The sequence below is a fragment of the Olleya sp. 1-3 genome, assembly GCF_002836085.1.
GTDB lineage: Bacteria > Bacteroidota > Bacteroidia > Flavobacteriales > Flavobacteriaceae > Olleya > Olleya namhaensis.
Genome location: NZ_PJBW01000058.1, coordinates 230,686 through 461,371 on the forward strand (window position 1 = coordinate 230,686; position 230,686 = coordinate 461,371).

Sequence of the window (230,686 nt, forward strand, 5' to 3'; positions counted from 1 at the left end):
AGACGTTATTAGATCTTACCGCTATGAAAGATAGTGTGGGGCAAGTGTTAGGTGGCCGAAAAGATTTATTATCCCTTTGGTTTACAACCATGTTACAATACTCCTTAGTAAGTACAGTTGGAAACCAATATAACGATTTTGGTATTATAGGTGCTGCTGCCCTACAAATGGTAGCTGCCAACAACGGAATTACGTTAACCGAAGCACAAGCTAAAGCTTCTATCCTAGGCCCTATAAGATCATTACCAGCACATCCTGAAGTAAAAGCTAGTTTACAAAAATTAAAGGATGCAGGTTACAAATTGGTATCTTTTACAAACTCTTCTAATAAAGGTGTAGAAACACAATTTAAAAACTCAGGCTTATTAAATTATTTTGATGAAAGACTAAGTGTAGAAGACATCGGTAAATTTAAACCACACGTAGATGCTTACATTTGGGCCGCAAGAAAAATGCAAATAAAACCTGAAGAATGCCTGTTAGTTGCTGCCCATGGTTGGGATATTGCAGGAGCACTTTGGGCCAATTGGCGTGGTGCATTTATTAGTAGACCAGGAGCACAATTATATCCATTAGCAGAAAAGCCCGAAATTATAGCCTCAGATTTAGCTTTAATTACAGATCAATTAATAGCTTTAAAATAAGTATCATCCTAAATTAATAACTCATAATACCAAAACACATGACATTAGAAAACAAAGTCATCATAGTTACTGGTTCTTCTAGAGGAATTGGTAAAGAAATAGCACAATTATTAGCTAAAAACGGCGCTAAAATTATTGTAAATCATTCAAATAGTGAAAAAGAAGCTTGGGCTACTGTACAAAGTATAAAAGACAATAACGGCGAGGCTATAGCGATAAAAGCAGATGTAAGTAACAGAGAAGATGTTACTAGATTATTTGATCAAGCTATAGCGCAATATGGTAAAATTGATGTTTTAATAAACAATGCAGGTGTTATGATTTCAAAAAAAATCAAGGATAACACACAAGACGATTTTAATAAGCAGTTTGACATCAATGTTAAAGGTGTCTTTAATACGCTACAAGAAGCAGACAGTAAGTTAGCCGATAATGGAATTATTATAAACGTTTCATCAAGCACAGTAAAATTAATGTTTCCAACCTACGCCCTTTACTCGGCTTCTAAAGCTGCTGTAGAGCAAATAACGCGCGTATTTTCAAAAGAAATTGGAAGAGGAATATCCGTAAATGCAATTGCCCCAGGCGCTACAGAAACTGAGTTGTTTTTAAAAGGAAAATCACAAGAATTTATAGATAAACTAAGTAGCATGAATGCCTTTAACAGACTAGCAAAACCAATAGACATCGCTAAAGTCGTTTTGTTTTTAGCTAGTGATGACTCCAAATGGATCTCAGGTCAAGTTATTGGCGCCAATGGTGCTTTAGTATAATTGATTAAACAAAAAAAGCAAAATTCTAATATTAGAATTTTGCTTTTTTTATATGATTTTATAATCTAAGATTATAAACTGTTATTATAACATCTTAAGTGTGTTAACTTCTTGTTCCGTTAAAATTTTCCAGTTACCTCTAGGAATATCTTTTTTAGTTAAATGTGCTATCTGTACACAATCTATTCTTACTAACTCATATTTTAAGTGTTCAAAAATAGTATGTAAAATAGTATTACCTGTATTCTTTATTTTTACACCAACTTCGTTTTTAGTATTATTTACGTAGTCAATTTCTTCAACTTTTACAGATTTACCTTCTACTTTAAATCCTTCTCTAATCTTCTTCATGTCTTCCATTTTTAAGTTTTTATCCAACTCTAAATGAAATAAACGCTCAACTCCTTTATTAGAATTTGTAAAACGAGCAACAACTTTTTCGTCATTAGTAAACAACAATAACCCGGTAGAGTTACGTCCTAAACGTCCAATTGGTTTAATTCTAGAACTTGTAGAATTACCGACTAAATCCATTACCGTTTTACCTTTCTGGTCACTAGTAGTAGTTGCAAATCCTTTTGGCTTGTTTAATAAAACGTAAGCCTTTTTTTCTGGATTTATTCTTGCTCCATCGTAACGCACCTCGTCTTCTAACTTTACTTTATAGCCCATTTCAACGACTACTTTACCGTTAACAGACACTAATCCCATTGCAATATGCTGATCTGCTTCTCTACGAGAACACATACCAGAATTGGCAACGTATTTATTTAAACGTATTTCGCCTGGAATAGAAACTCTTTTCTGTCCAGGTTTTTTATCAAAAGCAGGCTTAGATGACTCATCGGCAACATCTTTCCCTCTTTTTTTAGGTCTAAAAGGTGCTCTTGGCTTAGCTTTCCCTTTTCCTTTGTCCTTTCCTTCGCGTGCTTTACTCATGATATAATTTTGTGCAAATTTACAATGTTTTTTTGATTATAAATTAAAAAGATTCTTAATCGTTAAACTCGACTGTAGATTGTCTTTGTCTATTCACTGTTAGCTTGGTAACATCTGGTCTAGAGTAGTGTCCAACAACGTCAAAATTCTGACGTTCTTCCAACACGCGATTAAAATCTAAAGTCGCAGTAATCAAGCCTTCTTTATGCAAAACAGGTTCAATAATCCATTCGCCATCAGGTCCAGCAATGCAACTTCCACCATTAGCTAACACCTCCGGAGCATTAGTTAAAATGGTATCTAAATGCGGTGTACTTTCAGGAAAATCTTTTTTAGTCATAAGGCTTGAAGCCGAAATCACATAACTTCTTGATTCCCTTGCAATAAAACGAGTGATATCTTTAGTATTATGATCACTTCCAGGCCAAACAGCAATATGAAGATTTTCCCCTAAACCATATAATGCAGTTCTTGGTAATGGCATCCAATTTTCCCAACAATTTAGACCTCCTACTGTAAATTGTTTTAAAGGATGCACTTGCAAACCGTTACCGTCACCAGGCGCCCAAGTTAATCGCTCATCATAGGTTGGTTGTAATTTTCTATGCACAGATTTAACAACTCCTGTAGCGTCAATATATACAAGAGAAGCATAAATACTATGACCGCCTCTATTTTTGGCGCGTTCCATAATACCTAAATAAACCGCAATGTTGTTAGTTTTAGCAAGATCACAAATACGATCTAACTCTCCCGCTTCTATCTGGATAGAATTTTTAACATACGTCGCATGCAACTCTTTATTAACTTTAGTATCCCATTCTGCTCCCCCAGTTAATGCCACCCAAAACGGATAACCTGGCACTAAAGCTTCTCCAAAAACAATTAATTCTGATCCAACATGTGCTGCATCAATTATAGATTGTTCTACTTTTTTAAGTGTTTCTAGTTTATTTAAAAGTACAGGTGTAATTTGGGCTATAGCCACTTTTAAAGTGTGTTCCATGTTTTTAAAGTATTCGGTTTAAAACTAAATCAATATCAATTAACAAGATACTAAAAACACCTGCTACAATAATAAATTTTAAAATATTATGAAGCCACAAGTATTGTGTCTTTGTGCTTGATCTCCAAAGTAGTACTAGATAAATAATTAATAAAATTTCGCACATGTAAAAATAGAGGTACATCTGTCCTATATCAAATCTGGTAATTAAAAAATACACCGGAAATAAGGTTGCTATAACTAAAAACGATATTATTTTTTTGGACATTTTTTCGCCATAAACAATGGGTACGGTTCTATAGTTTAAAGTCAGATCTCCTTTTATATTCTCTAAATCTTTAGTTAACTCTCTTATAAAAATTATAAGAAATAAAAAGGTGGCGTGTACCAAAATAACTGACTTGAAATTGTAGTAGTACACAAAAATGACAAAAAAAGGTGTCAAGGTTAGAATAGCCGAAACAATATTACCAACAATAGGTCTCTTTTTTAACTTATGCGAATAAAACCAAATAGCGAATATGTAAAATGAAAAGAATAATACGGGCTTAAAAGAAACGTAGCTAGCCATAACAACTGCTGAAAAATTAAGCACAAAATAGAAAGACAACTTAGTATTTTGACTAACCAACTTATCTAACATTGTCTTATTAGGCCTATTAATTAAGTCCTTTTCAGAATCGTAAAAATTATTGATGATATAACCACCTGCAATAACAGCTCCTGTGGCTAAAACTAGCATTAATAAATTAACATCAAACAATACTTGTTTTAATGGTTTATCGGATGCAAAGATATAAATAGATGCTAAGTACTGAGCAATAACTATAATAAGAATATTATAGCCTCTAACTACAGAAAACATACTAAAAAACTTTAAGTAAAGATGTTTTTGTTTTCTGGTAAACATTAATTATTTATTTGATAAGAATTTTCTTAAAACCTTATAAACAATAAATAAAATGGCAAAACTCAAAAGAAAACCAAGTATTTGCATTAAAAATAAACCTATTGAAAAATCATTTAACGTTGTTTCCATCTCAAATTAATTTTAAAAATTATAAACGACTTCTAATTTATAGTCCTTTAGTGCTTGTTCTGCTTTTTTAATATCTGGTGTAAAACCTAAAATATAACCTCCACCACCAGAACCACAAAGTTTTAAATAGTAGTCATTAGTTTCGATTCCGTTTTTCCATAACTCATGAAACTGAGCAGGAATCATCGGTTTAAAATTATTTAGCACCACTTTAGATAATTGCTTGGTATTTTTAAACAACGATTTTATATCGCCTTTTAAGAAATCGTCAACACAAGCATCTGTATGTTTTATAAACTGTGTTTTAAGCATTTTTCTAAACCCTTCTTGCTTCATGCTTTCCATAAAAATACTTACCATTGGCGCTGTTTCGCCAATAATACCAGAATCTAATAAAAACACAGCACCTTGCCCATCACTACTTTGTGTGGGGATACCTGTAGCTTCAATATTTTCTTGAGAGTTTATTAAAATTGGTAAACTTAAATAACTATTTAATGGATCTAAACCAGACGACTTACCATGAAAAAAAGATTCCATTTCAGCAAAAACCGATTTAAGAATTAATAATTTTTCCCTAGTTAAGTTTTCTAAAACTGTAATTTTATCTTGAGCATATTTATCATAAATAGCTGCAACAAGTGCTCCGCTACTTCCTACACCATATCCTTGTGGGATTGATGAGTCAAAATACATTCCAGCTTCAACATCTGATTTTAATGTTTTAATATCAAACACCACCAAATCACTATCAACTTTTGCAAGATAGTCCGCAAAGCGTTTCAAACTTTTATTAGATTTTATAGCCTCTTCAGACGGATTTTCTTCCGTTTTAAGTGCACCATTATAAAAGTTATAAGGTATAGACAGTCCTTTAGAGTCTTTAATAATTCCGTACTCTCCGAACAATAAAATTTTTGAATAAAATAAAGGGCCTTTCATATGCTATCTAAATCATTGATTTTATAAAGTTACGACTGTTTTGCTCCAAAACCAATTTTATCACAAATATAGTGACCGTTTTGGCAATATGCAACTAACTGTGATTTAATGAATTCTAAAATTTGATCTGCATCTTTTTCTGGATATAACACGTGTACATTTGCTCCTGCATCTAATGTAAAACTGATTGGCAAACCTGTCTCTTGTCTAAAACTCCAGATTTTATTAATAATCTCTAGAGTGTTTGGTTTCATTAATATAAAATAAGGCATACTGGTCATCATCATGGCATGAAGGGTTAATGCTTCACTCTCCACTAAAGCAATAAAAGCTTCTAAATCTCCAGATTCTAATATGTTTTTAATTTTTGAAATATTACCTACTGCTTGATCAAAACGTTTCTTAGCAAAGGGGTGACCATGCATTAAATTATGTCCTATTGTACTACTGACTTGCTTCTCGCCTTTATCAACCAACAAAATAGTATCCTGATAATTTTTAAAATTATCATGTACTTTATATGGATATTTAACACCAAAAAGATCGTTACTTCCTTCTATTTCTGGATGTGCACCCCAAACAACTAAATCACCTTCCAAACTTCTGCAAGCACTTCCTGACCCTAATCTGGCTAAAAATGAAGCTTTTTGAATAAAATCTGAATCAGATAATGTAGGATTTAATTGTTTTTCAATACTCATTAAACACAAAGCCAAAGCACTCATTCCTGATGCTGAAGATGCGATTCCTGAACTGTGCGGAAACGTGTTTTGCGTATGTATTGTAAAATGAAATTCTTTTAAAAAGGGTAAATATGCTTCAATACGATTGAAAAAAGTTTCAATTTTAGGATGAAAATCCGGTTTTGGCATATCATCTAAAAAAACTTCAAATGAAAAAGTAGATTGATCACCTTCTCTTTTCTCAAATTTTATTTCGGTAATTGTTTTACAGGCATCCAAAGTGAAACTAATACTAGGGTTTTCCGGAATTTGATGTTCCTTTTTTCCCCAATATTTAACTAAAGCAATGTTACTTGGAGACGACCAAGACGCTGATCCGCTTGTAAGAGTATTCGTGTATTTACCTAGTTTAAAACGAGTTGAATTCATTTATTTTATAAGTTTTAGCAAAGATAGGTCTATTATTTTATATAAATTCTTAATTTTGCTACCGAATAATCGTTCAGTTTCTGATAAAAACTGAATTTTATTTACTATATTTAATAACTAACAATAGGTAAAAAGGTTCCCTTAAAACTTCGCTTTTAGCTAATTTACCGATTATAACAAGTCTATTTCATGGACAAGAAACAACGTATAATTATCACTATGCTTGAGCTAGTGGTAAAACAAGGTGTACACGCTACGCCAATGTCACAGGTTGCCCGAGAGGCTAATGTTGCAGTAGGAACAATATATCACTATTTTGAAAACAAAAATCAAATTATTGAAGAGATCTATAATATGATTTATCAAGATTATGGCGTTGTTTTGATGGCAAACCTACCAAATGAAGGTTTCCAAAAACAATACGAAGCGATGTGGTTGAATTTATATAACTACTTTATTGGTAATCCTCTTGCGTTTCAATTTGTAGAGTTTATTGGTGTCCCTCCTATTATTTCTAAGGAAGTTATGGACAAAACAGTAGTCCATTTTTCTTCTGTAAGAGATTTCTTTTTAAATGGTATCAAAGACAAACATCTTAGAGATGCCCCATTACGATTAGTTTTACAATATGCTTATGGTAATGTTGTATCTGCAGTTTGGTTAAAAACTAAAGGAGAATTAGACATGGAAGGAGACGACTTAAAGACTGCTATTGCTATGTCTTGGGATTGTATTAAAAACCAACGTTAATTAAGCCTCACTTAATGCGAGTAACTTTGTTAGTGTTTTAAAATTTCTGGTAGTTACCGTAATTTCTAATTTTTTTTCTAAAAAATTATTATTGGCTTTTGCCCTACCGTAACCTGTACTAGAATATAAATACACACAATCATTTATAAGCTTAAATTTTTCGTTTAAAAAACTAAAGGTCGTGATCAATTGTTTTTGATTGCGACCTACTTTTGTGTACAATAATGCAAAATAACTGGTTTGTTTTTCAGTTTCGCTAAAGGGATATTTCTCTAAAATTAGCGCCACTTGTTTTGGTGTTTTAACTAAAACGGGGATTTTAAAACCAAAACTATTTTCAATACCCACTTCAATCTTAGAGGTTATTATAGCTATATCTGTTACATCCGACTTAAACACAATATTACCCGTTTGAATATAGGTTTTCACCTCTAAAAACCCTAACAAATCCATAAGCGCTCTTAAATCTTGCATTGGTAGTTTATTATGACCACCAACGTTAATACCTCTTAAAAACGCAATATATTTTTGCATGCTAATTATCTATATTTTTAGCTACAATATAGGCGCTTGTCCATGCATTTTGAAAGTTAAAACCACCAGTAACTGCATCTACGTTAATTATTTCGCCAGCAAAATATAAGTTATCATGGATCTTACTTTGGTAATTTTTAAAATTAACTTCTTTAAGATCTATTCCTCCTGCAGTAACAAACTCTTCTTTAAAGGTGCTTTTTCCATCTACCTTAAAAACAGCTTTTGTTAATTGTCCAGCTAAGGCCTCTAATTGTATTTTATTAAGATCTGCCCATCTATTATCTTCCGTAATATCTGCAGCTAAAACTAGTGTTTTCCATAGGCGTTTTGGCAAATCAAATTGTGTTGCTTTAAACACCGTTTTTTTTGACAAGTCCTGTTTGATGTCTTTTAAATCTGACAACGCTGTTTCAAATTCTTGATTAATAAAATTAACTTCGATATCAAATTTATAATCTCTTTTTGCTAACTCTAAAGCTCCAAAAGCAGATAGCTTTAAAATTGAAGGTGCACTCATCCCCCAATGGGTAATCAATAATGGCCCAGAAGATTCTAATTTAGAATCAACCACTTTTACTGTAACATTCTGAGCGACTACACCAGGAATATCTTTTATACGTTGATCGTTAATATTAAACGTAAATAATGATGGAACAGGCTTTATTATAGTATGTTCTAATTGCTGTAAAAAAGACCATATTTTTGGATTACTTCCAGTTGCAACTATTAATTTATTTGCTAAAAACTGATCTGTTTTAGTGCTAATACTCCATTGCGTATTTATTTTTTCAAAACTTATCACAGATTGATTAGTCAACACATCAACATTGTGCTTATCAGCTTCATTTAAAAAACAATCTATAATAGTTTGAGAGTTATTACTGGTTGGAAAGATACGTCCATCATCTTCAATCTTTAGTGGTACACCACGCGCTTCAAACCAGCCCATAGTATCTCCTGTCATAAAAGTATGAAAAGGCCCCAACAGCTCTTTTTCCCCTCTAGGGTAATACGTCGTTAATTCTTGTGGGATAAACTCGGCATGCGTCACATTGCACCGCCCACCACCTGACACTTTAACTTTACCAAGGACATCTTTACCTCTTTCTAATATGGCTACTTTTAGGTTAGGATGTAGCTCTCCAATGTTTACTGCAGCAAAAAAACCTGCTGCTCCGCCTCCTATAATAATTACATCGTACTGTTTCATAATCTGTCTGGAAAATCACTAATTATAGCATCTACTTGATAGCTAATGGCTTGTTTTATATCTTGTTTTGTATTAACCGTCCATGTATTAATCTTATACCCTAATGCTTGAGCTTGCGCAACATTAAGTTTGGTTAACAAAGAAAATTTAGGATGAATTGCTTTCGCTTTAATCACGTTGGCAAATGCTAAAGCTTCACTAAAATTATCTTCTGTCAATACACCTAATGGAATATTAGGATTTATATTGTAAAGCTCAAGTAATTCGGAATGCTTAAAACTACTAACTATAATATTATCCAAAGCCCATCCTTTATTATCTATATAATCTTTAACAATATGATCTGTTGGAATTGCAGTTCCTTCACCTTTTAATTCAATATTTATTACAATAGTATTATCAATTAAATCCAACACTTCTATTAAAGTTGGTATCTTAAATTGATTATCTACTTTTAGTTTTTTAATATCTGTTAAGGTTAAATTAGCTATTGTACCTACCCCATTTGTAATACGATCTAAAATAAAATCATGAAAAACAACAAGCTCTCCTGTTTTACAGACATGCACATCAATTTCCACACCATCAACATCTAAATCTATAGCTTTTACAATAGATTCTAACGTGTTTTCCGTAACATAACCTTTAGCGCCACGGTGGCCAATTTTAAGAAATTTACTCATTAATTTTATCAATATTTTAAGATTCCAAAACTACATTTGGTTTGATATATGCTTATATTTATTTAAATTTAAAATCATCACAATTTATGACATTTCAATTAAAACCAATACTAGTTTCAGCATTACTTTTTATGTCATGCAACACCGGAAAACTAACTGTGGTTGGATCTATTGATAATGATTTAGAAGAAGCTTCTGCAGCACAAATGGTTACAAACTCTAATTTAATTTGGACCATACAAGATGCCGGTAACAATAATAATGTTTATGGTTTAGATTTAAAAGGTGACATTGTTAAAGACATTGATGTTAGTAACATTAAAAATCAAGACTGGGAAGATTTAGCTAGCGATACTGAAGGCAATTTATACATTGGTGATCTTGGAAATAACTCTAGAAAACGAAAAAAATTCTTCATCTATAAAATTGAAAACTTAGCAAATGTGGATCATAAAACCGACGCATTAACGATTAGTTTTACATTACCAAAAGATGTAAAATCAGAAGATTTTGAATCGTTTTTTTTATGGAAAGACAGCTTTTATGTTTTTAGTAAAGAGAACAAAAAGACAATGCTTCTTAAAGTCCCGAACAAAGTAGGAGAACATGTAGCTAATTACATTACAGAATATGAATTAAAAGGAAAAGACACACGTGTAACCTCTGCAGACATAAGCCCTGATGGCAAAACCGTTGTACTATTAAATCATGATCGCATATGGACCTTAACGGAATATAATACAGATAACTTTTTTGAAGGTGTTGTGTCTAAAATAGATTTAAAACATGACAGCCAAAAGGAAGGCATTTGCTTTAAAGACAACAAAACAGTTTATATTACTGATGAAGATTCTGGAAAAGACGGAAACAACATTTACAGCTTTAAACTATAAATTAAAAGGCTTTAATTGAAGCGTAATTAGCTTTACGTCCTCTGGATTAGTAATTGCCTTTTTAGCATCTTCAAAAAGCTTACTAGCCTCTTCATGCACAGCATTAACATAGGTTTTGTTCTTACAACCAACCGTAAAAGCTAAGTGATTAAGCATATGTATTAATTTAACCACTACTACAACATCATGCTTGGCATAAGTCCTAATTGGTGCTAAAACAGAAAATAATAGGTCCTTAAAACTTACCGAATTAATTTTAATCAAGGCATCATCATTATGTTGTAAAATACTAACATCTTGCTTCTGCATTCTTTTTTCAAATAATTCTGTTAAATAATCTATTGCAATTTCTGTAGTTCCGGGATCATTTATCCCTGGCGACATTGCTTTTACTGCAATCTCGGTAATTTGTTTAAACCCTAAAACGTAATTATTTTCAATAACTTCGTCTCTAGAAAACTGAAAAAAGCTTAATAAATCCTCAAGAGCCTCTTTTTCTATTTCTGCATTACATTTAAATAAGGGTTTATCCTTATAAATATACTGTCCTTTTATGGCTACCACATGGCATTTGCAGTCGTTATTTTTAGCAAACTCTAACACGGGGTCTAGTATTATATCTTGTAAAAAACCAGTTGAAACCGAATTATAAGTCGTCCAATTATCAGTGTCTGGGAAATCATGATCACCATCCTTTTCTGATGTAATAAGTTGGTCTAATCTGTTTTTTGCTTCAGAAAAAATACGCTGCATTATATTATGCACTTGAATTTCTTGAGAAATAGAATGAATAAAATAAATAAAAGCACCCAAACAAACGACCATTAAAACAATAGCCAATAACACTGAAAAACCTGGTAATTGATATTTATCACCATCAGGCTCTATTGAAACCATTGTGAATATACAATATAGTAACGTCGCATTGTAAATACCTAATATTTTTTGATGGCGTTTATTAGAAATCAAACCTGGCAATACTCTTGGCGAAAAATTACTTGACGCTTGATTAAGTAAAACCATAACCATCGAAAAACTAAACACCATTATTGAAATTAACCCAGCAATAAACGTGGTTAAAATACTAAAAGCAGTTTCTGTATTATTAATAACCAGTAAAGGAACATGATCCATTAAATAGGCAGAAACCCCTTTATTTTCTATGTAAAACATAAAAAAGGCAAAGCCTACACCAACTAAGCTATACACCGTTGGATAAAACGCTATTTTACTTTCTAGCTTTTTTAAATATTCAAACCCACTGACTATTATATTTTTCATGTAATGGTTGTTAAAAATTCAACCCAAATCCAAAAGAAAAGCGTAAGCCTTCTTCGCTATTAAAAAAGTTAAATGTACCAGAAACACTGTCTGCTGCGGTTACCCAAAAACCAACACCAAAATCATTATGCCATACTTTTGAATCTCCATTTTTAAGCCACACACGTCCTACATCTCCTCCCGCAAACACACCTAGTTGTAGTGGTAATGCACGGGTTTTAAATTGATTAAAACTATAACGTATATCTGCACTACCTGTTAAACTATTCTGTCCCGTAAAACGCTGTAATCTATACCCTCTTAATCCATTGTTACCACCAATATTTGCTGCTTGATAAAATACTAAATCATCACCAAAACGTAACTGAGAGCGCACATCTGTTTTTAAAACAAATTTTCTATTAGTAGATAACGCATTGTAAAACCCTAATTCTGAGTTTATATAACCATAAGTATATTTAGAATTATTCACCTCTGATTTTGCTCCCACGTCTAAACCTAAAGTCATTCCTCGCGTTGGATTAGAAGCATTATCAAAACTCTGGTAATTAAAATTACCTTCTAAACCTACAAAGACACGTCGATTATAAAAATCGTCATTTGTTGTCGATGTTTCTAAAGTTTCAATAAAACGATTTGGTGTTTCTCCAATTTCAATAGCTTCGGTTAATAATTTAGCGCCATAGTCTGATCCAAAATCTCCTTTTTTCAATATACCAACACTTGCCGCATAGGTACTTGTTTTTATTCGATTATAATCTAATTCTAAAACATCATCATTATTAACGGTTTGGTTACCGTATCCAAAAAAGTTATTTGTAAAATTCTCGCTAGTTACTTGCCCTGCAACATGTAAGTTCCAATCCCCAAAAAGGTTAGCAAACTCACCATCATAGTTTACGCTAAATCCACTAGTTGCAAAAAAGTAACCTGCATTAAAACGGTGTTGTTGCGAGTATGGATTACGAGTAAACCCTTTGATAGTATAATTTAATCCAAAACCAACTTTAAAACCATCATCCGGATTATATCCTAAACTTGGTGTTAAGACACTGGTTTTAACTATGTTTTTCTGAAAATCAAACAAGTTATTGTTATAAACATCCGTGAAGTTTATTTTGGCTCCATTATTTTTTGTTATCGTATTTGGCTTAGACTCGTGGTCATAAATACGTACGCGTCTTCCGTTGTTAATAATATATTCGTCATTATTTTGACCACCAATAATTCTTGTAAAAATCAAGTTATTAGCCTTTCCCGTTACTTCAATAACATCATCATCATCAAGTGCATAAATCCATAACTCTTTAGTGATGTTTTTATTAAACGTACGATCAACAATAACATCTGCTTTCTTTCCTTTTTTAATTCTAGAAATTACGACTTGAGTTTCGTTATCACCAATCCTTTTTACTTCAATATAATCGTCTTTATCTGTTCCGGTAAGTATGACTAATTCGTTTAAATAATCCGAATAACGTTCCGCTATATCTAACAAATTAGAACGTCTTCCTTTCAAAAAGGTTTTAATTTGTTGTAATGATTCGTCTTGAGCTTCTTCTGGCACTTTACTAAATGCCTCTTCTATCACATCGTCTGTAATATGATCCATTAAGTATTGCGCTTGCTTTAACCAAACCGATTTATCCGATTTTTGGATTAACACTTTATCCAATTTTATTCCGGCACTATTCATCCACTTGATGTCTTTTAACTCGGCATCATACACTTGTAATTGCTTTGTTGACCCAGAAATAAAACGCATTATATCTAAGATTGCACCATCAAAATTAGAAAACACTTGGTCTCTATCTCTTGGTATTGGACGGTATAGTTTATCTCCATTCTCTTGATTAAATTGTGCCCATCTCCATTGGTCTTGATGTCTATCCCAATCTCCTAAAAGCATATCAAATAAACGCGCTCTAACAAATGCATTTTCGTCTATTTTATATTTTTCATCTTTACGGATTTTCTTAATAATATCATGTGTACTTTCAATATCATCCGCATAACCAAAGTTTTTCTCGTCAGAATAATTGTCTTCTGGACGTTCTTCAATTAAATATAATTCGCCTCCATAATTGTAATTATAATCCTTTAAATATTTGTGTTTTGGTATATAATATAATTTTGGATTGGTATGGTATACATCTGCTGCATGAGATAAATCCGGAACTACAGAAAACGCGTAAGGATGCGCTGCTGTGTAAAAATCTAATATTAAATCTTCGACTTTAGTTTTATCAAAATCATCACTTAAATATGTTTCTTTAAATAAAACGGTCTGCAAATATTGTGTTGCACTTTTACGTAATGCTCTCATATTTAACTGACGCCCATCTTTGGTTTGCAATCTTAAAGAGCGGGTTTGATGCCCTCCGCCTTCTCTTACAATTTCTAACCCACCATAAAGTGTGTCTAAAGTAGCTACAGGCACTTCTATTTTTTGACTGTATAACGCTCTATATTTTTCTCCAAATAATGCTTGATACACCCCTGTTTTATCTGTTTCTTCTTTTGAATAAATAGACACTTGCGTTGTTGTTGGAAAACTATCTGGTAATTGCGACAGATCATATTCTGCAGCTTTTTCATCTAATACTTGTTTTGTAAACAACAGTTTTGCTTGTTCATTATCTTCGCCATAAAAACTAACATAACTACTACCATCTTCAAACATTGTTAATGTAGCAAACCCTTGTTGTCCTGACGCAAACAATCCATTATTACTTAAAGACGCACCAGAACTTTTAGATCCAGAACCCGATACTATTTGCTTGATACCGCTATCTTCAATATACTGCAACGTATGCTCGTGACCAGAAGTAAATACAATATTTTGATACTCTAAGGCTAGGGTTTTAATACGGTTCATCATTTTGTTATAACGCTCGTTATAACGATCCTGAATAGATACGCCACCTTGGGTTCTGATTTGCGTAATTAGAGACGCAAAAAAGGGTAAAGGCAAATTACTTTGAAAAGGAAACAAGTGTTTGTCTTTAGTATAAAAACCACCATGCGAACCGTTAGTATACATCGGATGATGCATGGCTACAACTACATTTTTGTTTTGGGCTTTTTTAAATTCGCCTTCCAACTCTAGCAAAAAACGCTCTCTTGTTTTTATTTCGCAATCATCATTTATAGTTGGGTGTTTATTCCAGTTTTCTAAATACCATTGGGTATCTATAATAATTAGCTCTACTTGATCACTAATCTCAACAACTTCTAAAGGGCAACCATTTTCTGGTTTAAAAGTATCCTCTCCTAAAGCCTCTTCTATAAATTTCTCTTCATTTTTTAAACCATGTAATCCATTGGCATACCAATCATGATTACCAGGGATAAATACTACCTGCCCATCAAAATCGTTAACAGATTTAACTTGTGCTTCAATATTATTTTTAGCCTCGTTATAAGATTTATGTTCCTTTGAAGGTAAACCTGCAGGATAAATATTATCACCTAAAAAAAGTGTCACATCTCCTTTTGTGTCTTTATTTTTAATGAAATTCTTATAGGCTTTTAACCCGTTAGAAAATCCGTTTTCAGGAGAAATACCCGCATCACCAACCAAATAAAAGGTTTTATGAACCGCTTTATTAGGCAACGCTATAATTGCTGAATCTGCATCCTTGTATTGTGACTCAAAACTGGCGCAATTACTTAAAATTAGAGCAAGTGTAAACGTTAGAAATATGTTATTTTTTGTCATTAAAGGTTGATAGTTTTATTTTTTTAGTACTTTGGATAAGAATAATTACATACCTATGTCTAAACTAGTTGAAAAAACCGAAGCTTTTGTATTTGACCTCCTTAAAAATGAGCTTCCAAACACTATAGTCTATCACAATCATACGCATACCCTAAGAGTATTTAAAAGTACAAAAGAAATTATAGAAAATTCTAAAATTGATGTTAATGATGCGGAAATACTTGAATTAGCTGCCTTATTGCATGACGTAGGATATACACAAACTAGAGACGGTCATGAAGTTGTTAGCGCGAAAATTGCTAGAGATTTTTTAACATCTGAAAATGCGAGCGAAAGTCTTATTAAAAGTGTTGAAAATTGCATATTAGCAACTCAATTTGATGCACAGCCGCAAAACGAGTTAGAAAAAATAATTCGTGATGCAGATTGCTCTCATTTTGGAAAAAAATACTTCCCTGAAGCTAGCGAGTTTTTAAGAAAAGAGCTAGAATTATCCGGTATAGCTAATTATACACCTAGTGAATGGTTAGACGAAAACATAAAAGTATTATCTAAAAAACACAAATATCATACAGATTACGCTTTAAAAAACTGGCAATCTAGAAAAGAAAAGAATTTAGCGAAGCTTATTAAAACCAAAAAGAAACAGAAGACAAAAATTAAAAATGAAGAGCTAAAAGCAAAATATAAAGCGCAATACAAAAATGAAAGTCCAGAACGTGCTATCCAATCTTTTTACAGAACAGCTTTAAAAAACCATATAAAACTGAGTGATATTGCAGATACAAAAGCAAACATTTTACTATCTGTAAATGCCATTATAATATCTGTAGTATTAGCTAATTTAATATCAAAATTAGATACTAACCCTTATTTGATTTGGCCTACAGTGATATTTACATTATTTAGTGTAATATCTATGGTAATGTCCATTATAGCAACACGTCCAAATGTAACTAGCGGACAGTTTACTAAGGAAGATGTAAAAAATAAGGAAGTAAACCTTACCTTTTTTGGAAACTTCCATAAAATGGGGCTTAAAGAATTTGAATGGGCTATTAATGAAATGATTAGTGATAAAGAATACATCTACAAATCACTAACCAAAGATTTATACTTTTTAGGATTAGTTTTAGAACGCAAATACCGTTTATTAAGAATAACGTACACCGTATTTATGATTGGAATAATAGTGTCTCTATTAGCTTTTGGTATAGCTGTAAAAAACAACCCAGGTGTTAATATCCAAGACGTTTTAAACACATCTACACACATACAATCCGTATTACCAAATGGTATTGCTAATACGTTTGTAGCTATGCTTTAATTTCATTCATTAAATCGTCGTATGTATAAAACTCTTTTTTACTAGAATCTTTTTGGTATAGCATATTAATTCTAATAGCCTTTAGACCAGTTACGCCTTGTAGATCTTCTAATTCAAGAATTTCTACCTCGTCCCCTAGCTTATGTTTAGACTGTAAGAATTTAACGTATTTTAAATACTCAAACTCATCTGCTTGTTGAGAATAGACAATGGTTAATTTACCTTTAGCTGTAATACGTTCTGTAGTGCCTTTAATGTTAGCTTTGTCTACACGTTTTTTAACCACCTCATATCTTGCATTGTAAGTTCCGTCAACATCAAAATGTTTCTCGTCTGCCCTAAACCTTATAGATAATGGCTGATTAAACACCAATATCATAGAAGCGACATCCAAAGCTATTGGATATTTGTGCTGCTTGTTATAGAAAGCAGTTTCCATCTCTATCATAACTTGCATTTGCCACAAGCGTAAATTATACAAGTACAATTCGTTAAAAGAATCTTCTTTTGTTATGGACTCTCCTATATACATATTATGCTCTACACCATCTGTTTTGAAACGCTCAAAAAAGTGAGGATACATTGCTTGTGCTTCAACTTGCTTTCTATCTAATAATGAAGACATGTTTTTATTAATCAGACTTATCGTGTCATCATAATTTTTTCGATAATAATAAATAACTTCTAAATCAGTATTTACTTTACTAAAATAATCTTCTATATCTTCTTTTAAATAGGGTTTGTTTTTAAGTTGAAATCTAAAAAGTGGTTCAATTTCATACTTAAAAAACTGAGTGATTTTTTGCTCACTATCTACTTTAAAATCAATTTTTAAAGCTGTTTTATAGGTTTTAATTTGAAACAATACCTGCTCAAATATTGGTAAATGTTCTTCTTTTAAAGCTATTTTTATAATTTTTTCAACCATTTTAAGTTGAAGTGCTAGATCTTTTTGAGTTGCATTATTTCTAGCTTCTGAAGATCCTTTAACATCTATTTGTCCAAATAAAGGATATACGTTTTCAAAACTAATTTTATTAAAAGTAGGGTTATCCACTCCACTATAATCTTCTTGCATAAACTGCCTAGCTGCCTTCTCAAACTTCCATTTTACACTTGGATGGATAGAAGTGCATTCTCTTTGGATAATAGCCTGAATAAGGTTCTCTTCGTCTCTTTTAGAGCGTTTTACTGCAGACAAAATAAAAGGCATCACATCTACCAATTTATTAGAGTTTATACTGTTTAAAGCTCTTGGTGTTACAGACACCAGCTCTAAAACTGCCAACAATTCTCCATTTTCTGCAATAGGAGCAAAAATGGCACTTTTAAAACCTTGTTCTTTTAAAACTTTTATTTGAGGTACTAATCCCTTTGAAAGCTCAAACCCTTTATCAACATCAGAGATTGCAAAGTTTGTTTTCTCCTTTAATATTTTATCATAACTATAATGACAGAATAAATTCTCGCATTTAAACTGCTCTTTTGCTTTTAATAAAAAACTACTAATAGCAGAGTCATGCACTTTCATTAACGTGTTTTCTTCTTTATTGAATATAGAAAAACCGACCTGCAAATCACTAACCCCTAACAAAGACCTAAATACTTGTTGGAAATCACTCATAAAGCTTTCGTCTTTACGTTTGTTGTTTCCTATTAAAGTCGTTTTTATATTTGATATTGCTTGATCATCAGTAACATCAAACATATTAGAAATTACAAACCCATTAGAAATGTAACTGTTTGGCGGAAACTTAACTTTCCATAACTCTATATTGTCAAAATTATCCAACAACTCATCAAAATCTGACTGTGTTAATTTTGGTGCTTTATCCGTTGGTAAAATCTCCATAAAATCGGCATTATACGTGATTTTATAAACTCTAATCATTCCGTTTTCATCCGGAATTTCATAATATAATGGTCGTTTGAAATTAGTATCAAAGCCATAACAGAAACTCATGATAATGGTACACCCTAAAATATACCAGTCATTTTCTGGCATGTTTTTTATAACCAATTTAAAATCAGGACCTGCTGTTTTAATTATATTTTCAAAACGTTTTGACGCATTAAAAATAAAATTATGATAAGGTACACTTACGGTCTTAATCTCGTTTAAACTTAAAACTTCGCTAAACGAATCTTGTAATAGTATCTGAATTTCGTCTTTATACTTTTCTAAAACAGAAATATTACTAAACCCTTCTTTTAGAATAGGATTTGCTTCTTGAATTTCTAGTATACGCTTTGCCTTAGCTGCGGTGAATGGATCTTCACTTTTAGCCAATGGTTTGTAACGTTCAATTAATTTATTAAAACTAATTTGTAACGAAAACGGTAAATTTATATTGTCATTTAGATCAATCATCGAAAGTATTAAAGTTCGGCAAAGATACGCATTATCACTATTAGTCGTGATACTTTAAATAAGTTGACATCTTTTTGTCTTATTAAAAACTACTAGACTAAATACGGACTCTTTTAAAGATACAAAACAGAAAATTGAAAGTTCTTAAAACATTATAAAACAAACATTTTATTAACACAAAACCAATTTAAAACAAAAAAAACCGGAATAAATTCCGGATTTTTCTTAGTTATATATACTACTAATATTAGTCTTTAAGCTCTAAACCAGTAATCGTTAATACTTCAATTTCTATTTCGTTTCCTTCTGCATCTTCACTCATTTCCATTGTTTTCTCATAAGTAACCTTGAATTTACTTCCAACAAAATCGTCAGATTCTAAATCAAAAGCCTCTAAAGCTTCTTCTGATACATATTGAAATAACATTTTTGGGCTATTACCGTTTTCTGGAACATTAAATACATAATCATACTCTACAACGCCTTTGTAAATACCTGTAACAACTATTGGATCTGTAGTTGTGAATGATGTTAAGCTAAAAAAAGCTAATGCTATAATAATTAATTTTGTTTTCATTTTAAAAAAATTTATAAAATTATTGTATTGTTTGTTGTTTTCGGAAATTTGCCACCTCAAGTCCAAAAGCGCTTTTAGTATTGTTTATTTTGGCAATACACGTGGTAAGTCTAATATACGTTTTTAAAGTGTTATTTAGATTACATAAATTTAGTAATAAACATATCAAAAACTTCAATTACAATTAAAATAATAATGATCCACTCTAGTCTACTGCTTTCTTTATGGTCCATTATGTCTTTAAAAAGCTCAAGATTTTCTTTTATAATTTCTATCCTATCATGAATTAAACGGTATCTGTCTTTTAAATCAAACGTTTGTTTTAAATCTTGATTAAGCTGATTTAATTGTTCGTTTTCCCATGTACTATCAGGCGAATCAAAAATGTATAGATTTTCCGAAATTCGGTTTTTAATATTTAAAGTTCTACCTATAAATCGTTTTAGCTTATTTCCTGAAATATCTAGTTTCCCTTTCTTTTCAAGATAAAGCGTGTGTTTATTCGTTTCTTCTAAAAGATCATACGTAATATCAGAATAACGATCTAGCGCCACACTTTGTGACACGTTAAGCATGACTAACCTAATCATGTCATCGTTTAATTTTGGTAACTCTATATGATTAAAATCTACTTTTAAACTATTGGGCTTGATAAGTACCTTAACCTCTTCTGATAGTTTTTCTGACAAATAATTATTGGAGAATGGCTCCATACTAGCAAGCACCTTATTAATAGACCGAGTGGTCATATTAAAAAAGCTTACTATTCCGTATTGAAAAATGTACACAAACGCATTATCGTCGCATTTGTAATACAGCTCGTCACTATCATTAAACAACAACTGCCAAGACAGTTGTTGTTTACATTGTTTTATATTGATAGTGCTAGCTACCTGATAGGCAACTACAGTATACATGCTTAGAAATCGTCGTGATCTTGTTCTTCGCTTGGTTCTGATTCTGGATCCTGAACTGCTTCTGCGTCATCGTCTTCAAAATCTTCATAATCATCTTCGTCATAGTTTTCCATAGTTTTTACCAATTTGGTACTAACCTTGACTAAATACTTAGTGTCTTCCGTAGTTACTTCTACAGCTTCTATAAGCTCGTTTTTAGCATTTCTAAACTCGATAATATGATCTTCGTCGTAGCCATCAGGATACTTTTCTACTAACAACTTTAAAATTTCAGGTGTTAGTTTTTTAAAGTCTACTATGACACGTTTTAAATTGTCTGGTTTTTTCATTTTTTACGAAAGCAATTATAATCCTAATATGTAAGCAAATATAAGCGGAGCAACTATTGTTGCATCACTCTCTACAATAAATTTTGGTGTATCAATATCCAGTTTTCCCCAAGTAATTTTCTCGTTAGGTACAGCTCCAGAATATGACCCGTAACTAGTTGTAGAGTCACTTATTTGGCAAAAATAACTCCAAAATGGTGTATCTGTACGCTCCATATCTTGATATAACATTGGCACTACACATATTGGAAAATCTCCTGCGATACCACCTCCAATTTGGAAAAAACCGATTCCGTTTTGAGAGTTTTCAGTATACCAATCTGCTAAAAACGTCATATACTCGATACCAGATTTCATGGTGCTAGCTTTAAGCTCTCCCTTTAATACGTAGCTTGCAAAAATATTACCCATAGTACTGTCTTCCCAACCTGGGCAAACTATTGGTAAGTTTTTTTCTGCTGCAGCATACATCCAAGAGTCTTTTAAATCAATCTCGTAATACTCTTCTAAAACGCCTGACAATAACATTTTGTACATGTACTCATGTGGTAAAAAACGCTCTCCATTAGCCTCAGCATCTTTCCATATTTTTTCAATATGGTGTTGTAAACGTCTAAACGCTTCGTGCTCAGGAATACAAGTATCTGTTACACGGTTAAGTCCTTTTTCTAATAAATCCCACTCTTCTTGAGGTGTTAAATCACGGTAGTTAGGCACACGCTTGTAGTGCGAATGCGCTACTAAATTCATGATATCCTCTTCTAAGTTTGCTCCAGTACATGAAATAATATGCACTTTATCTTGACGAATCATTTCTGCAAAACTTTTACCAAGTTCGGCAGTACTCATAGCACCAGCAAGAGACACTAACATCTTAGCACCATTGTCTAATTGTGTTTCGTATCCTTTTGCTGCATCTACTAAAGCTGCTGCGTTAAAATGTAAGTAATGGTGTTCTATAAATTGTGAAACTGGTCCTTTAGTACTCATCGTCTTCGTTGAATTTAGAAGTGTTATTTTTTTGTGTGTCTTTCTCGTATGTGTTGTCGTAATCGTCTTCTGCGCCTTGATTTAAAAACTTATAGCTTAGCATTTTATAATACAATTTTGCAGCTAAAAAGTCTGAAGATTTATCCACTTTATTTGGACATAATTCAACAATATCAAATCCAACCACGTTTTTCTCTTCAAACACTTGCTTTAAAAACTCTAAAGTTTCGTACCATAATAAACCACCCGGCTCTGGCGTACCAGTACTTGGCATAATTGAAGGGTCAAATGCATCTAAATCTATGGTAATAAATACATTATCCGTCATCTGATCTATAGCACTATCCATCCAAGTATCATCCAATGCCATCTCATGCGCAAAGTATGTCTTTTCTGTGTCCATTACAGTCTTTTCAATAGCATCCATAGAGCGTATACCTACTTGAATCAAGTTAGTATTTTGACTTGCTTCGTATAATGCACACGCGTGGTTACATGCTGTACCTTCATACTCCTTACGCAAATCTGCATGCGCATCTAATTGCAATACTGTTAAACTAGGAAACATCTCGTTAAATGCACGTATTGTACCAATAGATATAGAATGTTCTCCTCCAAAAATAGTAACAAACTTATTTTTTTTAATATACTTCTTAGTTGCCTGATGAACAGCTTCTACCATTGCTTCTGGCGAGCTATTTTCTGTTACAGCATCTGCTAAATATACCCCTTGATTGTATACTTCAGAATCTGTTTCGATATCATAAAGTTCCATATTTGCAGAAGCATCTAAAAATGCTTCAGGACCTTTATCAGCCCCTTTTTGCCATGTACTAGTACCATCATAAGGTACAGGAATTAAAACAATTTTAGCTTTTTCTAATTTTGCTAATTCTTCTGGAATCCCAGCATAAGTTTTAGTTTGCATAACCTAAAATTTTAAGTAAGTCTTCACTTTTTTGTTGTTCAGAAAATAATGTTTTTGTGATGTTTCCATCCTTGTCTTTATCTATTAAAATATGTTTTGGAGATGGTATTAAACAATGTTGTAATCCTCCAAAACCACCAATTGTTTCTTGATATGCTCCAGTATTAAAAAAACCTATATACAATGGTTTTTCTTTGTTGTATTTTGGTAAATAAATAGCGTTCATATGCTGCTCACTGTTGTAATAATCATCACTATCGCAAGTTAAACCTCCTAGTAAAACACGCTCATAAGAGTCATGCCAACGGTTTATCGCTAACATTATAAAACGCTTGTTAATTGCCCAAGTATCTGGTAATGTTGTAATAAAAGAAGAGTTTATCATGTTCCACTTTTCACGATCATTTTGTTGTTTTTGATACAACACTTCATAAATAGCGCCACCACTTTCTCCTACTGTAAAACTTCCAAATTCTGTAAAAATATTTGGTACATCTACTTCTTCCTCTTCACACGTTTGTTTGATTTGATTAATGATTTCGTCAATCATATATTCATAATCAAAATCAAATGCTAACGAGTTTTTAATCGGAAATCCTCCTCCAATATTTAAACTATCTAAGCTAGGACAAACCTTTTTTAAACTCGTGTATACTTTTAAACATTTTAAAAGTTCGTTCCAGTAATACGCATTATCTCTAATTCCCGTATTGATAAAAAAGTGAAGCATTTTAAGCTCTACTTTAGGATTAGATTTTATTTGATTTTTATAAAACGGGATTATGTTTTTGTACCCAATTCCTAATCTTGAAGTATAAAACTCAAACTTAGGCTCTTCCTCTGATGCAATTCTAATACCTACTTTAAAGTTTCCATCAATTTGCTCAGAAAGTAAATCTATTTCTTCGTAGTTATCAATAATTGGAATACAGTTTTTTTGACCGTTATTAATTAACCTAGCAATGTTTGAAACATATTGATCACGTTTAAATCCATTACTAATAATAAATGTTTCGTCAGTTATCTTACCTTCCTTCTTAAGGTTTTCAACAATATCAATATCAAAAGCAGATGATGTTTCAATGTGAATATCATTTTTTAAAGCCTCATTTAAAACATGTTTAAAGTGTGAGCTTTTTGTGCAATAGCAATAGTTGTAGTTCCCTTTGTAATCGTGTTTTTTTATGGCATCTCTAAACCATGTTTTTGCACGTTGTATATTGTTAGAAATTTGTGGTAAGTATGTAAATTTTAAAGGTGCTCCATACTCTTCTACTAACTCCATTAAATCGATATCATGAAATTGTAATGTCTTGTCCTCTAACTTAAATTCTGGTTGAGGAAAATCAAAAGTTTGACTGATTAAGTCTATGTACTTTGTGTTCATTTTTGTTTAAAACGTTAAAATTAAAATATAAATAGTAAAAAAATCCTTGTTAAAAAAAACAACAAAGTGACTATCAAATTTGAATTCTAAGGTCGTAAGTAGGCGCAAAGCCAAACTGATGCTGGCTAGCATATATAGATGTGAAAGCGGAAGTTAGCTTTAGAATTCGGTCGCTTAATCTGTAAGCTGCTTTTGAATATGACTTCCTAATTTTCAAAAGCCCGAACATAGAAACAGAGTTCAAAGTGTTCAGCTATTATACTGCAAATGAAATACTTTTTTTTGAATTAAAAACTTTTTTATTAAAAAAATAAAAAATATTTAATACTCTGATAACAAGAGCACTTACAACTCTAAAAAACACAAAAGCACTTCTTTTATTAAATTAAAAGAAGTGCTTTTACCTAAATTACTTTAAAAACTAATCCAAATCCAATCTAATACCTAAAGAAATATTGTTTTGATCAAACGTTTGATTTTTAAATAGTGGGGCAATGTCATATTTAGCATATAAACTTAAATCTCCTACTCCAATATATCCGCTAAGACCGTACGTAAAAGTGTTGGTATTAAAGTTTCTTTTAATCTTCTCCTTTACACGATCTCCGTTTTCTTTGTAGGTTAATTTTTGTACTGCATTACCATTTACACCAAAATAACCTCCCAATCCTACTTTAAACTTATTATGATTAAAATAACGGACACGACCATCTTTATAGTCTTTTTTATTCCATGGACCAAACTCAAGATGCATAGGAATAACTAAGCTAGTGGTTCTAAACTTGGCGCGTTTTAAATCGCCATCAAAAGACTGTAATGTTGTTTGATTACCATCTTGAACAAAATACATATCGTTCTTAATATCTAATTTATTCCATTGCACAGAAAGCCCATATTTAAAACGTAAAAAATTAGACTCTTTTAGTACTCTAGTTTTCCATAGCCATCCTAGCTCTACAAAACCAGAACCTCCTAATTTATATGGCGTATCACTTAAACTAACACCATCAATTATTGTATTATTAAACCCCATTGCAAAAAGCATTTGGTTACCTGTACGGATATCTTTTTTGGGTGGTTTCCTATTTGCTCTTACCCCTAAAATCTCTCTATCACTGTCTCCAATTTTAATAGACACTACTGTTTTTTGAATATCATCCTTAGAACCTTGATTATTTCGAGTTAAAAACTCTAATCTATTTACCGCAATAGCTATTCTATTTTCTATATTTAATGCTCTTTTTTCTGCAGCTTCTTTTTTTAATTGTTCTGCTTCTTCAAAAGTAATCTCATCTTCCTCTAATTGATCATTTATTGTTTCAATTTCTAATTTCAAGGCATCACGCTCTTCGGTAGTAATTGTTTCTTTTATGGATTCTATTCTTGGTATTGAATCCGTTACTTGTGCTTTAAGCTGACTTACTGCCAACAATAAAAACAAGTACACTAAATGTTTTGTAATGTTTTGCATAACTGTTCGTTTTTTTTTAATGATTAATTGATTTAATTATCGCGCTCTACTACTGTCGTTCTTAAAGTTTCATAGCCTGATTTTACAGCATGAAACAATCTGTTTTTTAGAGACTTTTCGGATGTCATCTCTATCTCCTCTAGTAACGAGTTCGCGTCTATTTCCTCGGATTTATACCCCGTATTTGTTGCCTTAACTTTGGCATAAGCTTTATCTAAAAGCAAATCTGCTTCATTAGTTAAAATTTTACTCTTAATTATTTGTGTATCTACTGACTGAGATTGCGCAACAACTGTACTAGTCACACTGTTAGAAACGGTATTTAAAGCATTACCCTCAGCTTCTACGCTGATAGGTTTTAAATTCCCTGAAGCTACATTAATTACGGTTGCTTTTTTTGTAGGTACTGTAATAACAACATTGTTCTTTTTTACTTGATACTGCTGCTCTTGCTCTTCATTTAACACATCCCTTTTAGCGTCCTTTTTATTTACAATTACATCTGGCTGTACTACCTGTATTTTTCTTGGTATATTTATTTCATTTTTCACGTCTTCAACAACCTCATTAATAGTATTTGATTGATTTCTAAAAATAAAAACCGTCAAACAAACGCCTACAAGTGTTGCTGCAATACTCAGCCACCAAAATGAGACTTTACGTTTATCTTGACGTTGATCTAATAGTGTGTCTAACTGACTCCAAGTTGTTTTACTTGGTGCAATTGTACGACGCTCTAAAGTGTCTTTTAATTGCTTTTCAAATTTATTTGGTGCCATATTCCTTGGTATTAAGTATTCTAATATTATTCTGTAATAATTTACGCGCTTTAAATAGTTGAGATTTAGAAGTCCCTTCACTTATATTTAAAAGTTTAGCTATCTCTGCATGCTTATACCCCTCTATGGCATACATTACAAACACCATTTTGTAACCTTCTGGTAAATTATCTATCAATTCTTGTAATTGTGCCACATCATATTGTTGCGAACTTTCATCCTGAATTTCGACATGTTCATAATCATCGTCTACAAATTGAATCGTTTTTTTCTGTCTCAAAAATGAAATTGACTCTCTAACCATAATCCGCCTAATCCAACCTTCAAAGCTACCTTCGCCCCTAAAGTTTTTTAAATTTGTAAAGACTTTTAAAAACCCATTAAGCATAACCTCCTCTGCATGTTGTAAGTTTTTGACATAATAACGACAAACACTTAACATTTTGGGTGCATGCATTTCAAACAATACGTGTTGGGCTTCACGATTATTCTGAGCAGCTTTTTTGACAAGTTTAGTTTCGTTATTAAATAAGGTTACAACTTTCACAAAAAGTATTTAAATTCGCATTATATTTATATAGACGCAAAATTGATATAAATGGTTGCCTCAATAACAATAAAAAAAAAGAATATGCCTAAAATAAGTCGCTTTAATAAAGCCTTTCCATACATTATCTTATTATCCTTTATAGTCTTGTTTAATTGTAAATCTGATGACGATACACCAATTACAATAGAACCAGAAATTGAAGAAACACCCCTAAATATAACGGAAAACATTGAGTTAATTGATGAAAGCGCTATTCAATTAGGATACATTTTAGCTATAGAAAACGGAGCAGACACCTCTTATCTTATTGACAAAGGCGGTAATAAAATTAAACAATGGAATTTTGACAGTAATTTAGGTAATGACATAAAACTATTACCTGATGGAACTCTATTAGGTATGTTTAAAACAAATACTCCTTCATTTACACTAGGTGGTTATGGTGGTGTTATAAAAATCATAAACAGTGATTCTCAAACTATTTATGAGTATAACTACTCTGATGACATTGTTCTAGCACATCATGATGTAAAACAATTACCTAATGGAAATTTCTTATTTATTGCATGGCAAAAGGTAGATAATGCAGTTGCTATTGCTAATGGTTTTAATAATAGTAATGATATATTTCCTGAAACATTAGTGGAAATAGACCCAACTACAGATCAAATAGTTTGGAAATGGAATAGCATGGATCATATTGTACAAGACCATGACAATTCTAAACTTAATTACAACAACGTAAACGATAACCCACAATTAATAGATGTTAACTATAATAGCACTATTGCTAATGGTGATATTATGCACGCCAATGGAATAGACTATGATCCAATAAAAGACATTATTTATTTAAGTATTAATTTTTACAGCGAAGTTTGGGTAATAGACCATAGCACTTCCACAACTGAAGCAGCAAGTAATACGGGAGGGAATTACAACAAAGGAGGCGATCTAATATATAGATTTGGAAATCCTGAAGCATACAAAAACACAACGTCACCAAGATTGTTTTACAATAATCACGCACCAACAATAATTGATGAAGGTAAACCGGGAGAAGATAATGTTTTAGTATATATGAATGGTAGTAATAACAATCAATCCATTGTATACGAATTTAAAATGCCCGTAAACTTTAGTCTTAATGGCTCTCAAAATAACGAACCTGAAGTAATTTGGAGTTTTACCGATCCAAATTTATATAACGGACGCATATCTGGAGCTGTGAGATTAAGAAACGGAAACACTCTAATTTGTGAAGGTGATTACGGTTATTGGGAAGTTACAACTAATGGCACTGTCGTTTGGAAATATTCAGGTTTGGATGTTCCTGCTTTTTGGAGAGGTTATGATTATTATCCAGGTGATGAAGCTATAATTAATTTAGGACTATAACTATTTTTTTCTTTCAATAACATAATTAACCATCAACTCAAGCGAATCTCTATATTCCGATTTTGGAAATCCATTTAGCAAGACTAAAGCTTCTTCTTGAAAAGATTTCATTTTTGAAACCGCATAATCCAAACCGCCATTTTGTTTTACAAAATCGATAACTTGATTGACGCGTTTTCTGTCTTTGTTGTGGTTTTTAATCGAATTGATTACCCACTTTTTATCTTTTTTAGAACAGTTATTTAGAACATAAATTAAAGGTAAGGTCATTTTTTGCTCTTTAATATCTATCCCTGTAGGCTTACCAATACTTTGTGTACCATAATCAAACAAGTCATCTTTAATTTGAAAAGCCATTCCGATAAGCTCTCCAAATTTTCGCATACTTTCTACCTCAACAGAATTAGGCTTTACAGAGGCTGCGCCTAGACTACAACATGCTGCTATAAGCGTTGCTGTTTTCTGTCTAATAATTTCGTAATAGATATCTTCAGTTATATCTAACTTTCTTGCTTTTTCTATTTGAAGTAATTCCCCTTCACTCATTTCCCTTACTGCAATAGAAATAATTTTAAGCAAATCAAAATCGTTATTATCAATAGAAAGCAACAACCCTTTAGACAACAAAAAATCACCTATCAGGACAGCTATTTTATTTTTCCATAGGGCATTGATGGAGAAAAACCCACGACGTTTATTACTGTCATCTACTACATCATCATGGACTAAAGTCGCAGTATGTATTAGCTCTATTACCGAGGCGCCACGATAAGTACGCTCACTTACCTCTCCGTTAGACACCATTTTAGCAACTAAAAAGACAAACATTGGACGCATTTGCTTCCCTTTACGGTTAACAATATAGTACGTTATCCTATTTAAGAGTGCTACTTTTGAAGACATAGCCAGCCTAAACTTCTTCTCAAAAAGATCCATTTCAAAAGCAATAGGCTGTTTTATCTGTTCTGTAATCTTCAAAATTTAGATCTAATTTTTATTGATACCAAAAATACAAATAAACTTATAGACCCTAATATTAATAATTCGTAATTATTCTATAAAAATTATAATATTTAAAAAAAAAAATTACCTTTATGGTACTATTATTCAACTAACAATCAACGCTGTAATCTTTTACTTATGAAAAAAACTACATTTTTATTTTTATTTTTATTTCTTACCACATCATTTGCATTTAGTCAAGTTTTGATTGACGAAAATTTTGATGCCGGCTTAAGCACACCAACTGGTTGGTCTAACACTGACCTTGCTAATGGTGGTGTTTGGTCTTTTGCTAATAGCGGTGAAGCTCCAGGTTTTGGGGCAGCAAACACTGTTTTATATGACGAAGGTTTCTCTGGAAGCTATCCTATTTTTGATAGTGATGCTATAGGTAATGATAGCGAACCTGAAGATGCTTATTTAGAAAGCCCAACTTTTGATGCTTCTGCATTAACTGATGTACAATTAACATTTAATCATGTTATTCGTGCTGAATTTGCTGGTAATGGTTTTGTTGAAGTGTTTGATGGTACAGCTTGGGTACAAGTCGTATTGTTTAACAGCACAAACAATACTAGTGGAGCCAACGAACTTGATTTTGGTTTTAAATCTTATAATGTATCTGCACAATTAGCAGGTGTAAGTAATGCAAAAGTAAGATTTAGATGGGTTGGAGATTATTCATATTTTTGGGCTTTTGATAATGTAAAAGTATTTTCTTGTACAGAAACTACTGCTCCAACTGCTGCAACTGCAACTAATCCTGTTAATGGTGCCACAAATGTTGCTATAGATGTTACAGGTACAACACCGTTAATTACTCCTTTTAATTGGACTGCTGGACCATCTGCTACCGTTTTCAACTTATCTTTAGGTACAGATACTGCAGGAACGGATATTGGTACTATAGATGGTGCTACTAATGGAAACGGCATTACTTTTAACTGGGCTTATGACACGACATACTATTGGTCTGTAGAGTCATTTAATTGCTTTGGGTCTACTGTTAGTACTGTTTGGTCATTTACTACAGAAGCAGACCCTGCTTTATCTGCAGCTAGTTTTGAAGCTACTACTTTTAGTCTTTATCCTAACCCAGCTAAAAGCAGTATTAGTATTAAATCTAAATCACAACTTACGTCTATTGAAATTTTTAATCAACTAGGACAACGTGTTATGCAAGTTGAAGCTGACAGTATGATTGAAAACACAATCAATATAAATGATTTAAAAAGCGGAATTTACTTCATGAAAATCTTTGCTGGAAATCAAGAAAAAACAATGAAATTTATTAAAGAATAAACTTTACACCAATCAAAAAAAGCGACTTTCAATTAATTGAAAGTCGCTTTTTTTTATGCTTATTATTTAATAATAAACTATTCTTTATTAGCTAACTGTCCACATGCTGCATCAATATCCTTACCTCTACTACGTCTTACAGTTACAGTAATATTATTATCTTCTAACACGTTTTTATACATGTCTATGGCTTCTGATTTAGCTTGTTGGAACTGTCCGTCATCAATCGGGTTATACTCTATAATATTAACCTTACTTGGTGCAAACTTACAAAACTGTACTAATGCGTCTACATCCTTACGTTTATCGTTTATGCCTTCCCAAACAACATACTCATAAGTAATACGATTCTTAGTTTTTTCGTACCAATACACCAACGCTTCTCTAAGATCTGCTAACGGGAATGTTGCATTAAATGGCATTATGGATGTTCTTACTTCGTCAATTGCAGAGTGAAGTGATACTGCTAATTTAAACTTAACATTATCGTCTGCCATTTTTTTAATCATTTTTGGCACACCTGAAGTAGAGACTACAATACGTTTTGGTGACATAGCTAAACCTTCGGGAGATGTAATTTTCTCGATAGCTTTAAGTACGTTATTATAGTTCATCAATGGTTCTCCCATCCCCATAAACACAATATTACTTAATGGTCTATCAAAGTACAATCTACTTTCTCTGTCTATGGCTACTACTTGATCATAAATCTCGTCAGGGTTAAGGTTACGCATACGTTTTAATCGTGATGTTGCGCAAAATTTACAGTCTAAACTGCATCCTACTTGACTAGACACACAGGCTGTGGTTCTGGTTTTTGTTGGTATTAAAACAGACTCGACAATTAAATCATCATGTAATCGTACTGCATTTTTTACTGTACCATCGCTACTACGCTGCATAACGTCCACTTTGATATGGTTTATAACAAAGTTATCTTCTAACATTTGACGCGTCTCTTTAGAGAGGTTTGTCATATCCTCAAAGGTATGGGCGCCTTTGCTCCATAACCATTCGTAAACTTGATTACCTCTAAAGGCTTTATCTCCTTCTTTTTCAAAGAATTCTCTAAGTTGCTCTTTAGTTAATGCGCGTATGTCTTTTTTCTTGATGTCCATTGGATTGCAAAAATAGTGATTTTGAATGACGATTGACGACTGTTGATTTACTTTACTTTAATTTATAACAAACCTTTGGCTAGCGCATTAGCGATGGAGACATTTGTTGAAGCTCTTGCTTTTGCCTAATAAGCAAATGCAAAGCGACTGTCGAGAGCGCGACCCTTGGGTAATGCCATAAAAAAACCTCTTTTACTGATTACAGACAAAAGAGGTTTTAATTATTTATTTAGAAAGAATTAGATGATTAACATCGCGTCTCCATAACTGTAAAATTTGTACTTTTCTTTTACTGCTTCTTCGTATGCTTTTTTCATAAAATCATGACCTGCAAATGCAGATACCATCATCATTAATGTTGATTTTGGTGTATGAAAATTTGTAATCATGGCGTTAGCAATACTAAAATCGTATGGAGGGAAGATAAATTTATTTGTCCATCCTTCAATTTCGTTTAACGTTCCGCTTGAAGATACTGAGCTTTCTATAGCACGCATTGCTGTTGTACCTACTGCACAAATACGACGCTTTTCTTTTTTAGCATTATTGATAATCTCTACTGCTGGCGCTTCAATTTTAAGCTCTTCGCTATCCATTTTATGCTTTGAAAGATCTTCCACTTCAACTGGGTTAAAAGTCCCTAATCCAACGTGTAAAGTTACTTCTGCAAAGTCAACACCTTTTATCTCTAAACGCTTTAATAAATGTTTAGAAAAGTGTAATCCTGCTGTTGGAGCTGCTACTGCACCTTCCTCTTTTGCATAGATTGTTTGGTAACGTTCTTCGTCTTCCGGCTCTACCTCTCTTTTGATATATTTTGGTAATGGCGTTTCTCCTAAAAGTTGTAGTTTTTTTCTAAACTCTTCATAAGATCCATCGTATAAAAAACGTAATGTACGTCCTCTAGATGTTGTATTATCTATTACTTCTGCAACTAACGTTTCGTCATCACCAAAGTATAATTTGTTACCAATACGTATTTTACGTGCTGGATCCACTAATACATCCCACAGACGTTGTTCTTTATTTAACTCACGTAATAAAAACACCTCAATTCTAGCTCCTGTTTTTTCTTTGTTACCAAATAAACGTGCTGGAAATACTTTGGTGTTATTAAGAATCATCACATCCTTTTCATCAAAATACTCGATCAAATCTTTAAACATTTTATGTTCAATGGTTTGCTCTTTACGGTTTAATACCATTAAACGAGACTCGTCTCTGTTTTCAGCAGGATATTCTGCTAATAATTCATCTGGTAAGTCAAAATGGAAGTGTGATAATTTCATTTATTAATATAGTTGTTAAGTTAACAAGACTGCAAATATACAATCTGGAGATAGGCCTTGTCAAGTAAATGGGCAATTATTATTTATTAAACGCTAAAAATGAACCCTAAAGCAGCCAAATCGTCCCAAAACGTTGGGTAAGATTTTGATACTACTTTTGAATCTTCAATAATTATTGGCACTTTTAAGGCCAATGGTGCAAATGCCATAGCCATTCTGTGGTCATTATACGTTGCTATTGTAATATTTTGCTGTCTATTAGTTGCTTTTTTTAATGTCAAACTGTTATCTGTAATAGCGACTTGACCTCCTAATTTTTCGATTTCGGTTTTTAAGGCTACTAAACGGTCGGTTTCTTTAATTTTTAAAGTATGTAACCCTGTTAAATGGCACTCTAATCCTAAACCAAATGCGGTTACCGAAATAGTTTGTGCAATATCTGGCGCGTTTTTTAAATCGAAATTAATTTGAGTATCCAAAGTAACTTCTTCCACTTTTTGAAGCGTAACACTATTGTCTTTAAATGTTGTTGTCACACCAAAAGACTTGTAAATTGTCGCTAAAGCGGAATCGCCTTGCAGGCTATTTTGTTTGTAAGAAGACAACGTAATACTTGTCCCAATAGCAGACATAGCAGCAATACTATAAAAATACGACGCTGATGACCAATCACTTTCTACGGTTAACTGTTGTGCATTAACTTCTGATTGTTTTTTAGGTGCTATAGTAATTAGATTGCCTTCAAATTTAGTTTTTACACCAATCTCTTCTAACAAACTAAGTGTCATTTTAATATACGGTACAGATGTAATTTCTCCGTCAAGTGTTAGCTCTATTCCGTTTTCTAATTTTGGAGCAATTAATAGTAAGGCAGAAATATATTGACTACTAACATTTGCTTTTAGCGTTACCTTATTTTTAGTAAGCTTTTTTCCTTTGATTAATAATGGCGGAAATCCTTGATTTTCTTTATAACTTATATCTGCGCCTAATTGATTTAATGCATCTACAAGAATTGCTATCGGACGCTCCTTCATGCGTTTAGAACCCGTCAACTCAATATCCCTACCGTCTTGCGTAGAAAAATATGCGGTTAAAAAACGCATCGCTGTCCCTGCATGATGTATATCTATGATGTTGTCCCGGGATGCCAATGCTTTTGACATTAACACAGAGTCATCACTATTTGACACATTAGTTATTTTTATTTCTGGATATAAGGCTTGTAACAACAATAATCTATTAGACTCGCTTTTTGAACCTGTTATTTGGATAGTAGAAGCTTTATGTATTGTTGATTTATTAAGGTGTAAATTCATGTAAATACTAACTTTTTGCTTACGCAGAAATGACTAAACTTTATTTTAATTTTTGATTGTTGTGATGCCTATCGTGATCACGTTTTGTTTTTATATCTAACTTTTTATCAAATGCCTCTTGCAAATCTATTCCTGTTTGGTTTGCTAAGCATAAAACTACAAACATAACGTCTGCAAGCTCTTCTCCTAAATCTTTATTTTTATCAGATTCCTTTTCGCTTTGCTCTCCGTAACGCCTTGCAATAATACGCGCAACTTCTCCAACCTCCTCTGTTAACTGAGCCATATTAGTTAACTCGTTAAAATAACGCACTCCATGGTTTTTTATCCAGTTATCTACTTCTAATTGTGCATTTTTAATATCCATTTTATTGTTTTTTAAGCACTATTTTCTCAGCCTTTTTATCTGTCATAATTTTATAAAACTCTTTAAAATTACTATAATCAGACGGTAATATATAGGTGTTATTAATCTCCAAATTTACAACTATTTGAATTTTATTTCCAATAAGTTTTGTAAGATAAGAAAAAGTTAATGCATCGGTATTAAAGTTAATTGCTTCGCTTTCTGGCAAAGACTCTAATTGATAGCCTTCCGGTATGTCTATGTTAACAATATATTTATCTGAAAGCGGACACACAAAGTCTACTGGATACGCTCTAGAATCTTGTGTAAAAGGATTTTCTTCACTAGTTAAAAACAATAAAGGCGAAATGTAAAGATTACCCGCTATATCTTCCACCGCTCCATCCAAAGTAAAATTATATGATTGCATTATTGGTTTATACACGTTATTAACGTTTTTAACTTCCAAATCTGAGACTACAAGTCCTGCATTTCCTTTTTCTATACTTTGTACTAAAGACTCATTGGTTAATCCTGCTTTATTATTTCTATAACTAAGTGCCTGATATGCTGTCAAAGCCTTTCTTAACTTACCTTCCATTGATAAATCCGCATTGATTTGTACACTGGCAGACACAATATCCTTAGATTGTACTGATGGGCTTAAACTAATCCAAGTCGAACTTCCGTCTTCTCTAATTAATCTTCCTTGCCAATTGATTACATATTCTGGAATAATGTTAGGTTTTGTAAAACGACTAGAAGCATCCAAAAGCAACACGCTATCTTGTGCCTCTACTGCGCAAATCACATAATTAAACCCTGAACGTGTTGGAAAAAGTGGCACCCCATTATCTTTTGTACTTACTAAAACTGGATTAGCATTTATACCTGCATATCTTAGCATTGCTACCAACATTAAATTGATATCCGCTACATTTCCTGTTCCTTCTTTAAATGCTTTTTTAACTCCATTTTCGGCTATAAAACCAATGTAATCGTTAAACTTAACTTTACTTTTAACTAGGTTGAAAATTAATAGAATTTTTTCATCATCAGAGGTTGCCTTTGCAATTGCAGCATCCACTGCCTCTTCAAAATATCTTTTTTTATTAAGTTGCCCACCAAAATCCTCATCATTATAAATTGTTTCCGTCACTCGCTCCCAACTAGTAGCCACACTTTTTATTTTTAAATCCGGACCTCTATAAAACGCGTATTCAAAAGCAATTAGTGCTCTATAATTATTCAAATTATCTATAAACGGTTCTTCTTTTAATGCTGGAATATCTTCCATGTAAACACTTACTACATTCTCTTTAAAAGCAAGGTTTGATTCTGAAAATTTGGTAGTTGAAGTTTTAGCTACGGTTCTTTGTTTTGTTAGAATTTTTTCATCACGTACTTTTTGTGATTCATTTATTCTGGGTAAAAAAGAAGATTTAGGATTGACTACCTTATTATAATTATAAAATTCAGGCGTTATAATATCTACTTCAATTTGATTGATAGGAATTTGATACTGCAAAACAACATCTTCTATACTTAAGAAAGGTGACTTTATTGAGTATTCAAACTCTATTACACATCCTTCACTTAATCCTGGCATAGTAAAAGTACAAGACGTATAATATTTACTTGTTCTTTTCTCAAAAATATTCTCATTTCTAAGCTTGTCCTTTTGTATTTCGCCATCTACAAGTGTATAAGTATACCCTTTTAGGCCTTCAATTTTTTGTTGACTAGTATTACTAACATCATACAAGCTTATCTTTTTTATAGCCCAATCATAACCTTCCTTATTGTATATCTTTATACGCTCATGATATCTTGTCTCTTGCGTAAAACCATCTTCATTATTAAACGGAAAACTAGTATATTGTTTTTTAAACAACACTACTGCATTTGCCTCAGGATGATTTGGGTGACTGGTTTCTTTTAATTCTTCTTTACTGATTTTTCCAAATTTAAAATTTTGTGATTGTCCTACAATAGACATAAACATAAACGCAAGGATGGTTAATTTTTTCATTTATTTAATTAATAGTGGTTAATACTATTTTTGATTTATCGTGTTTAACAATAGCGAGTCTAAATTTTCTAAAAGCACTATAATCTTCTTTTGAAAACTGACCTTTATTTATAATAATTATGACACCTAAAGACTATTAATAGGTTTTTTGATGATGTCTACTTAAAACAATCAATGACAACGTCAGTCCTATATTTTTTTTAGCACTATTTTTTCTAAGTTTTTTTCAACCATAAATTGATAAAAATTTTTAAAATCTGAGTAAGACTCAGGCAAAATAATCGTTTTGTTTATCTCTAAATTTTTAGATAATTGGATAGTATTACCCGTTTGCTTTATTAAATATGAAAAACTAGCGGATGTATCATTAAAATTTAGTTTTGTGCTTTCTGGGAGTGACTCAACCTTATACCCCTCCGGTATTATAATAGTGACGGTTTGCTTTTCTGATGTAGGATATATAAAATCTATAGGATAACCTCTAACATCTTGAGTAAAAGGATTTTCTTCTTTATTTAAAAATAATAGTGGTGAAACATAAATATTATCTCCTATTTTTTCAGCTGCTTCATCAAAAGTAAAATCATACGTTTCTGATACAGGTTTAGTTTTTGATTTTACGTTTTTTGTATCCAACTCAATTACAACAAGTCCTGGGTTTTCTCTTTCCTTATACGCTATCAAATCCTCTTTACTTTTACTGTAAAAGTTTTTTCTGTAATTATAGGCCTGATAATTAGTAAACAATTGTCTTATTTTACCTTTAGCAGAAAGGTTTTCATTCAAATTAACACTTATTGATACTACTTTTTTTGAAGTATTTTTTGGATTTAAACTAACCCATGCAGAGGTCCCATCTTCTCTGATTAATCGTCCTTGCCAATTAATAGCCTTTACAGGTAAGACATTAGGCTTTGTATGCTGCTCTGTAGCATCTAAAAGCAGTAATTGATCCTGAGTTTCGACAGCGCAAACAACATAGTTAAATCCAGTTCTAGTTGGAAATAATGGCACACCATTATTTCTTGTACTTAACAATACTGGATTAGCTTTTATTTTAGCATATCTCAACATAGCAGTTAGCATTAAATTAATATCTGCCGTATTACCAGAACCCTCTTTATATGCGTTTTTAACACCATTTTCTGAGGTATAACCTATAAAATCATTTTTCTTAATTTTAGTTTTTACAAAGTCAAAAATTAGTTGAATTTTCTCTGAGTCTGTAGCTACAGTTTTAATCAAGTTGTTAATATCGTCTTCAAAATAATTACTTTTACTAAGCTGCCCCCCAAAATCTTCATTATTATAAATATTGCTAATTACTTTATCCCAATTAGTCGCATAATTTTTTATTGTTCCATCTGGACCTTTATAAAAAGCATATTCAAACGCCACCTTAGCTCTGTAATTATCTATATTATCTGTAAATGGCTCGTCGACCAAAGCTGGTAAATCTTCCATATATATTTTGACTACATTCTCTTTAAAAACAAAACTAGAGCTATTAACCGTTGATTTTGGAATATAAAAACCTGTTCTTACTTTACTTACTACCGTTTCTTTTCTATCTTTTTTTGACTCTTCAATTTTTGGCAAAAAAGAAGCTCTGGGGCTTACAAACTTATTGTAGTTGAAATATTCAGGGGTTATAATATCTATCTCAATTTTTTTAATAGGAATATCATATTGCAAAACAACATCGTCTATTGACAAAAAAGTTGATTTTACTTTGTACTCAAATTCTATAATACACCCCTCTGCCAAACCAGGCATTGTAAAAGTCTTAGAACTCCAGTATTTATTAACATCTTCTTTGAAAATGTTTTCATTTTTGAGTTTACTTTTTTCAACTTTACCATTTACAAGTTTATAAGTATAGCCTTTTAGCCCAATTAAATTTTGACTCATAGAACTGTTCTCGTTATATAACTCAACTCTTTTCGTCGCCCAATCATAGCCTTCTTTATTATAAATTTTTATACGTTCATAATATTCAGTTTCTTGTTCAAATCCATTTTCTTCTGAAAAAGGAAAACTAGTATATTGTTTTTTAAACAACACTACTGCATTTGCCTCAGGATAATTTGGGTGACTGGTTTCTTTTAATTCTTCTTTACTGATTTTTCCAAATTTAAAATTTTGTGATTGTCCTACAACGGACATAAACATAAACGCAAGGATGGTTAATTTTTTCATTTATTTAATTAGTAGTGGTTAATACTATTTTTGATTTATCGTGTTTAACAATAGCGAGTCTAAATTTTCTAAAAGCACTATAATCTTCTTTTGAAAACTGACCTTTATTTATAATAATTTTTCTTTTGAATACTAAATTTTTGTCATCTGTTTGTTTTATTGAATAGTGATATTCTCCAAACTTATTTTTTATTACTACATCGTCCTGTAATGCTTCTACTTTAACATTCTCTGGTAACGTAATTTGATATTGATCTTCGTCCACAAAACCTCTATCAATCTCAAAAGGCAATTTTCTGTTTTTATATCTTGGCGGTGCTGTTTTAAATTTATTAAAAAAGTTAGGTTGCATTAACCACCTATCTCCAGCTTTAGTTACATACTTGTCTACTTGTAGGTCTAAATCTTCTTTAAAAACAATATTATCTTTATCATTGTTAAAAAGCATATTATTTACTTGTAGGTTATTTATATCCGAAAAATTATCCTTGTAATATAGCTTGTTTTCTTTTTCTGTTTGGACTTCAATACGTCTGTATTTATCGTATTGCGTCCCTTTAGAAGTAATATTTAACTTGGCTTTAAACCCTCCTAAACTATCTAATATAATATTAGAGTTAATTACCTGACTGTTTTCATTTGTGCTGTATACTTTTGTATGGACTATTTCACCTCCAGATGGCGTAACAATTAAAACGTCTCTGTCATCTGTAAAGTTAGCATTGTAACCAAAAGGCGTGGACTGGCTAGTGCACTCTAAAGTGATATAACCATTGTTGTCGGGTATTGACAGTATTGCATGATTACCTTGTAAAGATGAAAACGATGCATCTATACTCCGCACATCTTGTCCTCCATAAACAATTGTATAAAAAGAGGTAACTCCAACCTCATCCAAAAGCGCTTTTGTGTAATTGGATAACCCTTTACAATCTCCATATCCTAATCTATCTACATCACTTGCAAGCATAGGCTTCCAACCTCCAATCCCGACTTGCACACTTATATAACGTGTTTTATTTTGCATAAACTGATATACAATCTTAGCCTTTTCTAAATCTGTTTTTGCATTTTGGGTAAGTGCTTTAATTTCTACCTTAACAATTTCTGGAAGTTCTTGAGTACCATCAATTAGCTTATCACTCATCCATTTACCAAAATCACTCCAACTATTATTATCCCCTTCAACACCTAGCATACTAAATTGTTTAAGCGCAAATTTAACGGAAGGTGCCACGCTATAAAACGACGGGCTATAAGCCTCTCTTTTTATCGCTGATAGATTATTGGCTTGATAATTATAGTCGGACATTTTTTCAATTTTAAACGCTTCTAAGTTGCTGGCTTTAAAATCTAAAGGTATGTCTGTTTGATTTTGTATTTTATACGATGCTTTTTCTACACTTAAGTAATAGTCATCAATAGGAAACCACTGAGGTATAAAAGCAGTATTAGAGGACACCACTTCTAAATTAAACACTACAGTGTATGGATAAGACACAGGTGTGTAGTCGATATAACGCGCTCTATTATCTGTAAAAATAGATACACCGTCAGCAACACTAACATCTATAAAATCTTTTTTCTTGAACTTTTTAATTTCTTTTCCAAAAGCATTAAAAATTACTGCCTCTAATGTTTTGATGGACTTTGACTGATCATAATACACGACCGCTCCAACGTGTCTTTGACCTCTTTCGTTTAAAACAGTAACAACGCGTTGCTCTGTAATAACTATTTTATCCCTTGCTTCAATACTGACATCTATTGTACTAGATCGTACTATAGCATTTGCGTTTGATTGTAAATCAGGATTTAAAACTATAGCTTGGTAACTATCTTGAGAATATACGTTGACTGAAAAGAAAAGCATACATAGTATACTTTTTAAGAATGTGTTTGTAGGCATTACATCTAATTAGCCAACAATATAGACATATTATGATAAAAACGAAAACTGTTCGGTACTAATTAAAATAAAAACAGTAATAAATATCCTACATTTTAATTTATTCAACAAAAACAGGAACTATACATGAAAAATCAGAAGATTACGCTTTATTTTTAGAGTCCATAATTATTGTCACTGGACCGTCATTTTTCAGCTCGACTTTCATGTCTGCACCAAATTGACCGGTTTGAACGGGCTTCCCTAAAACTAATCGTATTGATTTAACAAACGCCTCATACAATGGTATTGCCACATCAGGTCTTGCTGCTTTTATATAACTTGGCCTGTTACCTTTTTTTGTACTTGCGTGTAGTGTAAATTGACTAACAACAATAATATCACCTTTGGAGTCTATAAGCGATAAATTCATGACTTGATTATCATCATTAAAAATACGACAATTAGCAATTTTATTGACCAACAATTTAATGTCTTCTTCCGTATCCTCTGCAACAATACCAAGTAAAACCAGTAATCCATTATCAATATTAGCTACCTTTTTATCTTCAATGGTAACGCTAGCTTTACTAACACGCTGGATAACTGCTTTCATTTATTCTTTTTCCCAAATATCGGTTCTGTAATGTTCATCATCCCCTTCAATAAGTTGCACATAACTTTTGTATCGTGATGCTGCAATTTCATCTTTTTCTAATGCCTCTTTAACCGCACATTTAGGTTCTTCTATATGCAAACAGTTATTAAATTTACAGTCTTGTTTTAAAGCAAAAAATTCGGGATAATAATCTCCAATTTCTTCCTTTTCCATATCGACTATTCCAAACCCTTTTATACCGGGCGTGTCAATAATTCGTGCATCAAAACTTAAATCAAACATCTCTGCAAATGTTGTGGTGTGTTGACCTTGCATATGTTGTGATGATATTGCTTTTGTTTTTAGATCCAAAGTAGGCTCTATTGCATTAACTAATGTAGATTTTCCAACACCAGAATGTCCTGTAAACATACTAACCTTGCCCTCCATTAGCGCCTTAACTTGGTCTAGATTTTTTCCGGTCTTCGCCGAAATACCAATACACTCATAACCAATATGTCTGTATACATGAGCTAGGTATCTAACCTCATCCAAAGTATCTTGATCATAAGTATCAATTTTATTAAATAACAAAACTGCTTTTATATCATAAGCTTCGGCAGTAACTAAAAAGCGATCAATAAAACTTGTAAATGTTGGTGGATTGTCTATCGTGACCAATAAAAAGACTAAATCAATATTTGAAGCAATTATATGCGTTTGCTTAGACAGGTTTACAGACTTACGCACAATATAGTTTTGTCTATCGTGAATTTTGTCAATAACCCCTGTTTCTTTATCTGATTTTGTATCCAATTCAAAGTCTACAAAATCTCCAACCGCAATTGGATTTGTACTTTTAATACCTTTAAGTCTAAACTTACCTTTTATTCTGCACTCGTAAGTTTGACCTAATTCGGTCTTTACTGTGTACCAGCTTCCTGTAGATTTATATACGCGTCCTGTCATTATTACAAATATGAAAATTATTATGGTCTCAACCAACAAAAATCAGTATCAAATGGTATCCTTGGTCTGTTTATTTTTTTTATTAACTTCGTGTCTTAATCTAAACACATATTATGAAAAAAAACTATTTATTTATCGCTTTAGCCATAGTAGGCTTTATTTCTTTCTCTTTTATTACTAAATCTGACAATAGAGCTCAGGTAGAGTATAAAGTTGTAACTGTTGTAGAATCTATAGTACCTAATGGCTTAGGTCGTTCTAGAATGATATCTGCAAATGAGACTAAAGATTACAAAGAATATACAACTGTGCGCTCTGACGATAAAGATTCTGATGAAAAAAACAAATCTAAAAGAAGTGAAATCAGAGTTAAAAATTATGACGAAACTAAGCTATTAAACTTTTATAATTTAGGTGGAATTAGATTTCAAAATATAGCTGCTAACGATGCTGTTATGACTTCAAAAGTTAACGACATGGTTGCCCAAGGATGGGAATTAGCCTTTATTAATACTGGTGTTGAAAGTGAAGGAGGAAAAGGTGATGGTAAAGGTATTTTTATTACAAGATATACGTTTAAACGAACACTTTAAAACACAAAAAAGCCTCTTAAATTTAAGAGGCTTTTTTTTTATATTCAAAACTAAAATTATCCTTTTATAATTTTTTCTTGATGATTAATAGACTCTTGATGAATAGCCTTAAACATTTTTAAGATAAACTCTTCACTTAGACCTTTAGACTCACCTTCTAAAACCATTTTTCCTAAAATCTCGTTCCAACGTTTGCTTTGTAAAACTGCAACGTTTTTCTGTTTTTTAAGACCTCCTATTCCATCAGCAATTTTCATACGCTTACCTAAAGCTTCGATAATCTGATTATCCACAACATCAATTTGCGCTCTTAGGTTAGTTAATTCCTGATTGTATTCTGCTTCTGGATCAGATTCTTTTCTAATCTTTAAATCTACCATCATTTGAATTAAAGATGCAGGTGTTACTTGCTGTGCCGCATCACTCCATGCATTATCAGGATCTGTATGTGTTTCAATCATTAAACCATCAAAATTTAAATCTAATGCAGTTTGAGAAACATCAAAAACCATATCACGTTTTCCAGTAATATGCGATGGATCGTTTATTAATGGTAAATCTGGAAATCTGTTTTGAAACTCAATAGCAATTTGCCATTCTGGAATGTTTCTATACTTCGTTTTTTCGTAAGTAGAAAACCCTCTATGGATTGCTCCTAAGTTTTTAATACCCGCAGTATATAATCTTTCAATACCACCTAACCATAAGGCTAAATCTGGATTTACTGGATTTTTAACTAATACAATTTTATCTGTTCCTGCCAATGCATCTGCTAATTCTTGCATGATAAATGGACTAACTGTAGATCGTGCTCCAATCCAAAGTAAGTCAACATCATTTTCTATAGCTAATTTTACGTGTGCCGCATTAGCAACTTCTGTACAGGTTTTCATACCTGTTTCTTCTTTTACTTTTTTAAGCCAATTTAAACCTAAAGCACCAACACCTTCAAACATTCCTGGTCTAGTACGTGGTTTCCATATACCTGCTCTAAAATAGCTAACGTCAGTATCTTTTAGCTCGTGCGCTATTTTTAATACTTGCTCTTCTGTCTCTGCACTACATGGTCCAGCGATTACTAATGGATGATCTAACTTCATGTCATCCAACCAGTTTCTCATTTCTTTTTTGTTTTCCATAATCTTCTTATCTAATCCTATAAAATTTTATAGAATGTTACTATTTATTGTATTCCGTTTAATATTTGTTTGATGTAATTGGTGTCTTTCATTTCGTTAAAAACACCTTCAAAATCATCGTTTTCTATAAGGTTTTTAAACTGTGTTAAATTAGCGATGTAATCCTCTAATGTTTCGACTACATTAGTTTTATTCTGTTTAAAAATTGGTGTCCACATGGCAGGACTACTTTTTGCTAATCTTACTGTGCTTTCAAATCCCGAACCCGCCATATCAAAAATATCACGCTCGTTTTTTTCTTTTTCAATGACCGTTTTCCCTAACATAAATGCACTAATATGTGATAAATGCGACACATAAGCAATATGTTTATCATGAGATTCTGGATTCATATAACGCATACGCATTCCTATTTCTGTAAACAAACCAACTGCTTTTTCTTGTAGCTTGAAGGCTGTTTTTTCTACTTCACAAATAATATTTGTCTTTTGATTAAACAAATCTCTGATTGCTGCTTTTGGTCCTGAAAACTCAGTCCCTGCAATAGGATGCATTGCTAAAAAATTGCGTCGTCTTGGATGGTTCGCTACCACTTTGCAGATATCAGACTTAGTCGAACCAACATCAGCAACTAACGTAAAATCTGATATTTTATCAAGCACATCGGGCAAAACACTAACAGAAGCATCCACAGGAATAGCTAATACTACTAAATCTGCCTTATCTAAATCTTCAAAAGTGGCTTTATGATCAATAACACCAAGCTCTAAAGCTTGATTTATGTGGTCTTCGGATTTATCAATACCATAAACTGTAACTTCAGGACGTTTATTTTTTATGTCCAAAGCCAAGCTACCGCCAATTAATCCAACACCAATTATGTATATATTTTGTATCATACTCTTGCTATTGCTTCTTCTATTTGTTCTACTGTTGCACATAACGAAAATCTTACATACCCTTCGCCTTGTGTTCCAAAAACCGTCCCTGGTGTTATAAATAGGCTTTTATCGTGCAACAAAGTATCTATAAATGTTTCTGATTTGTAACCTTCTGGTGCTTTTGCCCAAACAAATAAACCTGAAGCTTCTTTATCATAGGTACAGTTTAATTTATCTGCTAACTGCCAAACTAATTCACGACGTGTTGTGTATACCGTATTTAAACTATCAAACCACTCTCGCGGACTATTTAATGCAGCTATTGCTCCTTTTTGAATCCCGTAAAACATACCAGAATCCATATTACTTTTTACTTTTAAAATTGCGTTTATATGTTCTGGACTTCCTAAAACCATTCCAATTCTCCAACCAGCCATATTAAAAGTTTTACTTAGAGAATTTAGCTCCAAACAAACATCCTTTGCACCTTCAACATTTAAAATACTTAATGGATTATTATTTAAAATAAAACTATAAGGATTATCATTTACTAGTAAAATATCATGCTTTTTAGCAAAATCGACTAACTTTTTCAAATCCGTTTTAGACGCTTTAGCACCTGTTGGCATATGCGGATAACTGGTCCACATAATCTTAACGTTACTTAAATCTAAGGTTTCAATCTCCTCTAAATTAGGCAACCAATTATTGCTTTGATCTAAATTATAAGTGATAGGATTAGCTTGCACTAATTTAGTCACAGCTGCATACGTTGGATATCCTGGATTAGGAATTAATACGCTATCACCTTCATTTAGAAAAGCCATAGATATATGCATAATTCCCTCTTTGCTTCCCATTAATGGTAACACTTCTGCATCTGGATTAATTGATACGTTATAATGTGCTTTATAAAAATCCGCAATAGCTTGCCTAAACTCTGGTAAGCCTTGATAACTTTGATACTTATGTGCATTAGCATCTAACAAACCTGCTGTTAACGCTGTAACAACTTGTTTTGATGGTTGTAAATCTGGGCTTCCAATTCCTAAATTAATGATAGGTTTTCCTGCTGCTTTTAAAGCATTGACCTCCTTTAATTTTTTAGAAAAGTAGTATTCCTCTACACTATGTAATCTATTAGCTACTTTCATTATATTTTAGCATTTTTATATTGACCAATAACCTTAAAATGTGTGGCCATAATATCCATTATAGATTTGGCTTTTTTAAAATCTTGATAATCCTGAAATGTAACATCTACAAAAAAGGCATATTTCCAAGGAGTTTCAATTATTGGTAAAGACTGTATTTTTGTTAAGTTTAATTTGCAATCACTCATAACATTCAAAATGGTTGCTAAACTTCCTCTTTTATGATCTAATTCAAATTTGATAGATGCTTTATTTATTTCCGCTTCAGCGATTTCAGAATTATCCTGTTTTACAATTACAAAACGGGTTTCGTTATGTTTTATAGTCTGGATACTTGTTGCTAAAATATCTAACCCAAATATTTCTGCAGCTAAAGTACTAGCAATAGCTCCTGTGTTTTTTAATTGTTTTTTATGGATACGCTCAGCAACCTCAGCAGTATCCTTATCTTCTATAAGTTTAATATGAGGATATTGTTTAAAAAAGGCTTTACATTGTAACAACGCCATAGGATGAGAATACACTTCTGTAATGTCCTCTATCTTTTGATTGGGAAGCGCCATTAAATTATGCTGAATATCCAAATAATACTCGCCAACAATGTGCAAATTATTAGTATCTATTAATGCGTAATTAGGAATAATAGAACCTGCAATTGAATTCTCAATAGCCATTATAGCTGCATCCGTCTCCTTTTTAAGAACACTATCTACCGTTTGATCAAAAGACATAAATGGCGCTATATTAACAGGAGTCTTAAAGTAATTTTGAGACACAATGTGATGAAACGATCCTTTTATACCTTGTATGGCTACTGATTTTATCAAATTATTATTTATTTACTGATTTACCTCATTCTTTTTTTACACAATCATGACCTATAAAAACAAAAAAAGTCTCGATATATATCGAGACTTTTTAAAAAATATATGTTGTAAAATTACATATACAGTGTCTCGTTCCTTTTGTTAAAAAAGAAATAATACCAGCTGAAATATGTAGTGTTTATTGTGCTCATGTTTGTAATAATACTGCTAAAGTAAATAATAAAATGATATAACAAAACACTAAGCATCTATTTTTGTGCTTTTTAGTAAAGATTTAAAGATTTATTAATAATGTGTGGTTTAAATTACAGAATGTCTATTTTTGAGTAAACATTACAAGTATGTCTATTAAAGTTGAAAACATCACTAAAGTTTACGGCTCACAGAAAGCTTTAAATAATATTTCTTTTGAAATCGATCGTCCCGAAATTGTTGGTTTTTTAGGGCCTAATGGTGCCGGAAAGTCTACAATGATGAAGATTTTAACCACATATATTAGTCCTACCGAAGGTGAAGCGGCTGTTAATGGCCACGATATTTTAACAGACACCAAAAACGTACAGAAAAGTGTAGGCTATTTACCTGAGCATAATCCTTTGTATTTAGAACAATATGTAAGAGAGTACCTAAGCTTTAATGCCAGCGTCTATAATGTTGACAAAACACGTATTGAAGAGGTTATTAAATTAACAGGATTAACACCAGAAGCACATAAAACTATTGGACAACTAAGTAAAGGATACAGACAACGTGTTGGCCTAGCAAATGCTTTACTGCACAATCCAGAGGTTTTAATTTTAGACGAACCCACAACCGGCTTGGATCCAAATCAATTAATTGATATCAGAAACCTAATTAAAAATTTAGGAAAAGACAAAACTGTATTTTTATCAACACATATTATGCAAGAAGTAGAAGCTATGTGTGATCGTGTGATTATTATTAATAAAGGAGAAATTGTTGCCAATAAAAAACTAAAAGACTTACGCGATGGACAAGCACAAATTGTGGTTGTCGAGTTTGACTACAGAGTAGAAGATGCTTTTTTACTTAGATTACCAAATGCTAAAAAGGTGAAAAATACACATGATTTTATTTACGAAATCACTTTTGAAACCTCTGAAGATATGCGCAGTAACGTGTTTGATTTTGCACATGATAACGAACTTAAGATTCTTCAGCTTAATCAGAAAAACGCGAGTTTAGAAACTTTATTTCAAGAGCTAACTAGTTAAGTTACTCAAAAATTACTCGTCCATCAAATAGTTCTGATTTTGTAACTGTTGATGGCGTATTTACAGCTATAACATCTCCTGTACTAACCAAATTAGCTAATAAGCTAACCTGAGGATTAACTATAATATCATTACTACCTCTGTGGTAGATGGTGACATTTTGTGCTATTAAATTACGACCTTCAAAACGACCATCACCAGACGCGTGATTTATATTTAAATTTTCAGTCGTTCCAGAAATGATATTTGTAGTTACATTATTAATTACCACTGATAAATTAGTACAAGTAACTTCTAAATTAAAATTACCCACATTATAGTATTCTCCATTATAATCTTCTGACAACAACCTTAATTCAGGGAAGTTTAACACACCAATACTATTAACATCAAAAGCACTGCTATTTCTTATTTCAATTAGATTTGGTGTAGTAACATAAACTTTAGTAACACCGTAATCTCTTGTCAAATTACATCCGTTGTTATCTTTTAAAATTAATTGTCCATTCTCAACATAAACTTGTGTGTCATTCAGCAAGTTTTCGCCTGTTTCTAAAACCACCTTTTGAGTTAATCCTTGTTCAACAAACAACTCTACATTTTGGTAAACTAATATTTTAGTAAACAAATTAACTTCAATGTCCTGCTGAATGATATCTCCTGCACTTTGAAAACAATCTGGAGCATTTTCCGAATTGCACCCTAACAGAAAAACTGTAGTTAAAATAAGTAATATTTTTTTCATATTATTTCCGCGTAAGCGGTATGTTTTAAATTTTAAAAAGTTTCCGCGTCAAGCGCGAAATAACAAATTACAGACGTATTCCAATTCCAAATTCGACTGCCTCTGCTTTTGCACCATGTGACTTTAAGGTTAATGCACCGTACATTTTATTTCCAAAATAACGTTTTAAACCTATTCTATTATAAACACGTCCTTCAAAATCAAAAGGATAATACACATAGTAACCTAACTGGGTTATTAATGATGTTTTACTAATAAACAATTCGTGTCCTACAAATACTCCAACACGTTTATAATCCTCATCTCCTGACACATTATCTTCCGGAAAAGCAACAGATTTATATCTAATATGTGTTTTCAAAAAATTAGAGAAAAATACATCTGTACCTGCTTGAATCGCACTTTTATGATTTAAACGTTTATCCGCATAAGCAGACACTACGTAAAATGCATACTGACCAGTATTAATAATATCACTCTCGTTAACTCCTGTTCTTAAAGCAAAGTTATACTTTACTTTCTCAGTAAATGCTTCGTCTACATGCTCGATAAATTCCGTGGTGTTTTCTGAATCAAAAATATAATTTACTCCTAAATTAAAAGCGATACTATTTATAGAACTGTTAGGTGCCTTTACGTTAGCATTGGAATAGTGTATTAAAGTCAAACCCGTTTGCAACCCAAAACCTTTAAATAGGTTTTCCTTTTTATAATTAAGCATTAAATAAGTACTACTTAATATGGCTGTACCAAAAGCGTTGTTACGGTAATTATCTACTTTGTCATATGGATTAGTATTATATGCTAAACCCTGACCAATCCTAAACATTAAGTTACGATTGAAAAAGTAAAAATTATAGTGCGCATAAACACCAAAATTATTTCCTAAAGTTTCGTTTTTTAAATCTTGATAAATAACTGAAGCCCCATAATCTGGGTAGTTAAATCTGCTTTCCCAAGCTTTTTTACCAAATGTTTTTTGATTATAACTTAAAATAAATCCTGTAGGATGCCCTTTTATTAAATGTGAAATATCACTATTATGCTCCGCTATGTTTCCATAAAAAAGGTTAAGATCTAATGTAAACGGATTTTTTTCTTCTTGAGCCAAAGCAAACACTCCAAAAATCAAGAGTAAACAACTAAAATAATACTTCATTTAAATACTGAAAGTTAGGGCACAAAAGTAACTAATTTAAATAAAGTGTAGCGTAGTTATTACAGAATTACTATTCGAATAAACTTGAAGACAAGTAACGATCGCCACGGTCACAAATAATAGCAACAACAACACCTTCATCTAAGGTTTCAATTATTTTTAAAGCAGTCGCTACAGAGCCACCACTACTCATCCCTGCAAGAATACCTTCTTCCTTTGCTAAACGTCGTGTCATAGCAATAGCTTCGTCCTGACTAACTTCTACTATTTGATCAACTTTAGAGGCATCAAAAATACTTGGCACGTAATCTGGAGACCATTTTCTTATTCCTGGTATCCTAGAACCATCCATTGGTTGTGCACCAATAATCTGGATATTACTGTTTTTTTCTTTTAGATATGTAGAGTTACCCATTATGGTTCCTGTGGTTCCCATTGCTGAGACAAAATGAGTTATTGTCCCGTTGGTATCTCTCCAAATTTCAGGCCCTGTGGTTTTATAATGTGCTTTCCAATTGTCATTATTTTCAAATTGATTTAATAATAAATACCCTTTTTGGTCTCTCATATTAAAAGCAACATCTCTAGCACCTTCTATTCCCTTTTCTGCACTTGTCAATACTACCTCTGCACCATAAGCACGCATTGTTTTAACACGTTCTATTGTTGCATTTTCTGGCATTACCAAAGAGATATTAATCCCAAATAAACTTGCAACATAAGCTAGTGCAATACCTGTATTACCACTTGTAGCCTCTACGATATGCCCCCCTTTTTTTATGTCACCTCGTTTTACAGCTTCGGCAATCATATTATAAGCAGGTCTGTCTTTTACACTTCCGCCAGGATTATTACCTTCTAGTTTTAGAAATAATTTGACGTTAGGCTTAGAAACTAAATTTGTAGACTCTACTAACGGTGTATTTCCTATTTGCTTTAAAACACTCATAACTTATCTATTAGTTATTTTTATATCTGACTTGTAAGTAACCAATGCATTCTCCGGTATAGACTTTGTAATCCAAACATTGGCACCAATTACACACCCTTTTCCAATAACAACATCACCACCTAATATGGTTGCATTAGCATAAATAGTTACGTTATCATGTATTGTTGGATGTCGTTTTGTATTTTTCAATGCTTTTTCTACAGTTATACCACCTAAAGTTACCCCTTGGTAAATAATGACATTATTATGTATAATAGCAGTTTCACCAATTACAACTCCCGTTGCATGATCTATAAAAAATGAGGCTCCAATAGTTGCTCCCGGATGAATATCTGTACCTGTTATACCATGTGCATATTCCGAAATCATTCTTGGTAAAATAGGGATTTCTAATAGCCATAATATATGACTTATACGATACATGGCAATAGCATAAAATCCCGGATACGCTAAGTACACTTCTTTTACACTTTTTGCTGCAGGATCACTATTATAAGCTGCTTCTGCATCTAATTGCAATTTAGATTTTAAAGTTTTTATATCCGTTTTAAACTGCCCCCATTTTGTATTACAAACACCGCAATCTAGTGCTTTTGACACATAAAAAAAGTCTGCCTTTAAATCTTCTAAAAGCTGTTCTTGTTTATCTGAAACTTCTAAAGCACAATAAAACAATTCTTTTGCTAAATCTTCTACCTTTTCTTTAAACCTAAATGGAATTTGCAATTCTTTTTGCATACTATATTATTTAATACTTTTAGCTACTACTCTATATTAATAATGGGCACTGGCTAAAAGTATTAATAACGTCATGTTTATCAAACTATAGCTTTTACCACTGCTTTTGGAGATTCCTTACGTGTTCCATCAAACCCATCTACACCACTTACCGTTGTATATTTTAAAACAAATTTCTTGCCAGGATTTAATATTTTATAAGCCGATTGACACATTAATGTTGCTTCATGAAAACCACATAAAATCAACTTTAATTTACCTTCGTAGGTATTAACATCTCCTATAGCAAATATACCATCTATATTAGTTTGGTAATCAACCGTGTTTACTTTTATCGCATTTTTTTCGATTTCTAGCCCCCAATTACCAATTGGCCCTAATTTTGGCGATAGCCCAAAAAGCGGAATAAAATAATCAGTATCCAAAGTGGTTAACTCTCCATCTTTTGAAACGGTAATACCCGTAATATGATCATCTCCATGCAATGCGGTAACTTCAGCCGGCGTGATTAAATTTATTTTATTTAACAATTTTAATTCCTGAACTTTTTCAACAGAATCTAATGCCCCTCTAAACTCATTTCGTCTATGTACTAAAGTAACACTTGACGCGACGTCTGCTAAAAATATAGCCCAATCCAAAGCAGAATCTCCACCACCAGCAATAATTACTTTTTTATCTCTATACAGTTCTGGGTCTTTAATAAAATAATTAACCCCTTTATCCTCGTACTGCTCTATATTTTCTAATTTAGGTTTTCTTGGTTCAAAACTACCTAAACCACCAGCGATAGCTACAATTGGAGCATGATGTTGTGTGCCCTTATTTGTAGTAACAATAAAACTACCATCCTCTTGTTTATCTATTGTTTCTGCACGTTCTCCTAAAGTAAACCCTGGCTCAAACTGCTTACCTTGCTCCAATAGATTACCCGTTAAATCTCCTGCCAAAATCTCTGGAAAACCAGGGATATCATAAATTGGTTTTTTAGGATATAACTCAGAACATTGTCCTCCAGGTTGTGGTAATGCATCAATTAAATGGCACTTTAATTTTAACAATCCCGCTTCAAAAACGGTAAATAAACCTGTTGGTCCAGCTCCTATTATTAATATATCTGTTTTAATCATACTATTTTATTTTTTCTACTAAGCCTTTAGTAAATTCATTTAATGTTTCGACTTTTTGTTCAAAATCTCCTTTTATAGTTTTTCTATATTCGTTTAGATTTTTTACTAAATCATCAATATTTTCTGGTATCACGTCTTCAAAAAACTGACGTAATCGCTTTGCTGTGGTTGGCGACTTCCCGTTGGTAGAGATAGCAACCTTTACGTTACCTTTAGTCACAATACCACCCATATAAAAATCACAATATGGCGGATTATCAGCCACGTTAACTAACTTACTTTGTGCACGACAAGCATTATAAACCTGAACATTAACCTCGGGTAAATCTGTAGTTGCAACAACCATATGTTTACCTTCTAAATAAGAATCGTTATACGTATCAATTATCCTTGTAACATTTCCTGTGTCGGCTATTTTTATAGTGCCTTCTCTAAAAATGGGAGACACCATAGTAACATTAGCATCTGGACTTGACTTTAACAAAAACGTTAGTTTTTCTTCAGCAACAAAACCGCCTCCAATAATCAAAACTTCTAAGTTTTTAACTTTTAAAAATACTGGATATAGATTATTTCTTTCCATAATTATTATGCGATTGCACGTTGCTTGATTCGACTAGCTTGATTTGCTTTTTCGTACATCGTATCTAAATTAACACGTTGATTAACCACCTCTCCAATAATTATAATTGCTGGTGACGACAATTGCTTTTCTGCAACAATAGCTTCAATAGTACTGATCTTACCAATCCCTACTTTTTCATCCTCTCGGGTGCCATTCTGAACAACCGCAATTGCTGTATCTGCCTTACCTTCCGAAGTAAAAATGGAAACAATTTCTGACAGCTTCCCCATGCCCATTAATACAACCACGGTTGCTGTAGATTGTGCTGCTAATGCAATATCTGACGAAATTTCGTGAGATTTTGTCGTCCCTGTAATTACCCAAAAACTTTCTGAAGCATTTCGCTTTGTAAGCGGAATACCTTGATAAGCTGGCACTGCAGAAGACGAAGAAATACCAGGAACCACTGCTACTTCAATTGCATATTCCTTAGCATATTCCAACTCCTCTGCACCACGACCAAAAATAAATGGATCTCCACCTTTTAATCTAACCACATGATTACCTCTTAAAGCGCGCACCACAATTAATTCGTTAATTTGATTTTGCTGGTAAGCATAACACCCTTTACGTTTACCCACAAAAATAAGTTCTGCCTTTTTTGAAGCATACTCCAATAGTGCTTTATTAACCAAAGCATCATACATTATAACATCGGCAGACTGTATAGCCTTTATTGCTTTTAATGTAATTAATTCTGGATCTCCTGGCCCTGCGCCAACAACTGTTAATCTTGGATTTATCATGAGTACGTGATTTTAATATTATTAAACGGTTGCGATTGCTTGTTCTCTAAATGTTCTTACTTTCTCCAAAAACTGCGTTGCATTTTGGATATATCGAGAAGCAAACGCTTCCGTTGGAGGAAACACTTTTATTTGGTAGATTAAGTCTGAAAAAGAAACTCCTAAGTCTATTTTATTTGAGGCCACAAACAACTCGTCAAACTGACTTACAATACCAGCTTGTGTATTTGTTTTTATGTTTTCAGAAATTAATATCGCTTTCGCGGAATTAACCATAGATCGGTACGCTTCGTAGATAGCACCCGAGTAAACTTTGTCATTAAAGGATTGTTGCGCTTCTGCAATTTTTTCATCACTTTCAAGAAATAATGTTGCAATTAAATCAATAACAACACCTGCACACTCTCCCACACCAATAGCTTTAACATAAGCTTCTTCGGTTCCCCAATCAATAAAATCTTCTTGTGTTAGGTTGTCAACATCAGATAAATCTGTAAGTAATTGATAAAAATACTTTTCGCCTTGTTGTTTATAATATTCAGAAAACACAAGCCCGTTAGCATTAGCTTCAAAATCGTTTAAAATACGACGCAGCGCTTCTGGACCTCTTCTACTTGGGACTTTTACAACCTTATCTGCAAAATAAGCATTACCATCTCCAAGATTTGCACCACCTAAAAGCACTTGTAATGCAGGAGCAACCAGCTTATCTTTTGTACGAATGGACATCCCTTGAAAACCAATATTTGCCATATTGTGTTGTCCACAAGCATTCATACACCCACTAATTTTAATCACTAAATCTTGATTAGATAAGTATTGAGGATATTCTGCTTTTATAACACGTTCCAATTCTTCCGCTATTCCCGTACTACTAGCAATACCTAAATTACAAGTATCAGTACCAGGACAAGCTGTAATATCTACAGCTTTATTATAACCGGCTTCCGTAAACCCTAATTTTTTTAATTCAGTATAAAAAAATGGGAGCAACTCTGCTTTCACAAACGGAATTAAGATGTTTTGTCTTAATGATAAACGGATTTCTCCAGCAGCATACTGCTCCACCAAATCTGCTAATAATCTTGCTTTATCTGTGTAAAAATCGCCTAATAATACTTTAATACCAATAGCAAAATAACCGTTTTGCTTTTGTGGGATTACATTAGTCGCTTGCCATAAATTATAAGTTTCTGTATCCTCAATAGTTATAACCGGAGCTTTGACTGAGACCGGTATTGAAGCTGAATAATTAGCTTCATCAATAGTAACCGTCTTAAATTCTATTGCATTTTGTTCTTCTTCAACTAAAATTTTAAACGCTTCTAAACCAATATCTTTTATTAAGAATTTTAATCTTGCTTTCGCACGACTTTTACGTTCGCCATAACGATCAAAAACTCTTAAAACACCTTCCATTAATGGAATGATTTTGTCTGAAGCTAAAAAGGTATAAAACAAATCTGCGTGTCTTGGTTGCGATCCTAAACCACCACCAAGCATTACTTTAAATCCTTTAACACCGTTTTCAATCTTAGCAATAAATCCTAAATCGTGCATGTATGATAAACCAGTATCTTCATCTGTACCAGAAAAAGACACTTTAAACTTACGTCCCATTTCTTGACAGATTGGGTTTCGTAAAAAGAATTTAAAAACAGCATCCGCATATGGAGACACATCAAAAGGCTCGTTACGATCTATCCCTGCAGTTTCACTAGCTGTTACATTTCTTACCGCATTACCACAAGCTTCCCTTAGTGTGACATTATCACGCTCTAATTCTGCCCAAAGTTCTGGCGTACGTTGTAAATCTACATAGTGGATTTGGATGTCTTGACGTGTAGTAATGTGCAACCTACTTCTAGAATACTCATCAGACACCTCGGCAATACGACGCAATTGGTTACTTAACACTTTCCCGTAAGGTAGTTTTATTCTAATCATTTGTACGCCTTCCTGACGCTGACCGTAAACCCCACGTGCTAAACGTAAACTTCTAAATTTTTCTTCATCAATTTTCCCGTTATTAAACAGCTCAATCTTATTGGCTAATTCAACAATATCCTTTTGTACTAAAGGGTTTTCAATTTCTGTTCTAAAACTTTGCATTATCTTATATATTATTCCTATAGACTTTGTAGGGTAATTAAAATTGATTTATAAAATTATTTTATTTATAGTTATTTAACTACTGTAAATGGATGCCACACTCTCTATTTTGCAAAGCCTTTATAGGATCAAAATAGTCACTGTTTTTTGGCAAATTATTCTTGATAAGGTAATTGTCCAAATCAGCATCAGTACACCAATAAAAAGGACTAATTTTTAAAATCCCATCTTTACTGTAACTTAAAATATCTTTTTTGCTTCTTAATTCTGTTTGTCTCACTCTAATATTAGTAAACCACAAATCAGGATTAGTTTCTTTTAAAGCTCTTCTAAATGGTTCCAATTTAACTAATTCAGAAAACGCCTCGTGGTTATCATCCTCAACACTCGGCACACCAATTGTAGCATCTATTTCCGCTTTACTTTTAACAGATTGATACTTTTTTATATTCAACTGGTAGGTTTTAATAAGATCTTCCGCATGAGCATAAGTACTTGGTTGATTATATAACGTATCACACCAAATTACTTTTATATCCTTATCGTGCTTAGACATTTTACTTAAGAGAATAGCAGAATAGACACCAAAACTTGTAGTCACAATTCTATTATCTGACAACCCCAAAGCCCATTCAATAATTTGATCTGGTGTTTGATGTCTTAATTCTTTATTTATTTTATTTATATCCAATTCTATCATTAAATTCCAACATTTTACTATTACCCTATAGATTTAATAGGGTAATGATGCAAACCTATAAATTTATATGTTATAAATCAAGAATAATAGTTAAAAAAACAGGGATTATTATTGAGAATCTGCTAATTAGATAAATCCGCTAATGTCGTATTTCTAAAAATCTCTAATGTACTATCACGTACTTTAAGCATAATTTTATTGACTGCACAAATATCCTCATCTGGACAATCTTGACATTTTTCGTAAAAGTTTAAACTTACGCAAGGCACCATGGCTATTGGACCTTCCAAGACTCTCATAACTTCCGTCATAGGAATATCTTTTGGGTTTTTCAATAAATAATAACCACCACCTTTGCCTTTTTTAGAACCTAAAAAACCACTTTTACGAAGCGATAATAAAATCGTTTCTAAAAATTTTAAAGAAATATTTTCGCTTTCAGATATTGTAGCAATTCTAACAGGCACATGTGTATCCTGTCTTGCTAGAAAAGTAAGCGCCTTAATTCCGTATTTTGTTTTTTTAGAAAGCATGATACAAAAGTAAGCGTTTTTTATTATTAAAAAACAGCTTCTGCGATTGCTTTTATATTATCACTTTTTCCCATCGAATAGTAATGTAGCATCGGTAATCCCGCTTTTTTAAGCTCTAAAGATTGCTGTATACACCACTCAATACCAACCTGCCTAACCTCAACATTTGTTTTACATTTAATAATACTTTTAATTAACGCTTCTGGTAAATCCACATGAAAACGATGCGGAATAACATTTAACTGTTTTAAAGTAGATATTGGTTTTAATCCCGGGATAATCGGGACCGTAATCCCCTCACTCCTACATTTATCTACAAACTGAAAGTACTTTTCGTTATCAAAAAACATTTGTGTGACCACATATTCAGCGCCATTTTTAATCTTCTTTTTCAAAAAATGAATATCACTATCCAAACTCGGTGCCTCCATATGTTTTTCTGGATACGCACCAACTCCAACGCAAAAATCTGTGGCACTACAATTAAGTAATTGATCATCTAAATAATTAGCCTTATTAAGCGCTGCTATTTGTTTTACCAAATCACTAGCATAGGCATGGCCCTCTTTTTCTGGCGTAAAATAGGTTTCGGTTTTAACCGCATCACCACGTAACGCCATAACATTGTCAATATTTAAAAAATCCAAATCAATCAAAAAATTCTCAGTATCCTCTTTAGTAAAACCACCACATAAAATATGCGGGATAGCATCCACATTATATTTATTCTGGATAGCAGCACAAATACCAACCGTGCCCGGACGCTTTTTAACCACCTGTTTTTTAAGCAAACCATCACCCAAATCCTTATAAACATATTCCTCACGATGATACGTCACATCAATAAAAGGCGGATTAAAGGCCATTAATGGATCAATATTATCAAAAATCTTCTGTATGTGTTGCCCTTTTAAAGGTGGTAAAATCTCGAAAGAAAATTGCGTTTTCCCTTCACCTCTACTTATATGTTCTGTTACTTTCATTTTGTGCCTAAAATTATTTCAGTACTATTTTTTTTGGCGTTACCGCAAGGGTCGCGCTTTCACTACTCGCTCTCTGCGAGGAGCTCAGACAAACCGTTCAATCACTAACGCACTAATCCGCTAAATTTGGGTTTAGCCATTTGGTTGCTTCTGCTTTACTAATGCCTCTGCGTTTTGCATAATCATTTAATTGATCTTCTTTTATTTTTCCTAAGCCAAAATATTTAGCCTCTGGATTTCCAAAATAGTAACCACTTACACTAGCTGCAGGCCACATGGCTAGACTCTCTGTTAATTGCACACCAATATTTTCTTCAACCTCTAACAGCTTCCAAATGGTTTGCTTTTCTAGATGATCTGGACAAGCAGGATAACCAGGTGCTGGTCTAATCCCCTTATAATTTTCTTTAATCAAGTCTTGATTAGTAAGACTTTCGTCTTGTGCATACCCCCAATGGTTGGTTCTAACTTCTTTATGCAAATATTCGGCGAAAGCCTCCGCTAATCGATCAGCTAATGCTTTTATCATAATCGAATTATAGTCATCGTTATCATCCTCAAACTCCTTAGCTAATGCTGCAGTTCCAAATCCAGTAGACACACAAAAAGCGCCCATATAATCTTGGATTCCGGTGTCTTTTGGTGCAATAAAATCTGCTAATGCATGATTAGGCACACCGTCTCTTTTCTTTAATTGTTGACGTAAGGTTAGGAAGATTAGTTGGTCCTCCAGATTATGAGATACTGAAACAAGTTCAGTATGACGTCCTTTAAGAGTAACCTCAATATCATCATCATTTATGGTATTAGCAGGAAATAGTCCAAAAATAGCTTTAGCTTTTAATAACTTTTGATCAAAAATTTTCTGTAATAATTCTTGAGCATCAGCAAACAAATCCGTTGCTTGTTCTCCAACAATAGTATCCGTTAAAATATCAGGATACTTACCATGTAAATCCCAACTTCTAAAAAACGGAGACCAATCTATAAACGACTTTAATTTAGTAATATCAAAATCTTCAATGATCTGGATGCCCAATTGCTTAGGTTTTACAATAGTGGTCGTATTCCAATCGATTGGAAACTTTCTTTTCCTTGCGTCTTCAATAGTTATATAGTCCTTTTGTTTTGTTCTATTTAAAAACTGTTCTCTAAACTTATCATACTCCGTTCTAATCTGTTCTTTATAAACAACATTGTTTTTGTTTAACAGCTCGCCAACCACAGTTACTGCTCTAGATGCATCATTAATATGCACAACGGTATCTTTATAATGTGGTGCAATCTTAACAGAAGTATGCGCTTTGGACGTTGTTGCACCTCCAATAATTAACGGAATATCTAAATTATTTTTCTCCATTTCTTTAGAGATATAAACCATCTCATCCAACGATGGTGTTATTAATCCACTTAAACCAATAATATCCACTTGCTCTCTAATAGCAGTTTCTATTATTTTTTCTGGCGGAACCATAACGCCAAGATCCACAATCTCATAATTGTTACAACCCAAAACAACACTCACTATATTTTTTCCAATATCGTGCACATCTCCTTTTACCGTTGCCATTAAAATTTTACCAGCAAACTCCTGTTTTCCGTCTTTTTCTGCTTCTATAAAAGGTTGCAAATAAGCAACTGCTTTTTTCATTACTCTAGCCGATTTTACAACTTGTGGTAAAAACATTTTTCCGCTACCAAACAAATCTCCAACAACACTCATTCCAATCATTAAATTACCTTCAATAACTTCAATTGGTCTTTTAGCAATTAGCCTTGCTTCCTCAACATCTTCAATAATAAAGGCATCAATCCCTTTAACTAACGCATGTGTAATTCGTTTTTGAAGTGGTTCGCTTCTCCATTCCTGAACAGCCACATCGGCTGCTTTATAATTATCTTTAACCGTTTCTGCATAATCCAATAAGCGCTCTGTAGCATCGTCACGTCTATCAAACAAAACATCTTCCACACACTGTAACAAGGCTTTATCAATTTCGTCATAAATTTCAAGCATCGTTGGATTTACAATTCCCATATTCATCCCATTTTTAATGGCGTGATATAAAAATGAAGAATGCATGGCTTCGCGCACCGTATTGTTTCCTCTAAAAGAAAACGACACATTACTAACACCTCCAGACACATTAGCATAAGGTAAATTTTCTCGAATCCATTTTGTGGCATTAAAAAAATCTAATGCATTTTTTCTATGTTCTTCCATTCCTGTTGCTACAGGAAAAATATTAGGATCAAAAATAATGTCCTGCGGAGGAAACCCCACGGTATTGACTAAAACGTCATAAGACCGTTTACAAATTTCAATTCTACGCTCATAAGTATCTGCCTGACCATCTTCGTCAAAAGCCATAACAATTACAGCTGCTCCATAACGTTTAACTAATTTAGCCTGATGTATAAAATTAGCTTCACCTTCTTTTAAACTTATAGAATTAACAACTGATTTACCTTGGACCACCTTTAAGCCAGCTTCAATAATTTCCCATTTAGAGCTATCAATCATTATAGGGATTCTGGAAATATCAGGTTCTGAAGCAATCAGGTTTAAAAAGGTGGTCATGGCATAAACCCCATCCAACATCCCTTCGTCCATGTTGACATCTAAAATTTGCGCGCCACCATCTACTTGGTCTCTTGCAACCTCTAAAGCTTCGTTATATTTTTCTTCTTTAATTAATCTTAAAAACTTACGAGACCCTGTAACATTAGTACGTTCTCCTACGTTTATAAAATTACTTTCCGGCGTTACAATTAAGGGTTCTAACCCAGAAAGTGTTAAATATTTATTGGTGCTTTTTTTCATGTTTAGTTTCCGCGAAAGCGATAATTTACAGGTGTGTTTAAACTATTTTATCAGAAGTAAAAATGTCAACTTAATTATATTAAACAGCAACATCTGTTTGCCTTGGTTTATAGTTTTTAGCAACCTCAGCAATGGCGTTAATATGTTCTGGATTTGTACCACAGCAACCGCCAATAATATTAATTAGACCGTCTTTTAAGTATGCTTCAATTAAAGCCTGCATCTGTTTGGGTGTTTGATCATACTCGCCAAAAGCATTGGGTAATCCTGCATTTGGATGTGCCGATGTATAAAACTCGGTTTGATTAGACAACCGCTTTAAATAAGGTTGCAACTGCTCTGCTCCAAGTGCGCAATTAAAACCAACACTTAACAACGGAATATGAGATACTGAAGCCAAAAAAGCTTCTACTGTTTGTCCTGATAATGTGCGCCCCGAAGCATCTGTTATAGTACCAGACACCATAATTGGAATATCTATATTACGATCTTCCTTGACTTCTTCAATAGCAAATAATGCCGCTTTAGCATTTAGCGTATCAAAAATAGTTTCGACTAAAAGCAAATCTACACCGCCATCAATTAAAGCTTCTACTTGTTGTTTGTAAGCCACCCGTAATTGATCAAAAGTTACCGCACGATATTCTGGTCTATTAACATCAGGGCTTAAACTTGCTGTACGATTTGTTGGACCAATACTACCTGCAACAAAACGTGGTTTATCTGGGTTTTTATTAGTGAACTCCGTTGCGACATATTTAGCAATTACAGCAGACTCATAATTAAGTTCATAGACTAAATTTTCCATATCATAATCCGCCATAGCTATTGTTGTACCAGAAAACGTATTGGTTTCTACTATATCTGCTCCCGCTTCAAAATACTTACGGTGTATGTCTGCGATAGCATTAGGTTGTGTTAATGACAGTAAATCATTATTTCCTTTTAAGGAAGACGGATAATTCTTAAAACGTTCTCCTCTAAAATCTTCTTCAGAAAAATTATAACGTTGTAACATAGTTCCCATCGCGCCATCTAAGACTAAAATTCGTTTCTGTATTTCTTTATAAATATCTGCCATAACCTATATTTTAAAGATAAGATTGAACGTTTTGCCAAGGACCACCATTAATGACATCTACCCCATAATCCGCCAAAATATCTTTAGCCCTTTCGCTTCTTGCACCACTTCTACAACATGTAATAATGGGTTTTTGCAGTGCTTTTACACGCTCAATTTCGTCTTCTAAATCATCCAAAACAATATGCAAAGACTGCTTAACATGACCTTCATTATATTCTACTTCAGTTCTGACATCTAATATTACAGCACCTTTGTCTAAGTATTCTTGGATGTGTTTAAATTCTGGGTTACTACTCATAATTTGTATGTTTTATTTTAAAAAGCTAAAGCTTGATTTAAATCGTTAATAATATCTTCGGGATGCTCCAACCCTACTGAAATACGCACCAAACCACCAGTTATACCAGTTTGCAGTCTTTCCTCTTCTGTTAATTTTGCATGTGTGGTCGATGCTGGGTGTGTAACTATAGTTCTGGTATCACCTAAATTTGCTGACAATGACAATAGTTTTATACTGTTTAAAAACTGTCGTCCTGCATCAATACCGCCTTTAACTTCAAATGCAACAACACTTCCACCTGCTTTCATTTGCTTTTTAGCCAACTGATGCTGTGGGTGTGATTTTAAAAAGGGATATTTTACAAGATTTACTTTATTGTGACTTTCTAAAAACACGGCTACTTTTAAAGCATTATCACAATGTCTGTCCAATCTTACTGCTAACGTCTCTAAACTTTTAGATAACACCCAAGCATTAAATGGTGATAATGCTGGTCCTGTATTTCTTGAAAACAAATACACTTGCTTAATTAACTTAGCATTACCAACAGTTATACCGCCCAACACACGACCTTGACCATCTATTAATTTTGTAGCAGAGTGAATTACTAAATCTGCTCCAAATTGTATTGGTTGCTGTAAATAAGGTGTCGCAAAACAGTTATCAATAATTAAAATAAGGTTGTGCTTTTTGGCAATGCTTCCTAAAGCTTCTAAATCCAAAATATCTACCGCTGGATTTGTTGGACTTTCGGCATAAATAATTTTTGTGTTAGGCTGAATTAAACGTTCTATGCTTTCAATTTCATCTATTTTAAAATAACTTGTACTAATATTCCATTTAGGCAAAATATTTTTAAACATGGTTTGAGTAGAACCAAAAACACTTCTGCAAGACAGTATATGATCTCCTGCATTTAGTAACGCTGCCAAGGTAGAAAACACAGCAGACATACCTGAAGCAAATGCATAACCACTTTCCGCGCCTTCCATTTTACATATTTTATCTATAAATTCCGATGTATTTGGGTTAGAATAGCGACTGTAAATATTACGCACTTTCTGATCTGCAAAAGAAGCGCGCATATCCTCAGCATCTTCAAAAACATAACTAGACGTTAAATATAATGGCGTAGAATGCTCTAAATACTGACTGCGCTCCGTCTGTGTTCTAATAGCTTCGGTTTCAAAATGGTGTTTCATATTTATATTGCTTTTTTTAATACAGCATCGCTTGTGTTTTCAATTTTAAACACGGGTGTTAATAATTTTGATAATTGCTCAAATTCGATTAAAAAAGCATCGTGACCATGTATGGATTTTATTTCGCCAATAGTCACATTTTGTTTTACAGATTTTAGGTCAATAAACGTTTCCCAGTTTTCTTCAGCCTTAAAAAACAAATCACTATTAATAGTTATGATATGTACCGTCCCACTAATTCTAGAAGCAACCTCCTTAAAAGCTAGTCTGTTTCTGGTTATGTCTATAGTTTTTAAAACTTGATTCATTAATTTATAGGCAGATAAATTAAATCGCTTATTTAGGTTGTCTCCATGATAATTAAGCCAACTTTCCACCTTAAAAAGGGATTCTGAGTTTTGATTACGATCAAATTTTTTGGATAACGACTCTGGTGTACGATATAAAGTCATAGCATGCATCCTTGCATCCTCTAAAGGCTTGCTTGAATTATTTAAAATAGCATCTTGAATATGGCAATTAGCAATTAACCAATCTGTTACTTTCCAATCTGTAGCTATAGGAATAATATGCGTTGCTAAGTCTGGTTTTAACACAGCTAGCTCCCAAGCAATACCACCACCTACTGAACCTCCAATAATAGCAAACAACTTATTTATTAATAAATGCTGTAAGCCTAAGGCGAATAGCTGCGCTATATTACGTGCCGAAAAATCTTTGTAATTATGAATCAGATTTGCGGGATTAGCATCAAACCCATTACCTGGAATATTAAAAGCCAAAATGGTATAATGCAATGTATCTATACACTTATTATCTCCAATTAAATCAGACCACCAACCATCACTTCCAGTAACATTACTATTACCAGTTAACGCATGATTAACCAAAATAATTGGCGCCGTATGTAATGGCTTACCAAAAACTTGATATGACAAATTAATATTGGTTACTGTTCCGTTTTGAGTAACAAAATCAGGTATATCTATGTGTTTTAACTGACTCATGGTATTGTGTTAGAAATAGGTTTCACGCTTTAAAATGGCAACTAAAAAGCGTGAAACTATATTTCGGGTTAAACAACTAAAATTATTTTATGTTTATGCTAAAACTGTTTTTTTAACTACTGCAAACGCTTCTTTTAAATCGGCTTTTAAATCGTCAATATTCTCAATACCCACAGATAGTCTAATTAAATCTTTTGTAACACCTGTAGCATGTTGTGCCTCATCACTAAGTTGTTGATGCGTTGTACTTGCTGGATGAATAATTAATGATTTTGTATCTCCAATATTTGCTAATAATGAAAACAGTTTAGTAGTATCAGCTATTTTTTTAGCAGATTCAAAACCACCATCAACTCCAAAAGTTACAACACCACTTTGTCCTTTTGGCAAATACTTTTTAGCTAAAGCATTGTATTTACTAGTTTGTAATCCTGGATAGTTTACCCAAGTTACTTCTGGTTGTTCTTGTAACCATTTTGCCAATTCTAATGCATTTTGAGAATGCTTTAAAATCCTTAGTTCTAAAGTTTCTAATCCTTGAATAATCTGAAACGCATTAAAAGGGCTTAATGCACCACCATAATCACGTAAACCTTCAATTCTCACTTTTGCTATAAATGCTGCTGCACCAATAACATCACTATAAACCAAACCATGATAACCTGCAGAAGGTTCTGTAAATTCTGAAAATTTTCCATTAGTCCAATCAAATGTTCCTGCATCTACTATAATTCCTCCTAATGAAGTCCCGTTACCTGTAATATACTTTGTTAAGGAGTGAATGACGATGTTTGCGCCATACGCGATAGGATTTAACAAGTAAGGTGTCGCAACTGTATTATCTACAATTAAAGGTACTTTATGCGCTTTTGCTTGTTTTGATATAGCTTCTAAATCTAATACATCCAATTTTGGATTCCCTAAAGACTCTACAAATACAGCTCTTGTGTTTTCTTGTACTGCTTTACTAAAATTCTCTGGATCTGATGGATCTACAAAAGTGGTTGTAATACCGTGTCTTGGTAAGGTTACACTTAATAAGTTATAAGTCCCACCGTACAAACTACTAGAGGCTACAATATGATCTCCTGCTTTTAATAGCGTTAATAATGTTGTAGAAATTGCTGCTGTACCTGATGCTGTTGCGACTGCCGCAATACCACCTTCTAGCGCCGCAATACGTTGCTCTAAAACATCGTTTGTAGGATTGTTTAATCGTGTGTAAATAAACCCAGGGACGGATAAGTTAAAACGTCCTGCTGCATCATCAGAATCGTCAAAAACGTATGATGTTGTTTGATAAATTGGAACCGCTCTTGTCCCTCCTGTTTTTGTTGTGTCGTGACCTGCGTGTAATGCTTGTGTTGCAAATTTTTGTGTACTCATTTTTCTAAATTTTTCGAGTTAAATAAATTAAACCAAAAGTCAAATAAGTCTCTTTGTGAGACATACATAATAGAAAAATGTTAAAAAGAAAATACTAATTACAGATGGGTAATTAGATTTGAGTTATCTATCCAATGTTTCGATTAATGAATCGAAAATTAAGTAGAATTTAGCACCTTCTTAGTAAGTCTAAGGGTTGCTAAGGCTTCAGCGAGTCTATCTCTCCACCTTTCTTGATAACATTTCAGTAAGTTTTTGAACTTTGTGAATGCAAATATTGCAAAATATATTGTTTACAAACAAATAAAACAGAATATTTTTCCGAATAATTAACAAATAATTAATTAAACAGAAAATATTTCTTAACAACACGATTTAAACAGAATAAAAAACTAATAAAAACAAGTATGGCAAGTTTGAAAAAAGATCAAACCTGCCATACACCCTTAGTAAAAAAAATAATTTTTTAAGAAATTTAAGCCGAATTACGACTCGCGTTTATATTTCCAAACAACGATCGTGTTACTAGTTTTTCATAAACTGCAATAAGTGCTGTGTCTTTTACTTCTGCTTTTTCTAATTCTTGAATTTGTTTTAAAGCAAATTGCTGAATAGTTAGAAGTGGCAATACAATAGATTCTCTGACCTTAATAGACGCTTTCCCTGATGGTTCTTCCTCCATTAACTCCGTGTAACCCGTAAGCTTTAAAATTAAGCGTTTTGTAGTAACGTATTCCGTATGGATAACATTCCAAAAAGCACCATATTCTGGATCATCACTCATGTATTTAGTCAAATCAAAAAACGACTTTGATAAAGACATCATACTATTTTCTATTAGTGTTTTAAAGAAACTAGACGTTTTAAATAAGTTTTGCGCTTTTTCAAATTCGCCTGCATCTTCATAATGCTTTAAAGCAGTACCAACACCAAAAAATCCTGGTACATTCTGTTTTAATTGACTCCAAGATCCTACAAATGGTATGGCTCTTAAATCTTCAAACACCAAACCTTCTGCTTTACCACGTTTGGATGGTCTACTTCCAATATTAGTTTTAGCATAGTATTTTAAAGTACTCATATGTTCTAAATATGATATAAACTTGGGATGGTTTTTAAAATCCACATAAGCTTGGTAACTCAGTTTTGCTAAATTATCCATCACCACTCTATTTTCTGGTAACATACGCAAATCCGTATCGCTTAAACTATTGTAAATACCAGAACTGATTAATTGCTCTAAATTATATTGTGACGAATCTAACGTTCCAAAATTAGAACTAATAGTCTGTCCTTGAATAGTTAATTGCACTTCTTTATCCTCAATAGTTGGTCCTAAAGATGCATAAAAATTATGCGTTTTACCTCCACCTCTTGCTGGCGGTCCACCACGACCATCAAAAAATATTACTGTAATATCATATTTTCTAGAAATAGCAGTCAAGCGTTCTTTTGCTTTATAAATAGCCCAGTTAGCCATTAAATACCCACCATCTTTAGTCCCATCACTAAACCCTAACATAATGGTTTGTTTATTTCCTCTAGCTTTTAAATGTTTGGCATAAGCAGGATTAGTATACAACTCTTCCATAACTAGATGTGCATTTTCTAAATCTGTAATAGTTTCAAAAAGCGGACCGACATCTACGGTTAAATCATCTTGAAAAGCAACCAATTTTAGCATAGCAAATAACTGCATAACATGCAACGTTGTTTGATTATTACTTATAATATATCGGTTTGCTGCCAACTCTCCATTAGTCTCTTGGATGGACTTTAAAGCCTTTATGGTATAAAGAGCTTTAAGCGTTTCTTCGTCTTTAATTAAAGACAAGTCTACTGTACCTTTTACCTCAGATAATAGTTTTACTTGCTCCTTCTCTGATAAATCATGATAATTTGCAGGTATATCTTTACTTCCATTTTCTATCATACTATTTACCATAGACGTAAATATGGTGTGATGCACTCTACTATCTTGACGTATATCTAAACTTGAGAAATGAAATCCAAACAGATGTAATTTGTTTAACAAACTAGTAATCTCAGTAACATATAGCGACTGATGCTTGTCAATAATGACTTGCTTGATTTCTTTTAATTCTGAAACAAAACCGTCTAAAGTTAAAGTCGATTTTTCGTTAAGAATCTTTTTATATAACTCAGTTTCGATTTTAGAAATACGCTCCTCAACACCTTGAAAAGTTAGTTTACGCTTTAACTTTCTAACATCTTTATGATAATTTTTAATAATCGTTTCGTGTAACCTTGTTGCCACTTTTACTGTTATTTCCGGCGTTACAAATGGGTTACCATCTCTATCTCCTCCTGGCCAAAACCCAATATTAATAATCTCGTTATCTATATGCTGACCATCAAAAATATTTTGCTGGATGTAGTCGTAAATTGTTCCGAAGGATTCATAAAAAACATTTTCTAAATACCATATCAAGCTAACCGCTTCATCATAAGGCGTTGGCTTTTCATGTTTAAAAAATGGTGTTTTTCCTAACTGTGCCAATAAATCATTGATTCTTAATAAATCATTTTGCTTTATGGCTTCTGTAAGATCCGTAATAATACCTAAAACTGCTCCAGGATAAAACTGTGTTGGATGTGCTGTAAGTACAATGCGTACTTTAAACTCTTCTAAATACTGACGTAATTTATCTAGCTTCCCTTCCGCAGCAGCGCTCTCTTTTAAACTACGAAGCGTACCTATCCCTTCCATATTATTAACAATAGGAAATGCAGCATCTTCAATAGCATCAAATAACACGACTTGACGTTCTATATATTGAATAAACCTAAATAATAAATCTATTTTGGATGAATCCGAACGTCTAGCTTGATATTTTTTAAAAAAAGTATCGACAATCACGGTAGGGTTATCTCCACTATCAAATCCTTTTTTACAAGTCTCATGAAACAAAGGAAGTAAGACTCCTGTTTTTGTAATTGTATCAAAAGGAAGCGTCATAAAAATACCATTGTATATTTGATATTTTGACAATACATTTTGATTAAAACGTGTTAATTTAGGTTGTAAAGACATAACGCTATTTAAGTTTATTTAATTTATAAAGTTAAGCAACAATCGTTTACTATATAATTTTAGCCAAAGATTTTGCGAATTATAATACTATATCGTTTACTTAATACGAAATGTATAATTTAACCTCTGTTTTTTGATTTTTACTAAATCTGAAATAATAATTTGAATTGATCAATTAACTATTTTTAACTTTAGTAACCTTTATAACTTACTTTATTTTGCTACTTTTGCACCTCAATAAATTTAGAGGACGGATTTGACTGATTGCAACCTCATTAAAAAATGCTAAAGGCAGTGTAAACTTCCTTAGACGCTTTCGTCAAATCTATTATATACATTTTAAAAAACAAATATGGCGTATTTATTTACATCAGAGAGTGTGTCTGAAGGACACCCAGACAAAGTAGCAGATCAAATTAGTGATGCTTTAATAGATAATTTTTTAGCATTTGACCAAGACAGTAAGGTTGCTTGCGAAACTTTAGTAACTACAGGTCAAGTTGTATTAGCTGGAGAGGTTAAATCAAACACGTATTTAGACGTACAAAAAATAGCAAGAGATACCATTAATAAGATTGGATATACTAAAAGTGAGTATATGTTTGACGGTAATTCTTGTGGTGTGTTTAGTGCAATACATGAACAGTCAGATGACATTAATCGTGGTGTTGACAGAGCTAGTAAAGAAGAGCAAGGTGCAGGTGACCAAGGAATGATGTTTGGTTATGCTACTCGCGAAACTGAAAACTTTATGCCTTTAGCATTAGACTTATCTCATAAAATTTTAATTGAATTAGCGGAGTTACGTCGTGAAAACAAAGACATCACTTACTTAAGACCTGACTCTAAAAGTCAAGTAACTATTGAGTATAGTGATGATAATACACCACAACGTATTGAAGCTATTGTAGTGTCTACACAACATGACGATTTTGATGCTGTAGATGACGTGATGTTATCTAAAATTAGAAAAGACATTGTTGAGATATTAATACCAAGAGTAGTTGCTAAATTACCAGAAACTATCCAAGCGTTATTTAATGACGACATCAAATACCATATTAACCCAACAGGAAAGTTTGTTATTGGTGGACCTCATGGAGATACAGGATTAACAGGTCGTAAGATTATTGTTGATACTTACGGAGGAAAAGGAGCCCATGGTGGTGGTGCCTTTTCAGGAAAAGATCCAAGTAAGGTAGATAGAAGTGCTGCTTATGCGACAAGACATATTGCTAAAAACTTAGTTGCGGCAGGTGTTGCTGACGAAGTTTTAGTACAAGTATCTTATGCTATTGGTGTAGTAGAACCAATGGGTATTTTTGTTGATACTTATGGTACATGTCCTTTTAATATGACAGATGGCGAAATTGCTCAAAAAATATCTAAGATATTTGACATGCGTCCATCAGCTATTGAAGACCGTTTAAAATTACGTAATCCAATGTACAGCGAAACTGCTGCATACGGACATATGGGTAGAAAAAACGAAACAGTATCTAAAACATTTTCAAGACCAAACGGAGGAGACATCACTTTAGATGTTGAATTATTTACTTGGGAGAAATTAGACTACGTAGATAAAGTAAAAGCTGAGTTTGGATTATAATAACCAACTTACTGATATAAAAAAAGCCTCTCAAAATATTTGAGAGGCTTTTTTTATGTATTAGTTTGCTTTCCACTTTATAGGTAAATGCACCACTTTTTTAGTTTCAAAAAATTCTTCTTCATAAAAATCTGAAATATCAAAAATCTTAGCGGTTTGATAATTTTGTAACTCTTCCGTTAAATCACCACCTTTTAAATATAGGATTCCATTTTTCAAATCGTTTTGTTGTGCCTTAGCTACTTTACCTTTTATCCAATGTACAAAGGTTGGCATTGCAGCAACCGCACGACTAATAATAAAGTCGTAAGTTTCTTTAATATCCTCAACTCTAGAGTGTGTTACTTTTACATTTTGAAGCTCAAGACCTGCCATAACTTCACGTACCACATTTAGTTTTTTGTTAATACTGTCTACTAAATGAAACTCGCATTCTGGATACAATATAGCCAATGGTATTCCAGGAAAACCACCACCAGTACCAACGTCCATAAGAGAACTTCCTGCTTTAAAATCAACAATTTTAGCAATCGCTAAACTGTGTAATACGTGACGTAAATACAGCTCGTCAATATCCTTTCTAGAAACCACATTTATTTTAAGGTTCCAATCTTGATACAAAGCTTCAAGCTTAGTAAATTGTTCTATTTGTAAAGGTGTTAAATCAGGAAAATACTTTAAAATCAGCTCCATAGTCGTTTATAATTTTTGGCAAAAATATGCATTTTAACACTAAAAAGGGAGGTTCTGTTTTGCTTAATTAATTATCTTTGTAATAAATATTATTTAGCGATTTTTTTCGTTAAGATAAAAAAGAATACTATTACGATGACAAAACAAACAGTAACGTTCTCTCGAACAGACTCTGCAAAATTTTTTAAAACACTTAACAAACGTGTTAATAATTATTTTAAAGAAAACAAGATTAAAAAAACAGGTAACTGGAAATTATATATTAAAACAGTAGTAATGTTTACATTATTACTAGGTCCCTTAGTATTGTTATTAACGGTTGACTTACCAACTTGGCTACAAATTATATCTGTTATGGTTATAGGTATTGGTATGGCTGGTGTAGGTATGAATGTTATGCATGATGCCAATCACGGATCCTTTTCTAGTAAAAAATGGGTAAACCGCTTAATGGGAAGTAGCATACACATTTTAGCTGGTAATGATTATAACTGGAAAGTGCAACACAATGTGTTACACCACACTTACACTAACATTGAAGGGCACGATGAAGATATTGACGCTGGAAGAATCATACGTTTCTCTAAGCATTCTAAATGGTTAAAAATTCACCAATACCAAAAATATTATGCCTTTTTACTTTACGGTTTATTAACTGTAAATTGGGCTATCACTACAGATTTTAAGCAAACTTACATTTACTTAAAAAGAAAATTATCTTATGGAGATTTCCCTAAGCCTGCAACCCAATGGACTAAATTAATTATTGGTAAAATCTTATACTACACTATTTGGGTAGTCCTACCTTTATCATTAGGCTATGCTTGGTGGCAAGTATTAATTGGCTTTTTGATCATGCATTATACTGCAGGAATCATTTTAAGCGTTGTGTTTCAATTAGCACACGTTATGCCTAACACAGACATGCCTTTACCTGACGAAAACGGTAACATGAAAAACACGTGGGCCATTCACCAGTTATTTACAACGTCTAACTTTTCGCCTAAAAATTGGTTAGTAGAATTTTACACGGGTGGATTAAACAGACAGGTAGAACACCATTTATTTGCACATATTAGTCATGTACATTACAAAAACATTGCTAAAATAGTAAAAGATACAGCGCATGAATTTAGCTTACCATACAACGAGTATAACACGATGTGGAAAGCTATTGGAGAGCATTACCAACAACTAAAAATGTTAGGACAAAACCCTAACATAGCGTAATTAATTTTTGCACAACATAACAACACACAAATGAACCAACCACTTTCTGACCGTATTTTAAACATGTCTACCTCTGCCACTTTAGCTATGGCAGCAAAAGCAAGAGAACTTAGAGGTGAAGGCAAAGACATTATTGGATTAAGTTTAGGAGAACCAGACTTTAATACACCGGACTTTATTAAAGATGCTGCTATCCAAGCTATAAACGACAATTATAATTCATACTCTCCAGTAGATGGTTATGTAGAATTAAAAGAAGCGGTTATTACAAAGTTTAAACGTGATAATAACTTAACCTATACGTTACCACAAGTAGTTGTGTCTACAGGAGCTAAACAAAGTTTAGCAAATATAGCTGCTGTTATGTTAAACAAAGGAGACGAGGTTATTTTACCATGCCCTTACTGGGTTAGTTACTCTGATATTGTTAAACTTAGTGAAGGTGTCCCTGTTGAAGTTAAAACAAGTATTGATACAGACTTTAAAATGACGCCTGCACAGTTAGAAGCAGCTATTACACCAAAAACAAAAATGGTTTGGTTTAGTAGTCCTTGTAACCCAAGTGGATCATTATATAGCAAAGCAGAATTAGAAGCTTTGGCGGTTGTTTTAAGACAACATCCAAATATTTATGTAGTCTCTGACGAGATTTACGAGCACATCAATTATACAGGTAAAGCACACGCAAGTATGGCTGGTATTGATGGTATGTTTAACAACACTATTACAGTAAACGGAGTCTCAAAAGCATTTGCTATGACTGGATGGCGTATTGGTTACATAGGTGCCCCAGATTGGATTGCACGTGCATGTAACAAAATGCAAGGTCAAATTACTAGTGGTGCAAACTGTATTGCACAACGTGCAGTAATTACAGCTTTAAATGCAGATCCTAGTGTTGTAAAGTTTATGATTGACGAGTTTAAAGTACGTCGTGATTTAGTTCTTGATTTACTTAGTAACATTGAAGGTTTTCAAACTAACACACCAGAAGGTGCTTTTTACGTATTTCCAGATGTGTCTTACTTTTTTGGAAAGACATTAAGAGGAAAAACAATTAATAACGCAACAGACTTTTCTTTATATTTACTAGAAGAAGCTTTAGTAGCAACCGTAACTGGTGATGCTTTCGGAAATTCTAATTGTATCAGAATAAGTTATGCGGCTTCACAAAAAGAAATTATTGAAGCTATTAAGCGTATCAAAGAAGTGGTAAGCTAACTAGCAACCCTATAAATTATTAAAAGCTTCACTTAGGTGAAGCTTTTTTTTTACATATAATATATTAGCGTTCCAATTAAAATCAGCATCACAACTGACAAAACTACGACTTGTTTAGTACGCCTTAATTTTTGCTCTTGCTGCAGTTTCTTGCGTAACATTAGAATCTTTTGCTCTGTGATATTCGGTAAATTATATTCTGTTATTTTAGAATCATCACCCGCTAAGCCTACACATTTTTTTCGGTGCTTTTTAATCAAATTTCTATTTTGCTTAATTACTGAAATAGCATGTTGTACACCTCCAAAACTCATATTAATTCATTTTAATTAGAATAAAAACAACAAGGACAATCATAATACAAATGCACACCACAAATTTCAAACGTGTTTTCTTAAAAGATTCTTTTATAATATTCTTTTTAATATTACCTAACGCATCAGCATTGCTTTTTGGCAAATGACTAAAATCTAAAGTTCCTTTACTAACAAAAGTCTGGTTGTCAAATTTCTTTTTCTTACGTCTCAAAATACTTTTATTCGACTTTAAAACCGACTGCATGTATTCTCCTAATGGCATAGTTTTATGATATTGAAATAAAAAAAAAGAGAAGTAACAAGAAAGTTACAATGAGAATTACTATCGATTTAAAAGTATTATATCTATTATATTTCTTTAGTTTATTACGCAGTTTAACTAAGTCTTCCTCTGTCGCTTCTGGTAAATTATATTCTGTCTTCTCTGTAGAATTAGTAACAAAACTAAAAGACTTCTCTTTACGTTTTGCCATCATACTTCTATTACTTTTTAACGACTGGTTTGCAGCCATCATTGCGCCTTCTCCTCCCATGATTTCTAAATTTTAGTCTGAATGACTTCAGAAATTAAACATTAATAATCCGTGGACAGTTGAAGTTAATTCAACTACCTTAAAATTATTCCATAAAAAAAAGCTGCTTTACATATAAGTAGCAGCTTTTTGATAAATGTTACATTTCTTTATAAAGAAAATAACAAAAGACTAATAAAATTAAGTAGCAATTAATACTAACATAGCCGCAAACAATACTACTTTAATAAGTGTCGCAGTGGCACAACAAGTTCTATTATAAGACCAACTTTTTAATTGTTGCCTTCTGTTAAACAGAGATTTTGATTTGAAATTTCTATAATTTGAAATAACAATAGACTTGTAATTTGTATTTAAGATACCTGAATAATTATTAAAAGAAATAACTGAGTCTGGTTCTAATGATTGTGTGTTGATTGATAATTCCATGATTGATTGATGTATTGGTTATATAATAAAGACGAGGTAGTCTTTAAAATGTTACAGTACAACATTAAAATACATGGAAGTAATTAATTTGTATTATCTGTTTCGCCAGAAGAAAGGCGTCAATAAAATAAGCACCGTAAACAACTCTAATCTACCAATTAGCATTAAAAACGCAGACCACCACTTACCTATTGCAGGTAATGATGCGTAGTTATTTACTGGACCAAATTGCCCTAAAGCAGGTCCAACGTTACCTAAGCTAGAAGCTGCAATACCAATAGAGGATTCAAAATTAATACCCATCATAGAAAAACCAAGAGCACCGATAATAAAAGAGATCATATATAAAATAAAGAATCCTAATATATTAAATACAATTTCTTTCGAAATTGCCCTTTTGTTATATCTAACAGGTACTATAGCATTAGGGTGTAACGTTCTTTTAAATTCTAAAAACCCATTTTTAATTAAGACCATGTGGCGCACTACTTTTACACCTCCAGCGGTACTTCCTGCAGACCCGCCTAAAAACATCAACCCAAAGAAAAGCACAACTAAAAATGGTGTCCACAGTGTATAATCTGCGGTAACAAATCCAGTGGTTGTTATTACTGATATTACTTGAAATAAAGCATGTCTAAAAGCACTCTCTCCACGTCCCCATACCATTGGATGGTCTATAGACGATAATGATAAATCTGCTCTAAAATAAATAATTAAAGCTGATACAATAGTAAAAATAGCCACAAACATGAAGTACAATTTAAACTCCTCGTCCTGGATTACCTTTTGCACTTTTCCTTTAAAAGCAAAATAACTTAAGACAAAATTTGACCCTGCCAAAAACATAAAAAAGATAATAATATACTGTATAATAGGCTTATTATTCCAATAGGCAACACTGGCATTTTTTGTAGAAAACCCACCAGTAGACAAAGTACACATCGAGTGATTTATAGCATCAAAAAAGCTCATTCCTGCTACCTTAAGTAATATAGTTTCGGCAGCTGTATATCCAAAATAGATTAACCACAGACGCTTAGCTGTATCTGTAATTCGTGGATGTAATTTATCTGCACTCGGCCCAGGTGCTTCTGCAGCAAATAACTGCATCCCTCCAATACCTAATAATGGAAGTATGGCTACTGCCAACACAATAATACCCATACCACCAATCCAGTGCGTTAAACTCCTCCAAAACAATACCCCTTTTGGAACAATCTCAATGTCATTTAAAATGGAAGCACCCGTAGTTGTAAAACCGGACATGGTTTCAAAAAAAGCATTTGTAAAACTTGGAATAGCTCCTGTAGTTAAATATGGAATAGCACCTGATAGTGACATTACAATCCACCCAAAGGACACTACAATATAACCCTCACGTTTGTTTAACTCTTTGTTATGGTCCCGATGATTAAACATCCCTAAAAGACCAAAAAGTAACACTCCAAAACCGGATAAAAACAGATTTAATGTTACCCCATCTTCATAGATAAGACTGACTAATGCTGACAACAAAATAAAGCCACCATTAAACACCAATAACAATCCGAAAAAATAAAATATTATTTTGTAGTTAAGACGTAAACGTTTTCTCATTATAAAAATAATTTTTCAACCTCTTTTATAGATCTTGGTAAACAACATACCACGATATAATCGCCTTCTTCGATCCTAAAACCTCCCAAAGCTATTAAACCTTCACCGTGTCTAATTACACCGCCTACAATAGCTGATCTAGGAAACTTAACGTCTTTTATTAATTTATTACAAATCTTAGAACTAGACTTGACCTTAAACTCTAACAACTCTGCATTCATGTTGTTAAGTTTAGTCATTGCAACAACATCACCTTTACGGATATATCTAAAAATGTTATTTGCTGCAAGTAGTTTTTTATTTATAAGTGTATCAATACCTATAGATTGAGACAATTCAAAATAGTCCATATTCTCAACCAAAGCAATAGTTTTCTTTACACCTTTAGACTTAGCCATCAAACAAGACATGATGTTAGTCTCTGAATTACCAGTTACAGAAATAAAAGCATCCATATCGCTAATATTTTCTTCTTCTAATAATTCTACATTTCTACCATCACCATTTATCACCAGTACTTTTGGCAAATCATCTGCTACATCAAAAGCAACATCTTTATTATTTTCTATTAATTTAACATTAAAACCATTAGCAGATAAGTCTCTTGCTGTTTTAAAACCAATTTTACTTCCTCCTAAAATCATAACATCCTTTACAGGAGTATTGGCTTTACCGGTCATTCTGCATAACTCTTCTCCTCCACCTGCACACGTAATAAATACGGCATTATCACCTTCTCTAAACTCAGTATCTCCTCTAGGAATAATTGTATACTGTGTTCCAAAACGTTGAATTGCAATGGGCACAAAATGTATTTCAGAAAATAACTCGGCTGCTTCTTTCACTGTTTTTCCAACAAAACCTGCGGTTCTTGAAAGCTTTAAGCTTACCATGGTTAATGCACCATCTTCAAACTCATAACTATCTTTAAAAGCCGATTGATTTAAAAGTAACTCAATCTCTGATGCTGCTAAACTTTCTGGAGAAATCAATTCATCAATACCAAATCTAGTAAACCCTACCTCATCTTTATGTTTAATAAACTCGGTATTAGAGATTCTTGCAATGGTACGTTTTGCTCCTAGTTGTTTGGCCAAAACACAAACTGTAATATTTGTTGTTTCGGATGCTGTAACACCAATTAAAAGATCTGCGCGGTCAATTTTTGCTTCTTTTAAAATAGCAATTGACGTCGCATCACCTTTTATGACTTTGATATCTAAATGGTTATCCGCGTAAGACAAACTGTCTCTATCCGTATCAATAAGTGTAATTTCTTGAGACTCGTAAGACAATAATTTTGCTAAATGAAATCCAACTTCACCAGCTCCAGCAATAATTATTTTCATATTTATTTAATAATGGGAGTACAAAGATAATTAATTTAAATATTTAAGGGTCAATTATTTATTCTTTTGAAGTTTTATAGACTATTCTGAATGCATTATCTTTGTAAAAAAATTGATTTTGACGAAAATAAATCCTTACAAAAATAGTAACTTAGGCAAAAAAGAACAAGTTGCTAAAATGTTTGACACCATTTCTGGAGAGTATGATGGCTTAAACCGTGTAATATCATTTGGTATTGATATTAAATGGCGAAAAAAAGTTGTTGAAATAGTCAAAGCTAGCAATCCTAAAAATGTCCTTGATATTGCAACCGGAACCGGTGATTTAGCAATTAACCTAGCAGAAACTAGTGCCGAAAAAATTATAGGCTTAGACATTAGTAGCGGAATGCTAGAGGTTGGAAAACAAAAAATTAAAGCCAAGAAATTAGATCAAAAAATTGACATGGTTATTGGTGATTCCGAGAACATGCCTTTTGACGACAATAGTTTTGATGCCATAACAGTAGCATTTGGAGTCCGCAATTTTGAAACTTTAGAAAACGGATTAAAAGACATTTTACGCGTATTAAAACCGGGTGGTGTTTTTGTTATTTTAGAAACATCTGTACCTACTAAGTTTCCTTTTAAACAAGGCTACCAATTTCATTCTAAAGTAATTTTACCTACTGTTGGAAAACTTTTTTCTAAGGACAAAACAGCTTACAAATACTTAAGCGAAAGTGCTAATGCTTTTCCTTACGGAGAAAAGTTGAACAATATTTTACGTAATATTGGGTTTATTAATGTTACAGATATGCCTCAAACATTTGGTGTAGCTACAATTTACAAAGCATCAAAACAATAATGAATACAAGATACACCTACCTGTTACTGTTTACTTTATTATTTACAACAGTGTCTCAAGCACAACTTTTTTCGAAAGAAAAAATTAAAAACCTTGAATCTGTAGACAAAGCTAGAATAAGCTGGGGTTATTACTTAGGATTTAATAATCTAGATTTTAAGTTTGATTACAACAGTAATATTGGAGACATTCAAACAGAACGCACTACGGGTTTTAATGTTGGACTTTTAGGTAACTTACGTATTAATGAGTATTTAGATTTACGTCTAGAGCCAGGTTTAGTAATTGCACAACGTAATTTAATGTATCAAGAAAATTATTTCGCAGATTTTGATGACGAAGTAAATGACTCTGACCTTTTACGTGAGGTAAAATCGACTTATGTCTATTTCCCTTTACTATTAAAAATATCTACAAAGCGTGTCAATAACTTTAAGCCGTTTGTTTTAGCAGGTGTCTCTACAGCGATTAACTTATCTAGTAACGAGAAAAACCCTGACGACAACTCTGCTGGAGATTTTAGAATGGTAAAAAATATGCAGTTTTTTGAAATTGGTTTTGGTATAGATTTTTACTTAGATCGCTTTAAATTTACACCATCAATTAGAGGTGTATTTGCCATGAAAGACGAACTTATTAGAGACAGAGACCCTAATAGTCCTTGGACAGGTAACATTAGTCAAATGCAAACACGTGGCGTTTTTATTAACTTTACAGTGCAGTAACATTTACTACAACATTTCAAGTATTCTGCTAAATATCTGCCTTACGAACAAATAATAACCATACGCTATTGGGATATTTAAAAGCATGAGTATAACACTAGACTTAACACCTTTATTGTCTTCACTTTTCGAGTATTGTAAAATCAACTTACTTAAAAACAAACTATTTACTAGTACAGCCGCAAAAAGATAAATGACACCTAAAAGCATAAAAAGAGTGTTTTCTGTCAGGTAAAAAAACAACAAAATAAGCGACCCAAACAAAAAGGACAGTACAGCAACTAATCTGCTTGTTTTAATAATTCCTGTTTCATCTTTTAATGCTTTCATCAAAAATTTAAGACTATCCTCTTCTAAATTCACTTAATAAAATTGCTCCTGCAGTAGCGACGTTTAAACTTTCGGTTGCTTGAAGCGCTCCAAATCTTGGGATACTGATCTTATCAGTAACACAAACCTCAATAGCTTTGGATATTCCGTTAGCTTCATTTCCTAAAACTAAAACACCTGCTTTAGGCATCTTAGATTTATACACATCTTTACCTTCCATAAAGGCTCCAAACACGGGTAAATCTATTTTCTGTAAATAGGATTCAAGATCCACATAATGTATTGCGACCCTTGTTAAAGACCCCATTGTAGCTTGTACTACTTTTGGATTATAGCAATCCACTGTTTCTAGACTACACACCAATTGATCAACTCCAAACCAATCGCATAATCTAATAATAGTTCCTAAATTACCGGGATCACGTACACTATCTAATGCTAAAATTAAACCATCAGACTGTAAGTTTAAGTCTTCTGGTATTTTAAAAACAGCCAATGCTTTGTTAGGTGTGGTTAAACAACTTATTTTTTTTAAATCGTTTTCAGATATAATAACCTCTTGATCCACATCAAAAGTTTCGGTTGTAAATAAATCTACCAATTTAAAAGTAGAATTTAAAAACTCCTCAATAACCTTTCTGCCTTCAGCAATAAACAAACCGTCTTGTTGTCTATATTTTTTTTGCTTTAAACGCGTTATATTTTTAATTTGATTTTTAGAAATCACAATTTTGAAAATTTTTATAAAGAAAATGAAAAAAATGCAGTTACCATTTGTGTGTTTCTATTTATTTAAAATTTGTTTGTACAATAAATAGTGTATTTTTGAATGTGATGTAAATATTAGGCATCAAAATTGTATTAAACGTTAGAATTAGCAAACATTTCCTTTGAAAAATTTTCAGTTTAAAATAGTCGGTTTATTAGCTTTTACAATGCTACTTAGTGGGTGTGACTCAGTAAAACGCGTTGCAGAAAACCAACACCTTTTAACAAAAAACACGTTAACTATAAACGACAAAAAAGTAACTAACGATACAATATCCAACTTGCTGTATCAAAAACCAAACAGCAGGCTACCTATCCCCTACACAAACATTCCGCTTAAGCTATATTTTTACAATACAGCACGTCCTAATATGGATTCTATATTAAATGAAAAATACTATAGTAATCCCGATAAAATGAAACGTAAATCACGCTTTTTATCTAGAAAACAATTAGATAAAAGAATAGAGTCTAAATCTAATTTTAATAAATGGATCAAACGCAGTGGTGAAGCGCCAGTAATTATTGACACATCATTAACTAGTAAATCAATTACACGCATCCAAAACTATTATAAAGTTAATGGTTGGTTTGATGCTAAAGCAGAATTTAAAGTCAATAAAGGGGATGATAAAAAAGCTACAATAGATTATATTATAGATACAGGAGAAGCTTATATATTAGACACTATTTACTCCAAAATAGGATCTCCGGAAGTAGAAAAAATTTACAACCAACACAAAAACAAAAGCTTAATAAAAACAGGAGAACAATACCGTCTATCTAAAGTTTATAACGAAGAAGATAGAATTGTGGAGTTAATGCGTGATAATGGTGTGTATCATTTTAGTAAAGATTATGTCAAGTTTGAAGCCGACAATAATTTTGGTAATAATAAAATGAATATTGAAACCATTATTGAAGACCGTATTATTAGAGAAGACGAAATTACTAGAACAGAAAAGTTTAAAATCTACAAGGTAAAAGATGTTAATATTTACACCAACAACTCTTTTAAAGACAGAAACTCGACCATAAACGATACTACTATTTTTGACGGTTATAACATCTATAGTATTGGAAAACTTAACTACAAACCAAAAGCATTAACCAACGCTGTGTTTATAACACCAAACACAGTATTTAGGGATAAAAACAGACCTTTAACATCTAGAAAAATTAGTGATTTACGCACCTTTAAATACCCTAACATATCATACGTAGAAAATCAAGACACTACACTAACAGCAAACATCTACTTAACACCATTAAAAAAGTTTGAATTAGAGTTTAGTGCAGAAGCCTTACAAAGTAATATTCAAACCATCGGGTTTTCAGCAAACCCAAGCCTATTAATTAGAAATATATTTAATGCTGCTGAAACATTAGAAATATCGGGTTTTGCATCTATAGGAGCTTCAAAAGACTCCAACAGCTCCACTGACAAGTTTTTTGATATTAACGAGATCGGAGCAAACTTAAAACTAACTATCCCAAGGTTATTTTCACCTTTTAACACAGAAAAAATAATCCCCAAATTCATGTTTCCTAGAACCAGCTTAACAGTTGCAGCCTCTAGTCAAACCAATATAGGGCTAGATAAACAGACCTTTACAGGCTCGTTTAACTACCGTTGGTATCCAAATAAAAAGGTAACCAATAAATTAGATTTATTTAATATTCAATTTGTAAAAAACTTAAATATTGCCAATTATTTTAATGTTTATGAAAACTCATACAACTCTTTAAATACAATTGCCCAAACTAGTGGTTTTATAACCTCATCAGAGAGTTTAAGCATACCTGCTGGTGCAGATAGTTTTCTAAACCTTATTGATAATGGTACTTATAACAGTGTCTTGTCTGAGGACGATTTAGATACAGCTAATGCCATTAGCGAAAGAAAACAAAGACTAACGGAAGACAACCTTATATTCGCAACCAATTTTAGTTACGTTAAAAACAATAGAGACGACTTAACAGACGAAGACTTCTCTATATTTAGGACCCGTGTAGAATTAGCAGGAAACCTATTTTCTGCAACATCAAAAATATTAGGACTAGAAAAAAACGCCAATGGTAAGTACGAGATGTTTAATGTCGCATTCTCACAATACATAAAAACAGAATTAGATTATATTAAACACTGGAGCTTAGGCTACAAAAACGTTTTAGCCATACGCACCTTTTTTGGTATTGCAATACCCTATGGAAACTCCACCAACATCCCCTTCTCTAAAAGTTTCTTTGCCGGAGGAGCAAATGATAACAGAGCTTGGACTGCCTATAGTCTTGGACCAGGAAGTTTAACTACAACTGACGAGTTTAATGAAGCCAATCTAAAAATAGCATTAAGCGCAGAGCAACGCTTCAATTTATTTGGTGCTTTTAATGGTGCTATATTTATTGATGCTGGAAATATCTGGAATGTCCTTGATGACATTAACCAAGAAGATGCTACATTTTCTGGTTTTAAATCTTTAAAAGATATCGCAGTCGGTTCTGGTTTTGGTATCCGTTACGACTTTAGCTTTTTTGTACTGCGTGGTGATATTGGTTTTAAAACATACGACCCATCCTACCCAACAGGTAGCCGATGGTTTAATGACTACAACTTTGGTAACGCTGTTTACAACATCGGAATCAACTATCCTTTCTAATAAAAACAGACCAATTACCGACAACGTTTGCGTGCTTTTTTGACTAAAAATGAATAAAACATATCATTTTTTGTTACTTTTGGTACTATTCAAATTCAACTAAAAAAAAACAAAATGGCTCACAATATCAAACCAGGAGTTGCTACTGGAAAAGAAGTACAAGAAATTTTCAAATTAGCAAAAGAAAAAGGTTTTGCATTACCAGCAGTAAACGTAGTTGGTTCTAATACCATAAACGGTGTTTTAGAAACAGCAGCAGCTTTAAACGCTCCTGTTATTATACAGTTTTCAAATGGAGGTGGTGTATTTAACGCAGGAAAAGGATTAAGTAACGACGGTCAAAAAGCTGCAATTGCAGGAAGTATAGCTGGTGCCAAACACGTACATTTAATGGCAGAAGCTTATGGCGTGCCAGTAATATTACATACGGACCATTGTGCAAAAAAATTATTACCTTGGATAGACGGATTATTGGATGCTAGTGAGCAACATTTTAAAGAAACAGGAAAACCATTATACAGCTCGCACATGATTGATTTAAGTGAAGAACCACTTGAAGAAAACATAGAAATCTGTAAAACATACCTTGCCAGAATGAGCAAAATGGGTATGACTTTAGAAATAGAATTAGGTATTACAGGAGGTGAAGAAGATGGTGTAGATAATAGTGATGTAGACGAGTCTAAATTATACACACAACCAGAAGAAGTAGCGTATGCATATGAAGAGTTAAGCAAAGTAAGCGAACAATTTACAATTGCAGCAGCTTTTGGAAACGTACACGGTGTTTACAAGCCAGGAAACGTAAAACTTACGCCAAAAATATTAAAAAATTCTCAAGAGTTTTTATCTAAAAAATACAACTTACCACATAACCATATCGACTTTGTTTTCCATGGTGGATCAGGATCTACTCTAGAAGAAATCAGAGAAGCAATAGGTTACGGTGTTATAAAAATGAACATTGACACAGACATGCAATATGCATTTATGACTGGAGTTAGAGATTATATGGCAGACAAAACAGACTATTTACAGTCTCAAATAGGTAGCCCAGATGGTCCCGAATCTCCAAACAAAAAATACTACGACCCAAGAAAATGGTTAAGAGAAGGAGAAATTACATTTGTAGAGCGTCTTAAAAAAGCATTCGAAGATTTAAATAACGTCAATACACTATAATTTTATTTTGGCGTTACCCAAGGGTCGGGCTTTCCGTTATATCTTTTTTGAAAAAAGACAAAAAAGGATGCCACTACAATCCCTAACGCGTGCCAACATAATTACATAAAATAAAATTCCGTTTAAACTGATTAACCACAGCACTTAAACGGGATTTTTTTATACCTCAAAAGTAACAACAAACAGATAGCGACTACTATTTTTGAGTTTGATTAATAAAAACAGTAATTTTGTACGCTTGTGTAAAGCAAACTAAAACTAACAAAAGCATAGACTTTTAGAAAACATCTAAAAATCTTAATCCCAAAATAGTAAATCAATATGGCTTGGTTTAAAAGAAAAGAAAAAGGAATAACAACCGAAACCGCAGAGAAAAAAGACATCCCAAAAGGGTTGTGGTATAAATCTCCAACTGGTAAAATAGTAGACTCTAAAGAGCTTGAAAAAAACTTTTACGTAAGCCCAGAAGATGGTTACCACGTAAGAATTGGAAGTAAAGAATACTTTGGAATCCTATTTGACGACAATAAATTTAAAGAGCTAGACGAAAATCTAACCTCTAAAGACCCTTTAAAATTTGAGGATACTAAAAAATATCCAGACCGTTTAAAAGCTGCCGAAGAGAAAACAAACCTTAAAGATGCTGTACGTTGTGCAGTAGGAAAATCTAAAGGAAAAGATTTGGTAATCGCTTGTATGGACTTTGCCTTTATTGGTGGATCAATGGGTAGTGTTGTAGGAGAAAAAATTGCACGAGCTGCAGAATATTCTTTAAAAAAGAAATTGCCTTTAATGATTATTTCTAAATCAGGAGGCGCACGTATGATGGAAGCTGCATTATCTTTAATGCAATTAGCTAAAACATCTGCAAGACTAGGACAATTAGCTGATGCTGGAATCCCTTACATATCATTATGTACAGATCCAACAACAGGTGGTACAACAGCTTCTTTTGCAATGCTAGGTGATATTACAATTGCAGAGCCAGGTGCATTAATAGGATTTGCAGGACCACGTGTAGTGCGTGACACTACAGGACAAGAATTACCAGAAGGTTTTCAAACCTCAGAATTTTTGTTAGAACATGGTTTCTTAGATTTTATTACACATCGTAAAGAACTAAAAAACAAAGTCAATTTATATATAGACCTGATTACAAATCAGCCTCTAAGAGCATAAAATAAAAAAAACCTTACTTTTCAGTAAGGTTTTTTTTATGTCAATTAGCATCTCTAATCTCCTTATCTAAATGATCCAGAAAAAGGATACCATATAAATGGTCTATCTCATGCTGGAAAATTACAGCAGTAAAATCTGTAATTGTTTCTACAACATGCTTGGCTTCCATAGTATCATACTCAATAGTAATTGATTTAGACCTAGAATTTAAAACCTCAGCGCGATCTGGTATAGACAAACAACCCTCACGTCGTGTCTGCTTAATATCAGAATAGTTAGTAATTATAGGGTTTAAATAAACTTCAAAAGGCGCCTCGTCTTTATCAAAACGTTGTACCCAAATAATGTTTTTAAGTATCCCAACTTGTGGTGCAGCAATACCAACACCCATAGACATACTATCTCTAACTGTAGCAAAAAGGCGGTCTGTAAATTGTTTCAAAACAAGATCGTTAACATCCGGTTTAACATAAGCACTTTTAGAACGCAATAAAATAGAGTCTTGTGTATTATTTATTTTAAACACACGCATCGGCTCTAAAGCCTTACCATTCATTATCATACCTACTTGCTTACTTGAAAAGTTTTTAGTTACTTTGGTTTTACTAGTACCACAGCTAGTTCCTAGTAGTAATATGACTATAAGATTAATACAATTTTTCATTTTAAAAAATAGAGTTTACAATTTTCACTAATTTACACCTTTTATATAGTAAGCGGATTGTTTGTTATTTAATAAAAATAACTATATTTGCACCTCGAAAGATAAACTTTCGTATACATAACAATCATTTACAATAATATTAGAATGTACATCACAAAAGAAGCAAAAGCAGAGATTTTTGCAAAACACGGTAAAGACGCTAAAGATACTGGATCTGCAGAAGGTCAAATAGCATTATTCACAGCTAGAATTTCACACTTAACTGAGCACTTAAAACAAAATCGTAAAGATTATAACACAGAGCGTTCTTTAGTAATGTTAGTAGGTAAAAGAAGAAGCTTACTTGATTACTTAATTAAGAAAGATGTCTTAAGATATCGTGCAATAGTAAAAGAATTAGGATTAAGAAAATAATCTCAATACAAAGACCACGCTTTTTAGCGTGGTTTTTTGATATAAAACAACTCGATTACAACGAGTTAATTAATAAGAAGCTAGGTCTAAATAAACTTTAGGTCTATCGGTTTTTCATTGGTCATTACAACTACTACTACACTACCACAACACAACGACCATTGTTTAATTAGAATTAAAAAATTTATGATTCCAAAAGTATTTAAAGAGGTCATTGACCTTGGTGATGGAAGAGAAATCTCTATCGAAACAGGAAAACTGGCTAAACAAGCGCACGGTAGCGTTGTTGTACAGTCAGGAAAATGTATGATGTTATGTACGGTTGTTTCAAACTACAAACAATCTCCAGTAGACTTTTTACCATTAACGGTAGATTACCGTGAAAAGTTTGCAGCAGCAGGTCGTTACCCAGGTGGTTTCTTCAAAAGAGAAGCAAGACCTAGTGATGGTGAGGTATTAACTATGCGTTTAGTGGATCGTGTTTTACGTCCATTATTCCCAAAGGATTACCACTCTGAAGTACAGGTAATGATCCAATTAATGTCTCACGACGAAAACGTTATGCCAGACGCAATGGCTGGTTTAGCAGCATCTGCAGCTATCCAGTTATCAGATTTCCCGTTTGAATGCCCAATCTCTGAAGCAAGAGTTGGACGTATCAACGGAGAATTTGTAATCAACCCAACAAGAGCACAATTAGCAGAATCTGATATCGATATGATGATTGGAGCTTCAGCTGATTCTGTAATGATGGTTGAAGGTGAAATGGATGAAATTTCTGAAGAAGAAATGGCAGATGCAATTAAATTTGCCCATGAAGCTATTAAAGTACAATGTGCTGCTCAAGTAAAATTAGCAGAAGCTTTTGGTAAAAAAGAAACACGTGAGTACGAAGGAGAAAGAGAAGATGAAGCTTTAGAGAAGAAAGTTTACGATATGGCATACGATAAAGTATATGCTATAGCTAAAGCTGGATCTGCTAAACATGAAAGAACAGCTGCATTTGCTGAAATTAAAGACGGAATTAAAGCTACTTTTTCTGAAGAAGAATTAGCAGATTTCGGAGATTTAGTTTCAAAATATTATAGCAAAGCAGAGAAATCTGCAATTAGAAACTTAACTTTAGATGAAGGTTTACGTTTAGATGGTCGTAAGACTGACGAGATTAGACCAATCTGGTGTGAGGTAGATTACTTACCATCTACACACGGATCGTCAATTTTCTCTCGTGGAGAAACTCAAGCATTAGCGACAGTTACTTTAGGAACATCAAGAGACGCAAACAAAATAGATATGCCATCTTACGAAGGTGAGGAGAATTTCTATTTACACTATAACTTCCCTCCTTTTTGTACTGGTGAAGCTAGACCACTAAGAGGAACTTCAAGAAGAGAAGTTGGTCACGGTAACTTAGCACAACGTGGTTTAAAAGGAATGATTCCTGCAGATTGCCCTTACACAGTAAGAGTTGTATCTGAAGTATTAGAATCTAACGGTTCATCTTCTATGGCAACTGTATGTGCAGGTACTATGGCATTAATGGACGCTGGTGTGCAAATGACAAGACCTGTTTCTGGTATTGCAATGGGATTAATTTCTGATGCAGAATCTGGAAAATACGCTGTTTTATCTGATATTTTAGGAGATGAAGATCACTTAGGTGATATGGATTTTAAAGTAACTGGTACTTCAGAAGGTATTACTGCTTGTCAAATGGATATTAAAGTAAAAGGATTATCATATGAGATTTTAGTGAATGCACTAAAACAAGCTCGTGACGGTCGTTTACATATCTTAGGCAAATTAACGGATACTATCCAAGCACCTAATGCTGATGTTAAGGAACATGCTCCTACAATGGTTACAAGACGTGTACCAAACGAATTTATTGGTGCGTTAATTGGACCTGGAGGAAAAGTAATCCAAGAAATGCAAAAAGAAACTGAGACAACTATCGTTATTAACGAAGATCCAGTAACTGAAGAAGGTATCGTAGAAATATTAGGAGTTGGTAAAAAAGGTATTGATGCTGTTATGGCAAAAATTGATGCTATTTTATTCAAACCTACCGTTGGAAGCGTATACGAAGTAAAAGTGATCAAAATGTTAGATTTTGGAGCTGTTGTTGAGTATATGGATGCACCAGGAAACGAAGTGTTATTGCACGTAAGTGAATTAGCATGGGAACGTACAGAAAATGTTTCTGACGTTGTAAATATGGGTGACGTTTTTGATGTGAAGTATTTCGGACTTGATCCAAGAACTCGTAAAGAAAAAGTATCTAGAAAAGCAATCTTACCTAAACCAGAAGGTTATGTAGCAAGACCACCAAGAGATGACAAACGTTCTGGTGGACGTGATAATAGAGGTTCTCGTGACAACAGAGGTCGTGATGACAGAAAACCAAGAGAAGAGAAAAAAGAGTAATTCTTTTTAAACTTTATATATTAAGAAAGCCCAACAGTTATGTTGGGCTTTTTTTATGCAGTTGTTTTAACTAATCATTTTTATTTACACATGACTTTCAAATTATAAAATTTTCTTAAAAGCGACCAACAAAACATCCAAACCTTGATATATAGCGTAACTCTAGTAGTTTTTAATTTATAAAATCCCTAAAAATTTATGGCTACTAAAATTACCAACCTTACCAAAAAAAAAACACTAAACCCAAGATTAAGCAATCGCATTAATGGCTTCTTTCATAGTAAAGGAATTACAGGAAGCCCACAAAATAGATTAGTCTTATTAAGCACCTTCTTATTTATAGCTTTAGGCGTCTATTTTTTCTATGTATTTCATAACGACTTCGAAGCTTTTAACAACACGCAACTAAACACAACATTAGGGTTTACTTTTATAATAGCAGCCACTAGCCTATTTGCATACAAAATTCTGTTTTTTATATTCACTGGATACAACTACTTTAAGTACAAACCAATCACGTCTGTTACAGATAAAGAGTTACCAACCGTAACGGTTATAGTACCTGCTTACAACGAAGGAAAACAAGTTTGGGATACACTAATGAGTTTAGCAAAAAGTGATTATCCAGAACACAAATTACAATTACTAGCTATAGACGATGGAAGTTTAGACGACACCTGGACATGGATACTAGATGCTAAACAAAAACTAGGAGATCGTTTAGAAATTTTTAAACAACCTAAAAATCAAGGCAAGCGTCAAGCATTATATCGCGGGTTTAATCTTGGAACAGGAGATATCTTTGTTACTGTAGATAGCGACTCAATAGTTACGCCTGATACTTTAAGAAATTTAGTGAGTCCTTTTATAAAAGATGACAAATGTGGTGCTGTAGCAGGTAATATTAGAGTATTAAATAATAAAAATGAAATGCTTCCAAAAATGTTGGATGTTAGTTTTGTAATGAGTTTTGAGTTTGTAAGATCTGCAGAGAGTAATTTAAACTCAGTATTATGCACTCCCGGAGCATTAGCTGCATACAGACGTCAGGCGGTATTTAACTGTTTGCCGGAATGGATCAATCAAAAATTTATGGGACAACCTTCAGACATTGGAGAAGATCGCGCCTTAACAAACATGATACTAAAACAAGGCGAACATGTGCTATTTCAAAGTAATGCAGTAGCTTATACAAATGTCCCTGAAGAATATTTAGGGTTATATAAAATGTTTATCCGTTGGGGACGAAGCAATGTTAGAGAGAGTTTAGAAATGGCTAAATATGTATTTACAAATTTTAGAGAAGGAAATAAAACAGGTACGCGATTATTGTTTTTTAGCCAGTTTTCAAAATTAGTAATGAGCTATCCTATGGTTTTATTTATGTTGTTTTTTGTCTTAGTACATCCGCTTTTATTTATTGGTTCTACTCTGGTAAGCATTTTAATACTATCTACTTTTTCATTATTATTTTTTACTAATCAACATAAAACTTACCAAGGTTTTTGGGCATACTCGTATAGCATCTTATATACCTTTGGATTATTCTGGATTACACCTTACGCCATAGCCACAGCTAGCAGAAGCGGTTGGCTAACGCGTGATTTAGTTAATGAAAAATAAATGTTTTATATATAAAAAAACGGATTAATTACAGGCGTGTCATTTATTTATAAAAATCAACAACACCTTATATTTAATCCGTTTTAAATTTAAAAAATCTAATTAGAACAAAACTAATCTTCTAAATAATCAATTTCAAAATGTCTAGTTTCAATTTTATTAGCTTCAAATTTTTGCTTTAAATTTTTTGATATTCTTATAAAATATTTACCATCAGATTTGTCATAATCATTATCAATTATTTTTTGCCCATATGCTGCGCATTTATCTGGCTGATCTAAATAATAATATATTTTAGCAAGATTAAAATAACTTGCATACCTTACTTTTCTCATTTTCTTTTTCTTCCCTTGGTAGTTATCTACGACATTTTCAAAATAAAGAATAATAGGTTCTAACTCTTTTTCCAATTCACCAATTGGCTCATCATACTCCATATTATCAATAATTTCTTTCAGTTTGTCAAAATTCTCATGATGTTTAGCAAATTCAGGATGCTTTTTAGAACCTAGAATCCAGAAAAAATCGTACTTATTAATGTAAGGAACAAACCCAAAAGTCGCATTCAAATAGCCTTTAGCCTTACTTATAATAGTGCTTTTATGCGCACTGTTATATTTACTTCTCAGGTTATTCTTATTATTATTATAATAATCACTTGCCTGTTTGTAAGTTGTATAATCTTTACTTTCAAAAACCTCTTTTTCAGAGTAATTCTTAGTTTTAGCAGCTCCGGATATAATATTATTAACCATCATTGTTCCTGTAGATGTATAATTGGCGGTTACATTGTAGGTATAAGTAGTAGAGGTTACGTTTCCTTCTTTATCCTTTTTTTCATGTTTTTCTTTATTTACGTTTACATCTTCCACCTGGGTACCGTGATAGGCAAAATCAATATCTAAGGTTCCTCCTTCAGATTCTCTTTTATATCCTGATATAGTCAGGCCAGAGACATTTGAAGAATACGTTCGATTTTCCTTTTCCAAAACAGGATTAGAAGGCAAACTAACATAAGAGACATTAACTTTTTCTCTATCTAAATTAGTGCTTTGAGACAAAGACAATGTTGTAAATAAAAATAATAATGGTACTAAAAAATGGGATTTCATATTAAACATTTTAATTAAAATTGGTTGAAAATTGGTTGGAAATTATTTTAGGATGCTCAATATAAGAGAAGTATTTCAATAAAAAGAAATCCTAACATTAAAAAAAAATCTTTAATCAACGCAACCTTTTTAAAATATAGAGACTATAGGTAAACCTCTAAACCATTACTAATGAAAAACGCTATTAAACTATTATCGGTATTTATACTATTACTTTCTTTCTTGTCCTGCGAAAACGAACCTATTGGAGGACTAAATATTAATGCAGAAGAAGTAATTGCGGTACACTCGGAGTTATACAACAATCTAGCTAGAATGACAGATGATCCAGAAGAAGAATTACCTGTAACCTGTGTAGAATTTAACTACCCTATAACCATGTATGCATTTGATGCTGATCTCCAATTATTAACCACTACATTAATACAAAACGACGCCTTATTCTTAACCTACTTAAATAACTTAGAAGACGACTATTCTATAAGTATTAGTTACCCAATAACTACACAACTAGAAGATGGCACCACATTTACCATTAATAACAATCAAGAATTAAAAGAAAATATAGAATCTTGTATTGAAGAGGTAGAGGCAATTGAAGCTGAAGCCTGTCTGTTTTTAATAAACAATTGTGTATGGAAAGTGGGTTACACTAGAGATATGGACAACACCTATCTAGGTGCCGTATTTAATGAAGACAATGGATCTACAGCTTTTACACATGATGATCAATTACTTTTTGGATCTTGGTCTACATTATTTATTGAAGGAGAAATGCATATAAATATCAGTCTAAACAACAGTGGTATTATTGGAGATTATTTTAACTATGATTGGAAAGTAGACTACCTTGATAGCAACTCCATAAAACTAACACATGAAGAAAAATCATTTGTTATACATCAATACTGTGATGATGATTATGCTCAATGTACAAATTTCGCGTTTGAAGAGTGCGAATTAGATGCTACTCCGGGCGTTGCCGAATTCATATTTGATAACTATGCGTTTTGTATTACAAACATACTTCAAATAGACAGCGCAACAACAAACCTTATTTATTTTGAAACAGAAGAAGATGCAGAAAACAACACAAATCCAATACTATCGGACCAAGTTTACCTAAATACATCACAATTTCAAAATGTATATATTCGTGTTGAAAACCTAACGGATGACACCTATTATACTATTAGTATATTAATCATAGCACAACCTTGTTAATCAATTAATCAACTGTTTATTTAAACCACAGTATTTGGAGCTAGAACAACTTATAAAAGCTTGCCGAAAAAATAACCTAAAGGCACAAGGTGATTTATATCAAAAATATAAAGACACCTTGTACATACTGTGCCTTAAATACTCAAAAAACAGTGATGAAGCACAAGACAACCTGCATGATTCCTTTATAGAAATTTTTAATAGCATAAAAAAATATAAAGGTAAAGGGTCTTTCGAAGGATGGATTAAAAGGATCACCATCAATCAAGCTATTAATAAATATAAAAAAGAAAGACCCTTTAATATTGAAATCAACAACGACATACTTGAAGATACAACGGTTACTGAAGACGATTTAGACATTAAATTAGATAGCATCTTGACTTGTATTCAAGAGTTACCAGACCAATACCGTTTAGTTTTTAACCTATACCAATTAGACAACTATTCGCATAAAGAAATAGCTAACCTATTAAATATTTCAGAAAGTACTTCTAAATCTAATTTACATAGAGCAAAAGCAATCTTAAAAGAAAAAATTACTAAATTAAATCCTAGCAAACCTAAATTATACTATGGAAGTTAACAAAGACATAGGTGATGGAATTAAACACCGACTGAAAGACCTGCACAAGGCTCCAGACGTTATGGTTTGGACTAAAATCGAAGCTGATTTAAAAAAGAAAAAGAAAAGACGCTTTCTATTTTTCTTACTTCCTACTATTGGCCTATCCTTAATACTGTTATTAATATTTAAAATAAAGACAGACAAAAAAGAAGCAACGATAAAGACGGATGCGATATCTAATACTTCAATAAATAAGGTTAAAAACACAACAACAATAAGTACAAAAACAAACTTTAGCAAGTCAAATAACAACACCACTAGTTTAGATAGTAATGCTATTGGTAGTATAACAGTTAAGCAAAATAACCAACTAAATAATAACACATCTACTAACAAGTACCAAACAAATAGCAATAGCAAGTTTAAGAACAACACTTCTAAGCCAACTAACACTAGCGGTTATACCATCTTAAATAAAACAAATAACACAACTAAACTTAAGACTACAACTTCAGGTAATACAACAAAAAAACAAAAAATAATTCCTGCAGATAGTTTGATAACAAGCACTATTAAAAAAGACCTCTTAGCATTAAAAAAACAAGCCGATAGTATCTCTAAAAAACAAGTATTAAAACAAAAAAAGGCAGTTAAGACAGATAGTATTAATCAAAAAATAATAAAAAAATGGAGCGTAATGCCTTATGCCTCTTTAGACTATTTTGGCAGTTTAAATCATGCTACAAAAGATAATACGTCTACTAATTATGGAATAAAACTAAGCTATTTAGCCACAGAAGATATTTCATTAAGGATTGGAGTCGCTAAGTTAGATTTAAACTTTACATCAAACGAAGACACATATAATTTTACAGAAGAAATCAGTTATTATGAAATCCCCTTAGAAATCAAACAAAGAATATTAAAAGGAAAAGCTAATACATCAATCATTGCAGGCGTCAGTTATTTAATGCTTGATAAGGCCTCCATATATACGGATGGTATCGAAAATAATCTTCAAATAGAATCTATAGAAAACACAAACATGTCTCTTAATTTAGGTTTAGGTTTTGATACTTTATTACTTAAAAAATTACATTTTGTTTTGGAACCTATGTTTAAGTACCACTTTAAACCTTTAGAAAACAGGTTAGACTCAAAAACCTACACGCTATCCATTCTTGGAGGATTAGAATACAAGTTTTAAATTAGTTAGTCTAAAAAGCCCATCGTATTTTGATGGGCTTTTTTATATTAATTAGAAGGTTGGATATCACCAATTTGTGGGCCATTCCAATTGGTAATTGCTAAAACCAATATACCCACAACTGTTATAATCGGTACAGCTACACCTAAAATAGTAGACAGACTTTTATTGTGTAATCTTACCTGCTTTAAATCGTCCATATTTAAAACAGTCTTACTAACGTTATCTCCTTTTCCTTTTACACCATAAAACTGACCATCCTCAAAAACAACCTTATTAAACTTCAAGGTCTTGTTATCATTTGTTTTAACCTTCACCCTTTTTTGTGATTTAGAAGCTTCCTCTAAAGATACTGTCTCAGAATGATACACTCGGCAACTCTGTAACATGATTAACATCGTTAAACTGATACATACTAATTTAATTGTTTTCATAATTAAAAATTTTATTGGTTACACCTCTAAATTACTTGCAATAATTAACAAGATGTATTAAATAATGCTAAAAATAAGAACATAAACTATTGTATATCACAAGTTTTAACTAAATTCAAGTTATAATTTGTAAAATATGCAAGAACATTTTTTTACCTACCTAAAAAAGAAAAGTGCCAACAACAACTCTTTTGTTGATGAGATAGCGTCCGTTTTAGACATTGGGTATGACGCAGCTTATAGACGTATTAACAACAAAACAAGCCTAAGCCTAGAAGAAGCTGTTATATTGGCTAAACATTACAAAATATCACTTAACAACCTTTACCAGGTTGGTAGTCAAAACACTGTTTTAGTTGAAAAATCACCAATTATATCTAATGAAGCACACTTAGAGTCTTATTTTTCAAAATCCATTGAAAACCTAACTCCGTTAACTAAATTAAAGAGTGCTTCAATTTTATACTCTGCAAAAGATATCCCCTTATTTTACACCTTAAAAGACTCCTTTATAACACGTTATAAAATTTACGTTTGGTTAAAATTAACCAATAAAGAAATGACTAAAAGCAAAATTTCTTTTGATCAATTTATTGATACCATACCAAAATCTTTAATAGAAAAAGCCATACAACTTGGCGAAACTTATAACTTTATAAACATAACCGAGTTTTGGAATGACAATACAATTAACGGGACCATACAGCAAATAATATACTTCTACGAATCCCAATTATTATCCAAAACATTGGCTTTAAAAATATGTGATGATTTAGAAGAAATTATTAATCATATTGAAGAACAAACCATACAACAGAGCATCATTAATTCAAAAAACAATGCGTCTTACCATTTATATAAAAGTGATTTATTAACAATGAGTAATATTATCATGGTAAAAACCAAACATAGAAAAACATTTTTTGTTCCGTATACTGTGCTAGAGTATTTAAAAATAGAGCATCAAGACACCTGTAACATTATGGATGATTTTTTTAATAGACAAATGACAAACTCTAAGTTATTAGTACATTCTGGAGAAAAAGACCGCACCTTGTTTTTTAATAAAATGCATCAAAAAATCAATAAATTAAAAGAAAGAATTCTAATTGATGTAAATTTTCAATTTGATTAAAAACTATATCGTATCCGAGGGATTAAACTAATTCCTCCAATATTTTCCTGAAGAGCACCTTCTATTTTATAAGGCGAATAATTTAAACCCAAACTAAAGGTTAGCTCCTCATTACTTCTAAATTTTTTGACAAAATCTAAAGCTGGAGCCATTAAAAAAGCAGTCACGACTTCATATTTTTCGCTATCTTGATTGTCTCCAGTATAAAAAGGATTTCTAGCATCTGTTTTAATTACTGAGGCCCCAACACCTAAACTAAGATGTAATTGCGAATTTACATTTTGACTTAGATTTTTCTTAAATCTAAGCATCGGATTAAACATAAAAGAGGCTTTTGCTTGTATAGTATCCGTGGTTCTGACAAATAAAAAAGATTGTTTTTGATCTGGAATTACAAATTGTAACGCTAACTCTAAAGATTTTGTTTTGGTTACCGGAAAATCTAAACTTAGTTCCAACACAGGTGATGGACCAAAATAATCTTGTAATTTACCTTGAGGCAATAACACACCTCCTCCTATTTTAAACGTCACGGTTTTAAAATACGCTTTATAATAATCGTGATATTGATTACTATTGGTCACATAAAGTGTATCGTTTTGTGCTTTACTAATTTGAACACTTATTAGTAATACTATGGTTAACAATAAATTTTTCATGAGTGTTGTTTTTTAAATTCAAGTCAAATTTATTGCTATAAACGCATTTAAAATGGAGCTTATCACGAAACGTAAAAGTAAATTTTGTGATTATCGCAAAATTCAGTAATTTACCTTATGTTTCAAACTACTTTTTTACAGCACTTAAAAAATGAATTACCAAAAAACACCTCAACTATTGATGCAGTCGCTACAGCATTAGATATAAGTTATGATGCTGCACATAGGCGTGTAAGTTTAAAAAGCAAATTGTCTTTAGACGAAAGTATTGCCTTAGCTAAATATTACAATCTATCTTTAGATCGCTTATTTGAAACCACATCTACGGAGTTTGTGAGTATTGAAAAAACAAAGCATATTGAAAACGAAACCGAATTGCAACGTTATTTTGAAGCCTCTTACCAATCACTATTACCTTTATTAAAGCAAAAGAATAGCACCCTATTATACTCGGCTAAAGACATTCCTTTATTTTACAATTTAAACGGCGACCCTTTAAGTCAGTTTAAATATTATGTGTGGCTAAAGTTATTAGACCCTAAACTGGCTAATAAAAGTTTTGATAATTTTGCGCCTAGCCCATCTTTAATTGAAGCGGGAAAACAACTAGGCAGTTTATATAGTAATTTAAACACGCAAGAAGTTTGGGATATTACGACTATTAACAGTACTCTAAAACAAATACACTTTTACTTTGAGGCTGGACAGGTCAAATCTAAAACTGCATTACTATTGTGTGATTTACTAAAACAATTAATTACGTCAATTTTTACCAAGTTAATTTCTGAAGACCATACTTTTTCGTTATATTATAATGAATTACATTTAATGAATAACAATGTTTTGGTTAGCACACCAAATAACCAAATGCTATATGTGCCATTTACATTGTTGTCCTATTACAAAACGGAAGATAAACACACGTGTCAAGAGGCAGAGCACTTTTTGAAAAAGCAATTACAGAACAGTAAATTACTAAATACAACAGGAGAGAAAGAACGCAATCATTTTTTTAATAAACTATTTTCTAAAATCGATGCCTTAAAACAATTAATAGAAGCGACACAGGTATTAGATTTTGAGTAAGCCACAACAGTAAGCGCGTTAAGGATGGAAGTGGCATCCTTTTTTATTTTGCCTGATCTATTTTGTGAAGCATGAACAACATAGGTAAAGTGCAAATAAAAAAGATATAACGGACAGCCTGACGCTTTTAAACCATTTTTTTGGCTTAAAAGGGTAACGCTAAAAAATAATTGCTTTTTTTTGTAACAAATTGTAACTTCTGTACGTATAACTACTGATAGCAAATTATTCACAAATAATAATTACCCTTATTTAGATGAGACAACTAAAAATTACCAAACAGGTTACTAACCGTGAAACCGCATCCTTAGATAAATATCTACAAGAGATTGGGAAAGTTGACTTAATTACCGCAGATGAAGAGGTAGAATTAGCACAACGTATCAAGGCTGGCGATCAAGTAGCTCTTGAAAAACTGACTAAGGCTAACTTACGTTTTGTTGTATCTGTAGCTAAGCAATACCAAAATCAAGGATTAACACTTCCTGATTTAATTAATGAAGGTAACTTAGGATTAATTAAAGCCGGACAACGTTTTGATGAAACACGTGGTTTTAAATTTATATCTTATGCTGTTTGGTGGATTAGACAGTCTATTTTACAAGCGTTAGCAGAGCAATCTAGAATTGTACGTTTGCCATTAAATAAGATTGGATCTATTAATAAAATAAACAAGACTTTTGCTTTCTTGGAACAAGCGCATGAGCGTCCACCAAGTCCAGAAGAAATTGCTAAGGAATTAGACATGACTATTAACGATGTTAAGGAGTCTATGAAAAATTCTGGTCGTCACGTAAGTATGGATGCACCATTAGTTGAAGGTGAAGATTCTAACTTATATGATGTACTAAACTCTGGTGAGTCACCAAATCCAGATCGTGAATTATTACACGAATCTTTACGTACTGAAATTGAACGTGCTTTAGAAACACTAACGCCTCGTGAAGCTGATGTTATTAGATTATACTTTGGTTTAGGTAACCAACACCCAATGACTTTAGAAGAAATTGGAGAAACGTTTGACCTAACTAGAGAACGTGTTAGACAAATTAAAGAAAAAGCTATACGTAGATTAAAACACACGTCTAGAAGTAAAATATTAAAAACTTACTTAGGATAAAACCTGAGTTACGATAACAAACAGTTATTCATAACTGTTCGTTTTTTGATTGATGAAGAACCCGAAGCTGATTACTTCGGGTTCACTCATTTTAGACACTAAATCTTTATACTTTTATTTTTTTATTATTATTTATGGGTATGTTAAAAACCATTTGTTACAAAAGCGATGTCAATAAGACACTACAACTCTTGGAGTTTGAAGCTTTATTTAATCAAACACAATTAAAAAACGACAGTCATAATATTACTGGGTTTTTAGTTAAAAGAAACGATGTGTTTTTTCAGGTTTTAGAAGGTAACCCTATAATTATAGACACTGTTTACGAGGACATAAAAAAAGACCGTAGACACTCCAATATTACTGAGTTTTTAAACACGTCTATCCCACAATTAAGTTTTAAAACGTTTGACATAGGTTATTCTGTTATTAAGGATGTTGACACACTTTATAGCTTACAACAGTTTGTTGCTAATTTAAACCAGCAAAAACATGAAAACAGTCCATTGTTTTTAGAAATAATTGAAGGCCTATTAAGTGACCACTAATAAAAAACCTTAGCTTTGTAAAAACAACACAAAACTAAAAAAATGTCTTCAAAATTAATTGCTCCGTCAATGCTCGCTGCCGATTTTGGTAACCTGCAACGCGACACAGAAATGGTAAATAATAGTGATGCCGACTGGTTTCATATTGATGTTATGGATGGTCACTTTGTACCAAACATATCTTACGGAATGCCGGTAATTGCTGCCATAAAAAAACATGCTAAAAAGCCTTTAGACGTCCATTTAATGATTGAAAAGCCAGAGCGCTACATTGAGGAGTTTGCAAAGGTTGGTGCAGATATAATTACTGTACATCATGAGTCTACAGTCCATTTACACCGTACTTTAAGACAAATTAAAGATGCTGGTTGTAAAGCTGGTATTGTTCTTAACTTAACAACACCTATATCCGTTTTAGAGGACATTTTACCAGAATGTTATATGGTGCTACTAATGTCTATCAATCCTGGATTTGGTGGTCAAAAATTTGAAGAAATCACTTATCAACGCGTTAAAAAATTGCGTAAAATGATTGATGAGCAAGGTCTTGACACTAAAATTGAAATTGATGGTGGTGTTACTGATAAAAACATTAAAAAACTTGTAGAAGCAGGTGCTGATGTTTTTGTAGCTGGTAGTCATGTTTTTAAAAGTGACAATCAAACCGAAACTATAAAAAACCTTAAAGCATTAGCTAACAGTTAAAATATAAAAAGGCTCCAAAATATGGAGCCTTTTTTTAATTACTTAATTAATATATTATCCCTAAAACTGATTGATTAAGTAATTAATTAAATCTGTTGTAGTAACAATACCAACCAAAACGTTATTATCTACAACAGGCAATGCGTGAAATTCTTTTTTTGCTAATAATTGAGCGACTTCTTTAATAGTCGTGCTGCTAGATACACTTACCAAGTTTTTTGCCATTACCTGCTCTATTGTAAACATGTTATAGACCACACTTTCTACATCCACAGCATAATCGTCCGCAGCATCTGCAAAACTAATTCTGAGTAAGTCTGTGTAACTTAACATACCAATTATTTGATCTCCACTAACCACAGGAATATGTCTTATGTTATGGGCTTTAAATAATTTTTCTGCTTGTTCTAGATCGTCAGTCTTATTTAAAGCAATGACATTACTTGTCATAATTTCTGATATTGGTGTTCTTTTTTTCATGGTGATAGCTTTTATTAATACCTTAAAGTTAAGATTAATAGTGCTAAATAAACATGATAAAAGTCAGTAGAAATAGAATTAATATCCTGAGAAATTAAAATTAAGCATGCGCTTTACTTTATTATAGATTTCTGGAAATTGGGATTTAAATGCTTTTGGAGTTTCGATAAAATTTTCAATCAAGACTGCAATAAATTCAAAGTCATTTGTAAAGGCGTAATCTCTAAAATATTCAGATTGTTTAATTTTGTTTTTATAGTTACTGTCTGCATTAATAAAATCCGTTACCTCTTGTAATCCGCTCAGAAACAAATAAGACGACACACTATTTTTATACCCCGTTTTTAAAGCACTTAAATGTATGGCGTGAATAAACTCATGAATCCCTAAGTTTATATTATCGTCTTCTATTTTATAACCGATTAAAAAATCTTCCCACGAGAATATTACCGCTTTAAAACCCGGATTAAAGTGTCCTTTATGATGCGCTTTATCCAGGTTAGAGTAAAAGCTAGAGGGATAAACTAATATCTTATCTACTAATTTGATGGCATAATCACGATATCCAAAGGTTAACATTATTGCTGTAGCAGAAATTAAAACACGTTGTTGCTCTGTAATAACTAAATCTTCCTTACCAATAAATTCCGTAGTACTTAAAAATTTATGAACTCGATGTCTAAAATAACGTTGCTCTTTAGATTTTAACGACTTATAAAACCTAAATTCGGTGTCAAGAATATGTTTCTGTTTAGGGCTTAAATCTCTTATACGAAAGTAAAAATGTCTAAATAAAGGTTTACCTCCAATATAATCTACATAGATACTTTCTATTAAATTGAAAAACCAAACAAGTGCTGCAACCACAACTACAATAGATAATATAATAGCAAGACCACCAATCACGTATTTATCGATCAAGGGGTTTTCTTGTAATTCTGTAGAAACGTGTTGAAGCATATGAAGTAAATCTTATTTTAAAACGTATTGTTCTGCCATCTTCACAAAGTCAGAAATTTGTTCAGCTTTCCATGCTGCTGTTTGATTTAATTCTTCTCTAATAAGCTCTCCAACCAATGGTGCTATTTCTATAGCTGCTTTAGCATCTAAAAACAAAACACGAACCCGTCTAGCAAGCACATCATCAATAGTTCTAGCCATTTCATTTCTTACAGCCAAAACAACTTCCGCCTTTGTAAATTGTAAACGTGGATGTAAGCGTACTGATAAGTCTGGATTTTCTGTAATTAAATCCGCAATAAGTGTTTGATCTGTTCCATAAATATATAAATGATTGGATCTATCCACTATCCCATTTGCACCATGTATTAGCAAGTCTTTTGTTTTACATTTTAATTTTGGCAACTTTTTAAGTGCGATTACTTTATTAATAGTATCCTGCGCCATTCTCCTATAGGTCGTCCATTTTCCTCCAGTAATTGTAATCAATCCAGAAGATGACACGATAATTTTATGGCTTCGTGAAATTTCTTTTGTTTTTTCAGAATTATCCTTTGGAGCAGCCAATGGTCTTAATCCTGCAAAAATGCTAAGCACATCTTTTCTAGTTGCCTTTTTATTTAAATATTTATTTGCTGTTTGAAGAATAAAGTCAATTTCTTGCTCTAATGGTTTGGGTTCTAAACTATGGCTATCTAATAAAGTATCTGTAGTACCAACTACAACTTTATTATGCCAAGGCACCAAAAATAACACCCGACCATCCTCTGTTTTAGGAATCATGATAGCATCATTACCTGGTAAATAAGATTTATCAAAAACTAAATGAATCCCTTGACTAGGTCGTATAGACGTTTTAGCGCTTATATTATCCATTTTTAATACTGCATCAGAGAACACACCTGTGGCATTAATGACAACTGCTGCATTTAGCTTATATTCTAATCCCGACTCTGTATCTTTTGCAACAACACCATTAATCTTACCATCCGTATTTTTGAGTAACGTATTTACCTTAAAATGATTTAAAACAGTTGCTCCGTTTTCTATACAACTTTGTGCGATATTAACAGCTAATCTAGCATCATCAAATTGCCCATCGTAATACACGACACCTCCTTTTAATTTATCGTTTTTTAAGGTTGATAACCGGGATACCGTTTCTGACTTATTAATCCTTGTAGATTTTCCAAAACTTAACTTACCAGATAATAGATCGTACACTTTTAATCCAAGCGTATAAAAAGCGGAATCAAACCATCTATAATTAGGTATAATAAAGGACTGCTTACTTACTAAGTGAGAAGCATTTTTTAACATCAAACCTCTTTCATATAAAGCCTCACGTACTAAATCCACATTTCCTTGTGCTAAATATCTAACACCGCCATGTACTAGTTTTGTGCTTCGGCTAGAGGTCCCTTTTGCAAAATCCACCTGTTCCAACAATAAGGTCTTATAACCTCTTGTTGCGGCGTCCAATGCAACACCCAATCCTGTTGCGCCACCACCAATAATAATGACGTCCCAATTTAGATTAGATTTTACCTGGTTTACTAAAGTTTCTCTGTTAAACATCTTATAGTTAAAAATTACAATGTTTACCAAATATATAAAATACCAACTGTTTACACGACAAACCTAAAAGAAGCTAAACAGATGAATTAAAACAATACTAAAATGGAAAATAAAAGAAAACAAAAAACCAGAATTAAAATTGAATACACTCAACTTTAACTCTGGTTTTTTGTTGTTTATTCGTGACCTCGAGAGGATTACTAACTGATCTAAAAAATGCCCTTTGAAAATTAAAAATACTTATTTACAAATTCAAGCGCGCTTGATTGGACTTACCCAATAGATTACTTCGCTACGCTACGTGATCCTCAAAGCTCAGCTTTGAAAATAAAAAAGTTGCACTTACAAATTCAAGCGAGCTTGATTTGACAATCCGAAGGGATTACTCCGCTGCGCTACGTGATCCTCAAAGCTCAGCTTTGAAAATAAAAAAGTTGCACTTACAAATTCAAGCGAGCTTGATTTGACATGCAACTTTTTTATTTATTCGTGACCCCGAAGGGACTCGAACCCCCAACCATCAGAGCCGAAATCTGACATTCTATCCAGTTGAACTACGAGGCCTAACTTATTAAGACAATTTAGCCTTTACAATAGTAGAAATTGTTTTTCCGTCTGCCTTACCAGCTAATTCACCACTAACCATTCCCATGACTTTACCCATATCTTTCATGCCTTCTGCTCCTGTTTTAGCTATTACAGCCTCAACCACTTTAGCAACATCCTCATCACTCATAGCTTCTGGTAAAAATTGAGAGATTACTTCAGCTTCAGCTAATTCTGGAGTCGCTAAATCCTCACGCCCTTGCTCTAAGAATATAGCAGCACTATCTTTACGTTGCTTTACTTGCTTTTGAAGTATTTTAAGTTCTTGCTCTTCTGTTAACTCTTCTTTTGCACCATTTTCTGTTTGTGCTAATAATATAGCTGACTTAACCGCTCTTAATGCTGTTAGCGCAACTGTATTTTTACTTTTCATTGCCACCTTTAAGGCTGTCATTATATCTGTAGATAAACTCATCTTTTTTATGATTTATTTGAGCTACGAAGATAATAAATAGTATTTAGTTTACTGTTTATAAGTCTCACGGAGCAGTTACTTATTTATGGTTAAAAAAACCCGAGAAGTTTGAGGGAACTTTTCGGGTTAGAAATGGATTAATATAATTTATTAGTCCTGCTATTAAATAGGTTTAATACTAATAATCTTTATTAATTATGATTGGTATTAATCTACATTATCATGTAGGAAAGAATTATTACTTCTTAACTGAATATCATCATTATCATCTACACCTAAAGAGGTTCTAGAAATATTATTATCTGAAGAATGTTGACTATCATTAAGCTCTAAACCTTGACGTTTATAAGCTGGAATTTTCTCAATATCTTCAATTTTAGAACTATTAAACTTGTGGTTAAAGTTTTTCATTTTCTTTCTACGCTCATCTGCTCTACTTTTTAGTAATTCAGATATTGGCGTATTCATTGGATCTACTTCAGCATCTGCATCAACTTCAACCGCTTCAGTTTCTACTTGTTTTCTTTCAAAAACAACTTCTTTATCAACCTCAACTTTTGGTTCTGCTACTTTATTTATTGTAGACTCTGCCTCAATATAATCATCTAAAGCATATCTTACTTCTCCTTTTTCCGAGTTTTCAGTTACAGGAATAACTTCAACAAAATCGTTAACTTCCATGTTATTGATATCGTCTGACAAATTCATTATAACCGGAGCTTCTTCTTCAACAATAGTTTCTACTACTGGTTCTGATAAAGGCATGTCAAAGCTTAAAGTAATTTGTTGTTTTTTCTCTTCTTCAACTTTAACAAATTCAATATTATTAACATTAGAATCTATAATATTAAATTCTTCTGTCTCATCAATCACCACGTCTACTTCGCTGTACTTAACGTCAATATTTTTTATAAACTCGCTAGTAGGAATTAAATCTAAATCTTGGTAACTGTTGTTTTTAGGCTTATTAACTTGTGTAATTTCGATATCAGATAAATCTTCTTCATCTAAATCTAATTTATGTTTAACAATAGCTTGAGGTGCTTCTTTTTTATCTTCTAACTCTATTGTAGGCATGATTATAGTAGGCTCTTTTTCTTTTCCTGTTAAATCTTGCTCCATGTTTTGGTCATCTTCCAAAGCATGAATTACCTTTTTAGTTTCTGTATTACTTATCTCGTTTTGTTGTTCTACATCAAAACCTGTAGCAATAATTGTTACAGCAATAGACTCTTCAAGGTTATCATCCTCTCCAACTCCCATAATAATGTTTGCACCGTGACCCGCTTCATTTTGAATATGATCATTGATTTCTCCTATTTCATCAATAGTAATTTCCTGAGCACCAGAAACGATTAGCAACAATACGTTTTTAGCTCCAGTAATTTTATTATCGTTTAATAAAGGTGAATCTAATGCTTTAGATATTGCTTCATGTGCACGATTTTGACCTGATGCAGAAGCAGATCCCATAATAGCAGTACCGCTATTACTTAGTACTGTTTTAGCATCACGTAAATCAATGTTTTGTGTGTAATGGTGTGTTATTACCTCTGCAATACCACGGGCAGCAGTAGATAATACTTCGTCAGCTTTAGAGAAACCGGCTTTAAAACCTAGGTTTCCGTATACTTCACGAAGTTTGTTATTATTAATAACTACTAAAGAATCTACTTCTCTACGTAATTTTTCAATCCCTTCTTGGGCTTGTTGGTTTCTCATTTTACCTTCAAACTGAAAAGGCATTGTTACAATACCAACCGTTAAAATGTCTAAATCCTTAGCCATTTTAGCAATAATTGGTGCTGCACCTGTACCTGTTCCACCACCCATACCTGCTGTGATAAAAATCATTTTGGTATTAGTATCCAACATGCGTTGTAGATCGTCAAAACTTTCTACAGCTGACTGCTCTCCTACATCTGGATTAGCTCCTGCCCCTAACCCTTCGGTTAAATTAAGACCTAATTGGATTTTGTTTGGTACACCACTGTTTTGTAAGGCTTGCGCATCTGTATTACAGATTACAAAATCCACCCCTTTTATTCCTTGAAGAAACATGTGGTTAATAGCGTTACTACCTCCTCCACCTACACCAATGACTTTAATCACATTGGATTGGTTTTTTGGAAGGTCGAATGATATGTTTTCGAATTCGTTGTTGCTGCTCATAAATTCTATTTTACTGGATCAATTATTATTATTCTCGCGATACACACATCGCTTACTTTTTATTAAAATTATTCTGCGTTATCCAAAAAGTCTTTGACTCTGTCTGTTAACGTATCTAAAAACGACTTACGTTGTTTTTTAGGTGGTTCTATTTTTTCTATTTCAGCTTCTGCTTGCGTAACTTCCTCTTGTGCTATAACAGCCTCTTCTTGTGCTTGGATAGCTTCTTCAATTTTAGCTTCGGCTTTTTTACGATCTTGACGTTTTAACCCATCCATTACTAATCCTACCGCTGTTGCGAATAATGGGCTAGTAATAGTATCATCACTATCTCCTGCTAAATGTTCGTTTGGGTACCCTATTCTAGTATCCATACCTGTAATATATTCTACTAACTGCTTTAAGTGTTTTAATTGGCTTCCTCCACCTGTTAATACAATACCAGCTATTAGTTTCTTTTTTTGCTCTTCGTGACCGTAGTTTTTAATCTCTACGTACACTTGTTCTACAATCTCCACAACTCTAGCATGAATTATTTTAGACAAGTTTTTTAAAGTAATTTCTTTTGGGTCACGCCCTCTTAAACCTGGGATAGAAACAATTTCATTATCCTTGTTTTCTCCCGGCCAAGCACTTCCAAACTTAATTTTAAGTAATTCGGCTTGCTTTTCTATTATAGAACACCCTTCTTTGATATCTTCTGTAATAACGTTTCCTCCAAAAGGAATAACTGCAGTATGACGGATTATACCATCTCTAAAAATGGCTAAATCTGTTGTACCACCTCCTATATCAATTAAGGCAACTCCTGCTTCTTTTTCTTCTTGACTAAGTACTGCGTTTGCACTAGCTAAAGGCTCTAAAGTAATACCCTCCAAAGTTAATCCTGCACTTTGCACACAACGACCAATGTTTCTGATAGATGACACTTGACCAACTACAACATGAAAATTAGCTTCCAAACGCCCACCATACATACCAATTGGTTCTTTGATTTCGGCTTGACCGTCAATTTTATACTCTTGTGGTAATACATGGATAATTTCCTCTCCAGGTAACATCACTAATTTGTGCACTTGATTTATTAACCTATCAATATCATCATCATCAATAACCGTTTCGCTATTTGGTCTTGTTATATAGTCACTGTGTTGTAAACTTCTAATGTGTTGCCCAGCAATACCAACAGTTACACCTTCAATTTTAGTTGCTGCTGCAGCTTCTGCTTCTTGAATAGCTAGCTGAATGGATTGTATGGTTTGCGTTATGTTATTTACTACACCACGATGTACACCTAAACTTTTAGCCTTACCTATGCCCAAAATTTCGACTTTACCATAATCGTTCTTACGACCAATCATAGCTACAATCTTAGTTGTACCTATGTCTAATCCTACTGCAATGTTCTGTTCCATAACTTATGCTTTTGTACACACAACTTGACTACCAAATTGTAAGTTTACTTTACTGTAATTATTTAAGGTTTTATCTTTTGTGGCTTTTAAATAGAAGGCTTTTAGATTGTTGATTTTTTTATCCAATTGCTCTAAACTGCCTATTTTGACTACAAAATTACACTGTCTTAACTTAAGATCTATAGTATTATCCTTATTTTGTTGAATTTGTACTACATGTTTTTTCAAAAACTCATCTTTTTGAATTTTTGTTGCTATTTCATGAATCCTTCCTAAGTCTTTTTTGTCCACAATACCGGTTACAATTGGGACACGTTCTGTGTAGTTTTTTGACAGAGGCATAAAGCCACCATTACTGTCTACATAAAAAGAAGTCTCGTCTATAACTCTAGCAATAGGCATTTTTTGTTTAACCTTAGCTACCAAATTTCCGGTAACACTAACGTAAACATCTGCAAACTCGATAATTGGATTTGCGTTTAGGGTACTTTCTAACAAATTCAAATCTAAAATTTCTTTGGACTTGTTGGTAGCGTTTTGTTGATTTTGTATTAACAACTTACTAACATCTTCATGCGTAATAAATAGGTTTTTATTACCCACAAATTCCACTAGAGGTTTTGACACTTCTCGCTTAGCATTTCTTACTGAAGAAAACGCATACAAAAACACCACTAAACCTAGTAGTACCATCATTTTTATATAGTCCCAATTAATCTTCATTAATTAATGCTTTTTTAATTTTTGCAACTTCAACTCCTATATCTCCGGCTCCAATTGTCAATACAATTTTTGCACTACTTTGCTTTATACTGCTAATTAGATCCGTTTTTGATACTAATTTTTTGTTTTCATTATCTATTAGACTCAACAACCATTCCGATGTCACGCCTTCAATAGGCAATTCTCTTGCTGGATAAATATCCAACAAGATAACCTCGTCAAACTGCGACAAACTTTTCCCAAATTCGACTGCAAAATCCTTAGTCCTAGAAAATAAATGTGGCTGAAAAACAGCTACAACCTTATCCTTTGGATACATCTCACGCACTGCTTGATGTACCGCATTAATTTCTTCTGGATGATGTGCATAATCATCAATAAAAACTAAATCATCCGTTTTAATCTGATAGGTAAATCTGCGTTTAACCCCTAAATACGATGCTAATGCTGCAACAAGCTGTGGTCCAGAAATACCATACTCTATAGACATAGCCAAAGCCACTAAGGCATTAGATAAATTATGTCTTCCCGGCAAATTAAATTTAAAATCTTTGAACACTGTTTCTGGTGTTTTAACATCAAAAACATAAGCCCCATTTTCTATTCTTATATTTTGAGCAGTATAATCTGCATCATCTTCTATTCCGTAAGTAATCCCATTTAAAGGCAACCCATTTTTAACAAACAACTTCCCATTAGGCTTTAGCTTTCTGGTAAAATCTTCAAATGTTTTAATTAACTCTGAAGCATCACCATAAATATCCAAATGATCCGCATCCATAGACGTTATACACGCCATATCTGGACTTAATGTCAAGAAAGACCTATCAAACTCATCTGCCTCTACAACACTAACTTTGTCACCGTTTAATATTAGATTAGAATTATAATTTTCGCTAATCCCACCTAAAAAAGCAGTCAACTTAACATTACATTCATTTAATAAATGCCCTAAAATACTTGTCGTTGTTGTTTTACCATGCGTACCAGCAACAGCAAGACAAAATGTATGCTCTGTTATTAGCCCTAAAATTTCAGAACGCTTTAAAACCGTAAACCCATTATTTTTAAAATAGGTTAATTGCAAATGACTTTTAGGTACTGCAGGCGTATACACAACCAAGGTTGACTCTGAATCTAAATAACATCCCTCCACATTAGCCATAGCATCTTCAAAACACACCGTTACACCTAAATCCTGAAGACTATTAGTAATATCTGTTTGTGTTTTATCATACCCAGACACCTGCTTACCACTTGCTTTAAAATAGCGTGCAATAGCAGACATACCGATACCTCCAATACCAATAAAATAAATGTTATGTATCTTTTTTAAATCCATTATTTGTTTAGCAATTTTTCAACCTCGTCCGCGATGTCTTTGGCTGCGTTTACTAATGCTAATTTTTTTATATTTTTACTTAACTCTTCTTGTTTTTCTTTTGAAGCCACTAACTGCCCAAACTTATTTTTAAAGTCTACTTTTAAATCGTCTTGTGCAATTAAAAGCGCTGCGTTTTCATTAACTATTGCCGATGCATTTTTAGTCTGATGGTCTTCCGCCACATATGGAGAAGGCACAAAAACTACAGGCTTCCCAACGATACACAACTCACTAACAGAACCAGCTCCCGCACGAGATATTATAAAATCTGCAGCAGCATAGGCATAATCCATTTTATTTATAAACTCATGTATTTGAACATGCTTTGTATTACCGTACAACTTATAACTCTGATAATACAACTTACCACATTGCCAAATCACTTGTATGTTTAGTGTTTGTAAAAAATCTAGTTCATTAACCATTAACTCGTTAATTGCTTTAGCTCCTAAACTACCACCTAACACTAAAAGCGTCTGCTTACTTTCAACTAAATCAAAATACTTTATTGCCTCTGCTCTTTTAGAAGAAATATCTAATAAATCCTGACGTACAGGATTACCTGTTTTTATAATTTTTTCAGCAGGAAAAAAGCGTTCTAAACCGTTATAGGCCACACATACTTTTTCGGCTTTTTTAGCCAGAAACTTATTTGTAATACCTGGAAATGAATTTTGCTCTTGAATTAAACTAGGTATTCCTTTATACGTTGCAACTTGCAACAATGGACCACTTGCAAAACCACCAGTTCCAATAACTACATCTGGCTTAAATTGTTTAATTATCTTTTTCGCATTCCATAAACTACTAATTAGTTTAAACGGAAACATCATGTTTTTAAGTGTAAGCTTACGCTGAATACCTGATATCCAAAGCCCTTTTATAGCATAACCAGCCTGAGGCACTTTCTCCATCTCCATTCTATCCTTTGCACCAACAAACAAAAACTCAGCATCAGGATAACGCAACTTAAGCTCGTTAGCAATTGCTATAGCAGGATAGATATGACCACCCGTACCACCACCTGATAAAATAATTTTATATGTTTTATTTTTACTATTCACTGTTATATTTTAATCCTCCAACGCCTCAGACAACACCTCTAGCGGGTTATCTACATCGGTTTCTTTTTCTTTATTAATTAACTCTTCTCTTTTTGCGCTTACACTTAAAATAATTCCAATAGCCAAACAGGTCATCCAAATACTAGTACCTCCACTACTAATTAAAGGTAGTGTTTGCCCCGTTACAGGAAACAACTCTACAGCCACCGCCATATTTATCATTGCTTGAAAAATTATTGGCAAACCAACACCTAACACAAGTAACTTACCAAAAACGGTATCTGCTTTTTGAGACACTATTATTATTCTAAATAGCAACCACATATACAACACCATTAATGCAAAGCCACCAATTAAACCGTATTCTTCAACAATAATTGCATAAATAAAATCTGATGATGATTGTGGTAAAAAGTTTTTCTGAATACTTTTCCCTGAACCAACACCAACAATTCCTCCAGAAGCAATTGCAATTTTCGCCCTTTCTATTTGATAATCTTCTTTTGAATCCTCTCCGTTAAAAAAACTTTCTACACGACTTATCCAGGTATCAACACGGTTAGGCATAGCATCTGGAAATGCTTTAGCAACCAACACAAACATGGCTAAACCAACAATACCAGCCAGACCCATCGCTATTAAATAACGTAAAGGATACCCACCTAAAAACAACAACGCACAAGCCATCACAAAAATAATAGCGGTTGTAGAAAAATTGGAAGGCAAAATTAATGCTAACACTAAAAACACCGGAATCCAAAGCGGTAAAATTGACTCTTTAAACGTAATTATTTTGTCTTTAATTTTTGATAAGTAACGTGCTATATAAACCATTAACACCACTGCTGCCAACGTAGATGTTTGAAATGACATATTAACAAAAGGTATACTTATCCAACGACTTGCATTAGCCCCATCAATAGTAGTTCCTTGCAATACCGTTAAAATTAACAATACAAAAACCACAGGCATCATAACCATTGACAACCCTCTAAAGTATCTGTATGGTATTTTATGTACACCGTACATAATAGAAAACCCTAAAAACAAATGCATAAAGTGTTTTACAAAATATGCAAACGTACTTCCGTCACCACTAATATTTACTAAATTACTAGCAGCACTATAAACAGGTAAAAACGAAAATATAGCCAACAGTGCTGATATAGCCCATATTAACTTATCTCCCTTTATATTATTTATTATTGAATTTTGCATTACCTCACAATCCCACCTAAACAGGCTTTTACTTGTTTTTTTTAATTATATATTATAAATTTCTTACCGCATCTTTAAATTGACGCCCTCTATCTTCATAATTCTCAAATAAATCAAAACTTGCGCATGCAGGAGATAACAATACACTATCACCAGCTTCCGCAATTTTGTAAGCTATTTTTACAGCTTCGCTCATAAACTGCGTTTCAACAATAACATCAACCATATCACCAAAGCTAGCCAACAGCTTTTGGTTATCTACACCTAAACAAATAATAGCCTTTACTTTTTCGTTTACAAACGAAAACAACTCTTTATAATCGTTACCCTTATCCACTCCTCCAACAATCCAAACCGTTGGCGATGACATACTTTCTAAAGCAAAATAAGTTGCATTTACATTAGTCGCCTTAGAGTCGTTTACATACTGTACTTTATTAATCTTAAGTACATTTTCTAAACGATGCTCAACACCCTGAAAGTTTTCTAAGCTTTCGCGAATAGTTTGCTTTCTAATTTTTAATAAATGTGAAACTGTAGATGCAGCCATTGCATTTTTTACATTATGTTTCCCTTCTAAAGCGATATTTTTTGTTGGCATAATTATCTGATTATTATCTATTGTTATTATAATGTTGTCTTGATCCAAATACGCACCATTTTCAATTGTTTTTGTTAACGAAAACGGTAATAATGTAGCTTGAATGGTATTCTTTTTTATGTTCTCTAAAATCACTTCATCATCTGCATCGTAAATCAAATAATCTTCTTTTGTTTGATTTTTAGTAATACTAAATTTTGAAGCAATGTAATTTTCAAATTTGTAATCATATCGATCTAAATGATCTGGTACAATATTGGTTATTACTGCAATATTTGGTTTAAAGTTTACACAGCCATCTAATTGAAAACTGCTTATTTCTAAAACATAATTTTTAAAATCATGCTCTAAAACTTGCTTTGCAAAACTATCCCCAATATTACCCGCCAATCCAACATCTAATTCTTGTTTTAACACATGGTGCGTCAACATAGCTGTTGTTGTTTTCCCGTTACTACCTGTAATTGCAACTATTGTAGCATCAGTAAACTGGCTTGCAAATTCTATTTCCGAAATCACAGCAACTCCTTTATCTAAAAGCGCTTTTACAATAGCTACTTTATCAGGAATTCCTGGACTTTTCATCACAACATCTGCATTTAATATTTTAGCTTCAGTATGCTGCTCCTCTTCCCACTCAACCTTATTATGTATAAGAACCTCTTTATATTTGTCTTTTACCTTTCCTTTATCAGAAACAAAGACCTGAAACCCTTTGGCTTGTCCCAAAAGGGCAGTTCCGACACCGCTTTCTCCTGCTCCAAGAATCACTAATCGTTTCATCCTATCTTAATTTTAAGGTTACAACAGTTAGTATAGCAAGCAAAATACCTACAATCCAAAAACGTGTTACAATCTTACTTTCGTGATATCCTTTTTTCTGATAATGATGATGCAAAGGCGACATTAAAAAAATGCGTCGACCCTCACCATATTTCTTTCTTGTATATTTAAAGTAAGCTACCTGTAAGATTACTGATAATGACTCTGCAAAGAAAATTCCGCAAAGCACTGGTATCAACAACTCTTTTCTTACTGCAATTGCTATTACAGCAATCACACCACCGATAGTTAAACTACCCGTATCACCCATAAACACTTGAGCTGGATAGGTATTATACCATAAAAACCCAATCAAAGCCCCAACAAAAGCAGCTATAAACACCACCATTTCTCCCAGATTTGGAATAAACATGACATTTAAGTAATCCGAGAACACAATGTTACCAGATATAAAAGCAAAAATAGCAAGCACAAAGACGATTATAGCGGAGCTACCTGCTGCTAAACCATCAATTCCATCCGTTAAATTAGCCCCGTTAGAGACTGCTGTGATAATAAAAATTACGATTGGGATAAATACTAACCACGCATATTTAGCGTACTCATCACCCATCCAAGTCACTAAATCTGTGTAATCAAACTCGTTATCTTTTACAAAAGGAATCGTTGTTTTTAAAGACTGTTCCGCTACATTAAACTCTCTAGGTGAATTCTGTGTAATTAATTCAGTTTCAAAAACAGGATTAACCTTTTCTGTTTTAATAGTAATACCCGGATGAAAATACATCACAGACCCCACAAATAAACCAAGACCAACTTGACCTAAAACTTTAAACTTACCACTTAACCCTTCTTTATTCTTTTTAAATACTTTTATATAATCATCTGTAAAACCAACTGCTCCCATCCACAACATGGTAACAATTAATAATATCACATAAATATTATCCAACTTAGCAAACAACAACACAGGAATTAGAGTAGCTAGAATAATGATAATACCTCCCATTGTTGGAGTACCCGCTTTTTCTAGTTGACCATCTAAACCTAAATCTCTTACAGATTCTCCAACCTGCTTTCTCTGTAAAGCTACTATGATGCGTTTACCGAAAATTGTAGAAAACAACAACGACAATAATATTGCCAACGCAGCCCTAAATGTGATAAACTGAAACACACTAGCACCAGGAAATTGATAGTTTTTTTCTAAAAAATCGAATAAGTAATACAGCATTCTCTTAATATTTTATTTTGTTTTTGAAGCTCTACTTTTAGAGACCATCAAAATTTATTTTTCTAATTGTTTTAAATACGCTTTTACTATTTTGAAATCATCAAAATCAGAACGCTCTCCTTTTACCTCTTGATACGTCTCATGCCCTTTTCCGGCTATTAAAATGATATCATTTGGTTTAGCCAGCTGGCACGCTGTTTTTATTGCTTGTTTTCTATCTACAATAGACAGTGTTTTTTTAAAATTTTGAGGCTCCACTCCAACTTCAATTGCTTCAATTATAGCCTCAGGCACTTCACTTCTTGGGTTATCACTTGTAAAAATGACTTTAGTACTTAAAGCCGAAGCGATATGCCCCATTTTTGGCCTTTTAGTGACATCTCTATCACCTCCACAACCAACAACAGTAATAACATCTTCATTTTTAGTTCTGATATCATTAATAGTTTCTAACACATTTTTTAAAGCATCCGGTGTATGTGCATAATCTACAATAGCAGTTATTTTCTGATCAGAAATCACAAACTGAAAACGCCCACTTACACTCTCTAACTCACTAATTAGCCTTAACGACTCTTGTTTTTCAAGACCCAATAATTCCGCAGTAGCGAAAATTGCCAAAATATTATAAGCATTAAACGTCCCAATTAACCTTACCCAAACCTCATTATCATTAAGCTTTAATAACAAACCACTAAACTGATTCTCTAAAATCTGAGCTTTATAATCCGCATAGGTTTTTAAAGCATAAGTATATTGTTTTGCTTTAGTGTTTTGAAGCATAATGCTTCCATTTTTATCATCGCCATTAATTAACGCGAATGCCGATTTAGGCAACTCGTCAAAAAAGCGTTTTTTTACATCTCTATACTCTGCAAACGTATCGTGATAATCTAAATGATCATGAGATAAATTTGTGAAAATTCCACCTTCAAATTTCAAACCTAAAGTTCTGTTTTGATGTATCCCGTGCGAGCTAACTTCCATGAAGCAAAACTCAACACCCTGATCATTCATCTGCTTTAGATATTGATTTATTGTTAAAGAATCTGGTGTTGTATGTGTCGCCGTAAACACTTCATTATCCACCATAATTTTTACCGTAGACAACAACCCAACCTTATACCCCGCTTTTTTAAATAATTGATACAAAAGTGACGCAACGGTTGTTTTTCCATTGGTACCCGTTACACCGACTAACTTTAAATTCTCAGAAGGATTACCATAAAAATTAGCTGCCATAATCGCTAAAGCACGACTAGAATCATCCACCTTTATATAAGTAATTCCTGTTTTAGTATTAACAGGTACTTCTTGACAAACCACAACAATAGCACCTTGCTCAATTGCTTTATCTATATATTGATGACCATCCGTAAGACTACCTTTTATAGCCACAAAAACATCATTAACCGCGATACTACGAGAGTTAAACTGGATATTGCGCACCAAAACATCAGTACTACCAACTACCGCATCTAGCGTTACCTTATATAATATGTCTTTTAATGAATTCACGACGCTTCTAAAACTATTATTTGATTACTTTTTAACTTGGTATTTTTACTTACCGATTGCTTATTAACTACACCAACTCCATTACACTGGACTTTGATTTTAACATTCATGTTTTCCAACAAAGCCAATGCATCCATAACCGGCAATCCGGTTACATCTGGCATAATCGTTTTATAAGTATTTGCAACTTTATAATACCCTTCATACTCTTTTTCTACTGATGCATCAACAACATTTAATGATGCCACCTCATCAATTAGCGGTGTGTCAGTAAATATTTTTTGAGCTACTTTTTTAAATACAGGACCAGAGACATCTGCTCCATAAAATCCTTTTTTAATACTCGGCTTATGTATCACGACTATACAAGAATACTTAGGCTTATCCGAAGGAAAGTAACCCGCAAAAGACGAAATATATCTTGGCTTTTTAGCCCAGTCATCCATCCAATACTCTACCCTTGCAGTACCTGTTTTTCCGCTCATTGAAAAATAATCAGAGTACAATGAACGCCCAGTACCTCTAGTCACCACATTTTTAAGCATTGCCTTAGCAGCATTTAAAGTAGCGTCCGAACAGATTTTTGGATTAATCACAGACCTTTCAAAAGACTCTATCTGCTTATCCAATTCTTTAACCTCTCTAATAAACCTAGGCTTAACCATAACTCCATTATTAGCAACCGCATTATAAAAAGTTAGCGTTTGCAAAGGCGTCAACCTAAGATTATAACCATAAGCAATAGACGGAAGCGCATTACGACTCCATTTTTCATCTCCCGGTCTCGGGATCATCGGTGCTCCTTCTCCTTTAATAGAAATACCTAATTTTTTATCTAAATTCCAACTGCTTAAAATATCTAAAAAGCGTTCTGGATTTTTAGCATAAGCATCATCAATAATTGTTGCTAAACCAATATTTGAAGACACCTCCAAAGCTCTAGCTGCAGATATTTTTCCGTTTCCGTGAGAATCCTTTATTCCTCTTCCATAAAACACCTTATACCCATTACCCGTGTCAATAACATCTGACGTGTCTATTTTTTTATCCTCTAAAGCTGCCATTATAGCCATTAGCTTAAAAGTCGAACCCGGCTCATGCGACTCATAAACCGCATAATTCCTTTTTTCGTAATAATATCCAGACTTTGTTTTTCCTAAATTAGAAATTGCCTTAACCTCTCCCGTAGCAACTTCCATAACCACCACAGTACCGTGTTCTGCTTCGTACAATTCTAACTGCTCTAATAAGGCATGATGCGCAATATCCTGAATATTAACATCTATAGTTGTATATACATCCAAACCATCCTTAGGTTCTACTTGATCGTAGTCTAAAATTGGCTTCCATTGTCCTTTTCCTATTTTCTGCTTAAGACGCTTACCGTCTTTACCTCTTAAATAATCCACTCCAAAAGCACCATCTATACCTGCTCTTGTAATATTACCTTCATCATCCGTACGCTCATACCCAATAGTACGTTGCGCAACTTCACCCAAAGGATGTTCTCTTTTTACTTTCTGCTCCACAATTAACCCACCTTTAAAAGCGCCTAATTTTAATAAAGGAAACTCTCTAAACTTTAAATAGTCTGAATAACCAATATTTCGTGCTAACAAAAAGTATCTATTTTTATTTGCCCTAGCTTTCCCTAATTCCTTTTTATAATACGTTTTAGACTTACCAGAATATTTAGACAAAGCATCGCTTAAAGCAATTATGTTTGCTTTAAAATTTTTATCTGATGGCGTTACTGCATCAAACAAAATATCATACTTAGGTATTGATGTTGCTAATAAGCTACCATCTGAAGAATACACATTACCTCTGTTTGCAGGAATAACAACATCCTTTAAAGCGCGCTTGTCTGCAAGCGCCCTATACTTATCACCTTGCACCACTTGGATGGTTAACAATTTTCCAACCACAAGCAGCCCAAAGACGAACATACATCCTGCGACAAAATACAATCTGTTTAATATGTTCTTTTCGGTTAATGCCACGATTTGAACTTAGCTTTCTGGTTTAACAATTATTTTTTTAGGCGGAATTACTGAAGGCGCCAACCCTTTTTCTTTCATTTTTTTTACAACAGAGGACTCCATTTTTAGTTGCATCAATCGGGTCCTTCCATCATATAATTCGGATCGCAATTCTTTAACTTGATTATTAAGTTTTGCTATCTCGTATACTTTCTTATCCAAACTGTGAGAACTAGCAATCATTACTAAGGCTAAAGCCGAAAGAAAAAATATTACTTTCCAGTTTTTAAAAGAATCTTCACTTACTAAAAAAGTCCCTCGCAATAAACTATAGATACTTTTTTTCATTGCTTAAATCTTTTCTGCAATACGCAACTTCGCACTACGTGCTCTGTTGTTAATTTTTATTTCTTCTTTAGACGGAATAATTAAACCGCCGACTTTTTTTAATGGCACTTCAAAACGACCAAACACATCACGTTCCGGCTCCCCTTCAAACAAGCCATTTCTAATAAATCGTTTTACCAATCTATCTTCTAAAGAGTGATAAGAAATTAAGCTAACACGCCCATTAGGCTTTAAAATCTCTGGCGTTTGTTGTAAAAACTCCTTCAAAGCCTCAATTTCTTGATTAACCTCTATTCTTATCGCTTGATATATTTGCGCTAATATTTTGTTTTCATGTTTTGGAGACAAAAAGCGTTGCAATACTTTTTTAAGTTGATCACTAGTTCTAATCTCCTCTTCTTTACGTTGCTCTACAATTAAACCCGCCATAGCTGAAGCAGAACGAAGCTCTCCATATTGTGCCAATACCTGTTTAAGTTGCTCTTCATCATACTCATTAATAACATGATAAGCAGACAGTGTATCATTTTGATTCATACGCATATCCAACTCCGCCTCAAAGCGAGTAGAAAATCCACGTTCCGCAACATCAAATTGATGTGACGACACTCCAAAATCTGCCAAAATACCATCCACAGCTTTTACATTATGAAAGCGTAAAAAACGTTTTATGTATCTAAAATTTTCATGTATTAATACAAATCTAGGATCGTCAATTGCGTTTTCAAGCGCATCTTTATCCTGATCAAAAGCATACAACTTACCGTTTTCTCCTAAACGTTTTAATATTTCTCTACTGTGTCCACCACCACCAAATGTAACATCCACATAGACGCCATCCTCTTTGATTGCCAAGCCACCAACGGTTTCATTTAATAATACTGGATTATGATATGCTGTCATCGTCATCGTCTTTACCCATTACTTCCTCAGCTAAATCTGCAAAATCAACAGTTGCATCATCAATAGCCTTCTCATATTTTGTTTTATCCCAAATCTCGATAATATTTACAGCCGAAGACATTACAATCTCTTTTGTTATCGACGCAAAAGCAACTAAATCCTTAGGAATCAGCAAACGCCCACTAGCATCTACTTCAACTATTTTCACACCTGCTGTGAAGCGACGTATAAAATCGTTGTTTTTCTTTTTAAATCTATTTAACTTATTTACCTTTTGCATCAAAACATTCCATTCCTGCATTGGATACAACTCCAAACACTCCTGAAAAACTGCTCTTTTTAAAACAAAACCGTCCTGCAACTCTGGAGCCAACTGTTTTTTCAACGCAACAGGTAGCATAAGCCTCCCTTTTGCGTCTACTTTACATTCGTATGTTCCTATTAATGAGTTCACAACCGTTTTTATCTATCAAAATTTGTAAAAATCAAATATATTGAAAAAAACACCACTTTTTACCACATTCTACCACATTGTTAATAAGTATTGTAACTTTAACACATAAATCAGGCTCAAAAACAGACAAGTATCAAGAGAACAGACAACTAAAAGAGTTAGAACCAAGTGGGAGTAATTATGAATTTTATTTCATAAAACCGCAATGAACTAAATGATTAAAATAGCTGTTTTTTAAATGAAATACTTATATTTGCTTTTGATGTAAACTAGTAATCATTAATGGCTCGTACACTTAAAAAAGAAGGAAAATTTAACTATATCGAAGTTGGTGAAGGACAACCAATAATTGTACTTCACGGACTTATGGGAGGACTAAGTAATTTTGCTGCTGTCACTGATTTTTTTAGTGCTAATGGCTACAAAGTAATTATACCTGAACTGCCTATATACAGCAAGTCTTTACTTAAAACTAACGTTAAATCTTTTGCAAAATATCTTTACGATTTTATTGAATTCAAAGGACTTAATGATGTTGTGCTTTTAGGTAATTCTTTAGGTGGGCATATTGGCTTATATCACACTAAAATGCATCCTGACAAAGTAAAAGCTTTAGTCATTACAGGAAGTTCTGGACTTTACGAAAGTGCAATGGGTGGTGGTTATACTAAAAGAAGTGACTACGAAGTTATCAAGAAAAAGGCTCAAGAAGTTTTTTATGATCCTGCTGTAGCGACAAAAGAAATTGTTGACGAAGTTTACGAAACGGTAAATGACAGAAACAAATTAATTAAAACTTTAGCAATTGCTAAAAGTGCCATCCGACATAATATGGCTAAGGATTTACCAAAAATGAATACACCAACATGTATCATTTGGGGTAAAAATGATGGTGTTACACCTCCTGATGTGGCTGACGAGTTTAATGCATTACTACCAAATTCTGATTTATTCTGGATAGACAAATGTGGTCATGCTGCTATGATGGAACATCCTGATACATTTAATCAAATTTTATTTGACTGGTTTAAAACTCGAAATATTTAAACCAAACTAGTTACTACATATCTTACACTAAAAGTTTTCGCATTAGCGATACCAAAAACAGTTTTACAATGCACATCAAGTCTGCCGAATTTATAACAAGTAATTCTGACGCTGCCAAGTGTCCGAAAGATCGCTTACCAGAATATGCATTTATTGGCAGAAGTAACGTTGGTAAATCATCATTAATAAACATGCTTACCAGCAGAAAAAGTTTAGCAAAAACATCTGGTCGCCCAGGAAAAACACAGCTTATAAATCACTTTTTAATCAATCACGATTGGTTTTTAGTAGATTTACCTGGTTATGGTTACGCTAAGGTTTCTAAAAGCATCAAAAAGGTTTTTCAAAAATTTATCACTCAGTATTTAGAACAACGTGAACAACTGGTAACTGCATTTGTACTTGTAGACATCAGGCACAAACCTCAACCTGTTGACCAAGATTTTATGCAGTATTTAGGAGAAAAAGGCATTCCGTTTTCTATCATATTTACTAAAGCGGATAAGCTTAAACCTAAAGCAATTGACAACCATGTTGAAGATTATAAAAACATCTTGTTAGAAACTTGGGAGGAAATGCCAAACTACTTTATAACGTCTTCTAGTAAGGACATTGGTAAAGAAGAGGTATTACAATATATTGACAGCCTAAACCAAAGCTTTATTTTAGACTAAGTTCTAACACCTTTTACTTCTTATACAAATTCACGCTACAGAGCAATTAACTGCTACTTTCTAAAAAATAGCAACTAAAACACGTACCTATTATACACGTATTAGTTACGCAATCATTTTACTTAGCTAAAACAACCATGTTTTAACTAGACTTTCACATTGAAAACCCGCTACTCTTCAGCTTTTTTATTACTTTAGTTGCTTAACCAAATTTTAAGCCTAACACACTCTTTTTAGGCTTGATGCAATTACAAATTATACTAAACGACGGAACAACATGACAAACAACACTAAATTAAGCGGAAAAAATGTACTTATAACAGCTGGAGCACAAGGTATTGGAGAAGCTATAACTAAGCACTTTATTGATAGCGGAGCCAATGTTGCAATACATTATTTTTCTAGTGCTGACACTGCTAATGAGTTGACAGCTTACGCCACCAAAAAAGGACAAAAAGCAGTAGCCATAAGCGGTGATTTAACAAAAGAGGAGGATGCAAACGCATTAGTTTCAAAAACGGTAGAAGCACTTGGTGGTTTAGATATATTAATAAACAATGCAGGTTCTCTGGTTGCCCGTAAACTGCTTAACGAAATGGAAGCTGAGTTTTGGCATAAAGTTATGGACATAAACTTAACCTCTATGATGTTTGTTACTCGAGCAGCTGCACCGCATCTTGCAAAAAATGACAACAGTAGTATTGTCAACCTAGCTTCTTTAGCTGGACGTAAAGGCGGACACCCAGGATCATTGGCCTACTCAACAAGTAAAGGAGCTATTTTAACATTAACGCGTGCGCTTTCTGCAGAGTTAGGACCTCAAGGTACACGAGTAAATGCCGTATCGCCTGGACTAATTTTAGGTACATCGTTTCATAACACACACACAACAAAAGAATCTGCTGCAGCTACAACAGCAGGCATACCTATACAACGTGCTGGTAATGCAGATGACGTTGCAAGAGCCGTATTATATCTAGCTTCAGAATATGATGGTTTTATCACCGGAGCAACATTAGATATTAATGGTGGTGTTTACAATATGTAAGGACACACCGTCAATCCAAACAAACAGTAGTATCTTTACAACTATAAATTAAAATCATGAAAATAAATCTATTATCCTGCGATGCGCAACGACCAGACAAAAGAGCAATTGCTAAATGTATTGTCGAAATCTCATCAAACATAAATGACTCTCTAGCCAATGAGCTTACAGACATTTTATTAGAAGGCGATCCCGTTGATATCGAAATGGAAGATAAAAATTCAGGATCCGCATTAAGAGCATTACGAAAACTAAGTATTGATTACGAAATAGTAGAATAAAGAAGAATAAATGGAACACTTAAAAAATAAAAAAGCAATAATTACTGGAGGCGGAAAAGGACTAGGTAAAGCTACCGCAATAGCATTTGCTAAAGAAGGTATTGACGTTGCTATTACAGGTAGAAACGAAGAGACTTTAAAAGCAACTGTTGCCGAACTAAAAGCATTGGGTGTAAATGCAACTTATGCTGCGTTTGACGTTGGTAATTATGACCAAGTAAAAACAGGTATTAAAACACTAATAGATACTTTAGGTACTGTTGATATATTAGTCAACAATGCAGGTATTGCAGCTTTTGGGACTTTAAATGACATGGAAGTTAGTCAGTGGACTAAAATTATCCAAACCAATGTTATGGGTATGTACTATGTAACCAAGGAAGTCCTACCTTATTTAATTGATAAAAACGAAGGTGACATTATCAATGTATCATCTACAGCAGGATTAAGTGGTAATGCCACTACATCTGCTTATTCAGCTTCAAAATTTGCTGTTATAGGTTTATCAGAATCTTTAATGAAGGAAGTTAGAAAAAACAACATTAGAGTATGCACACTAACACCAAGTACTATTGCATCTGATATGTCTGTAGATTTAGGTATTGCAAACAGAGACTCTGAAGACAGTATTTTACAACCTGAAGACTTTGCAGAGTTAGTCGTTGCTGGATTAAAGTTACCTAGAAGAGCTATGCTTAAAAGCGCAGCGTTATGGTCTACAAATCCTTAATGTTTAACATCTAAAGCATCGCGTAATGCATTTCCAATAAGCATAAACGCCATTACTAAAAACATGATACATAATCCTGGTAACACCGCTAAATAAGGTTTACCTAGGATTATGTAATTGTAATGATCCTTAATCATTGCTCCCCAACTAGCCATAGGCGGTTGTGCTCCAATCCCTAAAAAACTAAGCCCAGATTCTATCAAAATTGCTGCTGCAAAATTGGCTGCACAAATAACAATAACTGGCGCCATAATATTTGGAAGTATATGCTTTGTAATTATCCTATAGTCTTTAAACCCTAAAGCACGTGCTGCGGTTACATACTGCATTTCTTTGGCACTAATTAGTTGCCCTCTTACCACTCTAGCAACTTCCACCCACATAGTTAGACCTACTGCTATAAACACTTGCCAAAACCCTTTTCCTAAGGCTAAAGTTATTGCAATCACTAATAATAGTGTTGGAATGGACCATGTTACATTAATAATCCACATTATAAAAGCATCTACTTTCCCACCGTAATAACCAGCGACACTACCCATAAACACCCCAATAACTAAAGATATAAATACAGCCACAAAACCTATAAAAAACGAGATCCTAGCACCAACTAATAACCTACTTAACAGGTCACGTCCATACTTGTCTGTTCCTAAATAAAATGTCACCGACTTTATATATTGTCTAGCTGAATTTTTCATTATAAAATCTGCTGCAATTGTTTTAGAAACCCCCTCTAGACCATCAGATGCATACTCCGTATAAGTCAACTGATTATCGTTTACACTGAAAGTAGCTATTGGTATTTCAGTATCAGTATTTTTTACTCCAAAAAATATTTTATCTAAAAATGACTGTACATTTTGAATTTGAGAAGGAATAGTCAACATGTCCACTGTAAATCCTGGAGATTTAGAATGAATAGAGACATGCATTTGATTAGCGTTTTGCGAATTATCTGGCGCAAATAGATATGCAAACACAGAGATTAACCCGACAACACCTATAAAGCACAAACTAAAAACGCCCCAAAAGTTTTTTTTAAACTTTTGAAGCGCTATTTGTGATAATGAATTTGTTTTAGTCACCATAAATTTTAGTTTCCTATTGCAATAGGACCGATAGACCTTAGTCTTTTATGGTTGCTACTTTTTTAATTTCGTAAGTCATTTTTAAGTCGTTAAGCACATTAATAGCTTCTTCGACATAAACATCTTTACTTAAATTTTCGTGCCACCTGTTACGCTTATCACGTAAGATTGTGTCTTGTTCAAATAACTTTTGCTCATATGGTAATGATTCAAAAGTCAAATTAGTTTTATAATCGGCAATAGCCTCAAACTGTTTTGCTTCTTCCTCATTCAACTTTAACTCAGCTTTATATTTCTTGTAATTAAGTGAATAATTATTATCATCCATTTTAGTTTTAGCCCATTTAGCACTGCTTTCAATAAGCTTTAATTGTGCATTGTTTTCCATACGGCTTTTACTATTTGCGATAGTTGTATCGTAATCAAAATAGCTATTCCAAACTTCATACTCTACAGGTGTAATTTTATCCCAAGCTAAAGGGTTTTCTTGATCACGCTCTCCAATATCGATAAAGCTATAACGATCCGGAACTACCACATCACTTTTAACACCTTCTAATTGTGTAGACCCACCATTAATACGGTAAAACTTTTGACGCGTTAATTTTAAAGCACCCAAATCTCCGTGAGAACTGTTACGCACCATACGGTTTAAATCCAATACGTTTTGTACTGTTCCTTTCCCATAAGTTTGCTTACTTCCAATAATAATAGCACGTTTATAATCTTGCATAGCTGCAGCTAAAATCTCTGATGCAGAAGCAGACAGCTCATTAACCATAATTACTAATGGCCCATCCCAAATAATAGATTTATCAGTATCTGATAACACCTCTTTAGGCTCGTCCGTAGATCTTACTTGTACTACTGGTCCATCTTTAATAAATAATCCAGCCATATCAACAACTGTTCTTAAAGATCCACCTCCGTTGTTACGTAAGTCCAATACTAATCCTTCTATACCTTGTTCTTTTAAACGTTCAATTTCTAACTTAATATCGCTAGATGCATTTCTGCTTTTATAGTCTTCAAAATCCACATAAAATTTAGGTAAATTAATCACACCATAATTTTTGTTATCCTTTTTAACTATCGATGATTTTGCATACGTTTCTTCAAGCTCAACAATATCTCTAGTAATAGCAATATCTTCAAAAGAGCCATCAACTTTTTTCATAGTTAAAATAACCTTAGTTCCTTTTGGGCCCTTTATTAATTTGATGGCATCGTCAATACGCATACCTACCACACTAATCGCTTCTTTTTCTTTGTCTTGACGTACTTTAACAATTAAATCTCCAACCTCAATCTTTCCATCTCTCCAAGCTGGTCCTCCAGAAATCAATTCTACAATCTTAATGTAGTCCATTTTCTTTTGCAGTCGCGCACCAATACCTTCTAACTTACCAGACATTTGTTGATCAAAACGATCTTTATCTGTTGGCGCCATATAAGATGTATGTGGATCAAACTCCTCTACTATTGTATTAACATACATAGCAAACCAGTCTTCACGTTCCATATCATCTATATAATCTGTAAAATAATTATCTAGTGTTTTTAAAGTTTCTGCTCTTGACTCTTCTTCAATTTCTTTTAAAGACTTTTTTACAATAGGCTCTTTTACTTCAGCTTCATCATCATCATCATCATCATCATCATCAGTTTTTGATTCACCATTTTGCTGATCAATCAACATATCATAACCAGATAATGTATTAAATTTTAATTGTTGTCTCCAACGTTCTTTTAAAGCTTTCTTGTTTTTTACAAATGCTAAACTCTCGTAATCTGCATTATAGTCTTCGTCTTGCTCATAATTAAATGGTTTAGACAAAATACTTTTATAATACTCTTTTGCATCCTGCTGACGTTGTATTAAACGCTCATAAACCATATTAAAAAACGAAATATCGTACGCTCTCAATTGGTCATCAATTTCAGTTTCAAATTTCTTGAAATCATCAATATCTGATTGTAAAAAGTAACGTTTTAACGGGTCAACTAACTCTAGGTAGTCTGAATAGATTTCAGCAGAAAATGCATCATTTAATTCCTTTGGTTCAAAGTGGAGTTGATCTAATGCCAACGTTATGATTTGAATCAGTAATTTATCTTTATCAGGATCATCATCTACTTTTGCAGTAAAGCTGCAAGACCCAAATGCTAATAATAGCACTAGTAATATTATATTATATTTCCTTTTCATCTGTTCTTTTTAAATTTTTACGAGAAATTTCTACTAAAGTAAAGAAAAAACCATGCCAATAAAATCTAAACCAGCTAATTTTTTGTTAAACTGAATAAATTGAGCAGTTCCGAGAGATTTTGTGTATTTTAGCTACGTAAATAAAATCCCCTTTTATGAGTAAAAAACCACTGATTTTAATCACTAATGATGACGGAATAACTGCACCAGGAATTTTAGCTTTAATTGAAGTTATGGAAACCCTTGGAGATGTTGTAGTTGTGGCTCCCGATAGTCCTCAAAGCGGAATGGGTCATGCCATAACATTAAACAATGTATTGCATTTAGATAAAGTCTCTAAACCTGGTGACAAAACTTTACAATATAGCTGTTCTGGAACACCTGCCGACTGTGTTAAAATTGCAATTAATGAAGTGCTAGACAGACGACCAGACCTTTGTGTATCCGGCATTAACCACGGTTCCAACAGTAGTATAAACGTTATTTACTCGGGTACGATGAGTGCTGCAATAGAAGCTGGTATTGAAGGTATACCTGCTATCGGGTTTTCTTTATTAAACTATAGTTGGGACGCCGATTTTGAAGCTTCAAAAAAGTATATCAAGCAAATTGCAGAAAACGCGCTTAAAAATAAAATTGCTGAAGGGATTATTTTAAACGTCAACATTCCCGATTTAAAAAAGAAGGAATTAAAAGGAATTAAGGTTTGCCGACAAGCAAAAGCAAACTGGAAAGAAAAATTTGATAAACGCCAAACACCTCAAGGTCGTGATTACTATTGGCTAACCGGTGAATTTGTAAATTACGATAAAGGCACTGATACAGATGAGTATGCTTTAGAAAACGGTTACATATCTGTAGTACCTGTACAATACGATTTGACTGCACACCATTATATGCAACACTTAAACACGTGGCAATTTGAAAAATAAAAAAGACATTATAATTGGATTTATTCTAGGTATACTTTGCACCTGTGTTGGTGTGATACTATATATTGTTTTGTTTTCAAAGTTTGGAATTGAATCTACCATAAAACAAGCATTACAATTTAAATTTGTTGGTAAGTTGGTTAGTCTTGGCGCTTTGCTTAACTTAGGATTATTCTTTCTGTTTTTAAACAGAAAGCAGGACGACAAAGCAAAAGGTGTTTTAATGGCCACACTAATAATTGGACTAATTTTTATAATAAACAGACTATAATTTGAAATATTATATCATAGCTGGCGAAGCCTCTGGAGATCTACACGGTTCTAACCTAATGAAAGCACTGCAAAAACAAGACGTTAATGCAACGTTTAGATTTTGGGGAGGCGACTTAATGGAAAACGTTGGAGGAACTTTAGTAAAACACTATAAAGCATTAGCTTTTATGGGGTTTTCTGAAGTTATAATGAATTTAAGAACCATTGCTAAAAACTTATCGTTTTGCAAGACTGATATTGCAAATTATAATCCAGACGTCATTATTTTTATAGACTATCCTGGTTTTAATTTACGTATTGCCAAATGGGCAAAACTAAAAAACTTTAAAACACATTATTATATATCACCACAAATTTGGGCTTGGAAAGAAGGACGTATAAATGCCATCAAAAATGATGTGGATGAAATGTATGTTATACTTCCTTTTGAGAAAGATTTTTACGAAAAGAAACACAATTACCCAGTTCACTTTGTTGGACACCCCTTAATTGATGCTATTTCTGACAGAACACAAGTTGACGAGTTTGAATTTAGAAAAGCACATGGTTTAAGCGACAAACCCATAATTGCATTACTACCAGGAAGTAGAAAACAGGAAATAACAAAAATGCTGTCCGTAATGCTTAGTGTTGTGGACGACTATCCAAAATACCAATTTGTAATTGCTGGAGCACCAAGTCAAGATTACGATTTTTATAAAACGTTTATTAAACAAGCAAACGTTCATTTTATAAGCAATAAAACCTATGATTTATTAAGCTTATCTACTGCTGCACTAGTCACTTCTGGAACCGCAACTTTAGAGACAGGCTTATTTAAAGTCCCTCAAGTGGTGTGTTACAAAGGTAGCTGGGTGTCTTACCAAATTGGTAAACGCGTGGTTAATTTAGAATATATAAGTCTTGTTAATTTAATATTGAATAAAAAATCTGTTACCGAATTAATACAAGGCGACTTTAATACTAAACGTTTGAAGACAGAACTAGATCGACTTTTAAATGATTATGAACGTACCAAGTTTTTTGTAGACTATTACGAATTAGAAAAAAAATTAGGTGGTAAAGGCGCTAGCCAAAACACAGCTAAGTTAATTTTTGATGCTATAAAACTATAATTTTTACAATGAAAAAAATTGCCCTACTCCTACTTATAACTACAATTTTATCTTGCGGAAGTTCTAAAAGCAAGCATGTTGTTACCAAAAAATCAGAATCTAAAACAACAGCTCAAACAGAAACAAAACGCAATAGAAAACGACCAACTAGAAAACCAACACATACAGAAACACCAGAAACTAACACAACACCAAACTACCCAACAATTAAAGCTACTAGCCCAAAAATAGCTAACATAATAAATAGCGCTAAAAGCTTTGAAGGCGTTAGATATAAATACGGCGGAACTACTAAAAAAGGGATGGATTGTTCTGGATTACTATATACTGCGTTTGGATCTGAAAACGTTGATCTACCAAGAACATCAAGCGCAATGGCGCAACAAGGCGACTGGATAGATGTTAAAGAAGTAGAAGAAGGTGATTTACTGTTTTTTGCAACCAAACGTAATAGCAGAACTATAAACCATGTCGGATTAGTAACCTCTTCACGACCAGGACGTGTTGAGTTTATACACTCTAGCACTAGCAAAGGCGTCATGACCAGTTTATTGTCAGAACGTTACTGGTACTTTGCTTTTGTACAAGCACGTCGTGTATTGTAAGAAATTGCTTATATTGAAAGATGAAATTATTTCATTTTTCAATTATAAAATTTACGTTATGCTTAATTTTAGGCATTTTACTGGCTAAATTAATTACAATTAGCACTAGTTATAGCTTTATTCTAGCTGTAATTTTCACTGCAATTACGGTCTTGTTATATTTCATATTAAAAAAGAAAAAACGTTTTGTTTTTATTTATGGGGTATCAACCTACTTAACCTTTCTCTTCTTTGGTCTTTTTTTAACTAATATTAATGAAGATCTGCGTGATGCCAGTCATTTTTCTCACGCAATAAATGAAACCCCTACTAGTAAAATCATAACCTTTCGAGTTAGAGAAACTTTAAAACCAAATGCGTACAGTCATCGTTATTATGTCAACATTTTAAACGTAAACACTAAGCATGTTAGTGGAAAAGCATTATTAAATATAAAGAAAGACAGCATACATTCTGCTTTACCTATTGACGCCATCTATACAACCAACGTCAATTTAAACAAAGTTAAAGCACCATTAAACCCAGATCAATTTAGTTATAAAAACTACCTTGATAAGCAACAAGTACATTACCAATTGTACGCCGACCACACTACTATTATTAATTTACCACATACAAGCACGTCTCTATTTGGTTATGCTGCGACATTCCGAAACTATATAAACACACAACTAACAGCATACGAATACACAAAAGATCAACTCTCGATTATTAATGCCTTAATTTTAGGACAAAGACAAAACATTACAAAAGCAGTTTATGATAATTACACCAATGCTGGCGCTATACATATTTTAGCTGTATCTGGATTACATGTTGGAATTATACTTTTACTATTAAACTTGATATTTTCTCCACTAGAGCGATTAAAACACGGAAAAACTATCAAGACTATTATTCTGTTAATACTACTATGGACTTATGCTTTAATTGCGGGCGGTTCTGCCTCGATAATTAGAGCAACAACTATGTTTAGCATTGTTGCTATTGGTATAAATCTAAAACGTCCTACCAACATTTATAACACCTTAGCAATTTCCGTTTTTGTTTTACTGCTAATCAAACCTAACTTTTTATTTGATGTTGGATTTCAATTAAGTTATGCTGCAGTAATAGCAATAGTAAGCTTTCAACCCATACTAGAACACTTATGGACCCCCAAATACAAATTACCTAAACTACTATGGCAAACACTAACCGTTACTATAGCTGCACAATTTGGGATTATTCCTATTAGCCTGTATTACTTTCATCAATTTCCTAGTTTGTTTTGGTTGTCCAATTTGATTGTAATCCCCTTTTTAAGCATGATATTAGGACTTGGATTGTTGGTTATAACATTAGCCTTATTAAGTGTCCCTAAAAGCTTTATATCGGATGCTTTTGGATTAGTTATTGATTGGATGAATCAATTTTTTGGTTGGATTTCTAGCCAAGAAACCTTTTTAATTCTTGACATACCGTTTACAGTAGTGCAAGTTGTGGTTTCTTATGTTTTTATATTTACGATTTACAAATTGTATCATTACAAAAACTACAAATGGATGCGTCTGACTTTAGTTTCGATTATACTTATACAACTGACTTATATCCATAATTATTATCAAACAGAAGGAAATCGGTTTTTAGTATTTCATAAAAACAGAAGTACGATCATTGGACAAAAACACGATAATCGTTTAACAATATACTCTGACATAGAAAACGCTGAATCAAACACCATAATTAGAAGTTATGCTGTTAAAAACGCACTTAACACTACGACATCAAAACCCTTAAATTCTGTTTACAAACTAAAAAACAATTATGTATTAGTTGTTGATAGTCTTGGCGTCTTTGATATTAAAAATAAGGCGATAGATTATGTGCTATTAACACAATCTCCAAAATTAAATTTAGAACGCTTAATAGATAGCTTACAACCAAAAGGCATTATTGCGGATGGTAACAATTACAAATCTTATATTAATAAATGGACAACAACTTGTAAAAAAAGAAAACTCCCATTTTACCAAACTGGTAAAACAGGAGCTTTTATAATAGACTATTAAAAGTGTTTATGCGTTGTTTTTAAACTCCGCTTTAAAATCTTTATTGTACTTATCAAACTCTGATTGCGATTTCATCTCTAAATGTTTATTAGATTGAAACATCTTTAAATATAATTCTAATTGTTGTGGTGTTTTATACCCTGAAACTGGTGCTATAAGTTGCGCATTCTCATCAAAAAACAATAATGTTGGATAGGCTCTAATACCTAAACCGCGAGAAAGCTCGTGTGCAGAATTTCTTTTTTTAGATTTAGCAGGATCATAACTAGGGTTTTTATAAGTCTTTCCTTTAAAATCGATCTCTTCGTTACCTTCAGCATCAAATTTTACTGCGTAATAATGTTCATTTACAAAAGCAACTAAATCTTGATTAGTAAACGTTCTAGCATCTAAAAGCTTGCAAGGTCCACACCAAGATGTGTAAGCATCCATTAATATTTTTTTTGGTTCTGTTTTTTGAAGCTCAACCGCTTCTTCCAATGTCATCCAATTAATTTCTTCTTGAGCAATAGTATTTACTGCAAACAGTAATGTAAAGGCTAAAAATATGTTTTTCATTATAAAGTTGTTTTGTTTTGTATTTGCAAATAGCGTTCCAAATTTACAAAAAAAAGAAACGCCCCAAATATGAGGCGTTTTATTTATGGTAATTATAACATGTTATCTAACACCATGCATTAATTTTTTAAGTAACGGGTTTAGAATAGCCGATATAATACCAACTACAATTGGTACAATTGTAAAAATTAAAAAGAATGTACTTAATGAATGTTCTTCAGAAATTTTATCAATCATTCCTCCCATATTCCCTGCTGCTTTTTGACCGATAGCAATTGCTAGATACCAAATACCAAACATAAAACCAATCATACGTCCAGGAACCAACTTACTTAAATAAGATAAACCAATTGGCGAAATACATAACTCTCCCATAGTATGTAGCAAATAGGCTAATATTAGAAAAATCATACTTACGGAAGCTGTTTTTGCACCTTGATCAATTCCTAAAGTACCAATTACAAGTACACCAAAACCTAATCCTAATAATACTAAACCAATACCAAATTTCATTGCAGCACTAGGGTTGTATTTACTTTCCCACCATTTAGAGAAAAATGGAGCCAATGTTATAATAAAAAATGAATTTAAAATACCAAACCAAGTTGCTGGTACTTCTGTTCCTTCTTTACTAAATTCATTATTAATTTTATAAATTACAATACCCCATAGAAGTACAAATGACAATGCCAATACAATGTTTGAAACCGCAATTTTAGTATATGTTTTCTTGAATAATAAATATAAAACCCATGAAATAATTGCCAATGGACCAACCGTTAAAATTAAATCCACAATTTTAAAAATCATAGCAGAACTACCAGCAAGTGCTCTAGATGTATAATCTCTTGCAAAAATTGTCATAGACCCTAAAGACTGCTCAAAAGCAGCAAAGAAAAATACTGTAAACACTCCAAAGATTGCTACTGCAATAATCCTATCCCTAATAACCTTAGTGTATCTAGAAATTCTTGTGGTAATCAAAAACAAAAACATAGCTAACGATGCCAAAATAAGAACTTCAGAACCTGTAAAATTCCCAACAGAAAAAGGCACTAAATCCATACCTGATATTTTTTCTAGAGGGTCATTAATAAGATATAATAAACCACCAATAGAAGACAAAACAATTAAAATCTTGTCTAACATCGTAAACGGATTTAATTGATCTTCAACTGGCGTAGTAATATCAATTGTAACGCTTTCTTCATTAATATTTTGAGGTAGTTCTACCTCATGAACTTTTGATGGTTTTTCTCCAATAGAACCGAAAAAATCTTTAGCCATCCAAAATTGAATTAAACCAAATAGCATAAAAATACCCGCTAAACCAAAACCGTAACTCCAGCCTTCGTTTTCAGCTAAATACCCACAAAGCATCATACCAAAAAATGCACCTGCATTTACACCCATATAATAAATGGTGTAAGCGCCATCCTTTTTAGATTCTTTCCCTTTATACATTTCAGAAATCATCGAAGTCATATTAGGCTTAAAAAAACCTGTTCCCACAATTAAAAGTCCTAAACCTATATATAATGATGCAGGTGTTTCAAAGACCATAGATAAATGACCCAACATCATAATAAAACAGCCTATTATTACAGCCCATTTATATCCTGTAAACTTATCTGCAATCCAACCACCAAGTATTGGCGTTAAATAAAGTAATGCTCCATAAGTACCTATTAAAGATAATGCATGTTCTCTAGGCCATTCCCAACCCGGATTATCACTAACAATAGGTGCTGTTAAAAACAATACTAATAGAATACGCATTCCGTAGAATGAAAAACGCTCCCACATTTCAGTAAAAAATATTATAAATAATCCAGCTGGATGCCCTATAACTTTGTCTTTAAATAGATTTTCAATATCTGTATTCATGATAAAATTTAGTTAGTTAAAAAAAGAAAACCCCACAAAGTAAAATTTGTGAGGTTTTTATATTTAGTTATTTTTAATTGTCAGCTAATTCAAATCCTTCAGCTTCTTCGTTTTTTAATATTCTTTCGCTTTCTTCAGCGCCATGTGTTAATCTTTTTAATGGTTTTAACATTGCTATAAATAACAAACCAATAATTACTGTAAAGATTACTATACCTGAAAAGATTGCCAACTCACCATATTCACTAGCAGACTCTCCGACTATACCCGCAACTTTATTTCCTAATCCAGTAGCAGCAAAATAAACTCCCATCATTAAAGAGGCATATTTTACCGGTGCTAATTTAGTAATAAAAGATAATGCCACTGGAGATATACATAACTCTCCAATAGTATGGAAAAAATAAGCTAACACTAACCAGATCATACTAGATGTTCCTGATTTTTCAAATTCCATTGCTGCAAATACCATGAATAAAAACCCAAAGCCCATTATAATAATACCTAAAGCCATTTTAAACAATGACGATGCTTCCTTACCTTTTAATTTGCGTTTAGCCCATACACCTGCAATAAACGTTGCAAATAAAATAATGAATCCAGCATTTAAACTTTGAAACATTACTGTTGGAATTTGCCATCCAAATAACATTCTATCTGTTTTTGTATCTGTATATAAATTCATTAATCCTCCAGCTTGCTCAAAAGCACCCCAGAAAATTATTACCATAATAAAAGATAGCAATAAGACTAAGAAACGATCTTTAAACACTTGACTATCTAATTCTTTATAAATCATCATTAATAACGCTGTTATTGCTGTTAAAAAGATAAATAATAAACCAAATCCCCATTCTAAAGTATACCAACCATATACTGATGCAGCAACTAATATACCTACAATTGTTAATTGCTTCGGAGAACTGAATAATTTAGAATATAATTGACCGTAAGACACTTCATTTGAATCTCCAGTACTAGGTACAAAATTACCTACTTCTTTTAAATACTTTTGACCGTATAAGTAATTTATCAAACCTAAAACCATTACAATTCCAGCTAATCCAAAACCTGCATGCCATCCCCATTTAGCGACAACTCCACCAACAACCATAGTTGCTAATAGTGACCCTAAGTTAATACCGATATAAAATATACTAAACCCTTTATCTCTTCTAATATCCCCTTCTTTATATAATCCACCAACCATTGTAGATATATTCGGTTTTAATAAACCAACACCTAAAATAACTAGTCCTAAACCTGTATAAAAGGCCCAAATATCAGTTAATACCAATACAGCGTGACCTAAACACAAGACAATAGCCCCGAGTAACACTGCTTTTTTCTGGCCTATTAATTTATCCGCAATCATCCCTCCAGGAATAGACATAACATATACTAACATAGTATACCATCCATAAAGTGCTAAAGCTTCTTGACTTGTCCAACCTAAACCAGCACCTCTATCGTCTCCAATAGTAGCTGTTGTCATATAAAGTACTAAAAGTGCTCGCATTCCATAATATGAAAAACGTTCCCACATTTCGGTTAAAAACAAAATATAAAGACCAATTGGTTGTCCAAACAGTTCTTTTTGATGTGGTTGTAAAGCTTTACTTGACATATTAAATATTTTAGTTAGTTAGTTTTATTTTAAAGTTTGTCTCCTAATGTACGATTAATAAAATTCGTCATTTTTGTATACAAGTGTAATCTTGTGTTTCCACCATAAATACCATGATTTTTGTCAGGATAAATCATCCATTCAAATTGCTTGTTAGCTTGCACTAAAGCTTCCACCATACGCATTGTATTTTGCACATGCACATTATCATCTCCTGTACCATGAATTAATAAAAAGTCTCCTTTTAATTTATCTACATGGTTTATTGGTGAGTTGTCATCATACCCACTAGCATTTTCTTGTGGTGTAGTCATGTAGCGTTCTGTATAAATTGAATCGTAAAATCTCCAGCTTGTCACAGGCGCTACTGCAATTGCCATTTTAAAGACATCATTACCTTTAAACAATGCATTACTAGACATAAATCCACCATAAGACCATCCCCAAATTCCAATTCTGCTGGAATCAACATAAGATTTTGAACCTAATAATTTTGCTGCTGCTATTTGGTCTTCAATTTCAAATTTACCTAATTCGTTTTGTGTTACTTTTTTAAAATCTGCACCTTTAAGTCCTGTCCCACGACCATCTACACATGCAACAATATAGCCTTGCTGCGCTAGCATTTGATACCAATAATCGTTAGCACTATTCCATTTATTAGCAACCTGCTGAGATCCAGGTCCAGAATACTGATACATAAACAATGGATATGTTTTAGAGGCATCAAAATTTGCAGGCTTGATCATCCACATATTTAAGTCGTTACCATTTATATTAATAGTAGAAAACTCTTTTTTAGATAATTGGTAGTCTTTTAAACCCGCAATTAAAGCACTATTATCCTTTATAGATTTTAGCACTTGTCCCGAATTAGCATCATTTAAAGTGTATAAATAAGGCGTTGTAGCACTAGAATATGTGTTTATAAAATAGGTGAAATCAGCACTAAAATCAGCATTATTAGTACCTGTTTGCTGTGTTAATCTTCTTTTTTGTGTTCCATTTAATTTAACAGAATACACATCTCTGTTAATACTTCCGTTTTCAACAGATTGATAAAAGATTTGATCCGTCTTAGCGTCATAACCATAGTAAGTAGTAACCTCCCAGTTTCCTTTGGTAATTTGATTGATTAATTTTCCTTTACTATCGTAATGATAAATATGGTTGTAACCATCTTTCTCGCTAGTCCAAATAAAACTATCATCCTCTAAAAACGTTAAATTATCAGTAACATCAACGTAAGCTTTATCAGTTTCGGCTACAGCCAAAGTTGCTTTATTTTTTTTAGCGTTAATCATCCATAAATCCAATTGGTTTTGATGACGATTCATAAACTGTGCGCTTAATACATCTGCATCATTAGTCCACTTGATTCTAGGAATGTAAAAATCGTCATAAGACTTATCAACTTTAACTTCGCTTAATTTATTCGATTTTAAATCAAATAAATGTAAAGACACTACCGCATTTTTCTCTCCTGCTTTTGGGTACTTAAAAACAGTTTGTGTTTGATATAAATCTTTACCATACACATCCATAGAAAATTCTGGAACATCTGTTTCGTCAAATCTTATAAAGGCTATTTTATTACTGTCTGCATTCCAGTCAAATGCACGTACAAAAGCAAATTCTTCTTCATACACCCAGTCAGTAATACCATTAATAACTTTGTTTTTAACGCCATCAAAAGTAAACTGTGTTATTTTACCTGACACTAAATCCTTAACGTAAAGGTTGTTATTTAATCCAAAAGCAATTTTAGTCCCATCCGGAGAAAATGTTGGCTCTTGTATTTTATCTTCAGATACTAAAGTGGTCTGTTTTGTTTTGGTATTATACACATAATAAATACCTAAAGACGAGCGTCTAAAAATAGACTCTTCTTCCGTAGCCAATAACACTTGGCTCTCGTCTGCACTAAACGTATAATCTGTAAAATATTTAATAGCTTTTAGATCTGCAGAGCTAACTAGTGTGTTAACTTTTTCTAAAGTTTTATAATCATAAATATCTATTGTTGTTCCGCCTTTTGTTCTATCAAAATTTAAAACAGAATATTGCTGACCATTAGCCATCGAGTGCAAAGCGTCTAATCCTTCAGTTCTAAAGGTTCCACTCCATATTTCTTCCAAGGTAATTTGCTTATTCTGAGCAGTTAAAAAAGAGGTTGATAAAAAACAGAATAGGGATAGAATTCTTAAGATCTTCATTTAATATTAGTTATTTAATAATAGGATGTCAAGTTTACTAAAAAATACCCAAAAAACAGTAAACATTAACACATAAATCCGCAATATTATGTTAGTAAGCAAAAATTGAAAGCGTAAATAGTATCTTTGCTTTTTAAAATGAATAGCATGAGTAGATTAGTTTCCGGGTTTTCAAAATTATCTAAAACTGAAAAAGTTAATTGGTTAATCAAAAACCATTTATCTGATTATGATGGTGCAGAAAACACACTTAAACAGTATTGGAATAGCGATCAAAAGCTGCAACAATTGCATGACGAGTTTATAGAAAACACAATTACTAATTACTACCTCCCTTTAGGTGTTGCACCAAATTTTGTAATAAACGACAAAGTTTATACTATACCAATGACAACCGAAGAAAGCTCTGTTGTTGCTGCTGCTAGTAAAGCTGCTAAATTTTGGCAAACGCGTGGTGGATTTAAAACCACTGTTATATCCACAAACAAAATAGGTCAAGTTCATTTTACATACACCGGAGATTTTAAAGCTTTAGAAACCTATTTTAATGCTATAAAACCACAATTAATTGAAGACGCCAAGCCTATTACCAAAAACATGGAAAAGCGTGGTGGCGGTATATTAGATATAGAATTAAGAAACAAGACCAACGTCTTAGATAATTATTACCAACTGCACGCTACTTTTGAGACTTTGGATGCAATGGGCGCTAATTTTATAAACTCATGTTTAGAGCAGTTTGCTAAAACGTTTACAGCTAATGCTGAAAGCACTTTACCAAAACCTGTAAATGTAATTATGAGTATTTTATCTAATTACGTTCCAGAATGTTTAGTTAGAGCTGAAGTGAGTTGTAAGGTTGAAGATTTAGCTGAAAAAGACATAAACCCAAATACCTTTGCCGAAAAGTTTGTACAAGCCGTAAAAATAGCTGAAATCGAACCATACAGAGCGGTTACACACAATAAAGGAATCATGAATGGTATTGACGCTGTAGTTTTAGCGACAGGAAATGATTTTAGAGCAATTGAAGCAGGTGTACACGCCTATGCAGCAAGAAATGGTCAATACAGTAGTTTAACACACGCTAAAATAGAAAATGGAGTCTTTACCTTTTGGATGGAAATACCATTAGCTTTGGGTACTGTAGGTGGTTTAACTAATTTACATCCATTGGTAAAATTAGCATTACAAGTTTTAGACCAGCCCAACGCAAAAACACTGATGCAGATAGTAGCAGTTGCAGGATTAGCACAAAATTTTGCAGCACTACGTAGTTTGACAACAACAGGAATACAAGAAGGACACATGAAAATGCACCTGATGAATATCCTGAATCAGTTTGAAGCTACGCCAGATGAAAAACTTAAAATAGTAGATCATTTTAAAACAAACATCGTTACACATAGTGCTGTAGTAGAAGCTATTGAAAAACTAAGAGCCTAATGGACAGTTTTTATAGTCACGGAAAACTATTACTTACTGCAGAATACGTTGTATTAGATGGTGCAAAAGCATTGGCTGTACCTACTGTTTTCGGGCAACACCTTACCGTTACACCAATTAAAACACCGCATATTGATTGGACTAGTTTTGATAATCAAAATAATGTATGGTTTTCTGACATTATAACAATTGCCAATATTATTAGTTTAAAAGATACCGGAAATGAGGTCTCCAATAGATTAATTCAGATTTTGAATGCTGCCAAGCAACTAAATCCTGAATTTTTAGATAATAATGAAGGCTTTAAAATAACGACTACTCTAGAATTCCCTCAAAACTGGGGTTTAGGCACGTCTTCCACTTTAATCAATAACATTGCACAATGGGCAAAAGTAGATCCTTATAAATTGTTAGCTAACTCTTTTGGGGGTAGCGGATACGATATTGCTTGCGCACAACATGACAACGCATTAGTTTATCACTTAGATAACAAACTACCTAAAACAGAATTAGTAACATTTAATCCTTCGTTTTCTGATCACCTTTATTTTGTTCATTTAAATAAAAAGCAAAACAGCCGCGATGGTATTGCACATTACAAAGCCAATAGACATAACACAACTAAAACCATAAAGGCAATTGACACTTTAACTCAAAGTATGATAGATTGCGATACACTTACAGCCTTTCAATCTATATTAGATACCCATGAGCAGTTAATTGGTCAAATCACCAATCAAACATCAGTCAAAGACACGTTATTTAAAGACTTTGATGGCAGTATTAAAAGTTTAGGTGCTTGGGGTGGTGATTTTATTTTAGTTGCTTCTAACACAAACCCAACAGCCTATTTTAAATCAAAAGGCTATACCACGATACTATCTTACACTACAATGGTTTTATAAAGACACAAAAAGTATAACGTATAAAAAAAGCCTTTTCAAATTGAAAAGGCTTTTTTAGTTTAAGACTTAAGTCTCTTATTGTACTGTCTTTGCTCTAAAGTCTTCAATCTCTGAAGATTCTTTTAAAGCATTATATAATCTTGTTTGTACTGAATTTAATTTCTGAGTACTAACCTGGTTAGCAAATGGTAAATAGTTTTCTAATTCAACAGCAGCTGTCTTTTTAGTTACTTGTACCATAAATACACCTGTATTACCTTTTACTAATTTAGAAGTTGCTCCTTCAGCAAGTCCAAAAGCAGTACCTACAACCATAGGTTCTGTTCCAGCTCCTGCAATTGTTGGATTTTTCATGTTAATAGCAGATGCAGATTTAACTGTTTGGTTTTCCGCTTTAGCGAAATCCTCAAGAGAAGATGCATTAACGCGATCCATAATCATTTTAGCTTTCTTTTCTTTTCTTACGGCTGGTAAAGCAGTTACTGAAGCATCTTCAACACTCATAACTCCTTTATCTTGCATTGCAGTTAATTGTGCAATTACAATTCCTCCTGGTACATTATCAAAACGCTTGTAGTCTCCTACTTTTGTTCCATCTTCAAAAGACCAACGTACAATTTGACGTTGATTTCCTAAACCAGGAATACTTTCGTCTAATTCTTTAGCAGTCATTGGACGTACATCATAATTAGAAGTTTTAGCTACTTCTGCAAAATTACCGTTAGCAATTGCTAATTCAAAATTAGAAGCATCAGCAAATATCTTATCTTCTGTTTTAGAAGATGGTTGAATTTTTCTAGCAATAGTTGCAACCTTTACAGTATTGTCAACATTTTTCTTGTCGTCAATTCTAATAATATGGTATCCAAATTGAGATAATACTACATCAATACTTCCTTTATCATTAAAGAATAAGAAGTTAGCAAAATCAGGATCAAAAGCTGCAGGATTATAAGTTGTTAATCTAGTCCAACCAATAACACCATCTTTACCTTTAGTACCATCCGCATTAATTTGATTGGCAACTTCTGCAAATTTAGTTTTGCTGTTTTTAACTAAAGGATAAATACTATCTATCATCGCTTTAGCTTGTTCTTTAGTTCTAGTTACATCTGCACCAGCTCTTGTTGATCCAACAAAAGGAATAACAATATGACTAGACTCAATTGAATCTGCTAATCTTTTAAAATCTAAAACCTTAGTTACTTTATAGTAGTTACCATCTTTGTAAGGACCGTAAGTTTGACCTGGGTTTAACTTAAAAATAGTATCAGCAATTACATTTGGTAAGCTAGACTTGTATTGGTATTTGTCAACAAATTTAAAATCGTCAGAGTTTCCATTTACAAACGCTTCGTTATCCGTAGTGTTTTTAAAACCTGCTTTGTTATCTGTAGCTTTAGTTACTTCATTATAAACTTTAGAATCGCTTAATAAATCAGTAAGTTCTTTTTGCATTGCCTTTTCATCTTCTAAAGAGGCAACCTCTTTAAAGAATACATATTGAAAACCTCTTGTTGCATCCGATTGGTATGCTTTAGGGTTTTTGTTTATGTAAGATTTAATCTCTGAAGTAGATACTTTTACAGTACTATCTGCTATAGAGCTAAAAGGAACTTGTACATATTTGATATCTACTTTTTCTCCTTCTAATTTATGCTCTAATTTACCTTCCGCTAACGTTGCAGTTGTACCAGCTTTAACCATGTTAAAGTAGTTTGCTTGTAATGCGTTAGATGCTAATGCTTGCTCTCCAGAAATCCAGTTTTGGTAAGCTTCAGTTGAAGAACTTTTAAGGTTATCAATAAATAACTTTACTTTAGACTCATCAAAAACACCACCTTCGTTTAAAAACGTTGGATCAGATGCATAATTAGTTTTAATTAGGTCTCTCATCTGCTCAGACTCAACCGTCATCCCTAATTTACTAATTTGTCCGTCCATAACAATTTCTCTGACCTTAGATTCAAAAACACTGTTCATTACTTGACTAGTAGTTGCATTTGGTCCCATTTGTCTTTGTTGAAACTCAACAAGATTAGAAAATTCTGCTCTAGAAATGTCTTGACCGTTTATGGTTGCTACAACATCAGGAGACTTAGAGAATAGTGCATCTTTATTATCAAATAAACTTGATAAGATAAAAGCGAATAACGCTAATGCAATAACTAAGATTAATACAACTGTTTTTTGTCTAATTTTATTTAAAATTGCCATTTTGTGTGATAAATTTTGTGAAATATAGTGGGCGAAAATACCATTTTCTATTCAATAATAAAAGCACTTTACACAATAAATAAATTAAATGAATAGACTAAGGTAAAAAAGAGTAGATTTTATAGCCTAAGCTTAGTCTTCCGACTTAATTGTAAGCTCAACTAATTCAATCTTAGTATTTGACGCTTCTAAAATTTTAAAGTCGAATTTTTCTGTAGACACGACTTCATTTTGCATTGGAATTTGCTCTGTATGATCAACTATCAAACCTCCTAGGGTTTCGTAGTTTTCGCCTTCAGGCAAATTAAGTTTATACGTTTCATTAAGGTAATCCACTTCTAATCTAGAGGAGAACACAAACGTAATATCGTCTTTTTGCTCTTCAATTAAATCAATAGTATCATGCTCATCTTCAATTTCGCCAAATAACTCTTCAACAATATCTTCCACCGTCATAATACCAGATGTGCCACCATACTCATCCACTACAACTGCTATACTTTTACGTTTTTTAATTAAAACATTAAGAATGTCTTTGACTAACATTGTTTCTGGAACCAACTCTATTGGCATAATCATAGCACCAATATTTTTAGGTTTCTTAAATAAATCAAACGAATGCACATACCCTAAGATATCATCTATGGTTTCTTTATAAATCAAAATCTTAGAACATCCTGTTTCTGTAAAAACAGCACTTAAATGTTGTACAGTATCTTGAAGTTCTAAAGCAATAATTTCGGTTCGAGGCACCATAACCTCTCTTGCTTTTACTTCTGAAAATTCTAATGCATTTTGAAAAATCTGAATTTCGGAATCAATATCTTCATGTTCTTCCACACTTTCCATTTGCTCACTAATGTAATGCCCAAGCTCTACCTTAGTAAACGCTAATTGTACTTGATCACCTTCAGTTTTAAAAAACTTTTTAAGCACAACATCACTAATCCAAATTACAAAGTCAGAGACCCAACTAAAAAACACATAAAAAACATAAGCCGGAAAAGCCAATACTTTAAGTAGCGTATTAGAATAGATCTGAAAAAATACCTTTGGTAAAAATTCTGCTGTAAATAAAATTAAAAGCGTAGATAAAATAGTTTGTGACAACAGACTTAAATCCGTTAATAAATACGTCACTAAAGGATAATTACTTGGTAATAAGCTATGGAACCAATCCAGCAACAAATCCCCCATAAAAAACCCATAAATAACCAATGCTATATTATTTCCAATTAGCATGGTTGCAATAAATTTGGATGGTTTAGCAGTTATTTTAGATAAAATTTTAGCTAAAAATCCGTCTTGCTTCTTTTCAATTTCAATATGAATTTTATTGGAAGACACATAAGCAATTTCCATTCCTGAGAAAAAAGCTGACAGTAATAGACAAGTTACAATGATGATAATTGATGTCACCATTTACTTGCGGTCATTGTTTTCGAACTTCTTATTAAAACGTTGTTTAAAAAAGAACATAAAAACAGCTGTTGCACCTAATAAAAGGGACATATAAGCTCTAGACTCTCCCCAACTTGCAATTGCATCATATAAAAAAAGCACTGCAAATACTAAATAAGCGTATTGAAAAAACTTAAAGGTTTTCATTAAAATAAAATTAGTGTTAAGTAAATATACTAAAAAAGTAAGCTTTATAATCTAAAGCCATTGTTATTCTTGCACTGCAAACTGACCTGTAACTCCAAGTATTTCAGCTTTTTTGAAATCCTTATCAGAATCAAATCCGCGACCACTAGTCACATAACCTTTAGACCTATACGTTGCAGGAAGATTGGTAAATAACCATTCTTTTGTTTGGTCATAATATAATTGCTCGGCAAATAACGAATCATTTGTTGGTGTTGCAGCAATTACATTTCCTCTTAAATCTATTAAATCTGTATTGTTATAGATAATAGCATAATCCGAAATAATGGTTGTCTTTGCATCGTTTTTATCATACAAATGTAATATGACACCCTCCGGGAACTCTGAGTATGCAAAAGCCCTATTACTATAGTCATACATTTTAGGACTAATCAGGTTAGCAGATAAACGACCAGAATCTGTATACTTTAAATTAATACTGTCTGATACACCTACGGGATCATTAGCAGACATTCCTATTTGCTTAACGTCCTTTAGATTGCTTTTACATGCAAAAAACAAAGTCATAGCAAAAGCTATGACCGTGTTTTTAATTATATGTAATTTATGTTTTTGCATTATAGGCTTGGCACTGTTACACTTCTTCCAATCCAACATCCAATCTTGATACTTTGACCTGCATTACCTTCAGTAAATATTTCTGATTTAGTTGGTGCTTTAGCATCGTAACTAGTAGCTAAAGCAGAGTTCCCTGCTTTTCTAGCTTCGTTTGCAGCTAACCAAAATACAGCACGCTTTTTAAAGTTAGTATCTCCACAGTTGTTTGCACTTGAAGCGTACATTCTTGCGATATGCTCATAAGGTTTTTTGTTTGATGGATTAAGACTTAAAGACTCTTGAAAGTATTGTCTAGCCTTACCGTAATTACCATTTTGTTTAAAGTCTAATGCAATTGTGTAATTTAATTTAGCCTTTTTGATTGGATCTGTTTCTAGGTCCATAGTCTGGTCTAAATAAATTTGCTCACCTGTAATAATGTATAAGTAGTAAGACGTTTTAGCATTTGGCTCAATTGTATTTTTTTGCTTTACAATTTTAACAAACATAGGATCTGTCTTACATCCTTTTTGGTATAACTTATTCATTGCACGTTGTAACCAAACACCATTGTTTTTGTTTGCTTCGTAGTCTTTTTGGTATAATGGGATTAAGTTAGCACAATTAGCTCTATCTCCTAATTCCTTATCAACACCATCTTGTACTTTTTCAAAAGCACCAATCATATCTCCGTAATACTTTTTGTATCTAACTTCTGTTTTAGTCAAGGCTGTACCAGCGTCTTCTTTAACTACTAATCCATTTAATTTTCTCTCGTTGTATTCTGTTTCAACTTCAATTTTATCAGATACATCATCGTACTTGTCAAATAATTCTTGATCTGTCTTTTGCTTTGTATCAAAAAGGTTAACCATTAATTTAAAGTAAACGTATAAACTTTTTGCGTTTTTAAAGTTATCCTTATCTCCTTTATATGATGCATCAAAACAATCGTATAAAACAGCATCACTCAAACCTAACACCTCTTTGTTGTCATATCTTAATTGACATATTTTAGAAGAATACTCTCCTGCTTTTTTACCATTAGGAAAGTTAGCAATTCTCTCTTCCCATAATTTAATTAAGTCTAAAATGTGTCCTTTTTTTTCTTCACCCGTTTTAGTTTTTATGTAATGTTCTAAAATATCTTCTCCATACTTATATGTTCCAATATGGTATTGTGGGCAATCTTTTCTCAAATCGGTTAAAGGCTTATAACCCGCATCAAAGTTTTTTGCTTTTACAGCTTCTGTCAGTAAAGACAGCTTAGTCATACATTCTTCTGTGTTTTGAGCAAATCCTATATTTAGCCCAAACATCAGAGCAAGTAGTAAAGTAAATTTCGTTTTCATAGTCTTAATTTTTATGTTGTTAGTTATATTTCTTTTTAGCAAACCATCTATCATTTAATGATAAACTTAATTGGAAACTTACAAAGTTTTCTTTTACTAAATTAGCGTTTGTTGTTCCTCTCTTTCCAAATTCTACACCTAAGTTAGCATTAGAAAACATATTTCCAACTGGTATACCTACTCCAAAAGACATGCCAAACTCTTTTATAGTTTGATTATTTATTACAAGCCCTGTGTTTTCAAAACGCATACCCGCACGATAAGTCATTCTTTTCCAGCTCTTAGCAAACGAATTATATTCAGGAATAAAAAAACCTCCTAAAGAAAATTTTGATGCATCTTCATAAGTTGCTCCTGTGTTACTATATAGCGGATTGAAAAAATCACCTGTATTTTGTGTTGTATACTCTACACCAGCAAACCATTTTCTTGGTTCACCTAATCCAGCCCCTATACTTAATTTTGATGGTAGTGTTAAATCCGTTTCATCTAATCCAGAAGCTACTAAATCTGCTTCTATTTGATTGAAAATTAATTCACTTTCTGTATCTACATCGACAATTATTGTTGAAAACGTTCTTTGATTTTTAGACGTCAAATCTGTTTCTGGCGTATAAGTTAATGATCCTTGAAGTTCTAACTTATCAGTTATCATTTCTTGATAATGCAATCCAATATTAAAATTCAACCCACTTAAATCTGAACGGGTGTATTCTTTAGTCTGACGCTCTAAAAATTGTCCTTCATCATTATAGGCAAAATTAATTGTGCTATTCTGTATGTTTCCAAAGTCATAATCCGCTTGCATACCAACACTCAAAGACTTTGTAATTTGGTAACCAAAACTTAAAAACACTTTATTAAGACCACCTTCTCCAGTATATCTGTACTCTAAATTTTCTTCAGCATCTCTGTTCTCTAATTTATATCCAACAGATGAATACGGTTGTAATCCTAATCCAAAACCAAATTTACCAACCGGGATAGATAATGCTAAATAATCAAAATTAGCACTCTTAGTCTTGTCACTACTACCGGACGTCTCTAGTTTAGAAGATGTACCACTACCTCCTACTGTAAATTTTACAGGTCTAGATTCGTTATTCCATCCTTCTAAATTATTCCCTGCAAAAGTTGCTGGGTTTTGAAAGTTTATATGGACACTGTCCTTATAAATCCCAAGACCTCCCATACTTCTATTCTCTACAGAACCTTTAAAGTTTGTGCTCCCTATTCCATAAAAAGAATATGGTGAAGCTGTTCCATTCTGACCGTAACTTTGAATTGCAAATAATGCAATAAAAACTAATACAAGTTTTTTTATCATTAGACTGTGTTATGTTGTAATATGTAGTTCAAACCTTCTAGTAAGAAATTTGAATTGGCAAATATGCTACTTTTTAATTGCTTTGACAAAAATTTAGCATCTCCTCCTGTTAAAATAATTGTTAAATCTAAATATATAGACCTATATTCACTAATAATTCCATTTAATTCACTTAAAACACCATTAACTACGCCACTATTAATTGCTTCTATTGTAGAATTACCAATAACATGTTTTGGTTGTTCTGTTTCTAACAACGGTAAATTAGCAGTCTGATTGTGTAGTGCTTTATAGCGCATTCGTATTCCTGGAGAAATTGCTCCTCCTAAATATTCGTTATTTGTATTAATAAAATCATATGTAATACACGTACCCGCATCTATAATCAAAACATTTTTATCAGGGAATTGTTGCACAGAAGCACAAACTAGTGCAATCCTATCAATACCTAGTGTTTTAGGTGTAGCATATAAATTTTTAAAAGGAATAGGTGTTTCATGATTTAAAACCACTAGTTTCAAATTAGCCTCTAAATAAACTAAAACTTCTTTTTCAAGTCGTCCAACTGAAGACACGATAGCCAAACGCACCTCTGGATAGGTCTCCAAAATGTGTTTAATTGAATTTAAAACCTGCTTAGTCTCCACAGCAGTCTTACTTTCTATCTTATTATTATTAAAAACAGCTAGTTTAGTACTAGTATTTCCAACATCTATTATTAAATTCATATAATTTCTAAAAAGGATAAATTTACAAAACGATTGCAATAAAAATCTTAATAATTTTATAATATTGAAATTGAGACTACTAAGCCTCATAAAAGCACAAATGTAAAAAAAGATTGTAAATTTTTTGATTTTTTGTTTGGTAGTTCTAAAATTGAAACTATATTTGCACTCGCAATTTATTGCTACTGGTGCCTTAGCTCAGTTGGTAGAGCAAAGGACTGAAAATCCTTGTGTCCCTGGTTCGATTCCTGGAGGCACCACCAGAAAAAACCCGATTCATCTGAATCGGGTTTTTTGGTTTAAAGAACTAAACCAAAGATAAATAATTCACTATAAAAAAGTAGTATATTAGCTAATGCTACATTTTTCAACTTAAAAATTTAAATTATAGTATGAGTAACAAAGATCAATTTATGCAAGAAGCTGTAAACGCAGCTTTAAAAGGAATGAACAACAATGAAGGTGGACCATTTGGTTGTGTCATTGTTAAGGATGGAAAAATTGTAGGACGCGGAAACAATAAAGTAACCTCTACTAACGACCCAACTGCACATGCAGAAGTAACTGCTATTAGAGATGCTTGTAAAAATTTAGACTCGTTTCAATTAGATGGTTGCGAAATATACACCTCTTGCGAACCTTGCCCAATGTGTTTAGGTGCTATTTACTGGGCTAGACCTGACAAAGTATATTACGGAAGTAATCAAGTAGATGCTGCCAATATTGGTTTTGATGACGAATTTATCTACAAAGAAATCCCATTACCATACGCAGAAAGAAGTATCCCGTTTGAGCAATTAGCTCGTGACATTGCATTAGAGCCTTTTCAAGAATGGACTAAGAAAAATGATAAAACTGAATACTAAATAGAAACAAATTCAATTAATACAGAGAACTCAGCAAAAATTCAAGTCCCAATTTCCGACACAGTCGGAATTATCAATCTGCAGAAATAATGAGCGAAAAACGAAAATGCTAAGCGCAGCTTAAAGCATGTAGTTTGAAAGCGAATGGTCCGCAGGAATTTCCTCAGATTGATTTGAATTTTTGGTTCGTTTTGTTTCAAGACAAAATGAACATAAAGAAAAATTAAAACAAACCTCATGATAACCTTTATCCTAAATAACAAAACCATAAAAACCTCGGAACATTCCGGAACCACTTTATTGGATTTTGTGCGTTATCAACAACGCTTAACAGGAACAAAGATTGGTTGTCGTGAAGGAGATTGTGGCGCCTGCACCCTTTTAGTAGGAACACGTCATGGTGACACTATAGAATACCAAAGTAATACCTCATGTATTTCGCCACTAGGAAATGCACATGGCAAACACATTGTTACAGTTGAAGGCACAAATTTAAAAGACAAATTAACCACAACTCAAGAAGCCATGAAAGCAAATTACGCCACACAATGCGGATTTTGCACGCCTGGTTTTGTAGTTGCCTTAACAGGATTTGCTTTATCAAATTCAGATAAAAATTATACTAATGCAATTGACGCTATAAGCGGAAATATTTGCAGATGTACAGGATACAAAGCAATTGAAAAAGCAGCGCATCAAGTTGTCAAAAAACTAGACAACAATACAAACACCACATTTAATTGGTTAATTGAAAATAAATTTATTCCTGAATATTTTAAAAACATCCCACAACGATTAAAAGACATTGAAGCTAAAGGTTTAAATCAACCCAAAGGGAAATATGTTTCTGGAGGTACGGATTTATATGTCCAACAAGCGGATCATTTAGCAGATAACGCTGTACATCTAATAGCCGAAAAGGAGTTTTTAAAAGGCATTAACATTAAAAATGGTATTTGCACGATCGGAACCAACGCAACGGTTTCAGATTTATGGAATCATACGGAGTTAAATAGTATTTTACCAAACTTAAAAAAACACTTAAAGTTAGTCTCTTCAGAACAAATTAGAAACATGGCTTCGCTTGGAGGAAATTTAGTAAACGCCTCGCCAATTGGAGACATGACTATCTTTTTTCTATCGCTTAATAGTAATATTACAATATTAAATTCCGCAGAAAAAGAAAGAACAATTGCACTTAAAAACTTTTACAAAGGATACAAAACTTACGATTTAAAAGACGATGAACTTTTAAAGAGCATTCAATTTAAATTACCAACAGAACAGTCATTTTTCAATTTTGAAAAAGTGTGTAAACGGACACATTTAGATATTGCTAGTGTCAATTCTGCAATACATCTTTCAATCGAAAACAAAACGATATCGGAAGCGCATGTTTCCATTGGAGGTGTTGCTGCAATTCCAAAATATTTGCATGAGACCTCAGCCTTTTTAGTTGATAAACCTTTGACTTTAGACACTATAATTGAAGCTAATCAAATACTTCAAAATGAAATCAGTCCAATTAGTGATGTTCGTGGGACAACTGACTACAAACGTTTGTTAGGACGACAATTATTTTTTGCTCATTTTACAACGTTATTCCCGAAGCAATTCACCTTAAACGATTTTATACAACATGCATAAAAACAAGCCAAATAAAGTATTAGACACTAAATTAGATGCTGTTTCAAAATCATTAAAACAAAGCATCAAAAACTTAGACTCTTACACGCATGTCCGTGGAGAATCATTGTATGTTGACGATGTTAATATTAGACAAGGGACATTTCATGCGGTCGTGTTTGACTCGCCAAAAGCACACGGAAAAATAAAAAGTATTGATTATTCTAAAGCAGAAGCTCTAGAAGGCGTACAACGTATTTTTACTTATAAAGATGTTCCTGGTGAAAATGAAATTGGCGGTATTATTCCTGACGAACCCTTATTTGCGGAGGATGAAGTCCACTTTTGGGGAATGCCCATAGCCTTAATTGTTGCAGAATCGGAATTTATTGCTCGAAAAGCACGAGGTTTAATTGACATTGAAATTGAAGACTTACCAGTCATTACTACAGCAAAAGAAGCCAAAGCAAAAGGCAGCTTTATTAATGCACCACGATCTTTTAGTTTAGGAGATACAGAAAAAGCATTTACAAATTGTGAGTATATTTTTGAAGGTGAAACATTCTCTAACGGACAAGAGCATTTATATATCGAAACACAAGGTGCTTATGCAGAACCTTTAGAAAACGGAAACATAAAAGTAACGTCATCTACACAAGGTCCAACAGCTGTGCAAAAAACTATCGCTAAAGTTTTGGGCATTGCAATGCATAAAATTGAAGTTGATGTTACACGACTTGGAGGTGGATTTGGAGGTAAAGAAGACCAAGCAACACCTTGGGCTGTAATGGCGGCTTTGGCTGCGCACCATTTAAACCAGTCTGTAAAACTGATTTTAAATCGTCATGACGATTTACGTATGACAGGAAAACGTCATCCTTATGAAAGCACATATAAAATTGGACTTTCAAAAGACTTAAAAATTATAGCGTATCAAACCGAGTTTTTGCAAAACTCTGGTGCAGCAGCAGATTTATCTCCTGCAATTGCTGAGCGGACTTTATTTCATGCAACCAACAGTTATTACATACCTAATGTAACAACAAAAGTGTTGAGTTGTAAAACCAACTTACCGCCAAACACAGCGTTTAGAGGCTTTGGAGGTCCACAAGGTATGTTTGTAATCGAATCTGCTATTGCAAAAGCTGCTCATGAAATTGGTGTACCAACTAGAACAATTCAAGAAGCGAATTTGTTAGATGAAAACGACACGTTTTCTTACGGACAAATCGCTAAAAAAGTAGAAGCCAAAAACACATGGCATTCTGCTAAAAACATATTTAATATTGAAGCTTTAGAGCAAGCGGTCGAAGCGTTTAATAAAAACAATACAAGTTTCAAAAAAGGAATAGCGTTTATGCCCATTACTTTTGGTATTTCGTTTACAAATACACCAATGAATCATGCACGTGCTTTGGTTCATATTTATTTAGACGGAAGCGTTGGTATTAGTACTGCTGCTGTAGAAATGGGCCAAGGTGTTAACACCAAAATGATGCAAATTGCTGCGGATGTGTTTTCTATTCCTATTGAAAAAATTAAAATAGAAACAACCAATACAACGCGTGTTGCCAATACGTCGCCTTCTGCTGCAAGTTCTACCGCAGATTTAAACGGAAAAGCAACCTTAATGGCGTGTAATGCTTTAGTTGAAAGATTAAAAATTGTGGCTTCGGAAGACTTAAAAGCTTCAGTAAAAGACATTACTCTAAAAGAAGAATCTGTTTATATCAACAACAAAAAATCAGCTTTAACTTGGACAGAGCTAGTCAGCAAAGCCATGTTAAAACGTGTTGCTTTAACTGAAAACGCACATTATGCGACTCCAGAAATTCACTTTGATAAAACCAAGGAAAAAGGACACCCTTTTGCTTATCATGTTTACGGAACCGCAATTACAACAACCACTATAGACTGCATGCGTGGTACTTACGAATTTGATAGCGTAAAGATTGTACACGATTACGGAAAAAGCATGAGTGAAGGTATTGATTTAGGTCAAGTAGAAGGTGCTTTAATACAAGGAATTGGCTGGATGACTATGGAAGAGATTGCTTATAATAAAGATGGAAAATTATTATCAAATGCGCTTTCTACATATAAAGTTCCTGATATTTTTTCTGTACCAAAAACAGTAGAAGTGATTCCTGTAGAAACTGAAGGAAACGACATGGCTATATTAAAATCTAAAGCTGTTGGAGAGCCTCCTTTAATGTATGGGATTGGTGCTTATTTTGCACTTCAGAATGCTATAAAAGCGTTTAATCAAAACTACGACATGCAATTTAACGCGCCAATGACTCCTGAAAAGGTATTAATGAGTCTGTATAAAAAAGCCTAAATGATTGAAGAAACAAATATAAATAAGTCCGTTTTCGATGTTTTTCCCGAACTAGAAAGCGAACGCCTATTGTTTAAAGCTTACACAAAAAAAGATGCGCAAACGCTTTTAAACCTAAGAAGCAATAAAGCGATCTCTAAATACATGGACACAACAATACCAAAACGTATTGAAGATACTGAACAAAGAATTGAAGGCTACATAAAAGCTTTTAAAGAAGGAAAAGGAATAACTTGGGCACTTATTGAAAAAGAAAACAATACTATTATTGGTGATTTCGCAATTCACCACATCGACAAACAAAACTCGAGAGGAGAAATTGGTTATATTTTACATCCTGATTTTTGGGGTAAAGGCTATATGACAGAAGCCTTAACCACACTAATTAATTTTGGTTTTAAAGATTTAAATCTTCACAGTTTTTCAGCCAATGTTAATCTTGAAAATGTCAATTCAAAAACACTACTACTAAAATTTGGCTTTAAATTAGAAGCTCTATTTAGAGAAAATTTTTATTACAATGGTCAATTTTTGGATAGCGAAATTTATTGCTTACTACAATCTGATTTAAAATAAACGCCTTATCGCACTACATTACAAAACACAAAACATCCTTAAAGGTGCACTAATTTATAGTGCTGGAGACACAATAGCAGCTTTAATTGTTGACGAATTTTCTTGGCACAGACTACTAGGAATGGCATTTGTTGGCGCCACTTTTTACGCGTTTGAAATCCCTAACTATTTTGATTGGATAGTAAAAAAAACTAAAGATTTAAAAGGTGCACGCGCTGTATTATCTAAAACGGGTTTAGCCATAGCATACTTTAATCCACTTTGGGTTGCAAGACACTTATTGTTTATCAAATTATTTTCGGCTCAATTTAATGCCATTGGATTTAACCTTATCCAAATTGCCTTTTGGTCCTTTTTGGTAAATATTCCTATTTCGTTTTTAGCAAATTACTTGATTCAAAATAGATTTAAATTAAAATGGCGTTTTCTTGGAAGCGCAATATACTCGGCAATAATGGCGATTTATTATGCTTTAGGCGAAACTATTTTTAGTTAGATTAAATTTTCTAAATCTTCTGTAGTCAAAATAGAACATTCAGTTATCCCATAATGCTCCAAAACAGCATCCAACAAATAATCTCTGACTACCAAAATAAGATGTGTGTTATCATTAGATTTAAACTGAGAAATCAAAGCTTTGGTTGAAACGTGCAAGCCTTCATTTTTTAATTCTAACTTTCCTATTTCATCAATAATTAAATATTTAGGCTCTGTTTTAGAAGCTTCTAAAATCAAATAGTCATTAGCTTCATTAAAAGCCGATCGCAAAAATTTAAAATTCCCTATTGCAACAATAGCTTCGGTTTCAGCTTCAGCTTCAAGCTTAAAAATTGTTTTGTTTTTTAATTTCAGAAAATAACGTTTTCCATTAGCATCATCGGGACACAATACCCCATCAACATCATTTCTGTTTTTAAACCAATGTAACAGCGCTGTAGTCTTCCCTGATCGTATTGCTCCCGTGAGGATATAAATCATTCCGTAGGCGTTTTAAAATGAATACAATTAGAAATGCTATTCGCCATAAAAAACTTAAACCGATTGAATCCTTTTAAATGCTGCGTTTGTTTCCAAGTATAGGAAATAATCTGCCTAAAATAAGGGAACAAATCCATAGCATTGGTAATATCCTGCTGGTACTTAGATTCCTTTTTACTTAAGTATTTCTGAACCAATCTTAATAAAAAAGGACCAATTACTAGATACCAAAGCATTAAAATAAGAAAACTACGGAACACGATATAAATAGCCTTTTGCCACCCAAAAAGTGCACCTCCAAATATTGAAAATCCTAAAACAATTATGGCAACCGTAATTAGCCAAACCCAAATAACTTTGGTTTTAAAGGGCGCTTTTCTTTTAGTGCTTTCCGATGCTTTTGGCATTGTTTCTAGATAAAAATCGACTTCAGGTTTACTTGCTATTATCTTAATAATACTTTTAATAAAGACACCCGCTAATAGTCCACAAACGCCATATACTACAAGATATAACGTGACTAAAAAAGAAGTGGTAGAGGTTTCCGACACAAAGTCTAACTTTTTCTGAACCCATGAGCCATAAATATTAATAGCTTCCCATAGACCAGTACCATAAACCACTGTTAGCACTATTAGTTTTTGCAAAGCGGACTCTAAAAAAGTCACCATCCCTAAAACCAATAACACAAAACCTTTCCAAGAAAAGTTAGAAAATAAAAACGCACCAAAAAGCGCTTGAAAACTGACCGCAACATAAGCTCCGAATGGAGAATATGGACTTACTGCCATTTTAATAATCAAGACAATAACCAATGCTTTTAAAATAGTTTGCCATTTGTTTTTAGCATAAAAAGCAATTAAACTAATTAGTAATATTGAAACACCACCAACTATTAAACCAGTGAATGGCGAATTAAACACATGTAAAAAACCACCTAAACCGGACTCGTTTAAAGCCCAAAGCGCAGTTAATTTATCTATGATTGATTTGTTTTTTTTCATCTTTAGTTGCTGCAATAATAGCCATTCTTTTACTTACAAGACACTTCTGTAATCTCCTAGATGGGATATTATCATCAAATCTTAGTATTAATTAGCTAAGCTTTTATAATGCACTTGTAGTAATTGAGCAACAACGCTTATAGCAATTTCTTTTGGTGTATCACCTCCAATATCTAAACCAATAGGACAAACTACATTAGTCATACCTTCAGGAATAGCCATCTCTTTAATAAGCATATTGTTAAATCTGACTTTTTTAGTTTTACTGCCAATCAACCCCAAAAACTTAGTTTGATTTTGTAACGCCATTGCTATAATATCAAAGTCAATTGCATGATTATGTGTTAACACTAAAACGTAGCTGTTACTACCCCATTTTACAACATCCTGAAACGTTTTAAAATCAGTTTCGGTAGTTTGATGTGTTGCGATACTAGCATCTAACTCTAAATTAGAAAACCAGTCGTCTCGAGAATCTATAAGATTAACTTTAAAAGGCGTGTCTACTAAAAGTTTGCAGATTTCTACTCCAATATGTCCTGCTCCGAATAAAAATAACTCTGGCGATTGATTCATAGGTTCTATAATAAATTCGACTTTCCCACCACAGCATTGCTCAAACTCTGGTCCTAAGGTGTAACTGGACGCTATAATTCTGTTATCATTAATAGCTGTTATTGCTTCGTCAATAGCTTTAAACTCTAGCTTCCCTCCTCCTATGGTTCCGTAAATCTGTTTGTCTTTAGTCACTATCATTCTAGAACCAACAACGCAAGGTGTTGACCCCAGACATTTGGAAACAGTAATAAAAGCAATGGGTTGTTGTTTTGCCTTAAAATCAGATAATAGACTAATCCAGTTTTGCATAAAGCCTATTTAATTTCTAGTTTTTTAACCAATTTACCAACGGTCATTCCTTGTATTAATATAGAAAAGACAACCACAACATAAGTAATTACCAAAATTAAATCACGCTCCATAACTTCTGTAAGGCCTAATGCCAACGCTATAGATATTCCACCGCGTAGTCCACCCCAAGTCATAATTAAGTTAGTTTTTGGAACAAAGTCTAACTTGTTTTCAAAGAATTTTATTGGTACCAATAACGAAATATATCTGCACACTAAAACTAAAGGAATTGCTAATAAACCGGCAGTTAAATACTCAAATTTAAAGGTTAACACTAACATCTCCATTCCTATTAAAACAAACAGAATTGTATTTAAAAGAATATCCAACAACTCCCAAAACTTATCGACATAAGCCTCCGTAGTATCTGACATCGCGCTATCTCTAACGGTATCATTCCCAACTACCAAACCAGCAGTTACCATCGCTAAAGGCGCTGATATATGTAGTTTTTGTGCTAAAACAGTTCCGCCCATAACAGCAGCCAAGGTTATAATAACTTCAATATCATAATCGTCAATAGACTTCATTAATCTATACGTAATCCAACCCAAAATCAAACCTAATGCAATCCCTCCAAGCACCTCAACACCAAACAGCTCCACAACTTCTAAAGCACTAACATTTTCAATACCTAAATCGGCAATTTTAAAAATGGTTAAAAATATAACAACACCAACACCATCGTTAAAAAGGGATTCTCCAACAATTTTAGTTTCTAATTTTTTAGGTACACCTGCTTTTTTTAGTATCCCTAAAACAGCAATTGGATCTGTTGGCGAAATTAATGCACCAAACAATAAACAGTATATAAAATCTATATGTAAGCCTATAATGGGTAATGCAAAAAACATAGCACCACCAACCAAAAATGTCGAGATTAAAACACCAAAAGTCGCAAACGCTAATACGGGCCAACGTTGTACTTTAAGCTGTTCAAAATTAGTATGCAAAGCACCAGCAAACAACAAGAAACTTAACATAACGTCCAATAAAATACTTTTAAAATCTATTTGTGTAATTATAAACTTTTCAGCATTCAACAGGGTGTCATCAAAATAACTTAGTGCAAACACTCCTAAAGTAAATACAATGGTAATTAACATTAAGCCTATGGTATTAGGCATTTTTAAAAACCGCACATTTATATACCCAAAAATGGCAGAAATAAGCACTAATATTGATGCAATCACAAAATAATCCATAGAAAAATATATTTATTGCTAAATTAAAATAATTAACATAAAAATCTGTTATTTGACTAAATTTAGATTTTAATACGTTTTATGAAAAACCTATACATACTAGTTCTTGTATTAACCTATTTTTCAAGTCCAGCACAAAACATGAAAACATACACTTACGCTACAAAAGGATTAGACACACTTAAACTCGATGTTTATACGCCAGAGAATATAAAACCAACAGATAGTTTACCAGTTGTTATTTGGATGCATGGCGGCGGTTTTTCGGGAGGCGGACGTAATGGTATTGACGAGATCAACATTGTAAATGCTGCCAATAAAAATGGATATATTGGTGTTTCTATTACTTACAGATTATTAAGAAAAGGTACAAAAACAGGTTTTGGTTGCAATTGCAGTAAAGAGGATAAGCTTTTTACCTTTAACCAAGCCGTTATCGACTTTTTAGACGCTACTAATTTTATCTATCAAAATAGTACGATGCTACAAGTAAACACCACAAAAATAATAGCTGCAGGTAGTAGTTCTGGTGCCGAAACCGCATTACACGCTGCCTTTATGAGACGTTTTTTTATCCCTGACTTAACAACATATAAAGACATTACATTTGCTGGTGTCATTGGATTTGCTAGTGCCTTTTTAGACATAGACTCGTTAACTATTGACAATGCAATACCCATAGCACTTACACATGGCACAGAAGACGGCGCTGTACCGTATGGTAGTGCTCCACACCAAAATTGCCAGCCTAAAAAACCGGGGTATATGATGTTACATGGCTCAAAAACCATTACAGAAAAACTAGACACTTTAGAAGCGTCTTACTTTTTGAACATTGTTAAAAACGGAACTCACGATGCTGCAAATGTGCATCCTGAAGATCTAGACGCTATATTTTATTTTTTAAACAAAACAGTCCTAGAAAACGAGGTTATTCAAACCAAAAAATACACATTGCCAAAACCTACCACCTATTAATTTATCATAAATTTAGATACCTTTGTTAGTAGTACTAAAACTTTACGACAAAACGGTTTTAGATTTATATCTTTAAAAAAAATCATAATGGCAAAAACATATTACGATCCAGCAGACCTAAGAAAATTCGGAAAAATAACAGAATGGAATGAAGAACTTGGAAACAAGTTTTTTGACTATTATGGAAAAGTATTTGAAGAAGGCGCTTTAACTGCTAGAGAAAAATCATTAATAGCATTAGCTGTTGCGCATACAGAGCAATGCCCCTACTGCATTGACGCTTATACAAAAGACACCTTACAACGTGGTATTACAAAAGAGCAAATGATGGAAGCCATTCACGTTGGTGCAGCCATAAAAAGCGGTGCAACTTTAGTACACGGTGTGCAAATGATGAATAAAGTAAACAAACTAGATGGTTAGTATTAAAACCACTGATTAATTAATTTCGTAGGTAGACTACAAACAAGATAACTGTATTAATGGCAACAAAGTCCCTTAAAAAACTAGGAAGCGATTTAGCAAAAAGCAATAAACAATTAGAGATTTTGTCTGGTGGTATTTTTGCTGATGGCGAATTACCGACTTTTAAAGATAAAATTTCTGAAACTGGTCAATTTCCGCTTATAGCGAAAAAACTAGAAATACTACAAATTAACGTGGGTTACATGTGTAATCAAGTGTGCGAGCACTGTCACGTAGATGCCGGTCCAGACCGAAAGGAAATCATGACCCAAGAGACCATGCAACAAATCTTGGATGTTATAAAAACAACTGGCGCGCATACGTTAGACTTAACGGGAGGTGCTCCAGAAATGAACCCAAATTTTAGATGGTTTGTAGAAGAAGCTTCTAAAATTGGAATTAAAGATTTTATTGTGCGCTCTAATTTAACCATTATTCGTGCTAATAAAAAGTATTACGACTTACCAGAATTTTTCAAAAAGCATAATATCCATGTTATAAGCTCTATGCCACACTGGACAAGAGGAAAAACAGATAAACAACGTGGTGAAGGTGTTTTTGACATGTCCATAAAAGCGTTACAAGAATTAAATGCTGTTGGTTATGGTATGCCAGGAAGCGACTTAAAATTAGACTTAGTTTATAATCCTTCAGGCGCATTTTTACCTGGTGATCAAATGGCTATGGAAAAAGATTTTAAGAAAGCACTATCGGAAGATTTTAGCATTCAGTTTCATAACTTATTTGCTATTACAAACTTACCAATTGCTCGTTTTTTAGATTATTTAATTGCTTCAGAAAACTATGAAGATTACATGTACTCTTTAGTAGAAGCTTATAATCCTGCAGCCGTGCAAAACGTCATGTGTACCAATACATTATCTGTAAGTTGGGATGGTTATTTATTTGATTGTGATTTTAATCAAATGTTAGAACTACCTGTAAACAGTAAATCTAAACACATTTCTGAGTATAAAACAGAATTATTAGAGGGACGAAAAATTATAATTTCTCAACATTGTTATGGTTGTACTGCAGGTGCAGGAAGCAGCTGTCAAGGTGTTGTTGCATAATTAAAATAGCGTTTTCGCTTACGCGGAAATTAAAAAATGACAAAAAAAACTGCCATATTAATTTTTTCAAATTCTGCTAAAGAGGATGCTAAACGCAAATCTTTTGTAGATAGTCAGTTGTTTGAAACATTGACTAATGAAACCATTAATAAGGTAAAAAAAACGGGATTACCCTATTTTCATTTCACTGAAACGCAGCAAGAAGGCACCTCTTTTGGTGCACGTTTTAGTAATGCAATACAAACCGTTTTTGACAAAGGTTTTACAAATATTATTTCGATAGGAAATGACACGCCTCATTTAAAAACCAAGCATTTAAATGATGCTAACCAAAAACTAAATAACAATCAGTTAGTCTTTGGGCCTTCTAAGGATGGTGGTTTTTATTTAATGGGACTTAATAAAGCGTTATTTAATACTAAACGTTTTAGTCAACTTCCTTGGCAAACCTCAGCGTTAAAAACAACCACATTACAGTTACTATCTGTAAATCATATTAACTTCAGTTTACTAGAAACTTTGGTTGATATTGATTCGGCTTCAGATATATCTTCAATAGTAAATAGCTATAAAACTATTTCAAAAGCAGTAAAAACAGTATTACTCCAGCTTTGTATTTCCGCGAAAGCGATACTTTTATACACTGCTATAGTTATAGATTTTACTATAAATCACACCCTTTTTAATAAAGGCTCTCCACAATTAGTTTCGATTAAAAACTAAAGACTTTTAAGTCATTTTATTACTGAAACTAATCTTTTTAAATGAAACACATTTACTTATGTGCTTTGCTTCTTGTTTCTACATTTAGCATCGCGCAAACTACAATTACAGGTACCGTTACAAGTGCTGAAGATGGACAAACATTACCATACGTTAACATTGTTACCAGCAACAACAGCGGAACAATTACGGATAATGAAGGGCAATATTCAATAACTGTTTTAGACCATATGGAGACGTTATCGTTTTCGTTTATTGGGTATAAAACACAACAAATAGCCATTACCAATCAAACAACTATAAACGTTGCTTTAATGGAAGATGCTTCAAGTTTAGACGAAGTGGTTATCACAGCCCTAGGTTTGGAACGCGACACAAAAGAGCTAGGTTATGTGGTACAGTCTTTATCTTCAAAAGGACTTACAGAAGTTAAAGCGGTTAATTTTTTAGACAATTTAGCAGGTAAATTAGCAGGTGTGACGATCTCTCAAGGTGCAACAGGTGTTGGATCATCTTCAAAAATCACGATTCGTGGTGAAGCCTCTTTCTCTAACAACAATCCTTTGTTTGTAGTCGATGGTGTCCCTATCAATAACAATACAGTTTTTAACTTTACAAACGAAGCTGCTGCAGGTTTTCAGGAAATAGATTTCGGAAATGGCGCAATGGATGTTAATGCGGATGATATTGAAGAGGTTTCGGTTTTAAAAGGACCAAGTGCAGCTGCTTTATATGGTACGCGCGCATCTAATGGCGTTATTGTAATAAAAACTAAAGGTGGTAAAAAGTCAAAAGGCTTAGGGATTAGTATTAACACCTCTATATTTGTGGATTCTGCTTTTAGATTACCAGAGTTTCAAAATAGTTACGGACAAGGTAATTCTGGTCAGTTTGAATATGTAGATGGTCTTGGTGGTGGTATTAACGACAATATTACCTATTCTTGGGGACCGCAATTGGATGCAGGTGTTTTTACACCGCAATTTGATAGTCCTGTGGTGTTACCAAACGGAACGATTGTACGTGGTGGCGATACTGCTTTATATAATGGCGACGCTATTACACCAACACTTTTAAAATCCAATCCTGATAACTTAAAAGACTTTTATCAAACTGGCGTCACAACAATTAATAATATTGCGATCTCTAATGGGTTTGACACAGGAGATTACCGTTTGTCTTTTACAGATTTAAGAAGCGAATCTATTATCCCTGGTGTCAATTTAGACAGGCAAACCGTTGCTGCAAAACTAAATTTTGAACCTACGGATAAAACCACGATTTCAACCTCTATTTCTTACACTAACTCAACTAGTGATAATAGACCATCTAACGGTTATGGTAGTGAAAACGTAAATTACAGTTTAGTGGCTTGGGGTCCACGAAGTCTAGATATTAATAGTTTAAAAAATTATTGGCAACCTGGTTTAGAAGGTGTGCAACAATATAGTTTTAACTACACGTTTTTTGATAACCCTTATTTTATTTTATACGAAAACACCAACAGTTTTAATCGTGATCGTGTGTTTGGTAATGTGGCTTTTAAGCATCAATTTACCGATGCCTTCAGTTTACAGTTAAGAACAGGAATGGACTACTCTTCAGAAAAAAGAGAATTAAAACGTAGTTATTCTAGCAACCGATTTAAAAATGGTGCTTACGCAGAACACGATGTGTTTTTCAGAGAAATTAACACTGACTTTTTATTAAATTACAATAAGACCTTTGGCGATTTTAAAGTAGATGTATCTGCTGGAGGAAATCGTTTAGACCAGAAGGCATCCACAAAACAAGCTCAAACCGTTAACTTAGCACAACCTGGTATTTTTAGTTTAAATAATGCAGCATCTCCTATTGAAGTGTTTCAGTTTGACTCTAAAAAACGTATTAATTCTTTTTACGGTATTGCCAAACTAGGCTATAAAGACTTTCTATATTTAGATATTACAGGACGTAATGATTGGTCTAGTGCTTTAGCAACCCCTTTTTCTGTAGATGGGACTTCATTTTTCTATCCTTCGGCTTCAGCCAGCTTTATTTTATCTAATGTTACCACACTTCCAAAAGCGGTGTCATTTGCTAAACTAAGAGCCAGTGTAGCACAAGTAGGAAACGATACTAATGCCTATCAAACCTCGGGCGCTTTTATCTCTCAAACACCCTATAACGGTCAACCAACTTTTAGCAATCAGGACTTTATTCCTAACGCTAATTTAAAACCTGAAAGCACCACTAATTATGAGTTTGGTGCAGATGTACGTTTTCTAAATGACCGTATCCGTTTTGACTTTACCTATTACAATGCAATTACCAAAGACCAGATTATATCATTACCTATTCCTATATCCTCAGGTTATGAGCAACAAGTCGTTAACGGTGGTAAAGTAAAATCGACTGGTGTCGAAATTATTGCAGGTATCACACCTATAAAAACCAATAACTTCAAGTGGAACACGACGTTTAACTTCGCAAAAAACAAAGCAACTATTGAAGAGTTACCGCAAGCTGATGGTCGTTTAACATTGGCTTATAGCCGAATTTACGATAGTGCCAATCAAACCGTTTGGTTTCAAGTTGAAGAAGGTGGGCAAATTGGAGACTTTTATGGTACAGGGTATCTTAAAAACGAAGACGGACAATTTATAATTGATAGCGACGGACGCTATATAGCAGACAATACACTTAAAAAACTAGGGAATTACAATCCAGATTTTACATTAGGTTGGAATAACGATTTTAGTTATAAAAATTGGACTGCAAGCTTTTTGTTTGATTGGAGACAAGGTGGAGAGATTGTATCAAGAACCAGTGCTTTAGGTAATGTTGGAGGTCAATTAGCAGAAACCGAGTACAGACCTGAAGATGGTATTGTTGCAGAAGGTGTAACTGCTTCCGGACAACCTAACACCGTAGCGGTATCTGCCGAAAGCTACTACAGACAATTTTACGACAGAAACCATGAAGAGAATAATGTCTATGATGCGTCTTACTTAAAGTTGAGACAATTTTCTATTGGTTACAATTTTAAACTAAAAGAAGGCTTTTTAGGCTTAGAAGAAGGTGGCGATATTGCCATATCCTTAATTGGTCGCAACTTGTTTGTTATTACAGAAAACCCACATTTTGACCCAGAACAATTAGCGGTTCAAGGTGATGGTTTTGTAAGTGGTGTGGAAGACATGAGTTATGCCTCATCACGTAGTTTTGGATTAAAAGCAAGTTTAAATTTTTAATAGCACCATCATGAAAAACACATTATATTTATTAAGTTTTTTCGCGCTTGTTTTAACTACAAGTTGCACCAAGGACTTTGAAGCCATTAATACTAATCCTAACGCTCCAAACACTGTACAACCAAGTTTGTTGTTACGTCAAGTTATTTACGATTTTGGAGAACAAATGAGTTACGAAGGTTTTGTTGCAGGTGATTTATTATCGCAACACAGAACTGCTTTAGACTTTAACCTATTTGACAGACACGATTTAAAATCGCCACAATTAGGAGGAAATCCTTGGCCCATTTTTTACACAAACTTACGTGATAACGAAATCATACTAACGCAATCCAGAACAACAGCAACTTTTCGAGTATATGAAGGTCCGGCCTTAATTCTGAAAGCGTATATGGCAGCAGGATTAACAGATTTATTTGGAGATGTGCCCTATTTTGAAGCCTTTAATGGTGTTAACGGAACCGTTACGCCAGCCTATGACACGCAGCAATCTATTTATTTAGATGAGAACGGAATCCTTGACAACTTAGACAAAGGGATTACAGCCATCCAAAATTACAGCTTAGCCATTCCTTTGGAAGGTGACATTCTATTTGATGGAAATTTACAAGCTTGGATAACTTTTGCTAATAGTTTAAAGTTGAAATATTTGATGAGACTATCGGATAAAATCGATGTTTCGGAAGACTTACAAGCCTTATACAACTCAGGCGATTTTATTTCAGCTACAGCTGAAAACGCAGTATTTAACTTTACCAATACTGACCCAAACAGCTTTAGACTAGCACAATTGCGTGTTGGAGATTTCAATAATTTTGTGTTATCGGAAACTATGGAGGAGCTATTAACGGACTTAAACGACAACAGAATAGGCACTTTTTTCAGACCTTTTGAAAACGCCACAACTAATGAGTATAACGGTTTACTAAATGGTATTGATGCCTCATCAACATCTATTGCTTTAGCAGAATACTCTTTAGCAGGCACTGCTTTTAGAGAAGACACCTCGGTTTTAGATGCTAATTTCATGACCTCTTGGGAGGTTTACTTTACACTAGCCGAAGCTGCCGAAAAAGGGTTAATTACAGCAAATGCACAAGCGTTATACAATACAGGAGTAACGCAAGCTTTTGAATATTGGCAGACTGATTTACCAGCAACTTATTTAACAAGTAACGCAGCTTATGATGCTGTTGGCACAACACCGTTACAACAAATAATGACTCAAAAGTGGATTGCTAATATTATTAATGGTTATGAAGGTTGGGTAGACTATAGACGTACAGGTTTCCCTGAATTTAACACCGTGTCCGCAAGTTTAAATAATGGTTTAATTCCGGTTAGAATGCCTTATCCTGCAGAGGAAGATGCTTTAAATGCTGAGAATTATAATCAAGCTGCAAATGCAACAAACGGTAACGATATAAACTTCCCAGTTTGGTGGGACGAAAACTAACATATGAGTACAGAAATTTGGCAATGGATTTTGGTAGTAGGATCAAGTTTACTCTTGTTTTTACTGTCCCCTTACGCTAAAACTACAGAGTCGTTTTTTAAAGCTAATCACAATAAAAAATCACCAAACGTTTTAGTCCTAACGGGAAGCCTTATTATTTCTTGGATTTTTGCTAAAAGCATTACCAATGCGGCTAATTTAGGTTTAGACTTTGGTATTGTCGGCGGAGTCGCTTATGCGGGATATTATTTAAGTTTTGCAGTTGCAGGATTACTAATATATCAATTACGCACCAAAGGTGGCTACACTAGCATCCATCAATTTTTAACCAGTAAATTTGGTAAAAAAGCAGTCGCTGTTTTTACTATTTTGATTATTATTAGATTGTTTAATGAGGTCTGGAGTAACACCATGGTTATTGGCTCTTACTTTGGAGAAACAGGAAGTGCCAGCTACTACACAGCCATAATTGTATTTACATTACTAACGCTAAGCTATGCTATTAAAGGTGGTCTGAGTAGTTCTATTTTTACGGACGTGATCCAGATGGTCTTGTTTTCTGTATTGCTAATCATTATTTTATATACTATTTTTTCTGTTGAAAATTTTACAGCAAAAGACATTGCAACGTCAGGAACTTGGAGTTTTGAACTGGGTTTAAACCTGTTTTTTGCAGCTATAATCCAATCGTTTAGTTACCCTTTTCACGATCCCGTTTTAACAGACAGAGCCTTTATAAGTTCTCCTAAAGTGACTAGAAAAAGCTTTTTATGGGCTAGTTTATTAGGCGCCATTTGCATTGTGTTATTCAGTATTATTGGTGTTTACGCACAAACACAAGGTTTTAAAGGACAAGCAGCAGTTGAGGTAGGAAAAGCATTTGGTGTGGTGGTATTGTTAGTCATTAATTTTATAATGATTACCTCTGCAGCATCAACGTTGGATTCGACCTTTTCATCATTTTCAAAATTATTAGCTGTGGATTTAGGCTTAGGCAAAAGCCTTTCTTTTGGAAGATTAGCAATGGTTGCAATTGCCTTATTAGGAACCATTCCAATCTTTTTTAATGCCGAAATCCTATCAGCAACCACCATTTCCGGAACTATGGTCATTGGTTTAACACCAATCTTTTTATTCTGGAATTATAAAGTACCCAAAATAAGTTTTTATTTAAGTGTGGGTTGTGGCTTACTTTTTGGATTTTTATTAATATTTAAAGCTTTTCCTGAGGCATTAATTTTCACCAAAGGGCGTTATGCCGATTTACTTTGGGTAAATGTTTGGGGTATTTTTAGTTGTAACATTTTATATTTCGTTCCTAGATGGATAAAACAATAAAACATATTGGTACATTATCTGGTAAAGTGCTTCTGTTTGGAGGCGTTTACAGTAATTTACAAGCTTTAGAAGCGCTTAAAGCTGTTGCCGAAAAAGAAGAGATCAAACCAGAAAACTGCATTTGTACTGGAGATATTGTTGGCTATTGCGCACAACCAGAAGAAACAGTCCAACTGTTTAAATTATGGAAAGCAAATAGTGTTTTAGGTAATGTAGAAATACAACTTATTGAAGGCGAAGAAGATTGTGGTTGCGACTTTACTGAAGGGTCACGTTGTGATGGGTTTTCAAAACTATGGTATCCATTTGCCCAAAGTCAGCTGAGTAAAAACTCCATTGAACATCTTAAAACGATTCCTGATCATATAACATTTACCTATGCCAACAAAAAAGTAGCGGTTGTACATGGTGATTACTTTAATGTATCAGAATTTGTGTTTAAATCTACAGACTGGTCTGTTAAGTCAAAAACATTAGAAGCCACCAATAGCGATGTTATTATTGCTGGACATTGCGGTCTGCCTTTTAGCCATGAGCAAGACCAAAAATTATGGTTAAATCCAGGTGTTATTGGTATGCCTGCTAATGATGGCACTCCGCAAGTATGGTATGCTATTTTAGAAGATGTTAATGGCGAAATGAAATTTACACACCATAACCTCGACTATAATTATAAGTTGACCAATAGTTTAATGAAAAATGGATTGTTGCCAGAAGAATATGCAAGAACCATTATTACAGGAATTTGGGATAACACTGAAATTTTACCAGCAATAGAAAGTGGTTTACAAGGTTTCGGAATTAATTTATAACCCTATGAAAACAGTATTATTTTTATTTATAAGTCTTTTTGCTGCACAAAGTATAGCACAAGACACGCTGGATGAGTTACTAAAAAAACATAACAAAAATAGCGTCCCTTACATTACTGTGCAAGAATTAGCAATGCCAAAAACTGACGCTGTTATACTAGATGCACGAGAGCCTAAAGAGTTTGAAGTGAGTCATATTAAAAATGCAATATTAGTTGGTTATGACTTTTTTGACATTAAAACAGTCACCGATATATATAGTAACAAAGATGAAAAAATAGCAGTTTATTGTTCACTTGGAATACGTTCAGAAACGATTGCAAAAAAACTAAAAGACGAAGGCTACACAAACGTACTTAATCTTTATGGCGGTATTTTCGAATGGAAAAACAACGATTTTATTGTAGTTGATTCGGAAGAAAAAGAAACAGAACAAGTCCACACTTTTAATGAAGCATGGAGCAAATGGTTAACAAAAGGAGAACATGTATTTGAAGTCAAACCAAATAAGAAAGAATAGAACTTGACGTCTAAATTCATATAAAAAATTAGAATGGAAATCAACTAAGTTTCGATGAAGTAAAAAAAATCTAAGCTTTTGAGGTTTCTTGAAATTCCGATAGCATCGGAAACGTCAAAATTCAGAAATAATAAACGAAAGTGTGCAGATGCAAAGCGCAGCTTTAAGCACGAAACACTGATAGTGAATGATGCGTAAACAATTTCCTAATTTCGACATGATTTTTTTGTTTTGTATTTAGAATAAAATGTCTACTAGACATTCCATCCTAAATAGTGTATCAAGACAAAATGAACAAAATAAAAACATAATTAATGAGCAACAAAAACCTAATAATAACCTTTACCAGAAACCCAGAGTTAGGTAAAGTAAAAACAAGATTAGCCAAGACCATCGGCGAAGCTTCCGCTTTAGCGATATATATAAAATTACTAGAACATACTGAAAGTGTTTTACGCAACATAGACAGTGACAAAGCTGTATACTACTCGGTAAAAATTAGAGAAAACGACCTTTGGGATAGTAATATATATCAAAAACACCAACAGTTTGGTGACGACTTAGGTATCCGAATGCAATATGCATTTAAAGCTGGTTTTGACGCTGGTTATTCTAAAATTGTCATTGTTGGTAGTGACTTACACGATTTACAACCCAAACATATTACACAAGCGTTTGATGCATTGGACACTAACGACGTTACTATTGGTCCTGCTGAAGATGGCGGTTATTACCTTTTAGGCATGAAAACACTATATAAAGACGTGTTTGAAAATAAAAATTGGGGAACCGAAACGGTATTTGATGACACTATTAAAAATTTAAAAAATGAAAGCGTATTTTTGTTAGAACAACTAAATGATGTCGACACTTACGAAGACATTGAAAATAACCACACACTTAAAGCTTTAATAGAACATGATAAAACATATAAATAAAACAGTCGAATACCTACAAGAAAAAGGTTTTAACAATCCTGAAGTTGGTATTATTTTAGGTACTGGATTAGGTAAATTAACAGACGAAATTGAGATTATAGAAGAAGTAAGTTATAATCATATTCCTAATTTTCCGACAGCGACTGTCGAGTTTCATAAAGGGAAATTAATTTTCGGAAATCTAGCAGGTAAAAAAGTAATTGTTATGCAAGGTCGCTTTCATATTTATGAAGGTTACAGCTTGGAAGACGTGACTTACCCTGTTAGAGTTATGGAAAAACTAGGGATTAAAACATTATTAGTTTCTAACGCCTCTGGAGCCATTAATTTAAACTTTAAGAAAGGTGAATTGATGCTAATTGACGACCATATTAACCTTCAAGGAAGTTCTCCTTTAGCCTTTAAAGGTGTTCAAGAATTAGGCGAACGTTTTGTTGACATGAGTGCGCCTTACGATTTAGAAATAAACAAAAAATTTAAAGCAATTGCTAAAGCAAACAACATCACATTACACGAAGGTGTATACACCAGCGTTGTTGGACCGCAATTAGAAACTAGAGCAGAATACAGAATGTTAAAAATTATTGGTACCGATGCTGTTGGGATGAGTACTGTTCCAGAAGTAATTGTTGCTAATCATTTAAATTTAAAAGTGGCTGCTGTGTCAGTTTTAACAGATGAATGCGACCCAAGTAATCTAAAACCGGTAGATATTAGCGAAATTATTGAAATGGCTAATCAAGCAGAACCAGATATGATTACGTTATTTAAAGGTTTAATAGAAACACTATAATAGTTAGAAAAAGTATTTAATACTACTGATACCGACAACTACAAACAAAAAAACAAATGAGCTATTTAGATGCTACAAACGATTTATATAAAGAAGCTGCTTTAACACCAGATGTTGGATTATGCTGTACCACTAATCCTATATGGGAATTACCAGGTCTTAAGATTCCTAAAATCATGCAGGAGATGAACTACGGTTGTGGTAGTACTGTAAACGCAAGAGATTTAACTAACAACCCCAAAATGTTATATGTTGGTGTTGGTGGTGGTATGGAATTATTGCAATTCGCTTATTTTAACCGTCAAAAAGGTGGTGTTATTGGTGTGGATGTTGTAGATGAAATGCTAGAAGCGTCTCGTCAAAACTTTATCGAAGCCGAAGCACAAAACGATTGGTTTAAAAGCGAATTTGTGGATCTTGTAAAAGGAGATGCTTTAAATCTTAACGTAGCAGACAATTCTATTGATGTGGCAGCACAAAACTGTTTATTCAATATTTTTAAAGCGGAAGATTTAAAGAAAGCAATTGACGAAATGTACCGTGTATTAAAACCTCATGGTAAATTAGTAATGAGCGATCCTACTTGTGAGCAAGAAATGAATGACACATTACGTAATGATGACAGATTACGTGCTTTATGCTTAAGCGGAAGTTTACCAATTGCAGACTACGTAAAAGCATTGACTGATGCCGGTTTTGGAACCATAGAAATTAGAGCTAGAAAACCTTACAGAATTTTAGATCCTAAAAACTACCCAACAGACGAGTTAATTTATATAGAATCTATAGAAATAGCTGCTATTAAAGATCCAATGCCAGAAGATGGTCCTTGCATATTTACTGGTAAAGCAGCCATTTACTATGGAGACAAAGACTTTTTTGATGATAAAAAAGGACACATTTTACTTAAAAATCAACCTATAGCTATCTGCGATAAAACAGCAGGAGACATTGCTGCTTTAGGTAGAGACGATATTTTTATTAGCCAATCTACAGATCACTATGATGGTGGTGGCTGTTGTTAAGTAATAAATGTTACACGATGTGCTATTTAAATGCAATAATTTAGCGTGATGGAAAAATATATAGACATTATAAAAAACGCCTATTTTGGTTATTGGAACTATCTAAAACACCAAATTATATTCCCAAATAACTGGGACAACTTTTTTTATGGGTTAATCATAATATCGTTAGTCGTTTGGGGTTTAGAGATTGTGTTTCCTTGGCGTAAAAACCAATCTATTTTCCGTAAAGATTTTTGGTTGGACACGTTTTATATGTTCTTTAATTTCTTTTTGCTAAATCTTATCATTTTAATAGCACTAACTAATACTGCTGCTGGTTTTTTTGATGATATTTTAGGTGTTGTTGGTTTATCTATTTCTAACTTTCAGCTGTTTGATGTTGACAATTTACCATTATGGTTAGGCTTATTTATATTTTTTATAATCTCTGACTTTACACAATGGATTACACATAATTTATTACATCGTTTTGAGTTTTTATGGAACTTCCATAAAGTACACCACAGTGTTAAAGAAATGGGCTTTGCAGCACATTTACGTTACCACTGGATGGAACCTATTTTATATAAATCCATGTTATACATTCCTGTTGCAATTATTGGTGGTTTTGATGCACAACATGTAGCAATAGTGCATTTTTTCGCAATCACTGTTGGGCACTTAAATCATGCCAATTTAGGTTGGGATTATGGGGCTTTAAAATATGTGTTTAACAATCCAAAAATGCACATTTGGCATCATGTAAAACACTTACCAAAAAACATAACTTATGGAGTAAACTTTGGGATCACGTTAAGTATTTGGGATTATATTTTTAAAACCAATTACATTCCGCATGATGGTCGTGATATCGAGTTAGGTTTTGAAGGTGACGAAACGTTTCCAAAAGATTTTATTAGTCAAGAATTATATCCTTTAAAAAAATGAAAAACAGCATCGTATTAATTTTAATTATCTTGTTTAGTTCTTGTTGTAATGCAAAAAAAGTTGCTCAAGACACCACAAAACCAATCCAAGAATCGACTGTTTTACAGGAGCAAGCTGTCGCTGAAATTAAAACAGATGATTTAGTACTGAAAGAAAACACTATTCAAGAAACTGAAAACATAAAAGCAAAAGACACTATTATTCAAAAGGAATTCAATCAAATCCTTACTAAAACTGAGCATTCTAACATTCATTTTTTATGGAATGAGCTATTACAAAAACATGTTTCTGATAACGGAAATGTAAACTATAAATCATTTAAAACTGATCATAAAAAATTACTAGAATACATACATATTTTAGCTTTATTAAAGTCCAAACCCGAATTTGATTCTATTTCTAAAAACGAAAAACTAGCCTATTGGATTAATGCATACAATGCATTAACAATAGATTTAATTATAAAAAATTATCCTGTAAAAAGCATTAAAGACATTAAAGACCCTTGGGGCCAAAAACTTTGGGAACTAGGAGACAAATGGTATAGTTTAGAAGACATTGAGCATGAAATTTTGCGTAAAATGGACGAACCTCGTATTCACTTCGCGATTGTTTGCGCCTCTTATTCTTGTCCTAAATTACAAAATACTGCATTTACAGCTTCAAGTTTAGAAACACAATTAACTGCTGCAACTACACAGTTTTTAAGCGATACTAAACGTAACGAGATCAAAGAAAACAGTTTGAAATTATCAAAAATATTTAAATGGTTTGATAAAGATTTTGAGCAAAATGGCAGTTTGATTGACTTTTTAAACAAGTATACAGACGTAACCATTTCAGCGAAAGCTAAAATTAGCTATAAAGATTACAACTGGGACTTAAATAACTAAAACCAATCTAATAAAACTTACGTAAATAAAGCATGATAAGCATTATTATTCCGGTTTTAAACGAAGCTGAACACATTACTGAGCTCTTATATCATTTAATTGATAACGCCTCATTAAACACCATTCAAGAGATTATTGTTGTTGATGGCGGAAGCACGGACAATACCGTTTCAATTATCAATACATTAGGTTTAAACATTAAAGTGTTGCATTCTGAAAAAGGACGTGCTAAACAAATGAATATTGGTGCTAAAGCTTCAAAAGGAGACATTCTTTATTTTTTACATGCCGACTCTTTTCCACCAAACAGATACGATCATTTAATTTTAGAAGAAATTAAAAAAGGAAATAACGCAGGTTGTTTCAGGTTACAATTTGATAGTAAACATTGGTGGTTACGTTTGGCTAGTTGGTTAACTAAATTTTCATGGAGAGCTAGTCGCGGTGGTGATCAAAGTCAATTTATTACCAAAGCATTATTTAATGATATTGGTGGTTTTAACGAAACATATACAATCTACGAAGACAATATTTTGATTAACGAGTTGTATAAACGTAATGAATTTGTAGTTATCAACCACAAACTTAAAACCTCTGCAAGACGCTACGAGAAACATGGAATTTGGAAACTACAATATCACTTTTGGGTAATATATGTCAAAAAATGGTTTGGCGCTTCTGCGGAAGACTTGCATCATTACTACAAAAAACATATTTGCTAGAAATATTGCCCAATACCAAAGACTAAACCTTGACCATCTTTTTCTGAGACTCCGTAGCCATAATCTATTCTAAAAATAGCATTAAATATAGATTTGTGTATAAAGCGCAAACCAACACCAGGAAAAACCCTAAAGTTATCAGCGTCACTAAAATCGCCAAAATCACCTCCTGGATTACGCCAGCTTCCTGCATCAACAAACGCATTACCTTGCAACGCAAACCAACCTTTTTCGTATAAGGTGTGTCTATACTCTGTATTAACCACAATAGCACCTGTACCTCTATCAATGGTATTACCGACACCTCTAATATTTAAATTATTATCTACTGAAAACGGAGCAAATGGTGTGTCATCATTACTAGAAAAACCAACACGCATTCGTGTCGCCCAATTCCCTTTCTGCCCTACTCTTTTGTAGTAATTAAAATCGTTCCAACCAATTAAAAACTCGGGTAAGTCATCACTAGTAGACGTCACATATTGCAAATTTAACTGACTCTTAAAACCAGATACGTATTGATAATTATAATCTAGGTTGTTATATTCGTAAATACCCTTGTATAATAATTTTTTGACACTTAATTCCTGAGGCACACTAAGACTTGTAGCTCCTGACATGTATTGATATTCTTCTAAAAAATAATTAATTCCAAATTCAAAACGGTTATTAAAATTAGGTTGATATAAACCCAAAACTTCAAAAGACTTATTTCTATACTTATAATCTGATGTTGTATTATCAAAAAAGACAGGTTCTAACGTTTGCAAATCTTGATGATTTACCGCCAAACCAAACCGACGACTAAACAAAAAAGGTGCTCTAAAATTAATACCATAAGAACTAAAAATATCCTTTTGATAAAAACCTCCAAAAATCATATTTTGACCTAACAAATTAAATTCATAAACACCTAAACGGTAAGCAAACTCGCCATCATTAGATGTATAAACATTAAAAGAAGGAATAATAGTAAAATTTTCTTCAATATTATAAAACACATTATAATTGCCATTTTCCGACGGAAACACTTGATAATACGCATGAGATACGGATGGCAAACGTTTTAATAATTTAATATCTTCCTCTAGTTGCATGGAGTCTAACACTGCTCCTGCTTTTGCTATAGCTATTTTTTTTACAAAACTAGATTTCAGTTTTTTATTACCTTGAATTTTCACATCTGTAATGTTTTGAGAGTGCATTACAATGGTTGCTAGTAGGCTTAATAAAAACAGAAAATATTTCATTTAATTTACTTTATAATGTTCTTTAATTACAGTTTCTGCGGGCTTATTTTGCGGTGTAAAACGGTTGTTTTCCAGCCCTCCAACTTTATCGTGGTTAATAAACCATTTCCACACAAAACCACCTGCAAACCAATCTTCGTTCCAAAAGGTTTTAAATAACGCTTTTGTGGTATTAACTTGAGCGTCCAGATTTACCTTACTTTCTACACGGTCTACAGTCCAAGGTGCTTTACCAGAATAATCTATACTGCGGTATCCAAACTCTGTAAACAAAATAGGTTTATTATACTTTTCAGAAAACGTTTTGAGTGTTTCTTTATGCTTAGCCCAACCTTTTAAACACTCTTCTATTGTTGGAGTTTTACTATCGCTAACCGGAAAATAGGCATCGACACCAATATAATCTAACTGATTCCAAAATGGTGTTTTTTCAAACTCATTCCAATTGGCAGCGTAGGTTAATTTACCTTTATAAATGGCGCGAATATCTTTAATTAACTTAGACCAATATTCTGGTCTAGCAGCAACAAATTTTTCTAACTCTGTACCAATGCAAAAAATCTCAGTATTGGTATCTTCTGCTACTTGAGCAAAAGCTAAAATAAATTTTGAATACGTGCTTTCAAACGTTAGCCAATCGGCTTCGGTTGTCATTTCTAAAAACCCAGTAAACTCTCCTTTCCATACCCATATTTGTGGTTTAAGCATGGCATTAATATTGTTCTTTTTTAACGAATTAATATATTGCTTACCACCTGTAAGGGTTTCTCCAAACCATTGTCTTTCCTTATCATAATTAACTACTGGATGTGCCAAGTCTTTAATCATAGCAAAAGGCATTATGGCCGCATAATTAGCATTTATATTTAGTAAAGGTGCTATGTTTTTTTGAATAATACTATCTCTATGTGCGACGTAACTTACGCCATTAATTTTTTCAACCTGAGCCGTACAAGACTGAAGTAACACAATTAGAAGTAATAGAGGATTAATGCGCATTTTTTTTTGACTAAATATAAATAAATCCCGCTTTTCAGCAGGATATATTTGACATATTATTTTATGACTATTCTAGAATAAAGCTCTTAAACCAATATTAAAAGATTGCCCTAACCCTGTATTATTACCTCTTACAAATGTTGTGTATAACGTTTCAATATTTAAAACGTCACTAATTTGATACTTTGCACCACCACCAACTGCTGTAAAATCTTGTTCAAAATCGTTACCAGTATCAATACGTTGTGAATGTTGCACTAATCCTAAAACAGTAAATTTAGAACTCGGGAAATAACTTAAAAACAAACCTGGTGTTAAACTTAAACTGTTATTAGCAAAACTCTCTTCCTTTTTACCAAAGTGATACTCTGTATTAAGCTCCGTAAATAATTGCCATTTAGAGTTAAAATTATAATCATAGAAAAAACGGTTTTGAAAAGTAAATCCTTTTTGATCTAAAAACACCCCATTTTCACTTTCGTTATCTACCAAAGGAATATGAAATGCGGTTTGAATGGTAAAATTACTCACACTTTTAATCGGGTTAAACTTAATTGCAGGCGCAAAAGATGTAAATCCAGAACGTGCAGTATTTGTCTCTCCATCAAATTTAAAAACATCTAAAGCATCACGATCTCCAATAACATTAGATCTAAATTCTAATAATAAACCAACATTAAAACGGTTGCTATCGCTAAGTCCTGTAAACACATCAACTGTGGATGTAAAATAAGTCTCTCTAGCTTCTGTACCAGATGTAAACGTACTTTCGTTTTGAGTATATAGGTTATTAAAAAACTTAATATCCCATTGTCCTTTACTTAATAGTTTAGATGGTGTATATGTTTGGATGTTACTAGTTGTTTCAGTTTGATCTTCTTGACTAAAACCTGCAAAGGTTGTTGATAAAGCAAGTAATACAATGGTTAATTTTCTCATGTTTTGTGTGTGTTTTAATTTCCGCGAAAGCGTTATTTTATTATTGTTTATTTAATTTCCAGTTATACGTAAAATAGGTCAGCTTATAATTTTCAGGTATTTTATTAGTTCTGTATTTATTTATAAATTGAATTTCGGTCATTCCATTTTGCACAAAATCTTCGTTATACCATTTCATTATTTCAGAACCTGCTACGGTTTCTTTTTTATCATTAACCTTAATAAAATAATCACCATTTAAAGCCAATTTGGTTTGTTGTTCCAACTGCGCTTCCAAAGTTTTTGGCATATAAGCTTCTGCAATTAAAGGCGGACAACCAATAGCGCCACAAACTAGCACAAAATGAAATCTTGCATCCTTAAAATTAGCTCTTAACAATTCGTTTTCTATAGTATTTAAAGTCACCTTTTTACCAGCCAAACTGTATGTAGTTTTATCAAAAAAACCAGATTTATCTAAAGGTGATGCTATTGGATAATTATCCACAATCCCTTTTATAACGGATAAGTTATAGGCATTAATCCAAAAGGCTTGGTAGTTTTTAGCATCTGCTTTTGTTACAGACACCTTGTTAGCAATTGTTAAAATAGAGGTTAAAGTTTCTGAGTTTTCCTTTACTGCTTTGTAATCTACTTTACCTTTAGCCACGTGTGCTTTTAAAAAGGCATCCGTTTGTATAAAAAAGTCGTCAAGGATTTGCGCTTTCGCGGAAAACAGTCCGCAGAATACTAGTAATATTATTAGGTTATTTTTCATCATTTATCAAGTTTTAATTACTTACAACATGCTTTAAGTCTTAACAATTGCGCTAAACTTTCAAAAAAAAAGAAATAAAATTCACGTCTTATTTTTAATTAGAACCTTACACACTTTTTGTTATTTAAAAAGATTCTAAACTAAAAATCCAATTAAGTTTTTAACTTTAAAACCGACAGACTATCTAACAAACTAAATTTATGGAACACATCGTCATTATAGGAAACGGGATTTCTGGAGTTACTCTAGCAAGACACGTCAGAAAATTATCGGACAAAAAAATAACAATTGTTTCTGCCGAAACGGATTATTTTTTCTCAAGAACCGCCTTAATGTACGTATACATGGGACACATGAAGTTTGAACACACGCAACCTTACGAGAATTGGTTTTGGGAGAAAAACCGAATTGAGCTAAAAAAAGGATACGTAAATAGTATTGACACAGATAACAAAACCTTATTATTTACCGAAGGAGACACTTTAGTTTATGATAAATTAATTATTGCAACAGGTAGTAAACCTAACAAATTTGGTTGGCCAGGTCAAGATTTAAATGGTGCGCAAGGTTTATATAGCAAACAAGATTTGGATAGTATGGAACAAATCGCTCCGGATAATAAAGCTTGCAAACGTGCAGTAATTGTTGGTGGTGGATTAATTGGTATTGAAATGGCAGAAATGTTTAACTCAAGAAACATACCGGTCACTTTTTTAGTTAGAGAATCTAGTTTTTGGAATGGCGTGTTGCCTGAAGGCGAAAGTCAAATGATTAACAGACATATTAAAAACCATCATATAGATTTAAGATTAAGCACCAATTTAAAAGAAATTAAATCGGACGGAAACGGAAATATCAAATCTATTATAATTGAAGAAACTGGAGAAGAGCTAGAATGTAACTTTGTTGGATTAACAGCAGGTGTATCGCCTAATGTTTCGTTTTTAAAAGACTCAAAAATCGAAATTAATAGAGGGATTTTAGTTAACCGTTACTTAGAGACCAACGTTAAAGACGTGTATGCCATTGGTGATTGTGCAGAGCAACACGAAGCAATTGGAAACAGACGTCCAATTGAAGCCGTTTGGTATACAGGACGTATGATGGGCGAAACTTTAGCCCAAACATTATGCGGTAATAAACTACAATACAAACCAGGACATTGGTTTAATAGTGCTAAATTTTTAGATATCGAATACCAAACCTACGGTTGGGTATTTGGAGAGCGTGGACGTCCAGAATACGAAAAACACTTCCATTGGAAACATGAAGACGACACCAAATGTATAACCGTAGCCTACAACAAAGACACTAAAGCGTTTTTAGGTATTAATACTTTTGGAATCCGAATGCGTCATGAAACGTTTGACACATGGCTGACAGAACAACGTGACGTTGATTATGTTATCAATCATTTAAAAGAAGCCAATTTTGATCCAGAATTTTACAAACATTTTGAAAATCAAATTTTAGAGACTTACAATAACCAAATGCAAACAGCCTAACCTTTCCAGATATGAGTAATAAATTAAACCATAGTATGTCATTAGCATCTCCTGATGCGTTTCATATATCAACAAAACAAAAGTTTGCTTTAGGTATTGGACTTGTTGGATTATTAATACTAGCGCTAGCTTTATTTAATGTAAATCTACCTAATACCGCATTATTTTTAACCTTAGCTATCGGACTAATTTCAGTAGGTATTGTAATTTATTCTAGAGAAGCCTATTTAACAAAATTAGAAGGAATAAAAAACGACGGTACCTGGTTTAAATCCATTTCCTCCAGAGGTTTTTGGGGTTGGGCTTTAGGTATAATATTAACAAGCTTTTATATTGTATTATACTTTTACCCACAATATTTAGGATTAGCCAAAGATGGCGCTCCAAATACTGGTTTGGTTGGTTTATTTGACCCTTTAAGTAATTTATTAAGTGGACGTAATGCTAGCCAATGGTTTGTGTACGGATCATTATATACTATTGCAATACTTGCTTTTGGTTATAAGTTTATATTAAAATATAGACACAACCGTTACCAACAAATACGTACCATGTCTGTTATGTTTTTTCAATTAGGGTTTGCCTTTTTGATTCCAGAATTTATGTATGTCATGAATAATGACTTACCATATTACGATCTAAAAAGTGTTTGGCCACTTAACTATTATCTTTTTGACGAGTGGTCTGTTAAAGGCTTTTTATCTAATGGTAATCTTGGTTTAGCCTTAATAATATTTGGTATTGTATCTACCTTTTTAATAACCCCTATTTTAACATACAAATACGGAAAACGTTGGTATTGCTCATGGGTTTGTGGATGTGGTGGATTGGCAGAAACTGCGGGAGATAGTTTTAGACAATTATCATCAAAAAAACTTTCTGCTTGGAAGTTAGAGCGCTGGTTAATACATACGGTTTTAGTGTTTTCTGTAGTTATGACCACTGCTATGGTATATAGCTATTTAGGTAAAGACAGTAATAACTTTTGGTTAACACGTGATGTTTTTATTACATCAGTAATAGTATTTTTAACTATCATTTTTGCTGCAGTAATGTACTTTAGAGGTAAAGAGCTTGGTAAAGATGCAAAAGCTGGTGCTATAGGTTATGCTGTTGTAATTGCATTATTATTATTCATGCATTTTACATCTACTACAGAGCAACTGTTTTTTGTTAAAGGAACCGCTTTAAGATCTACTTACGGTATTTACATAGGGTCTATCTTTTCTGGAGTAATAGGTACTGGTTTTTATCCAATATTAGGAAGTCGTTCTTGGTGCCGATTTGGATGTCCAATGGCAGCTATATTAGGATTTCAGCAACGTATGTTTTCTAAATTTAGAATAACAACTAACGGAGGACAATGTATCTCTTGTGGTAACTGTTCTAACAGTTGCGAGATGGGAATTGATGTTCGTGCTTACGCACAAAAAGGAGAAAACATAGTGCGTTCTAGTTGTGTTGGATGTGGTGTTTGTAGTGCGGTTTGCCCAAGAGGAGTTTTAAAATTAGAAAACGACTCAATGGAAGGACGTATAAACCCAACAGAAGTATTACTTGGTAACGATGTAGACTTAATGGATTTTGTAAACAAAAAATAAACGTCCATTTTTAATCATGAAACCCTTTATAGTATATCTGTTTTTAGTTTTAAGCGTTGGCGCTTACGCGGAAAAAACCTATGTCACCACATACTTTGATAATGGCAACATACAATCCAAAGGATGGACTATTGACAATAACAAAACCGATTTTTGGATCTATTATTATCCAAACGGAAATGTTGAAAAAAAAGGAAATTACAAAAACAATCTAAAAACAGATTTCTGGATATTTTTTCATGATAACAACATAGTAAAAGCAAAAGGACGTTTTGCATCTGATTTAAAAACCGAGTATTGGAAGTACTATTTTGAAAGTAACACCTTAGAAAAAGAAGGTAATTACACCAATAATAACGCTAATGGCTATTGGAAAACATACCATAAAAACACCAATTTAAAAAGTCAAGGACGTTATATAAATGGCGCTAAAACGGGCTATTGGAAAACATATCACGACAATACTAAAAGCAAAAGCGAAGGGAATTATCTTAATGGTTTAAAAAATAAATTCTGGAAATTCTATCATAACAACGCAGTAATATCTAAATTTGGAAGCTTTAACCAAAACCTAAAAGTTGGCTACTGGCAATATTTCCGCGAAAGCGGTAAAAAAGAAAAGGAAGGCCATTATCTAACCGATAAAAAGGTAAAATGGTGGTTGTTTTATGATGACAACGAAAAAATAAATCATAAATGCCAACTCAAAGACAACCAAAAAAACGGGTATTGTCTAATGTATAAAAACGAAGCGTTGATATCTGCTGTAAAATACAAAGCAGGACAAAAAATAAAAGAATGGACCGATTTAAAGTCCTTCAAAAAAGAAAATAAATTAAGCGACCTTAAATGACCAAAATAAAAGTCATCATTCCTGCCTATAACGAGCAAGACTCGATTGCACATGTAATTAAAGATATACCTTCTATAGTGGACGAGGTGATTGTGGTTAGCAACAACTCGACAGATTTAACAGAGGCTAATGCTAAAAACGCAGGTGCAACTGTGTTACAAGAAAGTAATAAAGGTTATGGTTACGCCTGTTTAAAAGGTATGGATTATATCGCTAAACAAGATAGTAAACCTGACATTGTGGTGTTTTTAGATGGAGATTATAGTGATTTCCCTGAAGAGTTAACCAAAATTGTAGCACCTATTATAGATCAAAACATAGACTTTGTTATTGGAGCACGTGTTAAAAACTTAAGAGAAGAAGGCAGTATGATGCCACAACAAGTGTTTGGTAATTGGTTAGCAACAACCTTAATGTCACTTTTTTTTGGTGCTAAATTTTCAGACTTAGGACCATTTAGAGCCATTAAATATGATAAACTACTGGCGCTGAATATGGAAGACAAAACCTATGGCTGGACAGTAGAAATGCAACTTAAAGTATTAAAGCAAAAATTAAGCTATATAGAAGTTCCTGTAAACTACAGAAATAGAATTGGTGTCTCAAAAGTTTCAGGAACAATAAAAGGTAGTATATTTGCTGGCGTTAAAATACTAACGTGGATTTTTAAATACAGTTTTAAAAAGTGATTCTCGAAACCATTACCATTATTATTTATAGCATTGCGCTAGTTCTTATCTTTATGTATGCCTTGGCACAATTAAACCTTTTGTTTAATTACCTAGCAGCAAAAAAGAAAGAAGAAAACGGACCAAAATTCAACTTTAATAACTCGGAAGAAATTCCACTAGTAACTATTCAACTTCCCGTTTATAACGAGTTGTATGTTATGGATCGTCTATTGGACAACATAGCCTTAATGGACTATCCAAAAGACAAATTAGAGATACAAGTTTTAGACGACTCTACAGATGAGACCGTTGCCACTACAAAAGCACATGTAGACCAATTAAAAGCACAAGGATTAGACATTGTCCATATTACTAGAACCAACAGACAAGGTTTTAAAGCAGGTGCTTTAAAAGAAGGTTTAGAAATAGCAAAAGGAGAATACATTGCTATTTTTGATGCCGATTTTTTACCAGAACCAAATTGGCTTAAAAAAACCATTCCGTTTTTTAAAGATCCAGAAATTGGTGTGGTTCAAACACGCTGGGGACACATTAACAGAGACTATTCCACACTAACAAAAATACAAGCCTTTGCTTTAGACGCACACTTTACTTTAGAGCAAGTTGGACGTAGCAGTAAAGGACATTTTATAAACTTTAACGGTACCGCTGGTGTATGGCGTAAAACCTGCGTCTTAGATGCTGGTAATTGGGAAGGTGATACATTGACAGAGGATTTAGATTTAAGTTACAGAGCGCAGCTTAAAAACTGGAAATTCAAGTACTTAGAAGATGTAGAGACACCTGCAGAACTTCCTGTGGTAATTAGCGCAGCAAGATCACAACAGTTTAGATGGAACAAAGGTGGTGCAGAAAACTTCCAAAAAATGTTTGGACGCGTCGTTAAAAGTAAAAACATTTCTGCTAAAACTAAACTTCACGGGTTATTACACTTATTAAATAGTACTATGTTTTTAAACGTACTAATAGTTGGTATTTTAAGTATCCCGATGTTATACATTAAAAACGAATATGCACACCTAAGACCATACTTTTATGTGATGAGCTTTTTTGTGGTTAGTACAATTATCTTTTTTGTATGTTATTGGGTTATGTACAAGCAAAGTCATGGTAATACTTTCAAAGACTTTTTAAAATATATCGCACTATTTTTTACCTTTTTCTCGATAGCAATGGGCTTTTCTTTACACAACTCTATTGCAGTATTAGAAGGTCATATTGGTAAGCGTAGTGAGTTTGTACGTACTCCAAAATTTAATATTAGTACAATAAAAGACAGTTGGAAAGGCAATAAATATTTACGTAAAAACATATCTATTAATGTTATTTTTGAAGGTGCATTAATGCTATACTTTGCGTTTGGTATGTACAGTGCTTTTGTGGTTGGAGATAAGGGTGGAGACTTTGGTTTATTCCCTTTTCACTTAATGTTAACCATAGGATTTGGATTTGTGTTTTTCAAATCACTAACCTCTAAAGCCTAATATTTTGGGCGTTACCACAAGGGTCGCGTCTTCCATTATATCTTTTCTGCGATACAGTTTTGCTTTCATTTAAAACTATTTTATAAAGCAAACCCTTGGTAAATAGCAAAGACTTGTTTTACAATATCGCAAAAAAGGATGCCATTTCAACCGCTAACGCAGGACGCATCATGCTTAATACATTCTTTTTAAAAACTAACAAATTAACACTACTGCTAATACTAGCTAGTTTTTGCCTGTACGGTGTATTTGCTTATGATTTAGCTAGAACAGACCACACCAATCTAATCTCCATTTATATTGTATTATTTGGATTATTCCTTAAAATAGTAAACAACAATAAAGACAACTTTACCCTTTTAGTTGGTATTGCAATAATAAGTAGATTAGTATTTTTGCTAGCCATACCTAATCTATCACAAGATTTTTACCGTTTTATTTGGGACGGACGTATGATATTGCAAGGATTTAATCCTTACTTGCATACACCTGCAAGTTTTATAACATTAGGAGAGTATCCAATAAGCCAAGCGCAACAACTAGTAGTAGGCATGCAAGAGCTTAATGCCAGCCACTACTCCAATTACCCTCCCATAAACCAACTACTTTTTATTGTAGCCAATCTATTCTCTTCATCAAACATATTAGGATCAGTAATAGGATTAAGACTTATAATAATAGCAGCAGATATCGGAACCCTTTATTTTGGTGCCAAGCTATTAAAAAGACTCGGACTATCCCAACATAAAATATTCTGGTACATCTTAAACCCATTTATTATAATAGAACTAACAGGTAATTTACATTTTGAAGGTGTAATGTTATTCTTCTTAATCCTAAGTTTATACTTATTACATAAAAACAAATGGCAATGGGCTGCAGTTGTCTTTGCGTTATCTATTTCGACAAAATTAGTCCCGTTACTATTTTTACCATTATTTATAAAATGGTTTAGGCTTAAAGAAAATCACGCTAAAATAGATTTGAAAAAACTAATTAGCTTTTATTTAATAATAGGGACAGCAACACTTTTGTTATTTGCACCGTTTTTCTCAATGACGTTTATAAATAACTATTCTAAAACTGTAGGGTTATGGTTTGGTAATTTCGAGTTTAACGCAAGCCTCTATTATTTAGCAAGAGAAGTTGGTTATTTTATAACAGGCTATAATCAAATAGCAATAATAGGTAAAATATTACCTGTCATAATATTTACATCTATCTGGTGCCTTGCACTATTTAGAAAAAACCAAGTATTTAGTACCTTAGTAAAAAGTATGCTAATTGCTTTTACAATATACTTACTGCTAAGTACTACAGTTCACCCTTGGTACATCGCGTCTATCTTATTACTATCCGTATTTACAAATTATAAATACGCAATAGTTTGGAGCTTTATAGTTATTATAAGTTATTTGGCATACGCCAACGCCGATAATACAGAGAATTTATGGATCATTGGCGCCGAGTATTTAGTAGTGTATGCGATAATAATTTTCGAATTATTTACAAAAGGTAGACGTTTAGAGATCAAATAAAATTAAAACGTAAAAATAAAACACCTTTCAAAAACGTTGTTAGCTTATACCAATATAAAGATTAGCAACTTTACATAATATAGTATCAACAGTTTAAGATTGCCCAAAAGATATCAACAGACTTATTAAATAAAAGTTGCATCACTATTTGGTAATCAAATATATAATCGTAAATTTGCAAACTCTTTTTGAGAGAGGAATGTTTAATAAAAAATAATTAATAACGTGGACACAATAAGCTACAAAACGATTTCAGCAAACAAAGCTACTGTAGATAAGCAGTGGGTTTTAGTAGATGCAGAAGGTCAAACATTAGGGCGTTTGTCTTCTAAAGTTGCAAAACTAATTAGAGGAAAGCACAAGCCTAGCTTCACACCGCATGTTGATTGTGGAGATAACGTAATTGTTATCAATGCAGAAAAAATCAACTTATCAGGAAACAAGTGGAATGACAAAACGTACATTCGTCACACAGGTTACCCAGGTGGACAAAGAAGTTTAACTGCTACAGAAATGTTCGGAAAAGATCCAGCAAGGTTAGTAGAAAAATCAGTAAAAGGAATGTTACCTAAAAACAAATTAGGTGCAGCATTATTCCGTAATTTAAATGTTGTTGTTGGTACAGCTCATGCTCATGAAGCGCAAAAGCCAACAGTAATTAACTTAAACGAATTCAAGTAATGGAAGTAATTCACAAAATTGGTCGTCGTAAGACCGCAGTTGCTCGTGTTTACCTATCTGAAGGAAAAGGTAATATTACGATTAACAAAAAAGACATTAAAGACTACTTCGATACTGCAACTTTACAATACAAAGTAAACCAACCATTAGCTTTAACAGAGAATGAAGGTGTATTTGATATTAAAGTAAACGTATTTGGTGGTGGTATTACAGGTCAAGCAGAAGCTATCCGTTTAGCGATCTCTCGTGCAATGTGCGAAATCGATCCAGAAAACAGATTAGTATTGAAACCTGAAGGATTAATGACAAGAGACCCAAGAATGGTTGAGCGTAAAAAATTCGGACAGAAAAAAGCGCGTAAGAAATTCCAATTCTCTAAACGTTAATATCCAGAATCATGTACAAAATTTGTTTTACAGATTCTTGTTCATATTCAAACTAAATTAAAAGGTACTGATGTAAAATCAGTATAAACACAGTTATTGTTGTCCTAGTGTCTTTAAAAACAAAATACACAGGATTTAGTCTAGCATCTAAATAATTAAGGCGAATTTATTTATAAATGACCACTTAATTATTGCTAATTCACAAGAACGTAAACTATTACAAAATGGCAGTAGAAGTAAAAGAATTACTTGAAGCAGGTGTACATTTCGGTCACCTTACACGTAAGTGGGATCCAAATATGGCACCTTACGTTTATATGGAGCGTAACGGTATCCATATAATCAATCTATATAAAACAGCAGCTAAAATCGAAGAAGCTGGAGATGCATTAGCAAAAATTGCAGCTTCAGGTCGTAAGATTTTATTTGTTGCAACAAAAAAGCAAGCAAAAGATATCGTAGCAGAAAAAGCAGGTAGCATTAACATGCCTTTCATTACTGAAAGATGGCCTGGTGGAATGCTAACTAACTTTGTTACTATCCGTAAGGCAATCAAAAAGATGGCTACTATTGATAGAATGAAGAAAGACGGTACGTTTTTAACGTTATCTAAAAAAGAACGTTTACAAGTTGATCGTTTAAGAGCTAAGTTAGAGAAAAACTTAGGTTCTATCGTAGACATGACGCGTTTACCTGGTGCTTTATTTGTTGTTGATATTAAACGTGAGCATATCGCGATTAAAGAAGCTCAAAAATTAAACATTCCAATTTTTGCAATGGTAGATACTAACTCTGATCCACGTCAAGTAGATTACGTAATACCAGCAAATGATGATGCTTCAAAATCAATTGACAAAATCTTAACGCACGTAATTGATGCTGTATCTGCAGGATTAAACGAACGTAAAGCAGAAAAAGCAGACAAGGAAGCAGCTAAAGCTAGTAAAGATGCAGCTAAAGTAGAGAAAAAAGCAGCACCTAAAAAAGCAGTAGTAGCTAAAGACGAAGAAGAATAAAATAACATTTACAAAACACTAATAAGTCGTTTGATTCTTTTCTTTGTTGAAAAATAATTAAACGACTTTTTTTAAATTATACTTATTATGAGCGAAGTAAAAATTTCAGCAGCACAAGTAAACGAACTAAGAAAAGCTACTGGAGCAGGAATGATGGACTGCAAAAAAGCATTAGTTGAAGCAGGTGGTGATTTTGACAAAGCAATTGACGTTTTACGTAAAAAAGGTCAAAAAGTAGCAGAAAAAAGAGCTGACAGAGATTCTTCTGAAGGTGCTGCTGCAGTAAGAATTAACGCTGACAACACTGTAGGTGTTGCAATCGTATTAGGATGTGAAACTGATTTTGTTGGTAAAAATGAATCATTTTTAGCATTAGCAGGTCAATTCGCAGACATCGCACTTAACTTTGATAACAAAGAAGACTTCTTAGCTGCAGACTTTGGAGGTATGACAGTTGCAGAAAAATTAGTTGAACAAACTGGTGTAGTAGGTGAAAAATTAGAAATCAACGCTTTTGAAAGATTAGAAGCTCCTTATGTTGGTTCTTACGTTCACATTAACAAAATTGGTGCTTTAGTTGGTTTATCTGAAAAAGAAGAAACTGTTGGTAAAGACGTAGCAATGCAAGTAGCTTCTATGGGAGCAACTTCATTATCATACAAAGATTTTGACCCTGCATTTGTTGCCTCAGAAACTGAAGCTAGAATTGCCGTAATTGAAAAAGATAACATCGAATTAGGACGTTTAGGAAAAACATTAAAAAATGTACCTCAGTACATTTCTATGTCTCAATTAACTCCTGAAGTTATTACTCAAGCTGAAGAAGCTGCTAAAGCAGAATTAAAAGCTGAAGGTAAGCCAGAACAAATTTGGGACAAAATTTTACCTGGTAAAATGGACCGTTTCATCTCTGACAACACAACTTTAGATCAAGAACAATGTTTATTAGATCAACGTTTTATTAAAGACGAAAAAGTAACTGTTGAAGCTTACGTAGCAACTAAAAATGTTACTGTAACAGATTTCAAACGTGTATCTTTAGGATAGACTAACTATTTTTTATTTCCGCGTAAGCGAAAAATTTAAAAATAATTATACATATTTAAAACCACTACTCTATTTTTAGAGTTAGTGGTTTTTTTTATGCATAAAAACACTTAGCTTTGCTAAACTTTCAGTACGACTTATAAAACTTCAATAATGCACTATTCTTATAAACAAGAGAAGTACAAGCCGGAAGTAACATGTCACCAGCTAAAAACAATATAACACACACATGAAATATAAACGCATACTCCTAAAATTATCAGGTGAAGCCCTAATGGGAAACCGTCAATATGGTATAGATCCAGAACGCCTTTCTGAATATGCTCAAGAAATTAAAGCAGTTACAGAAAAAGGTGTTGAAGTAGCCATAGTTATTGGTGGCGGAAACATTTTTAGAGGTGTGGCTGGGGCTATGAATGGAATGGATCGTGTACAAGGTGACCATATGGGAATGCTTGCAACCGTTATTAACGGTTTAGCTTTACAGCAAGCACTAGAAGATGCTGACATTAAAACTAGATTACAAACTGCCATTAAAATTAACGAAGTCGCAGAACCTTTTATCCGTAGAAAAGCAATGAGCCATTTACGCAAAGGACGTGTTGTTATTTTTGGAGGTGGAACAGGTAATCCTTATTTTACTACAGATTCTGCTGCGGTTTTAAGAGCTATTGAGATTGAAGCTGATGTTATTTTAAAAGGAACACGTGTAGACGGTATTTATAATACAGATCCAGAAAAAGATAGCGCAGCTATTAAATTTGATCACATCACTTTTGATGACGTTTTACGTAAAGGTCTAAAAGTAATGGATACTACAGCATTTACATTAAGTCAAGAAAATGACCTTCCAATTATTGTATTTGATATGAATACAAAAGGGAATTTAATGAAAGTAGTGTCAGGAGAAAAAATAGGAACACAAGTAAGTTTATAATTAGAATACTATATTACGTTTAAAATTGGCTCGCTTTTTGAAAGTCAATAAGTATTAAATCACATTACCATGAACGAAGACATTACATTTATAATAGACAGCACAAAAGAAGCAATGGAAAAAGCCATTAAGCATCTTGAAAAACAATTTGTAAACATTAGGGCTGGAAAAGCAAGTCCTGCCATGTTAGGAAGTGTTATGGTTGATTATTATGGGTCGCAGACACCATTAAGTCAAGTTGCCAACGTTAACACACCTGATGGTCGTACAATTACAGTACAGCCTTGGGAAAAAAACATGCTTCAAGCTATAGAAAAAGCAATTATGATTGCCAATCTTGGTTTTAACCCAATGAATAATGGTGATTTATTAATTATTAGTGTACCACCATTAACTGAAGAGCGTAGACGTGAACTTGCTAAGCAAGCAAAAGTAGAATCTGAAGATGCTAAAGTTGGTATAAGAAGTGCACGTAAAGATGCAAACAACGATATTAAGAAAACGGAAGATGCTTCTGAAGATATTCAGAAAAACGCAGAAGCAGATGTACAAGCATTAACGGATAAATACGTTAAGAAAATTGAAGAACTGCTTTCTAGTAAAGAAACTGAGATCATGACAGTATAATCTTAAAAGCGACTAATTAGTCGCTTTTTTTATAACTTTTATTAAAATTAAACGTTTTAGTATTTAAATTAATACTTATGAAGTTTTTAAAATCTATTGCTTTCTTATTGGCATTTTTATGTTTTGGCTTACTACAAGCACAAGACTATAAGTTTTTACCTTCAGACCAACGTCTTTTATCCGATGAGGAAGTAAAAACTATGGAGATAGCAATTACTCCAGATGTATTATTGTACAACGAAAAAGGTAAACTTTTACCAATGTCGCAAGTACAATTAATGACTAACTCTGACTACAAACCCTTATTTTACGTAGATCAAAACAAAGCCATAAAATCGATTGTATTTAAACGTGTTAAAGCGGCTAACAATGTTATAGCTAAAAATCCTGAAGCTAATTTTACTAAAGGCGAAAAAGCGTTAGACTTTATTACCACAGATTTAGACGGAAACACCATTAAATTATCTGAACTAAAGGGACATGTTGTGGTACTTAATTTTTGGTTTACTAAATGCGGACCTTGTATTAAAGAAATGCCAGAACTAAACAAACTAAAGACTAACTTCAAGGATAAAAAAGTTAAGTTTTTGGCTATCACTTTTAATTCTAAAGATTTAGTAGAACAGTTTTTAAAAGATTCAGATTTCAACTTTACAATCGCATCTAATGCCAATGACGTTATTACCATGTATGGCGTTCAAAGCTATCCTACATCAATCGTTATTGATAAAGAAGGACAAATTGTAGCTAAAGAAATAGGTTATAGAACCAATATAAAAACGGTACTTACCAAAGCAATAAATGCAGCACTATAAATTACTAAAGCTTAACTACTGTCTAGTTATATTAAGCTTTTTTAGTATAACTTCTAGTTACGCGCAGGATCCTGAGGGTAACAATTTAAAAGTAAGTGATTCTACAAAATCCGGAGAACTTTTAAAGCAAATTGGAAATGGTTTTTTTCCTACCAAAATATGGAATTTTGATTTGCGTTACCTAATTAAATTTAACCAATACGAAGGATTTAGAACAGGTTTAGGCGGAATTACAAACGATAAATTTTCAGAAAAATACAGAATTGATTCTTACTTAGTTTACGGATTTAAAGACGATAGTTTTAAATACAAAATAGGTGGTGGATTTAGGATCAACAAAGACACCAAAACTTGGTTTAACATTTCTTATGTTGACGATTTAAAAGAAACGGGAAGTTCTGCCTTTATAACAGATACCCGATCGTTTTCTTTTTTCGAACCGCGATTACTAAACATAGATTTATTTCATAAACATATCACTTCCTCTATATCTTTAGAACATGAGATCACCCCAGAACTATACACAAAAACCGAATTAGCAATAAGCAACATAAGACCAACTTATGCTTATAACTATAATCTTAATGGACAAAAGTATAGCGGTTTTGAAACTACAACCGCAAAAATGGCATTGCAATGGGATCCATTCAATACTAGCGAAAAAAATAAAGAAGGCGCCACTATAAAAAATGAAGGGTATCCAAAATTTACATTACAATACACCAAAAGTTTTAGAGATGTACTTAACGCGGACTTTAATTTTTCTAAGTTAGATTTTAGAACCATTCATAAAATAAAACACAACAAACACTCTTACACCATAGGGACTTTATCTGCCGGTATAGCACATGGAAACACGCCTTTAACGCATCTCTATCATGCCTACCCTAACAACATTACTAAAGAAACCATTCTGCAACGATTTTCTGTAGCTGGTATAAACAGTTTTGAAACCATGTATTTTAACGAGTTTTTCTCGGACAGATTCTCTACACTTGTTGTTAAACATTATGTAAAACCTTTTGCCATAGCTAAACACTTTAATCCACAACTAGTGCTAGTTACGCGTTACGCACTAGGTAACATGAATAATATATCTAGACATGAAAACGTAAATTTTGGTACGCTAAATCATGGATACACAGAAAGTGGCTTTGAGATTAACAAATTACTATTCGGATTTGGACTAAGCGGGACTTACAGATATGGTGCTTATCACTTACCTAACGAAGAAGATAATATCGCAATAAAATTCACTTTTAATATTACATTATAAAACTAAATTTGTCTTACTAAATACAATGGTTTTATATACCTTTGCTCCGTTTTTTAGAGCATTATGTTTAAACTATTTTCAGCAAATTTCTGGGACGTTGTAGCAAGATTAATTTTGCGCAACAAAATAACTATTCTTCTTGGAGTAGTTGTCGTTACTATACTTTTTAGTACACAATGGAAGTATATGCGTTTTACGTATAGTGAAGCCAACCTACTTCCTGACGACCATGAAGTAAATATAACTTACAACGACTTTTTAAAAGTCTTTGGAGAAGAAGGTAACCTGGTGGTCTTAGGTGTCAAGGACACGACACTATTTACCGTAGAAAAGTTAAATGCCTGGAATGCCCTTTCTGATAGTTTTAGAAACGCACCAGAAGTTGAAACAGTAGTTTCAATAAAAGACCTACAAAAATTAGTAAAAGATCAAGAACACGAAAAATTTACGCTAGAACCGTTTATAAAAGATTCGGTTTCATCTATAGCAGAAATCGAAAAACTGCAAGACCAGCTATTTAACCAATATCCTTTTTACGATAACTTTTTATTTAATAAAGAAACCAAAACGGTTAGAACAGCCATATACTTAAAAAAAGATATAGTTAATACACCTGCAAGAAAAGACTTTATAGTAGACAATCTAGTCAAAAAAATAGAGGCTTTTGAAAAAGCAGAAGGCTTAGATGTTAGAGTTTCTGGAATGCCTTATATTAGAACACTTAATGCTCAAAATATAGTAGATGAGATTAATCTATTTGTTCTTGCTGCGTTATTAGTCACCTCATTAATTTTCTTTTTATTTTTCAGATCATTTAGAGCCACACTAATATCATTAGTTGTTGTTTGCATTGGTGTAATGTGGACGTTAGGAATCCTAGGGATGCTTAGGTATGAAATCACAGTACTAACAGCCTTAATTCCGCCATTAATAATTGTTATCGGAATCCCAAATTGTATATTCTTAATAAACAAATACCAACACGAGGTCAAGTCGCATGGTAATAAAGTAAAAAGTTTACAACGTGTTATTACCAAAGTTGGTAATGCCACATTAATGACAAACGTAACTACTGCTTCTGGTTTTGCTACATTTATCCTAACGGAAAGCACATTACTTAAAGAGTTTGGTGTTGTTGCCTCACTAAGCATACTTGCTATTTTTGTATTGTGTCTTTTAATTATACCAATAATTTACACCTTTTTACCTTATCCTAAAGAGCGCCATTTAGAACATCTAAACAAGCGTTGGATTGGTGGTTTTGTAAACTGGACAGTACGTATGGTAAAAGACAAACGTATTACTATTTATATTACTTCTATTGTTTTACTAATTGTATGCTTGATTGGTATTTTTCAAATAAAAATATCTGGAAGTCTGATAGAAGACATGCCTAAAAAAGCAGAATTTTTTCAAGATATCAGATTTTTTGAAGAAGAATTTGATGGTATCATGCCTTTAGAAATAATGATTGACACCAAGCGTAAGCAAGGCGTTATGAAATTGGCTACCTTAAAACGAATGAATAAAATTGAAGAGTTTATAAACGAGACTCCTGAATTTTCTAAGCCTATTTCAATTGTAGGATTAGTAAAATATTCTAAGCAAGCTTACTATAACGGTAATCCAAAATACTACCAATTACCAACTAGTATGGAAAATAACTTTATATTATCCTATGCTAAAAACTCGACTTCAAATGTCGATTTACTAAAAAACTTTGTTGATAGTACTGGACAATATGCGCGTATCACCACCTTTATGAAAGATATTGGGACTGACAAAATGGAGCGTATTCAGGAAAATTTACAAGATAAAATTACTAATGTATTTCCCGAAGAGCAGTACAATGTAACCATGACTGGTAAAGCATTAGTTTTTCAAAAAGGAACAAAATATCTAGTAAAAAATCTAGCCATATCATTGTCTTTAGCAGTTATTTTAATTTCGCTATTTATGGCATATATGTTTCGATCGTTTAGAATGATAGTTGTGTCATTAATTCCAAACTTATTACCGTTAGTCGTAACTGCTGGATTAATGGGTTACATTGGTGTGCCAATAAAACCTTCAACCATATTAGTCTTTAGTATTGCATTTGGAATATCTGTGGATGACACCATTCACTTTTTGGCAAAGTACAGACAAGAATTACAGGCCAATAATTGGAAAATAAAAAAATCTGTTTATGGCGCTTTACGCGAAACAGGTGTTAGTATGTTTTATACATCTATAGTATTGTTTTTCGGATTTTCTGTATTTATAATTTCAAGTTTTGGAGGTACAGTAGCATTAGGTGCATTAGTATCAGTAACACTGTTATTTGCGATGTTATCTAACTTACTTTTATTACCATCGTTATTATTATCTTTAGAACGAAGCATTGCCAATAAACAAGTATTAAAAGAGCCAACAATTAATATTATACCACGAGACGATGATGATGAAAACACATCTGTTTCCGAAGAAAAATAAAAGAGAACACTCTATTTTTAATTAAATTTTTTAAAAATGAAATCATTTACAGTAGCCACTTTACTTAAAGAAACCAAATTACAAGAAATACAAATAAAAGGTTGGGTTCGTACCTTTAGAGCCAATAGATTTATTGCTTTAAATGACGGTTCAACATTACATAATATCCAATGTGTAGTCGATTTTGAAAACACAGACGAAGCACTATTAAAACGTATTACAACAGGTGCTGCAGTTTCCATAACAGGAGAACTTGTAGAAAGTCAAGGAAAAGGACAATCTGTTGAAGTAACAGTAACTAAAATTGAAATTTTAGGAGATTCTGATCCAGAAACATATCCAATTCAACCTAAAAAACACAGTTTTGAGTTTTTAAGAGAAAATGCACATTTACGTACGCGTACAAGTACGTTTAGTGCAGTTATGCGTTTACGATCTGCATTATCTTTTGCGGTACATAAATACTTTAACGACAATGGGTTTTACTACATGCACACGCCAATAATAACAGGTAGTGATGCAGAAGGAGCAGGAGAAATGTTTAGAGTAAGTACTTTAGATCAAAAAAATCCACCATTAACCGAAGATGGTAGCGTAGACCAAACTAAAAACTTTTTTGGAAAAGACACAAACCTTACTGTTTCTGGTCAATTAGAAGCAGAAACATACGCCATGTCTTTAGGTAAAGTATATACTTTTGGACCAACATTTAGAGCAGAAAACTCAAACACATCACGTCATTTATCAGAATTTTGGATGATTGAACCTGAGGTTGCTTTTATGGACTTAGCGGGTAATATGGATTTAGCTGAAGACTTTATGAAATCGGTTATTTCTTATGTATTAGAACATAATGCAGACGATTTAGAGTTTTTAGACAAGCGTCTTTTAGATGAAGAAAAAACGAAGCCTCAAGCAGAGCGTAGCGAATTATCTTTAATCGAGAAATTAAAGTTTGTAACAGAAAACAACTTCAAACGCGTTAGTTATACTGAAGCTATTGATATTTTAAGAAACTCTAAGCCTAACAAGAAGAAAAAATTCAATTATATTATTGAAGAATGGGGTGCAGATTTACAATCAGAACACGAACGCTTTTTAGTAGAAAAGCATTTTAAATGTCCTGTAATATTATTTGATTACCCAGCAAATATCAAAGCTTTTTACATGCGTTTAAACGAAGATGGAAAAACGGTAAGAGCTATGGATATTTTATTTCCAGGTATTGGAGAAATAGTAGGAGGATCGCAACGTGAAGAACGTCTTGACGTTTTAAAAGAAAAAATGGCTGTACTAGATATTCCTGAAGAAGAATTATGGTGGTACTTAGATTTACGTAAATACGGAACTGCAGTACACTCTGGTTTTGGTTTAGGTTTTGAACGTTTAGTAATGTTTGCAACAGGAATGGGAAACATCAGAGATGTAATACCTTACCCTAGAACACCTCAAAATGCTGAGTTTTAAACTAGCTTAGATAAACTATGAAACAAAACCGTTTATCTAATTAATAAAATTATATATTAAAACAATCTACTAAAATCAAAAATGTAGATTGTTTTTTTTATTTTTATCCTAATTCTAAAACAAATCATGCTTAAACAATATTTACAGTTCAAATTATCGCAAAAGTTGTCGCCACAACAAATTCAATTAATGAAATTGATACAGTTGCCAACGCAAGCATTTGAACAACGTTTAAAGCAAGAGTTAGAAGAAAACCCTGCATTAGATACTGGGAAGGAAGAAAATGTTGACGAGTTTGATAACGATCTGGATAATACTCAAGATGACTTTGATGATAACGAAACAATAGATGCTGGAGATATTAATGTAGATGATTATTTAAGCGATGACGAAATACCAGATTACCGCACAAGCGTAAACAATTACAGCGCGGATGATGAAGAAAAAAGTGTCCCTTATGCTGCCGGAACATCTTTTACGCAACATTTAGTAAACCAATTAAATACGTACCGCTTGTCTGATGACGAACGTGATATTGCCGAGTTTTTAGTAGGTAGTGTTGATGAGAGCGGATATATCCGTCGTGTATTAAGTGATATTGTAGACGACTTAGCATTTACGCAAAGTGTGTATACAGATGAAGAAAAAGTTGGCAAAGTCTTAAAAATAGTACATCAATTAGATCCCGCTGGTGTTGGTGCAAGAAACCTTCAAGAATGTCTAAGTATACAATTACATAGAAAAGAGAAACAACCAGATGTACAATTAGCCACAGACATTATAGATAATGCATTTGATCAGTTTACAAAAAAGCATTACAAAAAATTAATGCAGAAATTTGATATTACTGAAATTCAATTAAAAGATGCCATTCACGAAATTGAACGTCTAAATCCAAAACCAGGAGGATCATACGCAGGTAACAATAGAATTGTAGAACACGTCGTACCTGATTTTGCAATAAAAATAGTAGATGGCCAATTAGAACTAACATTAAATGGTCGTAATGCACCAGAACTGCATGTATCTAGAGAGTATAATAACATGCTTAAAGGTTACAAAGAAAGTAAAGACAAATCTAAGTCGCAAAAAGATGCGGTTATGTTTATCAAACAAAAACTAGACGCAGCAAAATGGTTTATAGACGCTATTAAGCAGCGTCAACAGACTTTATTTGTTACTATGAGTTCTATTATGAATTACCAAAAAGAGTTCTTTCTAACCGGTGATGAGCGTAATTTAAGACCTATGATTCTTAAAGATATCGCTGACGAGATAGAAATGGATGTCTCTACAGTCTCGCGTGTTGCAAACAGTAAGTATGTTGACACACCATATGGTACAAAATTGATTAAAGAATTTTTCTCTGAATCAATGACTAATGATCAAGGAGAGGAAGTATCTACAAGAGAAATCAAAAAAATATTAGAAACTGTTATTGAAGAAGAAAGCAAGAAAAAGCCTTTAACAGATGCTGCATTAGCAAAAATATTAAAAGAAAAAGGGTATCCTATTGCGCGCCGTACTGTTGCTAAATATAGAGAACAACTAGACATACCTGTTGCTAGATTACGTAAGAAAATCTAATGTTATCAATTACTAAACATTAACACTTACAAACAGCTCAATACCTATTTAAAATGAAATGGATAATTAAAAGCATATCGGTTGTTTTTCATCCTATAATAATGCCTTTATTGGCAATTCATTTCTATTTTACAAAATCACCACGTTTTAGTCCAGAACCGTTTGTATATGCTAAGTTAGTTTCCATAACTATACTTTCTGTAGTGTTACCTATAATGGTTTATTTTCTATTAAAAACATTAGGTAAAACGGAGACTATACATTTAAAAACAACTAAAGAACGTATTATACCTTTGGTTGTTAATTGCGTTATTGTAAGTTTAATTATATACCGTGTATTTCCAGAAAATCAAATAGTAGAGTTACACTACTTTTTTGTAGCCGTACTACTATCAAACTTAACTTGCCTTGCACTAGCACTATTAAAATTTAAGGCCAGTATACATTTAATTGCTACAGGTGGTGTATTTATGTTTTTTGTTGCGTTTGCGATACATTTTAGTATCAATATAAATGGCAGCTTAGCCTTGTTTGCAATAATTACAGGTGCAGTAGCGACATCTAGATTATATCTGGAAGCACACACACCTAAAGAGTTAATAGCAGGATTACTAATTGGGATTATACCGCAAATAATAGTATTAAAGTATTGGTTATAAAATATAAAACATTAAACCAACCTTGATTGAAGACATATCTAAAGACTTAGAATCTATAGTTTGATTATCAAACATCGTATTCAATCCATAGTACAGGTAAAAATTCCACGTATTGTAACCAGCACTCAACGTTAATCCATACTGAAGCTTAGTAAAAGCATCGGAATTAGTCAATTTGATATCTTCAGGATCTCCTAAATATTTAGTTCCGTTGGCAAACACATATCCCATTTTAAAACCAGTATAAATTCTCCAAAAGCTATATTCAGTTGGCGTAGATGTCCTCCATCTATATTGAATAGGCATTTCTACTATATAAGTGTAAAATTTATTTTTAGAATAGCTTGTTTCGTCTTCATCAAGTACCGAGAATGATGTTACTCCATTACTCTCTGAAATCAATAAGTCTTGATTATAAGAATTAAAAGACAATCCTAAACCTACTCCAATAGCTTTGTTTCTATTTTTATTTATCGGCATGTCTCTTATAACTCCCATGTGAATACCACTTGAGAATGAATTTTGAGAGACCTCAGCTGGTTTGTTACCCAAAAGGTTATACGTTATACCCAAATAAAATTGATCCTCTCTGTAAAGCGAATCAACAACGGATTGGTAACCCACTGCTTCCTGAGCAAAACTAGTTGGTGCAAAAAATAAAACCGCAAATAAAAATATTATGTATTTCATACGTAAAACAAATGCAAATAATAATCAGAATTAACTAACAGAACAAACATAATCTAGTTTTGCAACTATAGATAAATCCTTTACCATAAAGATATAAAAAAACAAAAGGTGTTTTGAAAATTCAAAACACCTTTTTGCTATAAAATTAAGAGTAATTTTTATTTAAGTCCACTACCTTTTTTAGTAGTATAATTAATTTTCAATTGTCCTACTTTACGTAATTGTTGCTCGATATCTGATACAAGACCCATGTTTGTTTCTTTATCAACTTTTAAAGCTGCAATTAATTGTGGTATTTCAGATTCACGCTTAGATGCGCGCTCTGCAGCCACAAAAGATGCAATTTCATTAATATCTGCAAACTTATCGTTTAATTGAATTTTAGGTTCCTCACCCATGCTTTTATATTGGTCACTTGGTTTCCCAGCGTATATAAACATGATTAAGTTTTTTTGTCCTAATTTTTCAGTTTCCGCAGCAGACGGTAAATTATTTTTAATTTTCAAACTACTGTCTCTCATTACGGTAGCTACCATAAAAAAGAATAATAGCATGAATACAATATCCGGTAGAGATGCTGTAGAAATAGCTGGCAATTCTTTACTGCCTTCTTTTTTGAATTTTGACATAGTTTAATAAATTATTTAGGTTCTGCTTTAGAGATAATTCTAGGATACTTGTCCTTAATATTATCAATTTTAGCTTTTAACTTTTCACTTTTAAATTGAGGTGATTTAGAATCATCATAAGTCAACTCCATTTCTTTAAAAGAACGTCTGTAAAGCCTTTGCGCTAAACGTTCTCTTAATTCAGTGTAAGCACTAACCAATTGATCATAAGCTACAATAAACGTATTGTAATCTGTAGCTCTAGAATGGGTTATAGAGATAATTGCTTTTTCAGGGTGATCTGAAGACGCAGGGTCTTTAGCACCGTTACAATAATCACATTTCTGCTTTGCTGCATTCTCTCCTCCACCGTTATCAATAAACGCTAAAGCTGCTGCTTTTAAATCTTTGACATCCATTAACTCCTCTTCAACCAACATTTGGTTGTCCTTGTTTAACTCGACAGTAAAGATATTTTTCTGCTTAATAACAGTTTCTGGTGGTGGGATATCTGGTGGCAGTTTTGAACTAATACCAGAATCTACTTCAATAGTTGTTGTAACTAAGAAGAATATTAATAATAAGAAGGCAATGTCAGCCATAGAGCCGGCATTAACTTCTGGTGCTGATCTTTTTGCCATAATTATTTAATTAATTTTTTAATACCTGAAAAAAACATCGTCGCAATTGCACCTAAAATAAGGATGTAAAATGCTACTAATCCAGCACCTACCATTGTAGACTCGCCTTCTGATGCTACTAATCCATTGTATTTATAGATGTTAGTATCTCCTCCTGAAACAACATAAGCAATTAAAAGGACAGCTGCAAAAGCACCTAAACCAATTAATGTACTTTTTAGTGATTTACCACTTGTAAATAAGTTTTTTAAGATAAAAAACAATACAAATGCTAATACTAGTCCTAATGTTATGTAAGCTATAATAGCCATTGGCTCTACAACTGAAGTGTCACCATCTAAAGCCATTGCTTTAATAGTTTCATCTCCTTTTACAATAATATTTACTAAAACTCCGATACCAGCTAAACTCAATACTAAAGCAACTATTTTTAAAATCTTGTGCATATTCTTTAATTTTTAAAGTTAGTTATTGAGTAAATTATTTCTTGTACTTAGATAACATATCCATTAAGTTAATAGAAGAGTCTTCCATATCGTTAACAATACTATCTATCTTAGCGATAATGTAATTATAAAAAATTTGTAATATAATTGCTACAATAAGTCCAAATACAGTAGTTAATAAGGCTACTTTAATACCCCCTGCTACTAATGATGGTTGCATATCTCCAGCTGCTTCAATTTTATCGAAAGCTTGGATCATACCAATTACAGTTCCCATGAACCCTAACATTGGTGCTAATGCGATAAATAAAGAAATCCAAGATACGTTTTTCTCTAATTGTCCCATTTGAACTCCACCATAAGCTACAACAGCTTTTTCAGCAGACTCTAAGTCTCCATCTGCTCTGTCTAAACCTTGGTAAAAGATAGATGCAACTGGTCCTTTTGTGTTACGACAAACTTCTTTAGCAGCTTCTAAACCACCTGATTGAAGTGCATCTTCTACATCTTGAGTTAACTTTTTAGAGTTAGTTGTAGATAAATTTAAAAAGATAATTCTTTCGATAGCTATTGCTAATCCTAGAATTAAACATAATAATACAATACCCATAAAACCTGGTCCACCTTCAATAAAACGTTTTTTAAGTTCTTGGTGAAACGTTAAGTTTTCGTCTGCAGTTGCAGCAGCAGTAGTTGTATCGTCTTGTGTAAGTACTACAGTAGTTGCAGCAGTCATTGCAGCACTAGTAGTTGCATTTGCAGTTCCGAATGCCATGATACACGCTATGGCTAGGATAGAAAAAATTCTTTTCATTTTGTTGTTCTTAATTTTATTAGTTAAAGTGTTAAAGATATAAAAAAATTGTAATTAAAAATAAAAATAACAAAAAGAGCTGAAGTAAAACCAATAAGTTTTGCTTTTTACTACTAAAAGTTATCAAAAAAATCCAAAAGTTTAAGATGTTTGTCAATTAAAGGCTTTTTTATAACGTAAAAACCATTTCAATAAAACATCCGTCCGTTTCAAATTTCTTGCAGAGAGAAAGGGATTCGAACCCTCGATACGCTATTAACGCATACACGCTTTCCAAGCGTGCGCCTTAAGCCACTCGGCCACCTCTCTGTAAATACTACTAATTACAGTAGGGCAAATAACAAAAAAAAAACTATAAGTTAAAATTTTATGGGTTAATTTTAAGACATTTCTCCTCGCAACGCCGTTTCATATATGGTTTTGAATAAGTTAGCAGATATATTTTCTCCTAGTAAATACATTAATTTACACAATGCAGCCTCTGTTGTGATGTCTTTTCCGGAGATTAAACCTATTCTTTTAAGCTTTTCACTAGTTTCATACTGCCCCATTAACACACTTCCGCCTGAACATTGTGTCACATTAATAATAGGAATACCTTTATTTACAGTGTCTTTTAGCAGCTCTAAAAACCACTCTTCTGTAGAACAGTTTCCTGCGCCATACGTTTCTAGAACAACACCTTTTAATCCTTCTGTATTAAAAATACTTTCTAATATGTTTTTAGAAATACCAGGAAACAACTTTACTAAAGCAATATTAGAATCTAATGCTTTATGCACCACCAAGCCTTTTCTTGCATTTGGTTTAAACAAATACTCGTTATTAACCTTTAAATGGACTCCGCTTTCTGCTAAATCTGGATAATTTAAACTAGCAAATGCTTCAAAATGCTCTGCATTAATCTTTGTGGTACGATTAGCACGGTACAATTTATATTCAAAATACAATCCAACTTCTTTTATAACGGGTTTATTATAATACTGTAAAGAAGCTATTTGTATTGATGTAATTAAGTTTTCTTTTGCATCCGTACGTAGATCGCCAATAGGTAGTTGCGACCCTGTGAAGATGACTGGTTTTGCTAAATGCTCTAGCATAAAGCTTAAAGCTGAAGCAGTATAGCTCATAGTATCACTACCATGCAATACAACAAATCCATCAAACGCATCATAATTAGTCTCTATAACTTCTGCTATTTGAATCCAATAGTCAGGATTCATGTTACTAGAATCTATTGGTTGGTTAAATGAATACGTTTCAATAGTACATTCTAACAACTTAAGTTCTGGTATACGGACTAATAAATTCTCAAAATCAAAAGCACGCAAAGCTCCTGTTTCAGGGTCTTTAATCATACCAATGGTTCCACCTGTATAAATAAGGAGTATATTAGGAATAGTTTTAGTCATAGTCTTAGTAGGTGTTACTCAAAATTATTATGCTTAATTAAAATATATAATTATGCGCAGTCCTTGCAAATATAGTGTAAGTATAGGTTAGCAAATAGGTTTTACCTTTATGCTTAATAAAGCAAACTTATATCCCAAAAACTAATTTTGAATTGTCTGTAGTACAATCTGCTATTTGCTGTTCTGAGACTTGATATATCTCCGCTAACTTTTCTACTACCTTAATAATGTAGCTACTTTCGTTACGTTTACCTCTGTATGGTTTTGGTGCTAAGTAAGGCGAATCAGTCTCTAAAACGATATGTTTTAAATCTATTTGATTCAAAAACTGATCTATTTTTCCGTTTTTAAATGTCGCTACTCCTCCAATACCAAGCTTCATGTTATATGATATGGCTTGATGTGCTTGCTCTAAACTTCCCGTAAAACAATGAAAAATACCATATAAATCGTCACCTTTTTCTTCTTCTAAAACTTGAAATACCTCATCAAAAGCATCACGACAATGTATTACAATTGGTAAATTATGTTGTTTTGCTAATTGTATTTGTTGTCTAAATGCATCTTGCTGAATCTCCAAAGTGCTTTTGTCCCAGTATAAGTCTATACCAATTTCTCCAACAGCATAAAATTTATGCGTATTAAGCATCTCTGTAACATGTGCTAACTCGTCTTTATAATTTTCCTTCACGTGTGTTGGATGTAAACCCATCATTAAAAACACCTGTTTTGGATAGTCTTTTTCTAACTGTAACATACTATCTGTATATGTACTGTCTATTGCAGGAACAAACAATCTAGACACGCCTGCATCCAATGCGCGTTCCATCATTGTTTTTCTATCTTCATCAAAAGCTTCGCTATATAAATGTGTATGTGTATCTGTAATTATCATGTGGCAAAAATAAAAAAGTCATCATGGATATGATGACTTTTAGATAAGTATTTTACGTCCTTATATATAAGGTGTCTTTATTATTCTATTTTTTTCAATAACGTTAGTGCTTGACTATAATCATCTGCATCTGCCGGTATTGTCTTTAGTATAGCAATACAAGCTTCGTTTTTATCTTGCTTTAACTTACTAAGTGCTAAGTACCACTTGGCTCTGTTGATATAGGCAGAGCTTCCTTGTGAGATTATCTCTAAAGTTGTTTCCGCTTTAGCGAAATTATCTAACTCGATATTAGTAATAGCATAATAAAAGTTATATTCCACATTATCAGGATCGTCCTGAAGTAACTCTTCCAAATAAGTCCTAGCCTTCTCATACTCCTTATTATTAAATGCTTTTGTAGTTTTAATTAACAGCCCCACATTACCTTCTGATCCTCTAACCGAAAAATCTACCGTTTGATGTGTGTTAAAATCCGAGTAACTTGCGCCTCCTGAAAACTGATTATACACAAAAAAGCCCATTATTAAAGCAACACTTGCTGCTATGGCATATTTGTATAAACTAAATGTCTTTTTAGATTCTACATTACCCGTTGTTGTTTCTTTATTAAAATGCTTTGCAGAAATTGCTTCTAAATTAGCTTTAAAATCAGCATTTTTTTCTTCGTTACCAATGCTATGTTCTAAGTTGGAAGAAAATTCTTTATAGATAGTAAAGGCTTCTTTAAAGGCATGGTCAGTGTCTAACCTAGCTTTAAAAGCGATTTGTTCTTCTTTGGTTAAATCACCTGATAAATAAGATTCAAAAAGGGTGTAATCTTGTGCTTCCATAACTTTAATAATTAAGTTGATTAAATGTTGGCGACTCTTGAACTAACTTGGTTAATTGCCCGATACAAAGTGATTTTTTCTTTCGTGCGTAAGCATAACTTATATCTAAACTTTTAGCAACTTCTTCCATTGACTTGGTTTTAAAGGTTGCTTTAAGTAAATCTTTACAAGCCGCTCCAAGTTTTTGAAACATTTGATTAAATAAGACTTGCTTATCTTCAAATAGTGAGGTTTCAAAAGACAACTCTTGTGCGTCGTCATCTTTAGATAGCACCTCTTCGTTAATTGTTACCTCTTTTTTATTGTTTTTTTTCAAATAGTTTAACCACTTACGTTTACACAATAAAAAAAAGTAAGCATCAAAAGGACACGTTAATTGCAATTGTTTTTGACTGCCCTGATTATATATAGTTATAATGGTGTCCTGAACAATGTCTTGCGCTTGATCTGCATCGCCACTATTCTGCTTTATATAATTAATCACTTTAGGGACAAACGTATCATAGATAGCTTGTATAATAAAGGAGTTGTTAGCCACTAGGCCATCAACATACTTCTGGTCTTCGTGTATTTTTTTCTCACTCATAAACCCTTTGTTTCCAACGAATTTAAAAAAACTTAAGTAAATAAGGGTAACAAATTTTAAATGGTTTTGATATAAGGGTGTAACAGACAAAATCTGACAACACAAAAACTAAAAATAAATTTAAAACTTAGAAATTATGAGACATTCAATTTTAATTATCGCAACAGTAGTATTAGGATTATTAAACGCTAATGCTAACACATTAAAACCAATTAGTAACTCAACAACATTTTTAGAAATTACTAACGATGACGTTATCCAAGTTTACGACTGGACAGTAACTACAACAAACGGAACATTTTCCGGGACTGCAACAACATTATTTGAAGCTAAAAAACGATCTAATATAGTAGGACAGACTGAAGTTGTTTTAGAACGAAAAATAACCAACTACTTTGTACTAAGAAGCGAATTACTTAAAAAAGATAGTCGTGTTTACTTTTGGGAAGTTAAAAGCGAAAAAGGATATGCTAAGGGATTTTCTACATCAGAATTTTCAGCTAAAAAAATGATTGATTTAGTAGCCAAAGGTGATATTGTATCCTACAAAATAATAGCAAACGGAAACACAAAATAAAAACCACTTAAAACAGGGTAACAAAACCATTACCCTGTTTATATAAAGCTGTAAAACAACTAAACTTTAAAATTATGAAACATTTAAAAACAATTTTAGGAACCTTTTTTATCACCACTTTATTTTTTACTAGTTGTGATCCTCAAGATGATAATGATGATTTTGACTCTCAAAACAACATTATTCCGGCTACTGCGCAAGAATTTAAAAATATTAGAACTAACGCCTTAGCTAATCACACACAAAATTTTCAATTTGATCCTAGCGATGGAAATATTACACTGACGTCTGCAAATGGTGTACAAATAAACATTAACGGAAACTGCTTAACATTAAACGGAAACCCAGTGACCGGACAAGTAGATTTAGAATACGTAGAGTTATTTGACAAAGGAAGCATGCTAACCACACACAAACCAACCATGGGCGAATTGCCAAATGGCGATAAAAGTGTATTAATATCAGGAGGTGAGTTTTTTATTGAAGCGACCCAAAACGGGATTCCATTAACTACCAATTGTGGTTTACAACTAGTAATACCGGCTAGTTTAACAGGCGGTGCAGATCCTTTAATGTCACTTTGGGAAGGTCAGATTGATGCAGAAGACAACCTAACTTGGGACGAAGTAGATAAACCAGCACAAGGTGCAGATGTTTTTGTAGAAGGAACTGAGTATTATGGCATACTTCAAGGTTTTGGATGGTCAAACGTAGATCGTTTTTACAGCGATTCTAGGCCAAAAACACAACTACTAGTTCAGGCACCAAACGGATATGATTTTTCTAATAGTGCTATTTATTTATCATACGACGGAGAAGAGTCTGGTTTAGCAGCTTTGGATACCTTTGATGACACTTTACAATTATTTAGCGAGCATTATGGACAAATCCCAATTGGATTAGAATGTCATGTTATTTTTGTGACTGAAGATAATGGGGTTTGGAGATACGCTATCAAACCAGTAACAATAGTAGATAACGGAACCATAGTGTTTACCTTATTAGAAACCACTACCGGTACTGAAGCTGCACTAACAGCATTAATAAATGGTTTACCATAACCATTAGCCTACTTAAATTTAAAAGTCAGAAATTAATTTTTCTGACTTTTTTACGTCCTAATCCTTTACCAAAACCCACCAATTATTTACTCAAACTCACCAATAATCGATTTATAAATAGGCATCTATAAATTAATCACTAAATTTATTCCGCTATTAAATCAATCTCAAACATGAAAACGCTTTTCTCCTTACTACTAACCTGCTCTGTCCTATTAGGTCATGCGCAGCAACAACCCGTAAATGACACCGTAACACCAATTGCCACAATAGAACATAAAATGGTTGGTAATCAAGTGCAATTTAATGCCAATGCACCCGCATTAGACCAAATAGCAGGTGCCCCAAAAGCTTTTTACACTAATTATTGGGAGTTTGGAGATGGTACGTACAGTAAGGAAAATACACCATCAAAAAGCTATAAAAAAGCAGGAGAATACGAAGTTAAACTTTGGGCCACTAATAATTACGACACCGGTAAACCACCAACCACACGACCAAAAAAGATTAAGGTAGATAATGCTGACAATACCATTAGCGAGCAAGCCTCTATGGATGATGGTATAGATTTGCAACGCAACAGAGAGCCTATCCCAGAAGAAGAAATAGTAGTAATATTTAAATACAAAAACAAAAAAGACTACGCGACCAATGGTAAACTAATGCTGTTTTATAATGAAACCGTTTACAACGATGCCAATTTTGAAATCACTGATACCAGAACATATCATGGCGAAACTAAACAAGACAACAAAGATTTTGTTTACACGTCTAAAACGGAAAACAATACTTATTACGCTTCCGCGGAAACTCAAAGCTTGCGTGCTTATTTTACACCTCAAGATTCTACCGAAAGACAAAACTTACCATTAACCCTAGCCGAAGCAAAAGCAAATTACAAGAACTCAAGTCAATTAAGCTTTAACAACATGCAACCTAATGAGGAGCGTAATGTATTTTACACATTAAAAACAACGCCCGAAATGCTAAAAGATACCAGTGCTATAATTTCTGTTAGAGGCGTTTATATTCCTGATAATAATTATGACAACCACAATGTAAAAGACATGGAAATGGAAATTGTGACATCTCATGACCCAAATAAAATGTCATCAAACTCGACTTTTTTAAACTACCGATTGGTACGATTTAAAAAACCGAAGTTTAAAATTAGATTTCAGAATAACGGAGAAGGTCCAGCGTCTACCATTAGACTAGAAACTGACATACCTGATATGTTTGACAAAGCATCTATTGAGGTCCTAGACATGTATCCAAAAGTCAAGATTTGCCCAAAACACAATGTGCAATACAGTTGTTTAGACACAACATACACTGCAAAGCAAGCCATTTTTACATTCAAAAACATTTATTTACCAGGTAGCGAGCAAAAAAATGTAAAAGTCTACGACTCCACAAAAGGCTTTGTTAAGTATCAGATTAAGTTTGGAAAGGATTTTCATAAACAAAAAACAAAATCTCGTACAGCCATAATTTTTGATAAAAACGATCCTATAATTACCAATTACTCGACAACTAGGTTTTTGCCAGGTATTTCAATTGGCGCTAAAGCCGGTTACAACTCGTTTTCAGATTTAGATAATTCTAAAAGTTATTTTGTTGGTGCTACAATATCACCTTACAAATCATATAAATGGTATTGGCAAGTCGAGCTTTTAAATAGTTTTCACACCTATAACGGACAATCAACCTTTACCAACACTTTAGATGAAGACACACCAGTTGGGTTCCCATATTGGGAACGCACAACAACGACAAAAGCATATGATAATATTGATTGGGAACTTCCTGTTCTTGCTAGATACAACATCAATAATTATATTGGTCTAGGCGCTGGATTACAAGGAATGTTATCTGTCAGCGAAAAAAGCGAAGTCACCGCAACTACCAGTTATTTTGAAGATGAAGCAGGTACATTTCCAGTCCCAAACTTAGATCCGACATCATCCTCTACATCAGAATCGTCATCATTTACCAATTTCAGAACAGGCTTTTTAGTGGAAGCCACTGCTGGTTTTGCAAGAATTGGGCCTAGCGTTGGCGCTCGTTATGTTTTCAATTTTAAAGAAAACTATAACTACATGCAGTTTTATGCCATTTGGAAGTTTTAAGTAACAGAAGCAAACCCTATTTAGCCTTTATTTTTTTTTATGAAACATAGCCTTATCATATTCTTTTTTTTAATCTTCGGAAGTTGTTTTTCGCAAGATTTAGAAGAAGCTATTTATGTTGCTACAGAAGCTTTTAATGCAAACCGAAATCCTGAAACATTTTCAAAATTATTAAATAAAGAAACCGATTTTAAACCGCAACTAAAAACAAAAGACCATTATTTTGCCTACTTGTTTTTATTAGTAAACAAAGCCAATCATTTAGACAATATCAATCAACAGACAAAAGCTATTGCAGCTTACGAAGCAGCTTTAGATGTTTATAACCAACAAGAGTTAAACAAAGTATATACCTATAACATTACAGAGTATTGCTTAAAACCATTAGGCATCCTTTATAATAAGGTAGGAGATTACACCAACGCAGAAAACACGATTAAACACTATCTTTTTCTTGCAGAAAAACAAAAAGACAACCCTAACAAAATTAGTGGTACTATAAATTTAGCACAACTATATTACACTATTGGTAAATTTGAGTCTGCAAATACTGTAGCTAAAAATGGATTAAACACTAACGGACTAACCGCTAGTCAAAAGCAAAAACTAATTCAAATAAATGTTAATTGTCAAATTGCCTTAAATCTTATATCAAGCACGGAAGATATTCCTACCAAAAACAATGTGGAGGCGTATAACCTGAACACGTTAGAAACAGATTACAATCTTGCTATCAAAACAAAAAAACACAAACAGGCGCTCCAACATTTAAATAAAATAATATCCAAAGCCTATAATAACACTACTAGCAGTAGAATGTTAGCAAAACTGCATGTCAAAAAAGCACAACTTCACTATAAATTAGATCAGTCTGAAGCGTCCTTAACAGAACTAAAAGGAGCATTAAAATTTTTGATTCCTAACCAAGATTATAATGGACTTCCAAAAAAGGAAACCTTATATCCAGAAAACACCTTTATAGATATTTTTGATTTACTTGCTGTATTACAACCCAATCATAACAATGCATTGGCTTGTTACGACTTAAGTTTTTATATTTCCAACTTGCTTACAAGTACCTTGACCTCTCAGGAAGCTAAACTTATTCATTTAAGCGCCAACAGAAAACGAAGTGAATCTTGTATAAATTTACTTTTTGATGCTTTTCAAACAACCTCTAATACAACCTACATTGAACTCGCCTTTAATTATGCAGAAAAAAACAAGGGAGCTATTTTAAAGGAAATGGTTGGCAAAAAAACACTACTAGAACGTTATCCTGAAGACAGCTTATTAATACAAGAAGGTTACTTTTTAAAACAACAAGCACGTTTAACCAACACATTGATAAAAGCACAGTATCAAAAAAACGGGGTACAAACAGACACTGTAAGCCAAGCGTTAACCATAGTAAGTAGGACCTTAAAACAGTTACAAGAAAATATTAACAATAAATATCCTGAGTCCAGAGATACTTCAGCATCAATCCAACAACTTCAAAGTAAATTAAAACAAGATAATGCCTTATTAGTTGAGTACTTTTATGGCGAAACAGATGTCTTTCAATTTATAATTTCTGATAAAACAGTAGCGCTTAATAAAATTAAAAAAGACTCCGTTTTTGATCAGTCTATAGCAAAGTATATCGACTATTATAATAATTCGTCTGCAATAAACAACAACATCCCAAATTTTACAGCAGACGCTTTTAACCTCTATCAATTATTACAGTTTGACACTACTTCAGTATCCAAAAATGTAATAATCATAACCGATGGTTTTTTAAACTTTATTCCTTTTGAAAGCTTATTAAGCCAAAAGACAAACACTACAAGTTATTCCAAAATGCCCTTTGTTGCTAACACCCAAACTTTAGCCTACAATACAAGTGCATTATTATATTTAAACACTTCTGATTTTAAATATACCGATAGTGTTTTGGGTGTCTTTCCTGTATTTGAAAACAGTAACGCCACACTAACTTACTCTTTAAACGAAGCCGAGAGCATAGATAAACAAACCAATGCTAAATTTTTAATGCATCAAGCCGCTACCAAAAACGATGCCTTACAACAAGCAAAAAATTACGGTGTTTTACATTTATCTACACACGCAAGCAGTGGTACATTTAACATTCCAGCAAACATTGATTTTATTGACCAAAAATTATTTTTAAACGATCTTTACAGCCTTGATTTAAACAATCAATTGGTTGTGTTAAGTGCGTGCGAAACCGGCATAGGGCGACTTACAAAAGGGGAAGGTAGCATGAATTTGGTTCGTGGGTTTCAATATGCGGGTATTGAAAACATCCTATTTTCATTATGGAAAATTAATGATTTATCGACGTCTAAATTAATGGCTTCATTTTACAAAAATTACAACACTACAAAGTCGCCTTTTGCAGCTAATCATTTATCAAAATTAGATTACTTAAATGACCCATCTATTTCAAATGTAAAAAAGTCACCATATTACTGGAGCGCCTTTATGTATTATGGCCATTTAACGCCGATCACACCAACTAGTAAAACAAAATATATCCTTTTTACTTTTATTGGTTTAGGTATTACTTTACTTTTATGGATTATAATACGTAGACGCAAAAATGGACAACACACTTAAAGACTTTTTATTTGCCAAAGACTATATTAGAGTTAAACTAAAACTAACTAAAACCAATCATTTTGAAATAAAAGCAACTATTAATGGTGTAAAAGGATTGTTTATTTTAGATACTGGTGCTTCCAATAGTTGTGTTGGTTTTGAAGCTGCTCAAAAATTTGAACTAAAAAAGGTAAAAGACTCTAAAATACTAGCTGCAGGAGCAGGTGCTACCAATATGGCAACTCAGGTTTCTAAAAATAATACTATTAAACTAGGACGTCTAAAAATATACAAATCGGCTTTAGTATTGTTTGATTTAAGTCATGTTAATACGGCATTAATAAACCACAACGCACAACCTGTTGACGGTATAATTGGAGCAGACATTTTAAAGAAGGTAAAAGGAATAATTGATTACGAAAAAAAATATTTGTACCTTAAAAAATTAGTATAAGCCTTTATTTTTATTTAATTTTATTGGTTACAAACAACCTCCCAAAAGAGCCTTTAATTTATGAGTGCAACTATTGTAATAGCAGATGACCACCCCTTAATGCTAAGAGGCCTTTCTGATTTTATTACTTCCAAAGGATTTGATATTATTGGTAGCGCCGAAGATGGTCAAACAGCTTACAATCTAATTGTTAAGCTAAAACCAGATTTAGCATTATTAGATATTAGAATGCCTAAAATGACAGGCTTAGAAGTTGCAGAAGCTTGTTTTAAAAACGAATTAGACACCAAAGTTATCCTGATAACCTTTGATAACGAGGAGCATTTATTTGATAAGGCTAGAACATGTAATGTTTACGGTTATATATTAAAAGAATTTGCTGTAGAAGAAATTGAAACCTGTATTGCTCATACCTTAAAAGGAGAACATTACTTTAGTCAAGAAATGGCGTCTTACCTTAATGCTAAGGTCACCTACTCTAGCTCTACCTTAACAGAACTTTTAACACCCACAGAGATTAAGGTGGTTAAGCTATTATCAGAGAAACTGACCTCAACAGAAATTGCAGAACAACTGATGTGTTCTCCAAGAACCATTGAGAAGCATAGGAGTAATATTGTGAAAAAATTAGATTTAAAAAAATCGCATAACGAGTTGATGCTATGGGCAAATATGAATAAAGACATAATAAACGACGCTACCATATAAGTCAAAACCCAATATAACACTAGCTTAAGATATATTAAAAGCCTTAAAACAACTTTATGTTTTAAGGCTTTTAATATTTATAAAACCAAATAAAAATACGTAGTTCTACGTATTTCACAGGTCATTTATATCTTATACCTTTACATTGCTATTAATCAATTTTGGGAGAATTGATAAAGCTCTAAAACGGATTTCTGTTTTGGAGCTTTTTTTTTGAAATCACCTCAAATTAAAATACGTAGTTCTACGTATTTCATAGGTTATATAAATAATTTACCTTTATAGTATTAGTAATCAATTTTGGGAAAATTGATAAAGCTCTAAAACGATCTTTTGTTTTGGAGCTTTTTTTATGACTAGATCTCAGATAAAAATACGTAGTTCTACGTATTTCACAGGTCGTATATATCCTCTACCTTTACATTGCTATTAATTAGTTCTTAGGGAGAATTATTTAAGGAAACTCTGTACTGTAATGGTGCAGAGTTTTTAAATTAAACACATAATATGGATTTAGAAAAAAGAACACAAGAGCAAAACCGCATAATTGCTGGATGTATTATTATATTAACCGTAGTAATAATAGCTTTTAATTTGTTTATCTATTTTGACAAATAAAAATCAATAACAACAAAAAGGGAGCAACAATGTTGCTCCCTTTTTTTATGTATTATAAGCAGTTATTAAAGCTCTAATGCTTTTTTAATGTCGTTACCCATAAGTAATTCTACTGGGTTCTCTAATGCTTCTTTAATCGCTACTAAAAAGCCTACACTTTCTTTACCATCAATTATTCTATGGTCATAAGATAATGCAACGTACATCATAGGATGTATTTCTACTTTCCCATCTACAGCTATTGGACGCTCGATAATATTATGCATTCCTAAAATACCACTTTGAGGTGGGTTTATAATTGGAGTAGATAACATACTACCAAAAACACCTCCATTGGTAATTGTAAAAGTACCACCAGTCATTTCGTCTACAGTAATCTGACCATCTCTAGCTCTAAGTGCTAAACGTTTAACTTCTGACTCTACACCTCTAAAGGTTAAGTTTTCAGCATTTCTAATTACTGGTACCATTAATCCTTTTGGTCCAGAAACAGCAATACTAATATCTACAAAATTGAATGTTTTCATTTCTTTACCATCAATCATAGAATTAACAGCAGGATACATTTGTAATGCTCGCACAACTGCTAATGAGAAAAATGACATAAACCCTAATCCAACACCATGTTTAGACTTAAACGTTTCTTTATATTCCTTTCTTAAAGCAAAAACAGGAGACATATTAACTTCGTTAAAAGTAGTTAACATTGCTGTCGTGTTTTTAGCTTCCACTAAACGCTCTGCTACTTTACGACGTAACATTGACATTTTAGAATTTGAAGAACTACGATCACCACCAGTTGGAGTTCCCATAGAAGGTACAGCATTTACTGCATCATCTTTAGTGATACGTCCATCTTTTCCTGTTCCAGAAATTCCGTTAGTATTCATTCCTTTTTCAGCCAAAATCTTTTTAGCTGCTGGACTTGCAGTACCTGAAGCGTAAGTATCTGCTTTTGTAGCTTCAACTTTAACTGCTTCTGCTTTTGGTGCTGCTTCAGCTTTTTTCTCTTCTTTTACTGGTGCGTCACCTTCTGGAGCTGCAGCACTAGTATCAATTAAACATACAACTTGACCAACCGCTACAGCATCTCCTTCTTCAGCTTTAAGCGTAATTATTCCGCTTGCTTCTGCAGGTAACTCTAACGTTGCTTTATCACTATCTACTTCAGCAATAGCTTGGTCTTTTTCTACATAATCACCATCTTGAACTAACCATTCTGCTATTTCAACTTCTGTGATAGATTCGCCTGGAGAAGGCACTTTCATTTCTAAAATCATCTTAATGTAACTTTATATTGTTGTGTTATCGTTTATTTTTTTGCTGAATTTAATTGAATAAATTCAAATTTATTATCGGTTCCAAGAAAGAAGTAAGCATTATAAACTCCTTTTTCAAAAGTAATAGTATAATTATTTCCTGTTCTAACAGTATCCTTATACTCTATTGTTTTAATTCTCCCTAAAGCATCCATACTTACCTCATCTTTAAAATAAGCTTTTGCTTTTTCTAGGGTTAAAACCTGTTTAAAATTATCGTCAAACATGTTAAAGATACTAGTCACATCGCCATTATTAAAATGGTTTTGAAAACTAGCAACTGCTTTTTTATAGTTATCCTTTTCTTGTGCAATCCCTATTGAGGACACTAAGAATACTAAAATTAAAAGTATTTTTTTCATGTTTCTATTTTATTGCTTAACGCTGATTATTTTTTGACTTGTCAAACACATAATCTATAACTTCTTTATGACGCTTTTTAGAACGAACAGAACTACCTGCTGCTGGCGCACCATAAGGACGTCTTGACGCTAACCTAAAGTTTCTAGCTTCGTCTAAATTCATTAACATATGCGAGTAAGCTCCCATGTTTCTTGGTTCTTCTTGAGCCCAAACTACATCATCTGCATTTTTAAATTTACTCAATACATTTTTAATAGCCTCTGTTGGTAATGGAAATATTTGTTCTATTCTTACTAATGCAACATCGTCACGGTTTAAATCTTCGCGTTCTTGATCTAAATCGTAATAAAATTTACCTGTTAAAAACACTAATGTTTTTACTTTATCTGCATCCACAGTTGTATCATCAATCAATGTTTGGAAACTTCCGTTTGCAAACTCATCTACTGTGCTAACACATTTTGGATGACGTAGTAAACTTTTTGGTGTAAACACGATTAATGGCTTACGGAAATTAAATTTCATTTGACGTCTTAACAAGTGAAAGAAGTTAGCTGGTGTTGTACAATCTGCAACAAACATATTGTCTTTTGCACACAACTGTAAATAACGTTCCATACGTGCTGAAGAGTGCTCTGCTCCTTGTCCTTCATAACCATGTGGTAATAACATGACTAATCCGTTTTGGGTTTTCCACTTATCTTCTCCTGCAGAAATATATTGATCAAGCATGATTTGTGCACCATTACTAAAATCTCCAAATTGTGCTTCCCAAATAGTTAATGTATTTGGACTTGCCATAGCGTATCCATAGTCAAAACCTACAACACCATACTCTGATAGTAATGAATTATAGATATGAAATTGACCTTGTTTATCACTAATATTATTAAGTAATAGTATTTCTTCTTCGCTATCCTCTACTTTTACTACTGCATGTCTATGAGAAAAAGTACCACGTTCTACATCTTGTCCAGACATACGCACGTTGTATCCCTCTTCTAATAATGACCCATAAGCTAAATGCTCTGCCATAGCCCAATCCAATCTGTTTTCGTCAAACATTTTTTGACGTTCATTAATTAGACGTTCTATTTTTCTGATAAACTTTTTGTCTTTTGGTAAGTTAGAAATCACTTTAGTAATTGCTGCTAACCTATCCGCAGATGTTGTTGTATCAATTGGTTTCATCATAACGGTTTCATCTACCTGAGTAAAATCCTTCCATTGTTCTTCCATAAACGGAGTAATAACCGTCTTATCTTCCTTACGAGAATCTTCTAACTTTTCTTCTAAGCTAGCTTTATAATCGCTTTCTAATTGCTTAACATGTCCTTTATCAATAATACCTTGCTCAATTAACTTGGCCGCATAGATATCTCTTGGGTTAGCATGTTTAGAAATTGCTTTATATAATTTTGGTTGCGTAAATCTAGGTTCGTCACCTTCATTATGTCCGTATTTTCTATATCCTAAAAGGTCAATAAATACGTCACGCTTAAAATTCATTCTAAAATCTAAAGCAAATAACATAGCGTGCACTACAGCTTCTGCATCGTCCGCATTAACGTGTAATACCGGTGATAAAGTTACTTTAGCAATGTCTGTACAATAAGTACTAGATCTAGCATCTAAATAGTTAGTTGTAAAACCTACTTGATTATTAACAACTACGTGAATTGTCCCATTAGTTTTATAACCATCTAACTGTGCCATTTGCACTACTTCGTAGACTAATCCTTGACCTGCTATTGCTGCATCTCCGTGGACCACTATTGGTAATACTTTACTAAAGTTATCGCTATAAAACTCATCTTGCTTTGCTCTAACTATACCTTCAACTACTGCTCCAACCGTCTCTAAATGCGATGGATTTGGTGCAATACTTAAGTTTATTTGTTTTCCGCTATCTGTTTTGCGGTTACTTGTCCACCCTAAGTGGTACTTTACATCACCATCAAAAACTTCTTGCTCGTAATCTTTTCCGTCAAACTCGCTAAAAATGTCTTTTGCAGATTTTCCAAAAATATTTGTTAAGGTACTTAAACGTCCTCTGTGCGCCATTCCCATTACAAACTCTTGGACACCAAGTTCTGCTGCTTTTTCAATTACTGCATCTAATCCTGGAATTAAAGATTCTCCTCCTTCCAGAGAAAAACGTTTTTGTCCTACATATTTAGTATGTAAAAAACTTTCAAAAGATACCGCTTCGTTTAATTTTTTAAGGATGTGCTTTTTTTGCGTTCCAGAAAAATTTGGCTGGTTATCGTTTATGTTAAGTTTACTCTGAATCCATTTAATTTCATCAGGTTTTCTAATATACATGTACTCTACACCAATAGCATCACAATAAATACTATTTAAGTGTTTTAGAATTTCTCTAAGTGTTTGTGCACCGATACCTAAAATATCTCCAGCGTTAAAGTTGGTATCTAAATCGGCATCAGACAACCCAAAATTCTCTAAAGCAAGTGTTGGCTCGTACTTACGACGATCTCTAACAGGATTTGTTTTAGTAAACAAATGCCCTCTGTTACGATAACCATCTATTAATTTAACTACTTGAAATTCTTTTTGAACATGCTCAGGCACAAGGGTCGAAACCGCTTCTGCTTGCTCTCCATCTAATCCGTAATTTTCCGATCCAAAGTCGTAACCTTGAAAAAAGGCTCTCCAACTAGGCTCTACAGAGTCAGGGTTTTGTAAGTATTGTTCGTATAAATCAGCAAAGTATGCTGTATGTGCTGCGTTTAAAAAGGAGTATTTATCCATTATTTTCTTTAAGACGTGTTCGCTTCAACAAAATTTTATCAAAAATACAACTTTTACTATATATAGAGATGGTTTTATTATATTTATAACATATCTAAAACACCAAAATTAATTATTATGAAAATAGAATCATTTAACAGTCCTAAAATTATCATATTATCAATATTATCTTGTTTTTTTATGACTTTTGCAAATGCGCAAGATAACTTACCACAAGAAAAAAGCGAATTTTGGAAAAATGTCCGTTTTGGAGGAGGATTAGGTTTAAGCACCGGAAGCAACTTTTTTAGTGCAACATTAGCACCAACTGCTATTTATCAATTTGATAACGCTTTTGCTTTAGGTGTTGGATTAAACGGAACTTACAATAAAAGTAAAAACGTTTACAAATCTACTATTTTAGGAGCTAGCATTCTTGGTTTATACAGTCCTATTAGAGACATACAATTGTCAGGTGAATTTGAACAAAATCATGTTAATAGAAATTTTGACAATCCTGCATTTGCTGATGACACGTATTGGGTACCTTCCTTATTTATTGGTGCTGGTTACACCACAAATAATGTAACTATTGGTGTACGTTACGATGTGCTTTTTGACGACTCTAAAAGCATATACGCTAACGCCTTGGTTCCATTTGTAAGAGTATTCTTTTAGTCGCCAAATAAACATCATAAACACCTAATAAACAGGCCTTTTTACACGATTGTAGAAAGGTTTTTTTTATGCCCAAATAGCTCTTGTTTTTAATTAAGACAAATTTATCCTAAATATGACTTATATCATATTTTAAGGTTTATTATGTCTGTATTTTTGTCCAATAAAACTAATATATTATGAAGACAACACTAAAATTAATGACTGTATTATTTATTACCATGCTAATTAGTTGTGGTGGTAAAGAAGAAAAGAAAAAAGAAGGCTTTTCTTATAAGAAAAAAGAACCTACGGAAAAAACAACTGCACCAAAAGCAGAAAAAACACCTCCATCTAAACAAGTAGACCTAACTAATAAAGGTATAGGACCAATAAAAACGGTAACACTAGCTGCAGAAGTAGACCAAACTATGGCAACACATGGCGCAGACGTTTATAAAAAAATGTGTACTGCTTGTCACAGAACAAACAAAAAATTTATTGGACCACCTCCAACAGGAATATTAGAGCGTCGTACTCCAGAATGGGTTATGAATATGATTTTAAATCCTGAACAAATGGTAAAAGAAGACCCTTTAGCTAAAGAATTATTAATGGAATTTAATGGTTCTCCTATGGCAAATCAAGGCCTTACTGAAAAAGAAGCAAGAGCGGTCCTAGAATATTTCAGAACACTTAAATAATCTATTATGAAATTAATTAAACAATTGCTTTTTGTTTTTGCTATCACGCTAACCTTAAACGCTTGTAAAAACGAAACTAACGGTACGAGTGAAACAACAACAGACCAAGAAACTAAAAGTGACAGTAAAGAAAGAACAGGGCAAGCCTTTATTAAAGATGCAGGAAGCACAACGGTTTTAAGCATAGCAATGGGCTCTAAAGACCACACCACTTTAGTTGCTGCTGTCCAAGCGGCACAATTAGAAAACGTGTTAGTTAATGCAGGGCCATTAATGGTATTTGCTCCAACTAACGCTGCTTTCGCAGCATTACCAGAAGGCACTGTAGAACATTTATTGAAGCCAGAAAATAAAGCGGCTTTAGCAAATATTTTAAAATACCATGTAACACCAGGAAACTACTCTAAAGATTTCTTAAAGAAGTTTAAAAAATTAGGACAAGCTAATAATGACTACGTAAAAGTAGAAGTAGTAGACGGAGAACCAATGATTGGAGGCGCTAAAATACTAGGTAGTGTCAAAGCCGGAAACGGAATAGTACACATCATAGATAAAGTTTTATTACCGCCAACAGAATAACTAAAACACTAACTAAAACAGTTTAAACGATGAAAAATATAATAACATCAAGTATTGCAATGCTAGTTATCCTAATAGGATTTACAAGTTGCAACAAAGGTAATAACTCAGGTGGTAAATCTGGAGCATTAGCTAGTAACGTAGCAGAACGCGTCTATGTTGCTCCCGGAGAGTACGACTCGCATTACGCCTTCTTATCAGGTGGATATAGTGGTAACGTAACAGTATACGGTTTACCTTCTGGTAGAATGTTTAAAGAAATCCCTGTCTTTTCTCAATTCCCAACCTCTGGTTACGGGTATTCTGAAGAAACAAAACCAATGTTAAACACCTCTCACGGATTTATCCCTTGGGGAGATGCGCATCATCCAGACATCTCTCAATCAAAAGGAGAATTAGATGGTCGTTGGCTATTTATAAATGAAAACAACACGCCACGTATTGCAAGACTTAGTCTTACCACATTTGAAACCGAAGAAATTATTGAAGTACCCAATAGTGCAGGTAACCACAGTTCTTCTTTTGTAACAGAAAACACAGAGTATGTTGTTGCAGGAACACGTTTTTCTGTACCAATTCCACAACGTGATATGCCTATTAAGGACTACAAAGGAAACTTTCAAGGGGCCTTATCTTTTATTAGCGTAGCACCAGATACAGGTAACATGGATATTAAATTCCAAATCCTAATGCCAGGTTTTAACTACGATTTATCACATCCTGGACGTGGAAAATCTCATGGTTGGTTTTTCTTTACAACCTACAATACTGAAGAGGCAAGCACACTTTTAGAGGTTAATGCGTCACAAAATGACAAAGATTTTATTGCAGCTATAAACTGGAAAAAGATTGAAGAATATGTAAATAATGGAGGAGGAACAATGATGCCTGCTAATTATGCACATAACGTATATGACGAGGAAACGCACACAGCGACATCTACTATGAAAAAAGAGGTTCGTGTTGTAAACCCAATTGATGTTCCTGGAGCTGTTTACTTTATTCCAACACCAAAATCACCTCACGGTTGTGATGTAGATCCTTCTGGAGAATACATTGTAGGTAATGGTAAACTATCTGCAAACTTAACAGTGCATTCTTTTACAAAAATGTTAGACGCTATTGAGAAAGAAAAATTTGCTGGAGAAGCTTACGGAATCCCAATATTAAACTTTGAAGATGTGTTAGCAGGCGTTGTGGAGCAACCAGGTTTAGGACCATTACACACTGAATTTGATGGAAAAGGATATGCTTATACAACATTCTTTATTTCTTCTGAAGTTGTAAAATGGAAAATAGGTACATGGGAAGTTATCGATAGAAAACCTACTTATTACTCTGTTGGTCACTTAACAATCCCTGGAGGAAACTCTGGAAAACCACAAGGTAAATACATGTTTGCCATGAATAAGATTACTAAAGATAGATATTTACCAACGGGTCCAGAGATGGAACACTCAGCACAGTTGTATGATATCTCTGGAGACAAAATGGAGCTATTATTAGATTTCCCAACGCATGGAGAGCCACATTATGCTGCTGCAATGGAAGCAAGTATTATAAAGGAGCAATCTCAAAAAATCTATAAGCTAGCAGATAACAAGCATCCATATGCTGCAAAATCTGATGCAGACACTAAGGTTGTTAGAGAAGGTAAAGAGGTACACATATACTTAACAACTATTAGAAGTCACTTCTCACCTGACAATATTGAAGGGATAAAAGTTGGAGATAAAGTATACTTCCACGTAACTAACTTAGAGCAAGATTTTGATGTCCCACACGGATTTGCGGTAATAGGACAAAATAATTCAGAGTTACTAGTAATGCCAGGACAAACAAAAACATCTGTTTGGGAACCTAAACAAGTTGGTGTATGGCCATTTTACTGTACAGATTTCTGCTCTGCATTACACCAAGAAATGCAAGGTTACATTAGGGTATCTGCAGCTGATTCAGACACACCAATTAAGTGGTCTCTAGGTGAAGATATCGAATAACTAATATTAAAAATTAGAGAAATTTTGTTTTAGTGTTTATTTCTCTAATTAAGGCGAGAGTTGAATTTTCGCTCTCGCCTTTCTTTTTTAAAACACTTTATTCTGCTTACACAGAAACTTCACTGATTACAACATTAAATACAACTTATCATGAAAAAGGCTAGCATTATAATGATTATAGGTTCATTACTGTTATTAGGGCTTTTTAAATTTCCGTTATGGAACATTATGCTTGGAGCACCTCAATATCCAGACCCATTAGGGATGAATATATATATTGATGGTATTAAAGGCGTATCAGAATTTGATTTACAAAACATTGACGGATTAAATCACTACATAGGTATGAAAACTATACCTAAAGCTGACGAAATGTGGGAGTTCTCCATGTTTCCAAAAGTAATATTTGGAATGGCACTTTTAGGTATTATAATTGGTGTTTTAGGATTTTTAGACAAAGTAAGCTACAAGTTTTTTTTAGGGTGGTTTATTTTAATGTCTGTCCTAGGTATATTGGGCATGTATGACTTTAATAACTGGCTAGTGGATTACGGTGGTAATCTAGATCCACACGCTATTATAAAAGTTACCAATCCTGATGGCTCACCAATGTCATATAAACCACCACTAATTGGTTTTAAAAAACTATTAAACTTTGATGTTACTTCTTTACCACATACAGGAGGATATCTAATGTTTGTAGGTATGTCCTTAACACTTGTTGCTTTTTGGTTAGGCCGAAAAACAAGTGGCAAGAAAACAACATAGTAATTTTATATTTTCAAAACACTAAAACAATGAAAACACTAAAACACTATTTACCAGTCTTATTACTTCTTATTTTTACAAGTTGTAATGTCTCTCCAAAAGCCATAGCATATGGCAGCGATGGTTGTCACTTTTGTAAAATGACCATCGTAGATAAAGTGCACGCTGCAGAGTTTGTTACCAAAAAAGGTAAAACATACAAATTTGATGCAACGGAGTGTATGGTTAATTATTTTGATGAATTTGATACTTCAGAAATAGAAATATACTTAACGAATCATTTCTCAGAACCAGAAGCTCTTATCGATGCTACACAAGCCACTTTTTTAATTAGTAAAAGTATTCCAAGCCCAATGGGCGCATTTTTGACTGCTTTTAAAAATAAGGCTGAAGCCGTAAAAATAAAAGCTGAGAAAGGCGGTGAGTTATATTCTTGGACACAAGTATTAGCGCATTTAAAAAACTAGGCACATGAAATATTCAAGCCTTATTTTGTTAGCCATATTTATGGTTAACACCGCTATTGCACAAACTATTGAAGTGTGTAAAACATGTCCTATTAGCAATGTGAAAAAAGCTATAAGTCAAGCAAAAGACTTTGATACTATTATTATAAAAAAAGGGACGTATAAAGAGCATGCTATTGTTATAGACAAACCACTGACTATTATTGGTAAAAACTACCCTGTAATTGATGGAGAATCTAAAGGTGAGATCATCACTATAAAAGCAGACAATGTTACAGTTGATGGATTATTTATAATAAATGTAGGTACAAGTTATACGGAAGATTATGCTGCTATTAGAGTAAGAAATAGCAAAAATTTCGTGATTCAGAATCTAGTTCTCGAAAAATTATTTTTTGGTATTTACATTGAAAAGTCAAGAGATGGTAAAGTGTATCATAACAAAATTATTGGTGATGCTGTTGAAGAGTACAATTCCGGAAACGGAATACAATTATGGTATAGTAAAAACATCCAAATTGAACATAATTATGTAGAGCATGTTAGAGATGGTATTTATTTAGAATTTTCTGACGGATGCCTTATCAAAAACAACACGAGCACCCTAAATGTACGTTATGGTTTACACTTTATGTTTTCTAACGATGACATCTACCAAGACAACACCTTTGAAAATAATGGTGCAGGTGTCGCTGTTATGTTTTCAAAGCGCATAAAAATGTACAATAATCTTTTTAAAGAAAACTGGGGAACAGCTTCTTACGGCATGCTATTAAAAGAAATAAATGATGCCGAAATCATAGGTAATACTTTTGAAGACAATACCATCGGAATCAACATAGAAGGCTCTAACCGTATTATTTATAAACACAATAATTTTTCAAATAACGGATGGGCCATCAAAGTAAAAGGGGCTTGTTATACTAATACATTTACGGAAAACAATTTTTTATACAACTCCTTTGACATTGCTTACAACAGTAATGTTAACGATAATGTTTTTGATAAAAATTACTGGAGTAATTACACCGGTTATGACTTAGACAAAAATGGTGTTGGAGACGTTCCTTACAGACCTGTAAAACTATTTTCTTACATCGTGAATCGCACACCAGAAACTATCATTCTACTGCGTAGCATGTTTATAGATATTATTGATTTTTCAGAAAAAGTGTCGCCAGTATTTACGCCTGACAACTTACTAGACAATAACCCACTAATAAAAAAAACAACATGGTAACCATTCAAAATTTACATAAAAAGTTCGGAAAAAACCAAGTATTAAGTGGTGTAGACTTGAGCATTAGTGAAGGCGGAATTTTTGCTGTCCTTGGACCAAATGGTTCAGGAAAAACAACATTGATTAAAGCCATTTTGGGCATGGTAATCCCTAATAAAGGTGACATTACAGTCCTTGGAGAAAACATTAAAAAAAATCCAGAATACAGACATAAAATTGACTATCTACCACAAATAGCAAACTTCCCCAGTAATTTAAAAGTAAAAGAATTAATCAAAATGATTAAGGATTTACGTAAACCAACTTCAGAAGACCAACGTCTGATAGATCTGTTTAAATTAGAACCTTTTTTAGATAAAAAACTAGGTAATTTATCTGGCGGAACAAAGCAAAAAGTTAATCTAGTATTAACGTTTATGTTTAATAGTCCATTAATTATTTTAGACGAACCCACTACTGGTTTAGATCCAATATCATTAATACGATTAAAAGATTTAATTAAAGCCGAAAAAGCCAAAGGAAAAACAATACTTATCACCTCACACATTATGAGTTTTGTTGAAGAAATATCAGATGAAATTGTATTTATCCTAGAAGGTAAAATATACTTTAAAGGCTCAATTTCAGAATTAAAAACCAAGACACAGCAGCCCGATTTTGAGCATGCAATTGCGTCTATATTAACCGATAATCATGCTTAAAATATTAAAATATAGTTTTTACGACTTAATGCGTAGTCGCTGGAGTTACGTCTACTTTGCATTTTATTTACTACTTGGTATTGTGTTATTGTTTTTAAATAACGACTTATCAAAAGCCGTCATTACATTAATGAATGTTATCATTGTTTTAGTACCACTAATTGGAACCATTTTTGGTGTTATGTATTACTATAACAATAAAGAATTTACGGAACTATTATTAGCACAACCATTAAAACGATCCTCCATTTTTATGGGACAATATTTAGGTGTTGCCCTATCGTTATCTATGAGTTTAATTTTAGGATTAGGGATTCCGTTTGTGTTTTACGGACTGTTTCAAAGTAGTGCTATCTGGGATTTTTCATTATTAATAATTACCGGTACATTTTTAACTCTAATTTTTACTGCATTAGCTTTTAATATTGCACTATCTAACGAGAACAAGATTAAAGGGTTTGGTTATGCTATTTTACTTTGGTTATTTCTAGCAGTAATTTACGATGGCTTATTTTTAATGACACTTATTATGTTTGAAGACTATCCTTTAGATAAACTATCACTAATAGGCACCATGTTAAATCCTATAGATTTATCAAGAACTTTAATACTTTTAAAACTAGACATCTCTGCTTTACTAGGCTATACTGGCGCAGTTTTCAAACAATTTTTCGGGACTAATGTGGGATTAATAGTGTCCTTTGTAATGCTTTCTGTTTGGGTTGTATTACCCGTTTCTAGAATTATATACAAATCTAAAAAGAAAGATTTCTAAGCCTCAAATACTCATCATAAACCTAAATGGTACTATGACAATAGTCATGTTTAAATCACATAACAATTTCTAAATTTGTACTATGATTTCAGCTATAACAGCAAAAATAACCACGTTTGTTTTAGTATTTATATTATTAGCTAATAATATAAATACTATGGTTATTGTTGCTGATTTTGTGATAAATCAAGACCAAATTGCAAAAACACTTTGCGTCCAAAAAGAAGATCAAAAAGGGTGTAATGGAAAATGCCAATTACGCAAAGAGCTTACAGAAAACAACCCTGAGTCTGACCCTGCCATACCATTACAAGAGACTAAGCGCATCAGTCTAGATGTGTATTGTCCTGCAAGTATTTTTACTTTGGAAACAGAGCCAATAGAACCAATCGTATTAAAACAGAGTATTCATTTCTCTGATTTAAAAGTCTCAAAAATGTATCTAGACATAGACACACCTCCACCAAATTTTAGTTAATTTTTTTCGATTAAAAATCATTTTGATTTTACTCTCATTCTAACTCATTTTATGACGTTAGCAGGAAGTTTTTAGCATAATTTTAAATACAAAAAAGAAAAAAAATGAAACTTAAATATATATTTCCAATCCTTTTTATCGCATTATTAAACGTGTCTTGTTCTTCAGACAATGACGACGATGACTCAGGAATCACAAACGAAGTTACAGGACTAACAAAAATTCAGGATCTAATTAATGACACTCATACCATCGAGTTATTTAATACGACTGGTCAATTTAAAACCGGTTACAACGCTATAAGCCTAAGAGTTATTGACAACGCTACAAACAGCTATGTTGAAGATGCTAATTTATCTTGGATACCAATGATGCAGATGCCAACCATGGAACATTCTTCACCTAAATCTACAATAACCAAAACGTTAGGAAAAGATACGGTTTACGATGGTTTTATAATCTACCAAATGACTAATCTTGATGGCTCTGGATGGTCTCTAACAGTAAACTACACCATTAACGGAATAGATTATACCGTTACAGACGCGATTACAGTACTGCAAAATGACAATCAAAATTCTGCAAGTTTTATGGGAAGTGATGATAGCAGATACATTGTTGCTTTAGTAGAGCCAAACGACCCTAAAATTGCGATTAACGATCTAAAAGTTGGGCTTTTCAAAATGGAAAACATGATGACATTTCCAGTGGTAGAAGATTTTACAATAACACTAGATCCAAGAATGCCAGGTATGGGTAATCACACATCGCCTAACAACACGGATTTAACTTATAACAGTGCAGAACAAATGTACAATGCTGATTTAGCATTAACAATGACTGGCTATTGGGTACTTAATTTAAAACTACTAAACACCAATGGTGAGGTTTTAAAAGGTGAAGATGTTACCGAAGAAAACACACAAAGCTCATTATACTTAGAGCTAGAGTTTTAACTCAAAACCGACTTCAAAAATGATAACAGACACATTAGTTTGTAGTGTGTCTGTTTAAATAAAATACTAATGAAAAAATTTATAATATTTAGTATCAGCTTATTTTTTAGCGGATTTACATTTGCTCAAGAAGACACCACTTTTACAAAAAAAGATACTACAAAATTAGAAGAGGTTATTGTTTTAGGGAGACGAAAACTAAGTAACTACCGACAAGAAAAAACATTATCCAGTATTGATGAGTTTCTAGAAAAATCAAACAAAATAACCATGATTAAACGTGGTAATTATGCTTGGGAGCCTTCCATCAATAATATGACAAGTGATCGCTTAAGTGTTACCATTGATGGTATGCAAATATTTGGTGCTTGTACAGATAAAATGGATCCCATTACATCTTACGTAGATGTCTCTAACTTAGAAAAAGTTAGTGTTGGATCAGGACAAGAAGGTACAGAAAACGGACATTGTGTTGGAGGAAACATTGATTTACAAATTCCAAAATCTAAATACTTTGAATCTGGACTAAAAACTAGTGCTGATGTAGGTTATGAAACTAACGGAAACTATAAAACCGGAGGCTTAGTCGTAGAATATTCTGGAAACAAATTTTATATTAATGCTGACGGAATTTACCGTAAATCGGATAATTATGATGCCGGAAATAGTAAGGAAATATTATATTCTCAATTCGAAAAATTTAATGTCTCGCTTCAAACAGGCTACAAACTATCCGAAAACCAATCTTTTGATGCTCACATAATTTACGATAAAGCAACAGACGTTGGTTATCCTGCCTTACCAATGGATGTATCGTTGGCTCAAGCTTTAATTACATCTATAACCCATAATTACAGCAACGACTCTACGTTTATTAAAACCTTAGAAACCAAGCTATATTTTAATACTATTACACATATAATGGACGACTCAAAACGTCCTGATGTCCCAATTAGAATGGATATGCCAGGTTGGAGTGATACCTATGGGTTTTATAGCAAAGCAACCGCACAGGTTAATAAACACCAATTAGCATTTAATTTTAACGGGTTTTACAACCGGGCTTTAGCAGAAATGACCATGTATCCAAACGACTCTGACCAACCTGCCATGTTTATGTATACTTGGCCAGATATTAGAAAATTGTACACTGGTATTTATGCAAAAGATAGCTATGCGTTAAATAATCAAGAAACAATTGTAACATCACTAAGATTAGGATACCACCGCAACAAAATAGCAAAAGCGGTTGGATTAGAAAGTTTACAGATTTTTTACCCAGAAATAGACGCTACCAACAGTCGATTTCTAACTAGCTTTTCTTCAAATTATACTTTAAAAAAAGAAAAATCAAACTATTCATTTGGATTAGGCTACGGAGAAAGAGCGCCTTCTGTTAGCGAAGGTTATGGCTTTTTCTTATATAATAGTTTTGATAATTATGATAACATAGGAAACCCAACCTTAAAAAACGAAAAAGCTATTGAAGCTAATTTTAAAGCTGATTATATTTTTAACAATTTCACTATTGGATTAGAATCGTCTTACTTCTATTTAATGGATTATATCATAGGAGACATAGACACAACATTAGGTCCAATGACTATTGGAGCCAATGGCGTACGTGTTTATAATGCGTTACCAAACGCTTCTATTTTTGATGTGTATGTAAATACATCTTACAAATTCAGCAATACCATCTCGGCAAATGCAAGTGTTGGTTATAATTATGGAAAAGGTAGTAATAACAAGAATTTACCATTAATAAAACCGTTTTCTTATTTAACTGAATTAAACTATAACATTAAAACCTTTAATGCAGCTTTACAATTAGAGGGTAATGGAAACCAAAGTAATTACAGTAATTTTTATGGCGAAGACGAAACACCGTCATACTCTGTTTTAAACCTCAACTTAGGACATGTGTTTTTCCTTGACACCAACAAGTTTACACTAAAATATGGTGTAGAAAACATTTTAGACACGACATATTCTACCTACGCAGATTGGAATAACATACAAAGACAAGGACGCAATTTTTATATGAATATATCTGTAGTCTTCTAATTTTAACAAATACCATTAAAAAAGCCCATAACATTACGTGTTATGGGCTTTTTCCGTGTTACAGTAGACTAGACTACTAGTTCTCAAGCTGAGCTTCCAATGCTTTAGCTTTTGGAAAT

The 230,686-nt window shown here is 33.0% G+C and carries 211 protein-coding genes, 3 tRNA genes and 1 riboswitch (2 of these 215 running past the window's edge); of the genes, 98 read left to right on the plus strand and 116 right to left on the minus strand.

What is annotated here, in order from left to right; genetic code table 11:
• Positions 1-644: the 3' portion of a haloacid dehalogenase type II gene (locus CXF54_RS14075; protein ID WP_090837743.1), read on the plus strand. It extends 157 nt beyond the left edge of the window; the window shows 644 of its 801 coding nt (coding positions 158-801); the start codon falls outside the window, past its left edge; it ends in the stop codon at positions 642-644.
• Between the two features lie 38 nt (positions 645-682).
• Positions 683-1,417 (plus strand): SDR family oxidoreductase, encoded by a 735-nt coding sequence (locus CXF54_RS14080; RefSeq protein WP_101203997.1) that lies wholly within the window; start codon positions 683-685, stop codon positions 1,415-1,417.
• Positions 1,418-1,501: 84 nt separating this feature from the next.
• Here CXF54_RS14080 and CXF54_RS14085 read toward each other — a convergent pair whose 3' ends face one another.
• From CXF54_RS14085 to CXF54_RS14105, 5 genes are all read right to left on the minus strand, one after another.
• Positions 1,502-2,356: a pseudouridine synthase gene (locus CXF54_RS14085; protein WP_101203998.1), complete on the minus strand. Its 855-nt coding sequence runs from the start codon at positions 2,354-2,356 to the stop codon at positions 1,502-1,504.
• 55 nt (positions 2,357-2,411) lie between these two features.
• Positions 2,412-3,362, minus strand: a complete 951-nt coding sequence (locus CXF54_RS14090; RefSeq protein WP_101203999.1) for a carbon-nitrogen hydrolase family protein — start codon at positions 3,360-3,362, stop codon at positions 2,412-2,414.
• A gap of 4 nt (positions 3,363-3,366) precedes the next feature.
• On the minus strand, positions 3,367-4,272 hold the full coding sequence (locus CXF54_RS14095; RefSeq protein WP_101204000.1) for a geranylgeranylglycerol-phosphate geranylgeranyltransferase: 906 nt from the start codon (positions 4,270-4,272) through the stop codon (positions 3,367-3,369).
• 141 nt (positions 4,273-4,413) lie between these two features.
• On the minus strand, positions 4,414-5,343 hold the full coding sequence (locus CXF54_RS14100; protein WP_101204001.1) for a mevalonate kinase: 930 nt from the start codon (positions 5,341-5,343) through the stop codon (positions 4,414-4,416).
• 29 nt (positions 5,344-5,372) lie between these two features.
• Positions 5,373-6,455 (minus strand): diphosphomevalonate/mevalonate 3,5-bisphosphate decarboxylase family protein, encoded by a 1,083-nt coding sequence (locus CXF54_RS14105; protein ID WP_101204002.1) that lies wholly within the window; start codon positions 6,453-6,455, stop codon positions 5,373-5,375.
• Positions 6,456-6,644: 189 nt separating this feature from the next.
• Here CXF54_RS14105 and CXF54_RS14110 point away from each other — a divergent pair, with 189 nt between their 5' ends.
• A complete protein-coding gene (locus CXF54_RS14110; protein ID WP_090837755.1) occupies positions 6,645-7,205 on the plus strand; it encodes a TetR/AcrR family transcriptional regulator in 561 nt (186 codons plus the stop codon).
• Here CXF54_RS14110 and CXF54_RS14115 read toward each other — a convergent pair whose 3' ends face one another.
• Genes CXF54_RS14115 through CXF54_RS14125 form a run of 3 tightly spaced genes read right to left on the minus strand, consistent with a single transcriptional unit; the run spans position 7,206 to position 9,635 of the window.
• Positions 7,206-7,739 carry a DUF1697 domain-containing protein gene (locus CXF54_RS14115; RefSeq protein WP_101204003.1) on the minus strand — a complete coding sequence of 178 codons (534 nt, stop codon included), beginning with the start codon at positions 7,737-7,739 and terminating at the stop codon, positions 7,206-7,208.
• 1 nt (position 7,740) lies between these two features.
• Entirely contained in the window at positions 7,741-8,952 is a 1,212-nt protein-coding gene (locus CXF54_RS14120) for an NAD(P)/FAD-dependent oxidoreductase (RefSeq protein WP_090837759.1), read from the minus strand.
• A complete protein-coding gene (locus CXF54_RS14125) occupies positions 8,949-9,635 on the minus strand; it encodes a glycerophosphodiester phosphodiesterase (RefSeq protein ID WP_101204004.1) in 687 nt (228 codons plus the stop codon). The genes CXF54_RS14120 and CXF54_RS14125 overlap by 4 nt, the downstream gene beginning before the upstream one ends.
• Positions 9,636-9,721: 86 nt before the next feature.
• Here CXF54_RS14125 and CXF54_RS14130 point away from each other — a divergent pair, with 86 nt between their 5' ends.
• Positions 9,722-10,528 (plus strand): hypothetical protein, encoded by an 807-nt coding sequence (locus tag CXF54_RS14130; RefSeq protein WP_101204005.1) that lies wholly within the window; start codon positions 9,722-9,724, stop codon positions 10,526-10,528.
• Here the strand turns inward: CXF54_RS14130 and CXF54_RS14135 are convergent.
• On the minus strand, positions 10,523-11,809 hold the full coding sequence (locus CXF54_RS14135; protein WP_101204006.1) for a DUF2254 domain-containing protein: 1,287 nt from the start codon (positions 11,807-11,809) through the stop codon (positions 10,523-10,525). The two genes, CXF54_RS14130 and CXF54_RS14135, sit on opposite strands and share 6 nt — an antisense overlap.
• 10 nt (positions 11,810-11,819) lie before the next feature.
• A complete protein-coding gene (locus CXF54_RS14140) occupies positions 11,820-15,530 on the minus strand; it encodes a metallophosphoesterase (RefSeq protein ID WP_101204007.1) in 3,711 nt (1,236 codons plus the stop codon).
• 55 nt (positions 15,531-15,585) lie between these two features.
• Between CXF54_RS14140 and CXF54_RS14145 the strand changes: the two genes are divergently transcribed.
• Positions 15,586-16,857, plus strand: a complete 1,272-nt coding sequence (locus CXF54_RS14145) for a Pycsar system effector family protein (protein ID WP_101204008.1) — start codon at positions 15,586-15,588, stop codon at positions 16,855-16,857.
• Here the strand turns inward: CXF54_RS14145 and CXF54_RS14150 are convergent.
• The 10 genes from CXF54_RS14150 to CXF54_RS14195 form a co-directional block, all read right to left on the minus strand.
• Complete coding sequence (locus CXF54_RS14150) at positions 16,847-19,228, minus strand: GAF domain-containing protein (RefSeq protein WP_101204009.1); 2,382 nt, start codon at positions 19,226-19,228, stop codon at positions 16,847-16,849. The genes CXF54_RS14145 and CXF54_RS14150 overlap by 11 nt on opposite strands.
• Before the next feature lie 247 nt (positions 19,229-19,475).
• Complete coding sequence (locus CXF54_RS14155) at positions 19,476-19,805, minus strand: hypothetical protein (RefSeq protein WP_101204010.1); 330 nt, start codon at positions 19,803-19,805, stop codon at positions 19,476-19,478.
• A 140-nt stretch (positions 19,806-19,945) separates the two neighbouring features.
• A complete protein-coding gene (locus tag CXF54_RS14160; protein WP_101204011.1) occupies positions 19,946-20,722 on the minus strand; it encodes an RMD1 family protein in 777 nt (258 codons plus the stop codon).
• A gap of 2 nt (positions 20,723-20,724) precedes the next feature.
• Positions 20,725-21,051: a hypothetical protein gene (locus CXF54_RS14165; RefSeq protein WP_101204012.1), complete on the minus strand. Its 327-nt coding sequence runs from the start codon at positions 21,049-21,051 to the stop codon at positions 20,725-20,727.
• Positions 21,052-21,066: 15 nt separating this feature from the next.
• Entirely contained in the window at positions 21,067-22,041 is a 975-nt protein-coding gene (locus CXF54_RS14170; protein ID WP_101016970.1) for a deoxyhypusine synthase family protein, read from the minus strand.
• On the minus strand, positions 22,031-22,969 hold the full coding sequence (gene speB, locus CXF54_RS14175; RefSeq protein ID WP_090837776.1) for an agmatinase: 939 nt from the start codon (positions 22,967-22,969) through the stop codon (positions 22,031-22,033). Before speB ends, CXF54_RS14170 begins: the two co-directional genes overlap by 11 nt.
• A complete protein-coding gene (locus tag CXF54_RS14180) occupies positions 22,959-24,356 on the minus strand; it encodes an arginine decarboxylase (RefSeq protein WP_090837778.1) in 1,398 nt (465 codons plus the stop codon). Before CXF54_RS14180 ends, speB begins: the two co-directional genes overlap by 11 nt.
• A 421-nt stretch (positions 24,357-24,777) precedes the next feature.
• Positions 24,778-25,827, minus strand: coding sequence for a hypothetical protein (locus CXF54_RS14185; RefSeq protein ID WP_101204013.1), 1,050 nt, complete (start codon positions 25,825-25,827; stop codon positions 24,778-24,780).
• Positions 25,828-25,859: 32 nt separating this feature from the next.
• Positions 25,860-26,606 carry a hypothetical protein gene (locus CXF54_RS14190; RefSeq protein WP_101204014.1) on the minus strand — a complete coding sequence of 249 codons (747 nt, stop codon included), beginning with the start codon at positions 26,604-26,606 and terminating at the stop codon, positions 25,860-25,862.
• On the minus strand, positions 26,593-27,153 hold the full coding sequence (locus CXF54_RS14195) for an RNA polymerase sigma factor (protein ID WP_101204015.1): 561 nt from the start codon (positions 27,151-27,153) through the stop codon (positions 26,593-26,595). The genes CXF54_RS14190 and CXF54_RS14195 overlap by 14 nt, the downstream gene beginning before the upstream one ends.
• 84 nt (positions 27,154-27,237) lie before the next feature.
• Here CXF54_RS14195 and CXF54_RS14200 point away from each other — a divergent pair, with 84 nt between their 5' ends.
• A complete protein-coding gene (locus CXF54_RS14200) occupies positions 27,238-28,554 on the plus strand; it encodes an aryl-sulfate sulfotransferase (RefSeq protein WP_232782622.1) in 1,317 nt (438 codons plus the stop codon).
• On the opposite strand, the gene CXF54_RS14205 is transcribed toward CXF54_RS14200, so the two are convergent.
• On the minus strand, positions 28,555-29,532 hold the full coding sequence (locus tag CXF54_RS14205) for a polyprenyl synthetase family protein (protein WP_101204016.1): 978 nt from the start codon (positions 29,530-29,532) through the stop codon (positions 28,555-28,557).
• 162 nt (positions 29,533-29,694) lie between these two features.
• On the opposite strand from CXF54_RS14205, the gene CXF54_RS14210 reads away from it, so the two are divergent.
• Positions 29,695-30,858 (plus strand): T9SS type A sorting domain-containing protein, encoded by a 1,164-nt coding sequence (locus CXF54_RS14210; protein WP_101204017.1) that lies wholly within the window; start codon positions 29,695-29,697, stop codon positions 30,856-30,858.
• Between the two features lie 77 nt (positions 30,859-30,935).
• On the opposite strand, the gene rlmN is transcribed toward CXF54_RS14210, so the two are convergent.
• The 9 genes from rlmN to rsgA form a co-directional block, all read right to left on the minus strand.
• Complete coding sequence (gene rlmN / locus CXF54_RS14215) at positions 30,936-31,976, minus strand: 23S rRNA (adenine(2503)-C(2))-methyltransferase RlmN (RefSeq protein WP_101204018.1); 1,041 nt, start codon at positions 31,974-31,976, stop codon at positions 30,936-30,938.
• Positions 31,977-32,215: 239 nt separating this feature from the next.
• Positions 32,216-33,265: a tRNA preQ1(34) S-adenosylmethionine ribosyltransferase-isomerase QueA gene (gene queA, locus CXF54_RS14220; RefSeq protein WP_090837794.1), complete on the minus strand. Its 1,050-nt coding sequence runs from the start codon at positions 33,263-33,265 to the stop codon at positions 32,216-32,218.
• An 86-nt stretch (positions 33,266-33,351) separates the two neighbouring features.
• On the minus strand, positions 33,352-34,584 hold the full coding sequence (locus CXF54_RS14225; protein ID WP_101204019.1) for a 3-phosphoshikimate 1-carboxyvinyltransferase: 1,233 nt from the start codon (positions 34,582-34,584) through the stop codon (positions 33,352-33,354).
• Positions 34,585-34,624: 40 nt separating this feature from the next.
• On the minus strand, positions 34,625-34,951 hold the full coding sequence (locus tag CXF54_RS14230) for a nucleotide pyrophosphohydrolase (RefSeq protein ID WP_090837797.1): 327 nt from the start codon (positions 34,949-34,951) through the stop codon (positions 34,625-34,627).
• 1 nt (position 34,952) lies between these two features.
• Entirely contained in the window at positions 34,953-36,962 is a 2,010-nt protein-coding gene (locus tag CXF54_RS14235) for a DUF3857 domain-containing protein (RefSeq protein WP_101204020.1), read from the minus strand.
• 189 nt (positions 36,963-37,151) lie between these two features.
• Entirely contained in the window at positions 37,152-39,161 is a 2,010-nt protein-coding gene (locus CXF54_RS14240) for a DUF3858 domain-containing protein (RefSeq protein WP_101204021.1), read from the minus strand.
• 4 nt (positions 39,162-39,165) lie between these two features.
• Positions 39,166-41,034, minus strand: a complete 1,869-nt coding sequence (locus CXF54_RS14245) for a DUF3857 domain-containing protein (protein WP_101204217.1) — start codon at positions 41,032-41,034, stop codon at positions 39,166-39,168.
• A 178-nt stretch (positions 41,035-41,212) separates the two neighbouring features.
• Positions 41,213-41,665, minus strand: coding sequence for a D-aminoacyl-tRNA deacylase (gene dtd, locus CXF54_RS14250; RefSeq protein ID WP_101204022.1), 453 nt, complete (start codon positions 41,663-41,665; stop codon positions 41,213-41,215).
• Positions 41,666-42,616, minus strand: coding sequence for a ribosome small subunit-dependent GTPase A (gene rsgA, locus CXF54_RS14255; protein WP_090837805.1), 951 nt, complete (start codon positions 42,614-42,616; stop codon positions 41,666-41,668). It abuts the gene before it with no gap.
• A gap of 113 nt (positions 42,617-42,729) precedes the next feature.
• Here rsgA and CXF54_RS14260 point away from each other — a divergent pair, with 113 nt between their 5' ends.
• Positions 42,730-43,209 carry a hypothetical protein gene (locus CXF54_RS14260; protein ID WP_101204023.1) on the plus strand — a complete coding sequence of 160 codons (480 nt, stop codon included), beginning with the start codon at positions 42,730-42,732 and terminating at the stop codon, positions 43,207-43,209.
• Positions 43,210-43,265: 56 nt separating this feature from the next.
• Here CXF54_RS14260 and CXF54_RS14265 read toward each other — a convergent pair whose 3' ends face one another.
• The 4 genes from CXF54_RS14265 to CXF54_RS14280 are packed head-to-tail and all read right to left on the minus strand — an operon-like array spanning position 43,266 to position 47,210.
• A complete protein-coding gene (locus CXF54_RS14265; RefSeq protein ID WP_090837809.1) occupies positions 43,266-44,348 on the minus strand; it encodes a bifunctional 3-deoxy-7-phosphoheptulonate synthase/chorismate mutase type II in 1,083 nt (360 codons plus the stop codon).
• Positions 44,349-44,392: 44 nt separating this feature from the next.
• Entirely contained in the window at positions 44,393-45,247 is an 855-nt protein-coding gene (locus CXF54_RS14270; protein WP_198551080.1) for a prephenate dehydrogenase, read from the minus strand.
• On the minus strand, positions 45,244-46,386 hold the full coding sequence (locus CXF54_RS14275; RefSeq protein WP_101204024.1) for a pyridoxal phosphate-dependent aminotransferase: 1,143 nt from the start codon (positions 46,384-46,386) through the stop codon (positions 45,244-45,246). The genes CXF54_RS14270 and CXF54_RS14275 overlap by 4 nt, the downstream gene beginning before the upstream one ends.
• The gene (locus CXF54_RS14280) at positions 46,383-47,210 is read right to left on the minus strand and encodes a prephenate dehydratase (protein WP_101204025.1); all 828 of its coding nucleotides are present in this window, start codon (positions 47,208-47,210) and stop codon (positions 46,383-46,385) included. The genes CXF54_RS14275 and CXF54_RS14280 overlap by 4 nt, the downstream gene beginning before the upstream one ends.
• A 341-nt stretch (positions 47,211-47,551) precedes the next feature.
• On the opposite strand from CXF54_RS14280, the gene gldA reads away from it, so the two are divergent.
• On the plus strand, positions 47,552-48,445 hold the full coding sequence (gldA, locus tag CXF54_RS14285) for a gliding motility-associated ABC transporter ATP-binding subunit GldA (RefSeq protein WP_090837814.1): 894 nt from the start codon (positions 47,552-47,554) through the stop codon (positions 48,443-48,445).
• A 1-nt stretch (position 48,446) separates the two neighbouring features.
• Here gldA and CXF54_RS14290 read toward each other — a convergent pair whose 3' ends face one another.
• From CXF54_RS14290 to CXF54_RS14375, 18 genes are all read right to left on the minus strand, one after another.
• Positions 48,447-49,190 (minus strand): head GIN domain-containing protein, encoded by a 744-nt coding sequence (locus CXF54_RS14290; RefSeq protein WP_101204026.1) that lies wholly within the window; start codon positions 49,188-49,190, stop codon positions 48,447-48,449.
• A 67-nt stretch (positions 49,191-49,257) separates the two neighbouring features.
• Positions 49,258-50,349, minus strand: a complete 1,092-nt coding sequence (locus CXF54_RS14295; RefSeq protein ID WP_101204027.1) for an acyloxyacyl hydrolase — start codon at positions 50,347-50,349, stop codon at positions 49,258-49,260.
• A gap of 70 nt (positions 50,350-50,419) precedes the next feature.
• Positions 50,420-51,298, minus strand: coding sequence for a cysteine synthase CysM (cysM, locus tag CXF54_RS14300; RefSeq protein ID WP_101204028.1), 879 nt, complete (start codon positions 51,296-51,298; stop codon positions 50,420-50,422).
• 3 nt (positions 51,299-51,301) lie between these two features.
• The gene (epsC, locus tag CXF54_RS14305; RefSeq protein WP_101204029.1) at positions 51,302-52,039 is read right to left on the minus strand and encodes a serine O-acetyltransferase EpsC; all 738 of its coding nucleotides are present in this window, start codon (positions 52,037-52,039) and stop codon (positions 51,302-51,304) included.
• Positions 52,040-52,119: 80 nt separating this feature from the next.
• Positions 52,120-53,169 (minus strand): NAD(P)/FAD-dependent oxidoreductase, encoded by a 1,050-nt coding sequence (locus CXF54_RS14310; protein WP_101204030.1) that lies wholly within the window; start codon positions 53,167-53,169, stop codon positions 52,120-52,122.
• A 1-nt stretch (position 53,170) separates the two neighbouring features.
• Complete coding sequence (locus CXF54_RS14315) at positions 53,171-53,752, minus strand: bifunctional precorrin-2 dehydrogenase/sirohydrochlorin ferrochelatase (RefSeq protein WP_101204031.1); 582 nt, start codon at positions 53,750-53,752, stop codon at positions 53,171-53,173.
• A gap of 5 nt (positions 53,753-53,757) precedes the next feature.
• Entirely contained in the window at positions 53,758-54,540 is a 783-nt protein-coding gene (gene cobA, locus CXF54_RS14320) for a uroporphyrinogen-III C-methyltransferase (RefSeq protein WP_101204032.1), read from the minus strand.
• A gap of 21 nt (positions 54,541-54,561) precedes the next feature.
• Positions 54,562-56,652 carry a HEPN domain-containing protein gene (locus tag CXF54_RS14325; protein ID WP_101204033.1) on the minus strand — a complete coding sequence of 697 codons (2,091 nt, stop codon included), beginning with the start codon at positions 56,650-56,652 and terminating at the stop codon, positions 54,562-54,564.
• A 79-nt stretch (positions 56,653-56,731) separates the two neighbouring features.
• On the minus strand, positions 56,732-57,352 hold the full coding sequence (locus tag CXF54_RS14330; RefSeq protein WP_090837829.1) for a phosphoadenosine phosphosulfate reductase family protein: 621 nt from the start codon (positions 57,350-57,352) through the stop codon (positions 56,732-56,734).
• A gap of 122 nt (positions 57,353-57,474) precedes the next feature.
• On the minus strand, positions 57,475-57,885 hold the full coding sequence (locus CXF54_RS14335; protein WP_090837831.1) for an RrF2 family transcriptional regulator: 411 nt from the start codon (positions 57,883-57,885) through the stop codon (positions 57,475-57,477).
• A gap of 26 nt (positions 57,886-57,911) precedes the next feature.
• The gene (gene metF, locus CXF54_RS14340) at positions 57,912-58,868 is read right to left on the minus strand and encodes a methylenetetrahydrofolate reductase [NAD(P)H] (RefSeq protein ID WP_090837832.1); all 957 of its coding nucleotides are present in this window, start codon (positions 58,866-58,868) and stop codon (positions 57,912-57,914) included.
• A gap of 112 nt (positions 58,869-58,980) precedes the next feature.
• Positions 58,981-61,692, minus strand: a complete 2,712-nt coding sequence (gene metH, locus CXF54_RS14345) for a methionine synthase (protein WP_101204034.1) — start codon at positions 61,690-61,692, stop codon at positions 58,981-58,983.
• A gap of 79 nt (positions 61,693-61,771) precedes the next feature.
• Positions 61,772-62,773 (minus strand): homocysteine S-methyltransferase family protein, encoded by a 1,002-nt coding sequence (locus CXF54_RS14350; RefSeq protein WP_101204035.1) that lies wholly within the window; start codon positions 62,771-62,773, stop codon positions 61,772-61,774.
• A 10-nt stretch (positions 62,774-62,783) separates the two neighbouring features.
• On the minus strand, positions 62,784-63,074 hold the full coding sequence (locus CXF54_RS14355; RefSeq protein WP_101204036.1) for a rhodanese-like domain-containing protein: 291 nt from the start codon (positions 63,072-63,074) through the stop codon (positions 62,784-62,786).
• Positions 63,075-63,091: 17 nt separating this feature from the next.
• Entirely contained in the window at positions 63,092-64,258 is a 1,167-nt protein-coding gene (locus tag CXF54_RS14360; protein WP_101204037.1) for a trans-sulfuration enzyme family protein, read from the minus strand.
• Positions 64,259-64,260: 2 nt separating this feature from the next.
• Positions 64,261-65,265, minus strand: coding sequence for an alpha/beta fold hydrolase (locus CXF54_RS14365; RefSeq protein ID WP_090837842.1), 1,005 nt, complete (start codon positions 65,263-65,265; stop codon positions 64,261-64,263).
• Between the two features lie 93 nt (positions 65,266-65,358).
• Positions 65,359-66,651 (minus strand): O-acetylhomoserine aminocarboxypropyltransferase/cysteine synthase family protein, encoded by a 1,293-nt coding sequence (locus CXF54_RS14370; RefSeq protein ID WP_101204038.1) that lies wholly within the window; start codon positions 66,649-66,651, stop codon positions 65,359-65,361.
• Between the two features lie 120 nt (positions 66,652-66,771).
• Positions 66,772-66,894: riboswitch (SAM riboswitch) on the minus strand.
• A 232-nt stretch (positions 66,895-67,126) separates the two neighbouring features.
• Positions 67,127-69,706, minus strand: a complete 2,580-nt coding sequence (locus tag CXF54_RS14375) for a phosphoenolpyruvate carboxylase (RefSeq protein WP_101204039.1) — start codon at positions 69,704-69,706, stop codon at positions 67,127-67,129.
• Positions 69,707-70,058: 352 nt separating this feature from the next.
• On the opposite strand from CXF54_RS14375, the gene metK reads away from it, so the two are divergent.
• Positions 70,059-71,315 (plus strand): methionine adenosyltransferase, encoded by a 1,257-nt coding sequence (gene metK / locus CXF54_RS14380; protein WP_101204040.1) that lies wholly within the window; start codon positions 70,059-70,061, stop codon positions 71,313-71,315.
• A 60-nt stretch (positions 71,316-71,375) separates the two neighbouring features.
• Here the strand turns inward: metK and rsmG are convergent, their stop codons facing one another.
• The gene (gene rsmG / locus CXF54_RS14385; RefSeq protein WP_090837849.1) at positions 71,376-72,008 is read right to left on the minus strand and encodes a 16S rRNA (guanine(527)-N(7))-methyltransferase RsmG; all 633 of its coding nucleotides are present in this window, start codon (positions 72,006-72,008) and stop codon (positions 71,376-71,378) included.
• A gap of 135 nt (positions 72,009-72,143) precedes the next feature.
• Here rsmG and CXF54_RS14390 point away from each other — a divergent pair, with 135 nt between their 5' ends.
• Positions 72,144-73,238 carry a fatty acid desaturase family protein gene (locus tag CXF54_RS14390; protein WP_090837850.1) on the plus strand — a complete coding sequence of 365 codons (1,095 nt, stop codon included), beginning with the start codon at positions 72,144-72,146 and terminating at the stop codon, positions 73,236-73,238.
• Positions 73,239-73,268: 30 nt separating this feature from the next.
• A complete protein-coding gene (locus tag CXF54_RS14395; RefSeq protein ID WP_101204041.1) occupies positions 73,269-74,459 on the plus strand; it encodes a pyridoxal phosphate-dependent aminotransferase in 1,191 nt (396 codons plus the stop codon).
• 50 nt (positions 74,460-74,509) lie between these two features.
• On the opposite strand, the gene CXF54_RS14400 is transcribed toward CXF54_RS14395, so the two are convergent.
• On the minus strand, positions 74,510-74,773 hold the full coding sequence (locus tag CXF54_RS14400; RefSeq protein WP_101204042.1) for a hypothetical protein: 264 nt from the start codon (positions 74,771-74,773) through the stop codon (positions 74,510-74,512).
• 1 nt (position 74,774) lies between these two features.
• Complete coding sequence (locus CXF54_RS14405) at positions 74,775-75,038, minus strand: hypothetical protein (protein WP_101204043.1); 264 nt, start codon at positions 75,036-75,038, stop codon at positions 74,775-74,777.
• Between the two features lie 50 nt (positions 75,039-75,088).
• On the opposite strand from CXF54_RS14405, the gene CXF54_RS15740 reads away from it, so the two are divergent.
• Positions 75,089-75,325, plus strand: coding sequence for a hypothetical protein (locus tag CXF54_RS15740; protein WP_157823474.1), 237 nt, complete (start codon positions 75,089-75,091; stop codon positions 75,323-75,325).
• A gap of 506 nt (positions 75,326-75,831) precedes the next feature.
• Here CXF54_RS15740 and CXF54_RS14420 read toward each other — a convergent pair.
• Together CXF54_RS14420 and trkA are read right to left on the minus strand one after the other, a co-directional pair.
• A complete protein-coding gene (locus CXF54_RS14420) occupies positions 75,832-77,337 on the minus strand; it encodes a TrkH family potassium uptake protein (protein ID WP_101204046.1) in 1,506 nt (501 codons plus the stop codon).
• Entirely contained in the window at positions 77,337-78,686 is a 1,350-nt protein-coding gene (trkA, locus tag CXF54_RS14425) for a Trk system potassium transporter TrkA (protein WP_090837857.1), read from the minus strand. Before trkA ends, CXF54_RS14420 begins: the two co-directional genes overlap by 1 nt.
• A 115-nt stretch (positions 78,687-78,801) precedes the next feature.
• Here trkA and ubiE point away from each other — a divergent pair, with 115 nt between their 5' ends.
• Both ubiE and CXF54_RS14435 read left to right on the plus strand, forming a co-directional pair.
• On the plus strand, positions 78,802-79,533 hold the full coding sequence (gene ubiE / locus CXF54_RS14430; RefSeq protein WP_198551083.1) for a bifunctional demethylmenaquinone methyltransferase/2-methoxy-6-polyprenyl-1,4-benzoquinol methylase UbiE: 732 nt from the start codon (positions 78,802-78,804) through the stop codon (positions 79,531-79,533).
• The gene (locus tag CXF54_RS14435; protein WP_090837861.1) at positions 79,533-80,258 is read left to right on the plus strand and encodes a porin family protein; all 726 of its coding nucleotides are present in this window, start codon (positions 79,533-79,535) and stop codon (positions 80,256-80,258) included. The genes ubiE and CXF54_RS14435 overlap by 1 nt, the downstream gene beginning before the upstream one ends.
• A gap of 6 nt (positions 80,259-80,264) precedes the next feature.
• Here the strand turns inward: CXF54_RS14435 and CXF54_RS14440 are convergent, their stop codons facing one another.
• Together CXF54_RS14440 and CXF54_RS14445 are read right to left on the minus strand one after the other, a co-directional pair.
• Positions 80,265-80,588: a hypothetical protein gene (locus CXF54_RS14440; protein WP_157823475.1), complete on the minus strand. Its 324-nt coding sequence runs from the start codon at positions 80,586-80,588 to the stop codon at positions 80,265-80,267.
• A gap of 13 nt (positions 80,589-80,601) precedes the next feature.
• Positions 80,602-81,315 (minus strand): TrmH family RNA methyltransferase, encoded by a 714-nt coding sequence (locus CXF54_RS14445; RefSeq protein ID WP_101204049.1) that lies wholly within the window; start codon positions 81,313-81,315, stop codon positions 80,602-80,604.
• Positions 81,316-81,478: 163 nt separating this feature from the next.
• Between CXF54_RS14445 and CXF54_RS14450 the strand changes: the two genes are divergently transcribed.
• The 3 genes from CXF54_RS14450 (at position 81,479) to accD (ending at position 86,377) form a co-directional block, all read left to right on the plus strand.
• Positions 81,479-84,016, plus strand: coding sequence for a BamA/TamA family outer membrane protein (locus tag CXF54_RS14450; protein WP_317044451.1), 2,538 nt, complete (start codon positions 81,479-81,481; stop codon positions 84,014-84,016).
• Positions 84,017-84,130: 114 nt separating this feature from the next.
• Positions 84,131-85,198, plus strand: a complete 1,068-nt coding sequence (fbaA, locus tag CXF54_RS14455; RefSeq protein WP_101204051.1) for a class II fructose-bisphosphate aldolase — start codon at positions 84,131-84,133, stop codon at positions 85,196-85,198.
• Between the two features lie 321 nt (positions 85,199-85,519).
• Positions 85,520-86,377 carry an acetyl-CoA carboxylase, carboxyltransferase subunit beta gene (gene accD / locus CXF54_RS14460; protein WP_101016852.1) on the plus strand — a complete coding sequence of 286 codons (858 nt, stop codon included), beginning with the start codon at positions 85,520-85,522 and terminating at the stop codon, positions 86,375-86,377.
• A gap of 40 nt (positions 86,378-86,417) precedes the next feature.
• Here accD and def read toward each other — a convergent pair whose 3' ends face one another.
• On the minus strand, positions 86,418-87,041 hold the full coding sequence (gene def / locus CXF54_RS14465; RefSeq protein WP_101204052.1) for a peptide deformylase: 624 nt from the start codon (positions 87,039-87,041) through the stop codon (positions 86,418-86,420).
• Positions 87,042-87,185: 144 nt separating this feature from the next.
• Between def and rpsO the strand changes: the two genes are divergently transcribed.
• The 3 genes from rpsO (at position 87,186) to CXF54_RS14480 (ending at position 91,505) form a co-directional block, all read left to right on the plus strand.
• Positions 87,186-87,455, plus strand: coding sequence for a 30S ribosomal protein S15 (rpsO, locus tag CXF54_RS14470; protein WP_090837875.1), 270 nt, complete (start codon positions 87,186-87,188; stop codon positions 87,453-87,455).
• A 186-nt stretch (positions 87,456-87,641) separates the two neighbouring features.
• A complete protein-coding gene (locus CXF54_RS14475) occupies positions 87,642-89,882 on the plus strand; it encodes a polyribonucleotide nucleotidyltransferase (RefSeq protein WP_101204219.1) in 2,241 nt (746 codons plus the stop codon).
• A 198-nt stretch (positions 89,883-90,080) separates the two neighbouring features.
• Positions 90,081-91,505 (plus strand): glycosyltransferase, encoded by a 1,425-nt coding sequence (locus tag CXF54_RS14480; protein ID WP_101204053.1) that lies wholly within the window; start codon positions 90,081-90,083, stop codon positions 91,503-91,505.
• 113 nt (positions 91,506-91,618) lie between these two features.
• Here the strand turns inward: CXF54_RS14480 and CXF54_RS14485 are convergent, their stop codons facing one another.
• A complete protein-coding gene (locus CXF54_RS14485; RefSeq protein WP_101204054.1) occupies positions 91,619-92,617 on the minus strand; it encodes a hypothetical protein in 999 nt (332 codons plus the stop codon).
• 171 nt (positions 92,618-92,788) lie between these two features.
• Between CXF54_RS14485 and CXF54_RS14490 the strand changes: the two genes are divergently transcribed.
• Genes CXF54_RS14490 through CXF54_RS14500 form a run of 3 tightly spaced genes read left to right on the plus strand, consistent with a single transcriptional unit; the run spans position 92,789 to position 95,616 of the window.
• Positions 92,789-93,841: a hypothetical protein gene (locus CXF54_RS14490; RefSeq protein ID WP_101204055.1), complete on the plus strand. Its 1,053-nt coding sequence runs from the start codon at positions 92,789-92,791 to the stop codon at positions 93,839-93,841.
• A gap of 34 nt (positions 93,842-93,875) precedes the next feature.
• On the plus strand, positions 93,876-94,427 hold the full coding sequence (locus CXF54_RS14495; protein ID WP_101204056.1) for an RNA polymerase sigma factor: 552 nt from the start codon (positions 93,876-93,878) through the stop codon (positions 94,425-94,427).
• Entirely contained in the window at positions 94,417-95,616 is a 1,200-nt protein-coding gene (locus tag CXF54_RS14500) for a hypothetical protein (RefSeq protein WP_101204057.1), read from the plus strand. Before CXF54_RS14495 ends, CXF54_RS14500 begins: the two co-directional genes overlap by 11 nt.
• A 47-nt stretch (positions 95,617-95,663) precedes the next feature.
• On the opposite strand, the gene CXF54_RS14505 is transcribed toward CXF54_RS14500, so the two are convergent.
• Positions 95,664-96,050: a hypothetical protein gene (locus CXF54_RS14505; protein ID WP_157823476.1), complete on the minus strand. Its 387-nt coding sequence runs from the start codon at positions 96,048-96,050 to the stop codon at positions 95,664-95,666.
• 136 nt (positions 96,051-96,186) lie between these two features.
• Between CXF54_RS14505 and CXF54_RS14510 the strand changes: the two genes are divergently transcribed.
• A complete protein-coding gene (locus CXF54_RS14510; RefSeq protein WP_090837886.1) occupies positions 96,187-97,185 on the plus strand; it encodes a hypothetical protein in 999 nt (332 codons plus the stop codon).
• On the opposite strand, the gene CXF54_RS14515 is transcribed toward CXF54_RS14510, so the two are convergent.
• On the minus strand, positions 97,182-97,844 hold the full coding sequence (locus CXF54_RS14515; RefSeq protein ID WP_101204059.1) for a hypothetical protein: 663 nt from the start codon (positions 97,842-97,844) through the stop codon (positions 97,182-97,184). The two genes, CXF54_RS14510 and CXF54_RS14515, sit on opposite strands and share 4 nt — an antisense overlap.
• Positions 97,845-97,961: 117 nt before the next feature.
• On the opposite strand from CXF54_RS14515, the gene CXF54_RS14520 reads away from it, so the two are divergent.
• The 4 genes from CXF54_RS14520 (at position 97,962) to rpe (ending at position 101,303) form a co-directional block, all read left to right on the plus strand.
• Positions 97,962-98,930, plus strand: a complete 969-nt coding sequence (locus tag CXF54_RS14520; RefSeq protein WP_101204060.1) for a hypothetical protein — start codon at positions 97,962-97,964, stop codon at positions 98,928-98,930.
• Positions 98,931-99,186: 256 nt separating this feature from the next.
• Positions 99,187-100,050, plus strand: a complete 864-nt coding sequence (locus CXF54_RS14525; RefSeq protein ID WP_090837891.1) for an RNA polymerase sigma factor RpoD/SigA — start codon at positions 99,187-99,189, stop codon at positions 100,048-100,050.
• A 140-nt stretch (positions 100,051-100,190) separates the two neighbouring features.
• Complete coding sequence (locus CXF54_RS14530; protein ID WP_157823477.1) at positions 100,191-100,598, plus strand: BLUF domain-containing protein; 408 nt, start codon at positions 100,191-100,193, stop codon at positions 100,596-100,598.
• 42 nt (positions 100,599-100,640) lie between these two features.
• Positions 100,641-101,303: a ribulose-phosphate 3-epimerase gene (rpe, locus tag CXF54_RS14535; RefSeq protein WP_090837894.1), complete on the plus strand. Its 663-nt coding sequence runs from the start codon at positions 100,641-100,643 to the stop codon at positions 101,301-101,303.
• Between the two features lie 60 nt (positions 101,304-101,363).
• Here rpe and CXF54_RS14540 read toward each other — a convergent pair whose 3' ends face one another.
• From CXF54_RS14540 to mraZ, 18 genes are all read right to left on the minus strand, one after another.
• The gene (locus CXF54_RS14540; protein ID WP_101204061.1) at positions 101,364-101,783 is read right to left on the minus strand and encodes a CBS domain-containing protein; all 420 of its coding nucleotides are present in this window, start codon (positions 101,781-101,783) and stop codon (positions 101,364-101,366) included.
• Between the two features lie 78 nt (positions 101,784-101,861).
• Entirely contained in the window at positions 101,862-102,743 is an 882-nt protein-coding gene (locus tag CXF54_RS14545) for a zinc-dependent peptidase (protein ID WP_101204062.1), read from the minus strand.
• Between the two features lie 12 nt (positions 102,744-102,755).
• Entirely contained in the window at positions 102,756-104,321 is a 1,566-nt protein-coding gene (locus CXF54_RS14550; protein WP_101204063.1) for a glycerol-3-phosphate dehydrogenase/oxidase, read from the minus strand.
• Between the two features lie 490 nt (positions 104,322-104,811).
• Positions 104,812-104,885, minus strand: a tRNA-Arg gene (locus tag CXF54_RS14555).
• 7 nt (positions 104,886-104,892) lie between these two features.
• On the minus strand, positions 104,893-105,342 hold the full coding sequence (locus CXF54_RS14560; protein WP_090837902.1) for a GatB/YqeY domain-containing protein: 450 nt from the start codon (positions 105,340-105,342) through the stop codon (positions 104,893-104,895).
• A gap of 207 nt (positions 105,343-105,549) precedes the next feature.
• Positions 105,550-107,514 (minus strand): cell division protein FtsZ, encoded by a 1,965-nt coding sequence (ftsZ, locus tag CXF54_RS14565; RefSeq protein WP_101204064.1) that lies wholly within the window; start codon positions 107,512-107,514, stop codon positions 105,550-105,552.
• A gap of 68 nt (positions 107,515-107,582) precedes the next feature.
• Entirely contained in the window at positions 107,583-108,929 is a 1,347-nt protein-coding gene (ftsA, locus tag CXF54_RS14570) for a cell division protein FtsA (protein WP_101204065.1), read from the minus strand.
• 3 nt (positions 108,930-108,932) lie between these two features.
• A complete protein-coding gene (locus CXF54_RS14575; RefSeq protein ID WP_101204066.1) occupies positions 108,933-109,652 on the minus strand; it encodes a cell division protein FtsQ/DivIB in 720 nt (239 codons plus the stop codon).
• Positions 109,642-110,994, minus strand: a complete 1,353-nt coding sequence (murC, locus tag CXF54_RS14580) for a UDP-N-acetylmuramate--L-alanine ligase (RefSeq protein WP_101204067.1) — start codon at positions 110,992-110,994, stop codon at positions 109,642-109,644. Before murC ends, CXF54_RS14575 begins: the two co-directional genes overlap by 11 nt.
• Entirely contained in the window at positions 110,994-112,100 is a 1,107-nt protein-coding gene (murG, locus tag CXF54_RS14585) for an undecaprenyldiphospho-muramoylpentapeptide beta-N-acetylglucosaminyltransferase (RefSeq protein ID WP_101204068.1), read from the minus strand. Before murG ends, murC begins: the two co-directional genes overlap by 1 nt.
• A gap of 9 nt (positions 112,101-112,109) precedes the next feature.
• Positions 112,110-113,318, minus strand: coding sequence for an FtsW/RodA/SpoVE family cell cycle protein (locus CXF54_RS14590; RefSeq protein ID WP_090837915.1), 1,209 nt, complete (start codon positions 113,316-113,318; stop codon positions 112,110-112,112).
• A gap of 52 nt (positions 113,319-113,370) precedes the next feature.
• Positions 113,371-114,702, minus strand: coding sequence for a UDP-N-acetylmuramoyl-L-alanine--D-glutamate ligase (murD, locus tag CXF54_RS14595; protein ID WP_101204069.1), 1,332 nt, complete (start codon positions 114,700-114,702; stop codon positions 113,371-113,373).
• A gap of 1 nt (position 114,703) precedes the next feature.
• Positions 114,704-115,936, minus strand: a complete 1,233-nt coding sequence (gene mraY, locus CXF54_RS14600; RefSeq protein ID WP_090837918.1) for a phospho-N-acetylmuramoyl-pentapeptide-transferase — start codon at positions 115,934-115,936, stop codon at positions 114,704-114,706.
• Positions 115,937-115,990: 54 nt separating this feature from the next.
• Complete coding sequence (locus tag CXF54_RS14605) at positions 115,991-117,454, minus strand: UDP-N-acetylmuramoyl-L-alanyl-D-glutamate--2,6-diaminopimelate ligase (protein WP_101204070.1); 1,464 nt, start codon at positions 117,452-117,454, stop codon at positions 115,991-115,993.
• Positions 117,451-119,403 (minus strand): penicillin-binding protein, encoded by a 1,953-nt coding sequence (locus tag CXF54_RS14610; protein ID WP_101204071.1) that lies wholly within the window; start codon positions 119,401-119,403, stop codon positions 117,451-117,453. The genes CXF54_RS14605 and CXF54_RS14610 overlap by 4 nt, the downstream gene beginning before the upstream one ends.
• A 63-nt stretch (positions 119,404-119,466) precedes the next feature.
• Positions 119,467-119,784 (minus strand): FtsL-like putative cell division protein, encoded by a 318-nt coding sequence (locus CXF54_RS14615; RefSeq protein WP_090837924.1) that lies wholly within the window; start codon positions 119,782-119,784, stop codon positions 119,467-119,469.
• Positions 119,785-119,787: 3 nt separating this feature from the next.
• Entirely contained in the window at positions 119,788-120,693 is a 906-nt protein-coding gene (rsmH, locus tag CXF54_RS14620) for a 16S rRNA (cytosine(1402)-N(4))-methyltransferase RsmH (protein ID WP_101204072.1), read from the minus strand.
• Positions 120,671-121,141 (minus strand): division/cell wall cluster transcriptional repressor MraZ, encoded by a 471-nt coding sequence (gene mraZ / locus CXF54_RS14625; RefSeq protein ID WP_090837929.1) that lies wholly within the window; start codon positions 121,139-121,141, stop codon positions 120,671-120,673. Before mraZ ends, rsmH begins: the two co-directional genes overlap by 23 nt.
• 282 nt (positions 121,142-121,423) lie before the next feature.
• Here mraZ and CXF54_RS14630 point away from each other — a divergent pair, with 282 nt between their 5' ends.
• The 5 genes from CXF54_RS14630 (at position 121,424) to CXF54_RS14650 (ending at position 124,921) form a co-directional block, all read left to right on the plus strand.
• Positions 121,424-122,188, plus strand: a complete 765-nt coding sequence (locus CXF54_RS14630; protein ID WP_090837931.1) for an alpha/beta fold hydrolase — start codon at positions 121,424-121,426, stop codon at positions 122,186-122,188.
• Between the two features lie 68 nt (positions 122,189-122,256).
• Positions 122,257-122,862 (plus strand): ribosome biogenesis GTP-binding protein YihA/YsxC, encoded by a 606-nt coding sequence (yihA, locus tag CXF54_RS14635; protein ID WP_090837933.1) that lies wholly within the window; start codon positions 122,257-122,259, stop codon positions 122,860-122,862.
• 277 nt (positions 122,863-123,139) lie between these two features.
• Positions 123,140-123,910 (plus strand): SDR family NAD(P)-dependent oxidoreductase, encoded by a 771-nt coding sequence (locus CXF54_RS14640; RefSeq protein ID WP_101204073.1) that lies wholly within the window; start codon positions 123,140-123,142, stop codon positions 123,908-123,910.
• Positions 123,911-123,966: 56 nt separating this feature from the next.
• Complete coding sequence (locus CXF54_RS14645; RefSeq protein WP_090837937.1) at positions 123,967-124,191, plus strand: hypothetical protein; 225 nt, start codon at positions 123,967-123,969, stop codon at positions 124,189-124,191.
• Between the two features lie 10 nt (positions 124,192-124,201).
• Positions 124,202-124,921: a 3-ketoacyl-ACP reductase gene (locus CXF54_RS14650; protein ID WP_090837939.1), complete on the plus strand. Its 720-nt coding sequence runs from the start codon at positions 124,202-124,204 to the stop codon at positions 124,919-124,921.
• On the opposite strand, the gene CXF54_RS14655 is transcribed toward CXF54_RS14650, so the two are convergent.
• Positions 124,918-126,012 (minus strand): ABC transporter permease, encoded by a 1,095-nt coding sequence (locus CXF54_RS14655; protein ID WP_101204074.1) that lies wholly within the window; start codon positions 126,010-126,012, stop codon positions 124,918-124,920. The genes CXF54_RS14650 and CXF54_RS14655 overlap by 4 nt on opposite strands.
• A gap of 37 nt (positions 126,013-126,049) precedes the next feature.
• Positions 126,050-128,221, minus strand: coding sequence for a carboxy terminal-processing peptidase (locus tag CXF54_RS14660; RefSeq protein WP_101204075.1), 2,172 nt, complete (start codon positions 128,219-128,221; stop codon positions 126,050-126,052).
• 155 nt (positions 128,222-128,376) lie between these two features.
• Between CXF54_RS14660 and surE the strand changes: the two genes are divergently transcribed.
• The 5 genes from surE to CXF54_RS14685 are packed head-to-tail and all read left to right on the plus strand — an operon-like array spanning position 128,377 to position 133,197.
• Positions 128,377-129,153, plus strand: coding sequence for a 5'/3'-nucleotidase SurE (gene surE, locus CXF54_RS14665; RefSeq protein WP_101204076.1), 777 nt, complete (start codon positions 128,377-128,379; stop codon positions 129,151-129,153).
• Complete coding sequence (locus CXF54_RS14670; protein WP_101204077.1) at positions 129,143-129,424, plus strand: hypothetical protein; 282 nt, start codon at positions 129,143-129,145, stop codon at positions 129,422-129,424. The genes surE and CXF54_RS14670 overlap by 11 nt, the downstream gene beginning before the upstream one ends.
• A gap of 1 nt (position 129,425) precedes the next feature.
• Positions 129,426-130,541 (plus strand): lipid-A-disaccharide synthase, encoded by a 1,116-nt coding sequence (lpxB, locus tag CXF54_RS14675; RefSeq protein WP_101204078.1) that lies wholly within the window; start codon positions 129,426-129,428, stop codon positions 130,539-130,541.
• A gap of 8 nt (positions 130,542-130,549) precedes the next feature.
• Positions 130,550-131,146: a C40 family peptidase gene (locus CXF54_RS14680; protein ID WP_101204079.1), complete on the plus strand. Its 597-nt coding sequence runs from the start codon at positions 130,550-130,552 to the stop codon at positions 131,144-131,146.
• A 20-nt stretch (positions 131,147-131,166) separates the two neighbouring features.
• On the plus strand, positions 131,167-133,197 hold the full coding sequence (locus CXF54_RS14685; protein ID WP_101204080.1) for a ComEC/Rec2 family competence protein: 2,031 nt from the start codon (positions 131,167-131,169) through the stop codon (positions 133,195-133,197).
• 6 nt (positions 133,198-133,203) lie between these two features.
• Here CXF54_RS14685 and CXF54_RS14690 read toward each other — a convergent pair whose 3' ends face one another.
• The 4 genes from CXF54_RS14690 to CXF54_RS14705 form a co-directional block, all read right to left on the minus strand.
• Positions 133,204-133,755, minus strand: coding sequence for a thioredoxin family protein (locus CXF54_RS14690; protein WP_090837955.1), 552 nt, complete (start codon positions 133,753-133,755; stop codon positions 133,204-133,206).
• A gap of 102 nt (positions 133,756-133,857) precedes the next feature.
• Positions 133,858-135,642 (minus strand): peptide MFS transporter, encoded by a 1,785-nt coding sequence (locus tag CXF54_RS14695; RefSeq protein WP_101204081.1) that lies wholly within the window; start codon positions 135,640-135,642, stop codon positions 133,858-133,860.
• Positions 135,643-135,715: 73 nt separating this feature from the next.
• Entirely contained in the window at positions 135,716-137,269 is a 1,554-nt protein-coding gene (locus CXF54_RS14700) for a peptide MFS transporter (protein WP_101204082.1), read from the minus strand.
• A gap of 29 nt (positions 137,270-137,298) precedes the next feature.
• The gene (locus tag CXF54_RS14705) at positions 137,299-139,485 is read right to left on the minus strand and encodes a S9 family peptidase (protein WP_101204083.1); all 2,187 of its coding nucleotides are present in this window, start codon (positions 139,483-139,485) and stop codon (positions 137,299-137,301) included.
• Between the two features lie 147 nt (positions 139,486-139,632).
• Between CXF54_RS14705 and CXF54_RS14710 the strand changes: the two genes are divergently transcribed.
• Together CXF54_RS14710 and CXF54_RS14715 are read left to right on the plus strand one after the other, a co-directional pair.
• Entirely contained in the window at positions 139,633-140,931 is a 1,299-nt protein-coding gene (locus tag CXF54_RS14710) for a hydroxymethylglutaryl-CoA reductase, degradative (protein ID WP_101204084.1), read from the plus strand.
• Positions 140,931-141,836 carry a GYDIA family GHMP kinase gene (locus CXF54_RS14715; RefSeq protein ID WP_101204085.1) on the plus strand — a complete coding sequence of 302 codons (906 nt, stop codon included), beginning with the start codon at positions 140,931-140,933 and terminating at the stop codon, positions 141,834-141,836. Before CXF54_RS14710 ends, CXF54_RS14715 begins: the two co-directional genes overlap by 1 nt.
• Positions 141,837-141,911: 75 nt before the next feature.
• On the opposite strand, the gene CXF54_RS14720 is transcribed toward CXF54_RS14715, so the two are convergent.
• The 7 genes from CXF54_RS14720 to CXF54_RS14750 form a co-directional block, all read right to left on the minus strand.
• Positions 141,912-144,053 carry a peptidylprolyl isomerase gene (locus tag CXF54_RS14720; protein WP_090837967.1) on the minus strand — a complete coding sequence of 714 codons (2,142 nt, stop codon included), beginning with the start codon at positions 144,051-144,053 and terminating at the stop codon, positions 141,912-141,914.
• Positions 144,054-144,185: 132 nt separating this feature from the next.
• The gene (locus tag CXF54_RS14725) at positions 144,186-145,475 is read right to left on the minus strand and encodes a hemolysin family protein (protein ID WP_101204086.1); all 1,290 of its coding nucleotides are present in this window, start codon (positions 145,473-145,475) and stop codon (positions 144,186-144,188) included.
• Positions 145,476-145,661 (minus strand): hypothetical protein, encoded by a 186-nt coding sequence (locus CXF54_RS14730; protein WP_090837971.1) that lies wholly within the window; start codon positions 145,659-145,661, stop codon positions 145,476-145,478.
• A gap of 63 nt (positions 145,662-145,724) precedes the next feature.
• Positions 145,725-146,279, minus strand: coding sequence for an LPS export ABC transporter periplasmic protein LptC (gene lptC / locus CXF54_RS14735; protein WP_090837974.1), 555 nt, complete (start codon positions 146,277-146,279; stop codon positions 145,725-145,727).
• Entirely contained in the window at positions 146,279-147,610 is a 1,332-nt protein-coding gene (locus tag CXF54_RS14740; protein ID WP_101204220.1) for a tetratricopeptide repeat protein, read from the minus strand. Before CXF54_RS14740 ends, lptC begins: the two co-directional genes overlap by 1 nt.
• 19 nt (positions 147,611-147,629) lie before the next feature.
• Positions 147,630-148,937, minus strand: a complete 1,308-nt coding sequence (locus CXF54_RS14745; RefSeq protein WP_101204087.1) for a hypothetical protein — start codon at positions 148,935-148,937, stop codon at positions 147,630-147,632.
• Entirely contained in the window at positions 148,937-149,665 is a 729-nt protein-coding gene (locus tag CXF54_RS14750; RefSeq protein ID WP_090837977.1) for a type III pantothenate kinase, read from the minus strand. Before CXF54_RS14750 ends, CXF54_RS14745 begins: the two co-directional genes overlap by 1 nt.
• Positions 149,666-149,852: 187 nt before the next feature.
• Here CXF54_RS14750 and CXF54_RS14755 point away from each other — a divergent pair.
• From CXF54_RS14755 to CXF54_RS14780, 6 genes are all read left to right on the plus strand, one after another.
• Positions 149,853-149,928: transfer RNA gene (locus CXF54_RS14755), tRNA-Phe, on the plus strand.
• 129 nt (positions 149,929-150,057) lie between these two features.
• Positions 150,058-150,531, plus strand: coding sequence for a nucleoside deaminase (locus CXF54_RS14760; protein ID WP_101204088.1), 474 nt, complete (start codon positions 150,058-150,060; stop codon positions 150,529-150,531).
• Positions 150,532-150,768: 237 nt separating this feature from the next.
• Complete coding sequence (locus tag CXF54_RS14765) at positions 150,769-152,178, plus strand: FAD binding domain-containing protein (protein ID WP_101204089.1); 1,410 nt, start codon at positions 150,769-150,771, stop codon at positions 152,176-152,178.
• The gene (locus tag CXF54_RS14770; protein ID WP_101204090.1) at positions 152,171-154,498 is read left to right on the plus strand and encodes a xanthine dehydrogenase molybdopterin binding subunit; all 2,328 of its coding nucleotides are present in this window, start codon (positions 152,171-152,173) and stop codon (positions 154,496-154,498) included. The genes CXF54_RS14765 and CXF54_RS14770 overlap by 8 nt, the downstream gene beginning before the upstream one ends.
• A complete protein-coding gene (locus tag CXF54_RS14775; RefSeq protein ID WP_101204091.1) occupies positions 154,499-155,074 on the plus strand; it encodes a GNAT family N-acetyltransferase in 576 nt (191 codons plus the stop codon).
• 121 nt (positions 155,075-155,195) lie between these two features.
• Positions 155,196-155,570, plus strand: a complete 375-nt coding sequence (locus CXF54_RS14780) for a hypothetical protein (protein WP_198520015.1) — start codon at positions 155,196-155,198, stop codon at positions 155,568-155,570.
• Here the strand turns inward: CXF54_RS14780 and CXF54_RS14785 are convergent.
• The 4 genes from CXF54_RS14785 to CXF54_RS14800 form a co-directional block, all read right to left on the minus strand.
• Positions 155,567-156,052, minus strand: coding sequence for a nucleoside-triphosphatase (locus tag CXF54_RS14785; RefSeq protein WP_101204092.1), 486 nt, complete (start codon positions 156,050-156,052; stop codon positions 155,567-155,569). The two genes, CXF54_RS14780 and CXF54_RS14785, sit on opposite strands and share 4 nt — an antisense overlap.
• Positions 156,049-157,056 (minus strand): hypothetical protein, encoded by a 1,008-nt coding sequence (locus tag CXF54_RS14790; protein WP_101204093.1) that lies wholly within the window; start codon positions 157,054-157,056, stop codon positions 156,049-156,051. The genes CXF54_RS14785 and CXF54_RS14790 overlap by 4 nt, the downstream gene beginning before the upstream one ends.
• 87 nt (positions 157,057-157,143) lie before the next feature.
• Entirely contained in the window at positions 157,144-157,923 is a 780-nt protein-coding gene (gene xdhC / locus CXF54_RS14795; RefSeq protein WP_101204094.1) for a xanthine dehydrogenase accessory protein XdhC, read from the minus strand.
• A gap of 5 nt (positions 157,924-157,928) precedes the next feature.
• A complete protein-coding gene (locus tag CXF54_RS14800) occupies positions 157,929-159,170 on the minus strand; it encodes a cation:proton antiporter (RefSeq protein ID WP_090837996.1) in 1,242 nt (413 codons plus the stop codon).
• An 81-nt stretch (positions 159,171-159,251) separates the two neighbouring features.
• Here CXF54_RS14800 and CXF54_RS14805 point away from each other — a divergent pair, with 81 nt between their 5' ends.
• The 15 genes from CXF54_RS14805 (at position 159,252) to CXF54_RS14875 (ending at position 175,069) form a co-directional block, all read left to right on the plus strand.
• The gene (locus CXF54_RS14805; protein WP_232782623.1) at positions 159,252-160,148 is read left to right on the plus strand and encodes an alpha/beta hydrolase; all 897 of its coding nucleotides are present in this window, start codon (positions 159,252-159,254) and stop codon (positions 160,146-160,148) included.
• 87 nt (positions 160,149-160,235) lie between these two features.
• Positions 160,236-160,571, plus strand: coding sequence for an arsenosugar biosynthesis-associated peroxidase-like protein (locus CXF54_RS14810; protein WP_090838001.1), 336 nt, complete (start codon positions 160,236-160,238; stop codon positions 160,569-160,571).
• A 59-nt stretch (positions 160,572-160,630) separates the two neighbouring features.
• Positions 160,631-161,686 carry an arsenosugar biosynthesis radical SAM (seleno)protein ArsS gene (gene arsS / locus CXF54_RS14815; protein WP_101204096.1) on the plus strand — a complete coding sequence of 352 codons (1,056 nt, stop codon included), beginning with the start codon at positions 160,631-160,633 and terminating at the stop codon, positions 161,684-161,686.
• A 36-nt stretch (positions 161,687-161,722) separates the two neighbouring features.
• The gene (locus tag CXF54_RS14820) at positions 161,723-162,409 is read left to right on the plus strand and encodes a DUF2064 domain-containing protein (RefSeq protein ID WP_101204097.1); all 687 of its coding nucleotides are present in this window, start codon (positions 161,723-161,725) and stop codon (positions 162,407-162,409) included.
• Between the two features lie 41 nt (positions 162,410-162,450).
• A complete protein-coding gene (locus CXF54_RS14825) occupies positions 162,451-165,642 on the plus strand; it encodes a SusC/RagA family TonB-linked outer membrane protein (RefSeq protein WP_101204098.1) in 3,192 nt (1,063 codons plus the stop codon).
• A 10-nt stretch (positions 165,643-165,652) separates the two neighbouring features.
• A complete protein-coding gene (locus tag CXF54_RS14830) occupies positions 165,653-167,098 on the plus strand; it encodes a SusD/RagB family nutrient-binding outer membrane lipoprotein (protein ID WP_101204099.1) in 1,446 nt (481 codons plus the stop codon).
• 3 nt (positions 167,099-167,101) lie between these two features.
• Positions 167,102-168,436, plus strand: a complete 1,335-nt coding sequence (locus CXF54_RS14835; protein WP_090838011.1) for a sodium:solute symporter — start codon at positions 167,102-167,104, stop codon at positions 168,434-168,436.
• Positions 168,421-169,248 carry a metallophosphoesterase family protein gene (locus CXF54_RS14840; RefSeq protein ID WP_101204100.1) on the plus strand — a complete coding sequence of 276 codons (828 nt, stop codon included), beginning with the start codon at positions 168,421-168,423 and terminating at the stop codon, positions 169,246-169,248. Before CXF54_RS14835 ends, CXF54_RS14840 begins: the two co-directional genes overlap by 16 nt.
• A 4-nt stretch (positions 169,249-169,252) precedes the next feature.
• A complete protein-coding gene (locus CXF54_RS14845) occupies positions 169,253-169,768 on the plus strand; it encodes a rhodanese-like domain-containing protein (protein WP_101204221.1) in 516 nt (171 codons plus the stop codon).
• A 314-nt stretch (positions 169,769-170,082) separates the two neighbouring features.
• Positions 170,083-170,706 (plus strand): TIGR04282 family arsenosugar biosynthesis glycosyltransferase, encoded by a 624-nt coding sequence (locus CXF54_RS14850; RefSeq protein WP_101204101.1) that lies wholly within the window; start codon positions 170,083-170,085, stop codon positions 170,704-170,706.
• Positions 170,687-171,499, plus strand: coding sequence for a purine-nucleoside phosphorylase (locus CXF54_RS14855; protein ID WP_101204102.1), 813 nt, complete (start codon positions 170,687-170,689; stop codon positions 171,497-171,499). Before CXF54_RS14850 ends, CXF54_RS14855 begins: the two co-directional genes overlap by 20 nt.
• A 56-nt stretch (positions 171,500-171,555) precedes the next feature.
• Positions 171,556-172,524, plus strand: a complete 969-nt coding sequence (gene arsM, locus CXF54_RS14860) for an arsenosugar biosynthesis arsenite methyltransferase ArsM (RefSeq protein WP_101204103.1) — start codon at positions 171,556-171,558, stop codon at positions 172,522-172,524.
• A 48-nt stretch (positions 172,525-172,572) separates the two neighbouring features.
• Complete coding sequence (locus CXF54_RS14865; RefSeq protein ID WP_101204104.1) at positions 172,573-173,454, plus strand: sterol desaturase family protein; 882 nt, start codon at positions 172,573-172,575, stop codon at positions 173,452-173,454.
• On the plus strand, positions 173,451-174,347 hold the full coding sequence (locus CXF54_RS14870) for a DUF547 domain-containing protein (protein ID WP_101204105.1): 897 nt from the start codon (positions 173,451-173,453) through the stop codon (positions 174,345-174,347). Before CXF54_RS14865 ends, CXF54_RS14870 begins: the two co-directional genes overlap by 4 nt.
• 32 nt (positions 174,348-174,379) lie before the next feature.
• Positions 174,380-175,069 carry a TIGR04283 family arsenosugar biosynthesis glycosyltransferase gene (locus CXF54_RS14875; RefSeq protein ID WP_090838025.1) on the plus strand — a complete coding sequence of 230 codons (690 nt, stop codon included), beginning with the start codon at positions 174,380-174,382 and terminating at the stop codon, positions 175,067-175,069.
• On the opposite strand, the gene CXF54_RS14880 is transcribed toward CXF54_RS14875, so the two are convergent.
• From CXF54_RS14880 to CXF54_RS14895, 4 genes are all read right to left on the minus strand, one after another.
• Positions 175,066-176,319 carry an outer membrane protein assembly factor gene (locus tag CXF54_RS14880; protein ID WP_101204106.1) on the minus strand — a complete coding sequence of 418 codons (1,254 nt, stop codon included), beginning with the start codon at positions 176,317-176,319 and terminating at the stop codon, positions 175,066-175,068. The two genes, CXF54_RS14875 and CXF54_RS14880, sit on opposite strands and share 4 nt — an antisense overlap.
• Positions 176,320-177,318, minus strand: a complete 999-nt coding sequence (locus CXF54_RS14885) for a glycoside hydrolase family 113 (protein WP_101204107.1) — start codon at positions 177,316-177,318, stop codon at positions 176,320-176,322. It abuts the gene before it with no gap.
• A gap of 72 nt (positions 177,319-177,390) precedes the next feature.
• A complete protein-coding gene (locus CXF54_RS14890; RefSeq protein WP_090838030.1) occupies positions 177,391-178,257 on the minus strand; it encodes a hypothetical protein in 867 nt (288 codons plus the stop codon).
• A gap of 40 nt (positions 178,258-178,297) precedes the next feature.
• Positions 178,298-179,017 (minus strand): DUF547 domain-containing protein, encoded by a 720-nt coding sequence (locus CXF54_RS14895; RefSeq protein WP_317044453.1) that lies wholly within the window; start codon positions 179,015-179,017, stop codon positions 178,298-178,300.
• A 197-nt stretch (positions 179,018-179,214) separates the two neighbouring features.
• Here CXF54_RS14895 and CXF54_RS14900 point away from each other — a divergent pair, with 197 nt between their 5' ends.
• From CXF54_RS14900 to CXF54_RS14985, 18 genes are all read left to right on the plus strand, one after another.
• Positions 179,215-180,519, plus strand: coding sequence for an NAD(P)/FAD-dependent oxidoreductase (locus tag CXF54_RS14900; protein WP_101204109.1), 1,305 nt, complete (start codon positions 179,215-179,217; stop codon positions 180,517-180,519).
• An 11-nt stretch (positions 180,520-180,530) separates the two neighbouring features.
• Entirely contained in the window at positions 180,531-182,120 is a 1,590-nt protein-coding gene (locus tag CXF54_RS14905; RefSeq protein WP_101204110.1) for a 4Fe-4S binding protein, read from the plus strand.
• A gap of 16 nt (positions 182,121-182,136) precedes the next feature.
• A complete protein-coding gene (locus CXF54_RS15745) occupies positions 182,137-182,973 on the plus strand; it encodes a toxin-antitoxin system YwqK family antitoxin (protein WP_157823478.1) in 837 nt (278 codons plus the stop codon).
• Positions 182,970-183,662 (plus strand): glycosyltransferase family 2 protein, encoded by a 693-nt coding sequence (locus CXF54_RS14915; protein WP_101204111.1) that lies wholly within the window; start codon positions 182,970-182,972, stop codon positions 183,660-183,662. The genes CXF54_RS15745 and CXF54_RS14915 overlap by 4 nt, the downstream gene beginning before the upstream one ends.
• Positions 183,659-185,149, plus strand: a complete 1,491-nt coding sequence (locus tag CXF54_RS14920; RefSeq protein WP_101204112.1) for a cellulose synthase family protein — start codon at positions 183,659-183,661, stop codon at positions 185,147-185,149. Before CXF54_RS14915 ends, CXF54_RS14920 begins: the two co-directional genes overlap by 4 nt.
• A 95-nt stretch (positions 185,150-185,244) precedes the next feature.
• The gene (gene mptB, locus CXF54_RS14925) at positions 185,245-186,687 is read left to right on the plus strand and encodes a polyprenol phosphomannose-dependent alpha 1,6 mannosyltransferase MptB (protein ID WP_317044454.1); all 1,443 of its coding nucleotides are present in this window, start codon (positions 185,245-185,247) and stop codon (positions 186,685-186,687) included.
• A 225-nt stretch (positions 186,688-186,912) separates the two neighbouring features.
• On the plus strand, positions 186,913-187,368 hold the full coding sequence (gene rplM, locus CXF54_RS14930; RefSeq protein WP_090838043.1) for a 50S ribosomal protein L13: 456 nt from the start codon (positions 186,913-186,915) through the stop codon (positions 187,366-187,368).
• The gene (rpsI, locus tag CXF54_RS14935) at positions 187,368-187,754 is read left to right on the plus strand and encodes a 30S ribosomal protein S9 (protein WP_090838045.1); all 387 of its coding nucleotides are present in this window, start codon (positions 187,368-187,370) and stop codon (positions 187,752-187,754) included. Before rplM ends, rpsI begins: the two co-directional genes overlap by 1 nt.
• A 224-nt stretch (positions 187,755-187,978) precedes the next feature.
• Positions 187,979-188,770, plus strand: a complete 792-nt coding sequence (gene rpsB, locus CXF54_RS14940) for a 30S ribosomal protein S2 (protein ID WP_090838046.1) — start codon at positions 187,979-187,981, stop codon at positions 188,768-188,770.
• Positions 188,771-188,857: 87 nt separating this feature from the next.
• Positions 188,858-189,817, plus strand: coding sequence for a translation elongation factor Ts (tsf, locus tag CXF54_RS14945; protein WP_090838048.1), 960 nt, complete (start codon positions 188,858-188,860; stop codon positions 189,815-189,817).
• Positions 189,818-190,046: 229 nt separating this feature from the next.
• Entirely contained in the window at positions 190,047-190,754 is a 708-nt protein-coding gene (gene pyrH, locus CXF54_RS14950) for a UMP kinase (protein WP_090838050.1), read from the plus strand.
• Positions 190,755-190,823: 69 nt separating this feature from the next.
• Entirely contained in the window at positions 190,824-191,381 is a 558-nt protein-coding gene (gene frr, locus CXF54_RS14955) for a ribosome recycling factor (RefSeq protein WP_090838053.1), read from the plus strand.
• A 77-nt stretch (positions 191,382-191,458) separates the two neighbouring features.
• On the plus strand, positions 191,459-192,196 hold the full coding sequence (locus tag CXF54_RS14960; RefSeq protein ID WP_101204113.1) for a peroxiredoxin family protein: 738 nt from the start codon (positions 191,459-191,461) through the stop codon (positions 192,194-192,196).
• A complete protein-coding gene (locus tag CXF54_RS14965) occupies positions 192,183-193,472 on the plus strand; it encodes a DUF5686 family protein (RefSeq protein ID WP_101204114.1) in 1,290 nt (429 codons plus the stop codon). The genes CXF54_RS14960 and CXF54_RS14965 overlap by 14 nt, the downstream gene beginning before the upstream one ends.
• A 63-nt stretch (positions 193,473-193,535) precedes the next feature.
• Entirely contained in the window at positions 193,536-195,947 is a 2,412-nt protein-coding gene (locus CXF54_RS14970; protein WP_101204115.1) for an efflux RND transporter permease subunit, read from the plus strand.
• Between the two features lie 36 nt (positions 195,948-195,983).
• The gene (gene asnS / locus CXF54_RS14975; RefSeq protein ID WP_090838062.1) at positions 195,984-197,414 is read left to right on the plus strand and encodes an asparagine--tRNA ligase; all 1,431 of its coding nucleotides are present in this window, start codon (positions 195,984-195,986) and stop codon (positions 197,412-197,414) included.
• 126 nt (positions 197,415-197,540) lie between these two features.
• Positions 197,541-199,001, plus strand: a complete 1,461-nt coding sequence (rpoN, locus tag CXF54_RS14980; RefSeq protein ID WP_090838063.1) for an RNA polymerase factor sigma-54 — start codon at positions 197,541-197,543, stop codon at positions 198,999-199,001.
• A gap of 53 nt (positions 199,002-199,054) precedes the next feature.
• On the plus strand, positions 199,055-199,660 hold the full coding sequence (locus CXF54_RS14985; RefSeq protein WP_101204116.1) for a phosphatase PAP2 family protein: 606 nt from the start codon (positions 199,055-199,057) through the stop codon (positions 199,658-199,660).
• On the opposite strand, the gene CXF54_RS14990 is transcribed toward CXF54_RS14985, so the two are convergent.
• From CXF54_RS14990 to CXF54_RS15035, 10 genes are all read right to left on the minus strand, one after another.
• Positions 199,655-200,350 carry a porin family protein gene (locus tag CXF54_RS14990; protein ID WP_101204117.1) on the minus strand — a complete coding sequence of 232 codons (696 nt, stop codon included), beginning with the start codon at positions 200,348-200,350 and terminating at the stop codon, positions 199,655-199,657. The two genes, CXF54_RS14985 and CXF54_RS14990, sit on opposite strands and share 6 nt — an antisense overlap.
• 158 nt (positions 200,351-200,508) lie before the next feature.
• Positions 200,509-200,979 (minus strand): ExbD/TolR family protein, encoded by a 471-nt coding sequence (locus CXF54_RS14995; RefSeq protein WP_101204118.1) that lies wholly within the window; start codon positions 200,977-200,979, stop codon positions 200,509-200,511.
• 11 nt (positions 200,980-200,990) lie between these two features.
• Positions 200,991-201,599, minus strand: a complete 609-nt coding sequence (locus CXF54_RS15000; protein WP_101204119.1) for an ExbD/TolR family protein — start codon at positions 201,597-201,599, stop codon at positions 200,991-200,993.
• A gap of 2 nt (positions 201,600-201,601) precedes the next feature.
• Complete coding sequence (locus CXF54_RS15005) at positions 201,602-202,045, minus strand: hypothetical protein (protein WP_090838072.1); 444 nt, start codon at positions 202,043-202,045, stop codon at positions 201,602-201,604.
• Positions 202,046-202,079: 34 nt separating this feature from the next.
• The gene (locus CXF54_RS15010; protein ID WP_090838074.1) at positions 202,080-202,859 is read right to left on the minus strand and encodes a MotA/TolQ/ExbB proton channel family protein; all 780 of its coding nucleotides are present in this window, start codon (positions 202,857-202,859) and stop codon (positions 202,080-202,082) included.
• Between the two features lie 221 nt (positions 202,860-203,080).
• Positions 203,081-203,168 (minus strand) — tRNA-Ser (locus CXF54_RS15015).
• Between the two features lie 71 nt (positions 203,169-203,239).
• On the minus strand, positions 203,240-204,271 hold the full coding sequence (locus tag CXF54_RS15020) for an asparaginase (protein WP_101204120.1): 1,032 nt from the start codon (positions 204,269-204,271) through the stop codon (positions 203,240-203,242).
• 127 nt (positions 204,272-204,398) lie between these two features.
• Complete coding sequence (locus CXF54_RS15025; protein WP_101204121.1) at positions 204,399-205,166, minus strand: TatD family hydrolase; 768 nt, start codon at positions 205,164-205,166, stop codon at positions 204,399-204,401.
• An 80-nt stretch (positions 205,167-205,246) separates the two neighbouring features.
• Positions 205,247-205,999, minus strand: coding sequence for a tetratricopeptide repeat protein (locus tag CXF54_RS15030; RefSeq protein WP_101204122.1), 753 nt, complete (start codon positions 205,997-205,999; stop codon positions 205,247-205,249).
• A 4-nt stretch (positions 206,000-206,003) separates the two neighbouring features.
• Positions 206,004-206,585, minus strand: a complete 582-nt coding sequence (locus CXF54_RS15035; protein WP_101204224.1) for an RNA polymerase sigma factor — start codon at positions 206,583-206,585, stop codon at positions 206,004-206,006.
• A 136-nt stretch (positions 206,586-206,721) separates the two neighbouring features.
• Between CXF54_RS15035 and CXF54_RS15040 the strand changes: the two genes are divergently transcribed.
• The 6 genes from CXF54_RS15040 (at position 206,722) to CXF54_RS15065 (ending at position 214,124) form a co-directional block, all read left to right on the plus strand.
• A complete protein-coding gene (locus tag CXF54_RS15040; RefSeq protein ID WP_101204123.1) occupies positions 206,722-207,162 on the plus strand; it encodes a hypothetical protein in 441 nt (146 codons plus the stop codon).
• 74 nt (positions 207,163-207,236) lie between these two features.
• Complete coding sequence (locus tag CXF54_RS15045) at positions 207,237-208,223, plus strand: hypothetical protein (protein WP_101204124.1); 987 nt, start codon at positions 207,237-207,239, stop codon at positions 208,221-208,223.
• Between the two features lie 173 nt (positions 208,224-208,396).
• The gene (locus CXF54_RS15050; protein WP_101204125.1) at positions 208,397-210,355 is read left to right on the plus strand and encodes a PKD domain-containing protein; all 1,959 of its coding nucleotides are present in this window, start codon (positions 208,397-208,399) and stop codon (positions 210,353-210,355) included.
• Positions 210,356-210,394: 39 nt separating this feature from the next.
• Positions 210,395-212,980 (plus strand): CHAT domain-containing protein, encoded by a 2,586-nt coding sequence (locus CXF54_RS15055; protein WP_101204126.1) that lies wholly within the window; start codon positions 210,395-210,397, stop codon positions 212,978-212,980.
• Positions 212,964-213,416 (plus strand): retropepsin-like aspartic protease, encoded by a 453-nt coding sequence (locus CXF54_RS15060; RefSeq protein ID WP_090838090.1) that lies wholly within the window; start codon positions 212,964-212,966, stop codon positions 213,414-213,416. Before CXF54_RS15055 ends, CXF54_RS15060 begins: the two co-directional genes overlap by 17 nt.
• A gap of 60 nt (positions 213,417-213,476) precedes the next feature.
• Positions 213,477-214,124 carry a response regulator gene (locus tag CXF54_RS15065; protein ID WP_101204127.1) on the plus strand — a complete coding sequence of 216 codons (648 nt, stop codon included), beginning with the start codon at positions 213,477-213,479 and terminating at the stop codon, positions 214,122-214,124.
• Positions 214,125-214,807: 683 nt separating this feature from the next.
• Here the strand turns inward: CXF54_RS15065 and odhB are convergent.
• Genes odhB through CXF54_RS15080 form a run of 3 tightly spaced genes read right to left on the minus strand, consistent with a single transcriptional unit; the run spans position 214,808 to position 219,196 of the window.
• Positions 214,808-216,022, minus strand: coding sequence for a 2-oxoglutarate dehydrogenase complex dihydrolipoyllysine-residue succinyltransferase (gene odhB, locus CXF54_RS15070; protein WP_101204128.1), 1,215 nt, complete (start codon positions 216,020-216,022; stop codon positions 214,808-214,810).
• Positions 216,023-216,054: 32 nt separating this feature from the next.
• Positions 216,055-216,423, minus strand: a complete 369-nt coding sequence (locus CXF54_RS15075) for a DUF3887 domain-containing protein (protein ID WP_101204129.1) — start codon at positions 216,421-216,423, stop codon at positions 216,055-216,057.
• 16 nt (positions 216,424-216,439) lie between these two features.
• Entirely contained in the window at positions 216,440-219,196 is a 2,757-nt protein-coding gene (locus CXF54_RS15080) for a 2-oxoglutarate dehydrogenase E1 component (protein ID WP_101204130.1), read from the minus strand.
• A gap of 117 nt (positions 219,197-219,313) precedes the next feature.
• On the opposite strand from CXF54_RS15080, the gene CXF54_RS15085 reads away from it, so the two are divergent.
• From CXF54_RS15085 to CXF54_RS15140, 12 genes are all read left to right on the plus strand, one after another.
• Positions 219,314-219,853, plus strand: a complete 540-nt coding sequence (locus tag CXF54_RS15085; RefSeq protein WP_198551081.1) for an alpha-ketoglutarate decarboxylase — start codon at positions 219,314-219,316, stop codon at positions 219,851-219,853.
• A 179-nt stretch (positions 219,854-220,032) separates the two neighbouring features.
• Positions 220,033-220,536 carry a c-type cytochrome gene (locus CXF54_RS15090; RefSeq protein WP_101204131.1) on the plus strand — a complete coding sequence of 168 codons (504 nt, stop codon included), beginning with the start codon at positions 220,033-220,035 and terminating at the stop codon, positions 220,534-220,536.
• 6 nt (positions 220,537-220,542) lie between these two features.
• A complete protein-coding gene (locus CXF54_RS15095; protein WP_101204132.1) occupies positions 220,543-221,115 on the plus strand; it encodes a fasciclin domain-containing protein in 573 nt (190 codons plus the stop codon).
• A gap of 29 nt (positions 221,116-221,144) precedes the next feature.
• Positions 221,145-223,115 (plus strand): Sec-dependent nitrous-oxide reductase, encoded by a 1,971-nt coding sequence (gene nosZ, locus CXF54_RS15100; protein ID WP_101204133.1) that lies wholly within the window; start codon positions 221,145-221,147, stop codon positions 223,113-223,115.
• Between the two features lie 150 nt (positions 223,116-223,265).
• A complete protein-coding gene (locus tag CXF54_RS15105; protein WP_101204134.1) occupies positions 223,266-223,883 on the plus strand; it encodes a hypothetical protein in 618 nt (205 codons plus the stop codon).
• Between the two features lie 29 nt (positions 223,884-223,912).
• A complete protein-coding gene (locus tag CXF54_RS15110; RefSeq protein ID WP_101204135.1) occupies positions 223,913-224,350 on the plus strand; it encodes a nitrous oxide reductase accessory protein NosL in 438 nt (145 codons plus the stop codon).
• Between the two features lie 4 nt (positions 224,351-224,354).
• Positions 224,355-225,590 carry a nitrous oxide reductase family maturation protein NosD gene (locus CXF54_RS15115; RefSeq protein ID WP_232782624.1) on the plus strand — a complete coding sequence of 412 codons (1,236 nt, stop codon included), beginning with the start codon at positions 224,355-224,357 and terminating at the stop codon, positions 225,588-225,590.
• Complete coding sequence (locus CXF54_RS15120; protein WP_101204137.1) at positions 225,584-226,291, plus strand: ABC transporter ATP-binding protein; 708 nt, start codon at positions 225,584-225,586, stop codon at positions 226,289-226,291. The genes CXF54_RS15115 and CXF54_RS15120 overlap by 7 nt, the downstream gene beginning before the upstream one ends.
• A complete protein-coding gene (locus CXF54_RS15125) occupies positions 226,284-227,066 on the plus strand; it encodes an ABC transporter permease (protein ID WP_090838117.1) in 783 nt (260 codons plus the stop codon). Before CXF54_RS15120 ends, CXF54_RS15125 begins: the two co-directional genes overlap by 8 nt.
• A gap of 82 nt (positions 227,067-227,148) precedes the next feature.
• On the plus strand, positions 227,149-227,544 hold the full coding sequence (locus tag CXF54_RS15130) for a hypothetical protein (RefSeq protein ID WP_101204138.1): 396 nt from the start codon (positions 227,149-227,151) through the stop codon (positions 227,542-227,544).
• Between the two features lie 104 nt (positions 227,545-227,648).
• Entirely contained in the window at positions 227,649-228,500 is an 852-nt protein-coding gene (locus tag CXF54_RS15135) for a hypothetical protein (protein ID WP_101204139.1), read from the plus strand.
• 69 nt (positions 228,501-228,569) lie between these two features.
• Positions 228,570-230,567, plus strand: a complete 1,998-nt coding sequence (locus tag CXF54_RS15140) for a TonB-dependent receptor (protein WP_101204140.1) — start codon at positions 228,570-228,572, stop codon at positions 230,565-230,567.
• A 76-nt stretch (positions 230,568-230,643) separates the two neighbouring features.
• Here the strand turns inward: CXF54_RS15140 and ric are convergent, their stop codons facing one another.
• Positions 230,644-230,686, minus strand: partial view of an iron-sulfur cluster repair di-iron protein gene (ric, locus tag CXF54_RS15145; protein ID WP_101204141.1) — the 3' end only. The gene runs 692 nt beyond the window's last position; only the last 43 of its 735 coding nucleotides appear in the window; the start codon falls outside the window, past its right edge — the gene reads right to left on this strand; the stop codon is at positions 230,644-230,646.

Coding starts and splice junctions, on each gene's coding strand:
- CXF54_RS14725 (WP_101204086.1), bottom strand. CDS start 145,475: ATGGTGACATCAATTATCATCATTGTAACTTGTCTATTACTGTCAGCT.
- CXF54_RS15040 (WP_101204123.1), top strand. CDS start 206,722: ATGAGACATTCAATTTTAATTATCGCAACAGTAGTATTAGGATTATTA.
- CXF54_RS14350 (WP_101204035.1), bottom strand. CDS start 62,773: ATGGCAGATATTTATAAAGAAATACAGAAACGAATTTTAGTCTTAGAT.
- CXF54_RS14760 (WP_101204088.1), top strand. CDS start 150,058: ATGAGTAACAAAGATCAATTTATGCAAGAAGCTGTAAACGCAGCTTTA.
- trkA (WP_090837857.1), bottom strand. CDS start 78,686: ATGAAAATAATTATTGCTGGAGCTGGTGAAGTTGGATTTCATTTAGCA.
- CXF54_RS14810 (WP_090838001.1), top strand. CDS start 160,236: ATGGCAAAAACATATTACGATCCAGCAGACCTAAGAAAATTCGGAAAA.
- CXF54_RS14125 (WP_101204004.1), bottom strand. CDS start 9,635: ATGAGTAAATTTCTTAAAATTGGCCACCGTGGCGCTAAAGGTTATGTT.
- dtd (WP_101204022.1), bottom strand. CDS start 41,665: ATGAAAGCAGTTATCCAGCGTGTTAGTAAAGCTAGCGTTACCATTGAA.
- CXF54_RS14130 (WP_101204005.1), top strand. CDS start 9,722: ATGACATTTCAATTAAAACCAATACTAGTTTCAGCATTACTTTTTATG.
- odhB (WP_101204128.1), bottom strand. CDS start 216,022: ATGATTTTAGAAATGAAAGTGCCTTCTCCAGGCGAATCTATCACAGAA.
- CXF54_RS14400 (WP_101204042.1), bottom strand. CDS start 74,773: ATGAGTTTTGGAGGTGTACAACATGCTATTTCAGTAATTAAGCAAAAT.
- CXF54_RS14475 (WP_101204219.1), top strand. CDS start 87,642: ATGATTCCAAAAGTATTTAAAGAGGTCATTGACCTTGGTGATGGAAGA.
- CXF54_RS14245 (WP_101204217.1), bottom strand. CDS start 41,034: ATGCTTTTCTTTTCAGTCAACGTATATTCTCAAGATAGTTACCAAGCT.
- CXF54_RS14360 (WP_101204037.1), bottom strand. CDS start 64,258: ATGAAACACCATTTTGAAACCGAAGCTATTAGAACACAGACGGAGCGC.
- CXF54_RS14225 (WP_101204019.1), bottom strand. CDS start 34,584: ATGAATTTACACCTTAATAAATCAACAATACATAAAGCTTCTACTATC.
- CXF54_RS14295 (WP_101204027.1), bottom strand. CDS start 50,349: ATGAAGTATTATTTTAGTTGTTTACTCTTGATTTTTGGAGTGTTTGCT.
- CXF54_RS14160 (WP_101204011.1), bottom strand. CDS start 20,722: ATGTATACTGTAGTTGCCTATCAGGTAGCTAGCACTATCAATATAAAA.
- CXF54_RS14115 (WP_101204003.1), bottom strand. CDS start 7,739: ATGCAAAAATATATTGCGTTTTTAAGAGGTATTAACGTTGGTGGTCAT.
- CXF54_RS14885 (WP_101204107.1), bottom strand. CDS start 177,318: ATGCGCATTAATCCTCTATTACTTCTAATTGTGTTACTTCAGTCTTGT.
- CXF54_RS14375 (WP_101204039.1), bottom strand. CDS start 69,706: ATGTCTTTACAACCTAAATTAACACGTTTTAATCAAAATGTATTGTCA.
- def (WP_101204052.1), bottom strand. CDS start 87,041: ATGAAAAATTGTATTAATCTTATAGTCATATTACTACTAGGAACTAGC.
- CXF54_RS14230 (WP_090837797.1), bottom strand. CDS start 34,951: ATGGATATTAAAAATGCACAATTAGAAGTAGATAACTGGATAAAAAAC.
- CXF54_RS14820 (WP_101204097.1), top strand. CDS start 161,723: ATGACAAAAAAAACTGCCATATTAATTTTTTCAAATTCTGCTAAAGAG.
- CXF54_RS14540 (WP_101204061.1), bottom strand. CDS start 101,783: ATGAAAAAAAGAACACCAATATCAGAAATTATGACAAGTAATGTCATT.
- CXF54_RS14480 (WP_101204053.1), top strand. CDS start 90,081: ATGGCTACTAAAATTACCAACCTTACCAAAAAAAAAACACTAAACCCA.
- CXF54_RS14490 (WP_101204055.1), top strand. CDS start 92,789: ATGAAAAACGCTATTAAACTATTATCGGTATTTATACTATTACTTTCT.
- CXF54_RS15060 (WP_090838090.1), top strand. CDS start 212,964: ATGGACAACACACTTAAAGACTTTTTATTTGCCAAAGACTATATTAGA.
- asnS (WP_090838062.1), top strand. CDS start 195,984: ATGAAATCATTTACAGTAGCCACTTTACTTAAAGAAACCAAATTACAA.
- CXF54_RS14185 (WP_101204013.1), bottom strand. CDS start 25,827: ATGCAAAACATTACAAAACATTTAGTGTACTTGTTTTTATTGTTGGCA.
- CXF54_RS15055 (WP_101204126.1), top strand. CDS start 210,395: ATGAAACATAGCCTTATCATATTCTTTTTTTTAATCTTCGGAAGTTGT.
- CXF54_RS15005 (WP_090838072.1), bottom strand. CDS start 202,045: ATGCACAAGATTTTAAAAATAGTTGCTTTAGTATTGAGTTTAGCTGGT.
- CXF54_RS14615 (WP_090837924.1), bottom strand. CDS start 119,784: ATGAAAAAAAGTATCTATAGTTTATTGCGAGGGACTTTTTTAGTAAGT.
- CXF54_RS14970 (WP_101204115.1), top strand. CDS start 193,536: ATGTTTAAACTATTTTCAGCAAATTTCTGGGACGTTGTAGCAAGATTA.
- CXF54_RS14550 (WP_101204063.1), bottom strand. CDS start 104,321: ATGTTTAACAGAGAAACTTTAGTAAACCAGGTAAAATCTAATCTAAAT.
- arsM (WP_101204103.1), top strand. CDS start 171,556: ATGAGCTATTTAGATGCTACAAACGATTTATATAAAGAAGCTGCTTTA.
- CXF54_RS15140 (WP_101204140.1), top strand. CDS start 228,570: ATGAAAAAATTTATAATATTTAGTATCAGCTTATTTTTTAGCGGATTT.
- CXF54_RS14575 (WP_101204066.1), bottom strand. CDS start 109,652: ATGAAGATTAATTGGGACTATATAAAAATGATGGTACTACTAGGTTTA.
- CXF54_RS15105 (WP_101204134.1), top strand. CDS start 223,266: ATGAAAAAGGCTAGCATTATAATGATTATAGGTTCATTACTGTTATTA.
- metH (WP_101204034.1), bottom strand. CDS start 61,692: ATGAAAAAAAGCACCAATAAATATTTAACACTTTCTGGGTTAGAACCC.
- CXF54_RS14405 (WP_101204043.1), bottom strand. CDS start 75,038: ATGCCATTAGGAGAATACATGCAGTCGGTTTTAAAGTCGAATAAAAGT.
- CXF54_RS14630 (WP_090837931.1), top strand. CDS start 121,424: ATGGCTCGTACACTTAAAAAAGAAGGAAAATTTAACTATATCGAAGTT.
- CXF54_RS14200 (WP_232782622.1), top strand. CDS start 27,238: ATGCCTAAAATAAGTCGCTTTAATAAAGCCTTTCCATACATTATCTTA.
- CXF54_RS15740 (WP_157823474.1), top strand. CDS start 75,089: ATGAGAATTACTATCGATTTAAAAGTATTATATCTATTATATTTCTTT.
- queA (WP_090837794.1), bottom strand. CDS start 33,265: ATGAAATTATCACACTTCCATTTTGACTTACCAGATGAATTATTAGCA.
- CXF54_RS14890 (WP_090838030.1), bottom strand. CDS start 178,257: ATGAGAAAATTAACCATTGTATTACTTGCTTTATCAACAACCTTTGCA.
- rsmH (WP_101204072.1), bottom strand. CDS start 120,693: ATGACGATGACAGCATATCATAATCCAGTATTATTAAATGAAACCGTT.
- CXF54_RS15035 (WP_101204224.1), bottom strand. CDS start 206,585: ATGAGTGAGAAAAAAATACACGAAGACCAGAAGTATGTTGATGGCCTA.
- gldA (WP_090837814.1), top strand. CDS start 47,552: ATGTCTATTAAAGTTGAAAACATCACTAAAGTTTACGGCTCACAGAAA.
- CXF54_RS14965 (WP_101204114.1), top strand. CDS start 192,183: ATGCAGCACTATAAATTACTAAAGCTTAACTACTGTCTAGTTATATTA.
- rpsI (WP_090838045.1), top strand. CDS start 187,368: ATGGAAGTAATTCACAAAATTGGTCGTCGTAAGACCGCAGTTGCTCGT.
- CXF54_RS14395 (WP_101204041.1), top strand. CDS start 73,269: ATGAACCAACCACTTTCTGACCGTATTTTAAACATGTCTACCTCTGCC.
- CXF54_RS14645 (WP_090837937.1), top strand. CDS start 123,967: ATGAAAATAAATCTATTATCCTGCGATGCGCAACGACCAGACAAAAGA.
- CXF54_RS14805 (WP_232782623.1), top strand. CDS start 159,252: ATGAAAAACCTATACATACTAGTTCTTGTATTAACCTATTTTTCAAGT.
- CXF54_RS14790 (WP_101204093.1), bottom strand. CDS start 157,056: ATGAAAAAAAACAAATCAATCATAGATAAATTAACTGCGCTTTGGGCT.
- CXF54_RS14135 (WP_101204006.1), bottom strand. CDS start 11,809: ATGAAAAATATAATAGTCAGTGGGTTTGAATATTTAAAAAAGCTAGAA.
- CXF54_RS15135 (WP_101204139.1), top strand. CDS start 227,649: ATGAAACTTAAATATATATTTCCAATCCTTTTTATCGCATTATTAAAC.
- CXF54_RS14190 (WP_101204014.1), bottom strand. CDS start 26,606: ATGGCACCAAATAAATTTGAAAAGCAATTAAAAGACACTTTAGAGCGT.
- epsC (WP_101204029.1), bottom strand. CDS start 52,039: ATGCAAAAAGAATTGCAAATTCCATTTAGGTTTAAAGAAAAGGTAGAA.
- CXF54_RS14740 (WP_101204220.1), bottom strand. CDS start 147,610: ATGAAAACGAAATTTACTTTACTACTTGCTCTGATGTTTGGGCTAAAT.
- CXF54_RS14560 (WP_090837902.1), bottom strand. CDS start 105,342: ATGAGTTTATCTACAGATATAATGACAGCCTTAAAGGTGGCAATGAAA.
- CXF54_RS14720 (WP_090837967.1), bottom strand. CDS start 144,053: ATGGCAATTTTAAATAAAATTAGACAAAAAACAGTTGTATTAATCTTA.
- CXF54_RS14750 (WP_090837977.1), bottom strand. CDS start 149,665: ATGAATTTAATAATAGATGTTGGAAATACTAGTACTAAACTAGCTGTT.
- CXF54_RS14365 (WP_090837842.1), bottom strand. CDS start 65,265: ATGAGTCAGTTAAAACACATAGATATACCTGATTTTGTTACTCAAAAC.
- rsmG (WP_090837849.1), bottom strand. CDS start 72,008: ATGGAGCTGATTTTAAAGTATTTTCCTGATTTAACACCTTTACAAATA.
- surE (WP_101204076.1), top strand. CDS start 128,377: ATGAGTAAAAAACCACTGATTTTAATCACTAATGATGACGGAATAACT.
- ftsZ (WP_101204064.1), bottom strand. CDS start 107,514: ATGAGCAGCAACAACGAATTCGAAAACATATCATTCGACCTTCCAAAA.
- CXF54_RS14840 (WP_101204100.1), top strand. CDS start 168,421: ATGGATAAAACAATAAAACATATTGGTACATTATCTGGTAAAGTGCTT.
- ftsA (WP_101204065.1), bottom strand. CDS start 108,929: ATGGAACAGAACATTGCAGTAGGATTAGACATAGGTACAACTAAGATT.
- CXF54_RS14650 (WP_090837939.1), top strand. CDS start 124,202: ATGGAACACTTAAAAAATAAAAAAGCAATAATTACTGGAGGCGGAAAA.
- CXF54_RS14590 (WP_090837915.1), bottom strand. CDS start 113,318: ATGCAAAATTCAATAATAAATAATATAAAGGGAGATAAGTTAATATGG.
- CXF54_RS14865 (WP_101204104.1), top strand. CDS start 172,573: ATGGAAAAATATATAGACATTATAAAAAACGCCTATTTTGGTTATTGG.
- CXF54_RS14830 (WP_101204099.1), top strand. CDS start 165,653: ATGAAAAACACATTATATTTATTAAGTTTTTTCGCGCTTGTTTTAACT.
- CXF54_RS14140 (WP_101204007.1), bottom strand. CDS start 15,530: ATGACAAAAAATAACATATTTCTAACGTTTACACTTGCTCTAATTTTA.
- CXF54_RS14835 (WP_090838011.1), top strand. CDS start 167,102: ATGAGTACAGAAATTTGGCAATGGATTTTGGTAGTAGGATCAAGTTTA.
- CXF54_RS14520 (WP_101204060.1), top strand. CDS start 97,962: ATGTTTCAAACTACTTTTTTACAGCACTTAAAAAATGAATTACCAAAA.
- CXF54_RS14880 (WP_101204106.1), bottom strand. CDS start 176,319: ATGAAATATTTTCTGTTTTTATTAAGCCTACTAGCAACCATTGTAATG.
- CXF54_RS14165 (WP_101204012.1), bottom strand. CDS start 21,051: ATGAAAAAACCAGACAATTTAAAACGTGTCATAGTAGACTTTAAAAAA.
- CXF54_RS14770 (WP_101204090.1), top strand. CDS start 152,171: ATGCATAAAAACAAGCCAAATAAAGTATTAGACACTAAATTAGATGCT.
- CXF54_RS14715 (WP_101204085.1), top strand. CDS start 140,931: ATGGACAGTTTTTATAGTCACGGAAAACTATTACTTACTGCAGAATAC.
- CXF54_RS14765 (WP_101204089.1), top strand. CDS start 150,769: ATGATAACCTTTATCCTAAATAACAAAACCATAAAAACCTCGGAACAT.
- CXF54_RS14700 (WP_101204082.1), bottom strand. CDS start 137,269: ATGTCAAGTAAAGCTTTACAACCACATCAAAAAGAACTGTTTGGACAA.
- CXF54_RS14180 (WP_090837778.1), bottom strand. CDS start 24,356: ATGAACACAAAGTACATAGACTTAATCAGTCAAACTTTTGATTTTCCT.
- CXF54_RS14525 (WP_090837891.1), top strand. CDS start 99,187: ATGAGACAACTAAAAATTACCAAACAGGTTACTAACCGTGAAACCGCA.
- CXF54_RS14610 (WP_101204071.1), bottom strand. CDS start 119,403: ATGTTCGTCTTTGGGCTGCTTGTGGTTGGAAAATTGTTAACCATCCAA.
- CXF54_RS14505 (WP_157823476.1), bottom strand. CDS start 96,050: ATGAAAACAATTAAATTAGTATGTATCAGTTTAACGATGTTAATCATG.
- CXF54_RS14265 (WP_090837809.1), bottom strand. CDS start 44,348: ATGGAAAACAAAAAAGAAATGAGAAACTGGTTGGATGACATGAAGTTA.
- CXF54_RS15025 (WP_101204121.1), bottom strand. CDS start 205,166: ATGATAATTACAGATACACATACACATTTATATAGCGAAGCTTTTGAT.
- pyrH (WP_090838050.1), top strand. CDS start 190,047: ATGAAATATAAACGCATACTCCTAAAATTATCAGGTGAAGCCCTAATG.
- CXF54_RS14785 (WP_101204092.1), bottom strand. CDS start 156,052: ATGATTTATATCCTCACGGGAGCAATACGATCAGGGAAGACTACAGCG.
- CXF54_RS15090 (WP_101204131.1), top strand. CDS start 220,033: ATGAAGACAACACTAAAATTAATGACTGTATTATTTATTACCATGCTA.
- CXF54_RS14825 (WP_101204098.1), top strand. CDS start 162,451: ATGAAACACATTTACTTATGTGCTTTGCTTCTTGTTTCTACATTTAGC.
- metK (WP_101204040.1), top strand. CDS start 70,059: ATGGCGTATTTATTTACATCAGAGAGTGTGTCTGAAGGACACCCAGAC.
- cysM (WP_101204028.1), bottom strand. CDS start 51,298: ATGAGTGTTTTAAAGCAAATAGGAAATACACCGTTAGTAGAGTCTACA.
- CXF54_RS14240 (WP_101204021.1), bottom strand. CDS start 39,161: ATGAAAAAATTAACCATCCTTGCGTTTATGTTTATGTCCGTTGTAGGA.
- rpe (WP_090837894.1), top strand. CDS start 100,641: ATGTCTTCAAAATTAATTGCTCCGTCAATGCTCGCTGCCGATTTTGGT.
- CXF54_RS14090 (WP_101203999.1), bottom strand. CDS start 3,362: ATGGAACACACTTTAAAAGTGGCTATAGCCCAAATTACACCTGTACTT.
- CXF54_RS15095 (WP_101204132.1), top strand. CDS start 220,543: ATGAAATTAATTAAACAATTGCTTTTTGTTTTTGCTATCACGCTAACC.
- xdhC (WP_101204094.1), bottom strand. CDS start 157,923: ATGCAAAACTGGATTAGTCTATTATCTGATTTTAAGGCAAAACAACAA.
- rpoN (WP_090838063.1), top strand. CDS start 197,541: ATGCTTAAACAATATTTACAGTTCAAATTATCGCAAAAGTTGTCGCCA.
- CXF54_RS14775 (WP_101204091.1), top strand. CDS start 154,499: ATGATTGAAGAAACAAATATAAATAAGTCCGTTTTCGATGTTTTTCCC.
- CXF54_RS14655 (WP_101204074.1), bottom strand. CDS start 126,012: ATGGTGACTAAAACAAATTCATTATCACAAATAGCGCTTCAAAAGTTT.
- speB (WP_090837776.1), bottom strand. CDS start 22,969: ATGCAAACTAAAACTTATGCTGGGATTCCAGAAGAATTAGCAAAATTA.
- CXF54_RS14290 (WP_101204026.1), bottom strand. CDS start 49,190: ATGAAAAAAATATTACTTATTTTAACTACAGTTTTTCTGTTAGGGTGC.
- CXF54_RS15030 (WP_101204122.1), bottom strand. CDS start 205,999: ATGGAAGCACAAGATTACACCCTTTTTGAATCTTATTTATCAGGTGAT.
- CXF54_RS14905 (WP_101204110.1), top strand. CDS start 180,531: ATGAGTAATAAATTAAACCATAGTATGTCATTAGCATCTCCTGATGCG.
- yihA (WP_090837933.1), top strand. CDS start 122,257: ATGCACATCAAGTCTGCCGAATTTATAACAAGTAATTCTGACGCTGCC.
- CXF54_RS14335 (WP_090837831.1), bottom strand. CDS start 57,885: ATGCTTTCTAAAAAAACAAAATACGGAATTAAGGCGCTTACTTTTCTA.
- CXF54_RS14690 (WP_090837955.1), bottom strand. CDS start 133,755: ATGAAAAACATATTTTTAGCCTTTACATTACTGTTTGCAGTAAATACT.
- CXF54_RS15110 (WP_101204135.1), top strand. CDS start 223,913: ATGAAAACACTAAAACACTATTTACCAGTCTTATTACTTCTTATTTTT.
- arsS (WP_101204096.1), top strand. CDS start 160,631: ATGGCAACAAAGTCCCTTAAAAAACTAGGAAGCGATTTAGCAAAAAGC.
- frr (WP_090838053.1), top strand. CDS start 190,824: ATGAACGAAGACATTACATTTATAATAGACAGCACAAAAGAAGCAATG.
- CXF54_RS14310 (WP_101204030.1), bottom strand. CDS start 53,169: ATGATTAAAACAGATATATTAATAATAGGAGCTGGACCAACAGGTTTA.
- tsf (WP_090838048.1), top strand. CDS start 188,858: ATGAGCGAAGTAAAAATTTCAGCAGCACAAGTAAACGAACTAAGAAAA.
- CXF54_RS14745 (WP_101204087.1), bottom strand. CDS start 148,937: ATGATAAAAAAACTTGTATTAGTTTTTATTGCATTATTTGCAATTCAA.
- CXF54_RS14390 (WP_090837850.1), top strand. CDS start 72,144: ATGACAAAACAAACAGTAACGTTCTCTCGAACAGACTCTGCAAAATTT.
- CXF54_RS15130 (WP_101204138.1), top strand. CDS start 227,149: ATGATTTCAGCTATAACAGCAAAAATAACCACGTTTGTTTTAGTATTT.
- CXF54_RS14435 (WP_090837861.1), top strand. CDS start 79,533: ATGAATACAAGATACACCTACCTGTTACTGTTTACTTTATTATTTACA.
- CXF54_RS15065 (WP_101204127.1), top strand. CDS start 213,477: ATGAGTGCAACTATTGTAATAGCAGATGACCACCCCTTAATGCTAAGA.
- CXF54_RS14985 (WP_101204116.1), top strand. CDS start 199,055: ATGAAATGGATAATTAAAAGCATATCGGTTGTTTTTCATCCTATAATA.
- murC (WP_101204067.1), bottom strand. CDS start 110,994: ATGGATTTAAAAAAGATACATAACATTTATTTTATTGGTATTGGAGGT.
- CXF54_RS14170 (WP_101016970.1), bottom strand. CDS start 22,041: ATGAGTACTAAAGGACCAGTTTCACAATTTATAGAACACCATTACTTA.
- CXF54_RS14105 (WP_101204002.1), bottom strand. CDS start 6,455: ATGAATTCAACTCGTTTTAAACTAGGTAAATACACGAATACTCTTACA.
- CXF54_RS14730 (WP_090837971.1), bottom strand. CDS start 145,661: ATGAAAACCTTTAAGTTTTTTCAATACGCTTATTTAGTATTTGCAGTG.
- CXF54_RS14120 (WP_090837759.1), bottom strand. CDS start 8,952: ATGAAACAGTACGATGTAATTATTATAGGAGGCGGAGCAGCAGGTTTT.
- rpsB (WP_090838046.1), top strand. CDS start 187,979: ATGGCAGTAGAAGTAAAAGAATTACTTGAAGCAGGTGTACATTTCGGT.
- cobA (WP_101204032.1), bottom strand. CDS start 54,540: ATGATAAATCCAAGATTAACAGTTGTTGGCGCAGGGCCAGGAGATCCA.
- CXF54_RS14270 (WP_198551080.1), bottom strand. CDS start 45,247: ATGATACAAAATATATACATAATTGGTGTTGGATTAATTGGCGGTAGC.
- CXF54_RS14485 (WP_101204054.1), bottom strand. CDS start 92,617: ATGAAATCCCATTTTTTAGTACCATTATTATTTTTATTTACAACATTG.
- CXF54_RS15010 (WP_090838074.1), bottom strand. CDS start 202,859: ATGAAAAGAATTTTTTCTATCCTAGCCATAGCGTGTATCATGGCATTC.
- CXF54_RS14530 (WP_157823477.1), top strand. CDS start 100,191: ATGTTAAAAACCATTTGTTACAAAAGCGATGTCAATAAGACACTACAA.
- rsgA (WP_090837805.1), bottom strand. CDS start 42,616: ATGACAGGACGCGTATATAAATCTACAGGAAGCTGGTACACAGTAAAG.
- CXF54_RS14710 (WP_101204084.1), top strand. CDS start 139,633: ATGAGTAGATTAGTTTCCGGGTTTTCAAAATTATCTAAAACTGAAAAA.
- CXF54_RS14875 (WP_090838025.1), top strand. CDS start 174,380: ATGATAAGCATTATTATTCCGGTTTTAAACGAAGCTGAACACATTACT.
- CXF54_RS15000 (WP_101204119.1), bottom strand. CDS start 201,599: ATGGCAAAAAGATCAGCACCAGAAGTTAATGCCGGCTCTATGGCTGAC.
- rlmN (WP_101204018.1), bottom strand. CDS start 31,976: ATGGACATCAAGAAAAAAGACATACGCGCATTAACTAAAGAGCAACTT.
- CXF54_RS14685 (WP_101204080.1), top strand. CDS start 131,167: ATGAAATTATTTCATTTTTCAATTATAAAATTTACGTTATGCTTAATT.
- CXF54_RS14420 (WP_101204046.1), bottom strand. CDS start 77,337: ATGAGAAAACGTTTACGTCTTAACTACAAAATAATATTTTATTTTTTC.
- CXF54_RS14500 (WP_101204057.1), top strand. CDS start 94,417: ATGGAAGTTAACAAAGACATAGGTGATGGAATTAAACACCGACTGAAA.
- CXF54_RS15125 (WP_090838117.1), top strand. CDS start 226,284: ATGCTTAAAATATTAAAATATAGTTTTTACGACTTAATGCGTAGTCGC.
- CXF54_RS15050 (WP_101204125.1), top strand. CDS start 208,397: ATGAAAACGCTTTTCTCCTTACTACTAACCTGCTCTGTCCTATTAGGT.
- CXF54_RS14510 (WP_090837886.1), top strand. CDS start 96,187: ATGCAAGAACATTTTTTTACCTACCTAAAAAAGAAAAGTGCCAACAAC.
- fbaA (WP_101204051.1), top strand. CDS start 84,131: ATGGCTCACAATATCAAACCAGGAGTTGCTACTGGAAAAGAAGTACAA.
- CXF54_RS15020 (WP_101204120.1), bottom strand. CDS start 204,271: ATGACTAAAACTATTCCTAATATACTCCTTATTTATACAGGTGGAACC.
- CXF54_RS14330 (WP_090837829.1), bottom strand. CDS start 57,352: ATGATAGAATTGGATATAAATAAAATAAATAAAGAATTAAGACATCAA.
- CXF54_RS14085 (WP_101203998.1), bottom strand. CDS start 2,356: ATGAGTAAAGCACGCGAAGGAAAGGACAAAGGAAAAGGGAAAGCTAAG.
- CXF54_RS14780 (WP_198520015.1), top strand. CDS start 155,196: ATGGCATTTGTTGGCGCCACTTTTTACGCGTTTGAAATCCCTAACTAT.
- CXF54_RS15115 (WP_232782624.1), top strand. CDS start 224,355: ATGAAATATTCAAGCCTTATTTTGTTAGCCATATTTATGGTTAACACC.
- CXF54_RS14870 (WP_101204105.1), top strand. CDS start 173,451: ATGAAAAACAGCATCGTATTAATTTTAATTATCTTGTTTAGTTCTTGT.
- CXF54_RS14915 (WP_101204111.1), top strand. CDS start 182,970: ATGACCAAAATAAAAGTCATCATTCCTGCCTATAACGAGCAAGACTCG.
- CXF54_RS14855 (WP_101204102.1), top strand. CDS start 170,687: ATGATAAAACATATAAATAAAACAGTCGAATACCTACAAGAAAAAGGT.
- CXF54_RS14440 (WP_157823475.1), bottom strand. CDS start 80,588: ATGAAAGCATTAAAAGATGAAACAGGAATTATTAAAACAAGCAGATTA.
- CXF54_RS14895 (WP_317044453.1), bottom strand. CDS start 179,017: ATGATGAAAAATAACCTAATAATATTACTAGTATTCTGCGGACTGTTT.
- CXF54_RS14705 (WP_101204083.1), bottom strand. CDS start 139,485: ATGAAGATCTTAAGAATTCTATCCCTATTCTGTTTTTTATCAACCTCT.
- nosZ (WP_101204133.1), top strand. CDS start 221,145: ATGAAAAATATAATAACATCAAGTATTGCAATGCTAGTTATCCTAATA.
- CXF54_RS14515 (WP_101204059.1), bottom strand. CDS start 97,844: ATGAAAAATTTATTGTTAACCATAGTATTACTAATAAGTGTTCAAATT.
- CXF54_RS14095 (WP_101204000.1), bottom strand. CDS start 4,272: ATGTTTACCAGAAAACAAAAACATCTTTACTTAAAGTTTTTTAGTATG.
- CXF54_RS14640 (WP_101204073.1), top strand. CDS start 123,140: ATGACAAACAACACTAAATTAAGCGGAAAAAATGTACTTATAACAGCT.
- CXF54_RS14235 (WP_101204020.1), bottom strand. CDS start 36,962: ATGAAAAAATTAACCATCCTTGCGTTTATGTTTATGTCTATTGTAGGA.
- CXF54_RS14210 (WP_101204017.1), top strand. CDS start 29,695: ATGAAAAAAACTACATTTTTATTTTTATTTTTATTTCTTACCACATCA.
- CXF54_RS14845 (WP_101204221.1), top strand. CDS start 169,253: ATGAAAACAGTATTATTTTTATTTATAAGTCTTTTTGCTGCACAAAGT.
- CXF54_RS14080 (WP_101203997.1), top strand. CDS start 683: ATGACATTAGAAAACAAAGTCATCATAGTTACTGGTTCTTCTAGAGGA.
- CXF54_RS14545 (WP_101204062.1), bottom strand. CDS start 102,743: ATGCTTCAACACGTTTCTACAGAATTACAAGAAAACCCCTTGATCGAT.
- CXF54_RS14155 (WP_101204010.1), bottom strand. CDS start 19,805: ATGAAAACAAAATTAATTATTATAGCATTAGCTTTTTTTAGCTTAACA.
- CXF54_RS14315 (WP_101204031.1), bottom strand. CDS start 53,752: ATGGAAAGAAATAATCTATATCCAGTATTTTTAAAAGTTAAAAACTTA.
- CXF54_RS14355 (WP_101204036.1), bottom strand. CDS start 63,074: ATGAGTAGTAACCCAGAATTTAAACACATCCAAGAATACTTAGACAAA.
- CXF54_RS14990 (WP_101204117.1), bottom strand. CDS start 200,350: ATGAAATACATAATATTTTTATTTGCGGTTTTATTTTTTGCACCAACT.
- CXF54_RS15075 (WP_101204129.1), bottom strand. CDS start 216,423: ATGAAAAAAATACTTTTAATTTTAGTATTCTTAGTGTCCTCAATAGGG.
- CXF54_RS14370 (WP_101204038.1), bottom strand. CDS start 66,651: ATGAGTACACAAAAATTTGCAACACAAGCATTACACGCAGGTCACGAC.
- CXF54_RS14100 (WP_101204001.1), bottom strand. CDS start 5,343: ATGAAAGGCCCTTTATTTTATTCAAAAATTTTATTGTTCGGAGAGTAC.
- CXF54_RS14850 (WP_101204101.1), top strand. CDS start 170,083: ATGAGCAACAAAAACCTAATAATAACCTTTACCAGAAACCCAGAGTTA.
- CXF54_RS14680 (WP_101204079.1), top strand. CDS start 130,550: ATGAAAAAAATTGCCCTACTCCTACTTATAACTACAATTTTATCTTGC.
- CXF54_RS14110 (WP_090837755.1), top strand. CDS start 6,645: ATGGACAAGAAACAACGTATAATTATCACTATGCTTGAGCTAGTGGTA.
- CXF54_RS14660 (WP_101204075.1), bottom strand. CDS start 128,221: ATGAAAAGGAAATATAATATAATATTACTAGTGCTATTATTAGCATTT.
- CXF54_RS14800 (WP_090837996.1), bottom strand. CDS start 159,170: ATGGATTATTTTGTGATTGCATCAATATTAGTGCTTATTTCTGCCATT.
- CXF54_RS15745 (WP_157823478.1), top strand. CDS start 182,137: ATGAAACCCTTTATAGTATATCTGTTTTTAGTTTTAAGCGTTGGCGCT.
- metF (WP_090837832.1), bottom strand. CDS start 58,868: ATGAAAGTAACAGAACATATAAGTAGAGGTGAAGGGAAAACGCAATTT.
- rpsO (WP_090837875.1), top strand. CDS start 87,186: ATGTACATCACAAAAGAAGCAAAAGCAGAGATTTTTGCAAAACACGGT.
- mraY (WP_090837918.1), bottom strand. CDS start 115,936: ATGCTGTATTACTTATTCGATTTTTTAGAAAAAAACTATCAATTTCCT.
- CXF54_RS14695 (WP_101204081.1), bottom strand. CDS start 135,642: ATGAATACAGATATTGAAAATCTATTTAAAGACAAAGTTATAGGGCAT.
- murD (WP_101204069.1), bottom strand. CDS start 114,702: ATGAAACGATTAGTGATTCTTGGAGCAGGAGAAAGCGGTGTCGGAACT.
- CXF54_RS14960 (WP_101204113.1), top strand. CDS start 191,459: ATGAAGTTTTTAAAATCTATTGCTTTCTTATTGGCATTTTTATGTTTT.
- CXF54_RS15120 (WP_101204137.1), top strand. CDS start 225,584: ATGGTAACCATTCAAAATTTACATAAAAAGTTCGGAAAAAACCAAGTA.
- CXF54_RS15085 (WP_198551081.1), top strand. CDS start 219,314: ATGAAAATAGAATCATTTAACAGTCCTAAAATTATCATATTATCAATA.
- CXF54_RS14325 (WP_101204033.1), bottom strand. CDS start 56,652: ATGCAAAGTTTTAGAACAGAAATTGAAAACCCTTTAGTACAAAAGGAT.
- lptC (WP_090837974.1), bottom strand. CDS start 146,279: ATGCAAAAACATAAATTACATATAATTAAAAACACGGTCATAGCTTTT.
- CXF54_RS14900 (WP_101204109.1), top strand. CDS start 179,215: ATGGAACACATCGTCATTATAGGAAACGGGATTTCTGGAGTTACTCTA.
- CXF54_RS14145 (WP_101204008.1), top strand. CDS start 15,586: ATGTCTAAACTAGTTGAAAAAACCGAAGCTTTTGTATTTGACCTCCTT.
- CXF54_RS14150 (WP_101204009.1), bottom strand. CDS start 19,228: ATGATTGATCTAAATGACAATATAAATTTACCGTTTTCGTTACAAATT.
- CXF54_RS14995 (WP_101204118.1), bottom strand. CDS start 200,979: ATGTCAAAATTCAAAAAAGAAGGCAGTAAAGAATTGCCAGCTATTTCT.
- CXF54_RS15045 (WP_101204124.1), top strand. CDS start 207,237: ATGAAACATTTAAAAACAATTTTAGGAACCTTTTTTATCACCACTTTA.
- accD (WP_101016852.1), top strand. CDS start 85,520: ATGGCTTGGTTTAAAAGAAAAGAAAAAGGAATAACAACCGAAACCGCA.
- CXF54_RS14260 (WP_101204023.1), top strand. CDS start 42,730: ATGAAAAAAAACTATTTATTTATCGCTTTAGCCATAGTAGGCTTTATT.
- CXF54_RS15080 (WP_101204130.1), bottom strand. CDS start 219,196: ATGGATAAATACTCCTTTTTAAACGCAGCACATACAGCATACTTTGCT.